The following is a 225,494-nucleotide window of genomic DNA, read 5'->3' as shown; positions in this document are numbered from 1 at the left end:
GGAATCTCAGAAAGCAGAGAGATGTTAATTCTGACGTGAGCCTTTTAAAGGCAGGAAACGGATTTTTCTCTGGTTGCTGGTTAAAGCCTGTATTCCGTGCCTTATATCAACAGCATGCCCCTCTGATATATGTTACGTTTGCGACTTATGAAGGCACGGGTTCTGGAAGATAAAATACCCGACCAATGGAAATTCCAATTCAACAGGTATAGAAACTTCAACGTGATGAAATATGGTGTCACACCATATATACGCCTCACCAGAAATCCAGCGTCCTGAACTAAGCCAGGGGAACCTATATAAACGCTGCGCTTTAAAATAATCAAAAATCAGGAGAGTTAATGTGAATCTACAATCCGGACAAAACATACCACTTCAGCAATCTGCGATCAGGCTGAATCTTCAGTACCCTACCAAATCCGGCTTTAAAGGCGAACCCGATACCTGCCTGTTCCTGCTTAATGCTCAGGGAAAGGTCAGCGGCGATTCTGACTTTATCTTTTACAATAATCTGTCTTCTCCTGAAGGGGCAGTAAAGCTCGTTACCGGTTCTCAGCAGTCCAGCATTGAGATAGCACTGGATCGTGTTCCTGCGAACATCAGTAAAATTGCAATCACAGTTGTCATTGATGGTGAAGATACCATCAGTGGGCTCAGTTCGTTGAGCATGCAGGCTCAAGGAATCGCTGAGTTCCAGGCTGAGACTCAGGGCCGCAGTGAGAAAGCAATTATCCTGGGTGAAGTATATCGGCACAATGGCGCCTGGAAGCTTCGTGCGCTCGGGCAGGGTTTCAACGGTGGTCTTGAGCCTCTGGCCATTAGCTATGGCGTTGATGTCGCACAGCCAGCTCCGCAGCCAGCAAAGCCTGCTCGTATCAGTCTGGAAAAGAAACTGGAAACCAGATCTCCGCGCCTTGTAAGCCTCGCTAAAAAAGCCTCGGTCAGTCTTACTAAAAATAAACTGGACACCCTTGAGGCAGCGGTTGCATTTGTACTTGACGCATCCGGCTCAATGAGTGGCCAGTTCAGTAAGGGTAACGTTCAGTCTGTGCTGGACCGCATCGCCGTTCTTGCCGCCCAGTTCGACGACGACGGTGAAATGGATGTCTGGGGATTTGGAGAGAAGCATAAGAAGTATCCAAACGTCACACTGGACAACCTGGACACATATATTCAGTCCATTCGCGGGGCTGGAAAGCGTTCAGCCTGGGAGAACCTGCCGGGCCTCGGAGGGACAAACAACGAGCCTCCTGTGATGGAAGAAATAGTCGACTACTTTAAGGACTCGAAAATCCCGGTGTATGTTGTATTTATTACCGATGGCGGGATCAGCAAGACCCGGGCGATTAAAGATGCAATCCGGCGTTCTGCCAACTACCCCATCTTCTGGAAGTTTGTCGGCCTGGGTGGTTCAAGCTACGGTATCCTCAAAAATCTGGATGACTTTACTGACCGCCGGGTTGATAACACCCACTTCTTTGCCATGGATGATTTCGGTTCGATTAGCGATGAAAAGTTATATGATAATCTACTGGAAGAATTCAGACCGTGGATCGATGAAACAAAAAGGTTAGGCATCCTTTAATACGCACAGTTTGAGCTTGGTTGAATGAGCTCTACAGCAGCTTAATACTGTAGAGCCTTTGTTCATTGGAAATCGTACAGGGAGGCGCATATGGACCGCATCAAGTACCTGAAATGGATAGCTGAAGAATCACCAAGTACGGCTCAGCAGCTGGTGGCCTGGTTAAACAGAGCAAGGCACTATACGCCCGACATGAAAGAGCATCAGGCAGGTGTACAGATTCAAGAAAAGGGGATTGTTGTAGGGCTTAGACAAAGTACTAATCGTTATCATGGAGATTGTCTGACCATACATGTGGTACGGCTTCCGGAAGAAATACAAAACAAGGGATGGTTTAAGTCTTTTCTGAAGCTTTGCTGTGAATCGAATCCCTGGTGCGATGTTGTAATAGAAGACGTGAAAAACCCATATTTATTAAGCTTTTGTAAGAAACTAAACTTTACTGTATTAGATGAATTTTACCCGAATACTTACATAGTAAACACAGATGCCATTATGAGTTTACCTATCCCACCCTTAGGGAGATACGAAACCTATCTTTATTAAACCTGCGAACCTTTACCGGTTGCGTGGGGAGCGGATGGACTTCGGCTAAAGAAAAATCACATCGTCTATTTTGACCAGAAAAAGCTAATCTGCTTGATGTAATGCAGAAACGCATTACATTAATATCTTCTCCCAACAATCACCTGAACAATTCCCTGATTGCTTTTCACCTCATACCAGTGCTGGCTCATAGTTAGTCCTTAAGCAAATTTGTTATCGGAATAAAGAACGAAGCCAGCCTCATCGAGGCGCATAACCTTCTTCCCTTAACGCCTGTTGTAATTTTTCAATTGCGCTTTTCATTACCCAGGCTTCTTCGTCACTCACAGCACAGCCACGAAGATCGCTCCAGCTCAGACGTTTAACTAATTGAGCAAGGGCCATAGTTTCATTCTCATCAAGCTGCAAACTCAGTGTCTCAATACCTTCCACTATCTAACCTCCCTTATACTGAAAAATGGCGCTTTATTTCTGACCAGATGCCGAAGCCTTGAATGCGGCCGGAACTGCCGTTGTTTCTACTTTACAGAAATGGAATTAAAAAGTGGTGGTGCTGGGCACGTTTCTTTTCCAGTCGGGGTTTAAGCCAGAGCCGAAACTCATTCAACTTCTCAGCAGCCAAAACCGCTTCAACGGGGAAAACTTTATATTTACCCTGCTGCTGAGGTTCACCCAACCATCGCCTGATGGCTCCGTCAGTCCATAAACGAGTCTCTTTGAGCCTGGTTACAGTGACCCATTTCCTGGACCATTCATCAAATTGTCGCTGGCGATCCCGATAACGTTGTTCTTCCTGCTGACGAAGCCAGTCGCGATCAACAGCGAATTTTCGGTATCCAACAAAGAGCCCTTGTACTTTGGCCATGACAACATTCCGGTTTGCTTAGAACTGTTCAGACAGACATGTCAGGGATAAAGCTGAAGAAAAAGGTACAACGAAGAATAACCAAGACATAGGCCTGCCGGGTAAGTGGTGCGGTGCACAGGACTGTCGGAAAGTACGCTCAGAGAGGGTCGTTTAAGCATGATGCACCACCGCCAGCCAGCCTTAATAATGGTAATGTACCACTGGGTTACCAGACAGACCAGTAACGCATCAAACATAAAACTGTTTTTTAAAAAACGTCAGGAACGTAGCCTGACCTTTTAACCAGTGGTGTAAAAAACATACAGATTGCTCTGAGGTATGAGGTTCAGCAACTAGCCTTGTCGACGCAGAAACATTAAGTAATCAATAGCAGCTATCGCAAACAATGGTGAAAACCACCACGTGCTTTTCAACAAGCCAAGCGGCAGAAAGAGTACAGTTGCCATCGAATAAACAAAAACACGAACCATACCATCTGTAATAAACATAGGCTATTTGCAATCTGAGGTTGGATTGTAGATTTTAGTTAGAAATGGATCAAAGTCCGTTTTGTGCAAAACTTGGTTGACAACCCTCTTTTGGAAGATGTGCCGTTTCGTGCAAAAGTTGGTTGGAGGCCAAGATGGCAGAGTTCGTAGGTTCGGCTGCTTCGCAAGCTGATTTCATTTGGAAGAACGCGGAAGACCTGTGGGGGGGGATTTCAAGCATACCGACTTCGGCAAGATCATTTTGCCGTTTACTCTGCTGCGTCGATTGGAGTGCGCACTGGAGTCTACACGGGAAGCATCGCTCGATAGCCAACCAGCCACGATTGAGTTCTTAGAAGCAGAGTTCAGTGTTGATTTCGATGCGCTGCTATCTTGACCGCCAATCAGACCCGCATGGTTCAGGTTTGTGTATGAGAGTCCCCAAATGGCTGTAGTTCTAACCAAAGCCTTGATTGAAGCCGGCCGCGCCGGAAATAGTGGGTACAGAAAAGGCAGTTGCTTGCGCTGGGCGTAAGTTACCCGCCGAAAAGCGGCTGTATCGAACGACTGATCGGCACTGAGGTATCTGACGAGCAGTACGAACGCTTTCTGGGGCACAGCACGAGCAAGCAGGCTGAACAGATCCTACGCGGAGAGCAGCCAGCCAAGGGGCTTCAGTATGCAAAGCGAGCGAAGAAGCTCGCTTCTGAAAGAAAAGCCACAATTGATCTGGATAACGAGCACCTGTCTGAAATCGAAAAGTATCGGTAGCCCTAGACTTTTAGCCGCTGAAGATCTCTTAGATACCATTGGTGAAACTTGCTGAAGTCAGCCTTCTGTTTCTCTACCGTGCTGTTATAGATCGCATCACTGGTAACCGCACAAGCAGTCCAGCCAGCCTCATAGACGAAGCGAGTAGCTATCGGTGACTTCTTCGGGGTGCTATCCCAGCGGTTTTTGAGCCACCGCGCAAGCCCTTCATCAAGAGGGACCACCAGATTTAGCTGCTGTTTTGTGCGAGTGATACCGACATAAAACAGCCGACGTTCCTCCTCGATTTCCTCTTCGGCCGGAGGGGTGTTCATCGATGTGCGAACGCTGTAAACATCATCGGGTTTGCCGCCAGGAAATTCCTGCTCATTCAGCCCGATCAGGGGTCGTCTCAGAAAACGGAATCTATGGTCACTCCCGTTTTTGCAACACCGATTTTGACGACAAGTTGGCTTGCTTGAATCTATCCGGCGTCTGAATGGGATTTTATTCCCGCGCCTTGATGAGTTCCGCGCCTGATGAACCTCCAGAAAATATACGGCTTCAATGAGCCTTTCCGTTTTACAGGTTCCTCAACAGGCCGGTGGGCCGTTAGTATCATCAATATCAGTATTCGCAAAACCAGATCAGTAATTCTTTAAACCGGTGTATTTCTGCCGTTATGCTACATAAGTTTGCTGTCGTGCCGTTAGGGCCCAGGCTATTCTGGCCAGCTTGTTTGCCAGAGCACAAGTGACGACAAAGTTGCTTTTCCGGCACAGTAAATCCCTGACCCAATCGGCCAATTTGCCAGACTGGTGTTCCAGTTTTTGTATGAATACCCTGGCACATTGAACCAACAAAGTTCGGATCTTTTTATTACCTCGCTTACTAATTCCCAGCAATGTCGTCCTACCTCCCGTGCTGTACTGCCGAGGTACAAGCCCTGTTGCCGCCGCAAAGTCACGGCTGCTGGCGTACTGCTTCCCGTCGCCAATCTCAGTTGAAATAGTACTCGCTGTCAGTGTTCCGACGCAGGGAATGCTCAGCAAGCGCTGTCCAACCTCATCTTCGTCCAACTTTCGTTTCAACTGGGATTCCAAATCTTTAATCTGCTCAACAAGATAGTGATAATGCTGTTGTAATTTCAGCAATAACTGGCTGAGGTAAAGAGGCAAACTATTATCCTCAAGAATGGTACTCAGTCGGCTAATAACGGCAGCTCCTCGGGGAACGCTAATGCCAAATTCCAGCAGAAAAGCATGCATTTGATTGGTTGTTTTTACCTTATCCTGAACCAGGGATTCACGGACACGATGCAGAGCCCGCATTGCCTGCTGAGATTCCGTTCTGGGCTGCACAAAACGCATAGACGGACGCGATGCAGCTTCACAAATAGCTTCGGCGTCGACAAAGTCGTTTTTATTGCTTTTAACGAACGGGCGGACAAATTGTGGTGATATCAGCTTTGGGGAATGCCCCAACTCTTCCAACTTGCGTGCCATAAAGTGAGAACCGCCACAGGCTTCCATTGCGATGGTTGTAGCGGGGCATGTCGCCAAAAATTCGATCAACTTTGGCCGGGTAAATTTTTTACGGTAAACAGCCTTCCCGCGACGATCCTGGCAATGAATATGGAAAGAGTTTTTACCCAGATCGATACCAATGAGCGCAATGTTTTCCATGATAGTTGTCATTTTCAGAAGACGACTGCACCAATTGACGGGGCGTAACGCCAGATGTGCAGGCGACTCCTGACAACGCAATATCAGAAGTCATCTGCACCAATCTCGACTATGCTCAATACTCGTGTGCACCAAAGCGAGGTGTGAGCATGGCGTCAGACACATCATTGATTGCCGAGCAAGGCGTGGCCACCCTGCCCGATGCGGCTTGGGCGCAGGCCCGGCAACGGGCGGAAATCATCGGGCCGCTGGCAGCGCTTGATGTGGTCGGGCATGAAGCCGCCGATGCCGCTGCTCACGCGCTTGGCCTGTCCAGGCGGCAGGTGTATGTCCTAATCCGCCGTGCCCGGCAAGGTGCTGGGCTTGTGACGGACCTGGCTCGCAGCCGATCCGGCGGCGGAAAAGGCAAGGGACGCTTGCCGGAATCAGTTGAGCGCATCATCCGCGAGTTGCTGCAAAAGCGCTTCCTGACCAAGCAGAAGCGTAGCCTGGCAGCGTTCCACCGCGAGGTCGCGCAGGCTTGCAAAGCGCAAAAGCTGCGGGCGCCGGCGCGCAACACCGTGGCTCTGCGGATCGCCGGCCTCGATCCGCTCAAGGCCACTCGCCGCCGGGAAGGTCAGGATGCGTCCCGCAGCCTGCAAGGTGTCGGTGGTGAGCCTCCCGCCGTGACCGCGCCACTGGAACAAGTGCAGATTGATCACACGGTCATCGACCTGATCGTGGTGGACGAGCGCGACCGGCAACCGATTGGCCGTCCGTATCTGACCATCGCCATCGACGTGTTTACCCGCTGCGTGCTCGGCATGGTCGTCACGCTGGAAGCGCCGTCATCTGTTTCGGTCGGCCTGTGCCTTGTGCATGTCGCCTGCGACAAGCGTCCCTGGCTGGAGGGTCTGAACATAGAAATGGAGTGGCCGATGAGCGGCAAGCCCAGGCTGCTCTACCTGGACAACGCGGCCGAGTTCAAGAGCGAAGCGCTACGCCGAGGCTGCGAGCAGCATGGCATCCGGCTTGACTATCGCCCGCTCGGGCAGCCGCACTACGGCGGCATCGTGGAACGGATCATCGGCACGGCGATGCAGATGATCCACGACGAATTGCCAGGGACGACCTTCTCCAACCCTGACCAGCGCGGCGACTACGATTCCGAAAACAAGGCCGCCCTGACGCTGCGTGAGCTGGAGCGCTGGCTCACATTGGCGGTCGGCACCTACCACGGCTCCGTGCACAACGGCCTGCTCCAGCCGCCGGCAGCGCGCTGGGCCGAAGCTATCGCGCGGACCGGCGTGCCAACCGTCATCACTCGCACCACGGCTTTTCTGGTCGATTTTCTGCCCATCATCCGCCGCACGCTGACCCGCACCGGCTTCGTCATCGACCACATCCATTACTACGCCGATGCGCTCAAGCCGTGGATAGCTCGGCGCGACCGCTTGCCTGCGTTCCTGATCCGGCGCGACCCGCGCGACATCAGCCGCATTTGGGTGCTGGAGCCGGAGGGGCAGCACTATCTGGAAATTCCATACCGCACCTTGTCGCACCCGGCTGTCACCCTCTGGGAACAACGACAGGCGCTGGCGAAATTGCGGCAGCAAGGGCGCGAACAGGTGGATGAGTCGGCGCTGTTTCGCATGATCGGCCAGATGCGCGAAATCGTGTCCACCGCGCAGAAAGCTACGCGCAAGGCGCGGCGCGACGCGGATCGACGCCAGCATCTCAAGGCAACGGCAGTTCTTTTCAAAACCACGCCACCACCGGACGCGGACATGGCTGACCCGCAGGCAGACAACCAGCCACCTGCCAAACCGTTCGACCAGATTGAGGAGTGGTAGCCGTGGAAGAATATCCCATCATCGACTTGTCCCACCTGATGCCGGTGGCCCAGGGCTTGGCCCGTCTTCCGGCGGACGAACGCATCCATCGCCTTCGCGCTGACCGCTGGATCGGCTATCCGCGAGCAGTCGAGGCGCTGAATCGGCTGGAAGCCCTGTATGCGTGGCCGAACAAACAACGCATGCCCAACCTGCTGTTGGTCGGTCCAACCAACAACGGCAAGTCGATGATCGTCGAGAAATTCCGCCGCACCCACCCGGCCAGCTCCGACGCCGACCAGGAGCACATTCCGGTACTGGTCGTGCAGATGCCATCCGAACCGTCGGTAATCCGCTTCTACGTCGCGCTACTTGCCGCGATGGGCGCGCCATTGCGCCCGCGCCCACGGCTGCCGGAAATGGAGCAATTGGCGCTGGCACTGCTACGCAAGGTCGGCGTGCGCATGCTGGTGATCGACGAATTGCACAACGTCCTGGCCGGCAACAGCGTCAACCGCCGGGAATTCCTCAACCTGCTGCGTTTCCTCGGCAACGAGCTGCGCATCCCGCTGGTCGGGGTCGGCACACGCGATGCCTACTTGGCGATCCGCTCGGACGACCAGTTGGAAAACCGCTTCGAGCCGATGATGCTGCCGGTGTGGGAGGCCAACGACGATTGCTGCTCACTGCTGGCCAGCTTCGCGGCTTCGCTCCCGCTGCGGCGACCCTCGTCGATTGCCACGCTGGATATGGCCCGCTACCTGCTCACGCGCAGCGAGGGCACCATCGGCGAGCTGGCGCACCTGTTGATGGCGGCGGCCGTCGCTGCCGTGGAGAGCGGTGAGGAAGCGATCAACCATCGCACGCTCAGCATGGCCGATTACACCGGTCCCAGCGAGCGGCGGCGGCAATTCGAGCGGGAACTGATGTGAAGCCAGCGCCACACTGGCCACTGCATCCGGCTCCCAGGGAAGGCGAAGCCTTGTCTTCGTGGCTCAACCGCGTGGCCCTTTGCTATCACATGGAGGTGTCCGAGCTGCTGGAGCACGATCTTGGTCACGGCCAGGTTGATGACCTGGACACCGCGCCACCACTGGCGCTGCTGGCGATGCTCTCCCAGCGGAGCGGCATCGAGCCGGACCGGCTGCGTTGCATGAGTTTCGCCGGCTGGGTGCCTTGGCTACTGGACAGCCTTGATGATCAGATTCCAGATGCATTGGAAACCTATGCGTTCCAGCTCTCGGTGCTGCTGCCGAAACTCCGCCGTAGGACGCGATCCATCACGAGCTGGCGTGCCTGGCTGCCCAGCCAGCCGATACATCGCGCCTGCCCGCTCTGTCTGAACGATCCGGAGAACCAAGCCGTACTGCTCGCGTGGAAGCTGCCCCTGATGCTGAGCTGCCCACTGCATGGCTGCTGGCTGGAATCCTATTGGGGCGTGCCAGGGCGGTTTCTCGGCTGGGAGAACGCCGACGCCGAACCGCGCACTGCCAGCGACGCGATTGCGGCGATGGACCAGCGTACCTGGCAGGCACTGACGACCGGCCACGTGGAGTTGCCGCGCCGACGCATCCACGCCGGATTGTGGTTTAGGCTGCTACGCACGCTGCTCGATGAGCTGAACACCCCGCTTTCGACGTGCGGCACCTACGCGGGGTATCTCCGCCAAATCTGGGAATGCTGCGGGCATCCGCTGCGTGCTGGGCAAAGTCTGTGGCGACCGTATGAAACCCTGAACCCGGCAGTACGGTTGCAGATGCTGGAGGCGGCGGCAACGGCAATCAGCTTGATTGAGGTGAGGGATATAAGCCCGCCAGGCGAGCACGCAAAGCTATTCTGGTCCGAGCCCCAAACCGGGTTCACCAGTGGCCTGCCGGCGAAAGCGCCGAAGCCCGAACCCGTCGATCACTGGCAGCGTGCAATCCAGGCCATTGATGAGGCCATCATTGAAGCACGACACAACCCCGAGACGGCACGCTCGCTGTTCGCGTTGGCTTCCTATGGTCGGCGCGACCCCGCTTCCTTGGAACAGTTGCGCGCCACCTTCGCGAAGGAAGGCATCCCCCCGGAATTTCTGTCACATTATGAGCCTAGCCTACCCTTTGCATGCCTTAGACAGAATGACGGGTTAAGTGACAAATTTTGACGTGCAGAGCTTCCCGATGCAAACTGTCACATAATCGAACGTATATGTGACAGGTACAAGATGCTGATTGGCTACATGCGAGTATCGAAGGCGGATGGCTCCCAGGCGACGGACTTGCAGCGCGATGCGCTGGTCGCGGCCGGTGTTGATCCGGCGCATCTCTATGAAGACCAAGCGTCCGGAAAACGCGAGGATCGTCCCGGTCTGGCGAGCTGTCTGAAGGCACTACGGCCAGGCGACACGTTGGTCGTTTGGAAACTGGATCGGCTCGGGCGCGACCTGCGCCATCTGATCAATACCGTCCATGACCTGACCGGACGCGGCATCGGCCTCAAGGTGCTGACCGGGCACGGCGCGGCCATTGACACCACGACCGCCGCCGGCAAGCTGGTCTTCGGTATCTTCGCCGCGCTGGCCGAGTTCGAGCGCGAGTTGATCGCCGAGCGCACCGTGGCGGGCCTGGCCTCAGCACGGGCACGCGGCCGGAAAGGCGGCCGGCCGTTCAAGATGACCGCCGCCAAGCTGCGGCTGGCGATGGCGGCAATGGGGCAGTCAGAGACCAAGGTCGGCGACCTGTGCCAGGAACTTGGCATCACGCGGCAGACCCTGTATCGGCATATTTCACCCAAGGGCGAGCTACGTCCAGATGGCGAGAAGCTACTCAGCCGAATTTGATGCCGACATGAGGCGACGTAGCGAAAGCGTGGTTTGTCTCAATTTGACGGCGGCGAACCGCAAGCGTTCGGTTCGCCGCTCGTTTCGGTCGCAGTGCTGGCCCGCGCCTGGAAACGTTGATAACACTCCAGCCCGCAGAAGTGCTCGACGTACTCCGCGCCTTCCGGTGTGAAGGCGGCATCGAGCGGAATTTCCTTGCAGCACACGCAGCAACTGGTGGCGGTCGGATCATTTGCATTCATGGTGGCACCCCTCCATTGACTGACGAAGACGGCGAATGCCGCCGCCGGCATCGGCTTTGCGAACAGAAAGCCTTGCCCGCGCTCGAACGCTTGGGCCCTCCGCCGTAGTCCATCCATCCGGCCGGGAAGCGCTCATGATCTTTCCCTGAATGCCCGCAACGCCCGCGCCAGTGACAGAAGAAACAGGCCGGTCAAACCGAGCGCCGTGATGACCCAATACTCGACAAGGAATGCACCGGCGGTTGTGCCGGCCAGCACGGCAGCGAGGATGGACAGGTGGCAGGGGCAAGTCAGCACGGCCAGCGTGCCCCACAGGTAGCCGGTGAACGGTTTGTGCGTCTCGGCCGGCATGCGCTCGGGGCTGTTCATGGCAAACTCTCCGCATGCTGTGCCGGCGCGGTCGGCATGGCGGCCAACTGCACTTCCAGATTGGCCAACGCTTCGCGCCGGCGTTCGACGAACTGACGCAGCACAGCAAGCTGCGCGGCAGTTTCATCGCAGTTCGCCGCATCCAGCGCCCGGCACAGCCGCGCCAATGCGCCGAGGCCGATGCCCGCCTCGAAGGCGGCCCGCACGAAGCACAGTCGCTGCAAGGCGGCGTCATCGAACAGGCCGTAGCCACCCGTGGTGCAGGCGACTGGCCGCAGCAATCCGCGCAGCAGGTAGTCGCGCACGATATGCACGCTCACCCCGGCATCAAGGGCCAGCCGGGACACCGTGTAGGCGTTCATCGAACACCTCCTTTTGGTCGGTTCACGGCAATGCATATACCGTTTCGCCGAGTTCAATCCGCGCGCTGCGAATCCGATGCCGGTGCCGTAGAACATTGGGTCGATATCCGATCACGGTGTCCTAGATGACATGGTCTGCAACAGATGTCGATTAAACTCCTGGCCCAAGCCGAAAGCCTCGTGGACACTGACGATCGCCAATCCTTCCAATCCTTGATGCTTGGAGGCCCAGTCTTCCGCCGTCGGGACAGATGCAAAGAAATGTACATGGCAACAGAAGGACTGACGAACGTCGGCTGCTTCCTGCGGCAATACCAAGGACACCGCCATGCCGGCAGGTTCGACAGCCTGTATCTCGCTGGGTGAAACCGTGAGTGAAACGGGTGCTCCGGTTGCAGCGCAATGCGATGAGACGCGAGCTGTACGGCCGATCAGCGCCGGAAATATCAAGGTGTCCAGCGCGCACCAGGCATACAGACGGCGGTCGTCAATTTCAAAGACATACGAAGTCTCGCGCAAGGTGAGGCCGTAGCCGATGATGTTCCCATCTTTGTCATATTCGGTACTGGTGGCCTGTTCGAGTACGGCGGCCACTCGCTCAGCGGGCCAGTCGAGAATCCCGGCAAGTGTCGTTCGTGAAACCGGACGCCCCTTGGCGAGTTCCCGCAGTAGCGGGACCAAGAGATCCGCAGTACCATTGGTACGATTGACCGAAGTGAGACGTTCTAAAATATATGGGGCGAGCTTCATGGTTCCATCTCCTTTCATCCTGCGCAGCAGGACAATTGTTTGACATCCTTGGTGAAGGTCTGCGCCGCGAGCTTCAGCCCCTCGACCATCGTCAGGTAGGGGAACAACTGGTCAGCCAGTTCCTGTACGGTCATGCGGTTACGGATCGCGAGCACCGCCGTCTGGATCAGCTCGCCCGCTTCCGGGGCCACTGCCTGTACCCCAATGAGTCGTCCGCTACCTTCCTCGGCTTGTCCTTTCGAATTTGAATTGGATAGCGTAACCTTACTTCCGTACTCATGTACGGAGTCAAGCGGTATGGAAAATAATTTGGAGAACCTGACCATTGGCGTTTTTGCCAAGGCAGCCGGCGTCAACGTGGAGACCATCCGGTTCTATCAGCGCAAGGGCTTGTTGCCCGAGCCGGACAAGCCCTATGGCAGCATTCGCCGCTATGGCGCGGCGGACGTGACACGGGTGCGATTCGTGAAATCGGCCCAGCGGTTGGGCTTCAGCCTGGATGAAATCGCCGAGTTGCTGCGGCTCGACGATGGCACCCACTGCGAGGAGGCCAGCAGCCTGGCCGAGCACAAGCTCCAAGACGTGCGCGAGAAGATGGCCGATTTGGCGCGCATGGAGGCTGTGCTGTCTGACCTGGTGTGCGCCTGCCATTCGCGGCAGGGGAATGTTTCGTGTCCGCTGATTGCGTCGTTGCAAGGTGGAACGAGCTTGGCAGGGGCTTCCACAGCTTAGCGTGCTTTATTTAATGAGATGGTCACTCCCTCCTTCCCAGTACTATGCTGAGGACAGGCTTTCATTCGGAGAACCATCATGGAAAACATTGCGCTTATTGGTATCGATCTGGGTAAGAACTCTTTCCATATTCATTGTCAGGATCATCGTGGGAAGGCCGTTTACCGTAAAAAATTCACCCGACCAAAGCTAATCGAATTTCTGGCGACATGCCCAGCAACAACCATCGCGATGGAAGCCTGTGGCGGTTCTCACTTTATGGCACGCAAGCTGGCAGAGTTAGGGCATTTTCCAAAGCTGATATCACCGCAATTTGTCCGCCCATTCGTTAAAAGCAACAAAAATGACTTCGTTGATGCTGAAGCTATCTGTGAAGCAGCATCACGTCCATCTATGCGTTTCGTGCAGCCCAGAACCGAATCTCAGCAGGCAATGCGAGCTCTGCATCGTGTCCGTGAATCCCTGGTTCAGGATAAGGTGAAAACAACTAATCAGATGCATGCTTTTCTGCTGGAATTTGGTATCAGCGTTCCGCGAGGTGCTGCCGTTATTAGTCGACTGAGTACCCTTCTTGAGGACAGTAGTTTGCCTCTTTATCTCAGCCAGTTACTGCTGAAATTACAACAGCATTATCACTATCTTGTTGAGCAGATTAAAGATCTGGAATCTCAGTTGAAACGAAAGTTGGACGAAGATGAGGTTGGACAGCGCTTGCTGAGTATTCCCTGCGTTGGAACGCTGACTGCCAGTACTATTTCAACTGAGATTGGCGACGGGAAGCAGTACGCCAGCAGCCGTGACTTTGCGGCGGCAACAGGGCTGGTACCCCGACAGTACAGCACGGGAGGTCGGACGACATTGTTAGGGATTAGCAAGCGGGGCAACAAAAAGATCCGAACTTTGTTGGTTCAGTGTGCCAGGGTATTCATACAAAAACTGGAACACCAGTCTGGCAAGTTGGCCGACTGGGTCAGGGAGTTGTTGTGTCGGAAAAGCAACTTTGTCGTCACCTGTGCTCTGGCAAACAAGCTGGCCAGAATAGCCTGGGCACTGACGGCGCGACAGCAAACTTACGAAGCATAAAGGCAGAAATACACCAGTTTAAACAATCATTCATCTGGTTTTGCGAATACTGATATTGATGATACAAACGGCCCACCGGCCTGTTGAGGAACCTGTAAAACGGAAAGGCTCGCTGAAGCCGTATATTTTCTGGAGGTTCATCAGGCGCGGAACTCATCGAGGCGCGGGAATAAAATCCCATTCAGACGCCGGATAGATTCAAGCAAGCCAACTTATCGTCAAAATCGGTGTTGCAAAAACGGGAGTGACCATAGATTCCGTTTTCTGAGGTGCCCCCTACCAGCAACGCACCGCCGAAGACCGGCAGCAGGAGCGCGAGCAATTCCAGATGGTTAACCGGGGCCTGAAAGACCAGATTCAAGACCTGCAAAACCGGCTCATCCAAGCCGAGTCAAGAGCGTCCGAGCTGATAGACACTAATGCGCAATTACAACGACAAACGCATGAGCTCGAACAGGCCAATGCGATGCACAAAAGCACCTTGGATAGGCAAGTGGCCGATATCCAGAACTTGGAGCATCAACTTAACGACGCCTCGGCAAAAAACCGGGAGCGGAAGCATGAAAGCAAACAATTGGCGGATAATATTGCCGCACTCGCAAGCCAGAAAGCAGATGCCGATAAGCAGGTGGCCGTACTATCCCAAGCATTAGAGGTCACCAAAACGGATCTGAAAGCCTCTCAGAATAGAGCGGAAGTTCTGTCCGATGAGAACAAGTTGATTCTTCAGGAAAAAGCGGTGATTCAGGGGCAGTTTAAGCAGCTTCAGGAGTCACTGTCGCGATAAAGGCTTTAGTCAAACATTCATCGAAAAAGCTATATTAATCAATATATTATATACGAAGTGGCTAATTCCAACGCTTTTACCGGCCGGACCTCAAGTAGCTGCACCGGCCGCCATTTCATTCAAAGAGGCCTCGACGACAGTCAAAACTGTTCGACGCACGTCGATCTTCCATCGCACGCGCTCGACGCATCGGTCCAGGCTTTCGCTATCGTCTGCGTCCAATGCTTTGCAAAGTCGCGCCAGTTCGTCGAGCCCAATTCCGGACTCGAAGGCTGCGCGGAGAAACCGCAGCCTTCCGAGTGTTTTGTCATCGAAAATGTTATAGCCACTTTCGGTTCGCCGAGCAGGGTGCAACAAGCCGCGTATCATGTAGTCGCGCACGACATGCACGCTGACGCAAGCATCATCAGCCAGCTTCGATATCGAGTACGCATTCATACTGGGCTTTCCTCGCAGTCCTCTAGCAGCTTAAGCGCGACATCATGACCAAGGTCGAACGCACTCTCGACAGGCACGACCTCAATCCCTTGGTGGGTCGAAGCCCACGAATTTGCAATAGACGGAGACGCAAAGAAATGCACATGACAGCAAAACGAACAACGAATGTCGGGCGAAGTATCCGGAGTTCGCAGTGAAACCATTGCTTCTGCCGGTTCGACATGAAGCACTGCTTCTGGTGCAACGGTGAGAGTGATCGGCCTACCGGTGGCGGCGCAGCGGGAAGTGACACGGGCAATCTTGCCGGTCAAGGCGGGAAACATCAAGGTGTCCAGCGCACACCATGTGTACAAATGACGGCCATCCACCTCAAAAACGTGAGAGGTTTCACGTAGTGTCAGCCCCAGTCCAATGATATTGGCCTCGTCGTCATATTCCGTACCAGGTGCCTGCTCAAGTACCGTTGCAACTCTCGCTCCAGACCATCCGAGTGCGCCGGCGAGCTTTTCGCGTGATACAGGTCCCCCCATCGCTAGCTGTCGGAGCAGCGCGACAAAGAGCGTTGCGAACTCTTTAGGATGATTGCCAGATGAAAGGCTTTCGGCAATCTTTTTGGAATAAATAGTCTTGTTCATTTTCCACCTGTTATATCGGGCAGCGATCAACCGGGATAAACCTTACTCGGCGGTTACGTCCTGCGCTTAAAAAAGACGAATTACTTTGTGCCTTGCCGGCGTTGCCATTCCTCGGCCAGCAGCTGGGCTTGCTGTAACTGTTCGGGCTTCATTTGAGCTGCATAGTCTGCAACGACTTTTGCTGCTGTCGGTTCTCCCGACGCTGCGGCCAGACTCATCCACTGGTATGCCTGCACCTGGTCGGGCGCGATGTCGGTAAGACCCTTTGCAAACAGCTGGGCCAGCCTGACTTGAGCCTGCGTGTGTCCCTGCTCGGTCGAGCCCAATTCCGGACTCGAAGGCTGCGCGGAGAAACCGCAGCCTTCCGAGTGTTTTGTCATCGAAAATGTTATAGCCACTTTCGGTTCGCCGAGCAGGGTGCAACAAGCCGCGTATCATGTAGTCGCGCACGACATGCACGCTGACGCAAGCATCATCAGCCAGCTTCGATATCGAGTACGCATTCATACTGGGCTTTCCTCGCAGTCCTCTAGCAGCTTAAGCGCGACATCATGACCAAGGTCGAACGCACTCTCGACAGGCACGACCTCAATCCCTTGGTGGGTCGAAGCCCACGAATTTGCAATAGACGGAGACGCAAAGAAATGCACATGACAGCAAAACGAACAACGAATGTCGGGCGAAGTATCCGGAGTTCGCAGTGAAACCATTGCTTCTGCCGGTTCGACATGAAGCACTGCTTCTGGTGCAACGGTGAGAGTGATCGGCCTACCGGTGGCGGCGCAGCGGGAAGTGACACGGGCAATCTTGCCGGTCAAGGCGGGAAACATCAAGGTGTCCAGCGCACACCATGTGTACAAATGACGGCCATCCACCTCAAAAACGTGAGAGGTTTCACGTAGTGTCAGCCCCAGTCCAATGATATTGGCCTCGTCGTCATATTCCGTACCAGGTGCCTGCTCAAGTACCGTTGCAACTCTCGCTCCAGACCATCCGAGTGCGCCGGCGAGCTTTTCGCGTGATACAGGTCCCCCCATCGCTAGCTGTCGGAGCAGCGCGACAAAGAGCGTTGCGAACTCTTTAGGATGATTGCCAGATGAAAGGCTTTCGGCAATCTTTTTGGAATAAATAGTCTTGTTCATTTTCCACCTGTTATATCGGGCAGCGATCAACCGGGATAAACCTTACTCGGCGGTTACGTCCTGCGCTTAAAAAAGACGAATTACTTTGTGCCTTGCCGGCGTTGCCATTCCTCGGCCAGCAGCTGGGCTTGCTGTAACTGTTCGGGCTTCATTTGAGCTGCATAGTCTGCAACGACTTTTGCTGCTGTCGGTTCTCCCGACGCTGCGGCCAGACTCATCCACTGGTATGCCTGCACCTGGTCGGGCGCGATGTCGGTAAGACCCTTTGCAAACAGCTGGGCCAGCCTGACTTGAGCCTGCGTGTGTCCCTGCTCGGTCGAGCCCAATTCCGGACTCGAAGGCTGCGCGGAGAAACCGCAGCCTTCCGAGTGTTTTGTCATCGAAAATGTTATAGCCACTTTCGGTTCGCCGAGCAGGGTGCAACAAGCCGCGTATCATGTAGTCGCGCACGACATGCACGCTGACGCAAGCATCATCAGCCAGCTTCGATATCGAGTACGCATTCATACTGGGCTTTCCTCGCAGTCCTCTAGCAGCTTAAGCGCGACATCATGACCAAGGTCGAACGCACTCTCGACAGGCACGACCTCAATCCCTTGGTGGGTCGAAGCCCACGAATTTGCAATAGACGGAGACGCAAAGAAATGCACATGACAGCAAAACGAACAACGAATGTCGGGCGAAGTATCCGGAGTTCGCAGTGAAACCATTGCTTCTGCCGGTTCGACATGAAGCACTGCTTCTGGTGCAACGGTGAGAGTGATCGGCCTACCGGTGGCGGCGCAGCGGGAAGTGACACGGGCAATCTTGCCGGTCAAGGCGGGAAACATCAAGGTGTCCAGCGCACACCATGTGTACAAATGACGGCCATCCACCTCAAAAACGTGAGAGGTTTCACGTAGTGTCAGCCCCAGTCCAATGATATTGGCCTCGTCGTCATATTCCGTACCAGGTGCCTGCTCAAGTACCGTTGCAACTCTCGCTCCAGACCATCCGAGTGCGCCGGCGAGCTTTTCGCGTGATACAGGTCCCCCCATCGCTAGCTGTCGGAGCAGCGCGACAAAGAGCGTTGCGAACTCTTTAGGATGATTGCCAGATGAAAGGCTTTCGGCAATCTTTTTGGAATAAATAGTCTTGTTCATTTTCCACCTGTTATATCGGGCAGCGATCAACCGGGATAAACCTTACTCGGCGGTTACGTCCTGCGCTTAAAAAAGACGAATTACTTTGTGCCTTGCCGGCGTTGCCATTCCTCGGCCAGCAGCTGGGCTTGCTGTAACTGTTCGGGCTTCATTTGAGCTGCATAGTCTGCAACGACTTTTGCTGCTGTCGGTTCTCCCGACGCTGCGGCCAGACTCATCCACTGGTATGCCTGCACCTGGTCGGGCGCGATGTCGGTAAGACCCTTTGCAAACAGCTGGGCCAGCCTGACTTGAGCCTGCGTGTGTCCCTGCTCGGTCGAGCCCAATTCCGGACTCGAAGGCTGCGCGGAGAAACCGCAGCCTTCCGAGTGTTTTGTCATCGAAAATGTTATAGCCACTTTCGGTTCGCCGAGCAGGGTGCAACAAGCCGCGTATCATGTAGTCGCGCACGACATGCACGCTGACGCAAGCATCATCAGCCAGCTTCGATATCGAGTACGCATTCATACTGGGCTTTCCTCGCAGTCCTCTAGCAGCTTAAGCGCGACATCATGACCAAGGTCGAACGCACTCTCGACAGGCACGACCTCAATCCCTTGGTGGGTCGAAGCCCACGAATTTGCAATAGACGGAGACGCAAAGAAATGCACATGACAGCAAAACGAACAACGAATGTCGGGCGAAGTATCCGGAGTTCGCAGTGAAACCATTGCTTCTGCCGGTTCGACATGAAGCACTGCTTCTGGTGCAACGGTGAGAGTGATCGGCCTACCGGTGGCGGCGCAGCGGGAAGTGACACGGGCAATCTTGCCGGTCAAGGCGGGAAACATCAAGGTGTCCAGCGCACACCATGTGTACAAATGACGGCCATCCACCTCAAAAACGTGAGAGGTTTCACGTAGTGTCAGCCCCAGTCCAATGATATTGGCCTCGTCGTCATATTCCGTACCAGGTGCCTGCTCAAGTACCGTTGCAACTCTCGCTCCAGACCATCCGAGTGCGCCGGCGAGCTTTTCGCGTGATACAGGTCCCCCCATCGCTAGCTGTCGGAGCAGCGCGACAAAGAGCGTTGCGAACTCTTTAGGATGATTGCCAGATGAAAGGCTTTCGGCAATCTTTTTGGAATAAATAGTCTTGTTCATTTTCCACCTGTTATATCGGGCAGCGATCAACCGGGATAAACCTTACTCGGCGGTTACGTCCTGCGCTTAAAAAAGACGAATTACTTTGTGCCTTGCCGGCGTTGCCATTCCTCGGCCAGCAGCTGGGCTTGCTGTAACTGTTCGGGCTTCATTTGAGCTGCATAGTCTGCAACGACTTTTGCTGCTGTCGGTTCTCCCGACGCTGCGGCCAGACTCATCCACTGGTATGCCTGCACCTGGTCGGGCGCGATGTCGGTAAGACCCTTTGCAAACAGCTGGGCCAGCCTGACTTGAGCCTGCGTGTGTCCCTGCTCGGCAGCGAGGCGGTACCACTTGAAAGCCTCTGCATCGTTGGCAGGAGCCGCACGCCCATTCTTATACATACCGTCGACTTCACTTCCGTAGAGGCGCCCGAGGTTGAACTGTGCATCGGCTTCACCCTGCTCGGCCGCCCTGCGGAACCACTGGATCGATGCCGCGTGGTTTTGCTTTACGCCCATACCGCATTTGTACGCAAGACCCATGATGTTCTGAGCCATGGCATCGCCAGCCCTGGCCTTCTTTTCCCAATCACTGACGGTCTCTGGCGACAATGTTTCAATCGCGGCGCCGAGCTTAGAAAAATCATAAGCCGCCAACGCTTGGTTTGGCATGCCTAACGTTGCGGTACTTGCCAGTACGATCGTCAAGCACGCGCGTACACGGCGTAATTTAAGTCTGATGTCACAAAACATAAAAACTCCTCTGTCCCTGTTTTGGTGCCCAAGGTTTAGCCGGCACAGCACGATAGCTGTGTCACATCCTTCGAAAAAGTCTGTGCCACCAGTTTGAGACCTTCAACCATGGTGAGGTAAGGGAAAAGCTGGTTAGCCAGATCCTGGACGGTCATGCGGGCCCGGATGGCAATCGCGGCAGTCTGGATGATTTCGCCTGCTTCCGGTGTCACAGCCTGGACTCCGAGAATGCGTCCGGACCCTGCCTCAGCAACAAGCTTGATAAAGCCGCGGGTATCGAAGTTGGCGAGTGCACGCGGCACATTGTCGAGCGTGAGCGTACGGCTTTCGGTTTGCAGACCAATGCGCTGGGCCTCTGCTTCACTGTAGCCTACCGTGGCAACTTGCGGATCGGTGAACACGACTGCCGGCATGGCGTCGAGATCGAGCTTTACGTCGCCGCCGGTCATATTAATGCCAGCCCGGGTACCAGCCGCGGCTGCAACGTAGACGTACTGAGGCTGGTCAGTGCAGTCGCCAGCTGCGTAAATGTTCGAAGCACTCGTGCGCATGCCTTGATCGATCAGGATGCGATGTTGCGAGTCAAACGTCACACCTGCGCGCTCGAGATTCAGGCTTGCGGTATTTGGCGTGCGGCCGGTGGCAACAAGCAATTGATCCACCTTTAACTCGCCCTGCGCGGTCGTCAGGATGAATTGGCGGTCGCAATAGGTCACGGCACTCGCCTGCGTCTGTGTCAGCACCGTGATGCCTTCCGCACGGAAAGCTGCAGTCACGGCCTCGCCAATGGCAGGGTCGTCACTGGCAAACAAGGTGCGCCGGGCCAGGACCGTCACCTCGCTGCCCAAGCGCGCAAACGCTTGTGCCAGTTCCAGTGCTACGACCGAGGCGCCAATTACTGCCAGCCGTTTAGGAATGGCTTCGCTAACCAGGGCTTCGGTGGACGTCCAATATGGCGTTCCTGCAAGACCAGGCAACGGCGGGATGGCAGCGCTTGCACCAGTGGCAATGAGACAGCGATCGAAGGCCACTTCGCGAGTGTCACCTTCTGCCGCTTCCACGATAAGCGTTTGGCCATCCTTGAATCGGGCGCTGCCTCGCACCAGATTGATCGACGGATTGCTTTCGAGGATGCTTTCATATTTAGCATGACGCAGCTCGTCCACACGGGCCTGCTGTTGCGCCAGCAGACGGTCACGCAGGACAACTGGGGGCGTTGCCGACAGTCCCACGTCAAAAGGACTTTCGCGTCGCAGATGAGCGATATGCGCTGCCCGAATCATGATCTTAGAAGGGACGCAGCCCACGTTGACGCAGGTGCCGCCGATAGTTCCCCGCTCGATCAGGGTGACACGGGCACCGTTTTCAGCTGCCTTCAGCGCTGCTGCCACAGCGGCGCCGCCAGTACCGATGATCGCCACATGCAGCTGACCTGCCGGTTTCTCCACCGCGCGCTCGCCGCTCAGCCACTGGGCGGCTTTGCCAAGGAGTCCTGGCTGTTCAACACTGCGCTCTTTGCTTTCAAATTCGTCTGTAGGCGTAGCACCGTAACCAAGGGCGCCCACTGCTGCTACGAGCGCGGACACGTCAAGCCTATTGCCTGTGACTTGCGCCTTGTTCGATGGATAATCGACAGCCGCTCGCGTTACGCCGGGGACCGCCAGCAGCGCGTCCTCAACGTGCCTTGTACAACTTGGGCAAGTCATTCCCGCCACGCTCAAACCAACTTCGTTTAACTCTTGCATTCCGCTCTCTCTTTTATCCGTTGTGCCCAAGCCAACTAGTACGACGCCTCGGTCACTGAATCGGTTGTGCGCTTCAGGGAACAGGCTCCGTGGGTCGTTTACAGGCTGCTCACGCGATGACGACCGGCAGAATCGCCTGAGCGGCATCTCTGCCGTGGTTCTAGCGATGCTGCCGTTATTTGTTGCCTTACTTCTTCAGCTCAGATGGGTAGCCTACATCCGTCGTCGCCTTGCTAAGCGCCTGGACGTTGGTCTTCGCATCGTCAAACGTTACGACGGCAAGCTTGGTTGAGAAGTCGACCTCGGTCTTGCTAACACCGTCGACCTTGCTCAAGGCCTTTTTAATGGTGATAGGACAAGTCGCGCAGGTCATGCCAGGAACGGCCAAGGTGACCGTCTGCGTGGCGGCCCACACCGGGGCAACAGCGGCGGCGAGGGCAAGGGAGGCAAACAGTTTCTTCATGATGAACTCCTGGTTAATAGAAAAATGGAACGACATAGGGAAATCCAAGCGCGACCAGGACCAGCACGGCCACGATCCAGAAAATCAGCTTGTAGGTGGCGCGCACCTGCGGAATCGCGCAGACCTCACCTGGCTTGCATGCCTGCACGGGCCGGTAAATCCGCTTCCAGGCGAAGAACAGCGCCACTAGCGCCGCGCCGATGAACAACGGTCGATAGGGTTCCAGCACCGTCAGGTTGCCGATCCAAGCACCGGAGAAGCCCAGGGCGACCAGTACTAGCGGCCCCAGGCAGCAGGTCGATGCAAGAATGGCGGCCAGCCCGCCGGCGAAGAGCGCACCGCGCCCGTTTTGTGGTTCAGACATACGTTGGCCCTTTTGAATTTGGATTGGATAGCGTAACCTTACTTCCGTACTCATGTACGGAGTCAAGCGATATGGAAAATAATTTGGAAAACCTGACCATTGGCGTTTTTGCCAAGGCGGCCGGGGTCAACGTGGAGACAATCCGCTTCTATCAGCGCAAGGGCCTGTTGCCGGAACCGGACAAGCCTTACGGCAGCATCCGCCGCTATGGGGAGGCGGACGTGGTTCGGGTGAAATTCGTGAAATCGGCCCAGCGGTTGGGCTTCAGCCTGGATGAAATCGCCGAGTTGCTGCGGCTCGACGATGGCACCCACTGCGAGGAGGCCAGCAGCCTGGCCGAGCACAAGCTCCAAGACGTGCGCGAGAAGATGGCCGATTTGGCGCGCATGGAGGCTGTGCTGTCTGACCTGGTGTGCGCCTGCCATTCGCGGCAGGGGAATGTTTCGTGTCCGCTGATTGCGTCGTTGCAAGGTGGAACGAGCTTGGCAGGGGCTTCCACAGCTTAGCGTGCTTTATTTAATGAGATGGTCACTCCCTCCTTCCCAGTACTATGCTGAGGACAGGCTTTCATTCGGAGAACCATCATGGAAAACATTGCGCTTATTGGTATCGATCTGGGTAAGAACTCTTTCCATATTCATTGTCAGGATCATCGTGGGAAGGCCGTTTACCGTAAAAAATTCACCCGACCAAAGCTAATCGAATTTCTGGCGACATGCCCAGCAACAACCATCGCGATGGAAGCCTGTGGCGGTTCTCACTTTATGGCACGCAAGCTGGCAGAGTTAGGGCATTTTCCAAAGCTGATATCACCGCAATTTGTCCGCCCATTCGTTAAAAGCAACAAAAATGACTTCGTTGATGCTGAAGCTATCTGTGAAGCAGCATCACGTCCATCTATGCGTTTCGTGCAGCCCAGAACCGAATCTCAGCAGGCAATGCGAGCTCTGCATCGTGTCCGTGAATCCCTGGTTCAGGATAAGGTGAAAACAACTAATCAGATGCATGCTTTTCTGCTGGAATTTGGTATCAGCGTTCCGCGAGGTGCTGCCGTTATTAGTCGACTGAGTACCCTTCTTGAGGACAGTAGTTTGCCTCTTTATCTCAGCCAGTTACTGCTGAAATTACAACAGCATTATCACTATCTTGTTGAGCAGATTAAAGATCTGGAATCTCAGTTGAAACGAAAGTTGGACGAAGATGAGGTTGGACAGCGCTTGCTGAGTATTCCCTGCGTTGGAACGCTGACTGCCAGTACTATTTCAACTGAGATTGGCGACGGGAAGCAGTACGCCAGCAGCCGTGACTTTGCGGCGGCAACAGGGCTGGTACCCCGACAGTACAGCACGGGAGGTCGGACGACATTGTTAGGGATTAGCAAGCGGGGCAACAAAAAGATCCGAACTTTGTTGGTTCAGTGTGCCAGGGTATTCATACAAAAACTGGAACACCAGTCTGGCAAGTTGGCCGACTGGGTCAGGGAGTTGTTGTGTCGGAAAAGCAACTTTGTCGTCACCTGTGCTCTGGCAAACAAGCTGGCCAGAATAGCCTGGGCACTGACGGCGCGACAGCAAACTTACGAAGCATAAAGGCAGAAATACACCAGTTTAAACAATCATTCATCTGGTTTTGCGAATACTGATATTGATGATACAAACGGCCCACCGGCCTGTTGAGGAACCTGTAAAACGGAAAGGCTCGCTGAAGCCGTATATTTTCTGGAGGTTCATCAGGCGCGGGGTAATGACTCCAACTTATTGATAGTGTTTTATGTTCAGATAATGCCCGATGACTTTGTCATGCAGCTCCACCGATTTTGAGAACGACAGCGACTTCCGTCCCAGCCGTGCCAGGTGCTGCCTCAGATTCAGGTTATGCCGCTCAATTCGCTGCGTATATCGCTTGCTGATTACGTGCAGCTTTCCCTTCAGGCGGGATTCATACAGCGGCCAGCCATCCGTCATCCATATCACCACGTCAAAGGGTGACAGCAGGCTCATAAGACGCCCCAGCGTCGCCATCGTGCGTTCACCGAATACGTGCGCAACAACCGTCTTCCGGAGCCTGTCATACGCGTAAAACAGCCAGCGCTGGCGCGATTTAGCCCCGACGTATCCCCACTGTTCGTCCATTTCCGCGCAGACGATGACGTCACTGCCCGGCTGTATGCGCGAGGTTACCGACTGCGGCCTGAGTTTTTTAAATGGCGGAAAATCGTGTTGAGGCCAACGCCCATAATGCGGGCGGTTGCCCGGCATCCAACGCCATTCATGGCCATATCAATGATTTTCTGGTGCGTACCGGGTTGAGAAGCGGTGTAAGTGAACTGCAGTTGCCATGTTTTACGGCAGTGAGAGCAGAGATAGCGCTGATGTCCGGCAGTGCTTTTGCCGTTACGCACCACCCCGTCAGTAGCTGAACAGGAGGGACAGCTGATAGAAACAGAAGCCACTGGAGCACCTCAAAAACACCATCATACACTAAATCAGTAAGTTGGCAGCATCACCCAGGCGCGGAACTCATCGAGGCGCGGGAATAAAATCCCATTCAGACGCCGGATAGATTCAAGCAAGCCAACTTATCGTCAAAATCGGTGTTGCAAAAACGGGAGTGACCATAGATTCCGTTTTCTGAGACGACCACAGATCAGAAAAGACTGTGCAGCCGACTCTTGATATTCCGTGCAGTCACCTTCTGAAAATGACAGCGCGGCACGGGAATCAAGGCATTGCGATTCTCGAAAATAGTTCTTGAAATTCTATTCTTGATTGCATATCATCTCAACGAGTTTCGATAAGAAAGGATGCGCATGCGACCGTCTGTTGTGCTTGACATGAAGCGAAGCGCAGTGCGTGAAGCGGTAGGCCGCTTTCGCGCCGCGAACCCGCGCGTCTTCGGCTCGGTGCTGCATGGCACCGACCGGGATGGCAGCGACCTCGACCTGTTGGTCGATGCGCTGCCCGGTGCCACGTTGTTGGACTTGGGCGATTTGGAAGAAGAACTGAAATCGCTGCTCGGCGTTGACGTCGATCTGCTGACTCCCGGCGACCTGCCGCCGAAGTTCCGGGCCAAGGTGCTCGCGGAGGCGCAACCGATATGAGCGAGAACCGCCTGCCCGATTACCTCGACCACATTCAGCAGGCCGCAACCGATGCGCGCAGCTTCGTGGAAGGGATGGCCAAGGACGACTTCTTGGCCGACAAGCGCACCCAGCAGGCCGTCATCATGAGCCTGATCGTCATCGGCGAGGCGGCCACAAAGGTGATGGATGGCTACGTCGAGTTCACCCAGGCGCATGCCGACGTGCCGTGGCGCAGCATGCGCAATATGCGTAATCGCATGGCTCACGGCTATTTCGACATCAACCTCGATGTGGTGTGGGAGACGGTACAGGAATGGCTGCCGGCGTTGCTCCAGCAATTGCCCGCCGTGCGTCAGGATGCCGACGATGAAGACCGTAACGACAACTGTGAAAGAGGGATCTCCGATGACTGTTGAATCGAGAATATTTTCTGTAGCCGAGTATGTTCAGCCGTCCGAAGGCGAGCCTATTCGTTCCGTTGTGCTTGAAACCCGAGACTCAATTATCGTGGTTTGGCATGTCCATCCCGGGCAGGAAATTGCGGCTCACATTCATCCTCACGGCCAAGACACGTGGACTGTTTTGTCGGGAATGGCTGATTACTTTCAGGGCAATGGGATTGTTCGTGCCCTCAGGGAAGGTGAGATAGCCGTGGCAAGACCGGGCCAAGTGCACGGGGCGCGAAATACAGGTACCGAGCCATTTGTGTTAGTCTCGGTTGTGGCATCAGCCAATGCCGGTTTCGTATTGGCTGAGCGATAGAGCCCAATCTCTGGAGTTGGTCCAATGAGCGGTCGGGGAGATAGGTAACAGACATGCAGCGGACACGGCTGCTAAACCAGGTCGCAAACCTCCTTGCGTCGCAGCGTGCCGCAAGCGACGCGATCAATCGAATGGGGTCGGCATGAGACTGAACACCATCCAGTTCCCGACCGCGTAGCCGCCTGTCCTGCCGATCAGGTCTTGACCATCGACGCCTGGGATCAGTCCTGAATGTTCTTGGAGACCACTACGTTATGAGCCGCAGCCGCCGCAAAACACCCATCGTCGGGCACACGACCTGCGGCAGCGAGCGCGAGGACAAGAAGCTCTGGCATCAGCGCTGGCGCACCCGTGAGCGCACGGCGCTGACCAGCGCGTCGCCCGAAGCCCTGAGCGCCCATCTGCCCCTGCTGGAAAACCAGGCCAGCAGCGTCTGGTCGATGGGCAAGGATGGCCGCTCCTACTGGCCCGTCAAGCGCCAGGCCGCCACGGCGGATCGCATCGCCAATCACAAGGGACGCAACCCGCAAGAACGCGCCTCCCTGAAAAAGCGCCTGCTGCGCAAGTGGATGAGCAAATGAAGCTCTCCTTCCATCAGCACATTGCGCTGTTCTGGATGATCGGTGCTCCGGGCGTCTTCGCGCCCGTGATCGAGAACGCCAAGCGGCCCGATGCCGGCGCCGTCATGGCGTGGGGTGTCGCGATCGTGGCGGTGATGATCCTCTTCACCCCTTTGCTGCTGCGCTGTCCACCATTCCGGCGCTGGTATGGCCGGACGGATGCGCTGTCGGAGCGGCAGCGCCAGGCGCTTGCCGAGCGCGGCCTGCGCCGCTACTACCAGACCGCTTTCGATGACGGCTACGTGCCCCGCGTGATGCCCTACGTGTGGCGCATCATCTGGACGGTCGGCGGGTTGATGGCTGTGACCGCCGTACTGCCTACCAACACCGGACGGCCAGCCTTCGATGCCTTGGTGGTCTTCTCGACCTGGTATCCGATAGGCGTGATGCTGCTGGTTTTCGCGTCGAGGCCCCTTGGCCGGTTGATTCGCCAAAGAGCACAGGAGCGGCGGAAATGAGCACGTCAACCATCGAGGCGCTGGCCAGCGCCTGGGCAAGGATTGCCGAGGAAGCGGAATTCCCCGCTGACTACGAGGGGACTGCCACACCACAAGCGCATCGGGCTAGCGAAGCTATTCAGGAGCAGATTCGGGAGCGCATCGTCGCCACCAACGACATGCGGCTGTTCAGCCTGCTGCACCTGCTGAGTCAGGCGTCGCTGCGCATGGAGCAAGCGCTGTGGCCGGAGGATTACGAGCGGATGACGCGCGAGGTTGAGGAAGCCCTGCGGCAAGCCACCGACGCCAACGCCAGATCGTACACCCACGAAGAAGTGATGCAGGCGATGCAGGAACGCATCGACCGGGCGCGAGACAAGCCATGTTGATTGGCTATGCGCGCGTCTCGACGCAGGATCAGAACCTGGAGCTGCAACGCGAAGCCTTGAGCAAGGCCGGATGTAAAAAGGTCTTCGAGGACAAGGTGAGTGGCACGCGGGCAGACCGGCCTGGCTTGGCCAAGACGCTCGAAATGCTGCGCGAAGGCGATACTTTGGTCGTCTGGAAGCTCGACCGGCTGGGCCGGTCGGTCAAGCAACTGGTCGATCTGGTCGGCGATCTGCACAAGCACGGTGTCCAGTTCAGGAGCCTCACCGACTCCATCGACACCGGCACACCATCCGGGCGGTTCTTCTTCCACGTCATGGCGAGCCTTGCCGAAATGGAGCGCGAGCTGACCGTCGAGCGCACCCGCGCCGGGCTGGAAGTCGCCAAGCAGCTCGGCCGCAAAGGCGGCCGCAAGCCGAAGATGACCGACAGCAAGATCGAGTCGGCCAAGAAGCTGCTGGCCAGCGGGGTGCCGCCCAAGGACGTGGCCAAGAACCTCGGCGTGTCCATTCCGACGCTGTACCGCTGGGTGCCAGCCTCCACGCACGCTTAGCGTGCTTTATTTAATGAGATGGTCACTCCCTCCTTCCCGGTACTATGCTGAGGACAGGCTTTCATTCGGAGAACTATCATGGAAAACATTGCGCTCATTGGTATCGATCTGGGTAAAAACTCTTTCCATATTCATTGCCAGGATCGTCGCGGGAAGGCTGTTTACCGTAAAAAATTTACCCGGCCAAAGTTGATCGAATTTTTGGCGACATGCCCCGCTACAACCATCGCAATGGAAGCCTGTGGCGGTTCTCACTTTATGGCACGCAAGTTGGAAGAGTTGGGGCATTCCCCAAAGCTGATATCACCACAATTTGTCCGCCCGTTCGTTAAAAGCAATAAAAACGACTTTGTCGACGCCGAAGCTATTTGTGAAGCTGCATCGCGTCCGTCTATGCGTTTTGTGCAGCCCAGAACGGAATCTCAGCAGGCAATGCGGGCTCTGCATCGTGTCCGTGAATCCCTGGTTCAGGATAAGGTAAAAACAACCAATCAAATGCATGCTTTTCTGCTGGAATTTGGCATTAGCGTTCCCCGAGGAGCTGCCGTTATTAGCCGACTGAGTACCATTCTTGAGGATAATAGTTTGCCTCTTTACCTCAGCCAGTTATTGCTGAAATTACAACAGCATTATCACTATCTTGTTGAGCAGATTAAAGATTTGGAATCCCAGTTGAAACGAAAGTTGGACGAAGATGAGGTTGGACAGCGCTTGCTGAGCATTCCCTGCGTCGGAACACTGACAGCGAGTACTATTTCAACTGAGATTGGCGACGGGAAGCAGTACGCCAGCAGCCGTGACTTTGCGGCGGCAACAGGGCTTGTACCTCGGCAGTACAGCACGGGAGGTAGGACGACATTGCTGGGAATTAGTAAGCGAGGTAATAAAAAGATCCGAACTTTGTTGGTTCAATGTGCCAGGGTATTCATACAAAAACTGGAACACCAGTCTGGCAAATTGGCCGATTGGGTCAGGGATTTACTGTGCCGGAAAAGCAACTTTGTCGTCACTTGTGCTCTGGCAAACAAGCTGGCCAGAATAGCCTGGGCCCTAACGGCACGACAGCAAACTTATGTAGCATAACGGCAGAAATACACCGGTTTAAAGAATTACTGATCTGGTTTTGCGAATACTGATATTGATGATACTAACGGCCCACCGGCCTGTTGAGGAACCTGTAAAACGGAAAGGCTCATTGAAGCCGTATATTTTCTGGAGGTTCATCAGGCGCGGAACTCATCAAGGCGCGGGAATAAAATCCCATTCAGACGCCGGATAGATTCAAGCAAGCCAACTTGTCGTCAAAATCGGTGTTGCAAAAACGGGAGTGACCATAGATTCCGTTTTCTGAGACGACCCCGATCAGTATTACGTTATCCCACTCCAGCCCCTTGGAACCATGCAGTGTGGAAAGGATGAAGGGATCGCAGTCAGTAGCAGCCTCGCCTGGATTCAAGATAAGGTTTAAAAACGTGCGGGAATCGATCTTACTGGAGTCAAGTAGCTCCCCGATCCTCACGACCCCTCGTTGCTGGTCGTTCGATCCAGTGCGAGTTACACCCTCAGAGCCAACACTATCAATGAAACCCTCCATACTCAGGCGTCGTAACACATCGATAGCAGGCGTTTCCTCTCCGTCTTTCTGGCAGATAGTGGCGAGCCTGCCCAGCCGATCTTTTTGGTATTGTGCGCCCTCGAATAACTGACCTAGAGCAGACCATAGGTCGGCGTGCGGAGCCATCAATCCACTGAGCGCCGCTTTGAATTGCCCTTTCTGCCATCTAAAACCAGCCTCCTTCAGAAAGCCGTAAACAATCGCTTGTTTGTTGGGATGGTTTTCCAGTAGCCGCAGATCGCCGTACACAGACAGCAAGACGCCAACTACCAGTATCCCGATTTCGGTGCGGGTGTGTAATGCGCTTGAACCATTGAGGTAGCGATAAGGTAGCCCACACAGGCGTAAAGCAATTTCCGCCTCAGCAAGGTTCGCCTTAGTGCGGGACAATATGGCTTGTGTTCCACTGCTCACCGAGAGGTTTGATAGCACCTTGGATAGGCAGTTATCAAAGTGCAATCTGACCTCTGTTTTGGGGGTGCTAGGATGACTGACACAAAGCTTGGTCAGCTTTGTAGAGTTGCGCCGAATTACCGAGTTAGCCATCAAGGAAAGCTCATGGCCAAATCTGAACGTGCATGACAGTTGAAACACCTTCGTATTCGGGTAGTGCCTTTCAAACAGTCCGCCGATAAAGTCTGGTCGAGCACCACGCCACTCATAAATACACTGGTTAACATCACCAACAGCCATAACCGACGTATCCGACTTAGATAGCAAGCGGGTCATGTCATGCTGTATCAGGTTAACGTCCTGATATTCATCAACAATGATGTGCTTGAAGTGGGCACCAAGGCTGCTGTCATTACGCAACAGTGCGACAGCCTCAATCAAACAGTCATCAAAGGTTCGCAGACTGTTTTCCTCCAGCAGCTCACAATAGCGGCCATAGGCGTGAATAAACTCCCGTTTGATGTTGCTGAACGTTGGATCATTGGCAGCATCAACAGGAGTTACGGCCGCCGCCCGGCAGCGAGCAATAAACAGCTCGAAGTTTTCAATTTCATTGGGGTCAATATAATTCGCCTCATGGTCAAAGCCATAGCGGTAGGCTTGCTTTACCAGTTGCTCATAGCGGTAGTCGCTTGGAGTAATGAGGTCTTTCTTCTTGATTATCTGTTGGCGTTCTCCGTAACCAACAATCTTTAAGGCCAAGCTGTGGAACGTGCGGATTTCTGGAATCACGCTCGACATCAGTGCCGTCTTCAAGTTCTCCGTGAAGCTCACCTGCGCCGACTTGTTGTACATCAGGATCAGAATGGAGCGAGGATCAGTTCCCGTCTTGACCAGCCGCTCAACGCGCTTTACAAGTGTGGTTGTTTTCCCGCTACCAGGTACGGCTTTTACCAACGCATGTCCGGTGTCATGGCTGACAATACTTTTCTGCTCCCAAGTCAGTCTTTTGGTCATGCCTTAACCTTGTAATTGGCGCACTGACGGGCCTCGGTGTAGGGAACGATCTTTGCCTTACTGTGACATTGCAGATAGCCATCCTCCCATCGGCCTGCTTGCTCGCACATAATGCAGTTGGGAAATAGTGAATGAGGATCGGCGTGACGGATAAAAGCTCGTAAGTTATCAGCCAGCTCAGCGGCCCCTAACGATCTAGGCCATGTGTTCACGTCAGAATTGATTGTTAAATCCACTTCAGCGAGCGGCATCGTTTGTTCGTTGAGTCGGCCGGAACCACTTAAACTCCAGACAGACATATCCACGTTACCTACTGAGCAGACGCCGCTACAGGTGTCCACAGATTGAAACGGGGGAAGCCAGTTGAATACTCTCAGGATCTTCTCCTTGATCGAGTAGGCCCCGGTAAGCAACATCTGAATATCAGAGGCAGATTGGACCTTAAACTCAAGAATCGGGATACCGGCTTCGATCTTGTCTTGAGAGCAGGGGTGTGTGACACAAATCTCTACGTAGCAACGCCTTTCGCCAGTCGTATCATACAACATCACGTCTGGTCGCAGCCCTGTGACCTTATCGTGTTTTTCCAGCTCTGCCTGATCGAAAAATTGAGTCAAGTTGTAGCGTGCAGGCACGGATTTTACGCACTGACGTGCTTCGTCTCTAACCAAGGCTAAACGAGAACCATTACAGGCAACCCGGCGCTCCAGCTCAAGGCTAATAGGCATTTCACGGCTGAGAGCTTGTTGGTAGCGATAGAAGAATGCTTCTTTGCCGCACTTGTGAAGATAGGTTTCAAGGGCACAGCATTCTTCCGAATGGCGAAAGTGCTTAGCGTTGAACTCGCCCATTACCGGGGTCAGGGGGCTCTTACAACCTGGGCAGGTGTAAGTATGTGAGCGCAGGGCAGCGCCAATGTGCGTGAGGGTGCCCTCGCCGTCTAGCGCGTAAGCGTATTGTATTGAGCTGGATTGAGTTGTCATGACTGCGTATCCTCCCAAAAAAATCCAGCTAAGAACAGACCTTACGGCAGGCAAATGGTAAGTAGTGCTTCTTGAAGCAGTCGAGTGTACAGCGGCTCAGTGAAAAAGCTAATCGCCCGCTCAACAACCTAGTGATACTGGTGCAGATTCGACAATGAGTTAATGCCCGGAGAGCATCTGCAAGACTTCTAGCTGGAAGGCATTCCAACCAGCCCTCGCTTCTGAAAAGCCGTCAGGAAACGGTAAAATCCAACCAAGTGAGCAACTTCACTTGATCAAAGATCTAAGGCTAGAATGATGGAATTCCAACCTTAGTTTGCAAATAGCCTAAACATATAACTTCCTCTGAGGATTTAAAAGAATTCTCAGATGTCTTGAAAGCTACTTTTTAAACTTTCTCATTCTGAGAAGCATATTTAATTTTGCTGCGTCTGCTCGTGCTGCTGCTACAGAAAGGGCTTTATGCAGTGAAACTACCACGACAAACAAACAGAACATCGACCAGAATCCATCCATTTCGTTTACCTAATCGTTGAGGTTTTTATTCGGGATATCTGGCTAAATAGGACTACACAGATACCCAGTTAAACCCCCCGCTTACATAACACTCCGGTTCCTCACCAGACGTTTTATTCTATCGCGGTCTGTGGTTATCAGAAGCTGCATAAACCGGTTATTTAGTCCGTTACGCGAAAATTATTGAGGATCCGGGCTGTTAAACTGTTCTTCCTCTTTCGCTTCCGGAGAAAAGGGGAGGTGTCACCCTGCGGCCGGGTAGTGAAAGGGATTTGACGTAATTCAGGCGAAGGGCGAACAAGACCGCAAAGGACGCCCGGGCGACCGGATACCTGCCGGGTTGTGCGAAGTAAAAACCGGAAGCAGTGATAACACAAACAGGCCCCTACAGCGTAAGGATTGTGATGGACGATAAAGAGCAATTTACGAATCTTGTGGCAAAGCATGCCTCCGGACTCACCGAAGAGCAGCTGGCCGGTTACGATGCCTGTTCCCTGGATGGTGAATGCGTCACGCCTTCATACGAGGTTTTCCGGGGGTATCGTACCCGCCATACCCTGGATGAATTTCTGGAGATGGCCATATCGCTGAATGCCATCCACCCGGATGAATATTTAACGGATATGCTGCTTAAGCCTCATGAGGTGATCGGCGCTCTGGCCGATGAAGGCGACCAGCTGAACAACGCCACCCCGGTTTATTTCTTCCCGGATACCGGCGTCTATGCAGCGGCCGTCAGTGAAACCCGGGTGCTCGATGCCTGGCTTTGCTGGCCATGCTACCCGGCGAACTGGTAACGCGGCCGTTGGAATTGCACCGGCAGGATACGAATTTAACCGACCCCGTGGCGGGAAGGTTATCACAATTGCATGTCCTCATCCCTCAAGCCCCCTGCCAGGCCCTAACGTGCTGTCAGGCTTCGCCTGATTCCCGATCTGCGCCGGTACTTCAGCCGATAACTTTTTGTTTTCTTTTTATTTTCTCCCCATTTCCTCAAAGTTCGCGGGCGGCGTGGACAGGGCACCATTGCCGCATGTGGGGTCTTAATAAGGGCAGGGTGGTCAGGTTTGCTCGATGCCGGGGGTAGGCCCTACCCTTTATGGGATGAGGACATGCAATTCACTAAATTAATCGACAGCACCGGTGGTGACTTATCTGTAACGGGTCAGTTTTGATACGGGGAATGTTTCAGGGTTAAGATCTGGAATCATAAAAATATACGCTCCCGTTCAGGACATACGACTTGAAATGGATAATGCCATTAAAGGAATTCCAGCCTTTCGTCGATAACAGTTTCTGACCATCGCCATAACCATGTCATGGAGGAGACTAACCGTGTTTCAGAGGTGAGCTGGTGCCTGGCAAAACATACAAACTCAAATATCAGGAAGCGAGTTTAGTTGTTTATAACATGCAGCCGTGTAACTGATTAGGTACCGGCAAAAGGAGGAAATAATGTTTGAAAACTACGTTTGTAAAATCTATGTAAGCAATGATCCTCATTTTAGTAGCCATCTCGAAGCAACTGCGTTTGGTTTCGATAATGGTCAGCAGCAAAAGATTCTCACCGCAGCCCATGTTGTTACCAATGCTCTTGGAAAAATTTATCCCGTCAGCAATACACTTAAACTTTATGTCAAATTTCTTAACCATCAAGGACTGGTGAACGAAGAGCCTGTTCTAGTCGATTTCATTCTCAATGAGGCTAATGACAGGGCAGACTTTAAAGACGGCATTCCGTTTGTTGACAGTGCAGAAATCGTATTACCAGCTGGAATACAACAGCCTGTAAGTAGTTACTTTAAGGTCCTGGCTCCCGCAGCTGGCATGGGTACATTGGGTGTCGGATATCCAATGAATGAGACAACAATTTCGACATTCCCTGGTGAAGTTTCAGGCATTTGGCCTTTAAATTGCTCAAATCATTCTCCCCAACATCTCACAACTCGCTTTGTAATAGCACATTTCAACACCGATGGTTGCTCTGGTGGACCCTATGTCGTCTCCGAGAATGACGAGCATTTTGTCATTGGAAGTCTGGTTGGAATAATGTCTGGAACCTGCCCAGATTCAAATCCACACATGTCTGTTCAGTCCGCTACTGATTTTTAGCAAAGTCAGTTCCAAAATGACGCTGGCACGATAGTTATTTTGGGTCTGCCCGATATGGCGTCTGCCCTTACTAACAGCAACAGCATTGAAACTGACAAACATGAACTCGAAAGTGCCACAATAGTAAGTCATGATTTCTTCATCACTTTTATGGTGCTCTTTTTCACCTATCACACAGCAAGTTATGAATACGAGGCCTGTAATGGACGCTACCGAAACTGAAGAGCTCGAAAAAATTCGCAAGAAGGCAATGGATGAAGTTACAAGTGCTCTTCAGGCGCTTGAAAATAAGTTCCCGGGTATTACTGAGGGCGCAGCAGCTTTGGCGGGGTCAGGCGTAGGCGCAGCGGCTTCCTTCGGTGCTCTCTATTCGCTTGGTACAACGGGAGTGTCAGCAGCAGGCATAACCTCCGGGCTCGCTACAGCAGGGTCTATCGTCGGTGGCGGTATGGTTGCAGGCATTGCGGTATTGGCCGCACCTGTAGCTGTGTTAGGGATTGGCGGGTACGCGATAGTGAAACACAAAAAAAATGCGAAACTGACAGCCGCCCTTAGTCAGGCCATCCAAAAGCTCTACGAAGTTCAGGAAAGGTTGATGTCGAATGCGGAATATTTTAAGGCAGAAATTGCTGGCATCAAGGCAACAATCGACATGCTTACTAAGAAAGCTCCAAAAGGTAGCCTGGTCGCGGTGAGGTAAACACATGAGTCAGTCTCCTTATGATGATGAGTTCAGGGCCATCCGTTATATTCAGCTCCGTGGTCAGGATATCGCGAACGCTCACGAGACAATTAACAGTGATATAGAGAGCCTTAAGGCACAGTTGACCGGGCTAATCAGCGGCACTGAACTTGATGAAGCGGAGCATCTGGCGCTTAAAGAACATCATCTGCGAGAAATGACCCCTTCAGATACTGCCATGCATTCTACTGGTCTCAAGACTATATATAGCGAGGCTAACCAGCGTGTATGCGGTGATATTGGACTGGCCACAATACTCTCCACGGATGACTTGGCTGTTGTAGATGCCCGGATCCAGAATCATATTAAAGAATTTAATGATCGCTACGCACTCGACGCCTGGGATTATGCTATTGCCTGCGGATGCGGGCTCATAGCATCCATGCTGGATTTACTTTGCGTCAGAGCCCCGCCAAAACCTACGGTGAGCTTTACGGCAGAAGTGGATGGTATTTTCAATAAACAGGTGCAGAAAGCCTTCAATGCCATTTTGCCGGAGGACCTGAGTACAAAACTCTCAGATTTGTTCCCTATAGGGGCACCAGACAGTTCGATCAGCAGCGATTTAGTGGGTGCGGCCGGTGGCGTTTTGTCTCCCACAAATCACCGCTTAAGAGCTTTGTCACACGATCCCGTACTGGGCATTATTTTCGGTATAAAGGATATGCTGAACGGGACCTGTACGGTGGTTCAGAATGGACAGATCGTGGTTTATCCTTCCAGTAAAGGCGTTACAGACGAAACCAATATTTTCAGGCTCATCGCCAGAATGTTTGGACACCTGGCATCGGATGTTAATGCCCCCTCAGCAAAAGGAAACCGTGGCATGGGGTTACCGGCTCCTTTTATGGGGCTACTTCGTATGCTTGAGGGGATCCCTGTGGGGAGTTCTAACTTCGGCAAACAAATAGAGTACATGTATGTCAACGGGTATGACTTTCGTCAGTTTATCGTGACAAGTATTCCGATGAGCATAATGGAAGTTTTGATGCGGGTTTTCTATGTGGCGAAACAGGTATCGCTGGGAAAAGGAGCTTTTGGGGAGACCTTACTGGATACCATGCCGTTGCGGCTAAATCCACGCTTCCGGATGATGCTTGCCCTGGGTTATGGAACTTCCAGTGCTGTTAACGCAGGTAAAATGTATATCACCGGCAATATTCTCAATGCGAATTACGCCTCCTGGATGGGGTTGGCCTGGAATGGTTTTCACTCACTCAAGTGGTCCCTTTATCAGCGACACTTAAAGCTTTGGGCCGGTATTGAAAAGGCAGAACTGGAACGGCTTCAGAACAATATAGACAGCATCGAGGCATTGACCATCAGAGCAGGAAACTTGCCAGTCAAGTAACATTCACCGGAGCACCTCCGGAACCCCATAGCCCACCAGCTGCTAAAAATGTCTGCCTTTGCTTTTAATACTCTCTCTGCCTCCTCCCCGAGGCAGAGAGTAGCTCGTAGTTATTTATACAGCTCACAACAGGGCCATAAGATACTCCGCTTCTCGTTTACCGATGATCCTGATCTGTCAGCTCTCTTACCGGATGCTGTACGAGCGTAACGGCTTATTATTGATAGTTCTCTCATATCAAACCTCATAAAGATTTATGCTGCCACTTAGTAACAGCCTAAAGGTTGTACTCTCTATTTAACAGCTTTTAGGCTGTTAATTTGATATTACAGCTTTTAGGGTGTATGTTTAGAAAACAGCGTACAAGGTGTATCAGAGGAACTACTGAGGCCAGCTTATGATCAATAATGATTACCCGTTAAACACGCTCAACCAGTTGCGTCCCTTGCTCATTGGTTTTCGCAAGGCGAATGGCCTGACGCAAAAAGACCTGTCCGAAAGGTTAGGGGTCACTCAACAGACATACTCACGTCTGGAAGCCAACCCTGCCAGTGCGAGCATTGAACGGCTATTCAAGGTGTTTTCTATCCTGGGCGTAAAAATCAGCTTCTCCTCGACAACCGCCTCTTCAGAGGGGAAGCAGACGGAAGAAATGCTTAAATCAAACTCACCTGCACGACAGGAGAAATGGTAACGATATGAGCCGGAAACAGCAGCGTCTGGCAATCTGGATGAACGGAATCAAAGTCGGATACTGGGAAAAAAGTAAAGGGGTAGACAGCTTACAATACCTTCCTGACTGGAGTGCAGACGAACAGGGAAGGCCGCTGTCATTGTCCCTTCCTTTTACTCCCGGGAACCAGGTCTGGCGTGGAAATGTGGTACGTGACTATTTTGATAATTTACTCCCGGACAGCGAAGGCATACGCAGACGTCTGGCAATGCGTTACAAGGCCGATAGCCTGGAGCCTTTTGATCTTCTGACGGAGCTGGGAAAAGACTGCGTGGGCGCGATACAGCTGCTTCATGACGGAGATGAACCCACAGATTTATATTCCGTGAAGTATCACCCGCTTACTGAATCAGAAATTGCGGCAACTTTGCGTAATACCACGGAGACATTGCTACCGGGCAGGCCAGAAGATAACGACGACTTACGTTTATCTATTGCCGGTGCTCAGGAGAAAACAGCCCTACTGTGGCATGAAGATCGGTGGTGTATGCCGGAGGGTAATACACCAACGACGCATATATTCAAGCTACCGCTCGGACTTGTGGGGAACATGAAAGCCGACATGCGCTCGTCGGTTGAAAATGAATGGCTCTGCTCGGTACTTCTCGAACAGTACGGGCTCCCCGTGGCAAGAACGCAGATTGCTCACTTTGAAGATCAGAAAGCGCTGGTGGTAGAACGTTTTGACCGAAAATGGTCAGGAAACGGACAATGGATCATTCGTTTACCCCAGGAGGATATGTGTCAGGCCCTGGGCATTTCGCCATTACGAAAATATCAGGCGGACGGCGGGCCAGGTATATCGGAAATTATGGAAGTTCTGAGTAATTCAGACCGTGCTGAGCGTGACAAAGCGCAGTTTTTTATGACGCAGATAGTTTTCTGGATGATGGCCGCAACAGATGGCCACGCTAAAAATTTCAGTATTTCTATTGGGCCACAGGGACGTTATCACCTTACACCACTCTATGATGTGTTGTCGGCATGGCCGGTGATCGGTCATGGGAACAATCAGATATCCTGGCAGAAGTGCAAACTGGCGATGGCCGTACGTGGCAGTAGCAACTATTACCAGATATATCGAATACAACGACGCCACTGGATCAGGCATGGTGAGATAACCGGCCTGAGTAAACAGCAGACAGAGGCGATGATAGAGGAAATCATCGCCAGAACCCCGGGTGTCATTGAACGTGTTAGCGGGCTTCTTCCGGACCAGTTCCCCCAGCAGCTTGCGGAAAGTATTTTTGATGGAATGAGGCAGCAATGCAGGCGCCTGGCTGAGAAATGACAGCCGCAATTTATAGTGTGCATGTTTTCAGAATAGCTGATGTAAGCGTGAGGATTCAGTATGACTGAAGAACAAAAAAGAATAGAGCGGGCTATTGAGTTGGCTTGTCGTTACGGCGGAACCGATGAAATGCATCATCTGCAATGGGTCGTGGATCAGATGGTAAGAGAACTTGCTGGAGAACGTTATGCACAGATTGTAGCAGATGCCACCAGCGGAGAAGATGGGCCTGATACTTACAAATGGAGTGTTGGGATCGCGCCTTAGCATCTGTCAGTCTGGGGATGAAAACGTACTTAACATCCAGCGAATTCCCAGACTTCACATTAAGACTAGAGTAACGGCCGCAATCACGTGAGAGAAAAAAATGGCAATTTTAGCAATCATTGCAGTTATCGCCCTGGGTGGGTACGCCTGCGGGTTTATTAAAGCCCGTGAGCTGAGCGCTTTGCGTAAAGAAATGAAACTATACGTGGATCGCATGGAAGCGGCGGAGCTGGACTTACACGCAATCAGAAGTGTAGCGGAGCACCGGTTGCACGGGGCAGGTAAACAGTTTGCCGACCTTTACAGCCGTATCGACGGTGCAACCGTGACGCTGACACCCGAAGATCAGCTGTTACTGGCAACGATGCCATTTAATATTCAGGATGTAGAAGACATCGTAAACGAGCGCGGTCCAAAGACAATTAGCGGCCGTCCATTCTGGGAAGTTGAGCCAGGCCCGCATGACTATGAATATGGCCCGCAATATCCGTATTTCCCAGACCAGCGCTAGGAAGAGATCAAGATGAGAGAGCCAAGACCCCGCCATACCTTGCAGGTCATTCGAGTGCCTTCTCTGGAGGTTCAGGATCTGGGGCTGACCAGCTTTGATAGCTGGCTTGACGAGAACGGTTATGACAAAACGAATGCCAGAAATAACCGTACCATCTGGGCGAGAGAAGGCGGATGGCATCTGAAACGTTGCAGAAATCTGGAAACTGGCACGGACGATTTCTGGTTTATCGCTTTCGATGGTAAAGGCGGAAAGATATACCCGCTGAAAACCCAAAGAGACTACCGGGCTGCATATCGTAAGCTGGAAGCAGAAGGTTATGCACCTGCGGTCATCGAGCAAATGACCACAGGCGCAGCATATAACCTGGCCTATCCACGTTCCACCCTAAAACAAGCTGAGACGGCCACCAGCGAACCAAAGCGGAAACCTGACGTAGATATCCAGGGTGAGCACTGCGAGCGCGTAGTGACGCAACGTAGTGGCGTGGCACAGGGTAAATTTAAAGCTCTGCTCATCGAGAATTTCGCGGGCCGTTGTGCGGTAACCGGTTGGGTTAATGGCGGTGTCCTGGATGCGGCACACATTGAACATGGAACCCGGTACAATCCGTCTAATGGCATCCTGATGACTCCAACAATGCATGCTCTGTTTGATGCCGATCTTATGGGCATAGATCCGGCCACCCTGACCGTTCATTTTAAGCCAGGCATTGAGCTGGGCGAGCTGTTTGAAGGCCGTAAAATCACACCGCTGGTGTACGATCTGGACTTAGAGCGGCTGGCCGTACGCTGGGCAGGATACCAGGGCCTGGCTCATGAACAATGATGGGTTACAGCCGGGATGTGTGAAAACCCGTCAGTGAAACCTGCATGCGCCATACCTTTAAATTTAAACTCAAGAGCCAGGCTCAAGATAAAACCGAAATGAAAAGGTAAAATCCGGTGCACCAGATCTCTTAGGTTTAATACCTGAGCCGGTATACTGGCAGGCGCAGGCATGTGGGTATTATCCAGTCCATACATCTCCACACAGTGTTAACCGCAACATTTAAAGTTCAATAAGGACGGTTTCAATTTTATGTATAAAACAGCATTAGTGATGATTATCGGGATCCTCGGATGCAGTAAAGCATTTGCAGCCACTGAATTACAGCTCCAGCAAAAACGCGTTATGCAGTTCTGTGCCAACGCCAGTCTTCCATTGTTAGTTGCGGGTACAACGTACGCGAATACGTCTGACAACGGGCGACCAGAAAAAGAAAGATTGGCAATCCTGAAAAATTCAGTTGCAAGCTCGACAGCTTATAAAATGGCATCTCCCGGAGTTCAGATTGCCATGATGAGCGTGGTGGAAGATATTGCCGATCCGAAAGAATTAGCTCTACATCAAAAAGAAGTTAGACGTCTTGGGGCTAGTTATCTTTCCGACAGCGGTGTTTCATGGGCTTCAAAAACTGTTTCACCATTTACAGCCTGGTGTAACTTTAACCGTTTAGAAAGTTAAGGCTGGCAAGGCGGTTCCTGTTCAGGAAAGTTACTTTCCGTGCGGGGACCGTAAGATACAGATAAAGCTTAAGGCCTTTGAATTTCTGGAAAGCATTTGAAAATTTCATTGCGCTTGTCTGATATGAAACAGCCCCTGCATTTCTGCAAAGGCTGAAAGAGTGTGTACGGACTTTGGAAGGAGTGATGATATACGCCTGAGCCATCCCATCACCGCAGACAGGGTAATTAACCCTGACTAAAGCTTTCACCTATTCCGTCGCTCGCAAGCGGCTTTCGCACACTAACGAAGGTATGGCCTTTCGTCGGTGTTAAATTTTTCAAACTTTGCTTACTTTGTCAAGGAAGGTGACCGCAGTAGTAGGCACAACTACTTTAATCTGTATGAATAATAAGGTAGAACCGGCCAGTGAATGAATGCTTTCCCTGAAATCAGGCGGACAACCTTCAGGAATATTGATAGCAAGACTGAATCTCTCGCTGCGGCGATAAACATTTCGCCATAACCCTGAACGAGAGTGGTTCATCCATCATATACAGGAGCGTTACATGCGCAAATTTAAGTACATAATCTGTCACCAGTGCGAAGGCCACGGGACCATGGAAAACCCGGCCTTTGAAAATGGATTCACCCAATCAGAAATGGCTGAGTGGGAGCCAGAAATGCGTGAAAAGTATTTTGCCGGAGCATTTGATGTTCGCTGTGACGTTTGTGCCGGTGACGGTAAGCTCAGCGTACCAAACGTAGCGGCTATGTCTTTTTCAGAACGACGGGTTCTGGCAGCACGGCGGCGTGATGAGCGTCTTCAGGCTGCTGATGAACGGCTGTCCCGCCAGGAACGAGCAATGGGGTACTGAGGTGTTACAGCAAAGATGAAAATGACGAAGCCAAAACCGGTAAGCCGGATGAAAAGACCGTTTATTAGTGAGCTTGCAGAGCTGGGTTTATCGGGTGAAATTCTTTCAATTCGAACTGACGGCATGCAGGGGACGCTCATACCCGATCTTACCGCAGGGGTGAGTGAAGCAGGCCGTGTGAAAACCGGCAACTGGGTAATCTCTGACAAGAGAACCTTCGACCATGTCGTTCTGTGTGTTGAAAGACAAGATGAGAACCATGATGTGTACGTAGGTAAATTCATCCAGTTACATGTAGCCGCTAATAAGAGCCTTAAGATCGTCGAAATGGGCGATGTGAAACTGGTGGCCATAACCAGCTCGATTCCTACCACTTTTAATGGTGGGATAAAGAGATACAAAGGGGTTACGTATGTGTCACTTTCCCAAACAGCTCAAACCACTATCGACTTCCCGAAGCGTATCTACAAAGAGGGCCAGGAATGTACTTCTGTCACCAGTCCTGACCAAGGTCCTTTCGCCCGGGATGTTAGGTTGAATTGCTACGGGCGATGTGTTGTCACCGGCGTAAGGTCCCCCTGGCGTACTGAGGCCGCGCACTTAACGCCACGTCATGAAGAAGGCATTCCCGACGTAACGAACGGAATTTTACTTCGCCGTGATATCCATACACTGTTCGACAATGACCATTGCGCCATAAACCCTGACACTATGAAAATTTACTTCAGCCGGGAGGCCCGGGAGTTGGATGATGATCTCCTGAAATGGCATGGGAATGAGATAGAGACGACACGCATGCAGGTTCCGGTTAACATCGAAAACCTTCGGATACGATGGCAAAAATTTAAGGCTAAGGATCGTCAGCGTAAATAAAGCCATAAGCTGAACCACGGCGAGGATTAGTCTTGTTCACTAAATGACAGCGAGAGATTAAATGCAAACCCAAAAAGATATTACAGTTGGCCAGATCTGGGAAGAAGTGGATCCAAGACTGATCCGGAAAGTGCGAGTTGTTGAGGTGGCCTCGTTAGAAGGGCCCAAAGGCATCCTAATCGAAAACGTGGAGTCTGGTCGTAAGAACTGGGCGTCGTCATCCCGCTTTAATGGAAAGCGTGGAGGGTATCGTCTTATTTCCTGAAGGTTTTGCCAATATGGGAAACTGAAGAGGTTGAAACCATCCCGGTGAGGGAGCATATCTGGTAAAGAAGAGTCTTTAAAAAGGTTTTACGCGACCTGGGATAATAAACGGGAAAACGATACCCAAAAAAAGAATACAGCGATGATAACGATAAGGAATGGTAAGGGCTTCAATATTTTGAGAAATGACCTGGCTTCCTTTGCATCTGCATTTCTAATCAAACTGTCCACATAGGGATCACAGCTCTTAGGTTCTGAATTTTTCATATGTTCTGTACCTGAAATTGATTCCGTATGAGAAAAGGCCACCGAAGTGGCCTCTATCAAAACTGGTGGCAAAAGTTAGATCAGGAAATCATCAAGACTTTTACCGGCTGCAATTTGTTCTGCCAGAGCTTTGGGGGTACGGCCCTGTCCAGTCCACGTTTTTGTTTCGCCATTTTCATCAGTAAATGAGTATTTGGCCGGGCGTGGTTCACGGCTTTTCTTGGTAGCCGTAGATTTGGCCTGGAATGAGCCAAGCAGCTCTTCCGGGTTGATACCATCTTCTTCCATTAACTTACGCAGGGCGTCAAGTTTCTCCTGACGAGCTTGCAGTTCGGCAGCTTTGGATGATTCTTCCTGACGACGCTCATCAACAATGACATTAAGCTTTTCGAGGATTTCCTCAAGTACTTCTAAAGGCAGCTCGCGGCCCTGGGCGCGAAGAGTACGAATATTGTTTAACGATTTGAGTGCTTCAGACATACGACCTCACTTTCTAATTCTTTGATAAGGATTTACTTAATCATAATACACTCTATAAGGAAAAAGATGCCAGCTTTATGTCTTCAGGTACAAAGATATCTTGCTAAGAATACTCCTTATCTTCCTTGTGCAGACTGTTTCGTGCTTTCGATGTTGTTCATGAGTCTTAAAATCTGCTCACTGTTTAGGGTACTCATGCTGTAAATCATCAAGAAGGAAGCGCAGAACAACATAAGCAATCGGAAAAGGAAACCATGCCAGTGACAGGCCATATATGGCGGAGATAAACATAGGGTAATTTAACTCACTTACAAAATTCGCTTCATTGTATTGTTGAATCGAAATGGCAGAAGCAAAAATTATAATTAAAGTAAGAAAAATCCACTCTAGCCATCTCTTTTTATAACAAGCATAAGCGAAAGCTGTAGGGTAAAAAATAAAGCAAAAAATTCCAGCTGCAATTACGTTCATAAAAGTAACTTTCCTGATAGCGCAGTTATTTTTCGAATGCAGCATCATGAACAACTGCCATAACATTGATGATTGGCTTTCTTTTTCTGAAGAACCTTCCGCGCGGCAAAGTTTCTCCCGCTTTGAGACGATAAAGCCAGAAAACATAAGCCGGAGGAACATTGCTGTCAAAAATATCTGAACAAGTTTGAACTGTGATGCCTACTGTATTGTCTTTCCTCATCTCTTTAAAAGTGCCTTGCAATGCAGCGGATAACGTCATTTTTAAGAAACCTTTTTCTGTTTGAACGGATAGACTTGACTTAGCTGGCTTGACTGTAATGTTTGCCACTAAAGATCCCTCGTTCTGAGGATGCAGGCACTACAAAGTTACCGTCAGGTCTAATCATACGAGTTTGGATGAAATTTTTGCCGGATTTGGTTTTTTCAACCTGGTGCTCGATCTTCCATTCTTCTTTGACGGGACCGGATGACAAATGAACTAGAACCGGTACTTTTTTACGTGTTCTATCCAGAACAATACAATTTGATTTATCCGTATCAACGCTTCCCTGAAGAGTATTCAAAGAGCAATTATCATATCCCTCAACCGGAACTGCATTACCTTGGATATCAATTTTGAATCCTCCAGCTATTACAATTTCGGGTGCATTATCATTTAAAGTCTCGTCATAGGCAGCATCAACTACATCGCAAGCAGTAAGAGTAAGTGACGATGCCACAGCAAGACACAATAAAGAAAATCTGTTTTTGAGCATATTTGAGACCTTTTATAAAAATAAAATAACAGGAGAATTGTATCATTAACAGTCTAGTTCTAACGACTACCACTTTTAAGTATGTATTGAGCCAGTTTTATATTCAGGCACACCATATTGCACTCTAGGGAAGGTGCGAATAAGCAGGTCATTTCTTCCCAAGCTGACTCGCTGATTAAAATTTCGCGGATCTGGGCCGATTTTTTTCCCGCAAACACATCGAATCAGCCTATTTAGGCTATTTTTTCCACCATTTCTGGCGTTATTTCCGGTTTTTACTGAGATCTCTCCCACTGACGTATCATTTGGTCCACCCGAAACAGGTTGGCCAGGGTGAATAACATCGCCAGTTGGTTATCGTTTTTCAGCAGCCCCTTGTATCTGGCTTTCACGAAGCCGAACTGCCGCTTGATGATGCGAAACGGGTGCTCCACCCTGGCACGGATGCTGGCTTTCATGTATTCGATGTTGATGGCCGTTTTGTTCTTGCGCGGATGCTGCTTCAAGGTTTTTACCCTGCCGGGACGCTCGGCGATCAGCCAGTCCACATCCACCTCGGCCAGCTCCTCGCGCTGTGGCGCTCCTTGGTAGCCGGCATCGGCTGAGACAAATTGCTCCTCTCCATGAAGCAGATTACCCAGCTGATTGAGGTCATGCTCGTTGGCCGCGGTGGTGACCAGGCTGTGGGTCAGGCCACTCTTGGCATCGACACCAATGTGGGCCTTCATGCCAAAGTGCCACTGATTGCCTTTCTTGGTCTGATGCATCTCCGGATCGCGTTGCTGCTCTTTGTTCTTGGTAGAGCTGGGTGCCTCAATGATGGTGGCATCCACCAAAGTGCCTTGGGTCATCATGACGCCTGCTTCGGCCAGCCAGCGATTGATGGTCTTGAACAATTGACGGGCCAGTTGATGCTGCTCGAGCAGGTGGCGGAAATTCATGATGGTGGTGCGATCCGGCAGGGCGCTATCCAGGGATAATCGGGCAAACAGGCGCATGGAGGCGATTTCGTACAGGGCATCTTCCATGGCACCGTCGCTCAGGTTGTACCAATGCTGCATGCAGTGAATACGCAGCATGGTCTCCAGCGGATAGGGCCGTCGGCCATTGCCCGCCTTGGGATAAAACGGCTCGATGACAGCGGTCATATTCTGCCATGGCAGAATCTGCTCCATGCGGGAGAGGAAAATCTCTTTTCGGGTCTGACGGCGCTTAGTGCTGAATTCACTATCGGCGAAGGTGAGTTGATGGCTCATGATGTCCCTCTGGGATGCGCTCCGGATGAATATGATGATCTCATATCAGGAACTTGTTCGCACCTTCCCTAGCTCTTTCATCATCCTAGAAGAACTCTTAATTAAGTATTCTTCAAGTGGGCCAGCATATGCCCCTGATGTCACGATCGTTAGTTGCGTAAGAGGATGAGTCAAACTCTCAATGCCCTTCAGGATGTCATTCTGGACAGCAGCAATATAAACAGGCGAAGCCGCAATCAAATATTCATCATTCGGACTGGACTGCATTAACTGGCTTATAGTTGCGCAACGGTTATGCTTTCCTAGTGATTTTGTGATGGCTTTCCACCAGAGATCATGCCTGAATGGTACTTGATGAAATGTCGCCTCGTAAGAGGGCACCCGATCTCGACTATTTAAAAACCCCATCCCGGCAGAGATTATCCACAACTCCAGATTTCTGGTTGAGTTTAAAATTTCCTTTGCCGTAGACCAGTGATTACCTGAATACAAGGACAATGCCGGTACCGCCTGATTACTTCTGGCGTCGTCTACAATGTTACTCCAGGCATATGCTGCGTCGTCCGGGGTTTGTTTTGGATCTATGTCCAATGTCGGCCAGACGTGGCCCTGATGATTCTTGCCCTTTGTACAGGAAGTGATTAAGTGTACTGAGCGTTCAGAGAACATTATCTTCCTTACATACCCATAGAACAGCTTTCTAAGAACGGTGGGCTCGCCTGAAAATTACAAATCAGCCCCTTTCACGGCATCATTTTGATTCTTCGCGTCTGCCCCCAGTAAGATGACCGGTTTTCTGCATGACAGTGTTATTCCTAACAAACGCAACACAAAACCACGCCAGCCAGAGCAAATTTTTTCATTTGCTGCGTAAAGCCTATTGTTTTCTCTTTTAAGCTTCGCCCACTCGTTACAGAGGGTAACATCATCAAGCGCTGTTATATGCTTCGCCTCACCTTCGACGATAACGGTATGGATACCGTATGCTGTAAATCTCATACTATTTTCCAGAACCCAGTTGCGGTATTCGTTGAGTCCACCTTCGGAACCGGTAGCTCTGCGCCACATTTCAATTTGCTTGTGTGATGGGTCAAGTGTACTTGTCATTGAAGCCTCGTCTCAGCGATAACGCTTGAAATAGCCCGCTTTGGTCAAAATGAAATTAGCCATCTGACTGGCGATTTGATTGTATCTTACTCATAGTGCCCAACCTATAGGTTAAAAAGGGGCATTTTCGCTTTATAGCGTGTTCAACATCATCAATCATCCCAAGAAAGGCTGGCTTATTAAGCCGGTCCATCATTTTCTGTATATCTCTCATCAATTTTTATATCCGGCCTGAAGTGCACCGTTCAAGCACACCGATCAGGCAGTTAGTCACTAGTTAACTCTTTACTAGAGACTAAATTCCATTGATTTACGTGACAACGTCACGTCATTAAGGTTTGCAAATGCCTAATTTTCATACTATGGGATTTAATTAGGAGTAAATCCCACAGGTTTACATAAAGCTGACATTTAAAAGTGTTAAAAATCAATCAGATAGAAAGAAAAGGCTCTCCGGAAGAACTCTTCTCATTATTTCGCCGCCCGGGGTTATTGCTGACAGATCTGAAAGTGCTAATATGTTAGTAATTAGTAATTAGTAAAGCCTTTACTAAACGCGTTTCTACGTAAATTCTATTGGTTTTAGAGGGTCCTACTGTCCGAAGACAATAAAGTTGTACACAAAGCACTAAAGTTGTAACCATTCTCAAAAAACGACGCTAATGTTGTATGCTTACTGAATGTGTGGTTATAGGGTTGGAGACTATAAAATGCACATATAGGTACGTATCAATGTCGTTTTTTGGGTACGATCATGGGTAGGGGTAGGCGTCTCAAATCCTATTTGGATTATGAAAATGCGCTAGGTGACGGCATAGGAGTGGGCTATGGCCAAAGTTATCAGCCCTGGCTTAGAGCTCAGGACGTTAAATCCCGTGGAAACCGTTCGATAGTCTTTGGCCTTAAGACGTTTCGAAACCATCATCATGGGGTTTGAGGGCCAATGATGTAAAAAACCACGCTAAGGAGATAATTCATTGTTTAAATTGAGATTTAACGGCCTCAATTCCCCCTTCATAATATCCTCCGGTAGTGTGAACGTATAATGTCCCAGCATGTTGATATGACCGTGCATCAGAGGCGAAAGCCGCGCGATATGTTCATCCTCTGGCCCTTCCCCGATGCTGCGCAGGTGCGACAAGGCTTCCTGCATATAAAGCGTATTCCACAGCACCACTGCGTTTGTCACCAGACCCAGCGCACCCAACTGATCTTCCTGCCCCTCGCGGTAACGTTTTCTGATCTCGCCACGCTGACCGTAGCAGATGGCTCTTGCAACGGCATGGCGGCCTTCACCCCGGTTCAACGGCACTGTTGCAAAGTTAGCGATGAGGCAGCCTTTTGTCTTATTCAAAGGCCTTACATTTCAAAAACTCTGCTTACCAGGCGCATTTCGCCCAGGGGATCACCATAATAAAATGCTGAGGCCTGGCCTTTGCGTAGTGCACGCATCACCTCAATACCTTTGATGGTGGCGTAAGCCGTCTTCATGGATTTAAATCCCAGCGTGGCGCCGATTATCCGTTTCAGTTTGCCATGATCGCATTCAATCACGTTGTTCCGGTACTTAATCTGTCGGTGTTCAACGTCAGACGGGCACCGGCCTTCGCGTTTGAGCAGAGCAAGCGCGCGACCATAGGCGGGCGCTTTATCCGTGTTGATGAATCGCGGGATCTGCCACTTCTTCACGTTGTTGAGGATTTTACCCAGAAACCGGTATGCAGCTTTGCTGTTACGACGGGAGGAGAGATAAAAATCGACAGTGCGGCCCCGGCTGTCGACGGCCCGGTACAGATACGCCCAGCGGCCATTGACCTTCACGTAGGTTTCATCCATGTGCCACGGGCAAAGATCGGAAGGGTTACGCCAGTACCAGCGCAGCCGTTTTTCCATTTCAGGCGCATAACGCTGAACCCAGCGGTAAATCGTGGAGTGATCGACATTCACTCCGCGTTCAGCCAGCATCTCCTGCAGCTCACGGTAACTGATGCCGTATTTGCAGTACCAGCGTACGGCCCACAGAATGATGTCACGCTGAAAATGCCGGCCTTTGAATGGGTTCATGTGCAGCTCCATCAGCAAAAGGGGATGATAAGTTTATCACCACCGACTATTTGCAACAGTGCCGATCGACACCCCGACCATCAAGGCCAGACCGACATAGAGGAGGTTCGCCGTCCACCAATTGCCAAAAAACAAGAGCATGGCCGCCAGCACGATGGCTGGGCCGACCATCCCGAGCAGGCTGCGGTGCCATTGCCGATGACTCAGCCAGCCCAGTGCATTCGCCAGCAAAGCCACGACTGCGAACAGCGGCAGCAGCTTGGAGATAAACAACCCTTCGTATTCCTGTAGAAAGCCTAGGCCGATGGCCGCGCCCAGGCTGGCGGTAGCCGGGAAACAGGCAGCGCATCCCATCGCGGAAACAACGCTGCCAAGCGCGCCCGCCTTGTCGGCAATGCGTGTCATCAGTCCCATGATCGCCCTAGGTTCGGGTTCAGTGGTTCACTGCTTGACGCTGGACGGATAGCCCGCGTCTCCGGTTGCCTTGGTTAGCTTCTGCACGCTGGTCTTGGCATCATCGAACGTGACAACCGCTTCGCGTGTCTCGAAGGTCACGTCAATTTTGCTGACGCCTTCGACCTTGGAAATCGCCTTCTTGACGGTGATCGGGCAGGCGGAGCAGGTCATGCCCGGTACGGACAGCGTGACGGTCTGGGTGGCGGCCCACACGGGGGCAACAACGGCAGCGAGGGCGAGGGCGAGGGCGGCAAACAGTTTTTTCATGATGAACTCCTGTGATTAATAGAAAAATAGCATGACGTAGGGAAATCCGAGCGCGACCAGGACCAGCGCGGCCACGATCCAGAAAATGAGCTTGTAAGTAGCCCGCACTTGGGGAATCGCGCACACGTCCCCCGGTTTGCAGGCTTGCGCCGGGCGATAGATGCGCCGCCAGGCAAAGAACAACGCGACCAGCGCTGCGCCGATGAAGATCGGGCGATAGGGTTCCAGAACCGTCAGGTTGCCGATCCATGCCCCGCTGAATCCCAAGGCGACCAAGACCAGCGGCCCGAGGCAGCAGGCCGATGCAAGAATGGCGGCTAGCGCGCCGGTGAAGAGCGCGCCGCGCCCGTTTTGTGGTTCAGACATACGCTTGTCCTTTCAAATTTGTATTGGATAGCTTAAGCTTACTTCCGTAGTTATGTACGGAGTCAAGCGATATGGAAAACAATTTTGAGAATCTGACCATTGGCGTTTTCGCCAAGGCGGCCGGGGTCAATGTGGAGACCATACGGTTCTACCAGCGCAAGGGCCTGCTGCCGGAGCCAGACAAGCCCTACGGCAGCATTCGCCGCTATGGCGAGGCGGATGTAACACGGGTGCGCTTCGTGAAATCGGCCCAGCGGCTGGGCTTTAGCCTGGACGAAATCGCCGAGCTACTGCGGCTGGAGGATGGCACCCATTGCGAGGAAGCCAGCGGCCTGGCCGAGCACAAGCTCAAGGATGTGCGCGAGAAGATGGCCGACTTGGCGCGCATGGAGGCCGTGCTGTCTGAACTGGTGTGCGCCTGCCATACGCGGAAAGGGAACGTTTCCTGCCCGCTGATTGCGTCACTACAAGACGGAACGAAGCTCGCTGCATCGGCGCGGGGGAGTCACGGGGTGACTACGCCTTAGCGTGCTTTATTTTCCGAATTCTGAGACGACCCCTAAAAGACAAAGAGAACCGGTAATGACTCCAACTTACTGATAGTGTTTTATGTTCAGATAATGCCCGATGACCTTGTCATGCAGCTCCACCGATTTTGAGAACGACAGTGACTTCCGTCCCAGCCTTGCCAGATGTTGTCTCAGATTCAGGTTATGTCGCTCAATGCGCTGAGTGTAACGCTTGCTGATAACGTGCAGCTTTCCCTTCAGGCGGGATTCATACAGCGGCCAGCCATCCGTCATCCATACCACGACCTCAAAGGCCGACAGCAGGCCCAGAAGACGCTCCAGCGTGGCCAACGTGCGTTACCTAACAATAAACCTGTTTAAATATCCAGATAAAAACATTCAATCTGGGTCAAATGAGTGATACAGTTTCACCCATAAGACCCAATGGAGGCAATATGTCTGAATTTGAATTACTGGCGCAGGATCTGCTTGAGAAAGCAGAAGCGGAAGAACAACTGCGACAGGAAAATGATAAAAAGCTGCTCGGGCAGGTGCTGGAAATCTATGACCAGAAGTACGTGGCTGAACTGCTTAGAAAAGTTGGTAAAAATGAGTGGAGTCGCGAGACTCTTAATCGCTGGATTAATGGTAAGTGCTCACCTAAGACGCTGACGTTAGCCGAAGAGGAACTTCTACGAAAAATGCTTCCGGAAGCGCCTGCACATCACCCTGACTATGCCTTCCGGTTTATTGACCTGTTTGCTGGGATTGGAGGTATACGGAAGGGCTTCGAAACCATCGGTGGCCAGTGCGTTTTTACCAGTGAATGGAATAAAGAGGCTGTGCGCACATATAAAGCTAACTGGTTTAACGATGCTCAGGAACACACTTTCAATCTCGATATTCGGGAAGTCACGCTCAGTGATAAACCTGAAGTACCTGAAAACGATGCCTATGCTTACATTAATGAGCATGTGCCGGATCATGATGTACTTCTAGCAGGTTTCCCCTGTCAACCGTTCAGCCTTGCGGGCGTAAGCAAGAAAAACTCGCTCGGGCGCGCGCATGGTTTCGAATGTGAGGCTCAGGGAACGCTTTTCTTCGATGTGGCGCGTATTATACGCGCAAAAAAACCTGCCATCTTTGTTCTTGAAAACGTTAAAAACCTGAAGAGCCATGACAAGGGTAAAACCTTTAAAGTCATCATGGATACCCTCGACGAACTGGGCTATGAAGTTGCGGATGCAGCTGAGATGGGCAAAAACGATCCTAAAGTTATCGACGGAAAGCACTTTTTACCTCAGCACCGAGAACGTATCGTTTTGGTCGGTTTCCGTCGTGATCTGAACATTCACCAGGGCTTTACCCTGCGCGATATTAGTCGTTTTTATCCGGAACAGCGTCCGTCATTTGGCGAACTGCTGGAACCCGTGGTTGACAGCAAATATATACTGACGCCGAAACTCTGGGAGTATCTCTATAACTACGCCAAAAAGCACGCAGCTAAGGGTAACGGATTCGGTTTTGGCCTCGTTAATCCTGAAAATAAAGAAAGCATTGCCCGTACGCTTTCTGCTCGCTATCACAAAGACGGGTCTGAAATTCTGATAGACCGTGGCTGGGATATGGCCACAGGTGAAACAGACTTCGCGAACGAAGAAAATCAGGCGCATCGGCCCCGCAGGCTGACTCCACGAGAGTGCGCGCGCCTTATGGGTTTTGAAAAAGTAGATGGCAGGCCTTTTCGCATTCCTGTGTCAGACACTCAGTCGTACAGGCAGTTCGGTAACTCCGTAGTGGTGCCCGTGTTTGAAGCCGTAGCCAAACTGCTTGAACCTTATATCCTGAAAGCGGTTAATGCCGATTCGTGCAAGGTTGAACGAATCTGATCGCTCCTCCCGGTATTTATGCCGGGAGATAATCTATGGAATATCTGCGTAAAGCCCTGTCAGCTCAGCAATAAACGCACCTAGCGTCATTAGCTCAGCTCTCACCGCCTCCGGGTATTTTTTGTGCAGCGATGATGGCACGACCAATCTGACACCCGACTCCCGCATCTCCCGATATTGAGCCAGAGAAACTCCCTCTTGGAGTGTAAACAGATGCACCTGATGAATTTTATCGGCCTCATTCAGTATCTGACGCCAGCGATCCTTACAGGTAGTCTTGACTGCCAGCATGCGCAGATTTTCTACGGGAAACTCAGTATCGTGGTAAGCCCCTGCGGAAGGGAAAAGGAAATCGGGTTTTTTATTACCTTCTGTGATGGCCTGCGTCGCAAAGTGTCGCAGGCCGTGCTCAATGAATAGATGCTCCAGGTGCAGTTCCAGAGACTTCCCGGCTCTGGATTTACGGCGATTGCTGACAGAATTGGCCAGCGCAATAAATTCATCCACAGAGCCAAATCCTTTCCGGATGATATCCAGAACATGCAGTTCCTCAACCAATAGAAATATGTCGTACTCCACGCGCCGGCGGTCAAGAAGTTGCTCATCCGGATCAAGGGAATTTTTCACATAATGGCTGGCTGCATACTGAATAATTTCACTTCCCGACGGAAAGCGCAGGTGCCAGTCTTCAGGTAGAATATATTTATGATTTACTGGCGCTTGCTGTAGAGATAGTCCGCCTAGAATCTGTCCTGCGGGGCCGGATATAAGCGCTCCGGGTATAACTTCACCAATAGCGGTCTCAATGACGTCCTCTTCATCAGTGCTGGCGCATACCCAAATATTTACTTCCTTACAGTCCCCCCCTTGCTCATCAAGCTTGAAAGCCAGGAGCGTCAGAGCCCCTGTATTTTCAGGATTCTGAAGTGGGCTGCCTCTACCCCAGCGGGTAATCCTTTTTTCATTCCGGGTTTTACCAAAATGACGGCTGTTATAATAAATTGCCCGGGCTTCGCTGTCAGGGCAATCATGCGATGACACATGTGCGGTGAGAAAAACCGAAGGGTTCAGTTCACGGGTATGGTTGATAGACGGAAAGAGTTTTTCAACGATACCTGAAGGGATATAAAGCCCTACCTGGTGACCACCTGTTGCGCCGGTATCGTTGGCGGAAAGGCGTTTGATGTAGACGAAGTAATTCTCACATGCGATCTCAAGTAGCCAGTTGTGGAAAACCGACATAAGCATCCCCTGTTACCCTGAAACTCTACTCACCATTTTTTCATGATTATATACAAACAGCCAGAAAGGCTGTTACAGACGATTTGATCTGCAACCTATTTGTCATTTTCAGAAGACGACTGCACCAGTTGATTGGGCGTAATGGCTGTTGTGCAGCCAGCTCCTGACAGTTCAATATCAGAAGTGATCTGCACCAATCTCGACTATGCTCAATACTCGTGTGCACCAAAGCGAGGTGAGCATGGCGACGGAGGCTCTGTTGCAAAGATTGGCGGCAGTCAGAGGTAGGCTGTCGCTCTGCGCCGATCAGGCGGCTGCTGCGAAATGGTGGTTGAGCATGCCCATGGCCTCCGTCAGCGCCGAGGGCCCAATGCCAAAAGCTCTCTCCACAAGGCGCACCTCGCCCCTGATGCCGGGCTGCAGGCACCAGGGGCGAGCCTGTCCTTTGCGCAGGGCTCGCATGACTTCGAATCCCTTGATCGTGGCATAGGCCGTGGGGATCGATTTGAAACCGCGCACCGGCTTGATCAGTATCTTGAGCTTTCCGTGATCGGCCTCGATCACGTTATTGAGATACTTCACCTGCCGGTGGGCCGTCTCCCGGTCCAGCTTTCCTTCGCGCTTCAATTCGGTGATCGCTGCACCATAGCTCGGCGCTTTGTCGGTATTGAGCGTGGCAGGCTTTTCCCAGTGCTTCAGGCCTCGCAGGGCCTTGCCCAGGAACCGCTTCGCTGCCTTGGCGCTGCGGGTCGGCGACAGGTAGAAATCGATCGTGTCGCCCCGCTTGTCGACTGCCCGGTACAGGTAGGTCCACTTGCCCCGCACCTTGACGTAGGTTTCATCCAGGCGCCAGCTCGGATCAAAGCCACGCCGCCAGAACCAGCGCAGCCGCTTCTCCATCTCCGGGGCGTAGCACTGGACCCAGCGATAGATCGTCGTATGGTCGACCGAAATGCCGCGTTCCGCCAGCATTTCCTCAAGGTCGCGATAGCTGATCGGATAGCGACAATACCAGCGCACCGCCCACAGGATCACATCACCCTGGAAATGGCGCCACTTGAAATCCGTCATCGTTCCGTCCGTCCAATCTCCGCCAAGCATGCTCAAGCTTCACGATTTTTGCAACAGAGCCCACACGAGTATTGAGCATAGTCGAGATTGGTGCAGATCACTTCTGATATTGAACTGTCAGGAGCTGGCTGCACAACAGCCATTACGCCCAATCAACTGGTGCAGTCGTCTTCTGAAAATGACATTTGGTATCTCTCATAAACGGATGTTTTTGAGAGAACTATCTTCGGCCTTCACACGCACGAAAGGCGGCGAAGCTCCGCCGTTAATCCGTCCGCCGGAGATCTCGCCCAGGCAGGCTGAAGGCCGAGCAAGCCTGACAGGCCCGAAAAGCCCGGCACGGGCGTCGGCGGCGATGACGGCGGCGGCATTATCCAGGGTTGATGATGGAAGTGGAGGATATCGACAACCTCTCGCGCAACCAAGACATCGCGGTCGGACTGCAAGTGATCTTGAAGCCACGGGCCCGTCCCACCCCGACATGGACCTCGATGCCCGAACGGACGTTAGATTTCGAGTTCTAGGCGTTCTGCGATGAAGGTTGGATCCCAGCCGGGATTGAAAGTGTCGACGTGGGTGAATCCGAGCCGCTCGTATAGGCCACGCAGGTTCGGGTGGCAGTCGAGCCGCAGCTTGGCGCACCCCTGCGTTCGCGCGGCATGGCGGCAAGCCTCGATCAGCGCGGAGCTGACACCCCGGCCCGCATGTGTCCGTCGCACCGCGAGCTTGTGCAGATATGCGGCCTCCCCCTTGAGGGCGTCGGGCCAGAACTCGGGATCCTCGGCCGACAAGGTGCAACAGCCGACGATGCCGTCGCTGCAACTCGCGACTAGGAGCTCGGATCTCAGGACGAAGGTCTCCGCGAATGTCCGGTCGATCCGCGCGACGTCCCAGGCGGGCGTTCCCTTGGCGGACATCCACGCCGCAGCGTCGTGCATCAGCCGCACAACCTCGTCGATATCACCCGAGCAGGCGACCCGAACGTTCGGAGGCTCCTCGCTGTCCATTCGCTCCCCTGGCGCGGTATGAACCGCCGCCTCATAGTGCAGTTTGATCCTGACGAGCCCAGCATGTCTGCGCCCACCTTCGCGGAACCTGACCAGGGTCCGCTAGCGGGCGGCCGGAAGGTGAATGCTAGGCATGATCTAACCCTCGGTCTCTGGCGTCGCGACTGCGAAATTTCGCGAGGGTTTCCGAGAAGGTGATTGCGCTTCGCAGATCTCCAGGCGCGTGGGTGCGGACGTAGTCAGCGCCATTGCCGATCGCGTGAAGTTCCGCCGCAAGGCTCGCTGGACCCAGATCCTTTACAGGAAGGCCAACGGTGGCGCCCAAGAAGGATTTCCGCGACACCGAGACCAATAGCGGAAGCCCCAACGCCGACTTCAGCTTTTGAAGGTTCGACAGCACGTGCAGCGATGTTTCCGGTGCGGGGCTCAAGAAAAATCCCATCCCCGGATCGAGGATGAGCCGGTCGGCAGCGACCCCGCTCCGTCGCAAGGCGGAAACCCGCGCCTCGAAGAACCGCACAATCTCGTCGAGCGCGTCTTCGGGTCGAAGGTGACCGGTGCGGGTGGCGATGCCATCCCGCTGCGCTGAGTGCATAACCACCAGCCTGCAGTCCGCCTCAGCAATATCGGGATAGAGCGCAGGGTCAGGAAATCCTTGGATATCGTTCAGGTAGCCCACGCCGCGCTTGAGCGCATAGCGCTGGGTTTCCGGTTGGAAGCTGTCGATTGAAACACGGTGCATCTGATCGGACAGGGCGTCTAAGAGCGGCGCAATACGTCTGATCTCATCGGCCGGCGATACAGGCCTCGCGTCCGGATGGCTGGCGGCCGGTCCGACATCCACGACGTCTGATCCGACTCGCAGCATTTCGATCGCCGCGGTGACAGCGCCGGCGGGGTCTAGCCGCCGGCTCTCATCGAAGAAGGAGTCCTCGGTGAGATTCAGAATGCCGAACACCGTCACCATGGCGTCGGCCTCCGCAGCGACTTCCACGATGGGGATCGGGCGAGCAAAAAGGCAGCAATTATGAGCCCCATACCTACAAAGCCCCACGCATCAAGCTTTTGCCCATGAAGCAACCAGGCAATGGCTGTAATTATGACGACGCCGAGTCCCGACCAGACTGCATAAGCAACACCGACAGGGATGGATTTCAGAACCAGAGAAAGAAAATAAAATGCGATGCCATAACCGATTATGACAACGGCGGAAGGGGCAAGCTTAGTAAAGCCCTCGCTAGATTTTAATGCGGATGTTGCGATTACTTCGCCAACTATTGCGATAACAAGAAAAAGCCAGCCTTTCATGATATATCTCCCAATTTGTGTAGGGCTTATTATGCACGCTTAAAAATAATAAAAGCAGACTTGACCTGATAGTTTGGCTGTGAGCAATTATGTGCTTAGTGCATCTAACGCCCCAGTTAACCGACATCAACGTGCGCAGCACGTTGATGTCCGGTTGAACGCCCGGTTAGGCTGACGACAGATGCGAAGGCAGATGAGAACACGCCGAGATACCAGTTGGTAGAGATGGTGCAGCCATTCATGACCACTTCCCCTTGATTTTGAAGCTTTGAACAGTGCGCAGGCTTTCGAACGCCTGGCGTGTTTGGACCATGTACACCGCAGGGCCGTCAGGTGTGAGGATGTTTTTTTCTTGAACGAACCCGGCCTTCTCGTAGCAGCGAATGGCGCGATGGTTGCTAGGAGATGGATCGGTTTGGATTTTCGTTACGGCCGGGTCGCTAAACAGGAGTTCAACGAGCGAGCGTACGAGCTTTGTACCCAACCCCTTGTTTAACTGTGATGGATTAGCCAAAGACTGGTCAATCCCGCGGACCCCTGGATCAGTTTCGTCTTCCCACCATCCATCGCCACTTCCAAGTGCGATGTAGGATTGGGCGTAGCCGATGGGTTCGTCATCTAGCATTGCGATGTAAGGCACTACAGCTTGCTTTGCCAGAACTTCGGGCGAATAGTGTTCTAAGACTTCGTCAAGAGTTGGGCGTTCATCCTCGCCGCCCCACCACTCGACTATGTGGGGGCGGTTCAGCCAAGCATGGAGCATTGGCAGATCGTTCTCGGCCATGACTCGTAGAACTATTGCGGCATTGTTGGCGGACATGAGATGTTGATTCCGTGCGGGCCTAACGCTAAGTTCAGCGGCAGTTTGTAAGTTGCGCGTTGTGGAATACTTTGCGAAGCAAACCACAAAAGCGCAACTTACAAACTGTCCAGCCACGTAGTGGCGTGCTGCAACGACTTGTTAGAAATTTAGTTGCTTGGTTTTGATGGTTTTTTACTTTCGTTTAACCCTTTAACCGCCTGCTCTAATGTAAGTTTCAAGAGTGATGCGTCTCCAACTTCACTGTGACTTGGAACAACCAGTTTTGCCTTACCATATTTGGACTTTAATAATTTGGCGGACTTTGGCCAAGCTTCTATATTTGCGTCACCCAAATTGCCTAAACCGTACGGTTTAATAAAACAACCACCGAATAATATTTTCCTTTCAGGCAACCAAACCACTACGTTATCTGGAGTGTGTCCCGGGCCTGGATAAAAAACTTCAATTTTATTTTTAACTAGCCAATAGTTAACTCCGCTAAATGAATTTGTGGCTTGAACCTTACCGTCTTTTTTAAGCAGTTCATTTGTTAATTCAGATGCATACGTGGGGATAGATCGAGAATTAAGCCACTCTATTCCGCCCGTGCTGTCGCTATGAAAATGAGAGGAAATGCTGCCTTTTATTTTATAGCCACGCTCCACAAACCAAGTGACTAACTTTTCAGTATCTTTAGCCGTAAATGGAGTGTCAATTAGGTAAGCCTCAGCATTTACAAGAACCACCAAACCATGTTTAGGAACAACGCCCCACCCGTTAACTTCTTCAAACGAAGTATGAACATAAACGCCTTCATCAAGCTTTTCAATTTTTAAATCTGGCAAAGACTCTGCTGCGGTAGCAATGCTGCAAAACAAAAATATAAAGAATACAGATAACTTGCTCATACTTTTCCTTTTCTAACTTTGTTTTAGGGCGACTGCCCTGCTGCGTAACATCGTTGCTGCTCCATAACATCAAACATCGACCCACGGCGTAACGCGCTTGCTGCTTGGATGCCCGAGGCATAGACTGTACAAAAAAACAGTCATAACAAGCCATGAAAACCGCCACTGCGCCGTTACCACCGCTGCGTTCGGTCAAGGTTCTGGACCAGTTGCGTGAGCGCATACGCTACTTGCATTACAGCTTACCAACCGAACAGGCTTATGTCCACTGGGTTCGTGCCTTCATCCGTTTCCACGGTGTGCGTCACCCGGCAACCTTGGGCAGCAGCGAAGTCGAGGCATTTCTGTCCTGGCTGGCGAACGAGCGCAAGGTTTCGGTCTCCACGCATCGTCAGGCATTGGCGGCCTTGCTGTTCTTCTACGGCAAGGTGCTGTGCACGGATCTGCCCTGGCTTCAGGAGATCGGAAGACCTCGGCCGTCGCGGCGCTTGCCGGTGGTGCTGACCCCGGATGAAGTGGTTCGCATCCTCGGTTTTCTGGAAGGCGAGCATCGTTTGTTCGCCCAGCTTCTGTATGGAACGGGCATGCGGATCAGTGAGGGTTTGCAACTGCGGGTCAAGGATCTGGATTTCGATCACGGCACGATCATCGTGCGGGAGGGCAAGGGCTCCAAGGATCGGGCCTTGATGTTACCCGAGAGCTTGGCACCCAGCCTGCGCGAGCAGCTGTCGCGTGCACGGGCATGGTGGCTGAAGGACCAGGCCGAGGGCCGCAGCGGCGTTGCGCTTCCCGACGCCCTTGAGCGGAAGTATCCGCGCGCCGGGCATTCCTGGCCGTGGTTCTGGGTTTTTGCGCAGCACACGCATTCGACCGATCCACGGAGCGGTGTCGTGCGTCGCCATCACATGTATGACCAGACCTTTCAGCGCGCCTTCAAACGTGCCGTAGAACAAGCAGGCATCACGAAGCCCGCCACACCGCACACCCTCCGCCACTCGTTCGCGACGGCCTTGCTCCGCAGCGGTTACGACATTCGAACCGTGCAGGATCTGCTCGGCCATTCCGACGTCTCTACGACGATGATTTACACGCATGTGCTGAAAGTTGGCGGTGCCGGAGTGCGCTCACCGCTTGATGCGCTGCCGCCCCTCACTAGTGAGAGGTAGGGCAGCGCAAGTCAATCCTGGCGGATTCACTACCCCTGCGCGAAGGCCATCGGTGCCGCATCGAACGGCCGGTTGCGGAAAGTCCTCCCTGCGTCCGCTGATGGCCGGCAGCAGCCCGTCGTTGCCTGATGGATCCAACCCCTCCGCTGCTATAGTGCAGTCGGCTTCTGACGTTCAGTGCAGCCGTCTTCTGAAAACGACAGATGCCATGTGCAAACGATGTCAGAATAGAGTTAAATTTCCTATTGATTGACATATTCCGTCAAAGGTAATAGATTTCATCCTGACACTTTTGCCTTTGGAGGCATCTTGCAAGGTCAACGCATCGGCTATGTCCGCGTCAGCAGCTTCGACCAGAACCCGGAACGGCAATTGGAGGGTGTTCAGGTGGCGCGGGTGTTCACCGACAAGGCTTCTGGCAAGGACACCCAGCGTCCCGAGCTGGAAAGGCTGCTGGCCTTCGTCCGCGAGGGCGACACCGTGGTGGTGCATAGCATGGACAGGCTGGCACGCAACCTTGATGACCTGCGCCGCATCGTCCAAGGGCTGACACAACGGGGCGTGCGCATGGAGTTCGTCAAAGAAGGGCTGAAGTTCACCGGCGAGGACTCACCGATGGCCAATCTGATGCTGTCGGTCATGGGAGCCTTCGCTGAGTTCGAGCGCGCCCTGATCCGCGAACGTCAGCGCGAGGGAATCGTGCTGGCCAAGCAGCGCGGTGCCTACCGGGGACGAAAGAAATCGCTGAACAGCGAACAAATTGCCGAGTTGAAACGGCGAGTTGCGGCAGGCGACCAAAAAACCTTGGTGGCCCGTGACTTCGGCATCAGCCGCGAAACCTTGTACCAGTACCTGCGGGAAGACTGACCATGCCACGCCGCTCAATCCTGTCCGCCACCGAGCGCGAAAGCCTGCTGGCACTGCCAGATGCCAAAGACGAACTGATACGGCACTACACGTTCAACGAAACCGACCTGTCGGTGATCCGTCAGCGTCGCGGCGCCGCGAATCGATTGGGCTTCGCTGTGCAGCTTTGCTACTTGCGATTCCCTGGCACCTTTTTGGGCGTCGATGAGCCTCCGTTTCCGCCCCTGTTGCGCATGGTGGCCGCGCAACTCAAGATGCCAGTGGAAAGTTGGAGCGAGTACGGCCAGCGCGAACAGACACGGCGGGAGCACTTGGTCGAGCTGCAAACGGTTTTTGGGTTCAAGCCCTTCACCATGAGCCACTATCGGCAAGCCGTGCATACATTGACCGAGCTGGCCTTGCAGGGGTCAGTTTGGATATCGAAAATTATTGTACGTTAGGCTCATTTTTTGACCATCAATGATGAGCCAATATCTGGCGAAATTTAACAGAACCGCCTATGCCCCAAATCCCGTATCGGTAGATATCATTTTTGTAGTAACTTTCCTTCCGACAGTATCACAGCCAAAAATAATATAAATATATGATTTATATCGTAAATAAAGGTAGTTATGTTTATTCTTAGTTATACTATAGTGGAGTATGCATTGACGATAATTATATACTCCACTATAGTATATAAAATCAAAAATGGTGAGGTAAATAATGCCCAGTACTCCTGAAGAGAAAAAAAAGGTCCTTACCCGTGTTCGCCGCATTCGGGGTCAGATTGATGCTCTGGAAAGAGCGCTGGAAAATGGTGCTGAATGCCGTTCCATTCTTCAGCAGATAGCTGCCGTTCGCGGAGCAGCTAACGGTCTTATGGCAGAGGTGCTCGAGAGCCACATACGGGAAACCTTTGACCAGAATGACAGCTACAGCCATGAAATCAGTAAATCCGTTGACGATACGATTGAACTGGTTCGCGCCTATCTTAAATAGCTAAGCCATCACATTGAGGATAATTTACATATGAAATCACGTGCTGCCGTTGCATTTGCACCAGGGAAGCCCCTGGAGATTGTTGAAATTGATGTTGCACCACCTAAAAAAGGCGAGGTGCTGATTAAAAATACCCACACCGGTGTCTGCCACACCGATGCCTTTACCCTCTCCGGGAACGATCCTGAGGGCGTTTTCCCGGTGGTTCTCGGCCACGAAGGGGCCGGTGTCGTCGTGGAGGTCGGTGAAGGCGTGACCAGCGTGAAGCCGGGAGACCATGTGATTCCGCTTTACACCGCCGAATGCGGGGAGTGTGAATTCTGTCAGTCCGGGAAAACGAACCTCTGTGTATCGGTTCGCGAAACTCAGGGAAAAGGACTGATGCCTGACGGAACCACCCGCTTTTCTTACAATGGCCAGCCTCTTTACCACTACATGGGATGCTCCACCTTCAGTGAGTATACGGTAGTGGCCGAGGTTTCTCTGGCAAAAATTAACCCGGAGGCAAACCATGAACACGTCTGCCTGCTGGGCTGTGGCGTGACTACCGGGATTGGCGCTGTTCACAACACAGCGAAAGTACAGCCTGGAGATTCTGTCGCTATTTTTGGTCTTGGCGCAATCGGTCTGGCTGCCGTTCAGGGGGCTCGCCAGGCAAAAGCAGGACGCATTATCGCTATCGACACCAACCCGGCCAAATTCGAACTTGCCCGTCAGTTCGGTGCAACCGACTGCATCAACCCGAACGACCATGACAAACCGATTAAAGATGTGCTGCTTGAAATCAACAAATGGGGCATTGACCACACTTTTGAATGTATCGGTAACGTCAACGTTATGCGTGCGGCGCTGGAAAGTGCTCACCGTGGCTGGGGCCAGTCCATTGTCATCGGCGTGGCCGGCGCCGGGCAGGAGATATCCACCCGTCCATTCCAGCTCGTTACCGGGCGCGTATGGAAAGGTTCTGCTTTCGGCGGAGTGAAAGGCCGTACGCAACTTCCGGCCATGGTAGAAGATGCCATGAAGGGTGAAATTGAACTGGAGCCATTTGTTACCCACACGATGACGCTGGATGAAATCAATGAGGCCTTCGATCTTATGCATGAAGGTAAATCAATCCGTACGGTAATCCGTTACTGATAGCGTCTTAACTGAGTCAAACCAACTGAAGGAAATGGATCATGGCAACACCTGTAATTTCTGGTAATGACGTTTTTTCCCACGTCTTCATCGGTGCATCCGATGTTGAAAAATCCGCTGATTTTTACGATGCTGTCCTCGGTACGCTTGGCATCAATAACCTCGGCCCGTTTGGCAATGGCTGGGTACTTTATGGTCGCGAAAAGCCAGCCTTTATTATTGCACATCCGGGCAACGGTGAAGCGCCATCGGCCAACGGCGTTACTGTCGGCTTTGCAGCTGCAAGTCCGGAAGAAGTTGATGCTTTCCACGCCGCGGGCCTTGCCGCCGGAGGGAAAGATGAAGGTCAGCCTGGCCCGCGCAGCCATCTCCCTGGAGCCTATGCAGCCTACCTGCGAGACCCTGCGGGTAACAAAATCACGGCTTATACGTTCATCTGACGTCCGGCTATAAAGAGACTTCCCCTGACTCCCTGTCAGGGGAAATAACCATGAGACAGAGGCTGATGGAACTCATCGAGCAGCATGCCAGCGCTGGCGGCTGGCAAAACGTATACCGCCATAATTCACAAACACTTAATTGTGGGATGAATTTCGGTGTTTATCTTCCCCCCAAAGCAGCAACAGAAAAACTGCCGGTCCTGTACTGGCTCTCGGGTCTGACCTGTACGGAGCAGAATTTCATCACCAAATCGGGTATGCAGCATTATGCCGCCAGGAACAACATCATCGTCGTTGTTCCTGATACCAGTCCCCGTGGAGAGCATGTCGCAGATGCTGACAGCTACGATCTGGGCCAGGGTGCCGGATTTTATCTGAACGCGACGGAACATCCGTGGAACACGCATTACAGGATGTATGACTATATTCTCCATGAGCTTCCGGATGTTGTCATGGAGCATTTACCTGTAACATCAAGGAAATCAATATCCGGTCACTCCATGGGGGGGCTGGGAGCGCTGGTTCTGTCGCTGCGAAATCCTGATGAATATGTGAGTGTATCGGCATTTTCACCAATAGTGTCACCTTCTCAGGTGCCATGGGGACAACAGGCATTCACCGCGTACCTGGGTGAAAATAAAAAAACGTGGGAGCACTACGATCCCGTCAGTCTCATTTTACAGGGTGCGAAATTACCAGAAATTTTTATTGACCAGGGATTAAGTGACGCCTTTTATGAAGATCAGTTACGCACTAAAAGTCTTGAAAGAGTGTGCAACGAGATGAACATCAACACATCATTCCGATATCATACTGGTTACGACCACAGCTATTATTTCATTTCCAGCTTTATTGGTGAGCACATTGCTTACCATGCCAACAGGCTCAGGCTGTCAGCATGAGTTGATTTCCAGCCTCAGAAAATGTGCTTAATTTTCAGGCCTGAACAGGGCCTGAATCCTGCAGACCTGAGATGTGCTGTAACCGGTGGCTTCAGCAGTTTCTCTTATGCTCAGTTTCTTGACCTGTCGGTAATACAGAACTTTCTTATGTCGTTCCTGATCGGCCTGTTTGCCCCGGTATTTTCCCAGCGTATGTGCCCGTTCAATTCCCTGCTTCTGCCGATGGCGGCGGCTCAGCCAGTCCTTATGCGACATCGAGGCCATCAGGTCGATAAGCATATTATTGATGGCGGTTATCACGGCGCGGGTGATTGGGTCAGCCTGCGAAGGATCTTTATCTGACAGCGCCTGCCATGAGGTGGGTACATCGAGGCTGACAATCCGCAGCTCGTGTTGCTCGATTTGCTTTTTCAGCGTCATCCAGTCGCTGTTGCTCAGACGGGTCAGACGGTCTATCTGCTCGACCAGTAAAATATCATTGCGGTGACTGTCCATCAGTAAGCGCCCCAGTTCCGGGCGGTCAAGTTTTGTACCGCTGATGTTCTCCCGGTAGTAACTGGCTATTTTATGTCCCCGCTCCTGAACAAACTGCTCCAGCATCTCTTTTGCCCGATCGGCGAACTGATCTTCCGTCGATGCCCTTAAATAAGCTCTGATGAACATTTTTCCACCACGTTATCGCATTTAAGTTATTGCATTTAATCTATCGCATATAGGTTATGTCATTCATCGTGTGCCGTCACGTTTTGAATATGGCGTCAGGGTGTACCCTTATGCGATAAGCATTTCTGTTAAAAATACCGCATCGGATAATTTACGAGGGAAACTATATGGCAAGGAGGCAGATTCTTTCTCTGTCGGAAAGAGAATCATTACTGGCATTACCGGACGAAGAGTTAACGCTGACCCGGATGGCGTATTTCAGTGAACATGATCTGGCACTTATCAGTGCCCACCGTAAACCTGCCAGCCGTTTTGGTTTTGCCGTCCTTCTTTGCTATCTGAAAAATGTCGGCTTTACCCCGGATAAAAAAATCCCTCCCTCTGATGCGCTGCTGAAGCATATCGCCAGCAGGCTAAAACTTACCGGGGATCTCTGGCCAGCTTACCTTTCCGTCAGGGAAACCACGCGACGCGAACATTTAACCGAACTGTACCGCTATCTTGGCTTAAAAGCGTTCACCGGCAAAATACAGCAGGACTGTATTACACACCTGCTGCCGATGGCGACGCGCACCGATAAAGGTATTCTCCTGGCCGAAGAACTACTGGTCTGGCTCCGGCAGAACAACGTGATAATCCCCTCGATTGATGTCGTGGAGCGTTCCTGTGCTGAGGCCATGGCAGGCGGCGATAAAATCGTGTTTCAGACCCTGAATGCTCCGTTAACTCCGGCTCACAGGGATGCTCTGGATTGTTTACTTGAGTCATCGGATAATCAGTCTTCCAGGCTGACATGGCTTCTGCAACCTCCGGGTAAAATCAATGGTAAGAACGTGCTGCAACACCTTGATCGGCTCAGTAGCATTGAATCGCTGGCATTACCGGAAGGTATAGATCGTACCATTCACCAGAACCGGTTGCTGAAACTGGCGCGGGAAGGCCGAAAGATGAGCAGCCGGGATTTGACCCGATTTTCAGCAGCCCGGCGTCATGCGATCCTGGTGTGCGTGCTGGAAGAAGCCAGAGCCACACTGACAGACGAAGTGATTGAGTTGCATGAGCGAATGCTGAACAGCCTTTTCAGCAAAGCCAAAAGAACACAGGCTGAGCGCCTTCAGCAGACCGGAAAGCTGATCCAGTCAAAACTGAGGCAGTACATCAATGTCGGTCAGGCGCTGTCTGATGCCCGTGATTCCGGGGGAGATCCATGGCTCGCAATAGAAAACATACTCCCATGGCCTGAATTTGTCGCCAGTCTGGAGGAAACACGCCATCTCGCCAGAAAAAATAATTTTGACCCGCTGCATATTATTACCGAGAAATACAGCACATTACGGAAATATGCCCCGCGCATGTTGTCAGCTTTACAGTTAATCGCAACTCCGGCAGCGCAACCTCTGGCTGATGCGCTGGTTGTGATCAAGGATATGTACCGGAAGCAGTCACGTAAAGTTCCGGCCACCGCGCCGCTTGAGTTTGTCCCAGAAAGTTGGCGCAAGGTGGTAATTACACCTGCGGGTATTGACCGGCAGTACTATGAATTTTGTGCGCTCAGCGAGCTTAAGGGGGCGTTGCGTTCCGGGGACATCTGGGTTAAAGGCTCACGCCGCTACAAAAATTTTGATGATTACCTCATTCCCGAAAAGGACTTTGACAAACTCACACCGGCGCTGCCACTTCCCGTATCTGCTGATTATCATGAGTACATTACCAGCCGTATGACCCTGCTTCAGTCCAGGCTTGAAGAGGTCAATGCCATGGCTGCCCTTGGTGAACTGCCCGATGTGGAAATATCTTACAGGGGCGTAAAAGTCTCTCCGCTGGATAACAGCGTTCCGGTGCAGGTTTCACCGCTGGCAGAGCTGGTTTACAGCATGCTACCGCGCCCTAAAATCACGGAAATTCTCGATGAGGTAAACAGCTGGACGACGTTTACCCGACATTTTTCGCATATAAAAACTGACATTACCCGTCCCGATATCCGCCTGCTTCTCACCACCATTCTTGCGGATGGCATCAATCTTGGCCTGACCAAAATGGCGGAAGCCTGCCCCGGTAGCACCAAATCATCACTCGAAGATATTCAGGCATGGTACATCCGCGACGAAACCTATTCAGCAGCCCTTGCAGAGCTGGTAAACGCGCAGGGGAAAAGGCCGCTGGCGGCATTCTGGGGAGACGGGACAACATCATCATCAGATGGACAGAATTTCAGAACAGGCAGATCAGGCCGCTACGCAGGGCAGGTTAACCCGAAATACGGGCAGGAGCCCGGACGTCAGTTTTATACCCATATTTCGGATCAATACAGCCCGTTTTACACCTGCATAATCAGTCGGGTCAGAGATTCAACCCATGTGCTCGATGGCTTGCTGTACCACGAAAGCGACCTGGAAATCAGGGAGCATTACACCGATACAGCGGGTTTCACCGATCATGTCTTTGCCCTGATGCATCTGCTGGGATTTGCGTTCTGTCCGCGAATCAGGGATCTCCACGACAAGAAGCTATTTATCAAAGGGAAAGCAGGCCAGTACCCGGCGCTTCAGTCACTGATATCAACAACCAGCCTGAATCTGAAAGAGATCGAAATTCACTGGCGTGAAGTGCTGCGTCTGGCAACCTCGATAAAGCAGGGAACCGTGACGGCATCCCTGATGCTGAAAAAGCTTGCCAGCTACCCCAAGCAAAACGGGCTGGCCAAAGCACTGAGAGAAATTGGCCGTATTGAACGAACTCTGTTTATGCTCGACTGGTTCCGCGATCCTGCACTGCGTCGGCGGGTACAGGCGGGGCTGAATAAAGGTGAAGCCCGTAACGCGCTGGCGCGAGCGGTATTTATGCACCGGCTGGGAGAAATCAGGGACCGAAAACCGGAAAATCAGAGCTATCGCGCCAGTGGACTGACGCTCCTGACAGCTGCCATATCCCTGTGGAATACCGTCTATATGGAAAGAGCTGTCGATGCTCTGAAGCGTAAGGGAGTGAAGATCAACGAGCAACTGCTGTCGCATTTGTCCCCGCTAGGCTGGGAACACATCAATCTGACAGGCGATTATATATGGAAAAGCAACCGGATACCGTCAGCCGGTAAGTTTCGTCGGCTGAGGCCAGCTAAATTAGGCAGGTCAAAAAATAACCTTAACGTACAATAATTTTCGATATCCAAACTGACCCCTAATGCAACGTAATTTCGGACGCCGGGAGGTATTTGCAAGGGATCGGTCTGGAAGGTTCCCAGAAAACGGGCCGTGGTTAGCTGAAGGGCAATCCCAAATCGGTTATGTTTCCCCCGGCGCTGATTAATAAAAACAAGATCGCGTTCATCAAGATGAAAATACCGGGCCAGCTGAACCTCGTTAGGCTCGGCGGCATACCGTCCGTAGTTTTCGGTCTGTTCACTGGTCAGAAAACCGTCACTCATCCCGCATCCTTTCGTAAGGGTATCGCTCTGCTCAAATTTTGATAGTCTCAGATATTATAAGTTTTGAGACCTTTTAAAGTGCGTGCTTACATGAGTATCAAAAATCGTGTTTTATGCTTTATGATACTACGCAGTATCAGTATCGATTTGTGAGACCAATATGGCATTACTGGGATATGCAAGGGTATCAACGAGCCATCAGAAACTGACGGCGCAGATCATGGAGCTGAAATCTTCAGGCGTCAGAGATGACCGGATTTTTACTGACATGATGTCGGGCGCCACGGACGAACGTGAAGGGTTACAACGGCTGCTTGCCCGTGCCGAAAAAGATGACATTAGGCACTGTTGCAAAGTTAGCGATGAGGCAGCCTTTTGTCTTATTCAAAGGCCTTACATTTCAAAAACTCTGCTTACCAGGCGCATTTCGCCCAGGGGATCACCATAATAAAATGCTGAGGCCTGGCCTTTGCGTAGTGCACGCATCACCTCAATACCTTTGATGGTGGCGTAAGCCGTCTTCATGGATTTAAATCCCAGCGTGGCGCCGATTATCCGTTTCAGTTTGCCATGATCGCATTCAATCACGTTGTTCCGGTACTTAATCTGTCGGTGTTCAACGTCAGACGGGCACCGGCCTTCGCGTTTGAGCAGAGCAAGCGCGCGACCATAGGCGGGCGCTTTATCCGTGTTGATGAATCGCGGGATCTGCCACTTCTTCACGTTGTTGAGGATTTTACCCAGAAACCGGTATGCAGCTTTGCTGTTACGACGGGAGGAGAGATAAAAATCGACAGTGCGGCCCCGGCTGTCGACGGCCCGGTACAGATACGCCCAGCGGCCATTGACCTTCACGTAGGTTTCATCCATGTGCCACGGGCAAAGATCGGAAGGGTTACGCCAGTACCAGCGCAGCCGTTTTTCCATTTCAGGCGCATAACGCTGAACCCAGCGGTAAATCGTGGAGTGATCGACATTCACTCCGCGTTCAGCCAGCATCTCCTGCAGCTCACGGTAACTGATGCCGTATTTGCAGTACCAGCGTACGGCCCACAGAATGATGTCACGCTGAAAATGCCGGCCTTTGAATGGGTTCATGTGCAGCTCCATCAGCAAAAGGGGATGATAAGTTTATCACCACCGACTATTTGCAACAGTGCCCTATTTGATGCCCCGAGCAGGCTGGCATCACCTTGAATACCGGCTTTCTCAAAAGAAGGTCGCTCACGTTCGAAATGCACTGTTCCTGCAGAGTTACCCGGCCCCCAAAGTACCGTTTGTGGCCCCTTGGTCAGCGTCAGAAGATCAAAACTTTCTGGTGAAATATAGGAACTCGGTGCATCCATACGCGCGGGACAGGCTCCAAGCATTTCACTGCCGTTGGTCAAAAGGCGCAAACGCGAACCGAACATACCGCGAAAAACCGGATCGCCATTGGTTCCGCCGTTACGGATTTGAGAAAAACCCGGGATGGTTTTCAGATAATCAGACCCGTCACTGGCCGGAACCGGCTGGCGCGGTGTTTTAGGTGAAGTCACGATCGTCAATGGAGAAATGGCCGGTGCAGTAACTACCATCACCGACGGATCGTCTAGGGTAGCCACGCTATTCTGATGCCCCTCATGGCCGTCTTCAGCCTGAGCAAACGCGGGTAAGGTGATCATCATGGTCATCACCGTTGCCAGTGGTGATAAAGAGAAACGGGTATTTTTCATAGTTAAAGCCTGTTTTTATCGGCCTGCACTTTCCCAAGCAGGTACTCGCTGGCCATCATCTGGAATGGCCATGCATAAAGCGTCACAAAACAGCGGGCCTGTATCAGGCTCTGTTTCGTAAACGGTAAATTATTGTCTTGCTGAACGGCAAAACTTAACGCAGTGAAAACAGGCTAGGCGGGGCGCGGGGCTGGCATTTGGAATAACAGGCAGACAGTAACGGAGAAACAATGACGGGCAAAAAAGGCGCTTGTGAAACAAGCAGTATCAACCAGATAAAAGGAATGAAAACGGTCTGGATCAGCGGTAAGTGAATGAGGAGCTGACAATAGCCGCAGGCGATGTCTTCCATCGGTGAACTGCCCGGGTTTGAAGCCAAGTGGTGGGACATGCTCTGGGAAACAGCGCAGGCACTGTCTAAAGAAGAGTGGAGATCATGCTCCATACCTGGCATAGCGTGGTGCATGGCCGCCGTATCAGGCATATCATTGTGTGTGGTGGTTATCGCTGCCGAACAAGGCTGACTGGCACGCTGATGCTCCAGTGATTTCGAAATCACTGGAGCCACGAACAACATCAGTATTGCCAGCAACGCCAGATAAATAGGGAACTGGCGGCGAGAAAGTGAAAAAAGCGATAGCACTCGAACAACCGCACTTTAAAAAAATGGGGTAAGCGGATTAAATGGTTGATCTTACCTTTGCATGAGAGTGAGACAGACCGGCATCTCATCGGATTATCTGGTTGATGCTTCACCTACTGCTGGTGCATGTTTCCTTCGCTAATTCCAGCAAGAACCCCACACGCCTCAACTTCCCGGTCATCGTTGCAACTCGCTCTCAGTGAAACGAGTTGTTTCTCAAGCGCTTGCAGAGCGGTTATCTGCGACCGCACATGAGAGATGTGATCATCGAGCAAGGCGTTGACGGCGGTACAAGGCTGATGAGGGTCGTCCTGATAGCTCTGTAGTTCGTGAATCTCAGCCAGTGACAGGCCCAGGATTCTGCAGCGACGGATGAAGGCCAGCCCCTCACCATGCTTCTCGGTATAGACACGGTAACCGTTGTCCTGCCGATCAGGCGGCGGCAACAAGCCCTGCTGTTCATAGAAGCGGATCGTCTGTGTTTCGACCCCTACCAACTGCGCCAACTGACCAATGCGCATCAGCCTCCTCCCCAACGGATTCTTTACTCTATTGACCTTATAGTAGCTTTATAGTTTTAAATGGTACCACAACATTGTTCAAGTGGAGTCGTATCATGAGCAAATCCTGTGGTGGCGCCTGTGGCGGTGATGCAACGTCCGCAGCGGATACCGATATACAGGCCTCCTCCGAGGCGCCAGGGAGATGGGTCAGTGTTTATGCCGTGCCGAAGATGGACTGTCCATCAGAAGAACGAATGATTCGCCTAGCCCTGAACGGCTTTGAGGAGATTCGGGCGCTGTCCTTCGACTTGTCGAACCGCCGGCTGAAGGTCGTGCATGACGGCGAGGTCGAGCCCGTCACCTCGAAACTGAAGACCTTGGGGCTAGGCGCCTCGCTTCAGGAAACCGTCGCTGCAAATCCGGAGACCATCAAGGCCGCCGAGTTTTCGGCAGCTTCTGCTAAGCAAGAATCCGGGACCCTGCGCTGGTTGCTCGGCATCAATGCACTTCTGTTCGTGGTGGAAATGACTGCCGGTCTGATCGCCCGGTCCACCGGCCTGATTGGAGAATCCCTGGACAATTTTGCCGATGCGGCGGTGTACGGGCTTGCCCTTTATGCGGTTGGACATAGCGTGAAAATGCAGGTACGTGCCGCGCATCTTGCTGGTGTACTGCAACTGATCTTGGCTGTGGGCGTGCTCGTAGAGGTGGTGAGACGCTTTGTATTCGGTAGTGAGCCTGAATCGCTGGTGATGATGGCTATCGCATTCGTCGCATTGATTGCCAATACCAGTTGTCTGCTGCTCATATCCAAACATCGGGAAGGCGGGGCGCACATGAAGGCAAGCTGGATATTCTCGGCCAACGACGTGGTGATCAACCTGGGGGTCATCACCGCCGGCGCCCTGGTCGCGTGGACCGGTTCCAATTATCCGGATCTGATTATCGGCACCATCGCGGGGGGCATTGTACTTAACGGTGCCAGACGCATTTTGGCGTTGAAGGGTTAAATAATGCTCATTATTGGCAAAAAGCTCTCGCCGTATGCCCTATTGTCCATATCGGGCCTGCTGGCAGCGTCTGATCAGGCTGTAAAGTGGCTGGTGCAGCAATCAATGGCCTATGGCGAGTATGTTTCGGTGACCCCGTTCTTTAACTGGGTGCACCTATGGAACACCGGTGCCGCATTCAGTCTTTTTGCGAATGGTGGAGGCTGGCAGCGCTACTTTTTTATCGGAATCGCGGTAGTGGTCTCGATTTTTCTGATCAAGCTGATCCTTGAAAATCGTCATAAAGGAGAAGCCATCGCTTACAGTCTTATCCTCGGTGGCGCCATGGGCAACCTGATTGACCGGGTCTTTCGCGGCTATGTTGTGGATTCCTTTGATTTCTATTGGCGAGACTGGCATTGGCCGGCCTTCAACCTGGCTGATATTGCAATTGTCCTCGGTGCCTTACTTTTCGTTTCCAGCAGCTTGTTGGGTAAAAAAGCAAACACCAATGCCGAGTCGGATGGATCTGACTGACACCTACGCCTATACAACACCATGACCGAACTTCCCGACAACATCCTTCACCTGCCGCAATACCAAGTACTGGGCTGCAAATCAACCGACGACGAAATGCACTTCCAGGTGGACGTGCCCGATCCCATCGCCTGCGAGGAATGCGGCGTGCAGGGTGAGTTCGTACGGTTCGGCAAGCGTGACGTTCCCTATCGTGATCTGCCCATCCACGGCAAGCGGGTCACTCTCTGGGTGGTCCGCCGCCGATACACCTGCCGGGCCTGCAAGACAACATTCAGGCCCCAGCTACCGGAGATGGTGGACGGATTCCGTATGACACTGCGGCTGCATGAGTACGTGGAGAAGGAATCCTTCAACCACCCCTACACCTTTGTGGCGGCACAGACCGGCCTGGACGAGAAGACGGTGCGCGACATCTTCAACGCCCGCGCCGAGTTCCTGGGGCGCTGGCACCGCTTCGAGACGCCCCGCATCCTGGGCATTGACGAGCTATACCTGAACAAGCGCTACCGCTGCATTCTGACCAACATTGAGGAGCGAACCCTGCTCGACCTGCTGGCCACCCGCCGCCAGGACGTGGTGACCAACTACCTGATGAAGCTGAAAGACCGGCAGAAGGTCGAGATCGTCAGCATGGACATGTGGAACCCCTACCGGGCAGCGGTCAAGGCTGTGCTGCCCCAGGCCCGTATCGTGGTCGATAAGTTCCATGTGGTGCGCATGGCCAACGATGCCCTAGAGAGAGTGCGCAAGGGCCTCAGAAAGGAGCTGAAACCGTCCCAGAGCCGGACTCTCAAGGGAGACCGGAAAATCCTGCTGAAACGCGCTCACGAAGTCTCAGACCGGGAGCGCCTCATCATGGAGACCTGGACAGGCGCGTTCCCGCAACTGCTGGCCGCCTACGAGCACAAGGAGCGCTTCTACGGCATCTGGGACGCCACCACACGGCTCCAGGCAGAAGCCGCCCTGGACGAGTGGATAGCCACCATCCCGAAGGGCCAAAAGGAAGTCTGGAGCGATCTGGTCAGGGCAGTGGGAAACTGGCGCGAAGAGACCATGACCTACTTCGAGACGGACATGCCCGTCACCAACGCTTACACGGAGTCCATCAACCGACTGGCCAAGGACAAGAACCGTGAAGGGCGCGGTTACTCCTTCGAGGTGATGCGGGCACGAATGCTCTACACCACGAAGCACAAGAAGAAGGCACCGACTGCGAAGGTCTCTCCTTTCTACAAGAAAACCATCGGTTACGGACTGCCGGACTTCGCAGAGGAACTCAACTACGGAGTCGATCTATCAACCATCTGAGGGTGGTATCAGATTGATGGGGTGAAGGTGCCCCATCAACCATTAAATCCGTATACCCGGATAAATTACGTGAAATGGCCCCCGAACTCGCCAGTGAACTGACTCCACGATTTAAGGAAAAACCCAAGTGGACCTTCAATTTCACCCTGGACGGGGAAAATGGCATCCCCATCAATAAGCGCGGCAGCGGGATAAGGAGGCTTATCCTGTTGAATTTTTTCCGGGCTGAGGCTGAAAAGAATGTCGCGGGGACGCCCAGAAACATGATTTATGCCATCGAAGAGCCTGAAACGTCACAGCAGCCAAACTATCAGATGATGCTGATGAAAGCGTTGCTGGCACTGGCAGGCCAGCCGCACCGTCAGATTATCGTCACCACCCATGTCCCGGCGCTGGCCGGATTGATCCCTGTCGAAGGTGTACGTTATGTCACCCGAAATGAGGCGGGTGAACCCGTAGTAAAAATGCCGGATGACGCTGTGCTGAAGGAAGCCACTGAAAGCCTGGGGGTGCTACCAGAGACCGGTATGGAAAGGGCGCAGGGGATTGTTCTGGTAGAGGGAAAGTCGGATGTCACTTTCCTGAGGCATGCGGCCAGTTCATTAAAACAGTCAGGTGTGCTGCCAGCCTCTCTGGAGGACGTGAAAATAGTGCCAGTCCTCATAGGAGGGTGTGGCAGCGTCAAACACTGGGTTACATTGAATCTGGCCAACGATCTGGGGCTTCCCTGGTGCGTTTTTCTGGACTCCGATATTGGGGGAGACCCTGCACAGGTTATGTCCATTCAGAAACGTAAAAGAGAAGTGGAGGATGCCGGTAAGGTATTCTTCGCCACGCGTAAACGTGAAATAGAGAACTATCTCTGCCCGGATCTGATCGAAGAAATGACCGGTGTAGCCGTCACGTTTACGGACACCTGTGATGCTAAAAAAATAATTGGCCGGGCGGTGGGAATGAAGCCCGATAATGTGCTTGATAAATTCTGGCCCCGGATGACAGCGGAAAGAATCATCTCAAGATCAACCTATCATGACGGAATGCAGGAAAGGATTGAGCTGGTTGAGATCCTGAGCGATATTGTTGCCATGACGAGATAATGTGTAAAAATTATCGCTGCTGCATATATTCCGGTCCACAGCAAAGGACCGGAGTATAGTATATAAAAAACCCGAAATTAATCGGGTTTTAATTATTTAACGTTTAACAGGCTCCCGTGCCCGGGAGTGAATTAAAATTACGCTTATTATGGCGTTTTTGCAATCTTTATTTTTGACTGCCAAGCCATTTATTCATCTGCTCGATTTCACCTTTCTGAGCTTTAATGATGTCCTGCGCAAGCTTTCTCATTTCGGGATCTTTTCCGTATTTAAGTTCGGTCTCAGCCATTGCTATTGCTCCTTCATGGTGTGCGATCATACCTTTTGCAAAGGCCTTATCGGGATCGGGCTCATTAACGGCGGCCATCATTTTGTCATGCATGTCTTTCATGCCAGCCATATATTCCTGTGACGATGCCGATGAGTGCATATCTGACATTTTCATTTCCGAATGTTCAGCAGAAATGGCTGGCAGGGATAACATTAATATTACAAAAAGGGTGTTTTTGATTTTCATTTAATAAATCCTTTCAGACAGGTACCGGTTAATTGTAGCTGAGTCAGATAAAAAAGCCCCCTGACGGGGGCAAAAATCTCACAACATATCCGGTTAAGGAATAATCTATCAAGGAAAGGGTAAAAGCACGGATACTACAGTCGCATTCAGCCTGCATTGATCATGCGGCGGTGCGCTTCGGCCATGGCCTGATGTGGGCCGGATTGCCCGTTATTCATGAATTCATGGGCAACCGCTGCTCTTTCATGCTCATTCATCGCCGTGTAAGATGTTGACGGGACGGTCGTGGATACTGTGTTATTTCCCATCATCTTCTGATGACTTTCCACCATTTTCTGGTGCGCATCCGCCGAGCCGTTCGTCATGGTTTCATGAGCAATAATGGCCTGTTCATGCTGGTCCATACCGGTCATACGAGGAGCAGTCCCCTGGATCCCGACAGGAGCCGCAGCAGACTGCATCTGGTGAGCAGGAGCCTGTGCATTGTTGACGCGATCATGGATATTCACGGTTTCAGTGGCCCAGGACGATGTAATTAAACCAAAGCCCAGCAAAGATGCTAATACGATATTTTTCATGATAACTCTCCATTTCTGAATTAGTGATGTCCGGGGAAGTACAACCGGTGTTTTCAGTTCCATAACTGAAACAGGTTCGGCAGCGTTTATTTCTCCGGGAGAAGGCTGGATATTCATTTCCTGGCGTACTCTGACGCCGGGTATTGATGAAGCAATCCAGCCTTCCTGATAAGTTGCACTAATTATATCGAATGGCTTCTGTTTGCTGCATGACAGGCTAATGACATCTTTGTCATTTAAATCTTTATTCTCAGCATTGGATTTCCGGGATCATTTTCTCCAGTCTGGGCACGGATAAGATAAAACGCGTGGAGCGTACGTCCGATTCCACCCGCACTCTTCCGTGATGTGCTTCCACGATTGACTTTACAATCGCAAGGCCGATGCCGCTGCCTTCTCCTTTTCGTTGTCTGGACGGATCCACCCGATAAAAACGGTCAAAAAGCCTTAATAAATGTTCTTCAGGGATTGGTTTCCCCGGATTTTCAATCACAAGGTCAAAAAAACTCTCCTGCTCTCTTATTGAGACGGTGATGGCCTGTCCCTCCGGGGTATAACGCAGGGCATTGGATAACAGATTATTGATCGCTCTTCTGAACATTTGTGGATCTCCCTCAACCAGGCAGGGCATCCCGTTAAATTTGAGCGTGATATTGCGTTCTTCGGCCCAGGCTTCGAAAAACTCGAAGACTTTCATGACTTCTGCTCTGAGGTCAAAACGGACCCTGTCAGGTATAAGCTGGTTATTGTCCGCCTGTGCCAGAAACAGCATGTCGCTGACCATTTTGGTCATCCGGTTATACTCTTCAAGACTGGAGTAGAGGACATCCTCAAGTTCCTTCTGGGTTCGATCCTGACTCAGTGCGATTTCAGTCTGCGTCACCAGATTGGTGATGGGCGTTCTGATCTCATGCGCGATATCGGCAGAGAAATTGGCCTGGCGGGTAAAGACGTCCTCAATCTTTCCAATCATATGATTGAACGAGATAACCAGTTGCTCCAGCTCAATGGGAACGCGTGTCGGTTCCAGCCGCGCATCAAGATTCTCGGAGGTGATGTTTTTAATGGCATTGCTGACATTACGAAGGGGCAGGTGCCCCTGACGGACAGCGATGCGAATGATCAGAACAATCAGCAGGCTTATCACGACGGCGATCGCAATCAGATTTTTTTTCAGCGCATCGAGGTAATGGAGATGGAAATTAATGGAGAGGCCAGTCAGCATGACATAATTCTGCTGTTTGCCCTGAAATGTCGCCTGGCCAGAGGAGGCGATAATCCGGTACGTTTCCATCTTCATTCCGGACCCGGTATCCATCGCTCTCGCAGTATCCTCCACCGTCCAGAGAAAGACATCCCGTGCGCGGCTGTGCTCGCTAAAATCGGCTGAATTCACGGCCGGGCGTAGTGCTGCCCCCTGCGCAGAGCTGTACAGCACCTCACCCCGGGGATTGAGGAGCAAAAGGGCAACGTTGCGGTAGCTGGCGATCGATTCCTTTATTTTGCTTACTTTTTTTTCATCCGGATCTGCCGGGGACTGGAGTATACGGCTCAGTGTGGTGCTGATTTGTTGCAGATCGCTGACATCCTGCTCGGCAAAATGCTTTTCAACAGAATGCAGCATAAACCAGGTGAAGGCGATAAACGCCAGTATTGTGGACAGGCTGATAAAAAAGGTCAGCCGCAGCGCGAGTGAGAAAGGTCGTCTGGACGGTTTGCTATGCATCCGGGATCTCCAGCATGTAGCCCACGCCCCGCACTGTCTGGATCAGTTTTGTCCCGTAATCGTTGTCTATTTTAGCGCGGAGTCGCTTTACTGCGACATCAATCGCGTTAGTGTCGCTGTCAAAATTCATGTCCCAGACCTGAGAGGCAATCAGGGAGCGGGGAAGAACTTCTCCCTGATGGCGAATGAAGAATTCCAGCAAGCTGAACTCTTTACTGGTGAGCACAATGCGGTTCCCGGCGCGGCTGACTTTTCTGGATACGAGATCAACCGAGAGGTCAGCCACTTTAAGCTGGCTTTCCGTGATCATCGTGTTTCCCCGCCTGAGGAGGGTTCTTACCCGGGCGAGCAGTTCAGCAAACGCAAAGGGCTTCACCAGATAATCGTCCGCACCCAGCTCAAGTCCTTTGACCCTGTGTTCAATCGTGCCAAGGGCCGTCAGCAGTAATACCGGCATCCCCTTTCCGGCACTGCGCAGCATACGGATGATATCCCAGCCGTTTACATCAGGCAGCATGATATCCAGGATGGCTAAATCATACTCGGCTGTCATGGCAAGATGATATCCGGTCAGACCATTATCAGCGTGATCCACGACGAACCCCGCCTCTGTCAGCCCCTTGCTGAGATATTCACCTGTTTTAATTTCGTCTTCAACGATTAATATTTTCATCATGCTCCCCGGCTGGCTGCTAATGTCATTTTATTGCGCCCACGATCGGGTGATGCTGCCAACTTACTGATTTAGTGTATGATGGTGTTTTTGAGGTGCTCCAGTGGCTTCTGTTTCTATCAGCTGTCCCTCCTGTTCAGCTACTGACGGGGTGGTGCGTAACGGCAAAAGCACTGCCGGACATCAGCGCTATCTCTGCTCTCACTGCCGTAAAACATGGCAACTGCAGTTCACTTACACCGCTTCTCAACCCGGTACGCACCAGAAAATCATTGATATGGCCATGAATGGCGTTGGATGCCGGGCAACCGCCCGCATTATGGGCGTTGGCCTCAACACGATTTTCCGCCATTTAAAAAACTCAGGCCGCAGTCGGTAACCTCGCGCATACAGCCGGGCAGTGACGTCATCGTCTGCGCGGAAATGGACGAACAGTGGGGATACGTCGGGGCTAAATCGCGCCAGCGCTGGCTGTTTTACGCGTATGACAGGCTCCGGAAGACGGTTGTTGCGCACGTATTCGGTGAACGCACGATGGCGACGCTGGGGCGTCTTATGAGCCTGCTGTCACCCTTTGACGTGGTGATATGGATGACGGATGGCTGGCCGCTGTATGAATCCCGCCTGAAGGGAAAGCTGCACGTAATCAGCAAGCGATATACGCAGCGAATTGAGCGGCATAACCTGAATCTGAGGCAGCACCTGGCACGGCTGGGACGGAAGTCGCTGTCGTTCTCAAAATCGGTGGAGCTGCATGACAAAGTCATCGGGCATTATCTGAACATAAAACACTATCAATAAGTTGGAGTCATTACCGCCCATTCCAGCCATGTATACCCATGTAAATCCCAACAGCAGCAATCAGGGCGCTTGAAATATAGGGGGCTCTTCTGGCGATGGTATTGAAGCCACTCCAGCGTTTGGCGACCTGACGAACGCTGATCGCCGCACCCACTCCAACCGTTACGAGGGTCAATGCCAGGCCGATACTGAAACAAACAACCAGTGTGGCACCCAGCGTAAGCGCTTTAAGCTGAAGGCAGATCAACAATACAGTTATAGCTGCCGGGCAAGGGATAAGCCCTCCTGTCAGTCCAAATATCAGGATTTGCCCGTTGGTTACTTCTTTCCCGTCGAAGCGGCGTTTTATGTCATTGGCATGAGCCAGTTCGTGAGCGTCCTGATACTCTTTCGAATTCACATCCAGCCCATCAAGCTCAGAGTGGTCATGGTCATGGTCGTGTTCAGCGAACGCCACATCATAGTCATGGACATGACCACGATGTCCCAGAGACAGACGTACGTTGAAACTGTGAGGCTCAGGGATGGGAGATGTTGACTCCAGATAATCACCATGATCAACAAATTCAAAAGTCTGAGAGATCGTACTGTTTTCCCGAAGTGTGGTTAATGAGATATCTTCAGAAGCCCATCTTTGGCCACTAAGAGTGCGTAGCCGCCAGTGGGGAAGTTGTCCTTCTTCAAAAATGGACAGTTCAACTTTTCCATGGCCAGTATCGATCAACCTTGTTTCGTCATGGTGATGATGTTCATTCTCCTGCATTCCCTCCAGCCAGTTTTTCTCACCGCTCCAGGTTCGCCAGAACATCCAAAAAGCCGTACCAAGGATGATCACTGAAGAGACCATCTGTAGCCAGGGTTCGGCTGATTCTGCGGTAAATTTATTACTGATATACATCCCTCCAAAAGCAATCAGCCATACGACTGCAGTGTGCGACAATGTTGCCGCGACACCCAGCATCACGGCCTGACGTACGGTGCCTTTTATAGCAATGATGAATGCTGCCATCATTGTTTTGGAGTGCCCGGGCTCCAGTCCATGAAGCGCGCCAAGCAGAATGGCGCTGGGGATGAAAAACCATGCGTTGCCTTGCTGAAGAAGTGTCGTAAATTCGTTCATGAGAATCATTCTTGGTTATTAAGTGTAGGCCGGATTCTACTCCCCCCAGTAAAATATACTACCCCCCAGTAGAATAACGCTGGTATAGTTACATAAAATATCCAGGAGAGTGAGAGCCCACATGTCACATACCATCCGCGATAAACAAAAACTGAAAGCACGTACAAGCAAGATCCAGGGGCAGGTTGCTGCGCTGAAAAAAATGCTTGATGAACCTCACGAATGTGCCGCTGTACTGCAACAAATAGCCGCCATACGTGGTGCCGTGAATGGTTTATTGCGTGAAGTGATTAAAGGACATTTGACTGAACATATTGTTCATGAAAGTGAAGAACAGAAACGAGAAGAAGACCTGGACGTTGTGCTGAAGGTTCTGGATTCTTACATCAAGTGACAGTTTGGCTAAAAGCCCTGAGCATTAATTTATCTAAATAACACGTTATCAAGTGACGGTTTTGGGCTGTTTGTAGCGGCATAGTGAGTTTGTTTAATCAATGAGCTTTAAGATGCCCCCCTTCATGCAAGGCAACGCGTACATTTCTGGTACATCTACTTCCCTTACTTTGCTCAGGGCAACCCACATTGTTAAAGCCTCTACTCGCTGACCATCAAAATCACCCAACGTCAGATAATGGAAAAAAATTTTGGATGACATTTTGAAACGTGTCCTCTGCTGTGAACGTCGAGAGATGCTACGCGAGAAAGGAGATGACCTACTTAGTATCCTGTTAAGTAGGTCTATCTGAAGAAGTAGACAACTTTAAAGTCTTTTTCATGTTAAAGGAGACAACTTTAATGTCTGTGTACACCTACCTTTGCTCAAATCAAAATGTTCTGACATACCAAAATGGAGTGTAAAATGACTCAAAACCAGGGTTCTGAGCCAGTACCGGCGAGCCGGACAGGGCAGCTCATCAGCGCCCGGGATATGGCCATGCAGAAATTCGAAGAAGGGATGCGGTTAATCTCGGAAGCGTCGGAACTGTGCGGTCTCTCTCTCTTCACCAGCAGAATTATGCAGCCCAACGCATTTGGTCTTCCGTCGTCACTGGATCGCACCATCGAGGAGGGGCGTAAGGAAATTGACCGTAAAACGTGGAAAAGGCTCTTTGAAGAAATAGGTATGGACCGGTACTGGAACCATAAGCAAAAAGAAGCCTTTAACGAATCCCTACGTACGGATCCGCCCGTCGCTTCCCTGGAGATTGTTAAGGGAACATTACAGCATGCACTGGCTAACAGACGAGACACGCTTGCAGAAGGTTTCGTTGATGTTCTCAACAAGCTTGACCGAAGTTTTAAAAGCAATGCACGGCAATATACAATGCCGAAAAAGCTTGTTCTTCGGGGGATTTTTCCTGGTGTGAACGTACTGAGGTACAACGGTTTCTCGCAGGACAATCACTTTTGTTTACGCGACTTTGAGAATATTGTATGCATCTGTTCTGATACTCCAACACCTGCAACCGGCGGTGGGCTGAGTATGGTCGACAGGCTGACGGCCATGAGAAATACAGATTTCACAGGCGAGGTCTGCGATGAGAATGGCTGGCGGTGTCGCCTGTTTGAGAATGGAAACGTTCATATTTGTATCGACAGTATCTCGCTTCTGAATGCTCTGAACGATCTTATCAGCATATATTTTGCAAACCAGCTTCCGGCCGCAGGAAAAAAATGATGATCGAAAACGATAAAGAAAAAAGCCTGAACGATGCTACCTCGCCAGAGGTGCAGAATGACATCCGCAGCGAATCCACAGAAAAATCAAAGGAAATGGGTCGTTCAAGGTACTCATCTATTGCGATGATCGATTACTTCAATGCAATCGAACGTCTGTGCGAAGAGAAAAAAATTAACCCGGAAAATATCGATCTGAGCTTCAAAGTTCACTGGCTCAGAAACGCTGTTGGCGGCTCGTTTGCAAGGTCACAGGAGATGTTCGCTGAGTACCAGAAGTATGTTAAAGAGGTTCCTGAAGAGGCCCGTTACCTGGATATACCCGATGAGGTGAAGGTTGCACTCGGCGATATTATCTCGTACATCACCTGGCACTACCGTAGAAGCTATACCGCAATACAGAGTGATAGTGTTAAAAAAGCTGAAGCACGTAGCATGCAGCTGGAGGAGGAGGTAACGCAGCTTTTACAGCGGCTTGAGCAAAGCGCTACCGATATGGATGAGCTGAAACTTGAGAATCAGGCGCTACAGGGTCGATTAGAGATCCGGGACAGTACCGTCAAGGAGTTAGAAACAAGGCTGAATGTTGCCGAAGCAGAACTCGAAACCTGCCATCACCAGTTAGATAGCACACGGCATGAATTAAGCCTCGCACAGCAGTCAAATGACTCACTCTCCCAGCAACTGGCTGAACGTAAAACAGAGATCGCTGGTCACCTTGAATATCAAAAAAAGCTGAACGAAGAGATCAACACTCAGCGTTCTGATAATGCCGGTCTTTCCAGACAATGCGACCAGTTAAGTCAGACTGTGTCAGATACAAAGGCAGAGAGGGACAGGTTTGAACAGGAATTGATTGCTGCACAGAACCTCTGTGCTGAGCTGAAAAGTGCACTGTCCGGGAAGGAGGGTGACCTGGTGGCGGTGAATGCCGAGCTTACTGAACTCCATAAACTAAACGAGTCGCTGAGCGCCGACCTGAAAAAAGTAACTTTGGTCAGCCAGGGCTATGAAGCGGAAGTGGCTGAACAAAGCAGTGAATTAAAAACGCTCCAGTCCAAAGTAATGAAGCTGGAAGCTACCCTGGAGGCAGAGAAAACAATCTCAGAATCCCTGAAAGGCACCATTGATACATTGACTGGTGCAATGGCAGGGGGAGGTACTGGAAAGTCAAAACAGCCGCGTAGTAGAAAAACATCATGATAAATGAAGCCAGGTTGATAGACTTCTCTGCATCCCCTGGCACAGTAGACCTTCTGCGGACATTCAGCCCGTCCGCAGGAGTTTTCGTCCTTCAGTCAACAAATGCACTACCTTTTTTGAGTCTCCACTTTCCAGTGCAGAAAACACGTTACCGATTTTACCAACAGCTTGTATCTGAGTGATAACCCCAGTCTTGTAATCATCAAGGATCCCTGACAGGAAAGCGTTCAGTTTTGTCTGTTCGCTTAGTGAAAGCATGTATGACATTTTTTCTCCATTTTAAGCAGGTGTGCCAGTTGAAAGAGGTTTACGTGATTCTGGAAAATGAGGCAGCACCATAGTTTCAGATGCTGTGGTCGCATCCCAGTGCCACCATCCATAAGGCCCATATTCACGGTTGTAATAATCTTTTTTGAGTTGCTTTCGGGCCAGATAAGCAGGAGTGGCCATACCAAATACTTCCATCGGGAACGGCTTATCGCTTTTTGTGTCGAGCAGGTAGAAGTCAGGGAACACCTCACTAATACTCGCATCATAACGCATGGGCTTAACGTACTGCCGGTGCTCTGCATCCAGCTTTTCTGCAACAACCGCCTCATAGGAGGAGTCCAGAGGTATCCAGTTCTCGCTAACGTGCATCAGCACAATTTGATGAGCTCTTACAGAAGGGCCTCTGCCGGTTACCGCAGCTGGTGACGTCAACGCAAAGACAACTATTTTCGCCCCGGATTTCCATGCTGCGTACTCCGATGAAAATCGTTTCTTTACGCTATCCCAATGGCCTTCTGAATTGAAAAAAATCAGCGGTAGCCCCCCAAAATTCCGCAGGGGTAAAAATTTAAGTGGCTTCTCATGCTTTTCAGCATCGTAGCGAGGTAAAACTGACAGGAGCATGAGACGTTTATCACTCATCGCCTGTGATGAAAGACGCTGAATTTGCGACTGAGCGACAGGTTGTTTCGGGTCAGGTACACCAATGAATAAATGGTCACCTATGCAGGCTCTGCCGGTACGAATTTGTTTAGCGGTTTCAAGCAGACGATACCGTACCAGTGAATCGTTACGTTTCCCTGCCATTTTCGGGTACCAGACATTCAGACCAGACTCTGTCCACAAAAGACTAAGCAAGCCCAGGAGGGTCATTGAGGCCTGACCTCCTTCTGGTCGCTGAACATGGGGCAGGGGAGGCACTTCTGATTTTTCAGGAGGATCTTTCTCTGTCATACCGATACCGAGCCTTACAGCCATATCACCTTCGGTTGTAATCCGGACCACACCACTCGCATATCCTTTCAGGCCGGTATGCCGGGCATCAAGGGAGAAGAATACACAGGAAGGATCATGCTCAATGCCCGTGTTAGCGGCTTTGACGAGAATAAAGGCATCACCGTTCGGTAAAGCACGAACATAAAGTCGCTTTTCTCCTTTTCCACGACATCCGCAGGTGATGACTGATTTTTGACCTGAGGTGTGGTGTGCCTTTTTAAGAGCCGACTGCCACCCTTTAGCAAACTCATCCTGCGTTTGAAAGTCAGGTGAGTACCTTTTGACGTTTGGATCGTCGTCGTAAGCAATCATCACTGCGAATTTTTGGCTCATAGTAGTCTCCTAAACAGGAAGTTTAATATCCCAACCAAAGCAACACTTCCTGAGCGTCATACTGTTCCTTTACGCCCATGTCGCTAAAGAATTCTTCGAAATCTGTTTCGGGAACGCAATGCCTGGACAGTTCTTGTAATGCTCGTTCTTTAGATACCGTCTCACCTTCAGCTGATTCGAAATACGTCATGGTTGACCTCTGACATTATTACAACAATCTTAAGCATTTAAATTGATGAAGGAGCTCAGGTCAGCTGACTTCGTCGTAAAACTGCCGCAAGCGCTGGGAGGCTGCAAATTCAATTCGTGACTTCAGCAGTTTGGCGACGGCCGCAAAGACATCAACGACCACGGAGTTCCCAAACTGTCTGTAAGCCTGTGTATTGGACACAGGGATACGGAAAACACTTTCCCCGGGTTTATCGAAGCCCATTAGCCTGCTGCATTCACGTGGCGTTAGCATGCGTGGCCGACGGTCCATGTTGTATGTGTTATGGAAATCAGTTTCTCCCAGCTCATGAGACCAGCCCCGATCAATAAGAATTTCAGATCCGTCTTTCATATAGCGGCTTGAGAGGGTTCTGGTGACACTATTAACATTGGAAGGATCTACTAGTCCAAAACCAAAACCATTGCCTTTTGCCGCATGTTTCTTTGCATAGTTGTATAAGTACTCCCAGAGTTTAGGGGAGAGGATGTATTTACTATCTACGCTCGGATCCAGTAAATCTGAGAGAGAAGGGCGCTTGTCCGGATAAAAGTCTTTAATGTCTCTCAGAGTAAAACCGTCTTTCAGACGTAGGTCGCGGCGAAAACCAATAAGGACGATACGTTCACGGTGCTGGGGTCGGAAATGACGGCCATCGATGACTTTAGGATCATCCGCGCCCGTGCTTTCGCTGTTTGCGACGTCGTAGCCAAGCTCATCGAGCGTTTTCATGATGATGTTAAAGGTATTACCCTTATCGTGACTCTTCAGATTTTTTACGTTTTCCAGAACAAAAATTGCAGGTTGTTTTGCCCGGATGATCCTGGCCACATCAAAGAAGAGCGTACCCTGAGTGTCGCACTCGAAACCGTGTTTGCGACCCATAGAGTTCTTTTTACTGACACCGGCGATGCTGAATGGCTGGCATGGAAATCCCGCAAGAAGAACATCATGATCCGGGATAGAGGCATCGATAAATTTGTATGCCTCGTCATCAGTAACCTCGGGCCGGTTGCTAAGAGTGATGTCACGGATGTCTGAATTGAAGCGGTGCTCGTTCTCATCGCAATACCAGTTCGCCCGGTAAGTACGGCTGGAATAAGTATTCCATTCGCTCGTGAAAAGACATTTACCACCGATGGCATCAAATCCGCTTCGCAGTCCACCTATCCCTGCAAACAGCTCGATAAAGCTAAAGTGCCTGTCCTCATAATCAGCAGGTCGTGAAGGTATTAAAGTCTGTAGATAGCGTCCATCTGCGATACTCAGATCACAATGCTCAGGTATGCATGTAACCTGACGTTTAAGGGATGCACGGGACCAATTACTGCCATTTTCATCATTTAATACCTGAGCCAGATATTTCAGGTCATAAATAGTCGAAGCTGTTAACAAAGTTTTGTGGATCAGAGATGGTGTTTTATCCACATCATTCAGGTCTGTCTCAAGATCATGAGTGTAACGTTTCATCCAAACTCTCTCAGGAATAATATCTTTGAGATAGATTAACACGCTTAATTTGGATTATTTTTTGGTTCAGGTTCTAAATTTATTGTGATTATTCTGCCTTTAAGTTGCAAAAAGATTGGTTTTAAGCCCGCCCATGAAATAATGACTTGTTAAAATACTGCCTGTAAATAGGCTTGTGGATACATGTCTGTACTCAACAAATTCAGGTGAAATGATGTTTTTTTTTACAAAGTTACTTTTGCCCATCATGATTGTTGTATTCCCAGTGGCGTCCTGGGGGAACTCAACAACTTTTGAGGCAAAGGTGGTTAAGATTGTTGACGGTGACACCATAACTGCGTTGGATGCTCAAAACACAACCATCAAAATACGGATGTATGGTATAGACGCTCCTGAATCTAAACAGGCTTTTGGCCAAAAAGCAAAACAGGCCTTAACCACAGCTATAGCAACTAAAATCGTTACCGTGATAGACCATGGTACGGATATCTATGGCCGTATGTTAGGTACCATCTGGTTAGATGGATATGATATCAATGCCTCTATGGTGGACAGTGGATATGCGTGGGTTTATCGGTTCGAAGATAACGCCATTGTCCCTGGCTATATCAAATATGAATCCGCAGCACAAAAGGAGGCAAAAGGGTTATGGGCAGACACCAACCCTGTCCCACCATGGCAGTGGAGACAGGCAAACGAAAAGCCCAGAAAGGTGAAAGGGAAGAAATAACCATGATGAAAGAGCCTCATCCGTTACTTCAGTTGGTACTAAACGATTCCGGTCGTCTAACCATGCCTGTTTATTATAGAGATCAACAGTATTGCCCGACTTGCCTTACAAAGGTGTTGAAGAGTGAGGATGGAAGTTTGGCGCACCTCGGGGAAATAAATCAAAATACATGTAGACCTTCTATTTCAGTAGTTGTGACAAAAGCAATTATTGAAATGTTATGTGACGGGGAAAAAATATTTGTAAATCCAATACGATACCGAGGCCGGGTGCTGGCACCCTCAGTAATTTTTTCTCCCGACACTCACACTTTCAAACCGTTTATAAATACAGACTATCAGCCTGTGGGAGCAAACTGGAAAAGTGAAAAGGGATATAAACTCGGTCTGTTTTATCTCAAAGATCGAGCCAACTCTATCAATAAAGAGGAATTTGATTTCATTGCCGTTATAGACCCTAAGGCAATGCAGAAAGAATTTATTTCGGCCTGGTCTGAGGTTGATGAAAAAAATCCATTGGAAACGCTGAAGCAGATCTTACGATCTAAAAACAACTCTTCTTTATGGGTAAAATGGCCTGGCAAAATTGAGCATGCGCAAAAAGGAAATTGCAACGAAAATTACTGGTTCGATTATCAATCTGATAATCAGGAAGTGAACTGTACGGTCTCTGTTGTAGGTATCGAAGGTAACAGTTCCGGTGAGACAATTTATAGATTGCAAACTTTGCTAAAGCGTAAGCTCAATGAATATCAACTGGTTCGGTCTTTAGGGACTATTATGCTTCTTGATAATACCGGGAATATGATTCCATCAAACCATCCTTATTTTGAAGTCATCTCAAAAGCATGTATAAATGGAGTGCGTGACTTTGTTCGTCAAAACCCGTGGGTAGTCTGACGGTCAACTATAAAGCATAATATAATTAGTAATAACAAGGAACAGACATGAATGAAAACTCAGTAATCTTAATAAGTTTATTTTGGTTTTTTTTTGGATCGAGTGTTGTAGCTGGTTTTATGGATGCATCATTATATTGCTGGATTTTTGCAGCCATAAGCGCATTGTTTCTTCTTTCGGTGATACAAACACCAAAGGAGTTAACGGTATCTATTCTTCTTGCGGTACTTATGGCAAGCTCCGCAGGTGTTTTCATTCTGGCTTATAAAGTCAAAACGAATGTCGTTTCACCAATCTATCTCTTAAAAAAGCCTACTGCATACATGGCTGAAATAGATAACCGAAGGATTCATGGTTACTAAATATTTTGCAATTGCATCATTTGACGGTCCGGGTTTATTTACCCACAGCATCGACTAATTCAAGAGGTTACATATGATAGTTTCAGAAGCAATTTTTTATTCTTCTATTATTTCCTGGGTTCTTTATTGGTGGTTTATTGGAAATATTACTAAAAAGGTAGGGATGCTTGTTGTTCCACTCACGCTTACCTTCGGATGTTACATTTATGCAATTCATTTGGATGATTCCGAACAGCAAACCAATTTACGTTGGGAGCAGATCGGTTTTATTACCTTTATAATTGTGATAATGTGGGCAGGAAAGTTTGTGATGAAAAGACTATCTGAATGATGATCTAATCCACACTTTTCGATATCTTAGAAAAGTAACTTTGTGAGCAAACAGTCATATGACATGCAAAACGCTGATCTCAAAGACAGATGATGGATACACATTTAGCATTTCACCTTACGAAGACGGGTACCGCTTATCAGTCTCGCCTGAAAATCGTCACAATGGTACCCAAAGCTTTGACGGCTGGTTCCCACGTTTTTTTTCCGAACCACAGTATGCCAAATCATCTTTAACTAAGTTTCTCGGTGAGTCCTTAGTATGGGAAGAAGATTCAAGTAATGCTCTATGAGATTACTTATTATAAATTTTTCTATTAATCTCCATGGAGTGATATATGAATTTGGCCTATTTTTTATTTTTGTCTATAACTGTTATGCTTACGAGCTTTATTATTAAATCACTTGTCGTATTGGTAAAGTTCAAATTACTTCGTGATGAACGTCTCGAATATACCAGCAATAAAAATATTGATGAGATGTACGATTTAATGAATGCGAAGGAAGAAATCCTCATAAGGCATCATAAGCAGATGTTGGCATTGCATCTTTCACTATTAATATTCGTTCTATTTATTGCTTACATTTACTAAAAATAATTTTATTCAACATTTCAACAAAGGGTTTTCAATGGAAAGCTTCGAAACTGAACAAATGATTCAATATGCTTTCTACATAAATATCGTAATAACGACTGGTTTGGCATGGTTTTGCTTGCGGTCAGGATTGCATTACAATTTTTTCAGAAAAGCAGAGAGTGCCAGAACAAAAGGGCTGAGTAGTACCTCTACTGAACACGGTCCAGCAATTGTGAGAATAAAGAAGCTACAAGCATTAGTAGATTTTATTAGTAACTGTGCTTTTCTAATCCTTTCAATTGGCACAGCTTATATTTTGTATTTTTGGATCCACAGTTAACTCATACAAGGTAACTTCGGCAAATAACAACTTCTAATGCAGGACTTTAATAACTATAACGGATGCTACATGAAAAACGACAGTTTAATTACGCGGTATAAAATACTTAAAGGCGAACGCGATGAGTCTATCTTCACCATAATAATCGCGCTAGTAGTAAAGCTGGGGCTGGTAGCCCTGGCATTCTATCTGTTGCTTGGTTCCACGATTGATTGGTCAAGCTGGAAAACCTATGCCGCCATGTTGATCTTTGGAGCATTTCTCTAAAAGGATGACCACGGCAATACCAGGTCAGACAACAAGGTCGTTAGCATGATCGTTGGAAGCAACGGAAGCACCTTGAAAAAGGTCGGCAGCACTATAAAATCCATCAGCAATGCACACAAATAAACTACTGGTATCTTAAAATGAAAGTGAAAGAGTTGATCGCCATGCTGAACGAAAGAGACCCTGAGGCAATTGTTCTGATTTCCGGCTATGAAACGATCGGCGGCACGGAAGTCGCAGAAGCTGATTTGCTCATTGATATGCAGTCAATATGCTTAGAACAGGCTGATAATCTCACAGGAAACCGTAAAGTTGTTTCTTCCGGTGGTGAAGATTCAGTTTGGTTAGGCTGGAAAGATGATTACCGTACAAAGGTGTTTTTAGAAGATGCCCAAATTCCTGATCAAGATGAATGACGGTCAGCGTTGGCTTCAAAGGCAATCTATCAGTACGTGAAACGTAAATGTTAAAAAATAACCACATATGAATCAATAACTTATGTCAAAGCTAAGTAGAGATGTCCGGGGTGGGGCAAAGTTCAAATGTCCTTTGATAATATTGAATTCCTGGATAAAAATCGCATCTTAACCTCTTCGTTTGAGTACCTTGTTGGGTTGACCCCGTATTCGCTTTATTTGTAGTATTGGGCTGCTTTGAAGTGTTTCATGTTCAAACGCGACGTGTTCTGTAAGTTCTTCCTGACAACAGAGCCGACAATATATACACATCCGCTATGGAGAATCTGACAACCGCTATGCGTATTACGCCACCCTGAGTTTTTCCTTCCTCTGTCGTACTGAGCAAGCCTCAGCACGCACTCAATAACATCCCGTCTGCGGATGTGCTTTACCGTACGTAAAAATGTAGCCCTCCAGGGCTGACTGTATCTAAAAACTGAGAAATTACTATGTTGCTGTCCTCGACGCGTAAGGACTGGCTGGGTAACGTCCGTGGTGACGTTCTGGCCGGTATTGTTGTCGCGCTCGCACTCATTCCAGAAGCGATCGCCTTTTCCATTATCGCCGGTGTTGATCCCCAGGTGGGCCTCTACTCGGCGTTCTGTATTCCTCTCGTTATGGCCTTCTTTGGCGGACGTCCGGCGATGATTTCGTCCTCCACCGGTGCAATGGCTCTCCTGATGGTGACGCTGGTGAAAGATCATGGCTTACAGTATTTACTGGCTGCCTCCATACTGACCGGGGTATTCCAGCTGATAGCCGGATATCTGAAGCTTGGCGGGCTGATGCGTTTTGTTTCACGCTCAGTGGTCACGGGGTTTGTTAATGCACTGGCAATACTGATTTTTATGGCCCAGTTGCCTGAGCTGACCAATGTGACATGGCATGTTTATGCCATGACTGCGGCAGGGCTGGGGATCATCTATCTCTTCCCTTATATCAACAAAACCATTCCTTCACCGCTTGTGTGCATCGTGGTGCTGACTGGGATTGCCATGTGGCTGCATCTGGATGTGCGAACCGTCGGGGATATGGGGAAACTTCCCGACAGTCTGCCGGTCTTCCTGCTCCCGGACGTGCCTTTAAATCTTCAGACGCTGCTCATCATCCTGCCATATTCTGCGGGGCTTGCGGTGGTTGGCCTGCTTGAGTCGATGATGACCGCCACTATCGTGGATGACATGACCGACACGCCAAGCGACAAAAACAGGGAGTGCAAAGCTCAGGGCATCGCGAACATCTGCACATCCTTTATCGGAGGAATGGCAGGCTGCGCGATGATTGGGCAATCTGTTATCAACGTAAAATCCGGTGGACGCGGACGACTTTCAACCCTCACGGCGGGCGTGGTGCTGCTTTGCCTGATTGTGTTCCTGCGCAACTGGGTCTCCCAAATTCCGATGGCAGCGCTGGTCGCGGTGATGATTATGGTTTCCATCGGGACATTCTCCTGGCGCTCCATTGCCAACCTGCGGACACACCCCCTTTCAACCAGCGTGGTCATGCTTGCCACCGTCGCGGTTGTGGTGGCAACACATAATCTGGCCTTCGGTGTGCTGACCGGTGTACTGATTGCTTCGCTCAATTTTGCCACTAAAGTATCCCGGTTCATGCGTGTAACCTCAGTTCTGGAGGGGACGAGCCGGACGTATACCGTCACCGGCCAGGTATTCTTTGCATCAGCAGACCGCTTTACGAGCCACTTTGATTTCCGTGAAGCGATTGAGAATGTGGTGATAGACGTTTCACATGCCCATTTCTGGGACATCACGTCCGTCAGCGCCCTGGATAAGGTGGTCATTAAGTTCCGTAGAGAGGGCGCCGGGGTTGAAATACGTGGGATGAATGAAGCCACCCGCACCATCGTTGACCGGTTTGGTGTTCACGATAAACCTGAAGAAGTCGAAAAACTGATGGGCGGTCATTAACAGACTGGAGGGAAAACTATGAATAATACTGTTACAGCCTGTGTGGACGGTTCACTTTCAACGCGGTCAGTGTGTGAATATGCGGCGTGGGCAGCCCGCACTTTGCAATCACAGCTAGCACTGTTGCACGTTATCGAAAAAGACAGCACCCCGGTAGTGTCAGACCTGACCGGCACTCTCGGCATAGACAGTCAGCAATTGCTGACCGATGAGCTGGTAGAAATTGAAGGGCAACGTAATCGCCTGCTGATGGCCCAGGGGAAAGCAATACTGGAAAGTTGTGCTGAACTGCTTCAAAAACAGGGAAGCCCGGATGTGCTTTTGATGCAAAAACACGGTACACCGGATGAAGTTCTGGCAGAGCTGAGCGACCTTCGTCTCATGGTGCTGGGGCGTCGGGGTAGCCAGCATCCGGTAGGCTCTCATCTGGAAAGCGTTATTCGCCTGCAAAAGAAACCCCTACTGGTTGTTCCGGAGAACTACTCAGTGCCTTCCAGAGTCATGCTGGCTTATGATGGCAGTGAAGAAAGCAGGAGTAACCTGGAACGTCTGACGATGAGTCCCTTACTCAGGGGGCTGGAGTGCCACCTTGTCATGGTAAACGGTAAGAAGGAAGAGCTGCTGACCGCACAGCAAATTTTACGTGACGCGGATATAGAAAACAGCACAACACATCTTACCGGGCAATCAGTCGGGGACGCGCTTATTCGTTACGCCGAGGAAAATGCTGTCGATCTGATAGTGATGGGGGCCTACGGTCATTCCAGGTTGCGGCAGTTCTTTATCGGTAGTCATACCTCCGAAATGCTGCAAAAGACGCAACAACCGCTTCTTATCCTCCGTTAGCACTGATTATCTTAAATAAAAAAGGGCGAGTTCTCTCGCCCTTCGTCACAAGAACACGTTTAGTTCAGCCGGTTACCTTTTTCATCAACTACCTTCTCACCGTCCTCTTTCGTGAACGCGCTTTTCTGCGCATCGGGAAGAATATCCAGCACGACTTCAGAAGGGCGGCATAGCCGGGTACCCAGCGGCGTTACCACGATAGGGCGATTGATCAGAACAGGGTGCTGCAACATAAAATCGATTAACTGCTCGTCAGTAAAGCGGTCTTCCGCCAGCCCTAACGCTTCAAAAGGTTCGACATTCTTACGCAGCAGCGCTCGTACCGTGATCCCCATATCCGCAATGAGTTTTACCAGCTCAGCTCGTGATGGTGGGGTTTCAAGATAATGAATAACGGTCGGCTCTGTACCGCTGTTGCGGATCATTTCAAGGGTATTGCGTGACGTGCCGCAGGCCGGGTTGTGATAAATGGTAATGTTGCTCATATCAGTATCTCATTACAAAGTGAAAGACAGACGAAGCGCCAGTGCTGCAAGCGTGACAAACAGCACGGGGATTGTCATGACAATGCCCACCCGGAAGTAATATCCCCAGGTAATTTTGATATTTTTCTGCGACAGAACGTGCAGCCACAGTAACGTTGCCAGACTGCCGATAGGGGTAATTTTTGGCCCCAGGTCGCTGCCGATGACGTTGGCGTAAATCATCGCTTCTTTGATAACACCGGTCGCTGTGCTGCCATCAATCGACAGCGCCCCGACCAGCACGGTCGGCATATTGTTCATCACTGATGACAGGAAGGCCGTCAGGAAGCCCGTACCCAGCGTTGCCGCCCACAATCCCTGCTCTGCCAGCTGATTCAGCAAGGAAGAGAGATAGTGGGTCAGACCGGCATTTCGTAAGCCGTAGACCACCAGGTACATCCCCAGCGAGAAGATAACGATTTGCCAGGGCGCACCACGCAGCACCTTACCGGTGTTAATGGCATGCCCTTTTTTCGCAACAGCAAACAGAAGCAATGCACCAGCGGCTGCGACCAAACTGACCGGTACGCCCAGCGGCTCCAGTCCGAAGAATCCCACCAGAAGCAACACCAGAACCAGCCAGCCGGTTTTAAAGGTATTCACATCACGTATAGCGTCTTTCGGTTCTTTCAACAGAGAAACGTCGTAAACGGCGGGAATGTCCTTACGGAAAAACAGATGCAGCATCACCAGCGTAGCCGCAATCGCGGCCAGGTTAACCGGGACCATCACGGCGGCATATTCTGAGAAACCAAGCTTAAAGAAATCCGCCGAGACGATATTCACCAGGTTTGAGACAATCAGTGGCAGGCTTGCCGTGTCAGCGATAAACCCTGCGGCCATGATAAACGCTAAGGTTGCTCCCCGGCTGAATCCCAGCGCCAGCAGCATCGCGATAACGATAGGTGTCAGGATCAGTGCCGCACCGTCGTTGGCAAACAGTGCCGCAACCATCGCACCAAGCAGGACGATCCAGGTGAAGAGCAGCCGCCCCCGGCCATTCCCCCAACGGGCAACGTGCAGCGCGGCCCATTCAAAGAAGCCGGATTCGTCGAGCAGAAGACTGATGATGATCACGGCGATAAAGGTGGCGGTCGCATTCCACACTATCTGCCAGACCACCGGAATATCCCCCAGATGAACGACGCCAGTCAGCAATGCCAGAATTGCGCCCAGTGAGGCACTCCAGCCAATCCCCAGCCCTCTGGGTTGCCAGATAACCAGGACGAGCGTGAATAAAAAGATAGCACCAGCCAGTAACATCAGAAACTCCATTCACATTTGTTTATTCGGATATATATATCGCCATCAGCAGGAGACAGATGCCACGCTACTGAGCTTGTTGCGTATGTTTTCTCGTTCACAGTTCCAGGCTGTATCAATAATACCCGCAGCCCATGCTGGCATGTGTGGCGACAGTCGGTAATGCACCCATTTTCCTTCGCGACGGTCGATGACCAGCTCGGCTTCACGTAAAAGGGCCATATGGCGAGAAATTTTTGGCTGAGACTCTGCGGTTGCCGCACAGATGTCACAGACGCACATTTCACCGGACTCCCTGAGAAGCATCACGATAGTTGAACGGGTCTCGTCGGCGAGCAGTTTAAAAAGCTGAACAGGCTGTAGCATGCTTAACCTCGTAAAAAAATAACAATACATATGGTATTTCATATGTGATAACTTTTAAAGCATAGCTTATGAAATGGAGATTTTTTATGACCGACTTACCAGCAATCGAACCGGCTTATTTTGATGATGCGCTTGCCAGCAAACTTACGGGCAACAACGAAACCATGCCGCGAATTCTCATCCTGTACGGTTCAGTACGAGAGCGGTCCTACAGTCGTTTTGCAGCGGAAGAGGCCGGGCGGTTGCTGGCAAAGATGGGGGCTGAGGTGAAAATATTTAACCCATCCGGTCTGCCGTTACCCGATGATGCGCCCGAAAGTCACCCCAAAGTGCTTGAACTCCGCGAGCTGGTCAGGTGGTGTGACGGAATGGTCTGGAGTTCTCCGGAAAGACATGGCGCCATGAGCTCGGTGATGAAGGCCCAGATTGACTGGATACCCCTGAGTGAAGGTGCTGTTCGTCCTTCCCAGGGTAAAACGCTGGCCGTCATGCAGGTTTGTGGTGGTTCACAGTCGTTTAACACGGTCAATCAGATGCGGATACTTGGCCGCTGGATGCGGATGTTCACCATCCCCAATCAGTCGTCAGTGCCAAAGGCATGGCAGGAATTTGATGATGAAGGGCGCATGAAACCCTCACCCTGGTATGACAGGATTGTCGACGTTACCGAAGAGTTGTTCAAAATGACGTTACTCCTGAAAGGGCACACAGCCTACCTGTCCGACCGCTACAGCGAAAGGAAAGAGAGTCATCAGGAGCTCGCGGCACGGGTCAATCAGGCCAAAATCTGACAGCCAGGCATGCCCGGATGGATTACCGGGCTTTAAATCGGTTTCTTCCCAAATATCTCTTCAGAGCGTGACTGAAGTTTCACCAGGGCATTGAACATATCGTCCTGATCCAGGGAACGCTGGGATTTCTTCGTCGTGGGAGCTTTACGCCTGCGAGAAGGGCCGTCTCCGGATGGTACGGATTGCGACCGGTTATTATCCCGCTCGGCCTGGACCAGCTGCGCCATTTCCAGGGCCCGCCCCAGACGTTTGTTATCCACAATGGCCCCCTGATCGATTTCAGAAAGCTTGTCATAGGTGGAGTAGGGAAGTGATACGCCATTAAGCCGGAGCTCTTTATGTCCATCCGGGTAATGCCAGACATCGATGTATTTACCAATCGCCCGACGACTGAATTCGCTGTCTTCAATCAGATAAAGGACTTTGTCGTATTGCACTGTGAGTGATTTCGACACTTTACGAGCTTCACGCCAGTTAAATACCATATCAAGATCGTCATCGACATCCAGTTCCCGATGAACATCAAACGCCTGGCGAGGCGCTTTTGCGAAACGACGGTTGTAATCGTTCATGAACTCTTCGGCAAATGCGTTCGCAGCTTCCATGGAACTGATGCCCTGGAGCCTGAGCTCCTTGACCAGTCGGTCCTGAAGCGTCAGGTGCGCCCGTTCAACGCGGCCTTTGGCAGCACTGGTTTCTGCACAAATGGTCTGAATGTTCAGTTCATGCATCGCACGGCCAAACTGGGTATCGCCGTCGCCGCCGGTTGCATTTTTATTGTTGATCCTGAATACGCTGGCTTTGTCGCTGTACAGCGCAAGCGGTTTGCCATGTTTTTCAATATAGCCCCGGGTCGCTTCAAAATAGGTGAAAGTAGACTCAGATTTCACGAAAAGAAGCTGCATTAAACGACTGGTTGCGTCATCAACGTAAACCAGTGCCGTACACTTAGGTCCCCGATTTTCAAACCAGTGGTGGTCGCAGCCGTCGATTTGTATGAGTTCACCGGCACAGGCACGGCGGTAACGAGGTTGCTGAATTTTTGGCGCACGTTGCTTACGTGGGACCCACAGACTGGCCTGAGTCATCAGCTTACGGACGGTTTCTTTGGAAAGATGAACACCGTGCACCTCAGACAGTTTTTCACAGGCCAGCGTCGGACCGAAATCGTTATAGCGTTCGCGAATAATGTTCAGCGCGTATGCGGCCAGTCCCTGAGGCAACTGGTTGTTACTGGATTTACCACGACGGCGGCTGGTCATGCCAATCGGACCATCTTCACGATAACGCGCAAGCAGACGACGGCACTGACGGTCGGAGATACCAAGCCGCTGAGCTGCCATTTGTGTTGTCAGACGCCGGTCGATGACATCCTGAATGATTTTGAGTCGGTTAACTTCATCCAATGTGAAAAACTCCGCTGCGAGAGCCGTCATGGTAATCCTTACTTGATTATACACGCCGGACATCTTAACTTAGCCATTATCGGACATTACAACTTTGCTACTACAACTTAAGTGCGCATAATCAGGATTATGTAAGATCAGCGTTAAGTAGTCGATTTATTTGAAAGTGACGTCGTCTTTAAGTTAAAATCACCTATAATCAATACCTACTGGAGCAGCTCATGGCTGACACCTACCTCCCCCCGGGCTTTAAAAAATGCAAATCATGTCAGCAAGTTAAACCCTTTGAACAGTTTGGAAAAGAGCTCAAGGGCAAGTTTGGCCTCAAGAGTAAATGCCGAGCGTGTATTAGCGAGAAAAACAAAACGTACGCAGCAGGCCCAGGGGCCGAAGTAAAGACGCAAAATAATAGGACCTACCAGGCAGAAAACAAGACTGAGCTCGCGGAGAAAATGCGCGTTAAGCGTGCGAAAGAAAAATTTGGTGATCGCTATAATTCCTACCTCGCTTCTTTAGAGTCCATGAAAAAACTCAAATAATGTAATCGCCAACGGAGGAATAATGAATGTACATCTGAAATATGATACGATAAAGCACTATCACTTTGATTGGCTAACGCCTGCTGGCGACTATCCTAATTCAGCGGTTATGCTCGTAGGTTTCCGTGATGGGCGCTGGATTATTGTTCAAGAGTTCGGAAATGATTATAGCTGCTTCGAGGGCGTTCTGAAGAATGGTGATGATCTTAATACGGAGCCTAAATTCTATTCCGACTTAGAAAGCGTAGCGGTTGCTGCTTTTGGCATGATGAAGCAGATATATCCCCAGTACCAAGATAGCACGTTAGAAGAATTCCTCGCTGGATAAAATATTCTAGAAACCAAACTCGCCTTATTCGAAGGAAACTGACTATGTATAGAAAGGTTTTAGCTCTTTCAGCCTTACTGATTTCTGCTTGTTCCACCGATAATCCTCATAAACAAAGTATGCACCACAATGATTTTGAGCTTTCGGACTCAGCTGTAAAAATTCAAATCAAGTCTGGAAATAAGACAATCTCCGGCTCAGGTACTTGGATCGATGAACAACATATTCTTACAGCTTCACATTTATGGCTTGATGCAAGCAAGGATTATAGTCTAAGTATAATAACAAGGAATGGGAGCCAACCAGCAACAGTTATCAATATTGATGATCCTAAGAACCGGGACCTCGCTCTTTTAAAAGTAGAAAAAAATACTATTGTCAAAGCCCCACCTAATTGGAAGCTTCCAGTATGTGATAATGTTCTAGCTCCAGGTGAGTCTGTTTGGGTTCTATCGGGAATGTATAATACGCTTTCAAATACGTATGCTTCCCCCGACTCAACCTACTATTATAAAGGAATAGTTGGTTCTGATGGTTTGACTGCTTTTTATCAAAATGGAGTTAGTGGAAGCGCTGTGTTAAACCAATCTAAGAGTTGCTTATATGGTGTTGTGAGTCAACAAGACATTAAAAAGATCAATGTCTATCAGATATATATTACGAAGATTACTACAAATGAAATTATACGCGGATTCATAGGTTATAAAAATAATTAAATGAGCGTAATCTTACAACAGGCAATTCCGACGTTATCTGCGTTGGTCTACCTATCTGAACCTTTAAAAGGAACGTCTATCATGTATAAACTTTTACCCGCAATACTAGTCTTTCTTTCGGTGTTCCTTGGACTAATCGCTCTACTCAGTGCTATCAAAAATGGTTCTGATGAATTGGCGGTATTCCTCATTACACTTTCGGCGTGGTTCGCTGCTTTAAGTAAGTTTTATTCACTTAAACTGTATAAAAATAGTTAGCCTGTGAATCCAAATACAGTTGACAAGTATCCAGCACTGCCCCCGTGATTTATTCAGGTTAGAAGCATTCCCGGAGTGCAGGCTGGGATTAGAAAAGTTACTTTTCTTACGATGTACCAACCAATAGGGCACGACTTATCGTAATGCCTAATTACATATTACCTGTTTAAGTCGATCTAATAATTTCATTGGAGCAGACATGTCCCCGGAATTGGTATCAGGCATTGCACGAGTGGCGCATGAAAAGCTACTTTCAGTTTTGACGGAGTGCGGCACAAAGAAGACGAAAGGCACATGCCTTTTTGCAAGCTATCTTGTATGTTATTTAGCAAAAACTAAAGGTCTAGATGCTGTTGTTCGTGGGGGTAACGGTGCAGATGATGGCGGTATATTTACAGAGAGTGGTGGCTTTGGCCATTATTGGTGTGAATTGAACTTCGAAGAAGTGCAATATTATATTGACATCACTTCCGAGCAGTTTGGGTTTCATCCATACATAGTGAAACGCGTCAACGATATAACAGGATGGCCACGATATATTCCTGGTGATCAGGAAACGGTCGATAGTCATTTAGAACAATTATTACGCGACGGCTATACAGAATAGGCTGCGTATACACTATCGCAGCCTTTCAGGCTCTTAACCCTTGTGACCAGTTAACGGAACCACTCAGGATGACGCTGCCGATCAACGTTGATAACCTGCGAATTAAATTCAACGACATCCGCTGGAGTAAGCATTAATTCATCAGGATTTACAATAAATGGTCTTAAAACCACTTCGCCACCGTCTTCTTTTGCACCGTAGATATTAATAAGAAAGTGCAGTCGTTGATTTCCGTCAGCATTGCGTTGCCATTCTCTAAAAGTCAAAGTCTGTTTAATATAGTTTGTTAAAAGAAATGCGAATTCAGATTCTTCCGTTTGTGAGATACCGTTTTTGTTAGACATTTTTTTTAGTATCTTTCCGAGCATGGATACACAGGCATCTAGGGAAGGTGCGAATAAGCAGGTCATTTCTTCCCAAGCTGACTCGCTGATTAAAATTTCGCGGATCTGGGCCGATTTTTTTCCCGCAAACACATCGAATCAGCCTATTTAGGCTATTTTTTCCACCATTTCTGGCGTTATTTCCGGTTTTTACTGAGATCTCTCCCACTGACGTATCATTTGGTCCACCCGAAACAGGTTGGCCAGGGTGAATAACATCGCCAGTTGGTTATCGTTTTTCAGCAGCCCCTTGTATCTGGCTTTCACGAAGCCGAACTGCCGCTTGATGATGCGAAACGGGTGCTCCACCTTGGCACGGATGCTGGCTTTCATGTATTCGATGTTGATGGCCGTTTTGTTCTTGCGCGGATGCTGCTTCAAGGTTTTTACCTTGCCGGGACGCTCGGCGATCAGCCAGTCCACATCCACCTCGGCCAGCTCCTCGCGCTGTGGCGCTCCTTGGTAGCCGGCATCGGCTGAGACAAATTGCTCCTCTCCATGAAGCAGATTACCCAGCTGATTGAGGTCATGCTCGTTGGCCGCGGTGGTGACTAGGCTGTGGGTCAGGCCACTCTTGGCATCGACACCAATGTGGGCCTTCACGCCAAAGTGCCACTGATTGCCTTTCTTGGTCTGATGCATCTCCGGATCGCGTTGCTGCTCTTTGTTCTTGGTAGAGCTGGGTGCCTCAATGATGGTGGCATCCACCAAAGTGCCTTGGGTCATCATGACGCCTGCTTCGGCCAGCCAGCGATTGATGGTCTTGAACAATTGACGGGCCAGTTGATGCTGCTCGAGCAGGTGGCGGAAATTCATGATGGTGGTGCGATCCGGCAGGGCGCTATCCAGGGATAATCGGGCAAACAGGCGCATGGAGGCGATTTCGTACAGGGCATCTTCCATGGCACCGTCGCTCAGGTTGTACCAATGCTGCATGCAGTGAATACGCAGCATGGTCTCCAGCGGATAGGGCCGTCGGCCATTGCCCGCCTTGGGATAAAACGGCTCGATGACAGCGGTCATATTCTGCCATGGCAGAATCTGCTCCATGCGGGAGAGGAAAATCTCTTTTCGGGTCTGACGGCGCTTAGTGCTGAATTCACTATCGGCGAAGGTGAGTTAATGGCTCATGATGTCCCTCTGGGATGCGCTCCGGATGAATATGATGATCTCATATCAGGAACTTGTTCGCACCTTCCCTAGACTTAACGATGTTAAAATTTTGGTTGTATTAAAATCCTCCTGCGAAAGTGAAATCATCCATGTATTATCTTTATGATAGTCGGTGATATAAATAAAATGAGATGTAAAAGGCGTTGAGTGATTGAACTCTCCTAAGTTCCATCCATACTGTCTCACTGTATTTGAGCTAAGTTCTTTGTCGGTAATGTTCATAATTCATACCTTTCGATAAAGTCTGTAATGATAATTAGCTATCTCAAAGGCCCAGAACAACTCTTGAAATAACCTCACTCGAAGAATTTATCATATTGAACACCCCTACCTAATAACCTTGCCGACTTAATAAATCACAATAGCCCTCCCCTGTCATTTTAAAACGCTACTTGAATTTTTGATAGCTTATAGTTGTTTTACGTTCTTTGTGATACTCATATGTCATCTTCTCTTTCCAGTACCAATCTTGTAAATCCTGCAAGTCTAGCCCATTTTTCTCACGTATGCTTTCGTGTAATTCGCTAAGCGCGAGTTTATCATTAGGTTTATAAATGGCTAATTTTTCTTCAAATAAATCCAGCCAACGTTTCCCCATCTTTCGACGCAAAACAAACACCATCGTGATAATTGTACTGAAATGCACAGCAATTAGTTCCAACTTATGCGATTGCTGACCAGATAAAATTACTATTGTAACAACAGGGATGGCCGTATATAAAGCAATCAAAGCGACCATAAGTTGATATGGTTTTTCCCGTATTACCATGTCCATGGGTAAACCAGAGGACGCTACTGCTTGCCAAAATCTTAAATACCTTCCGATGGACTTAAACCTTTTCCCGTTTTTATGCATAAACCTGTTTTTATTTACTATCATGTTAGACCTCTATTTTTCTGTAATTCTAGAAGAATGTTACCTTAACCCTTAACAGGGATAACACCGCATGTATTATCTCCATAATCAAAGCGCAGGGCCGGTAATAAAAAGTACCATACCATCGATGTGTAGTTCGTTCAGTGCATCCCTGTCCGTGGATAGCTTTCTAATGTTGTCAGGAGTTGCATCAATCGGGTATAAATCTTGCGTCAGTTTGACGAGATTCTTCTCAGTGCAGGTAAGACCGCCTTCAGCGAGAGTGCGCAGGTAATCACTAAACACGACTTCTTTTTCATCAGAGGTAAGTCGCTCGAAGTACCCCATATGTTCGGACGTGAAATTCTCATCTGCAATACTTCTCACTACTGAGATGATATCCGACCTTATGACCAACTCCCGCACCGCAGCATAAAAAATCCTGCCGTAATGTCCTGACACGTTTTCCTTTGCGAGCCACCAGCGCTCATCCGTGGTAACGGGTACTGTGGTCGGGGATGCCAGTAGCAGAACGGGGCTTAAACCGGATCGCGATAACCCTTCAGCAAAAGCTTCTTCAGGAAGACTGCTAACAGGCTTGCCTTGATAACGTGCTTCTACCATCTATGCTTCTCCTTTCTGATGTAGGCATGACTGCCTTCTATTTAAGCAATCAGTAAACCGGATTGAGCTGAGCAACGTTATCCTTCTCCCATCATTGCTTGCCACTTTTACCATAAGCGCCAAACAATTAGCCCCATTATTCCGGTTGTAAACTGAACCTTAACACTAACCAGTATGAATCGGTCATCTGGGGCAAAGTGTCCACCGGGTTGAAGTAGCCAGGTTGTTAGCGGCGGATGGAAAGCCAGTACGAATCCGTAAACTATAAAAGCCAAGCTCAGTAAAAGAAGGAGCATGCGCCCAATACGTTTGAGTTGATAAGATAAACTCGCGCTAGTTTTTCGTGGGGGTACGATATGGTCTTTCAACACTGTCTCCTTGCCAGCAAATGCCGAAGGGCTGGCATAAAGATTAAACAATTTTTATGCCAGTTACTCCGGCGAGATGGGTGATAATCCTCGTTGCCATCATAAAGCCTTATCTCTTTCAAATTTGAGCGATAAGGGGTCTTTGAGCCTGTAATGGCTTTTTGTTTGATGTTTTGATGGCACCTGCCCCCGCGTTTTACCATGACCGAAGTACATAGCGGCTCACACCTTCTGCTGGCTGTTGCCACTCGCTATTCTCCGTTGACGGTCTGAGGCGCGTCGAGCCCCGGGAGATGTTTTTCATCGCCTGCTCAAGAGTGTCCATCCTGTAGGTTTTGATGTTCACCCCTTCTTCAGAAATAGGCCCCAGCAGTTCCGTAACCTCACGCTCACCCTGATAAATATCGACCCACTGTGTAATATTCACCTTATCACCATTCGCATCAATGCCACGTCGGTTAAAGTGGTCAATTTCAAACTCACACACGGTTACCGGTACCAGCCCCTCCGGGCGCGGATACCCGAGTATTTCATCAAAACCAGGTTCCCCTTCATCAGTGACCAGATCAGGCGTCAAATAGAGTTTTCCGTTACGGGAAAAATGCGCAACATGGCAGGACCACTGGTCATTTAACATCGTTGGCATGCTTGTGAACATTCCTGAATACCACCGTCTGGCATTATCAACTGATTTGGTGACGAGGATTTCATCTGGTACTTCCCCGTTGTCCATGGTGTAAAAACTGAGAGACAGAGCGGTATTTCTGCGTGAAAGTAGCTTTTCTTTATTGACCTCTTTATTTTCAAATTTGGACAGGTATTCCTCAAGGAACAGCGCCTGCAACTCGGGTGTCGGCGCTTTCTGATAAAACCAGTCGGCCAGGTCTTTAGTGCCAATATAGATGAGGCTGGCTTTACCTTTTTCGCTCTTGACCGCAACAGGAGCCATTAGGCTTACTTGCTGTACGTACTCACTGGTTTCATTGATACTTTCATAGGCCTCAATCCACTGGCCAAGCAGATTGGTGTAAATCACCGGATCGTTCAGCTTTAAAAACTGCTTAAGAGCCTGAGCGCCACGGGAGCATGTATCAAAATAACGCTGCTTCTCTTCGAAGCTTTTGAAAGCAGTCTTTTTGCCCGACCATGTGGCCACCAGCTGTTCATCTTCGAACAGGGTGTTTTCAGCTGGTAAGAAGTGTTTCATTTTCGCAAAACGTTGATGAGTGACGTTTAAGACATTTCGGGATGTAGCAAGTACCATTCGATGAACCCAGGCATGCCCTTCCATCCGGTTGTCGCATTCAAAATTTGCTGGTGCGGCATATGCAACAAGTTTCCCTGAAGCATTTACCGATAACCTGACCAGCTCATAGCCTTTGCTGCTAATAAAATTACGAACCCCGGGAAGATGTTTGAGCCCCACATCAGCGAGCATATAGAGCTGGTTCAGGAGCTCTTTGGAGCCCTTCTCTGTACTCATGGCAGCTTCCAGCGTCGCCCCCCTGTTATCAGCTCGCCAGGCTACAATGCATCGATCTATCAACTCTGATCTCAGATTAGGCTGGCCAATATTTCCATCGGCCAGAGCCTGGCTCAGCATCTGCCGGTAAGGTTCTTCTGCCTCACGCTCGGCACGAATATAATTTAAAGCCATCTTGAAGAAGCGAATGTAAAACAGGTGATTAGACCTGAATTTACGTCTGTGAATGTACCATTCGAGCTCCTCCGCTTTAATGGTATCCATGCACAGGAAACCCAGTTCAGCATCATTCCTGCTGGACTCCTTAAATAAAGACAAATTCACCTTACAATTGAAATCTCGATCCGTTGAGTATCTGTTTACTGTTGCGTTGACACAGATATCGTCTCCCTGACGGAATGCAATAACCGGCTCATAGTTTTTATGGGTTCTCCCAAGCCATTTATAGCCAGAGTAGCTGTTGTCTTCCTGAACTGCTCCTGGTGCTGTCACTGGGTTCATCAACGAATCCCAGTTGCACATTACCCGGGATCCGGACTGAAGGCATGAGTTTGCCTGTTCAAGATAACTTTGCAGAGACGGCCGTGTCTCAGCCATACCCAAAAGGCCAGAACCGTCTTTGTCGTGCAGAAATTGGAAGTACCGTTCCTGGAACTCAAGGCTCAGAAAACTGTAAGGGGTATTGGTATCATAGAAATCACCAAATAGTTTGAGCCGGTGATCGAGGCCGCAGATAAGGATCAGGAAACGACGGTAGTGAAGTGCCATAAGATCATGCTGCTTCAGTCGGTCGGTATAACTGACGTCCTCAAACTTTATGGTGCTGCCATCAATCCCCTGGAAATGTGCTTCCTGTTCGCTGGCGGAAGGGAATAGCTGCGAAGCCCCAAGATGGCTTTCTACCGAAGAGTAAACCTGATGAATATTTTGACCGTCCCGGACCAGAAGGAATACAACCCGGTTCCTGTCATTGCGGACATGATTTTCCCAGGGATCGCGGTAATCGATATAACGTCGTGTTGTGGCCATACATACGATGGAACGTTCGGACGGAAAAATCTGCTCCACCAGCCCGGGGCTGGTTCGTAAAGTTTCATGAAATTTTTCCATATCAGAGAAGTCGAACCAGCTATCGAGATCGCACCATACGGCCAGCTCTTCATCCACCATCAGCTTTGCCTGAACGACCTGGAGCGGGAGGTGTGATGGAGCGGATTCACCCTTCACGATATTCACTACCTCAACGTCTTTGCCGGTATACAGTTCCAGACTGCCAACGCCATCGTGGATTTTCTTCACATATTCCATGGCTTCTTCTGTAGTGGCCAGACTTGCCGCTGCAACTTCCTCGAAATAGGGCAGCATTCTTTTGCTGGCATTAGCGATTGCCTGCGTTCGTTGTGTGATGATTTTGCTGATGGCTGTGCTGATCTGCCCTTCTTTTAAGGCCGCTTCTCTGATTTGTTCAATGCGGGTATCTGAAATACCAGAGGACAGAGCATTTTGAACTGATCCAATCGCCAGTGAGGTTACCGCCTGCTGCTCTTGTGGGGGCACTAACGCAACGCTAAGGCCCGTCACAGGGTTTTCACGGTCATCTGTACCTAATTGCTCAATCGCAAGGTCACGGAACCCCTGAGCATCGCTCACGAGGGCTGTAAGCGATGCCTGTAGGCTATTCACTTCTTCCTGAGCTTGTCTGAGTTCAGCATCCCGGATTACCTTATGGTCGGGTTCAAATACAAAACTGGACAGAAAATCCTTAACCAGGAAGCGATGCTCTCGCATTTCTTTGCCACGTTCCCTACGGTTGCCGCTGCTGTCTTCAGTGACAATAGCTACAGTCTGACCGTAAACGCGGGGATGGGCGCGTAGAATCACTGTGTGCAGCTTATCTTCAACGTAACGCAAAGACGTAATGAGCAGCGTATCCCCTGCCACAATACCCTCTTCAGGGATGCTGTCAGTGGACGTCCAGTACTGACCCGCCAGCAAAGAATGAAATCGCTCTAAACGGTCAATGTTATTTTTGCTGACCAGGTCACCCATATACCTTTCCTTCCAGATTCGTATGTTAGGTGAATCATACCAGATTGCACTTACCGTCTAATAACTCAAAAAACACCAACTTCGGCATTCACTAGAAATGAATCCGTCCACTATTATTCATTAATTAAATAGATTCTTAGATATGAATAGCGCATTGCTTTTAAAGCAGGTTTCGCAAAGGGTTAAAAAAGGCTTCTTAAGTGAAGCCTTTAATAATAAATGCTACTTATCTTCAGAGGGATACATTTCCCAGTATTTATTACGTACATTAACAAGGCAATGGTCTGCTGTTTCTGAAGCGCCTTTGTCGCGGTTTACAAAGGCTTCTGCAACTTCATCCAACTTATCCGGTACCGTATTTAATGGTAATGCCTGCTTCAGGTTGGTGGTTACCAGTTCCTTTGCTTTATCATGATTAAGTTCAGTTCGGATGCTTGCATCTTTACAAATATCATCAACCTTACCATCAAGAATAATGTTTGGGATAGGTTCGTTTTCAACTTTATGTGTAGTATTAGCAGAGGAGCCAAAAGCGACTGACATCATCGCACACAGCAGAATATTTTTTAATTTCATAGTTCACTCCATTATGACTATTGATATCTACTTATGAAGTATTAGTTATATCATGTTTGCCGTCAAAACATAGAACCCACTGTTTTGACTTTAAACATATCATGCTACAACGTTTTTTTGCACGTGACTTTAGTAGGCATGATTTATGAGGTTTCAGCAGGACGTCAGATTGTTGTCGATCCAGTATTGATGCAAGCCTACCGTCCATTTCTTCGATAAGGCCGAAAGTAAAAGCGCTAAACCACAGCAGTTACCAGGAGTAAAAATTCGTATGGGATCTGGAGAACCGACTTTAACACTCATAATGAACTCCAGAATGTTGCCATGGGTAATGACTCCAACTTATTGATAGTGTTTTATGTTCAGATAATGCCCGATGACTTTGTCATGCAGCTCCACCGATTTTGAGAACGACAGCGACTTCCGTCCCAGCCGTGCCAGGTGCTGCCTCAGATTCAGGTTATGCCGCTCAATTCGCTGCGTATATCGCTTGCTGATTACGTGCAGCTTTCCCTTCAGGCGGGATTCATACAGCGGCCAGCCATCCGTCATCCATATCACCACGTCAAAGGGTGACAGCAGGCTCATAAGACGCCCCAGCGTCGCCATCGTGCGTTCACCGAATACGTGCGCAACAACCGTCTTCCGGAGCCTGTCATACGCGTAAAACAGCCAGCGCTGGCGCGATTTAGCCCCGACGTATCCCCACTGTTCGTCCATTTCCGCGCAGACGATGACGTCACTGCCCGGCTGTATGCGCGAGGTTACCGACTGCGGCCTGAGTTTTTTAAATGGCGGAAAATCGTGTTGAGGCCAACGCCCATAATGCGGGCGGTTGCCCGGCATCCAACGCCATTCATGGCCATATCAATGATTTTCTGGTGCGTACCGGGTTGAGAAGCGGTGTAAGTGAACTGCAGTTGCCATGTTTTACGGCAGTGAGAGCAGAGATAGCGCTGATGTCCGGCAGTGCTTTTGCCGTTACGCACCACCCCGTCAGTAGCTGAACAGGAGGGACAGCTGATAGAAACAGAAGCCACTGGAGCACCTCAAAAACACCATCATACACTAAATCAGTAAGTTGGCAGCATCACCTAACGAGTGTTGAAATATTACTCGATAAACTATTGATGCCCGGTATTAGTCTACCTGCACAATTATTACCAAACTCTGGAATACTGATCGCCAGATTCCCAGACGTCACTTCCTCAATGCTCCTTTTTACCGTATTGATCGGCATGACCAGGTATTTCGTCATATACCACCATAAGCATAATATAGAAATAAGACTTACCACATTCGTACCAATTATAATTTCCGACGTGGCCGAGAAAATCATCTCAACAATATTGAGAGCAATCGCCGAAATGAGCAGAAATAAAATAATGAAGGTTCTGACGCTAATATCATTTAACATTTTAGTCCTGTGCACAAAGAAATCATGTAGATATTATTTTTTATAGCACCTGCAATGCAGAATGCCATTGCTCTGCGACGAAAGCTGAATTTTCAATGAGAGCCTGCAATCCTTTTACTTAAGGCAAGAAATTGCACCTTTTATTTCTGTTAGTTCAGTGTTTTATTCCATCAAATGGCTGTAATGGCGCCAGGCATCAGGTTATTGTGATGACAAGCACATGGAGAGCATAAAACGCACAGAACTATAAATTTGGTGAATGTTTATATAAGTAATGACTCGTTATTTTCACTATTTTCCTGTTTCCTCTAATACCAGTGTAAAAACATAAGAACATTCCCGGTGTTATCATGTTAACTGGACAAAACCTGCTAGATTTATTACCACGGCTTTTTTTCGATAGGTAGTATGATGTTGAACGTGTCGTGGGACCCTGTATTGATTGGGATTTCCTTTGTTGTCGCGTTTATTGCCTCTTTTATTGCTCTCGATAGTGCGGGCAAGGTGGCAATCTCCAACCGACGAGAATCTACCTTCTGGCGGCTGTCTGGCGGGGCTACGCTAGGGATGGGTATTTGGTCAATGCATTTTATCGGTATGCTGGCCATGAAGATGAGTATGCCGATCAATTACCATTTTTCGCTCACGGCATTTTCTTTCTTTATTGCGCTCATTTCTGCAACTCTCGCTATTAATATCGCCATTTCCGGTAATACGCTTTCAACAAAACGATTAGTCGTAGCCACAGGAATATTAAGCGCCGGTGTCGTCACCATGCACTACGTTGGCATGTATGCCATCATTGAGCATGTTGCCATCCTATGGAGTCATTCGCTGATACTGCTCTCAGTGATGATTGCCATCGTTGCATCTGGTGTGGGTTTGTGGCTGGCGTTTCATTTACGCCAAAATACCCGTCGAGCCCTGATCAATCGGCTTGTCGCCGCCCTTATTATGGCGCTGGCGATTGCCTCTATGCATTACACCGGGATGGGAGCGGCAACATTCACCCATTTTGGACACTCTGTACACAATGGGCTCAGCACACTGGAACTCTCTGTCTGGGTCTGCGCCGTCACGCTGGTTATTTTGGGTATCATGCTGGTGGTGTCGATGGTGGATTCGCAACTGCGTACCTCCCGGCTGGCAGACAACTTACATCAACTTAATTGCCAGCTTGAGCATCAGGTCCACTTCGACGCACTGACCGGACTTGCCAATCGCACACAGATTGATGCCTGCTTACAGGCCTGTCTGCAGCATTCCAAACTGGATCAGCATCAATTTGCTCTGGTATTCATCGACCTCGATCGCTTCAAAGTCGTTAACGATACCTGGGGACATCACATCGGCGATCAGTTGCTGATCGCCAGTACGCAACGAATCTACAGCTGCCTTGATGACACCATGACGCTGGCGAGGCTGGGGGGAGATGAGTTTATTCTTCTGGTTCCTGACTGCAATAAAGAGGATATCACCGCTCTGCTGACCCGGATTGCCGCTGCGATTGGCGATCCTTTCACGCTTTTTGGGTACACCATTCGGGTTTCGTTAAGTGCGGGAAGCAGTATTTATCCTGAGCATGGTTCCACGTTGCATGAGTTAAAAGTAAAAGCTGATATGGCGATGTATCATGTCAAACAGGCTGGCAGAAACGGTTGGGCTATTTATAGCCCGGAAATGGAAGCTATCGCCGATACACCGCCGACATTTTTACAGGAACTGTCACAAGCTCTGGAACACGATCAATTTGAGCTTTGGTACCAACCCAAATACACCGCCGGAGATCATTCCCTGACCGGTTTTGAAGCGTTATTACGCTGGCATCACCCGGAACGCGGCATGCTGTTACCCGCAGAGTTTCTGCCTGCGCTGGAAGAAACAGGGCTTATCATTCCGGTCGGGAAATGGGTTATCCAGCAGGCATGCCAGCAGTTACATCAATGGAAGTTACAGGGCCATGCGGAATGGACCCTCGCCGTTAATCTTTCCCCTTCCCAGTTTGAACAACATGACATCGTTGATGTGGTTTGTAGCGCCCTTGCACAATATCAACTATCACCTGCATATCTCACGCTGGAATTGACTGAAAGTACAGCACTTAAAAATTTAAAACGTAGCGCTGAAGTCTTAAATGCATTTTCAGCTTTAGGGATCACCGTTTCTATTGATGATTTCGGTACCGGTTATTCAAATATATTGATGTTGAAGTCTCTTCCGGCACGGGAATTAAAAATTGACAGAGTATTTGTTAAAGATATCAGCGAGAACAGCAAAAATACAAAGATTGTGTCTACTATTATTGACATAGCCCACTCCATGAATATGCAAGTGGTGGCTGAAGGAATAGAGACCCAGGAGCAGGAAATACTCCTGACCCAGATGGGATGTGGTGTGCTGCAAGGTTTCTTGTTTGCAAAACCGTTGCCTGCGCATCAGATCCATGAATTGATTCCAACGGAAAGCAACATTAAGCAGCAGCGAATCGTACAGTCTTTGTCTCCTCAACAATCAATAACATTATGAGACTGTAATATAAAAAACAGATGCCATTAAACGGGCAACACAGCAGATAAAGATAACGGGATTATCGATGAGCACAACCGAGCTGCATTCACTGGATTTATTAACCCTGCCGGTGTGGATTGTTTCGCCGCATACCGAAGAACTGGTGTTCGCTAATACCGTTGCACGGGAACTGATGCAGGCCCCCTGCTTTTCTCTACTCCGCAAGGGCATATTTTCAACTCATGCCCAGAATGATTTAACCATGTATCTCAGCGATTTGAGAAATCATCACGACATTGTAGAAATCCTTACGGTTTGCCGCGAAGGTGAAGACGTCGCGATGGCCAGCCGCCTGTCCATCCGCTTTCTGCCGGAATCAGGTGACGTCATTCTTTTCGAAGGCATTGAAACACCGACTTCGCAAGGTCTGAAAGCGAGTCGTTCAGCGAATTATCAGCGAAAAAAACAGGGATTTTACGCGCGTTTTTTCCAGACCAACTCGGCCCCAATGTTGCTTATCGATCCGTCCCGTGATGGGCTGATCGTTGATGCAAATCTCAGTGCGCTAAATTTTTATGGCTATAGCCATGATACGATGTGCCAGAAACATACATGGGAAATCAATACGCTGGGCCGTCATATACTCCCGGTGATGCATGAAATCGCCCATCTTCCCGGTGGCCATAAGCCTTTGCATTTTGTGCATAAACTGGCAGACGGCACATCCCGGCACGTACAAACCTACGCCGGGCCAATCGAAATCTACGGTAATAAGCTCATGTTGTGCATTATTCATGATATTACCGAGCAAAAACGGCTGGAACAGGAGCTTGAGCGTGCGGCCCTGCGTGACGCCTTAACGGGATTGCTTAACCGCCGACATTTTTATCAGGTAACCGAGCCGGAACAGACCCACGCGATGTCATTGACACAGGATTACAGCCTGCTGTTGATCGACACCGATCGCTTTAAAAGCATTAACGATCTTTTTGGTCATTTAAAAGGTGATGAGGTACTTTGCGCTCTGGCCCGCACACTTGAATCCTGTGCAAGAAAGGACGATCTGATTTTTCGCTGGGGAGGTGAAGAATTTGTGCTGCTGCTGCCGCGAACCTCGTTAGATATTGCCCTCAATCTCGCAGAAGTGATACGGGCGACAGTGGCCAAAGTGACTCTCCCTGGCCTTCCCCGCTTTACCGTCAGCATTGGCGTAGCTCGGCACGAAACAAATGAAAGCATCGATGAGTTATTCAAACGCGTTGACGACGCGTTGTACAAAGCCAAGAACGAAGGCAGGAACAGAGTGCTGGCCGCCTGATGTTTACGTCGTTCAGCGACTGCGTTTAGCGTGACGCTCCCAGTTGTCCTGTTTTGCCTGTGCGGTTTTACGCAATGCCACATAACATGCCCCGCTGCCGCCGTGATGCGGCAGTGCGGCGCAGTATGCTTGCACGTCGTCAAATTCCGTCAACCAGCGCGCCACGTAGCTGCGAACAATATTGGCATGGGAGTTATCGTCACGTCCCTTGCCGTGTATCACCAACACGTTACGCAACCCTTCCTGCTGCGCCTGCAGAATAAAGCTAAAGAGCATCTGGCGACATGTTTCAACAGGTTGGCGAATAAGATTAAGGCTCGCCTGCTGCGGGTATTTTCCGTTTCGCAGCTTGTCAGTCACGCCGTTCTGTAAACCTTCGCGACGAAACTCGAGCGGCACATTCAACGGGACAATATCGAGAAATCCCGTCGAGAGAAAATTATCCAGTTGAAGCGTATCAATACGCGCCGGAGTGCGAAGATTGCGCATGGGCTGCCAGTGCACATCGGCATGTTTTTTCAGCGGTTGAACATCCCCCATAGCGTCAAGAAACAGCGATGCATCATCAAGGTTCATGTTTCATCCTCCAGCGTATTGCGACGAGCATTATCATAACCGCGCACTATTATACCGACAACTATACCGGTAACGGTTTACGGTTATTTCCAATAATTAACCGGACCCTCCGCGCTGAACCGACCTACTCACGACAAATTGATATCCGTTTTTAGGGGTATAGCTGCGACGGTCACTGGCGTGATAATGTTTAGCCTCGCCTGAATGCTGTAATGAGAGAAACGGATGCTTAACTTACTGGAAGACACCATCGACACGCCGCTGGGCCCGCTGTGGGTTATTTGTGATGAGCAATTTCGCCTGCGCGCAGTGGAATGGGATCAGCACAGCGATCGCATGGAACAATTGCTTGATATTCATTACCGTACAGAAGGTTATCAGCGCATTACCGCCAAAAATCCTGGTGGATTAAGCGACAAACTCTCTGAGTATTTTGCCGGAAACCTCAGCATAATTGACACGCTGGAAACGGCAACCGCTGGGACGCCTTTCCAGCGTGAAGTCTGGCAAGCATTACGCACTATCCCCTGCGGGCAGGTCATGCATTATGGTCAGTTGGCCGAACAGTTGGGGCGCCCCGGCGCTGCAAGAGCCGTCGGCGCAGCTAATGGCTCCAATCCAGTAAGCATTGTGGTCCCCTGTCATCGCGTCATTGGACGTAACGGCACCATGACCGGATATGCCGGCGGTGTACAACGAAAAGAGTGGTTATTGCGCCACGAAGGTTATTTGCTACTCTAGATTCCAGGCAATTAATGCCTTATTCATCACACTTCCGCATAATGCGACCCCAGATTAAGTGTGGCTAATCAAGCAGATACAAACATTCGCTCCAGTTATGCCTGAATTATTCTCTATTGGGAGTAGCTCAGGCTTACGTGCTCACCAAAAAGATGTTAAAATTGACAAATATCAATTACGGCTTGAGCAGACCTATGATCCCGGAAAAGCGAATTATACGGCGCATTCAGTCTGGCGGTTGTGCTATCCATTGCCAGGATTGCAGCATCAGCCAGCTTTGCATCCCGTTCACACTTAACGAGCATGAGCTTGACCAGCTCGATAACATCATCGAGCGCAAAAAGCCTATCCAAAAAGGGCAGACGCTCTTTAAAGCAGGTGATGAGCTTAAATCACTCTACGCTATCCGCTCCGGAACGATAAAAAGCTATACCATTACCGAACAAGGCGATGAGCAAATTACCGGTTTCCATCTGGCGGGTGACCTGGTAGGTTTTGACGCCATTGGCAGCGGCCATCACCCGAGCTTTGCTCAGGCGCTGGAAACCTCGATGGTATGCGAAATTCCTTTCGAAACCCTTGATGACCTGTCCGGCAAGATGCCGAACCTGCGTCAGCAGATGATGCGTCTGATGAGTGGCGAAATCAAAGGCGACCAGGATATGATCCTGTTGCTGTCGAAGAAAAACGCTGAAGAGCGCCTGGCGGCCTTTATCTACAATCTGTCTCGTCGCTTCGCCCAGCGTGGATTCTCGCCTCGTGAATTCCGCCTGACCATGACCCGTGGCGACATCGGTAACTACCTCGGTCTGACGGTTGAAACCATCAGCCGCCTGCTGGGTCGTTTCCAGAAAAGCGGCATGCTGGCGGTGAAAGGCAAATACATCACTATTGAGAACAGCGACGCGCTGGCGGTTCTTGCCGGCCACACGCGTAACGTTGCGAAATCTTTCCGCAAGCCTCTCTGTTATCCTTCTGTCAAATCGCTAAATTTTCCCGATTTATTGATCTGGCAGGAGGTTATTCCCTGTTTTAATAATCAACTTGTAATGTGTGCACCCGCCGTTTATCCATACTCAGACAAAGGAATGTTATGAATCATATTCACAGGGAAAGCACCTGCGCGCGTTTGCAATTAAACTCAAGCCTGGACCATGAGCTTGATGGCTATAAATGGGCACGTGACCATGTCGGTCAATCTGGTGCTGCCATCTACCGACTTTACGACAAAGTGGATGCCCCTGAATTATATCTGAAGCAAGGTAACGGTAGCGTTGCCAATGATATTACGGATGAAATGGTCAGGCTCATCTGGTTGAAAGATTACATCCCTCTGCCAAACGTTAAGCATTTTTCCCGAACGCCTGACGTAGCATTGCTACTCACCACGGCAATACCAGGGAAAACTGCCTTCCAGATGTTAGAAGAGCACCCTGATATGAGTAATGATATTGTTGATGCTTTGGCGACATTTTTGCGTCGGTTACATGCCATTCCAGTAAATAGTTGCCCCTTTAACAGCAATCACCAATTTCGTCTCACACTGGCACAAAACCGGATGAAAAATAATCTTGTTGATGCCGAGGATTTTGATGATGAACGCAATGGCTGTTCTGTTGAACAGGTCTGGGAAAAGATGCACACTCTTTTGCCCTTCTCATCTGTTCCTGTTGTTACTCACGGTGACTTTTCACTGGATAACATTATTTTTTGTAATGATGAAATAGTGGGGTGTCTTGATGTGGGACGAGTTGGCATCGCCGATCAATACCAGGATCTCGCTATTCTCTGGAACTGCCTCGGTGAATTTTCACATTCACTGCAAAACAGGCTTTTTCAACAATATGGCATTCCTCAACCCGACGAGAAAAAATTGCAGTTTCACTTGATGCTTGATGAGTTTTTTTAAATTTACAGCGCATTACTGCCAAAGCGAGCGGAAGAGTCGGTGCACTACAGGCTGAGAAAAATTGTTTAAATTGAGCGGGATGTAGATAAAAGCTGGAGATTTCCCCAATTTATTGATCTGGCTAGAGGTTCTCCCCTGTTTCAAACCACATTATTGGGTTACTCTTTTAGTTACAAACTGCGATGACAGTTGTAAGGAGACCCTGTATGGCTATGTATAAAAATATGCTGGTCGTCATCGACCCTAACCAGGACGATCAACCAGCATTACGGCGAGCTGTTTATTTGCATCAACGGATTGGTGGCAAAATTAAAGCCTTTTTGCCGATCTATGACTTTTCCTATGAAATGACTACCCTGCTGTCGCCTGATGAGCGTACGGCAATGCGTCAGGGGGTCATCAGCCAGCGAACTGCATGGATACGTGAACAAGCGAAATACTACATCGAAGCAGGGATCCCTCTGGAGATTAAAGTGGTCTGGCATAACCGACCCTTTGAAGCCATCATCCAGGAAGTCATCAGTGCCAGGCATGATCTGGTCCTCAAGATGGCGCACCAACACGACCGCCTCGAAGCCGTAATATTTACACCAACCGACTGGCATTTATTGCGTAAATGTCCAAGTCCGGTATGGATGGTGAAAGACCAGCCATGGCCTGAAGGGGGTAAAGCACTGGTTGCCGTAAACCTCGCCAGTGAAGAGGCTTATCACAACGCGCTCAATGAAAAACTGGTCAAAGAGACGCTACAGCTTGCAGAACAGGTTAACCATACCGAAGTGCATCTGGTTGGCGCCTACCCTGTCACACCAATCAACATCGCGATTGAACTGCCTGAATTTGATCCCAGCGTTTATAACGACGCAATCCGTGGACAGCATCTGCTGGCCATGAAGGCGCTACGCCAGAAATTCAGTATTGATGAGAAAGTGACGCACGTTGAAAAAGGCTTACCTGAAGAGGTCATTCCTGATTTAGCCGAGCACTTGCAGGCGGGTATTGTGGTATTGGGGACCGTCGGACGTACCGGTATTTCTGCTGCGTTTCTTGGTAATACCGCGGAACAGGTTATCGATCATCTACGCTGTGACCTGCTGGTCATCAAGCCGGATGAATATCAGACGCCAGTTGAACTGGACGACGAAGAAGACGATTAACCACACAATGAAATGCCGGATGGCGATATCATCCGGCATTTTAAACGCCTAGTGTTGCTCCTCACCGCCGAGGAAATAGATACCAAGCGGGATAGCCAACAGAATCGTAAACACCATGCTGTAGACACAAATCATTGCAGATTGAATGGCGTACATTGAAGCGGTCCAGTCGGATAGCGGAATGTCATACTGTTCAATAACGCCACCGATCGTCGCTCGCGTCACGACCGACGCTGCGATAATAAACACTCCAAGCAGGCACAACAGAAACTTCCGTCCCTTCGCTGTTTTCAGCTTAGCCATGATCATAGTACTGTCCTTTTGCAGATGAAAACCTTGTTACTTTGCGCTAACAATACCATGACATCAACTGACTGTCTGCTACATAAACCGCATACAGGGTTGACGTCAGCGTTATTTCGCTGAGAATAGCGCTGATTGCATTATTTATCTCTCCTTTTGATTAATGATCTGACCGCCTTAACTGAGTAAAATATCTGGGGATTAGGATGTCAGATGATATTTAGCTAACACGGAGTTGCCAGGAAGAATCATGATCGCTGAACTGTTTATGAATAATGCGTTTAATTTGACGGTAATTCTTAGCTGCTGTGCCGCGCTGGTCCTGATGAGCGTCTGGTATCATCGTGGGGAGCGTCGCTGCAAAGGATTCATATTTCATGCCGCACAATTTTTTGTCTATGCCATTATCATTGGGACGTTTGGCAGCATTGCTAATAACGTTATCGAAAGTTACAGCCTGAAATTTATCTCCCCCAGCGTGGTCGACTTTATCTGCACCTCGTTGATTGCGTTGATCCTGACCATCAAACTTTTTCTGGTGATTAATCAGTTTGAAAAGACGCAGATTAATAAAGGCAGAGATATCACCAGCGCGAGGATCCTGTCGCGTATCATCAAGATCACCATCGTGGTTGCCATCATTTTACTGTATGGCGAACACTTCGGTATGAGCTTATCCGGCCTGTTAACCTTTGGCGGTATTGGCGGTATCGCAGTGGGTATGGCGGGGAAAGATATTCTGAGCAACTTTTTCTCAGGCATTATGCTCTATTTCGACAGACCGTTTAGCATAGGCGATTGGATCCGCTCCCCGGACCGCAATATTGAAGGCACGGTAGCAGAAATTGGCTGGCGAATGACTAAAATAAACACCTTCGACCATCGTCCGTTGTATGTGCCAAACTCGATTTTCTCCTCCATCAGCGTAGAAAACCCAGGGCGCATGACCAACCGGCGAATTAAAACGGTGATCGGGTTACGATATGAGGATGCCGATAAAGTCGGTGCCGTTGTCGAGTCGGTCAGAGAAATGCTGCAAAACCATCCAGGAATAGACCAGAAACAAACTCTGTTGGTCTATTTTAATGAATTTGCCGATTCATCGTTGAATATCATGGTGTATTGCTTCACGAAAACCACCGTCTGGAAGGATTGGCTCGCGGTACAGCAAGACGTTTATTTAAAGATTATCACGATAGTCCAGGCAAACGGTGCCGACTTTGCATTCCCCAGCCAGACGCTGTATATGGATAATCCTGAAGCATCGCCATCGACACACTAACAAAAGAAAAGACGCGGAAATCCGCGTCTTTTTTGTACTTATTTCAATGAAGCAATATCAATTACAAAGCGGTATTTCACATCGCTTTTCAACATCCGCTGCCAGGCACGATTAATATCCTGAATATCGATCACTTCGACATCGGCGGTAATACCATGCTGACCGCAAAAATCCATCATCTCCTGCGTTTCGGCAATACCGCCGATAACTGAACCCGCCACGGATCTACGCCCAAGGATCAGGGGAACCGTATTCAGCAACGGATCCAACGCACCAAGATAACCAACCAGCACCAGCGTACCGCTTAGCGCCAGGGTTGGGATATAAGGGTTCAGGTCATGAACGTAGGGCACAGTATCGATAATCAGATCAAACTGATTCGCTGTCGCTTTCATCTGTTCACTGTCAGTGGAAAGCACAACGTGACTGGCACCCAAACGTCTGGCATCAGCTTCTTTGCCCGGTGAACGCGTAAACAGCGTAACTTCCGCGCCCAGCGCATTTGCAAATTTGATTGCCATATGCCCGAGTCCACCCAGACCGACAACCGCGACTTTACTGCCCTCACCTACCTGCCAGTGGCGCAGTGGCGACCATGTTGTGATCCCGGCGCAAAGCAGCGGCGCCGCACCGCGTAAATCGATCCCTTCAGGGACCTTCACCACAAACTTTTCGGTAACGACAATTTTGTCAGAATAGCCGCCGAAAGTAGGCAGGCCGTCATGACGGTCGATATCGTTATACGTTAGCGTGTTACCTTCTTCGCAATACTGCTCTAGCCCCTGCTCGCAGGCGCTACAGTGTTGACACGAATCAACCATGCAGCCGACCCCTGCGAGATCGCCCACTTTGAATTTTGTTACCGACTTACCAACATGCACCACGCGGCCAATGATCTCATGCCCTGGTACCATCGGATATTTAGCGCCGCCCCAATCGTTGTAGGCGTTGTGAATATCCGAGTGGCATACACCGCTGTATAAAATATCGATAACCACATCATCTTCACGCGGATCGCGACGAACAAAATTATGGGGGACTAAATCTTCTTTCACCGCCAGAGCAGCATAACCCTTCACATTCATGACCATTGAGATCTCCTCAGGGATTAGGAGTTACCAGAACCAGCATAGTTCAGGGCAGCAGGTTGTACTCAGCGTCGCTAACCGGTTCCAGCCATTCGTTCGACGCGCCAGGAGCCGGGATTTCCACAGCGATATGAGCAAACCAACTATCACGCGCAGCACCGTGCCAGTGTTTCATTCCAGCCGGAATGTGCACGACATCGCCGGTTTTCAGCTCACGTGCCGGTTTATTCCACTCCTGATACCAGCCTCTGCCACCGGTCACCAGCAATATTTGTCCACCCTCATGATGAACATGCCAGAAGTTACGACAACCCGGTTCAAATGCGACATTGCCAATTACCACGCCTTCCATGGAGAGCATGGTCAGATAGCTGTCGCCAGTGAAATACTTCGCATACGCTTCATTTTTCTCTCCACGTGGAAAGACGCTGTTACCATCAAATTGTTCGTTCATAGTGACTCCAGTATGGATAATGTCCGCGGTGTTCATGCCAGACATTCATCAAGAACCCTACGGGCATTTTCCCCAATCCCGGCTCCACAGTGATATTCAAGTATCGTAATAAACTCACTAAGTTGCTCAGGGAGGATCCCGATGTTAAGGCATATCGCAAAATGGCTTTTCAACTGGCTGTTAACGCCGCCCACAACGGCCAGCGCCGAAACGGTCGCCCATTCACGGTCCTGCCAGTCAAGTACATCTCGCTGAAAAATATCGCCAAACAGATGTGCTTTGAGCCAGACATCAATAGCGGGTGCAAAGTCAAACAGCGGACCGCTTACAGGCTGTCCAACCAGTTGCGTCTGAGTTAGGCTCCCAGCCTGAACACTGTTCCAGTCTGCAGGTGGCGGCGTGGCCGTTCTACCTTCGTCGTCTGAAAGCCCTTTCTCGCTTCGACTTTTTACCACCGACATAAAGCAGGACAGACCGTTCAGGCTGCGAGGGAAACCGCAGTATGCGTAGAGCTGTAGCAGGATCTCTTTTACTTCACTGAGCGTGAGTCCCGCATCCAGTCCGGCATTGAGCGCGACGTCCAGCTTTTCCATCTGTCCTGTGGCAGTGAATGCCGCAATGGGGATGATTGCCTGTTGTCTGGCATCCAGTTGGTATTGCATATTCGACTCTCCAAAACGGTGGCAACATTGCACCACCGGGGGCTGAAAACAGTAAAATTATAGAGACTCGACGTGTCGGTGATTAGAGAGGAAAAGAAGGACAAACTTATGAGCTGTGCTCATCAATAATGAGCAGCAGGTACTCATTATTTGCAGGTAACTGATTGAAGACTTACGCCACAATCTCGATTAAATTGCCGTCAGGATCTTTTATCACCGCTTCGTAATAACCATCGCCAGTAGTGCGCGGACCTGAGACTAATATCCCCTGTTCCTGCGCTTGCAATGCAATGGCATCAACATTTTCATTGCCGCCAACAGAAATGGCGAGGTGTACCCATCCGCAACGATTATTGTCAGATTGCTGCCCGATAAGACCCGGTTTGGTCATTAACTCAATCGCAATTTCCTCGCCAATTTTGACAAAATAAGATTCAAAACCAGGATTGGTTTTACTGCGGTATTTCTCGTTGATCTTGCCGTCAAAAAACGAGACCCAGAAGCAAGCTTGCTGCTCGAGATCCTGTGTCCATAAGGCCATATGCGCAATCTTCATAGCGAACCTCTTCCCGTTGTATCCAGAATAGTACGGCCCCTGTAAGGGATGTTGACATCGTTAATCATAATGCACGATCATGCACTCTATTGCTCGATGTTTATTTCACCTGGAGTATCTATGCTCGATTACGCCGCATTCCCGGAACAGCGCCAGGCGCTTATCTTTCAGATCCTGCAAGAAAACGGCAGGGTCATTTGTTCTGAACTCGCTAACCGATTAGGCGTTTCTGAACATACAATTCGTCGTGATTTGCATGAATTGAGCAAAGATGGCGTGTGTAAAAAAGTTTATGGTGGCGCGGTCATTACACTCCCTGAATCCGAAGACATCGACGTACGCAAGAGTATTAATGTAGCCAAAAAGAGCAACATCGCGCAGAGATGTGCGCGACTGGTCAAATCTGGAAGCTGTATTTTTATCGACACGGGTAGCACCAATCTGGCAATGGCAGAAGCTCTGCCCGCCGAACTGGCATTAACCGTGGTGACAAATTCACCGGAGATTGCCGCCGTTTTGCTAAAAAAACCGCTGTTTGAAGTCATTATGCTGGGTGGCGTGGTGCAGAGATCTTCAGGTGGGTGCGTGGGAGCTTCCGCCATCGCGCAAGTGCAGGACATTTTATTCGATCAGGGATTTATTGGCGGCTGCGCGATGTCGCCTGAATCCGGCTTAACGGGATTTGATTATGCGGATTGTGAGTTCAAAAAAGCGGTGATTAAACAATGTAATGAAACTATCGTCGCGCTAACGGCTGAAAAAATCCCAGCCGTCGCCCGATATGTCGTTACCGAAAGCAGCAATATCGATGTGATTGTTGTAGAGGACAACATCAGCAAAGAGTACGCCACAGCGTTCCAGGCGCACGACATTCGAATTTATACAGTCTAACCGCGGTAGGCTCGCTGAAAACTAACTGTGCTAAACGTCGCTCCGGGCGTCAGCGCGGTGATCGCTGACAGACAATCCAGACGGATTTTTTGCTGGTTTTCAGATTGCTCCACTACCAGAAATTCTTCTTTTTCCACGGTGGTACACGTCGTCAGCGCTTTAGCATCAAAACATGTGCCATCCGTTAGTTCAATGTGCAACCAATAGTGGTACATGCAGGCGATTTCCAGATAATCATGAAGATCGCAATCTATCGGGTGATACTCTTCGGCCGTTTTCATCACACTACCTTCCCCAACGTCTTGTATATTCGGGAAATCGCCAACGCAACTTCCCGAACTTTCCAGCTATTTCAACGCTTCAATGGGAGCGCCGAAATTAATATGCAGCACATTGCCGTCAATCACCAGCGCCGGAACAGATTTCACGCCAGCCACTTCAGCCTCAGCAACCCGATCAGGTTGCTCTCCCAGATGAACCACATCGATTTCAACATCCGCAGACAAATGCTGCAGAAGTGTCTGTTCTGCGGAAACACAAACCGGGCAACCTGCATGATAGAAACGAGCTTTAGTCATGATACATCTCCTTTAAATTATAGTATCGATTCGATACTATAATTCATGCTACGCTGCTTTTCCCCTTTGTCAATATAGTTTTTAATCGATACTATATACCGAGGAGGATTTGTTATGCCCGACATGTCACTTTTCGACGTACTTGACCGGCTTTCCAGCCTGACAAGGATGTGGTTTCGCCAGCACCCTTTACTGGCGGATCTACAGCCAGTACAACTCAGCGCGTTAATGTATCTGGCCCGTTGCAACCGTTATTCCAATACGCCGCTTGGCGTAACGGACTACCTTGGCCTCACCAAAGGCACCGTATCGCAATCGCTGAAGCTGCTAGAAAGCAAAGGACTGATTGTTCGTAATCAGGATGCCCGCGATAAACGCAGCGTACATTTACAGTTAACTGAATCAGCCGGTACGTTACTGGACGCCCTGCTCCCGCCAACGTTTTTGGTGGCGGGTGAAACGGCGATGGGTGAACGCGCGACTGTACTTAAGGAGCTACTGTTTGAACTTTTACGTGGGATCCAGAGGACCAACAATGTACCTGGCTTTGGTCTTTGCCATAGCTGTCGGTTCCACCAAAAAATTGATGGTCAGGGATTTTGTAATCTGACGAAAGAGAGATTGAGTGAAGAAGATTCATTGCTGATTTGCCGGGAGCATCAGCCGCCGGAAACATAAAATGGCTGGTGCAAAATCACACCAGCCATTATCTCTGTTAGTGTTTAACGATATACATTGTGCGGCTATAGGCCACATCTTCAGGGTTAGTAATCGGATACCCTTTCAGCCACGGTTTAATTAAACGCCCGTTGGTATACTGATAAATCGGTGCAATAGGTGCCTGTTCCATCAGAATTTTCTCCGCGGCGTTATAATCTGCATTGCGCGCTTTCTCTGTATTCTCCAGAGTTGCCTGGGTCAACACTTTGTCGTACGCCGGATCATTAAAGCGGGAGATATTGCCCGTATGGGTCGATGTTAATAGCGACAAGAACGTAGATGGCTCATTGTAGTCACCCACCCATGAGGCGCGGATCACATCAAAATTACCGGTATTACGGCTGTCGATATACGTTTTCCATTCCTGATTCTGCAGTTTTACGTCAACACCGAGGTTCTTCTTCCACATAGAAGCCACTGCGATAGCAATCTTCTGATGATTTTCTGAGGTGTTGTACAGCAGCGTCAGTTTAAGCGGTTTCTGTGGGCCATAGCCCGCCGCACGCAGCAGCGTTTTTGCCTGCGCATTTAATTCTTCCTGACTCATTTGCTCAAACGGTGAAGGTTCCGGCACAAATCCTGCCGTTACATCCGGCGTAAAATGCCATGCCGGCTTCTCACCTGTACCCAATACCTTCTCCGCCATCAGACGACGATCGATAGTCATGCTGAGTGCCAGCCGCACGCGTGAATCGGCGGTCGGTCCCTTCTGGGTATTGAAAGCATAATAATAAGTACCAAGCTGCGGCGGGGTGTAAACCTGACCCGGGATATCCTTCAACAGTTTCTGGTACATATTTTTCGGGAAGGATTCCGTGATATCAATATCACCAGCAAGATAGCGCTTGGTCGCAGCTGATTCCTGGTTGATCGGCAGGAAGGTGACTTTTTGCAACACTGTTTTGGCGTTATCCCAATAATGCGTGTTCGGCACCACTTCCAGTTTTTCGTTCACGACGCGATCTTTGAGCACATAGGCGCCGTTACCAATAAGATTGCCTGGTTTGGTCCACTCTTTGCCGCTCTCAACGTTAGCTTTTTGTACCGGATAGAATGCAAAACTCGCTGTCAGATTGGCAAACCAGGGCAGCGGTTTATCCAGTTGAACTTTCAATGTCCGTGCATCGACAGCACTAACGCCAAGTTTATCAGGCGTGGCTTTGCCATCGATAATAGCCTGAGCATTATTAATACCCGCCAGCGCAGCAAACCAGGCAAACGGCGACAGCGTTTTTGGGTCAACCAGACGCTGCCAGCTATAGACAAAATCCTGCGCCGTTACCGGCGTACCATCGGCCCATTGCGCATTGTCACGCAGCGTAAACGTCCAGATGCGGTTATCGTTACTCTTCCACTGGGTAGCGACGCCAGGCACGATCTCACCCTTCTCATTCTGGTTGACCAGCCCTTCAAATAGATCACGAATAACCTGTATTTCAGGCAGCCCGACGGCTTTTGCCGGATCAAGCGACGCCGGTTCGTCTTTTATATGACGCACCAGTTCTTGTTTCTCTGCCAGTACCGTTCCGCTGGGAACATCAGCAGCCCAGGATAAAGAAATGCTGCTAACCAACAACGCACAACAGGTTACTGAAACAGAATGCTGCATAAGATACCCTCAATTCCGGCTACTAAGTGAATGTGTAATTATTTGTATCGCCAGCAGGAAATGCAATTAACTTCCGACAAGAAAGTGATATTACACCTGAAAAGATAAGTGTGTGAAAACGATTTGATTATCCATACATTTTGCACAACACTGCGAGTAACAATCCAAGCATTCAGAGATGACTATGACCGTTACCCGTCCCCGTGCCGAGCGCGGCGCATTCCCACCTGGAACCGAACATTACGGACGTTCCTTGTTAGGCGCACCGCTAATCTGGTTTCCTGCACTGGCAGCCGATCGTGAAAGCGGCCTGATACTGGCGGGAACGCACGGCGACGAAAACTCCTCTATCGTTACCCTTTCCTGCGCATTGCGTACGCTTAACCCTTCCCTGCGTCGCCACCATGTGGTGCTGGCCGTAAACCCTGACGGTTGCCAGCTTGGACTGCGCGCAAATGCGAACGGCGTCGATCTGAACCGTAACTTTCCCGCCGCAAACTGGAAAGCGGGCGAAACGGTGTACCGCTGGAACAGTAGCGCAGAAGAGCGTGATGTGGTGTTGTTGACCGGCGAAAGTCCGGGTTCGGAACCAGAAACCCAGGCGTTGTGTCAGCTTATTCACCGAATTCATCCCGCCTGGGTAGTCTCTTTTCACGATCCACTGGCCTGTATTGAAGATCCCAGAAGCAGCGAGCTGGGTTCGTGGCTGGCACAGTCGTTTGAATTGCCTCTGGTCACCAGCGTAGGTTATGAAACGCCCGGCTCTTTTGGGAGCTGGTGCGCAGACCTGAATTTACACTGCATAACCGCCGAATTTCCGCCCATTTCATCGGATGAAGCGAGCGAAAAATACCTGCTGGCCATGTCCAATCTGCTGCGCTGGCACCCTAGGGATGGAGCTGCCCGGTCGTAAAATGTAGGGCTGGCTCCGCATCGCTGGCCAGCCACGTAGGGCCATCAAGATCGGCAAAGTTAACCTGCGGCGTAAGCGGTAACGCCGCACCAATAGCCCGGGAGGTACACAGCATGCAGCCCAGCATCAGCGCAAATCCCTGCTCGCGGGCTTCCGTTGCCAGCGCCAGTGCTTCCGTCAGACCGCCTGTTTTGTCCAGTTTGATATTGACCATTTCATAGCGTCCGTGCAGCGCTTTCAGGCTACTGCGAGTGTGGCAACTTTCATCTGCGCAGATGGGCAGCGGATGCACAAAATTCTCCAGCGCGGCATCATCCTGGGCCGGCAGCGGCTGCTCCAGCATCGCCACCCCTAAATCAGCCAGAAGCTGACAGCGTGCCGCAAGGCCTTCTGCCCGCCAGGATTCGTTGGCGTCGACAATAATCGTGGCGTCAGGAACAGCCGCACGAATGGCAACCATCCGCTCACTAATTAAGCGAGCATCCAGTTTAACTTTCAGCAGTTTTGCGCCATTTCCCCACAGCGCAGCCGCGCTCGCAGCCATTTGTTCCGGCGAGCCAATCACTACGGTTTGCGCCGTCGTCACCACTTCCGCCAGTTCACTTCCCACCAATTCCGCCAACGACTTCTGCTGTTGACGCGCACTCAGATCCCACAACGCACAATCTACGGCATTTCGCGCAGCTCCTGCTGGCAGCAGTTTTTGCAGTTCTTCACGCGTCAGTCCGTTTTCCAGTTGTGGTGCAATGCTCATAATTTGCGCCAGGACAGAGGCATCGCTTTCACCGTAGCGTGGGTACGGTGTGCACTCGCCAATACCTGTGACGCCATTTTCTGTCAATTCGACGACAACCACATGCGCTTCGGTCCTGCTCCCACGGGCGATGACAAAGGGAGTGTGCAGCGGCCAGGCTTCCTCATATACCTTAACTGTTCTCATTTGTTTTCCTTAATGCAGTCCCTGAAGCGGATATCCGCAAATAGCGTTTGCCGTGTTAACTGTTGATGGCATAAACTAGCCTCGACGTTAACTATATGTAAACAGGAAGATAACCATGTCACAAACCGTTCATTTCCAGGGCAACCCGGTTGCAGTTGCCGGCTCCATTCCTCAGGCTGGAAGCAAAGCTCAGGCTTTTACCCTTGTGGCTAAAGACCTGTCTGACGTTACGCTGGGCCAGTTTGCAGGCAAGCGCAAAGTGCTGAATATTTTCCCAAGCATCGATACCGGCGTTTGCGCGGCATCGGTACGTAAGTTTAACCAACTGGCGACAGAAATCGACAATACCGTCGTACTGTGTATTTCGGCCGACCTGCCATTCGCCCACTCTCGTTTTTGCGGCGCGGAAGGTCTGAGCAACGTTATCACGCTGTCCACCCTGCGCAACGCAGAATTCCTGAAAAACTACGGTGTTGAAATCGCTGAAGGCCCGCTGAAAGGTCTGGCCGCACGTGCCGTAGTTGTTATCGATGAAAATGACAACGTCGTCTTCAGCCAACTGGTCAATGAAATCACCAACGAACCAGACTACACAGCGGCGCTGGACGTACTGAAAGCGTAAGCTGCGTTTGCATACAAAAATGCCTCCGCATGGAGGCATTTTCATTTACGACATTACTCTTCGCTTTTTTTCTGTTGGCTCAGGCCGTACTCGCGCAATTTATTGGCAATCGCGGTATGCGAAACGCCGAGGCGCTTGGCCAGCTTGCGCGTGCTGGGATAATTCATATACAGCTGCGTCAGCACGGAGCGTTCAAAGCGGCTGGTAATTTCATCCAGCGACCCTTCCATTACCTCTTCTCCGACCGCAACCGTTGCCGCATCATAATCCGGCAGTAAAATATCCTGCGGCCGCAGCTCATAACCTTCAAGCTGGGTCAGCGCCCGGTAGATAGCGTTTTTAAGCTGACGCACGTTGCCCGGCCAACCGTAACGGGTTAACACCGTGCTGAGATCGGCGGACAGCTTCGGACGCGGCACGCCCTGTTCATCGGCAAAACGCGCCACAAACAGTTCGGTAAGCGGCATAATATCTTGTGGGCAATCGCGCAGCGGCGGCAGGTTTAGCGTCAGTACATTCAGACGATAATAGAGGTCCTCACGGAAAAGTCCTTTCTGCACCAGCTCCACAAGGTTCTTTTGCGTCGCGCAAATCACACGGACATCAACATGAACTTCGTGATCTTCTCCCACGCGACGGAACGTGCCGTCATTGAGAAAACGCAGCAATTTGGTCTGCATACGCGGCGACATTTCGCCAATTTCATCTAACAGAACCGAACCGCCATTCGCCTGCTCAAAGAACCCTTTTTTGCCTTCCGGCGCATGGCCAAACAGCTCGCTTTCAACCGCATCTTCAGGGATTGACGCACAGTTCAGCGCCAGATACGGTTTCGACGCACGCGGGCTTGCCAGATGACAGGCATGAGCAAAAAGATCTTTGCCGGTGCCGGTATTACCAGTAATCAGCAGCGGTGCGCTCAGCGTCGCCAGCTTGCGCGCTTGTTCTACGACGTGTTTCATTTTGGCGCTGACGGCAATAATCTGGCTAAACGCGCTGAGATCCTGCGTTGTCATATTTTGCAGCTGACGTCCCATTCGGATGGTGGAGCGCAACATCACCACCGCGCCGGTCAGCATCTGCTCCTGATTTTCGCCCTGCAAATGGACAGGCGTAATTTCCATCAGGAAATTCTGCCCGTTAATCACGACATGTTCGCTATGGGAATCCTGCGGATTGCTTTCCAGCCAGCGCTGGAAGTTAAACCCATTGATTAACTGGGCTGCGGTATGGTTGCGCATCCGCTCCTGGGTGTGCGCAAAAAGTTGACAGCTCGCAGGGTTCGCCATCTCAACTTTGCTTTTCATATCAAGAGAAAGGACCGGTTCTGGCAACGCTTCAAGCAGAGCACTCAGCGCCAGATGTTCACGTTCGGAAGGCATCCAGGGTACGGTGCGCACATCCGTAACCCCTGAAATACGGCGGATTTCAGCCATCAGACTGCTGAAGTTGGTGAACTCCAGCTCCGCAAAATTAAGGTAAATTCGCCCGATGGGGTCAATCTCGATACCGCGTAAATCAATGCTTCTCAGCACCAGTAAATCGAGCAATTCGCGGGTCAGACCAAGACGGTCTTCACAAAAGACTTCCAAACGCATAGGAACCTTCACCTGGACAAGGGATTATGTGTTAAATGATAAGACAGTATTTGGTTTGCAGGAAGAACTCTGTCAACAAATATTGACAGCGCGCTGGAAAATTAGGCGCCGGGGCGTAAAGTTATACGATCGGCGCCTGTTTTATAGCTAACTTTCGCGCGGAGATTTGTTCTTTTGTAAGGTCTCTTTCACCTGACCAATCAGTTGACGGCGAAAATCGCCCAGTCGTGGCTTATCATCATCGATCCACGGCAGCGGTCGGCAAAGCTCCATAGCTTTAATGCCCAGACGCGCCGTTAATAACCCCGCGCCAATGCCCTGTGCGGCACGCGTTGATAAGCGGGCGGCTAAATCCTGCGACATCCAGTCCATCCCTACTTCCCGCACCAGCTCACTGGCCCCGGCAAAAGCGATATTCAACAACACCAGGCGGAACAGGCGCAGACGGCTGTAATAACCAAGTTCAATGCCATACAGCGATGCAATGCGATTAATCAGGCGCAGATTGCGCCAGGCGATAAACGCCATATCCACCAGTGCCAGCGGGCTGACGGCAATCATCAGCGTGGACTCTGCCGCTGAACGACTGATCTCACGCCGGGCTTGCGCATCCAGCACCGGCTGCACCAGATGGGCATACAGGCTGACCACTTCGCGATCGTTCTGCGTTTCATGAATTGAGGCATACCAACGCTGTAGAGCCGGATGCGACTGATCGATACCCGCCTGCTGCGCCAGTTTTTCACAAAATGCACGACCTTTTCCGGTTCCATGGCTGTGGAGCAAGTCTCGCGCTTCATCACGTTCGTGCGCGCGCTGACGCAATCGCCACAATCTGCGCCACTCGGTCGCCACCGATCCGACACCTGCGCCGATAATCAATGCGCCTGCGGCACATCCTCCCAGCGCGACCCAGTCCTGAGTCTGCCAGGCGTTCATGGTCCACTGCACACCCTGAGCAACAACGCTTACGCCAAACAGCGCCAGCCCGCCCATCACCATCTTGCGCCACAGACTGCGTTTGGGGCGTAAGGCCGCATCAATGACGGCCTCCGCCTGACCTTCGTCTTCCAGGGGTTCATCCACTTTCGCCGGAGAAAAAGTCTGCGCCTCCATTTCGTTGAACATTTGCTGCGCTTTAAACGCCGTGTTTTGTTCCACGTCCAGCGGACCTGAGAAATCGATACGCGGTTTTAACGGCTCGCTCATCGCAATTTATCTCCTATTAAAAACTCCAGCGCGGCATCGAGGCGGATATGTGGTAAGGGTTTATCGACATCCATAACCTGCGGGCGAAATGCTTCAAACTGAAAGCCCTGGCTGTCCCAGAACGCCTGTCCTGGCAGTCGCGCGGGCACTTCCCCCGGATAAACGGTTAGCGGTTCGCCATCGCTCAGACGATTACCTCGCAGCGCCGGGATCTTTTCACCTTTCACATCGATCAAGCCGCTGGTGGTTGCCTGCACCGATGCCAGCCCCAGACAATCCATGCTGATACCTTCGAACGCAGCGTTTTGCCATGCGTCCTGGATCAGCTGCTGCAATAACGACACCATATTGGCGTGCTGATCGACCGTGACGTGGTCGGCTTTGGTGGCGGCAAACAGCAGCTTGTCGATCACCGGAGAAAATAGCCGACGAAACAGCGTACGCTGCCCGTAATGGAAGCTTTGCATCAACTGGGTAAGCGCCAGACGCATGTCGTTGAACGCCTGTGGCCCGCTGTTGAGCGGCTGCAGGCAATCGACCAGCACAATCTGGCGGTCAAAGCGCAGGAAGTGATTCTTATAAAACCCTTTGACGACCTTTTCGCAGTAATAATTGAATCTTTCGCGCAACATGCCCGCGTTGGTGTGTTTGTCAGCCTGCGCCAGCTTTGATTCCCCCCAGGCATCGACATCCGGCCACGGGAAGAATTGCAGCGCAGGCGCGCCCGCCATATCTCCGGGCAGGACAAAACGGCCCGGTTGAATAAAATGTAGGCCCTGCTGTTTACACTGATGCAGATACTCCGTCCAGGCGGCAGCAATTTCCGCCAGACGGTTTTCATCAGCAGGCGCCAACGGATCCAGCCCCTGGCATAACTGCCGCCATTTTGCCGACCATTCGCCCCGCTGCCCCTGCAATAATCCGGTCATTTGCCGCGACCAGCTCAGATAATCTTGGGCAAGCATCGGTAAATCGAGCAGCCACTCCCCCGGATAATCGACGATCTCCAGGTACAGCGTGGAGGTGTCTTTAAAGTGGCGCAGTAAAGAGTCATTGGATTTATAGCGCAGCGCCAGACGTATTTCACTCACGCCGCGCGTAGGGGTCGGCCAGGTTGGCGGAGAGCCGTACAGTTGCGCCAGTCCCTCATCATAGGTAAAGCGCGGAATGCCAAAATCGCGTTGAGGAACCCGTTTTACGCCGAGCAAACGCTCTTCGCGCACGCAGCTGAGCAACGGCAGACGCGCACCGGCATGAATATTGAGTAACTGGTTTACCATCGCGGTGATAAACGCCGTCTTACCGCTGCGGCTAAGTCCAGTAACAGCCAGGCGTAAATGCCGGTCTACCCCGCGATTAACCAGCGAATTGAGTTCATTTTTAAGTCGCTTCATCGCCATCCCGTTTTGCTGAAGGAACCGAAGAAATTATAACAAACAGGAAGTAAAGATAGGGGCCAATTCTTACTTATCAACTACCTGTGCTGTATCAGGCGGCATTATTCTTACCGCCTGTAGCAGAATGAATGCGGGCGGTTTATTTATGCTCTACTTTAGGAAGCGCTATCTGATTGATGCCACCTTCATTCGTCACCTGCGTATAGCCCATTTCAGTTAACATATCCTTCGCCTGCCCCGATTGACGCCCGGAGTTGCAGTACAGCTTCACGGTGTCGTTCTTATCAGGCACTTCAGCTGCGATACGCGTCTTCATCTCTTTCAACGGAATGTTGACGGCCCCCTGAATATGCTGCTGTTGGTACTGTTCAGGAATGCGAACATCAATCCAGTGTTCAACTGCATAAACCGGCATGCCGATGACCAGTGCCAACGCTAATACGCCTTTTTTCAACATAATATCTTCCCGACTGATTGTTGGATTTAACCACCACACTATACGCCTGTTCTTAAGAAAATATTGCGACCGCATTATCACCGCCTGCAGGCGCGGACGATTGTTCCTCAGGTTACCTATGCTGCAGTTAGCCTTTTGATTTTTCTAACCGCATTCCGAGATTGTTGTCATTCGTCAATTAACTCCATAATATGTCCGCCATTGACTCTCGGACGGAGCTTGGGATCTATGTCTCCTACCATTTATGATATTGCACGAGCCGCTGGCGTATCAAAATCCACGGTATCGCGCGTGCTTAATAAGCAAACCAACATCTCGCCGGAAGCGCTTGAAAAGGTGCTGCGCGCAATTGATGAGTTACAGTATCAACCTAATAAACTTGCTCGCGCGCTGACCTCTTCCGGGTTTGATGCAATAATGGTGATATCTACCCGTTCTGCAAAAACAACTGCCGGTAATCCGTTTTTCTCTGAAGTGTTGCATGCAATTACTGCCAAGGCTGAAGAAGTCGGTTTTGATGTCATATTGCAGACGTCGCGAAGCACCGAAGATGATTTACAAAAATGTGAGAGCAAAATTAAGCAGAAGTTGATCAAAGGGATCATTATGCTGAGCTCTCCTGCCGATGAATCATTTTTTGCTAGTCTGGATAAATACAACGTACCGGTTGTGGTTATTGGGAAAGTTGAAGGTGACTACGCCAATGTCTATTCTGTAGACACCGATAATTATCGCGACAGTATTACGCTGACAAATGCGCTGATTGAGAGTGGCCACCGTAATATAGCCTGTTTGCATGCACCGCTTGACGTCCATGTTTCTATCGACCGCGTTAACGGTTATAAAGCCAGCCTTCAGGCACATAACATTAAAATGCGCGATGAGTGGGTTATTGACGGCGGGTATACTCATGAAACCGCCCTGCTTGCTTCTCGAAAATTACTGAGCCAGCAGCCGCTACCCGATGCCGTATTTGCGACAGACAGCTTAAAGTTAATGAGCTTATATCGCGTGGCGGCCGAGAAAAACATTGACATCCCACAACAACTTGCCGTTGTAGGCTATAGTAATGAGCTACTTTCTTTTATACTCACACCAGTTCCTGGTGGAATTGATGTACCTACTCAGCAGTTGGGTGAACAAAGTTGTAATTTATTATTTAATCTGATTGCAGGTGAGAAAGGATTACAGAATATAACTGTAAGCACGCAAATATCTTTGGCCGACTCACTGGTGTAAAAACAGGGGCATAATAATGCCCCTGTTCTTTTTTAGAATGCGTAGTTCACGCCTATACCAGCATAATGGAACCTGTCGCTTTCGCCTTCGTCATGATCTTCCCATTCATAAGCATACTCCAGAGACATTGATAAACCGTTCTGGAAATCATACGCATACAGTAAACCGAGACGATTGAAATCATGGCCTTCGCGTTCAGGATCATCCTGCCAGTCCCAGTTTGACCAGCGATCAAGCCCCAGGCGGGTATACGGCGTCAGGGTTGTATTGCCGAAGGACAGAGGCAAATAAGCACGAATTTCCTGGGTTGAGAACTCACCATTATTACGCGAATCTGCCAGATTAAAGCCGCGTTCAAGGTAATAGTTCACAGTTAACCCTACTGTTTCGTTAAACGTATAATTCAACCCGCTCTCACTTTCGACGCGGCTATCAGAGTAGCCGGTGGTGCTCAAATCATTAACGAATTGATACATCGCAAACCAGCCGCTAAAGCGAAGGTCATCGCTAAGTTTAACATCCCAATCTGGCTGCACTTTCCAGCGCTGCATATTAGCTGTGTCTTTTCCGGGTTCATTCACATAGTGATAACCGTAATTACGGAAGCCACCTGTCAAGCCGAAATTAACATTCTCGCTTTCGAGGAATTGATAGCGGACTTCCAGTTCAGGTCGGTCAAACCACGTACCGCGCTTACCCTCGCTGTAATCAACCGGCCCTTCCTGGTAATAGGCCAGCGATATTTTCCACGGCCCATTGGACGCATTAAAATAGACGGACGGCTCAGCCAGTCCATCCATATCTTCGCCCTGACCTTCAACGTTTTCTATTTCGTACATAGCACCTATATTAAAGTGCCAGTCATTCTTTTCAGCAGCCTGCGCGCAGGCCATTCCTGCGCTCATAATCAGCGCAGTAGCGGACAGTAGGGTTTTCATTATTATTCCTTGTTAAAATACTCGCAAAAATGCCCCAAGGCGTGGGGGACTATTATCCCCCCGGAGTTTTATTGAATAGCTACTTCAGTTTCAGCATCAAAGAAATGGCATTTCGCCATATCAAAATGAATAGTGATATTTTCTCCTGCGTGATAATCATTCACTGCCCCAGCACGGACCACTAACTCATGCCCCCCAACAATGGTATAAAGCATAAATTCAGCGCCAGTTAATTCTGCAACGCTAATTTTTGCCGACACACTATTTTTATTATTAACCTGCGGATGTATATCTTCAGGACGAATTCCCAGCGTGACCGCCTGATGTTCATAACCCTGTAGTTTTAATTGTACTAATTTATTTTCTGGAATCGTTAATTTCAGTGTTTCAGTAACAAACTTATCACCGTCAATCGCGCCACGAATAAAGTTCATGGCCGGTGAACCAATAAATCCTGCGACAAACATATTTGCTGGGTGGTTATAAACTGTTTTCGGCGCACCAACCTGCTGAACAATGCCATCCTTCATAATCACAATACGCGTCGCCATGGTCATGGCTTCGGTTTGATCATGGGTAACATATATCATGGTGGTATTGAGTTTCTGATGCAGCTTGCTGATTTCTGCCCGCATCTGTACGCGAAGTTTGGCATCGAGGTTCGATAAGGGTTCATCCATCAGGAAGACCCCTGCCTCACGAACAATCGCACGCCCCAGTGCCACACGTTGACGCTGACCACCGGATAACGCCCCCGGTTTACGTTGCAGATAATCGCGCAGGCCAAGGATTTGCGCCGCCCAGTTGACACGCTCCTCAATCACGGCAGGGGGAATTTTCTGCATTTTCAGGCCAAACGCCATGTTGTCATAGACTGTCATGTGCGGGTACAACGCGTAGTTCTGAAAAACCATCGCAATGTTGCGCGATTTCGCCGGCACATCGTTCATCCGTTTACCGTCAATCAGCAGATCGCCGCCGCTGATCTCTTCCAGGCCGGCGATCATGCGCAACGTCGTTGACTTCCCACAACCGGAAGGCCCAACAAAAACAATAAACTCTTTGTCTTCGATTTCCAGATTGAAGTCTTTAACGACGTGTACCTGGTTGTCGTAAATTTTTTGAATATGCTGCAACGAAAGCTGTGCCATGTTGAATCCTTTACTTGTCGTGTTGCCAGAGAGCCGATAAGCACGGCCACGTCAGAAATTCGGTTGAAGGAAGTTGCAGGCTTGCCCCGTTCAGCCCCGTACCGATGCCGACAGAAAGCATGCCGCAGGCGTTGATTGCATCAATTCCTGCTTGTGCATCTTCTATGCCAATGCACTGTTGCGGGTCAACGCCAAGCCCCGCACAGGCCGCCAGAAAAATCTCCGGATCCGGTTTTGAATGGGTAATCAGCGCCGCATCCGCACAAAAGTCAAAACAAGCGCTAAGATCAAGCGCCTGTAAAATAGTGGGCGCATTGAGCGACACGGAGGCCAGCCCCACTGGAATCCGCTCTTCCCGCAGCGTCATCAGCAGCTCACGTATTCCCGGCAGTACCGAGTTCACCGTCAACTGGCGCAAAGAATGGACATACAGCCTGTTTTTTCTCTCGGCCAATTGTGCGCAAACTTCAGGTGTAAATTCCCCCGCTTTCCCGCCATATTGCAAAATACGCTGTAGCGATTCGCCGCGACTAATCCCTTTCAGGCTGTCATTAAATGTTTCGTCAATCGCAATTCCTATTTCACCGGCTACCTGCCGCCAGGCGAGAAAATGCAGATGAGCAGTGTCGGTAATCACGCCATCTAAATCAAAAATGATGGCCTGTGGTTTGAGGATCATTCATCGCCCCTTCTAGTGGTAGCGGTCCCATAGGTGGGCGAAATAATGGCGTCATAGCAGATTACGGCCTCCCCCTGCACGGAGATTTTTTCGCCATTAATCCAAAGGATAATTTGCTCAGCACTGCGAATACGGATTTCGGCAGCGTTGATAGTTATCTGCATAGTGGAACCCTGCCAGCGCAGTGGGAAAGACAGTGTTTGCCAATGTTCCGGTAATGCAGGGGCAAGATGTAACTCCCCATGGCGAATATTCACTCCGGCAAATCCCTGGATAGCGCCCAGCCAGATTGCGCCCGTTGCCGCCGCATGAATACCATCATCGCAGCTGTGCGGGTCATCCCCGAGATCGATAAGCGAACCTTCGCGCCAGAACCGATACCCCTGAGCCGAATCACCGCAACGCGCAGCTACAATCCCATGAATCGCCTTACTCAAAGAGGAGTCGTGAATCGTGCGTGGCTCGTAATAACGCAGGTTAGCCAGACATGTTTGCGGGCTAAATTGCTCCGGCAGCATGTAAGTCAGCATCACGACATCGGCCTGTTTGAGAATTTGCATCTCGTTGACTTCTGCACGGGAGTAATCGAGCAAAATCGTCTGCTTGCCCGCTTTCGCTTTGTAACTGGACAGATCGATAACCGGTTTGCTCAGGAAGGTGTCATCCTGAGGTAACACACCATCGGACAACGCTTCCGGACGCCAGAGATGGCGTAAAAAATGCTCAGCACGATGAATAAAGATCTCATCGTTACAGCCCAGGCGACGCGCAAAACCGAGCGCCTGCTCTACGTTGTACCAGGCCATGTAGTTGGTGAACGCATTGTTGTTCACATGCTCAGTGTATTCATCCGGACCAATCACATCGTGGATCTCTAAACGATCGTTGACCATGACAGCCCTGCTTATCCAGAACTTCGCTGTTTCCAGAAGCAGCGTTATACCTTCACGGGACATAAAGTTCATATCCCCGGAGGCATGCCAGTAATTGATCACCGCCCAGGCAATATCCGCCACGAGATGATGCTCAGCCTGGGCGGAGGCCACTTTCTGCCGCAGTCCGGTACGGATGTTGATCGCCGCGAATTCAGGCGTCTCCTCCTCACCGCTGCGCGCGCTCTCCCAGGGAAACAGCGCCCCCTGCCAACCGTTGCGGCGGGCTTTCTCACGCGCGCCCGACAAATTATGCCAGCGGTAACGCAATAAACCTCTTGCGGTTTTCGGCTCGGTGAAGAGATGGAACGGTAACAGAAAGACCTCGGTATCCCAGAAAACGTGGCCTTTATACCCTTCTCCCGTCAGACCTTTCGCCGCAATACTGCTGCGCTCATCGTGATCTGGCGTCATTACACGCAAATGATAGAGCGCATAATCCAGCGCTCGCTGATCGCTCATATCATTACTGGTGACCTGAACACGATGGCTTTGCCACCAGGCATGCCAGTTAGCGGTCGATTCCGCCAGCAGTGCGTCATATCCCTGCTGGGCGCACGCTTCCAGATTACGCAGCGACTGGCGTCCCCAGGTTTCCAGCGACAGGCTGCGCTCGCTCGCCCAGTCGATCCAGCTAATTTTCGTCAGCGTAACGCGTTGTCCAGTTTTCGCCTGCACGCTATTGTGTTGTAACAACCGACGTTCTTTCGCGGTGAAGCAGCGCTGCGCCGTACCGTCTACGTCGCAAAACGTCGTGATCGCGATATCGTTGCGATTGTCCTGGGTGGTGTAAATGCCTTGCAGCAGATGCTGACCAAATACCCGGACCTGCGTTTCATCCAGATGCTGACGTCCATGATTGGTGATCGTGGCATCAATCCCGGTTGAGATGCCAATGCTCGCATCACCATCCAGCGGGGTAACGGCAACTTCCATAGCAAACAGCGGCAGTTTTTGCGCCGAGACAAACCGCCGACTCTCAATAGCGAAACGTGCGCCGCCGGGCGCTCGCCAGACCAGGGTACGGCGTAATTCTCCGCTGGCAAAATCCAGTTCACGATACCAGCGCTCAATCACGCCGCTGGTTAGTGAGAAAATCTCGCCATTAAGCGCGATCTCCACGCCCACCACATCAGGCAGATTAACCAGTTCATTAATTTCACCTTTCCCCGCCCGGTGATACAGTCCCGCCAGATACATGCCGCGAGTTTGTAAGGTGTAGGCTTCTTCGTGGCTGGCGCGAATCCCCATATAGCCGTTGCCAAGCGTCATCAGCGACGCATATTTGTTGAGGCTGTGTGGGCAAAAAGCCGGTTCGGTTAGCATTACTGGCTTCGTCATAAGTCTACATATGTTCCTGTTTCAGCCGATTCATACAGTGCGGCAACCAGTTGTTGAATAACGACGCCCTGCTCTGCGTCTGCAATAGCGACAGGCTCGCCCTGAACGTGATTCACGAAGGCCTCCATGCTGCGAAAATGACGATTGTCATCGGCTATTTCGCGCTGGAACAGCACATCCAGCGTCCCGTCACGATCGGTATAGACCTGCGCCGGAAATAAGGTCGCCCCGGCAAGATCGCCACAGAAATTGACGTTCATAATCGATTGTTCAGGAATATTCAGCGCGAAAGAGGTCTCAAGGCGCAGGATCCCGCCGTTATGAAATTCGATCGTGCCGAACAGAGAATCCTCAACGGTGTACGTCGCGGGATCCCATTCCCCAAACTGGCCGCTGTTCTTACGCGTACCAATACGTTGATAGCTATGCGCGTTAACGCGCTTTACCGCCGGGAAGCCCAACACATACATCGCGGCATCAAGCATATGGATACCGATATCAATCAGCGGCCCGCCGCCCTGCAGTTCCTTGTTGGTAAAAACACCCCAGCCGGGTACGCCGCAGCGGCGCAAGGCGCGGACATTAGTGACATAGATTTCACCCAACACGCCGCTCATTACCTGTTCGCGAAGCAGTTGTGTATCCAGTGCGAAACGATGATGAAAATCATAAGCCAGTACCTTCCCCATACGCCGCGCCGTTTGACACATCTCCAGCGCCTCGTCTGGCGTCATTGCCGGAGGCTTCTCGCACATCACATGACAGCCGGCGTTCAGCGCCAACATGGTGTGTTCGTAATGAAAACGATTGGGCGAACAGATGCTGACGATATCTGGCTTAGCCTCGCGTAACATCGTCTGAGGATCGTCCCAAACCTGCGGATTACCGTATTTCTCTGCCAGCACCTGCGCCTGTGACAGGCGGCTGTCACAGACAGCCACCAGTTCCAGATCGTTGCGGGTGCAGTAGTACGAAGCATGAACTTTATCCGCTACCTGCCCGGCGCCGATAATGGCGACACGTAGCGGAGCGCTTGTCAGTGCACTTTTCACGGAAATCCTCTTAGCAGGTACGCAGCCAGGCCAGCGACTGACGGTATGCTTCCGGCAGGTTCTCCGCCCGTACGCGCCCTTCATAGACTACATAGCCCTGATAATTATCTTCACGCAGTTGGTCAAAAAGCGCAGAGAAATCCAGCGTACCGCTCCCCGGCTGATAACGATGGTTATCCGCAATATGCACGTGTCCCAACAGATCGCGATTGTCATGCAGCGCCTGTGCCATATCATCTTCTTCGATATTCATATGGTAAAAATCACCAATGATTTGCACATGCTTCAGGTTGTTTTCCACGATATAGCGGCGAGCATCCGCCAGGGTGTTGATCATATGATCCTGATAGCGGTTGAGCGGCTCGAGATACACCACCGTCCCCGTACGCTCGGCAACTTTATCGAGATAAATCAATGAATCACTGACGGCTTTGCGATCGCCTTCCAGACTACGCGGAGAGGTCATCGGCGGTAGGCGGAAGGTAAACATACCCCAGGCGGCAGGGACAATAATGCCTTGCCCGCCTACTTCGGACAGCGCTTCGAGAATGCGGGTAATCTGCTGTAAACCATTCAAACGACGTTCTTCGATAAAATCACCGATCCAACCGTCATACCCCCCGCAGGCGGTGGTAACAGGCAAACCCGTTTCTTTGATCGCCGCTTTCACTTCCTCAAGATTGTTGACCAGCAATTTGCCGTCAATTTCAAAACCATCAAAACCCATCTCTTTGATGTAACGGAATTTCTCGAGAATATTTTCCGGGAAAAAAGCCTGATTCTGTGTTCCGATTTTCATTTTCTGTATTCCTTAATTAAAACGTCACGCCCATTTTGATGCTCTGTTCCGGATGGCGATCGACATACTGCATATAGCTTTCCGGGCTGCTGGCGAAGGTGACTACCGGATCGATAAGCTCTTCACAGTTCAGATAACCGTTCATCAACAGTTCCCAGCAGGTCTCCTCAATGCGCTTGCGGCTCCAGCGCGGATAATCTGGATTTGGTTCACTACAGGCCCGGGAGAAGACTATTTTGGCGTTGTTGAAGTGCGCTTCACGGCCCAGGTTAAACCCTTCAGCAAAAGGTTTTGCGAAGGCGACATAGGAGATGGTTCCGCCATAAGCCAGACCGCGTAGCGCCGATTGCAGCGCATCCGCATAGCCGCTGGTTTCGATAATCACATCCGCGCCCTGTTTGCTGGTCAGCTTTTTAATTTCCATGCCCACGTCGGTGCCAATCGGATCCAGACAGAAATCAGCCCCATGGCGACGCGCGATATCACAACGATGGGCAATCGGATCCACGCCAATAACCACTGACGCGCCCGCTTTCTTAGCCAGTTGTACGGCGATCTGGCCAATTGCCCCTAACCCGACGATGACAACAAAGTCGCCGACGCGCACATTGGCATCGCGCACACCGCTCATGGCGAACTGTGCTGGGTCATAGCACACGGCATTTTTCCACGAACTACCTTCTGGCATTTTGCGCAGTTTGTAGTTGTTTACGGCGTTAAAGATTACCGTTTCTGCCAGTGGGCCGTAGCCGCAAACTGAATCGCCAACGGCGTATTCGGTCACATCGCTACCACACTCAATGACATCGCCCACTACCATGTTGCCAAGCTGGAACTTACCGAATTCGATCCCGCGCGGTGCACCTTCCGGACGTGGCATGAACATTTGCCATTCACCGTTAAAATCTTCGTCAATAAACGGGCTGGCAGCGCGAAAATCGACCACTTCCGTGCCATGTTTCGGCGCGCCAAATTTAACGCGAACTTTCACTTCATTGGCGGATACCGCTCTGTCTTCATATTCCACCAGCGCTGCAACACGCGGTTCGGTGGCAACTAACTTCTTCATTTACAACTCCTTAATTAAACTGGCCGCTTAGCCTTTCACGCCGCCTGCGGTCAAACCACTTTTAATAAAACGTTCGGAAAGCGCATACATAATGACAACCGGCAATGCGGTGACTAACGACGCGGCCATCATGCGTCCCCAGATATAGTCAGGCGTACTGAACAGCGCGTTCAGACCGACCGGTAAGGTAAAATTGCTGGCGCTGGAGAGGAAAATCGAGGCGAACAGATAGTCATTCCACGCAACCATAAAGCAGTACACAAAGACTGAAACCAGACCGGACATGGCCAACGGCACGGTGATGCGAAAGATAATTTGCAGACGATTTAAACCATCCATCATCGCGGCCTCTTCTATCTCATCCGGAATGGTGTCGAAGTAGCTTTTCAGCATAAACACGGCTGTCGGCAGCGTTTGTGTCACCATGGTGATAATCAACGCCATTTCGGTGTCATAAATGCCGAGGGCCGTAATGATTTTGAAAAGCGGCACCACCCGCAAAATCCCCGAAAACATGTACACCGTGTAAAAACTGGCATTGATGGTCATCCGTCCCATAAAACGCAGACGGGAAAGCGCATACGCCCCGAGCACGCCGAGAAACACCGCCACCACCGATGACGTGACCGATACCACCAGGCTATTACGGAAGTAGTCAACAAACGGGAAGATCATCGGGTTAAAAATGTCGATGTAATGTTCCAGCGTCCATTGCTGAGGTAACAGCGTGGGATGCAGCGAGATCGCCTCTTTTGCGCTTTTGAATGAGGTCATCAGCATCACAAAAAACGGAAATAACGTGATGCCCAGGAAGACAATTAATCCACAGTAAAAGCCGATGCGGCCAAGCGTGCGTTTATTTGTTGCCATTGAGGTTCACCCGTTTTCTGGTCAGCAGGATAACAGCGAAAATGATGACGAAGAGGACGACGGAAATTGCGGCCGCTTTGCCTAAGTCGTTAAATGCAAACGCTGTTTTATAGAGATAGACCCCGAGAATATCGACTTTAGTGGTCAGCAGATAAACATCAGCGAACATGTAGAACATCCAGATCGTACGCAGCGTGACTACGGTCGCCAGCACCGGCATGATCGCTGGCAGCGTGACGATACGAAACCGTTGCCAGGCGTTTGCGCCGTCCATTTCTGCCGCCTCATACAACGATTTATCAATGGTCTGTAAAATCGCCAGAAACGAGATAAAGGCATACGGGAAGTAGCGCCAGATGGCGAACAACACGACCAGCGCGAAGCTGCTGCCGGGATTGTCGAACCACAACGGCGCCTGATCGTAGAGATGCAACAGATCCACGCCGAGGTAGTTCACAATGCCGTAGCCATTGTTGAACATGTATTTCCAGGCAAACACCAGCGAAATTGATGGCGTTACGTAAGAGAGGATGACCAGTGAGCGCGCCGTTTTCCGCAGACGAAACTCACGGTTAAAAAACATCGCCACTCCCAGCCCCAGTACCGTGCTCCCTGCTACAACCAGCGCGGTATACCAGACAGTCATCCACAGCGAATGCCAGAATCCGGGATCGGATAAGATACGGATATAGTTGCTCAGCCCGACAAACGTAGACTCAATTTGCGGATTAAGCGGCAAACGCATAAAGCTGATTTCGATGTTAGATATCATCGGCCACGCCACTAAACCGCCCAATAACAGCAAGCTGGGCGCCAGCAGCAGCATGGCAAATGGCATATCCGATCGACCTGAAAAGAACTTATTCATCACGGCTTTCCATTTCCCCATTAGCGCTGTTCAACAAGGTCATCCAGTTTGGTCTGGCTGGCCTTCATCGTCGTTGAAAGATCAGCTTTTCCTACCGTGACGTTGTGCACCATGGTACTCACGATGCCGGAGCCGGTTACGTCGCCCATGCGGGTAAAGTTCTTATCACCGACGGCGCCAAAGACCTGAATATTTGGCAGTTCGGCAATCAGTTGATTGGGTAATTCACCCAGCGCTTTGATAACGGCGTTATCTTTCCACGTCGAAGTATTCACCACCGCTTTGTTGACCGGCAGCGCCGCCCCTGGCGACATCATGACCCAGTCCGCAATGTTGTCTGCCTGCTCCATAAAGGTGACAAATTTCTCTGCCGCTTCTGTCTCTTCGGTTTTTTGACCTGCGGTAATGGTTAGCGACGTCAGCATGCCGTAAACAGCGGAATCTTTTTCCGTCGGCACCATAAAGCCAACATTTTTAGGATCGCCCTCTTTGATCACCGCCGGGAGGATATAGGTGGAATAAATCGCCATTGGCGCCGTGCCGTTCATGAAAGCATCTTTGACTTCCATGATGTCGTTCGAGCCAGGCATGGTGTTCATGGCAAGTTGGCGGTAATACTGCAACGCCTGCGCCATTTCAGGTGTGTCGAGCGTAATCTTTCCCTGCGCATCAAAAACGTTGGCCTGGTTAGAGAGCGCGAACTGGGAGAATGACTGTTCGGTCAGAACGCTTTCTGCCGTAGGTAGCGCAATGCCGTATTTCTTACTGCCAGGATTGTTGAGCTTCTGCGCCACGTTCAGCAATTGCTGCCAGTCTTTTGGCTCTTCCAGTCCCGCTTTTGCCAGCACATCTTTGCGGTACCAGATCCCGCCAATCCAGGCGCTGACCGGAACCCCGGTCCATGCACTACCGTCTTCAGTGCGTACAATACGCAGGATGCCATCATAAAAAGTACCCTCACCTACGCCGTTGATGACCTGCGCTACCGCTTTACGGTCGATGAGGGACTCTTTGTCCATAACTTTCGCGTAGTCATGGCTGGTTTCAATGATTTCAGGCAGAGAACCACTGCGCGCCAGGGTGATGACCTTGGTGTTGTAAGCATCTTCTTCCACAGGGACCTGTTTGACGCTGATGCCCGGGTTTTCTTTTTCAAAACGCTCAATCAGTTTTGCGATAACCGCTTGCCGCTCCTGCTCAACAGAAGAGTGCATAAATTCAATCGCGACAGAGGACTTTTTATCATCCTTACACCCGGAAACCAGAGCGCAGGAAACCAGTGCTGAAATCAGCACAATTTTAGCTTTAAGCATGAAATGTTCCTTTTTATTACTTAACCCACATGACCTGCCAGGCGTACAACGTTAATTCCTTACCTGAAATAGTTTTACCGCTAATCAAATCAACTCCATTTTCAATGTCAATACGAATGGTTTGAGTATGACCGCTGACATTAAATAATCCGATAACTTGCTCACCTGTTTCCGCCATACGTTTAATTTGCATTACGGCCGGTGTAATACTGCTAATTTGAAAATCACTATCAGGATGAAATGCTTTATTATTGCGACGTATTACAATTAGTCGGGATAACTCATGATAAATAGCGTGACGCAAACTGGTTTCATCTTTCAGCTCCGTTTCTATTTGTCTTACCTGATATTTTTTGCGGTTAATCGCACGGTTATAACCGAACGTCTCAACACCTTTATAATCATTGCGTGACCCAAGGATGCTTTGAATGTAAACCGCCGGCACTCCTGGAAAACTCAGCAAAATGGCATGTGCGAGAATAAAGCGAGAAAACCGTTCGGCATCGCTACAATTACCAGGCGTTAGCGCATCCATATATGTCACGTTAATTTCATACGGACTGCGACTGCCATCAGGGTTATTTTTCCAGTTAACCAGCGCGCCTTCCTGTTGTAGTTCCGTCACCAGCCGCATGATCTCGTCTTCAGGCAACAAACCGCGTAATGGGTTGAGACCAATGCCGTCATGCGATGCGAGGAAATTAAACCATGTGGTCTCAGTCGATGGCAGTTCCAGCGATTGCGCCCACTGACACAATGTCGTTGTATCCTGGCGTTGTACCGCATGCAGCACCAGCGGCGGCAGCGAGAACTGGTACACCATATGCGCTTCATCATGGCCATTACCGTAGTAGGACACGTTATCCTTATGCGGGACGTTGGTTTCGGTAATAATCGCCGTACCAGGCGCCGCGCAGTCAGCAATAGCGCGTAATAGTTTGATAAGCTGATGCGTTTTTTCCAGATGAATACAGCTCGTTCCAGGCTCTTTCCACATAAAGCCAACCGCATCCAGGCGGACATAATCAGCGCCCTGCTCAAGATAACTTAGCAGCACATCGACCATCGCCAGTAATACCACCGGGTTGGCATAGTTGAGATCGATCTGGTCATCGCTGAACGTCGTCCATAAGTGACGCACGGTGTTATCTTTTAGCGTAAAAGGTGTCAGTAACGGTAATGCGCGTGGACGTGTGACGTTGCTCAGGTCCGTATCAGGATCCATTGCAATAAAGAAATTTTCATAACCGTCAAGCTGTTGCAAATAATTATTAAACCACTCGCTTTTAGCTGACATATGGTTACAAACAAAATCAAACATCAGTCGACTGGATTCACCTAATTCCTTAATATCATTCCAGTCACCGGTTTCTTTGGCAACCTGATGGTAATTAATCACGGAAAAACCATCATCCGATGACCACGGATAAAATGGCAGCAGATGCACATGAGAAAATGTCGACTTAAGCCATTCATTATAAAACTGATTAAACGTCGGTAGCGGTTTTTACCAGCCCCGTGGAATTGATCGGCGTAGGTAATAAGCACCACATCGCCCTCGTCCCAATGCGCTTTACGGATTTTTTTAATTAATCCCTGTGATTTCTCTAAACGTGCAAACAGCGCTTCATAGTGGCATGAAGTAAATGTATGACCATAAACTTCTGTCAGGCATTTTTGGATTTTTTGGTTCACCTTCGATTCTCGTGGTAGCGGTCCCATGAATCAAGAGACTACTCTGCGGGAAATAAGCTGTCAATCAGCTAAGGTGGTCTTGAGGGGGGTAAAAAAAGAATTTTGGCAGCCAAAAATCGTATTTGTGAGCTGCCGCAAATTAACTGAGGGAATGTTGATTAATTGTTGCTTGCTTTTGCTGATTCAAATATCAGGGTTGATTACCTGAATAACGTTTCGACAATTTTGCCGCAGCCCGACTCAACACCGGTTCCAGAACCAACGCCAGCAGCATTTTTAGCGGGCGTCGGGCGACGGACTTCACCGCCCACCCTGCTACACCCGCCGGGCCGTAGCGCAGCGCGGTCAGAAGCACCAGCTTACCTGCTATTTTAAAGCCCGGCTTAACCCTTTGCCCGGCACGTTGCCAGCGATTGTTCATTTCTGTCCTCACAATTGACGGAAGCGACTACGTAAGGAAAAAGTATCGGACGTCACATAACGTTCCATTTCACGTAAACGCTTTTCACTTGCCGCCAGCTCGCGATCGACGGCATCCAACAGCTCACCGCTTGATGGCTGCTGCTCGCCGGAAACCACGTTGTCCGGCATCGGATCCAACACAAACGTCAGCACGATGTAGGCGACAAAGGTGAAAAAGGCCAGACCAAAAAAGATGGACAGTACCACCAGGATCCGCACCAGTTTCACAGGCACATCGAGATAATGCGCAATACCCGCGCAAACCCCTTTCACCATGCCCTGCTGCGGTATACGCCACAGTTTTTTATTCAGATTAACGCCTCCCATTAGCGGTCCCTCCAGTTTGGATGTTCAGCATCAAGAATGTCTTCCAGCGCCTGAATGCGCTCGCGCATCCGCTGTGCGTCATCGTTGAGTTCGACCAGACGTTGCTGTTCACTTTGCGACAGTTCACCACGACTGGAACGGTTGCTGTAATGCAGCCAGAGCCAAATCGGTAAAACGAACAACACAAAGATGGTTAACGGGATGGCCAGAAATAGCGCGCTCATGAGTACTCCTTACAGGTGATGAGCGGCGGCGCGTTCGGGCGCCGCCAGATGTTATTATTGCTTGTCTTGCTGCATTTTGGCTTTAAGTTGCGCCAGCTGCTCGCTGATTTCATCATCTGCTTTCAGGTCTGCAAATTGCTGATCCAGAGACTTCTGTTTACCGAAGTTATGGCTTTCAGCCTCGGCTTCCATCTGATCGATACGACGCTCGAAAGATTCAAAACGCGCCATCGCTTCATCAAGTTTACCGCTGTCCAGTTGACGACGAACATCACGCGAAGAACTCGCTGCCTGATGACGCAGCATCAGCGCCTGCTGACGAGCACGGGTTTCACTGAGTTTATTTTCCAGCTCACCGATCTCTTTTTTCATACGCGCCAGCGTATCGTCAACCAGTGTCACCTCATGCTCCAGAGAGGCAATTAAATCGGTCAGTTTCTGCTTTTCAATTAACGCAGAACGCGCCAAATCTTCTTTCTCTTTACGCAGCGCAAGTTCTGCTTTTTCCTGCCACTCTGCCTGTTGCGCGCTGGCCTGTTCAATACGGCGAGATAATTGTTTCTTTTCTGCCAGCGCACGCGCTGAGTTGGAACGTACCTCAACCAGCGTGTCTTCCATTTCCTGGATCATCAACCGCACCAGCTTCTGCGGATCTTCAGCCTTTTCCAGCAACGCGTTAATGTTGGCGTTCACGATGTCGGCAAAACGAGAAAAAATACCCATAATGTAATCCTCACTTACTGTTCTGATATCGGGCAATGCCCTGCTGTTTTCGTAATGCACGGGGCGTGCCAACTTTTTATCTAATTGATTCTAATAATTATATCTAATTTTACCTGTTGCGAAAATTAGGGTAAATTGGTGAATAACACTAACAAATGGTGAATTTCATCATGGCAGGATACAAAGATAATCTTCTGGGCGAAGCGAACAGCTTTATTGAAGTGCTGGAGCAGGTTTCTCATCTCGCGCCGCTGGATAAACCAGTACTGGTTATAGGTGAGCGCGGGACCGGGAAAGAACTTATCGCCAACCGCCTGCACTACCTCTCCACCCGCTGGCAAGGCCCGTTTATTTCGCTTAACTGCGCGGCGCTAAACGAAAATTTGCTTGATTCCGAACTGTTTGGTCACGAAGCGGGTGCCTTTACCGGCGCGCAAAAACGCCATCCAGGACGTTTCGAACGCGCCGACGGCGGTACGCTGTTTCTCGATGAACTGGCAACTGCCCCGATGTTGGTACAGGAAAAATTGCTGCGCGTTATTGAATATGGCGAGCTGGAGCGCGTAGGTGGTAGCCAACCATTACAGGTTAACGTACGACTTGTTTGTGCGACCAATGCTGACTTACCTCGCATGGTTAGCGAAGGCACTTTCCGCGCGGACCTGCTGGATCGCCTGGCCTTTGACGTGGTGCAACTCCCACCGTTACGCGAGCGTCAAAGTGACATTATGTTAATGGCCGAACATTTTGCCATTCAGATGTGCCGCGAGATCGGATTACCTCTGTTTCCGGGTTTTAGTGCCGAGGCCAGAGAAACGCTCCTCCACTACCGTTGGCCGGGCAATATTCGTGAACTGAAAAACGTCGTGGAGCGATCCGTTTACCGGCATGGAACCAGTGATTACCCGCTGGATGAGATAATCATTGACCCCTTCCGCCGCCACACTACGCAGCCGCAGGCGCCGGAAACTAAACCGATGTCTGTAGGGTTACCGCTGGATCTGCGTGAATTCCAGCAGCAGCAAGAGAAAGACTTTCTACAAACCAGCTTACAGCAGGCAAAATTTAACCAGAAAAAAGCCGCTGAATTACTGGGGCTGACTTACCATCAGCTTCGCGCTTTGCTGAAAAAACACCAGATTTAACGCACATTTGCAGATGTCATATTGGCGGATTTGACGCATAACCCCATCAGGGTTTACCATGACGCCATTACTGTATAAAAAAACAGGTACAAATATGGCTCTGGCACTCGTTGGCGAAAAAATTGACAGAAACCGTTTCACCGGTGAGAAAATTGAAAATAGTACATTTTTTAACTGTGATTTTTCAGGTGCCGACCTGAGCGGCACTGAATTTATCGGCTGTCAGTTCTATGATCGTGAAAGCCAGAAAGGGTGCAATTTTAGTCGTGCGATGCTGAAAGATGCCATTTTTAAAAGCTGTGATTTATCCATGGCGGATTTTCGCAATGCCAGTGCGCTGGGCATTGAAATTCGCCACTGCCGCGCACAAGGCGCAGATTTCCGCGGCGCAAGCTTTATGAATATGATCACCACGCGCACCTGGTTTTGTAGCGCATATATCACGAATACCAATCTAAGCTACGCCAATTTTTCGAAAGTCGTGTTGGAAAAGTGTGAGCTGTGGGAAAACCGTTGGATGGGTGCCCAGGTACTGGGCGCGACGTTCAGTGGTTCAGATCTCTCCGGCGGCGAGTTTTCGACTTTCGACTGGCGAGCAGCGAACTTCACACATTGCGATCTGACCAATTCGGAGTTGGGTGACTTAGATATTCGGGGCGTTGATTTACAAGGCGTTAAGCTGGACAACTACCAGGCGTCGTTGCTCATGGAGCGGCTTGGCATCGCGGTGATTGGTTAGCATTCACGGAGCGGTAAGTACCGCTCCCGCCCTTATACAATAGTGTCCGCCCTTGCCTTAAAAGTCACTTTCGACGCACAGAGCGTAAACGTTAGAGGGTTCCGGTCCCCCCATCAGAACACCAGACCTGACCAGACGTATAGCTGTTCTCCCGAGCGGCCAGGGTGACATAAAGCGGCGCGATTTCCACCGGTTGACCAGGGCGTCCCAGCGGCGCATTTGCCCCAAATTTCTCCACCTTTTCCTGCGGTTGACCACCACAGCACTGCAGTACAGTCCAGTATGGACCCGGCGCGACGGCATTGACACGGATCCCTTTCGGGGCCAGCTGTTTCGCCAGCGATTTAGTAAATGCCACGATAGCTGCTTTAGTCTGAGCATAATCAAGCAAGATTTCACTTGGCTCATAAGCCTGTACGGAGGAGGTATTAATTATCACGCTGTCTGGTGAAAGATGGGGTATGGCCGCTTTGGTGATCCAAAACATAGCGTAAACATTGGTTTTGAATGTTGCGTCGAAGTCTTCTGTGGTGAGTTCCTCAATTGACTCACAAAATTGCTGACGACCCGCATTATTGACGAGGATATCCAACCCTCCCAGTCCTTTTACCGCCTGTGTTACCAGATGACCGCAAAAAGCCTCATCACGGATATCTCCGGGGATGGCCAAAACATTTCTGCCTGCTTTTTTTATCAGATCGACCACTTCACGTGCATCGTCTTCTTCTTCAGGTAAATAGTTAATCGCAACATCAGCGCCTTCACGAGCATAGGCAATAGCAACAGCACGACCAATCCCTGAATCCCCACCGGTAATTAATACCTTGCGCCCATTCAGGCGACCGCTTCCCTGATAGCTGTCTTCTCCATGATCGGGGCGCGGTTGCATTTTCCCCGCCAGCCCGGGAAAGGGCTGCTGCTGCTGTTGAAAAGGCGGCGCCGGAAAACGCGCAGAATTGCTTTTATTGATGGTCTTTTTTTCCTTGTTTAAGCCAGCCATTCAATTACCTCTCAGGTAATGACTCCAACTTATTGATAGTGTTTTATGTTCAGATAATGCCCGATGACTTTGTCATGCAGCTCCACCGATTTTGAGAACGACAGCGACTTCCGTCCCAGCCGTGCCAGGTGCTGCCTCAGATTCAGGTTATGCCGCTCAATTCGCTGCGTATATCGCTTGCTGATTACGTGCAGCTTTCCCTTCAGGCGGGATTCATACAGCGGCCAGCCATCCGTCATCCATATCACCACGTCAAAGGGTGACAGCAGGCTCATAAGACGCCCCAGCGTCGCCATCGTGCGTTCACCGAATACGTGCGCAACAACCGTCTTCCGGAGCCTGTCATACGCGTAAAACAGCCAGCGCTGGCGCGATTTAGCCCCGACGTATCCCCACTGTTCGTCCATTTCCGCGCAGACGATGACGTCACTGCCCGGCTGTATGCGCGAGGTTACCGACTGCGGCCTGAGTTTTTTAAATGGCGGAAAATCGTGTTGAGGCCAACGCCCATAATGCGGGCGGTTGCCCGGCATCCAACGCCATTCATGGCCATATCAATGATTTTCTGGTGCGTACCGGGTTGAGAAGCGGTGTAAGTGAACTGCAGTTGCCATGTTTTACGGCAGTGAGAGCAGAGATAGCGCTGATGTCCGGCAGTGCTTTTGCCGTTACGCACCACCCCGTCAGTAGCTGAACAGGAGGGACAGCTGATAGAAACAGAAGCCACTGGAGCACCTCAAAAACACCATCATACACTAAATCAGTAAGTTGGCAGCATCACCACCTCGCTGAACCTTGCCATATAAGCATCGTACTCAGCCTGGTCTTCAGGAGATAAAAAATTTGGTGGGAGGAGCATCAGAATCCTTTCATCCTAGCTTGTATACCTTCTTCGTAGGCCAGCTCGCCATTATCGGTAAAAGATGGTTTTTGATGTTTATGATAAAGCTTAATTTTTCGTCAGGCTTGATAGCGTTACCGGAGAGATTTGATCTTTTCTCTTCAACTCGCAATACTGTTTATACATACAGTACAAGAATTCGAGTGTAGCTATGTCTGTTATCCTTGAGCACATTAGCAACAAGCCTTACGAAATGGCACCTTTTTTCAGTGATTTACTAAGCTGTGGAGTGATGAGTCCGTGCGCCGGGCATGAAGATAATGAATTAAATTTGCATGAATATGTAGTCCGCAACCGCCCCTCAACCTTCTTTGTCAGGGCGGCGGGCCTCAGTATGATCAATGCCGGTATCAATGATGGAGCAATACTGGTTGTGGATCGGTCTTTAACAGCACGACACGGCTCTATCGTCGTTGCGCTGGTGGATGGAGAGTTTACGGTAAAGATCTTACACACGTATCCTGAGCTGCTTTTGATGCCTTCTAATCCAGCCTATAAGCCGATACGTGTAAATCCTGAATCCCTTGAGATATGGGGCGTCGTCACCTTTGCACTGAATCAGTTCAGCCATGTACATGCACGTTGATATTAACGGAGCCTATGCGGCATTTGAGTGTGCGATGGATCCCAAGCTGTCAAAAAAGCCGCTCATCATAGCCAGCAATAACGATTCGTCCGTCATTGCAATGAATAAACTGGCTAAAAGCGTTGGTATTAAGCGTGGGACCCCAATTTTTAAGTGCAGGGATTTGATTCAGCAACACCGGATCGAAGTCCGGAGCTCTAACTTTACTTTGTATGAAGACTACTCAAATCGCTTCCATGAAACGCTGGAAAGCTTCGCGCCTCAATCGAGTCGATATAGCATAGATGAAAATTTCATGTTATTGAAAAACATGAACAAGATAATAGATTATGAAGATTACGGCCGGTTGATCAGAAGTACACTTCTTCATAATCTGTCCCTTACCTGTGGTGTGGGTTGTTCAAGCACCAAAACCCTCGCTAAATTATGCACCTATGCGAGCAAACGATGGGCAGCTACAGGCGGGGTTGTAGTTTTGACTGATCAGGCCAGGATCAGGAAGCTCCTGAGCCTGATCAGTACCAGAGAAATATGGGGTATTGGTCGAAAGATTAGTGAACGCCTGTCGGCTTTCGGGATCATCACTGCCGGTGATTTTTATAATAGCGACGTTCGCTTTTTACGTAAAAGCTTTGGCGTTGAAATCGAGCGTACCTGGCGGGAACTGCATGGCGAACCATGTTTCCGGCTGCACGAGTCTCCTCCTGTCAGGCAACAGATTATCGTTTCCAGAAGTTTTGGTCAGCGCCTTAATGAGATAGGCAAGCTACATGAGGCAGTTTCATTTTTTACCGCCCGGGCGGCAGAGCAGCTGCGCAAGGATGGCTCGTGGACCCGTCAAATCACAGTCTTCATTCAGAGTAGCAATTATGCGCAAGGTGAAAACCGCTACAGCAATTGTGGTATCGAGCCGCTTACCGCTACACAGGACACCCGCGATCTGGTTGATGCAGCCATGACCATCCTGAACCGCATTTACAGACCCGGGATAGCGTATGCGAAAGCAGGGGTAATGCTCTCCGCTATGACTGACGGCACAGAGCAACTCAGCCTGTTTGATACTCGCCCGGCCAGGCCTGGCAGTCAGGCACTGATGAAAGTTATGGACCGGTTCAATAAAGAAAAGCGCGGAGCTCTGTTTTTACTGGGGGAAGGCATTCAACAGGATTTTCGTATGAAGCAGGCCATGCTATCACCGAGATATACGACCCGCTGGGATGAATTACTCGTTGTAAAAGCGTAGCGGCCATGACCGGCATGGCCGTACTCATCAAATGTGAAAGTAACTTTAGGCCCCGCGAGCTTTTTCGATTGCGCCCTGCAAAGTTGCTGCGTCCATAGCCCCGGGGATAAATGTGGTAGTCGCCGCATTCGGCTTTTTCATATTCATAATGATGAAACCGGGTGTGCCGGTGATCCCGAGCGCTTCGCCCAGCTGCATATTGCCGGAGATCACGTTTTCATACCGGTTTTTTTCCCTGTCAGAAAACGTGCTGTTAAACCCTGACTTTTCCACCACAGTATTAAAGTCAGTGAGTTCGAATTTGCGTTGAGAGGTCATGAAGGTATGAGCCACAGCCATCAGGTTGTTGTGGTACTTACGATAGGCTTCAGCACCGAAATTCTGATAGACGTGCAGACCCGTAGCGGCCCCCATGGCAGATACAGGTTTTGAACCGGCAAAAATCGGGAATTCTTTAAAGAAGAATTTTACATCTTTGCTCTGATTCATTACCGATTCAACAACAGGTGTAACCCGCATGCAGTAAATACACTGATAGTCGAAGAACTCGATTACCGCGACGTCGGCGTCATCAGGGCCGATGTTTGGCGTCTCCTTGGTATCCAGCAGAGCTGGCGCATATGGAATTATTCGTTCCACTGAGGCACTCACGTTCTGATTTTCCAGCGCCTTACCTGCTTCCACTAAATAATGGGGATTTTTTACCAGGTAAGTAGCGGCAATTTTGCCAATTTCTTCCTCACTGAGCACCTTCGGTTTAAAATAAGTTGCCGTGATTAACGCCGAGGCAGCGGTAGCAATAACCGCAGAAATTAAAATCGTGGCCATCGGTTTTAAATAAAATTCTTTAGACATAGCTACCTTTATGCTTTTCAGCCTGTTAGTTATTAACCTGCGATGGATTATACTGGCCCGGTAAATCGGAATTATTCGTGAAACAATGCTTTTTGGAGATTAAAGGATGATTAGGCAGGGCTTTATACTCACAACCGCAATGCTTTTGAGTGGATGCGGATATCATTTCGCAAACCAGGTAGATGCGTACGATCTAATGCCTCGTCCTGTTACAAATAAAAGGTTTCAGATAGTCCCTCCGGACGAAAGTATTCAGTCCAGAATGTTTTCAGGCCGTTTTGCTGATGGATTAGCAAAAAAAGGAGTCATTATTTCCACTCACCAGCCAGATTATGTGCTCAGGTTCCGAATCAGCAGCTCACAGGAGAACATGCAGTATAGCGAGCAGCTTCTTACTGGGGTGACAGGCTACGTTGTAGATAAAAAGACAACGAGAACTGACAAGCATGGCGAATTGCATACTGACTATGACTACAAGCCAGTCGATGGGGTAATAGGCACTGAGACGATGTCGCAGATGCACTATATGCGACAGCTGGATGTCGAGGTATACCCGTCAGCGAAAGGAGCAAAGCAGGTTCTGAAAGTGAGTATGCAAAGCAATGCACCTGTGCCGTCAGACAGCATTGCTTATTCAGCAATGATCGACGCCTTTACTGATAAATTTGATGCGCCGCTGCGTTCCGGAAATTATGTTGCAGTGATCCCCTGGAACTGAAAGCAGACGGCGGGAAGAGAATGTTCAAAAGTGACTTTTGGACACGCACATTAACGTGGCTATCGCCCTCCCCCATTAAAATCATAAAGTCGGTAAAGATCGCCCATCGTGATGGAATTGGGCTTATTAATGAACAGATACTGTAACTGTTCTTTATGTTGAGTACTGGCAGCTGCATTCATAAGCACTTCCAGGTAGAACTTGTAGCCTATGCTTCGCTCTGAATACATATACTGGAACTGCATCAGTAAAATGCCTGACATAACATACAACAGCAGCAGACTGAGTAATACAGTGCTATCAGGCTGTTCCAGTGCCATACTGACATACCCTGAACCCAGAATGCACAGAAGCCACCCCGTCATTAGAGCAGGCACCCTACGACTCAGACGTTTATAACAACGTTTTATTACGGGATCCCGGAGATACTTTTTGTCAGGTATCCCCGTTGCTCTGATGACGAAGCTACTGAGTATCGACATCTTTTTTCCTTCTGGACGCTCTCAGTCAATAAATCAGGCCAGGCGCTCATTGAAAGCTACCACGAGCTGCGAATCGGGATTTTTTACCAGTTCGGGCCGGATAACTTTTAGTTGCCTCGTTGGGGCGAGCTCATCTGTAGGCCTGATGGTGGTATTACCCGGCCCCTTGCGGGTACTGTCGGTGTTTACCTTGAGCTTTTTATTTCCCAGGTAGCTTTCCATCTTTTTAGAGATGGTGTCACCTGTGGTCGCAACACCAGAGAGTTCCTTTAGATGTTCACCTTTATCCATTTGTACCGATGACATCAGAAATCCGATTCCGGGATCGTTTTCCGTTCCACAGGCTCCGTACTGACATTGTGCAGCGAAAACGGGCTGTACACCTACAGCAACCAGCATTAACGTACTCAGTAAAGTAGATTTCATACACACCTCTTACAGTCGGAAAAGTTACTTTTGCGCAGCGCCCATTTGGGTCACCAGGTTTTCCGGGCTCAGCCACCCCGTAAATAACTGCGGTTTGCCGCTTAGTGTCACCATGGTAGGAGTACCTTGCAGCGGGATTGTTGAGGCCACCTGGAAATGCGATTTGATAATGTTTAAGCAAGCCTCATCAGGACGTCCTTCCGGGATAGTTGAAACCGGATTCATCGCTGCATCCAGAGCTTCGTTTGGCTTTGCTGAACACCAGATTTTGGCCATGTTCCCGGCTACTACCGAGTTCAGTCCTGCACGTGGGAATGCAAGAAACTTAATCGAAATACCGGCATCAAGATAAGACTTCAGATCATGATGCAGTTTTTGGCAGTATCCACAGGTTATATCGGTAAAGATAGCAAGCCGGTATTTTTCGTTTGGTGATTTGTAGTCGATGGATTTTGTTTTGGATGCGAATTCCCGGACGCCCATTAAAATGGCCTGCTCAGTGGTGTTTACCACATCTTTACCTTTCACGTGGAATAAGCTTCCGGTAAAAATGTAATCTCCGTCTTTGCTCACGTAACTTACCCCCTCCCTGGAAATCACCGTAAAAATATCTTTTACTGGCGAGGGTTCGACGTGCTCGATTGAAAGCCCAATGGCTTTGAGCTTATCCCGGGCTGCATCTGGCAGTACCATTGTATTAACCGGCTCGGCATTCATCGTGAAGGCGGTACTTAATGAAAGAAGTAATACCGATGCCTTAATAATTTTTTTCATTTCCGCTCCTTAAATCGAGCACTAATATTATCACGCCCCAAAATTCCAGAATTTTGCTTAAACGCTTAAATCAACGGGTAAAGCCGAAAGAAAGTCGATAGATATATGGGAGAATAGATAAAACGTAGATTCAGTGGAGAAATCGTTGTGTTTACACCACCAGCAGATGATGTGAAACCTATTCCCGTTCCTGATGAGATTTACACTCAGTGCATTACGGATGCCGCCCGCTACTTCGGAATTGATGCTGAACTGGTTTTTACGTTGTTTGACAATGAAGGCGGTAAGGTTGGTACTTTCAGCAGGAATACTAACGGCACTTATGATATTGGCCCAATGCAGATCAACTCATCCAATCTACCTGAAATAAAAAAGCATTTCCCGACGGTAACGTGGCGGGTTCTGGCTTACGATGCTTGCGCAAGTTTCTGGGTTGGAACATGGTGGCTCTATAGAAAAATTGTTGATCGCAAGGGCAATGTGTTTGAAGGGATTGCAGATTACAACAGCAAAACCCCAAAGGTACGTGCAAAGTACATATTTAACTTCATGGTAAAGTACAATCGCCGGATCCAGCAGCGTAACGGGATGGGTGAGCTTTATCAATGGACCCAGCAACCTCCTCGATACAATGGCCATATAGCTAAAAATGTCCCGGAGCAAAACCCGACTCCTGTTGTTAAATAAATACAACCCGATATTACAGAAGATCATCGAGTGGCTTGGGTAAACCACCACAAATATTTCACACTGACTCAGGAGTAATATATTGTCTTCTTCTGCAAGAAATTTATTTAAGATTCTCTCTTCTTTCTTGATCCAGAAAAACCCTCATCATGAAGAAGTATGTGTTCATGAAGAAACAACAGCTGGTTTATGGGCCCCTCTCCCTGATTCGCATGTCGTGCTTTTCTTAGATTTCGATGGGGTTTGCCACAGGTGTAAAAATGAAACCTTTGAGCGAATGCCACTGTTAGAGAAATTGCTGGATAACTGCCCTGCCATGGTGATTGTTATCTCCAGCTCATGGCGTGAGTGCGCTAATACAAGTTATCTGAAATCTCTGTTCCGGGTGCCTTATAGAGACAAAATCATAGGTGCAACCGGTTCGGTATATTTAAAACACGGACAGACTGGTGTGCGGGCTGCCGAGTGTGAGGACTTTGTCTTTTCACATCGAGTTAAAGCATTTATCTGCCTTGATGACGACGAATCATTATTTCCGGCCGGTTATCCGCATTTGCACAAAACCGATTATTACACGGGCCTCACCGAATCTGACCTTGCAGCTCTTAACGCAAGGTACCATCAGCTCATGGGACGCTGATGAACAAAGTAACTTTCCTTTTACCCTGTCACTGCTGATCTCGTACGCCCATCCACTTTAGGATTGATTGTTTTATACCATACGCAATAATGTCTCATATGAATTCGACAAGAAAGGGACATTATGCTGCATCACTGTCAGGCTAAGTCACTGGATGACATATACCTTGAGGATATTCCCCACATCATACATCCGGCCACGGCGGTACATGACCTCGAAGATACCGCCCTGCCAAACCGGATTATTCAGGAATGGAATTTACCGCAGGGATATACACAGTTTGTCAGCCGGTATCACCAGTTCCACCATCAACGCCCCTGGCTCGCTTACCGCGATACGCTTGACGACATCAGATACGGTAAGATCGTTCTGCTTAGAAAAGACATAACCGGCAATGCCGGGCCGGGGGTTATATCAAATGGCAACCTACGCAATGACCTGCCCCTGTCCCTCTTTACCCGTCTGCGCGATATCATCTCTCGTCAGTTGAAACGCCCGGGGTATTACGTTCGATCAACGACACCAGCACAGCACGCCCAATCAACAAAAACCATTAATTCCAAAGCGGCTGGTCGTCTTCTCGCAGCTGGCGGGCTTTATAATGGAAATGTGGAGGGATTTCGACATACGGCTGAACAACTTGGCGGCGAAGCTGTTGAAGGCTATGACCAGGTATTGAACGAAACAACTTCAGGTATGCTGGTTGCAGCGGCTTCACTTCTGGTTATCCGAAATCCAAGGTCTGCGGATGAATTGACAAGTTATCTCGGCAAGTACAAAAAAGCACACGTTTTGCTCGATGATATGAATGTTAGCGAATTGAACTACATGCGCCGAGACAGAGCTGAATATTTAGCTCTCCGTGGACAATTCAACAATACTGTACGCCCTAACTTCCTTAAATCACTTTCAGACCACCCAGATGCCCTGGCTACGTTTGAACCTAACGATTTGATGAAACTTGCAACAGGCAAGGTCCCCTCTGGGTGGCAGGTTCACCACAAGATCCCTCTTGATGATGGTGGCACAAACGCTATAGACAACCTGGTACTTATTCAGAATTCACCATACCATTCAGCACTGTCGAAAGCACAATCCATCATTACGAAGGATCTACCGTATAATTCAAGCACCAAAGTTCTATGGCCATCGCCGAACGGTGTTATCTACCCGGTAGGAAAGTAAGAGGCGCTCATGAAAGATTTAACTCAACTACTCAGCAGCTTAAAGAGGTTGATGGTTGCAGATCACTACCCTTTAGCCAGCCCGGTAGCCCCGGAAGTCTTGAAAGACTTAATCTGCAATCCGCCTCCAGTGGAGTGGGCAGATCACAAAAAGAGCGCCTATATAGATATACAGAAACTCATTAAAACCAGGCTTGATTATGCCCAAGTGTTTAATGCTATGGATGGTTTTGAGTACAACGGACTTACGTTTTATAACCTTGTTCAGGCAGAGAACGAAAATCTATTGTGGTCAAATATTTACATACGCAACTTTGAAGCACGAGACAATGAAATCTACGTTGACCCAAATCTCACTGATAAGGTGTTAATCGGAGAAGATGGCATGTCACTTTTCGCTTATAGTTTTGCAGACGACTGCTTTCAGATAAGAGACAAAGCATCTACTGATTATGTTATTGAATCTCATACAGAGTTTGATAGATTTTTGTCTTCACTGATTCAAACCGTCAGTTGAATGTTCCGCAAGAGCGGTACTTCTGAAAAAAAGGCCGCAAACACATACTTTGCGGCCTTAATTGTTTAGCAGTAATTTACAATCTATTGATAGTCATTTCAGGAGGTTATATTCAACCTCCCTTATTTTTTATTTTCATTAAGCCACTGATCCGCTTTATCGACACGTGACTGGTAAGGCTCATTTGTGTTGCTCAGCTCTGACTTCATGTACTGAATGAATTCATCTGCTTTCTGAGGCCCAAAGCGTGGGTCATCCGTCAATTGCTGCCGGATAGCCCTTTCAGAGTTCTGCGCTGCATTCGCATAAGTCGAAACGCCGTCGCTGCTAATACTCTGATACCGGTCACTTACAGCTGCGACGCCATCAGACATCTGCATGTGATTAAGGACTTTACCCTGGAGAGAATCAGGCATATTTGCAGGGTTAGAGGCATCATTTGCTATCGATGTCTGGGTTTGAAGGATGCCCGCTCCCGTAAGCATCTCATTTACCGGTTTCGCCCCAACGCTGGTTAGCGTATCCGAAACAAATTGCTGGCCCCCGAGTAGCGCACCAGAAATCGCGCCCCGCTCAGTGTTGGCCTCTATCTTTTCCCCAACCAAGCGATCTGTGACGGTCTGAGTGCGGTTACCAACGAGACCACCGCCCGACCCACCTTCTCCCAGGTTTGCCCGTACGACTGACTCAAGTGAACCATCAGCTCTGTTATGAGTGTTGAAACTGCTATGGATGCTCTTAACGTCATTCATACTCCAGTTAACGTTATAGTTACCCAGTTCATTAAGGATCTTCTGGGTATCCGCTTTGAGCTGCTCTCTTTCGGCACCGGTAGCCATGGTGCTGGCACCATAGGTAAAGACAGCTTGCTGTGCCAATTCAGCTCGCTTATCGTCCCGGCTTAAGTTCGGGTTGTTGGCAACACGACTAAAGTAGTTATCAGTGTTATTAGATAAGCCACGAACTTGCCCGCTCTGATACATACTGTTCAAAGCAGTGGCTCGTTGATCCATTCCATCACCAACCACCCGACCTCCAACCTTTTCCAGATCGTTAAATGTGCCTTCTGCATTTCTGACATCCTGACCCGAATTGACGACTTTCTCTACACCCTGATTATTCAGTACAGGTCCATTCTTTTCGAGAGAATTAAGCACATTCCTTTCTTCATCAGAATAAGTGCGGCCCACGTTGTTGTTATGTATTCCCTGAATATCGCCTTTGCCCGCGTTATCAAGGTTATACGGAGTAAAGCCAGCTTCACTTTTTCCAGGGACATGCTGTGTCGCGTCCTGAGCGTTGGAGGAAAGACCGAGTTTAGCCTGCGAATCTACACTTCCACCCAGTTCCCCTACGCGTGACGCACTCATCACGCCAGACGTATTTACGCTGTCAGGAGTTCTATCCTGTGCCTGAGTGATAGTATTAATTCCTGACCCGTCACCTGAAATTCTGTCGAGCTGATTGGTGATAGGTAGCAGCTGCTGTGCATTACCACCGAAGTCGGAAACCAGACTTTTAAGCAGGCTGGAGGTTTCACGGAGATCCTGTTTATTACTTTCGGCCGTCTCTCCCCGGGCGGTATCAATCGCAATTTTTTGCTCACTGAAATCTCGGGTTGCAGCCACAAGCGCGTCAGTACGTTGAAGCTGCGATCCAAGCTGATTACTGGCCTTGAAGGTATCGTTATAGGAGTTGAATTTCTCCATAAACGCATTCTCATCCAGCCCATTCTTACGAGCAAAATTCCTTACATCATCATCACTGAAGTTTTTGTTGCGAATAGAATCGGAGAACCTGTCCAGGTTAATGCTTTGTTTAGAATCAAGGCTCATTCCACTATTGGAGCTTGCGTTAGTCGAAACCGATGTAGAAATATTTTGCGCCATCGTCTGTGTCGCCTGGTTCATTTTCGACGATGCTTCTTTAAACGCATTAGTATTGGATATCTGATCGCTGCTTACCTGAGACGCCGCTTTACTGAACTGGTCAGTTAACGCAGAATCCTGGCTAAGCTGATTCGTGATTGCTTTTGAAAGGTCATTTGAAAGCGAGTCACTGCCTGTATTGGTCTTAGATGCACCGCTACTCAATTGCCCTGCTACAGCCGCTTTCAGCCCGGCTCCATTGCCAGTTCCAACACCTCCATTAAGCCCAGCGTTGAGAATAACATTTGAAGCAATGCTGGCCATCTGAGACGCACTCACCCCATGTTTCGTTGCAATACCTTCTGCTACAGAGGCACCAATCTTATCCGAGATCTGCTTCATTGTTTGCAGGTTGGTTGAGAACTGCTGGCTCGACTGTCCTGACCTTCCAATTTCGCTCATCTGACTGTAACCAGCCTGGAATGAATTACTTGCCGCACTCATAACTGATGAGGTTACAGCTGATCCTTGTCCCTGGCTGTTAGCGATACTTGAACCAGCATTCCACATTCCAAGACGGAAATTACTTGAATCAACTGCGCCGCCATCGCTGTATCCCTGACCGGTACTGGTTAAGGCGGTTCGTGTCACGTCACCAAATGAAGATTTACCGCTGTTAGGGCCATCCCATACTTTGGGCGTTACATGACCAGTATCCACCGGCGCATCGGGGGTCACTCCCTTAACCGCATTCATCATCGGGTGAATCGACTGTGTCATCAGGAATAATGTGAGTACCGGAATCAGAGCATAGAGGGCGGAAGCAACAGACAGGTATGAACTGTATGTTTCCGCAAGCCCTGGGAGTCCCATCCACGTGACGGCATTATTCTGGCTGTTGAGGGTGCTCCAGGTATCCAAGTCGGCCGTCGCGACTTTCTTCACATACGCGTTGACCATTACTGCCGTAAGCGGCCACATATTCACGAAGAGGATAAGTTGCAAATATTTCGCCGCAGCGGCAACACCATTACCACCTAACGCCAGCAGCATAAGCAAAGCAAATGGAGCAACCATATAAGCAAACATTTCAAGGAATGCGATTGCTGCTCCCGACAGTTGTAACCACAACTGGCCCTGTGAAGCCATTGTGTTGGTTCGCTTCAGAGAAGCCTCAAACAACTGCATATCGGAAGCCAGACCGAGTGGGGTCTTATATTTGCTTGCGCCATTTCTGAGCTCATTCATAATGAACAGGTTCAGGGTGGCGTCATACGAACCAATAGCCTTACCGTACATACCATTTGCTGACGCCATAACATCAGTAAAGCTTGCGCCGGTAGGTGCACCATTTGCTTCGTCTGGAGTAAGGATGCCGTTTGTCTGTCCTATAAGGGAAATAGTCTGGCGAGCTTCAGCTGTACTGGTAACCTGTTTCACAGTTGACCAGACCTCATCACACGTACCAGATTTTGAACCGTTAGCGCCAACAATACTGGCAGAGGCATTCTTCAGTGCGCCTTTCATCGCCTGATTAATCCGGTCCATGCTATCTGCCAGATTAGCTGAGAAAATATCGTTAAAAATAGTTTCTTTACCGGCAATATTTGCGCTTGAGTTTTGGGTAGCCTTCAGGCAGTTGTATGCAAGAGACTGAACGGTAGCACATACGTTCATTGGCCCTAGCCCGCTGGCCGGTTCAGGAAATGCGGAACAGTAGCCCTGGCTATCGCCGCCCCATTGCAAAAACTTCACGAATCGGATCATCGGACCGAGGGTGATGTCATCGTCCAGAGTTGTTGCAGACAGGTCCACCGGAGAAAGCGGATCAAACGCTGTTTTATAATCCTTCAGCAAACCCTGGCTTAAGTTAGTGGTGACGGTTGCCATCGCAGCAATAAAAATTGGAATTCCGTCGACGTTTCTGACCTCTCCCGACTTTACAGATTCAATAGTTACATCCACTCGAACCATTGCCATCATGAAAAGGATCAACCCCAAAAACCAGGAGAAAAACGGTAATTCATTTTTGGTCGGAGCCTGAAGCCATAGCCACGTTTTATAGAATAGGCTCACACCTGCTACAACGGCGGCCGTGGTCAAGAACTCTTTTACACCAGTATATTGAGAAAAGATCAGGGCAATACCGGTAAAAGCCGACCAGACAAAATCAATATCACCCAGGGTATATATGTTGTAATCCATGTCAGACCTCAGTTACGTGTGCCACGAATACTTTCAGTGAAAGCCTTCCGTTGCAGGCGACGGTTATCCCAGGTTGAAATGACGTCCGAGCTGGTACCGACCTGGCTGTGCGATAGCTCATAGGCGGCTTTAACCTGTTTTGAGAGATTGTCTGTTAATCGGTTGAGATCATCCCTTTTACCCGACAGCGACTCACTCGGTATGCTCATGGTTGAAATTTTGGCCTCAACCTGGCGCAACATGTTGATTACGAGGCTCGTCGCAGCAATAGTGCTGATGTCCTGAATGTATGCGTACCCTTCCGGTGCTTCGAATGTTTGCAAAGAGTCGATAATGGTCGGGATGCCGATATAGGAGATAATGCGTAATTCATCATCTGAAACACGAACGTCGTTGATGATTTTTTTCTGTACGTTTAAAAGAAGATCAGAAATGGTATCCTTCAATCCCTTAAAACCACCGTCATTAACTTCTGACATGACAAGGCACTGAGCCTTTCGTGGGGATGATGGATCTGGTGCCGGAGAACACTTGAGCATTTTAATTGATCCGCCAGCTGGTGGCCCCATGATGTAATCCGTGACAGTCATGGTAGACGGGCGGACTTCCATTCCCGCTTTTTCGCCTTTGCTATCCCAGTTGATAATGACAGTACCTACGAGAGACATAAGTTGTTCTGCCAGTTTATAACCGGATAACTCCGTTACCCCTCCGATGTTCATCGTTCCCTTATCAATATCCATGAACGACATATAGAAGAGGTTACCACTGAATTTTTCAGCGAACTCTTCGGGATCCTTTGCTTTAACCTGAGAAGTGACAGCTTCAGGTGACTTTGTCATCGATGAGCCAAAATCAGGAATAAGACCATTAATCGATCCCAGAATTGAGGCTGGTCCAGAGCTAACTGAGTTAGCGAACTGGCTTGGCGTACCCACGTTTTCAGAAAGGAAAGAGTAAGTTGCATTGCATGAATCTTTCGCAAATTTATTTAGCGCTTGCAGTTTGTTTTGGATGTCATTAATCGTTGCAGCACAGTCAGCACAAATAGCTGAAACAGCAACGTTAAAAGCATAGATAGCCGCACCCTGGGCAATACCACGGGCCACCTGCACAAGCTGGTCCCCGTTGATCATGCTGAAGGACCCAAGAAAAACGTCAATACCGTTACAACCGACAGAAGCTTTTGGAAACGACATGGAAACAAGGTTGGTATTAACGTTTGTTGTTCGGTAAGACATTGACCCGCCAACTATGCCTGTACGGGTTGCTGTGGAAAAGGTGGCCGGGCTGGTAGACGTCATCATGCCATTGAAAATGTTACGCATTGCGTTGTCTGCATTTGCAGTCGGGGCTAAAATTGCAGCACAAACAGAAAGAGACAAAAGTAACTTTTTGAAGTTGAAAACGGCATTACTGCGCATAAGTGCCTCCAAAACTGCCGCCAGCATTGAGATAATTGACCGGATCGGCCGTAGGCATGTCATAGCCTTCGAGTTTTTGGTCCATTATTTTTTGAAGTAGGAATGGGTCTGATTCCATTTCGGATTTATTAACGGTAATAACGCCATCATCGCCGATGGTATATTGCCTTTTAATATCTAGAGTTGACTGGAACGAAGCGTCATCGATCAGATTCATGCCCTTCGCGGCAAGTATAATAGTGTTCTTTAATTCATCAGCGGAGATCATGCCTTCACTAATGCGCTGAGCTGATGTCCCATCCTTTGAAACCAGGAAAATTGTAGGTACCTCTCGAATTTTAAATTGATCAATAATTTGTGCGTTGGGGATGTTAAAATCCTGAAAAAGGCCATTATGCAATGGCCTTCCATCCATACTGATTGGAAGAATATCTACCGAATAATAGTTCTGCATAAATTGAAGTATTTGGCTTTCTTCGTGGCAAAACTGGCAAGTACTCTGGAAAAAGAAAAATAAACCTGACTTAGTAAAGATATCTTTCATTACCGTTTGCTGATTTTTTTCAACAACAGTGCGGTGAGCATCCAGTGCCACCTTTTCCACTGGTTGCCTGCGTTTTTCAGACATCATCGGGTTTTTAAGAAAATAATCTTTTGATTTGTCAGAAAAACGCGTACTGATATCCAGCATTAACCTTTGCGCCGTGTAATAACGTGATAGATTTTCTGCGGTAGGGTTATCCATTGCCTGCGTTAACAGTCGAGGCATATTCTCTTTTAGCCATTTTGAATTTAAATCTACCATTTCCTCTTTTGAAGGCGAGCTAGCAGCACCGGTTGGTGGCAAAACCTCTTCTTCTTCAGCTTCGCTTTTTTTAGCAGGATCGTCATACCAGAAGAAACCCTTCTTATAAGCCTGGCCAGATACAAAGGGCGTATCTTTTATTAGGGGTTGCTCAGGGCTGGCGTGGGCACCAGTAATTACCAAAGACATAAGCAAAACCATCTTTGAAGGCGCTAATGCAATACGAGTCATAGACCGTTCTCCTTTTCTGATGCGGTTATGATGGCATACAAAAAAAAGGTTAGAGCTCGTATAGCATGGTCGTTTTTATGTTGAAAAGGACGGAAAAGGAGTGCTGACTAAGAAGATAGTCTCGGTGATGGAAAGATCATCCATCTTGCACGTTGTCAAAAATCCGGTGTAACAAAAACATGGTTTTATCGAATATCTAAAAGCAAATATTGCTTTGAAAACAGGTGTATTTAGAGCTGAAAAAAATCATCACAAGTAATGCTGTTTCTATATTTCAAAAAAGGAATAGCTAAGGATCAAAGAAGCGAACTTAGACAAGAATATAAAATATATTAATTGAAAGCGATTAAGAAGTCGTCATGCATAGAAGGTTTTGAGAACCTAAGTAGTTTTACGTTTTCAACAGAAAAAAAGGTGCACATTTTTGGAACGAAGAAAAACTGAATAAAGAAAAATCAAATTATATCTTTACTTGTCAAGAGTTGATATTTAAGTTGTAACTAATATTTGATTGTAAAGCAAACAACAGAATTTGACTTAAGTCAATATTTAGATTCAGACAAGGCAAGTTTCGCGATATCTTTTTTAAATTTAATCTAATTCTTCTTGAGAATACCTCTCTATGGCTGAAGCAGTTGAAGATAATCTGCAACGTGGACAATGAGCATCATTTGTCACTGGCACAATGTATGGGCGTTTACATTTTTCGCAGGCACCTAGTTCTTCAATTTCTTTCATAGAAGTAAGGATTTCTATTATTTTATTAACTTCCGGTGCGCATACAAAGTATCCCAGATTATGAAGGACACTCATTATTCGGTTGAAGTCAATTTGCCGAAAACTCGCTTCCGGATTTATTGGATCAAAACCAAAATAGTTAACTGCGACATCAATAACAGCAGAAAAGGCTCGGCGGTTATCTGTGCGTTTGCTCCAGCCCCGGATACCTTTTTTGAGTTTTGTTTTTGCACCAGGCTCAAAATCGATATTTTCAGCAACATGATTACCGTACAAAATTCGTATTGTATTTTTATTTGCCCCAAGCGACATAGTTCTTGCTGCTCGCAATAGAGCATTAGCTTTTGTTTGATCGACCTTTGCCATATCAATAATCCTTTAACATAACTTTATTTGTTAAAGTGTTGAACACATCCTGACGGTGACTGGTGAACATAGTGTCATAACGTAATAGTTCCATCAAATCATCACTAACTTTTCCTAACCGGATGTCAGCAGACAATTCATAAGCCCAGGCAAAAACTTTCGTTTTAAGTGAAACACTCTCTTCAATATGCCCTTGTGAGAAAGCAATTGTACGTGGGAAAAGAACGACATCGTTAATTGTTTTTAACGATGAATAACCAATGTCTTTAATAGCATCAGCTGTAGTTGGTTTTAAACCAAAGAAAATACTTACAAACTCTGGTGCGAGCATTGAGATAAAGAACACCTGCATAAAGTAGTCATTCTGTATATCAACACATTTAGAACGCAACTCATGAATCTTCTTGGGATTATAGATATCCACTGTACCATTCAGAAAAGTCACTTTTTCACCGGCATCGTAAATACCATAGTCAATATCATTTGTATCATATTCACGAATTACATTGGAATCACCGTCCAAGACCGCAGAAAAAAACCTCTCCCATGTAATTTCCTTTCCGAGTGTACGCGGAACCAAAAAACTACCTGGACGTGTTTCCACTTCAAAAGCTAAATCAGCGGCTGTACTAAATCCTTTCCCAAATAGGCGACGCTGGAGAAGAGGAGTCCCAGTTTGATATGCAGAAGATCCATGCACAGGCAATAACATTAAAAATGCACGGTAACTACGAATAAGCGAAATCTCAGTGCGGAAAAGTTTACCGAGTAAGCTACGAGTTAAATTATCAGATTCTGACATGTGCTGATTGTCCTTGCGCCATTACAATTGTTCAAATCTTCAACATGGATTTTTTGTTAGGTGTTCGGTAGGGTGAAAAGTAACTTTTAGTATTTTCTTAAGGCTTGAATAAGCCTTAAATCTATCCCTTCAACCACACCGCTTACTTGTAACACTTTTTAACCAAACTAACCAGAATTTTATCAAAAATTCCTGCGCATGCTAACGAAATGTGAAGCGATTAAAAAAAAACCTAAATCCAGCTCCTCCCAACGTTGGATTAGAATAACGACGTCTTTCACTGACCGTCATAAACTGACATTTTTACTTTTCATCAACCTCATGCTTACATAGGATCACTAAACAAAGAAAAGTGACCCTATGAATGCCTCACATAGGGTCACTTATGTTTGAAAAGTGACCCTATGTAATGTCGTCATAGGGTCACTTTTTATAAAAGTGTCACTATGGACAAAGTTCCATAGGGTCATTTTTTTTGGAAAAGTGGCACTAGATATATGTATAACTTTAATAGAGCAATGCACATTATCAAAAGCAATAATCCACAATGGTCATTCTGTCAAAAGTAACTTTAGGGGGTAGCGATGGAAGTGAGGCTAAACTCGCTGTTACTGTTTCTGAAGGCCCCTCCCGAATGGGGGAAACAGCGAGTGCATTACATCTGTTCAATTCCCTCATCAAAGAGCATTCAAAAATCTTCTGTTCGTGAAAAAAAACGGAAATTTCCTCCGGTATAGTAATTTCACATCAGGAGGCGTCATGAGTAATTCAAATCTTATAAGTTCTATAGAGCTAACACGTAAAAATTTACGTGCTCAGATTGAAGGTTTGCGTGTTGAGGCTGAAGATCTCATTACAAAATACTGGATCAAGTGGAAGGAACGAAACCACCAAGAGATTAACCTTACCCGACATAGCAAAGTTCCAAAGAGGGAGTACCTGGGTTCTTACGCACCAAAAGTTGAGCTAATTGGTAATGCCAGAAAAGTAACGATCACTTGGCATCAGTTCAGCCCTTATAAAACAAGAGCGCCTAGCCACATGTCAAAACGGGTGCAACCAATGAAAAGTGGAAAATATTCTAAGAACTGTTTTGTAAACCATGCCAGCTGGGAATACGAAATGATTTCTGAAACGGAAGCATTGCTGGAGCCTTACAGAGAAATGCTTGAGCTCTATCATTCAGCATATATCGAACTTGGACGAAAAATCCGTCAATACTCAAAAACTAAGGTGGCACAATGAACGACGCAATTATCACGGACAATGAGCGTATTAACATTGAACCAAAAGATGTAATGGTAAAAGGTTCAAATAAAAAGCAAGGCGTAAACGCTCAAACTTCTACTCAACGTAGACCAGAGCACCAGGGTATGGCCAAAGTTATTATTAACCCCGGCACCCCAGACTTTAACCGGTTTTTAACTGCCAGAAATGGAGCAGTCATCAGAGGTTTTGATGATGTGAGTATCGCTATTTCCTCTCTCTTTAAAACGGTTGATGCAGTTAAACATCCTGACCTTGTTCAGGCTATTCAGGATTGGTTCAACGAGCTGCATGAAGAAAACAATAAGATGAAAGAAAATCTTGTTGCTTATATTAAGTCAATTGAGTTCGACAAGAATGACTCATTCATGTCATCAACTCAGTTTGTACCTTTCAGTTTTGAACCAGTACAACTCAACTTCAATAACCACAACACCATGAGGTTTTACAAGTACATCTTCGAGATGAACCAGCTCATGAACACAATGTATGAGTACAACTCATTGGGTTTACTGGCTGTAAGCGACTATCCGGTTATGTCTCACAACATTATAAAGAGTATTAATTTATATGTTGAGAATGTGAAAAAGACTCTGAATGTTTCTCGCCGTAAGGATGGGCCATACAGTCCAGCAGAGTTCATCACCAAAGTAATGCAATATAAAAGTGTGCAGGCATACATTGCAGCCGAACTGTCAGGCAAACGTCGATAAGGTATGATGATGAATTTCAGGGCGCTGTATTTATGTATTAAACGGATTTTGGGGATATTCTCATCTCAGGAGAATGATGCAACCTCTGTAATGATTGAGGATATATCAAGCCTCTCTCCTTTTGCGCAGATTCTAGGAGATCAGAAGTACACTGTTCCTGATCATCCAAATCCAGAAGTCCTGAAATTCATCGAGTATCCAACTCGTCCGACGGGCATACAGACATTTAATGAACAGTCAATCCTGTCTCTGTATCGGGAAAAGCTGCACTCAATTTCAATGATGTTAGCTATCAGCGATAGCGACATCAGGGACGATGCATATACATTTACTAATTTAGTTTTAAAGCCCTTGGTTGAATATGTTCGCTGGATACATCTTTTGCCAGCTTCCGAAAATCATCATCATAATGGTATTGGTGGGTTACTTTCTCACAGCCTGGAAGTGGCCATACTCTCTTTAAAAAATGCGCATCACTCAGAACTGAGACCAATCGGATATCAAGATGAAGAAGTAGTCCGTAGAAAAGTATATCTCTATGCTGCGTTTATCTGTGGTTTAGTCCATGATGCCGGAAAGGTTTACGATCTCGACATTGTAAGCCTGAATTTAGCTAGTCCGATCATTTGGACGCCAAGCTCACAAAGTCTTCTTGACTGGGCACGTGAAAATGACGTGGTTGAATACGAAATCCACTGGCGAAAGCGTATTCATAATCAACATAATATCTGGTCCAGCGTTTTCCTTGAGCGAATCCTAAACCCGGTATGTCTTGCATTTTTGGATCGGGTAAATAAAGAACGTGTTTATTCAAAAATGATCACCGCCCTAAACGTTTATACTGATGGGAATGACTTTTTGTCTAAATGCGTGAGGACCGCTGATTTCTATTCTACTGGTACAGACCTTAATGTTTTACGTGACCCTATCATGGGTCTGCGTTCTAATGATGCAGCAGCAAGGGCCATTAGTACCATCAAGCACAACTTTACCAGTATCAATATCAACAATTACAATGCTAAGCCTATGCACATCATTATCGTAAATGGTGAGGTATACCTTAACGAGAACGCATTCCTTGATTTTGTTCTCAATGATTTCGAATTACATAAATATAACTTCCCTCAGGGAGAGGCTGGTAAGACCGTATTGGTAGAATCCCTAGTTCAACGTGGTTACGTCGAGCCCTATGATGATGAGCGTGTCGTTCACTACTTCATTCCGGGTATCTATTCGGAAAACGAAATATCAAACATCTTTAGAAATGGGATAGGGAAACTAGAATTCTATAACCTTCTTAAGCTAAGGTGGATTGGTTTAATCTTTGATTCCTATAAAATCCCTGACTCAGTGCCGGGTCTTTTTAGCGTTAATGCCAATAAAGACTTTATTTACATTGACGAGCAAAAAACAGTTACTGAATACAGAAGACCAGTGCCCGGTCGGGACGTTATAACTAAAATTACTGATACTGTTGAGACGGCTGTTCTTAAGGTTAATGATTTAGGCCGCTCCTCTGCCTCTATTGATGTTGATATACATTCTAAGAAAAATGAAGGCTCATCCGACGATTTTGAGAAGAAAGCCGAAAGTGATAATGAAATTGATAATGACACGCAGATAGTTAAATCTGAGGGTGAGGAAGCAGCTGATCCTGTCATTCCTGATATAGAAGAAAGTGAAGATGAATCGGCAAAGGACACGGAATCCCATGTCCTGGTCAACCAACTTCATGAACTCCTTTTAAGCGCTCCACTTTCCAATGACTATATAGTGTGTGTTGATGCTGTCCCCTACCTCAACATAGATACCACTATGGCATTGCTGCCGGGATTAGATGAAAAAGCATTCAGTGAAGAGCCCTATTTCCAACTGACATTCAGAGAAGGCTCTCTCGATGGAATGTGGATAGTAAGGGACATTGACGATCTGCGTTTAGTCCAGCTCGGCGATAACTGCGCCGGGTTCCAGCTCACCTATCATGAGCCAAGAAGGCCAACAACTTTAAAGTCACTTTTCAATACTTCTATGTATCAGGCATTAGTGATTAATGATGAGTCTTCTGTTGAAAACTCTGCCCCACGTCCAAAGCAAACGCTTGAGCTGCCTCCCCCACGTGTAAATGCAGTCGAAGAACATTCTGGCGACGTGGAATATCATGGAACCGATAGTGCATCCGCGACTGGTCCGCTGAAAACTGAGGCTGTGGAATATGAACATTATCAACATCTTTTTGAGAAAGAAGATGAAGAGCATGAGATCATTGATTATACCGATTTCTCACAGCTTAGTGTTTCTCGGCCAGAAGTCGGTAGTTGTGCAACAAGCTCTTCGGTCCATAATGAAAAGCTTCTCTCCGAGCCGTCAGAATTACCAGAACTTAACCGAGAACAGAACGCTGATCCCCAGGGTACGAATGAACGCTCTATGGATGTTTCTGTAGGACAAGAAAACTCAGAACCAGATACTGAGGGTAACTGCCCACCACCAGCTGAAGTTGTGTATTCCCAGACCGAAGCAGCCGCAACCAGTGTGATGGCAAGTGAAGAGCCCGCCTTACCTCCTGTACTTGAAGAATCAAATGGAGAGCATGCGCCCACAGACGCTAAGGGGCATCATCTTTCGCCAGCACTGGCCAGACTGTTCGCCCCAACAGCACCGGTAGAAAAACAAAATCCCAAGCGCAACCGGAATAAATCATCGGACAAAGCAGAAGTACAAAAACCAGCATCACCTGTTTCTGGTCACAATCTGAACAGTAAAGTCTTTGCATCTACTGAATCAGACCAAAATGGTGAATTCTCGCTTATAAGCGAAGGTGACGTTACAGAGCTTGAATTTGTAGAAATTGCGTTAGTACTGCATCAAATTCTGTCCAAAATGGAGGTGGCGTTTAAAAGAAAGCGCAAAAACAGATTTATGGTAAGTACTCCTAATACTCTCTATCTGACCCAATCTTGCGTGGAAAAATTTGGGTCGCAGTTAGAGGCTCAAGATCTTTTCAATAAGCTTCCTCAGTACCTCGTTAATTCTGGTGCTGTGATCAATACAAAATGCCATGCATTTAACATGCCTACTTTGCTGGCCGCATCAGACCGGGCGAAAGTGGACATTGAACGAATTATCAATAACCTGAAAGAGGCTGGGAACCTATAATGTCAGATTCGAAGAGGACTAACCTCCATGCACAAGAGAATTTTTATCGGCCTATTCTTGAGTATCGTAGTGCCTCAATACTTTTGATTTGTTCGGTTTCTATGCTTTATATGGGACTTTCTTCAGACGGACTGGACATCGCCCCAATAGTTCTGTTCACCTCAATATTGCTTTTTTTGCTGTGCCTTTATCGTTGCAAAACAGCAGCGCCATTTTTGATGGCTCATTGGCGTGTATTCAAGCGACATTTCATGTTCGTTAGTCTTGATTCACTGCGTGTAATTAACAAAAGTAACTTTTTCTCCAATGAGCGAAAGTATCGTCAACTGGTTCAGGATTATCAAAATAAAAATAAGGATATACCCGAGCGAAAGTCCTATTTTTGTGATGGGTTTGAGTGGGGTCCGGAACATGCGGATCGGGCATATCAAATAGCTAACCTCTCCAGTGATAAACGTGAGATCGAGTTGCCATTCGTCTTCAACCCAATTAAGAGACATTTTGACGCAATGGCTCGTAAGATGGGCGGCAGCAATGCAATTTTTGCTGTGGAACGTAGGGAACCCATATTTGTAACTGAAGACAATTGGTTTGGTCATACTCTGATAACCGGAAACGTGGGTACCGGGAAAACGGTGCTACAGCGTTTACTAAGCATTAGCATGCTTCATCTTGGTCATGTTGTTGTTGTCATAGATCCAAAGAACGATGCAGAGTGGCGAGAATCTCTAATGGAAGAGGCTAAGACCCTCGGTCTTCCTTTCTATAAATTTCATCCTGGCCAGCCAGCATCTTCGGTCTGTATTGATGTCTGCAACACCTATACTAATGTTTCTGACCTAACATCTCGTCTTTTGAGCTTGGTGACAGTTCCCGGTGAGGTTAACCCATTCGTTCAGTATGCCAAGGCTCTCGTTTCCAATGTGATTTCCGGGCTTTCTTACATAGAGAAAAAGCCTTCTATTTATCTGATTCACAAGAACATGAAAAGCCACATGTCTATTGTGAATCTTACAGTCAAGGTAATGGAGTCATGTTACGCGAGATATTATGGTTACGATGTCTGGACCGAAAAAGTTAAGTACGTCGCTAACGATACCTTGCCGGTACGTTTCAAGCGTCTCGCTGAATGGTTTACGGCTCATTTCATGAATTACGAGGGGTCCGAACAAATAGACTGGTTAGATACTGTTTCCCAGCTTATTGATTACTCAATGTCCGACCCAGAGCATATGGCTAAAATGACCGCAGGTATTATGCCTGTTTTCGATATGCTCATTGAAAAACCTTTAAATGAGCTTTTATCTCCTAACCCGAACTCAGTATCATCAAGAGAAATTGTAACAAGCGAAGGGATGTTCAGCACTGGCGGGGTGCTATACATTTCGCTTGATGGCCTTTCAAACCCCGATACAGCAGCTGCTATTTCTCAATTAATAATGTCAGATCTGACCTCCTGTGCCGGTAGTCGCTACAACGCTCAAGATGGTGATATGTCAGCTAATTCCAGGATAAGTATTTTTGTTGATGAGGCACACTCAGCCATTAACAACCCTATGATTAACCTTCTGGCGCAGGGTCGTGCAGCGAAAATTGCACTGTTTATTTGCACCCAAACCATCTCCGACTTTATTGCTGCGGCAAGTGTTGAAACTGCCAATCGAATTACGGGGCTCTGCAACAATTATATAAGCTTGCGAGTCAACGATACTCCTACTCAGACGCTTGTTGTAGAGAACTTTGGTAAGAGTGCGATAAGCACAAATATGGTCACTTATACGACCGGTTCAGAAACATCTTTGCCGCATAATAACTTCTCAGGTTCAATCTCAGAAAGAAAGCAGACAACTTTAGAAGAGAGTATTCCAAAGGATCTCTTGGGTCAGGTCCCTATGTTTCACATAGTTGCCAGGCTTCAAGATGGCAGGAAGGTTGTAGGCCAAATCCCTATTGCTGTTGCTGAGAAACAAATGAAGCCAAACACAACTCTGTCGGAAATGCTTTTCAAGAAGGCCGGAAAAGTTACTTTGCGTCAAAATCTCGATATCAAAAATCTTAATAAATTTCTAAGGAAGTTGCATTGATGGATGAAAAAATTGTCCTGACGCGCCAGCAAATTTTAAGCTCTGCACTAAAAGTCAGCAAATGTCGCTCGCTCGTAAAAAGGCGCTTTCAGTCTTTGGGTTTAAAGTACGCAGATTCTCAGGAAGTTCGAGATCGGCTAACTATGATAGAAAAAAACGCGTTTCATCATTTGGGAAAATTTTGTCAGAGCAACGATATCGATTCCCTATTCTCCATGGCAAATACCCTGTCTGAGCTTTTCCTTTTAAAGGGAGAGTTGATCACGACTGATCCCTTTGGGGACCGTGAAACCAGCTACTGGTCGGTACCACAAGGATCATGCCATGAATGGATTCAATCACTGACCACCAGCGAAGGTCCTGAACGTAAATTCGTTAGTTTCCGTATTTCTTTCGATAACAATGACGTACGGTGTGATCTTGTAAAAAAGAATGCCCGTATGCTTGGTTGTTATCTTTTGCCTTATTTCGTCGATTTAACACGCACGGTGGGCGCATTCATTAATTTGCCAGGTAGTGTCTCTTTTAAACAAGTACAGCGCATCAAACCCCAGATTCATCCAGAAACAACACATAGTCATATAGTTACTATTGAGGACTCTCCCTTTCTTTCTCGGTTAAAATTTAAAATCATTACTGCCATAGATCAGCTTCCTGACCCTAATGGCCTTTATACAAACACCTTTAACAGCATTATTGACCGTGCACTGCTGACTCATCTCAAAACCGAACAGGAAAAAATAGATAGTCCAAGAGTCTGCAAAAATGTGATTTCGGCTTTTGCCGACTCAACTCTTTCTCTGCCGGTGTTTAACATCGGCCTAAACGAGCAGTACAGATACTGGACGCCGTGGGGCATCAACTTTATAGAATTTTCCCGCCAGGCCGCAAAAGCAAGGACCGCTGTATTTGTTCCTGATGTGGGACAGATCGAGTGGAAAAGCGCAGAGCATAAAGAACTGGCGGAGTTAAGCCTCATCGACCAAATCATACCTAAACAGTACCACTGGCTCCTGGGTATCCCGACGATGTGGCGTAACAACTATTGCAATCACGATCAGAGGCTAGCTCTTTTTCGTGAATGGAGGGAAAGCAATGGCTGCGGATAATACAAGCAGGGCAGCAGTGCTCAGAACAATGCTTTTTTTTGGCATGGTCATTTATTTTGGTTACAGCTTGGCTTTCCAGAATACTGAGGAGCTCAAATATCAGATTACTCAGGAGGTTAATGCAAGCCGGTCCATCATATCAAATGACCGTTGGAAGTCTGTCATTGCAAATAGTGAAGCGACTTTAAATTGGTTGGTACATGACTATAAGTTAATTGACTATCTGAATACTATTCTGATCCCTGACACCAAAAAACCAGCCAGAGGTATTAACATTGTTGCTGAAAAATTTACCTCTATTAATTACACTATGGCCAAAAACATACCCCTCTTACTTTATCAGTCCATTTTCCGGTGGAACTTAATCCTGGGGTGGCTAATCGTTTTTCTGCCCTATCTATTTGCCATGCTAGCAGATGGAATGTACCAGTGGAAATTGAAGAGGTACGTATTTGGTAAGGTTACAGTTCAGTTTTATCGTATTTGGTTTCGAGCATTTTGGGTGATCAGTGCTTTAACGATGGTCTACCTGGTCATGCCAAATATGTCACTATTTAACAATATCGCTCAACTTTTCCCACCAGTCGCTTTATTGATACTGGGAATTGCATTGAATCGCTTGTGGTCTAACTTTCAAAAACTCATGTAAAGGTGGTCAGATGTTAAGCAGTAAAAAAAGGAAGTCCCCTACAAATATCAAAGAATCGCTCAATGATAACGCTGACCGTTTTTATAAGATGTTTCGCATTCATACCACGGCAAAAGTTGCTATGTCGCTAATTGCCATGACCGCTGTAGGGTTTTCTTTCTACAATCTTTACGAACAATGGCAGGACGCTGAAGGGAAGAAAGACCATATAGCTGTAATACGGATTTCTGGCGAGATGGGTACCGGCTCGGAAACGGGCGATGGAACAGTGATCGCAACAGCTCTTGCCAAAGCTTACAATAATCCCCATGCCAAAGCAGTTATTATCGAGGCAGAGTCAGGTGGTGGTGGTCCCTCTGACGCCATCATTATTTACCGCCAGATAAACGCGCTTAAAAACCACCAGCCACAGATTGAACGCGTATCAGATGCCGGTGGCTCTCTTTCATCTGTAGCCGCTGACAAGAGTAACAAAACCGGGAGCACAGAACGTGGCGATGAAGCACGGTCGAAGCAAAACTCCCTCGAAGTACTCTCCAGCGGTACCGGTCGTTTTTTCTCTGATATCGCAGACTCATATAAACCAATCATCGTTAGTGTGAAAGGCATATGCGCATCCGCATGCTATTACGCGGTATCGCCCGCTGATGCAATTTATGCCGACAGTAATGCCCTGATCGGTTCTATCGGTGTGCGTATGGACCACTGGAATCTGTCAGAGATCATGAGCACAGTAGGCGTCAAGAATGAGCCCCTTACGGCCGGTGAGTTCAAAGATGCTCTTGACCCCTTCCACCCATTGTCCGATTCAACGAGGGAGTTCATGCAGAAGGAGATCCTGAACACGATGCATGAAAAATTTATAACTGATGTTGAACTTGGACGGGGTAAAAAGCTTCTCTCGCGTCATGATGCCGATGCTGTTTCTCTCTATTCAGGCCGTGTATGGCCAACACCTCAGGCAGTTAAGTACGGCCTGGTGGATGGAGATCTTACGTCAGTAGAGATCCGTACACGTCTTTCAAAAATGTACTCCACTGACACGTTCAAAAACTACAATGAGCCTCATCGTAATCTCCGTTCTGCACTCGGCATGCTGATGAGCCTGTCTTCAAATATTGAGAGCCTTACCGGTACCACTACCCGCTTAGTAGAATCTGTTAATGCCACCAGCTACCCCTCTGTGAGGTAACATGGATGCTTTCAATCTGCTGTGGAGCATTACGGGGGTAGCTTTCATTATCCTTATTTTCGTCGTGTTGCTGTGTCTGTTGGGATTTATGACCTCTGCCATAGCGGAACGGCGGACTGCAAAGGCAATTGAATCTGGGCTTCCTGAAGAAGCTCAGGGGCTACTTAGTGATCTCACCTTTCAGTTGTCGGCTCATAGCACTACGCAGGTTGATCACATTCTCGTAGCCCCACATGGTATATACGTCATAGAGCAGAAAAACTACGTAGGCAAGCTCTACGGTACTCTGGAGGAAAGCCACTGGCGGAAATGGACTCAGTCCCGAACCCTCAAGTTGCAGAACCCGTTTAAGCAAAACCAGGGGCACATCAGGGCTATTCAGTCTGCTCTTAAGGCTAGAGAACTGGAATGTATCAATGTCGTCATCATAAACGGACGTTGTAAGTTTGATGGCATCAAGCCGGAATGGTTATGTATGGGGATGGACGATTTTATCCATAAAGTCAAACAACGACGAGGGCTACGGTTGTTCACACCGGAGTCTGTTCAGCACATCTGTTCGGTGTTGAAGTCAACAAGGAAGTCGCCAGGGCTCTATACGGACCTTACTCATATTCATAACATAACGACAAAGTACAAAGCCCCGATGAAATTCGAGCAACGAGTAACATACATTCTGCTCAACTTTATCCATTATCTGTGGGCAAGTCTGTTCACTAAGCAGAAGCCTTAGCGCTCTATCATTGGTAAGGCTGTAAAATGTCTGCAAAAGGCCCCATCGGTAAATTGTTGGGGCTTTTTCTTTGCGTAGTTCTGATACGGTTTATCCTGTGGAGCATTATGGCCACCAGCCAGCTGGTGACTGGCCAACGCTTTGTATGACGTAGCCTACTCAGGGCAGGCTATTTTAGAGGGACCGATTTTTATCCGGGCTAATTTAGAAAGAGATAATTTGAACTTAGGCGGGCTGACCACCAGCAGAGAGGTAAATCACTAGCCGGTGATATTGACAGAAGTCGTCAGGGGTTTAACGCCGGAATATTTTGCCAGGCCTCCTGCAAGGTCTGCAAGACTTCTACAAGTGATAGTGACGGCCACAGGACTGTTTCCGTCATTATCACTCCAGGTGGCTCGCACTCTACTGGTACCAGAATTAAAACAACACGAGTTCCTTTTACCTGGTAGGCAAGGTTTACTGCCGGTTGGCGGTAGGAGGCCAGTACACCCTCACCATATTGAGCAGGGTTACTTGCCCAGTTCCGCACCATTGCATACACCTGAGGCATATACCGACTATCCAGATCCCCTTTGGGCCGTCTGAACGGCACGATTTCTTCTGAGCGGTAGGTGGTCGTTGTTGTATTGGTTGTCATCTTTGTCACCTCCCCTGTTCGTCCATTTAGAGTTTTAAGCTGCTTTACACATCACACTCAACTGATTATTTAAGCTGGTCATCGTCTCTGGCCAGCATAGCCCAACCATTCGCCTGGTTTTCGCGGGAGTAAGGATTCATTTCAAAATAACTATCTACCGCGTCGCTGTCCGCAACAGAACTGTTGTTAGCTCTCTTTGAACCCTGAACCACTACAGCATCAACCTCTGCGGCTTTCCCGTTGCGCTGTACCAGGATTTTAACCGTATTGGGCTTACGTCTTGCGAGCAGTTTGTTGGCGATAAAAAGCACAACAATCCAGGCCAAAAGCACGTATAAAAATGTATTCATAATGCCCTCCTTTGTATGTGATTATTATACCTGCTTCCATTGCAGGCCAAACAGGTTCGGTGCATGAAAAATAGACTTCTCTCCGGCGTATAGCAATCTACTTACTGATCTGTTTTCGTATCAAACTGTATGGCATAACCGAGGGGCGTACGTGGTGAGTCAGAAAGTTACTTTTCCGTAATAGTTAATTTCAGATCCTTCTTCCAGTTACGCTTCAGTATAAAACCGATACCCTCTAATTCAGCATCCTTCACGTTTAATACGCTTCACTTTAAGGCAGGGCTTTTCGGTTGAAATGAATTCTTTTTCCGGTTGCTGGACATGGGTTTCATCCTGATAGTTAAAGTTGCAGGCTATCAGTCACCACCACCACCTCCGTCACCTCCTCCACCGCCACCATCACAACCACCAGCTATGCTATTTTCACCATTACAATCACCTCCGAGGGGGTTCAAATGGCTGCTCCCCTGTAGATGGTGTCCTTGCCAGATCGAACCCGAACCAGCGCCTCCTGAGCGTCTTTGCTTGCCCTGAGGCAATTGTGCAGGCTCACCAGCACCGGCGGTACCAAAAATGTCCCGGGCAATTTTATAAAGAAGGTAAAAAGGTACGCCCAGCATCATAAAAAAGATTACTGAAAATATTACACGTTCCATTGATGATCTCCTGTCTTGTGAGAGACCAGTTATATCAGGGTGATTCAGTATTTCCGTTTAGAAAAGAGTACTAATTTGGCCCTGTTCGCTCTTAATTTGCCATCCGGGAAAAAGTCATAGGGATAGGCCTGCCAGAGTCAATAACTTCCAGTGATCTGGAGGAGACCCCGGCTCTCTGAGCCCTCATGGATGGTACGGCTTTACCCCTTGTAAACAGATTCACGTTCCGCAGGACAAACATCGACTACTGACGTCTCATATTTGCTGACGCTAATCCGACGTCTCATTGCCGTCTGCTTGTTTTCTTTAAAGGGTGTATTAGACGAATATCAAATCGGAATGGTAGGGGATGTGTGGGCACCATGCCCGGCCCTCTTTGAGCATCTGAGAGATTGGAGACCTAGCCGGGTAAGATAGCTACTTTCTTACGGGTTACCCTTCAAATCCAAAGACGAAACGGACGCTGCCGTTCTCCACGTGGAGACGCTTTACTTCTTCGACAAATTCCTGGATCACCTCTCCGGCGTTATCGGGTGGTATGGCTGACAAAATTTCTTCCGAAGTCAGCCATGAGTTTGAATGTTCACCGAATAAATCATCATCTTCGGACGGTATATCATCAGGTAATCCGCGTAATGCGTGGATAAAAACTGCTGATGTGCTCGCCCTTTCACGATCTACATCAAATCCGAGCCAGGCAAAGTGGAGATATGATCGGTCCCCTTTATAATTGCTTGATAAATTAATCCATTTACCAGGCTTTTCTTCCCTTTGAAATCGCCAGCAGATATCAACGCCCATTAAGAAACTCCATTACTATCGTTCGTATGAGATAACTATCATTTCAGAATACTATGACTTCTTCCCGTATAGAACTAATCGCTCACGCCATTTAGCTACTTACTTTTTTTACGTACGCTTGCAGCGCAGTACCTTGAGAGAAGTAAGTAAGACTGGGCGAAGCCAACCGGTTCCGCCACCTCGCTCACCGGCTTTTAGGCGTAAGCACTGAAGTCAGCCTCCATGCTAACTGGCGAGCCTGCGAAAGTCAGACTCGTTGTTATAAAGCGGCATATCGTAAGCAGTGTCTGAAATGAACATTCGGATCTGCTCAAGCGTCATGCCACAATGAAAACGGGTTACGCTCACATTGGCCCGGGGGAAGTCAGCACAAAATGCATTCAAAACATTCTCATGGACAATACCAATGTTGATTAACGCAGCTGGCCCGTTGTCACGGAAAGATACGACACGGAATCCCCCATACCAGCCTGACTGGGAGAAAAATGAAAATGCACTCGTTGCCAGACCATTAGACAGGTCATAGCGCAATTTCCCGCTCAGAGACTGGCTGTCTCTGCTGTACACGCGATTAATGAAAATGCCGGGACCAACTTCTACCGGCTGCTTGTTGCTTGCTAAACACGGAAAGCCCACCAGCGAAACCTCCCTTTCTCCTAACCAGTTTACCTGATACCCGGCAGTGAGAAAGTCAGTCAGTTCTACGCCAGAAAGAGCATTAATGGCCGCAATATCGGTATCCAAAATATTTACGTTTTTCATATTCATCTCATCTATATTCTAAAGTGCGTTTTTTGTCTATCAGCCCGAGGATTGAAAATTTGAATATTTAATGTGACAGAAAAATACCTGTCACCTTTTCAAAAACTGCCTGCAATTGAATATCGAGAGAGTCCATTTTAAAATCCACCAGCTCAGCTTTATTATCGCAAACCGAATAAAAATAGGAGTCAAATGCGTCTGTATCTTCATCTTTAAAAATACGGAAGGAATTAATTTTATTATGCCCTTCAAATTCGGCATGAATACCATAGCGAACCGAGCCGTCATCGAACTGAACAACCCGTCGTACAGAATTAATCCGGACGTACTGTTTTAAGGCCCTCGCGAAATCGGCATTTAACGCCAACGCTCGTAAGATTGAATCAGCGGTTTCATTCTGCTTTTTACGATCATATTCAAACATCCCACAGCCGGTGTTACGAAAGACCGGCTGAAGAGCATTAACCAGGTTGAAGGAATCCACGTTTCTGTCGTTTCTGTACATGAGATATCTCCTGCCCCTCCGCTATACGAAGGGGCTTGATAGGGTTACTGCCAGGCTGCGATCACTTCTTCGCACTGGAAATGAGATAAGCACTGCTGGAGTAAAAGGGCCAGCACCGCTGTGTTAGGGACGCGATTGTTACACCACGCGTTGAATAGCAGCTGCCATGGACCGGCATAATACCCGGCCAGTTTCTTTTTTTGTTTATCTGTGCAGCAGCTGGAAATGGCCTGCTGATAAAGGCTTTCATTCTCGGCACCAGAGCGTTGTTGCAGTGCCTGATAAATATAGGAGTAGACAGAATCGGAGCAATTAGATGCATAGGCCAGATTGGTTTTCATAATACCTCCTGTGTTTTTGGGTATTATATAAAACTCCGACCTACTGGCTAATAACCCACACTGTAATTTCTTTTAAAAACACAATAAATTTTCAAAATTGGACCAGTGTGGATTTAAGCGAGCAGTTTAAATCTTTATGAACTAGCTTTCAAAGAGGTTGGTTTTTCGGGAAGTTTTTTGCCAGACCAGCATGTTGGTTTTTTTTCTGTAGTGCAGATTAGCTGGTACCTGCCCCTTCTTACCTCTTTGAGCAATGACTGTTTGAAATATGGTAAGCCCAGTTCAAAAACCCAGTAACGACCGTCTGCAAAAACGACTGAATTTTCAACGCCATCCGAAGCCACCAAGGATGCATCATTAAGTAGACGTTCTTCATAATGAAATGGTAATGAAAATGTCAGATATAACGCACAAAGTACAAAGATTCCTGTGAGACTAACTGCCAGTGAACCACAATAACCAGAATAAACATTTAAATTTCTTTTGATAAATTTCTCATGCAAGATTACAAGCAGACAGAATACACAAGCTACCAGCCCAAATCCTACATGCAGATAAAACTGTCTTATTTCATCATTCCAGACGATGTTGTCCCATTTCGTGCTTAAGATTGAACCCAACAAGGAGATAATAAAAGCGGCAATTTGAGAACTGATAAAGTAGGAGAAAGCTGACTTTGAAGTTATTTTTTTCATAGAAACAGGAACCTCTTTACCTCGTTCCTGATCAGAGAAAAGAGGCTTTGTTGAATAAATCAGATTTCGGGTAAGTCTCCCCCGTAGCGGGTTGTGTTTTCAGGCAATACGCACGCTTTCAGGCATACCTGCTTTCGTCATTTTGTTCAGCGCTCGTACCAGGGCCATAGCCTCCGCAACCTGACCATCGTAGTCACGCAGCGTCAGTGAACCCCCGAACAGCTGTTTTACCCGGTACATCGCCGTTTCCGCTATCGAGCGACGATTGTAATCTGTTGTCCATTTCCACCGCGCATTACTCCCGGTCATTCGCTGATTAGCCACTGCACGGTTACGGTCTGCATATTCACCGGGCCAGTAACCCGCACCTTTTCGGGGAGGGATAAGCGCGCTGATTTTCTTACGCCGCAGTTCATCGTGACATAGCCGGGTATCGTAAGCGCCATCGGCGGCGGCTGACCTGATTTTCCGGTGGGTTTGCCGGATTAACCCGGGGAAGGCCTCTGAGTCCGTAACGTTGTTCAGCGACAGGTCAGCGCAGATGATTTCATGTGTTTTACTGTCAACGGCGAGATGCAGCTTACGCCAGATACGGCGGCGTTCCTGGCCATGCTTTTTGACTTTCCACTCGCCTTCACCGAAGACCTTCAGCCCGGTGGAATCAATTACCAGGTGTGCGATTTCACCCCGGGTGGGCGTTTTGAAACTGACATTAACCGACTTTGCCCGCCTGCTGACACAGCTGTAATCCGGGCAGCGTAGCGGAACGTTCATCAGAGAAAAAATGGAATCAATAAAGCCCTGCGCAGCGCGCAGGGTCAGCCTGAATACGCGTTTAATGACCAGCACAGTCGTGATGGCAAGGTCAGAATAGCGCTGAGGTCTGCCTCGTGAAGAAGGTGTTGCTGACTCATACCAGGCCTGAATAGCTTCATCATCCAGCCAGAAAGTTATGGAGCCACGGTTGATGAGGGCTTTATTGTAGGTGGGCCAGTTGGTGATTTTGAACTTTTGCTTTGCCACGGAACGGTCTGCGTTGTCGGGAAGATGCGTGATCTGATCCTTCAACTCAGCAAAAGTTCGATTTATTCAACAAAGCCGAGAAAAGACACAAAACGCACCATGCGCAAAAAACTGCAAGTCCAGATGCAATAATCTCGCGTAAAAACATATTAAACGTTTCCGATAATGAATAAGTAATTACCATATCCTCTCCGTAAGTCTACATATAATTCAGACGTGACAAATAATTAAAGGCATTGCTATTCTATCATTATGCATTGCGTTTAAAATCATTTCTAATTCAGCAGAGTAGCGATACAGGCATTTCGCTATCCTAAAATCTGGTAGCTTTCCATTTCCTTGCTGAGATAAATCAAAATAATTCTATTTATTGCCTATTCGGATGCTGCAAAACCTTATAAATCCGGATGTATATCACTTAACAGTGAACCATTCGGTGACTTGCTCTCCGTGAGGTCCACCGGGTTTATCCAGTAGGGAACATTCTGCTTTTACCGTTTACTGCATACGCGAGCAGGAATTCTGTTGCAGTTCTGCATTTGCCTGCTTTTCCAGTGCTGTCATAACCCGGCGGAGCATCGCCAGAGCCTGAACAGGCGAGCTCCCAAACTGCACTTTCACTTCATCCGTATCATGATCCTGAATCAGGTCGAGGATGTTCACTTCGATCCCTGCCCCGTTTTCATCTTTTGCCGTGCACTGAATACTTACCCGGGTCACCGAATCCGTCAGGACTGGCAGTGGGTTAGTCTTGTCTACGTTGATAAAAGCCTTCTTCATTGCCCTGTTTCCCCTTGTCCTGAAAAAGTTACCGACCCGTCCGGATGGAGGGGTCGGTCAGAAAATCATGCCTGTCCCTTATTCATCTTCTCAGCATGCTTACGCAGGTACTCTTTCAGGTCAGCATGAGCATTGATGATATCGTTCATTTCATCATTGGTCAGAACAAGCGTGTAAGTATCAGTGCTGACAGATTCACCTTCTTTAAGCTTGGCTTCTTCAGCAATACGTTCAAAAATCGGGATCGCGGTGTCGGCAATGACGGTCACGGTCTTTTTGTTCAGAACGCTGGACATGGATGGTGCTTTACCTGCCGGGTTCTGTTTAGGAGCGCTGTCCTTTGGAGCCGGAGCTGGTTCCTGTACCGGTGGCGTAACCAGCGTCTCTGTATTGCTTTCATCATTCAGTTGATCCGGTACCGGGGTGTTAACGGTAGCATTACCTGCCGGTTGCTCATCACCGGAGTTTTCCGGAGTCTGCGGATCTGCCATGCGCTCTTCTACCTTGGCAGCTTTGACGAATTTCAGCGTGTTTTTCGTCGCTTTACCATAGATGGAGATCGCCTTGTTGATGTTATCTACCGCATCCTCACCGCTGTACATATACTCGTCCAGCGCAACGTACATGCTCACCTGATCGCTCACAAGCATGGTCTGTAGTTCAGAAGGCAGGTCCAGTACGCGAACCATCTGGCGAAGATGCTGCTCTGATTTACCACGTTTTTTTGCCAGTTCCGCAAAGGTCTTAGGCTCTTCTTTATCTTCAACAAGACGCTTAATTGAAAGCGCTTCAGCTACGACAGACAGCGCCAGGTTGGAGTTGCCGGTCAGGGTGAAGAGTTCTGCTTTTGAAGCGCTACCGCGAAACTCTTCGCAGCGAATACGAGTAATGCGTTCACGCCCTTCTGCTTCCAGCTGGCGGTTTGCAATAGCGATGGAACGGATACGGCAAGCCCCCTGACGCAGTACAGGTACGCCATTAACCATCTGAACAACGATAGGCGTCACGCTGAACGGGTCTTCCATGTAGGCATCGGCCAGGCTGTTCAGGTGTTCCACAACGTGAGGCATTGAATAGTAGAGCTCGCCCATACCGGCCGTGCGGGTGTTAAAGCCTTCCTGCTCTACAACAACCGAAGGGTCAATGATAAGGCCGTTACCTTTACGGGCACCGTTACCAGTGCGTTCCAGGTAACCACGAAGGCTGATTTCGTTGCTGTTGTTTTTTACTTCAGTTTCGATTGCGGACATTTTTGTTCTCTCTTTTGGTTGGTTGTTTAACTGCGCTACAACACAACAATACCAGGTTCGACATTTTTTCTAATAGGTTGCACAGAAGAAAAAGTAACTTTTCTTAAAAAAAATTCCTGAGACAATACTACTCGATCCGTCCGTTTTAAATCTTCACAACAGTGGGCCGTTTTTACGTTTAAGCAAAATAGCTGGTTCAGAAGGTGAGTCGGAGAGAAAAGTTACTTTTCCGGTTGTCTGGGCCAGTGATGAGAGAGTGGCAGGACAGGAATGGCTAAACCGGTGCGGGTCTCTTGTAAGTCGCAGGGGATTGAGGAGATATAGAGGTAAACCGGTACGTTCAGTTTTTGGATTGAGCCGGGCTTTTGGCCCGGGCTTAAGGAAGCGGAAATTTGAACGAACTGGCAGGTAATGATTTATGCCGCCGACAGCTGGCCGTCAGTGCTTTGCTGTTCTGGTTTGACAGTTGGGGGATAACCGGCAGTTAGCCGCTGGCATTCCGCATCACAGAAAGCCCTGAGGTTGCTGAAGACGGACTCCATGAAATCAGCATGAGCATACGAGTCTACAGGACGTGTCTTGTTATCTTTCATCTTGTTCTCCTCAATCATTATTAAAACCAGCGGATTTAGTTCCTGGCGCTCCATCTGCTGACCGGCTTTCCCAGAGAGCAGCGATGTGTCGGGTTCTGTTTCTCATTTTATCGTTTTCATCGGGCCCATCCGGCCGTATAAGAGACCGATTTGGCATGTTTAAGAAACGTACTGGCGACATTAAAAGCTGAGGTTGGCTTTGGAATAAAAGGATACTTTTCCCGTTTGTCAGGTCTTTCGCTACCGCTGCACGATGATTCTGTCAGGCATTCTGCGCCCTCCTTGGCTGTACATCTTGAAACAAGCGGTGGGATGTTCCCTTCCCCCTGCTCACCGCAGAATAATTGGCAAGTCCCGACGGTCGTTCCGTACGAGCCGGGTCCAAATAATGAATAAATACAACGCCACTTCAATTGTATTGACAATAGAAGTTAGGAGGATCATAGTGTCATTCATGGTGCGGCTTTCGCACCACCGCCCCGGCGGTACCGGGCAGAACTGGAGTACCTCATGAAACTTTCCCGTCAGACGACTTCTGATACTTCTGTTGATGGCCGTTCACGCGCATATGCCTGGGGCCGTGTCCATTATTTCATTATCGAACATGCACCAATGGCTGAGCTGGTCGCTATTGACGAGCTGCTGGAAAAAGCTGGCTGGAGCAATGACGGCTGTCCGAACTATGAGAAAGATGACGAGTTTGGTAATGCTGGTTACAGCTGTGGTTACTGGATCGATATTGACAGCGTGGGAAGCTTCAAGGCTGACTACAAACGTCTTAAGGGTGAGATTAGTGCGCATATCGCCTCAAAGGCGGCAGAGGTGGAGATCCGCGTACTGGACTCGATGTCCGACAAAGAATGTAAAGATGTTGCCTCGGTGGCATGTACTGTTCGCCGTGACTTACGTACGCAGTCCGAATCGCTTCATTCACTGCGTACTATCGTAACGGTTGATCATTACAATCCCTATGTGATCACCAGCCGCCCGCTGAGCATTTCCGCCTGGACACTTATCCACGACTGTCTGAAAACCGGCACCATCAATGACGTCTGTTCACGGTTGAGTTCATTAATCCTGCACTCTGAAGCCGCGATTGCCCGTTGTAAGGGAAGCTCCGACTACTCTTCGGAACACGCTCAGCTATCGTTTTTTGCTGGTAACGACTATGTCACCAGACGCACCCTTGTTGATGCAGCTCACGAAGAGGCTCTGCGAATGAACCGCCGCTTTGATGAACGTATTGCAATGAACGCGGATTCTGATGCCAGAAGGCTCCAGTGCGAATTCAACCTGAGCAACCATGTCGTACAGCGTCGGACCGTTGAATCTGCTCATATCCAGGCAATCAACGAAGACGTCACCCGTTCACAGGCGGAACCACGCTGCCCTGGAAAGCTTCTTCTGAAAATGACCAGTCATGAGGAAGTGCGGGACTCACTGAGCACCTGTTAGTCCAGCGACACCCCCTGCGGCTCTACTACCGGGCCGCAGTCTGCTCCGGCCAGATGGTGCCAGTGGCGTAATGAATTTGTTTAATAAGGCTGAGTATGATGAATAAAGAACAACTAATCGACAAACTGGAACGCGTGGTATGTGGTCAGTACTCCTACGAAATGCAGGAGCTTGCGTATTCGGCCCTCTGCTGCATTAAAGGCACCCCGGACGACTGCGCTAAGTTCCCTGTTACGCGTCCGCTGCCTGACACCTTAGTGGACGTATGGGACGAGATCGGGCAATACCTTGGCACAGGCAAAGCCATTGAAACTCGCAGTTGCGGCGTTTCGCTTCTGCTTCATGGACACTGCTACGATTCAAATCATGTGCTGTACTGGCGCAATGCTGGCGCACTTCCAGCAGCTTGCGATACGCCACTGGCTGGTGGGTCTCGCAAACTGTTCACCTGCTCAGCCTGTGGAGTGGACGGTCTGGATGAACCACCTGAAACCAGTTGCCACTGCTGCACAGAGGGGGCCCACTGGATTGAGAGCAGGCTCTTCACCTCCGGGCAGGCAGACCCTGAAGAATTTAGACCCGTGGCGGTCGTGAAAGAGTGTGCAGGCTCAACGCCGGATGATCGGCTCATCTGGAGCGTGATTGAACAGCTCAACGGCGAACTGGCGGAAGGCGATAAACTATTTAAGCGACGCTGACAGATCACGTCAGCATTTATATCAGACGAACTCCAGAATAATTTAAAGCAACCATGAACATGAAAAAGCCCAAAGCTGCATTACAGAATGCCATGAAAGAAGATGTGCCAGCTGTGACACAGATTCAGATGCGATCTACGGTTTCCAGAAAGGTTCGCTATGTAAAACAGGCAAATCGAGAGGGTCTGAAATTATCTGAGTGGATGTCGCGGCATCTCGACGCTGTCTGTGATACCGCAGATGAGATTCATAAAGGCAAACGCTCAACTCTGAGAGATCCCCTCATAATTTCCCCAAAGCGTAACCATGTGTGAATAAATTTTGAGCTAGTAGGGTTGCAGCCACGAGTAAGTCTTCCCTTGTTATTGTGTAGCCAGAATGCCGCAAAACTTCCATGCCTAAGCGAACTGTTGAGAGTACGTTTCGATTTCTGACTGTGTTAGCCTGGAAGTGCTTGTCCCAACCTTGTTTCTGAGCATGAACGCCCGCAAGCCAACATGTTAGTTGAAGCATCAGGGCGATTAGCAGCATGATATCAAAACGCTCTGAGCTGCTCGTTCGGCTATGGCGTAGGCCTAGTCCGTAGGCAGGACTTTTCAAGTCTCGGAAGGTTTCTTCAATCTGCATTCGCTTCGAATAGATATTAACAAGTTGTTTGGGTGTTCGAATTTCAACAGGTAAGTTAGTTGCTAGAACCCATGGCTCCTTTGCCGACGCTGAGTAGATTTTAGGTGACGGGTGGTGACAATGAGTCCGTGTCGAGCGCTGATTTTTTCGGCCTTTAGAGCGAGATTTATACAATAGAATTTGGCATGAGATTGGATTGCTTTTAGTCAGCCTCTTATAGCCTAAAGTCTTTGAGTGACTAGATGACATATCATGTAAGTTGCTGATAGGTTTCCAGTTTTCCGCTCCTAGGTCTGCATATTGTACTTTTCCTCTTACTCGACTTAACCAGTACCAACCCAGCTTCTCAACGGATTTATACCATGGCACTTTAAAGCCAGCATCACTGACAATGAGCGGTGTGGTGTTACTCGGTAGAATGCTCGCAAGGTCGGCTAGAAATTGGTCATGAGCTTTCTTTGAACATTGCTCTGAAAGCGGGAACGCTTTCTCATAAAGAGTAACAGAACGACCGTGTAGTGCGACTGAAGCTCGCAATACCATAAGTCGTTTTTGCTCACGAATATCAGACCAGTCAACAAGTACAATGGGCATCGTATTGCCCGAACAGATAAAGCTAGCATGCCAACGGTATACAGCGAGTCGCTCTTTGTGGAGGTGACGATTACCTAACAATCGGTCGATTCGTTTGATGTTATGTTTTGTTCTCGCTTTGGTTGGCAGGTTACGGCCAAGTTCGGTAAGAGTGAGAGTTTTACAGTCAAGTAATGCGTGGCAAGCCAACGTTAAGCTGTTGAGTCGTTTTAAGTGTAATTCGGGGCAGAATTGGTAAAGAGAGTCGTGTAAAATATCGAGTTCGCACATCTTGTTGTCTGATTATTGATTTTTCGCGAAACCATTTGATCATATGACAAGATGTGTATCCACCTTAACTTAATGATTTTTACCAAAATCATTAGGGGATTCATCAGCGCTCTGCATCGCCAGGACCATCCCCTCCGGCGACAGCAGTTCTCGACAGAGGTAGCAGGCCCCGATCCGGGTTGAATCCCGCAGCCACATTACGGGATACTCTTTAACCAGTTGGTCATACACGCATTCTGCCATATGAAAGTAATTTTCGTCAGCCCTGCAAAAATCACACATTCGATTTCCTTAAATGGTGTTCATCGAGATAATTCAGAAAGTTGATTCGCCAAACTACGGGGCATTTCTTTAATGGCGGAGCTTTACATCACTATTTCTGTCATTTTCAAATCCGCCGGATACAGCAATAATTGCACCGAACAGCGGTTTGAACTGCAATGCATCCGTAGGGTATGCGACAATAATAAGGCTCTTCCCGTACTCTTAAAAATGGAAGAGTTTAAAACCCATACTGCTGGGATGAGCGAAGCACGGTACATTATGCCAGCGTATAAGGGCCGTCATAACTTGTTTTTTTCTAGAACACGGCGAAGTTTTCTTACCTGGGAAGCTGTGGAAAGCGTACCGGTTCGGGGATGGCATGCGCTTGCCTTTTCACCTGGTTTGAGTACATAGGCTAATGCCAGCTCGTTCAGAGCCGCCTCAGCTTTCAACAGGGCCTCAATGGCCGTGTTCAGGTATACAGTTCGGCTCTCATGGTTCATCAGGATTTTCCTCACAAGGGTAAAAATGACAGGCGATACCTGCCGTTTACCCTTTGTCTCCGTTAAGAATGGCATCACGGCAGGCTTCCCAGATTACCTGGGCATTAGCATCACACTCCACGAACCCGCCGCACTGATCGTATATCACCTGGTATACCTCAGGGGGAATCTTCCCAGGCGCAACCGGAGTTGAGCGCTGATGAATCCCCTAATGATTTTGGTAAAAATCATTAAGTTAAGGTGGATACACATCTTGTCATATGATCAAATGGTTTCGCGAAAAATCAATAATCAGACAACAAGATGTGCGAACTCGATATTTTACACGACTCTCTTTACCAATTCTGCCCCGAATTACACTTAAAACGACTCAACAGCTTAACGTTGGCTTGCCACGCATTACTTGACTGTAAAACTCTCACTCTTACCGAACTTGGCCGTAACCTGCCAACCAAAGCGAGAACAAAACATAACATCAAACGAATCGACCGATTGTTAGGTAATCGTCACCTCCACAAAGAGCGACTCGCTGTATACCGTTGGCATGCTAGCTTTATCTGTTCGGGCAATACGATGCCCATTGTACTTGTTGACTGGTCTGATATTCGTGAGCAAAAACGACTTATGGTATTGCGAGCTTCAGTCGCACTACACGGTCGTTCTGTTACTCTTTATGAGAAAGCGTTCCCGCTTTCAGAGCAATGTTCAAAGAAAGCTCATGACCAATTTCTAGCCGACCTTGCGAGCATTCTACCGAGTAACACCACACCGCTCATTGTCAGTGATGCTGGCTTTAAAGTGCCATGGTATAAATCCGTTGAGAAGCTGGGTTGGTACTGGTTAAGTCGAGTAAGAGGAAAAGTACAATATGCAGACCTAGGAGCGGAAAACTGGAAACCTATCAGCAACTTACATGATATGTCATCTAGTCACTCAAAGACTTTAGGCTATAAGAGGCTGACTAAAAGCAATCCAATCTCATGCCAAATTCTATTGTATAAATCTCGCTCTAAAGGCCGAAAAAATCAGCGCTCGACACGGACTCATTGTCACCACCCGTCACCTAAAATCTACTCAGCGTCGGCAAAGGAGCCATGGGTTCTAGCAACTAACTTACCTGTTGAAATTCGAACACCCAAACAACTTGTTAATATCTATTCGAAGCGAATGCAGATTGAAGAAACCTTCCGAGACTTGAAAAGTCCTGCCTACGGACTAGGCCTACGCCATAGCCGAACGAGCAGCTCAGAGCGTTTTGATATCATGCTGCTAATCGCCCTGATGCTTCAACTAACATGTTGGCTTGCGGGCGTTCATGCTCTGACCTGCTCCCCGTTGATTAGTACACCCCGATGTTAGTAATGTCTTCATAAGCCACATGAGGACATCCCCATGAAGAAGCGTTTTTCCGACGAACAGATCATCAGTATTCTCCGCGAAGCCGAAGCTGGGGTACCCGCCCGTGAACTCTGCCGCAAGCATGCCATTTCCGATGCCACGTTTTACACCTGGCGTAAGAAGTATGGCGGTATGGAGGTGCCTGAAGTTAAGCGCCTGAAGTCGCTTGAGGAAGAGAACGCCAGACTCAAGAAGCTGCTTGCCGAAGCCATGCTGGATAAAGAGGCGCTTCAGGTGGCTCTGGGGCGAAAGTACTGACGACAGACCAGAAGCGGGAAGCCGTGATGTTGATGTGTGATGCGACCGGTCTGTCGCAACGTCGTGCCTGCAGGCTTACAGGTTTATCCCTGTCGACTTGCCGCTATGAGGCTCACCGTCCGGCTGCTGATGCGCATTTATCAGGGCGCATCACTGAGCTGGCACTGGAGCGCAGGCGTTTTGGCTACCGTCGTATTTGGCAGTTGCTGCGCCGTGAAGGGCTTCATGTTAATCATAAGCGCGTGTACCGGCTTTATCACCTCAGTGGCCTGGGCGTAAAACGCAGAAGACGTCGTAAAGGGCTGGCAACAGAACGTCTGCCGCTGCTCCGTCCGGCGGCGCCCAATCTGACCTGGTCGATGGATTTCGTCATGGACGCACTTTCCACCGGTCGCAGGATCAAGTGTCTTACCTGCGTCGATGATTTCACAAAGGAATGCCTGACGGTCACTGTTGCCTTTGGGATTTCAGGCGTTCAGGTCACGCGTATTCTGGACAGCATTGCACTGTTTCGAGGCTATCCGGCGACGATAAGAACTGACCAGGGGCCGGAGTTCACTTGCCGTGCACTGGATCAATGGGCCTTTGAGCATGGTGTTGAGTTGCGCTTAATCCAGCCGGGCAAGCCAACGCAGAACGGATTTATTGAGAGCTTTAACGGACGATTTCGCGATGAATGTTTGAATGAGCACTGGTTCAGCGATATCGTTCATGCCAGGAAAATTATTAATGACTGGCGGCAGGATTATAACGAATGCCGCCCGCACTCCACGCTGAATTATCAGACACCGTCTGAATTTGCAGCGGGCTGGAGAAAGGGTCATTCTGAGAATGAAGATTCCGACGTTACTAACTGAGTGTTGTATCTAATCGTGGGGGCAGGTCAGCTCAGAAACAAGGTTGGGACAAGCACTTCCAGGCTAACACAGTCAGAAATCGAAACGTACTCTCAACAGTTCGCTTAGGCATGGAAGTTTTGCGGCATTCTGGCTACACAATAACAAGGGAAGACTTACTCGTGGCTGCAACCCTACTAGCTCAAAATTTATTCACACATGGTTACGCTTTGGGGAAATTATGAGGGGATCTCTCAGTGCATTGCCTCCAATTCCCATAATTTATTACGCCGATAATAACTTGGTGTAACCTTAAAAATGTACTTAAATCGACGTGTAAAAGATTGTTGGGAATCAAATTGATATTTTAATGCGATCTCAAGGATAGTTTTTTTCGTCAACCTCAACTCAACAGCCGCTTTCGTCAAACGACGAGCACGAATATAGCTAGCCAGTGTGACCCCTGTTACTTTTTTGAACAGCCGCTGAAAATACCACTTGGTATAACCCGCTTTATTCGCCACATCATCAAGCAGTAAAGACTGATCTAAATTATGTTCAATCCATAATAGAACATCTTTGATAACCGTTGTATGAAACTGCTTATCATCATATCTTAATTGGATGTTATTAGCTTTATTTTGATAGCGAGAATGCTGTTCAATATACATAAAATAACCTAAATGTTCTTAAGATTGTCACGACCACATCATCATGATACCATAAACATACTGACGGTATGTTATTTTAAATCTATCATGGAAAATAAAAATCATCAACAAGAAAATTTTAAGAGTACCTATCAATCACTGGTTAACTCAGCACGAATATTGTTTGTTGAAAAAGGCTATCAAGCTGTTTCAATAGATGAGATCTCGGGAAAAGCGTTGGTGACCAAAGGTGCCTTTTATCATCACTTTAAAAATAAAAAACAATTACTCAGTGCCTGTTATAAGCAGCAATTAATTATGATTGATGCCTACATCACAACAAAAACTGATTTAACAAATGGTTGGTCTGCCTTAGAAAGTATATTTGAACATTATCTTGATTATATTATTGATAATAATAAAAACCTTATCCCTATCCAAGAAGTGATGCCTATCATTGGTTGGAATGAACTTGAAAAAATTAGCCTTGAATACATTACTGGTAAGGTAAACGCCATTGTCAGCAAATTGATCCAAGAGAACCAACTTAAAGCTTATGATGATGATGTGCTTAAAAACTTACTCAATGGCTGGTTTATGCATATCGCAATACATGCGAAAAACCTAAAAGAGCTTGCCGATAAAAAAGGCCAATTTATTGCTATTTACCGCGGCTTTTTATTGAGCTTGAAAGATAAATAAAATAGATAGGTTTTATTTGAAGCTAAATCTTCTTTATCGTAAAAAATGCCCTCTTGGGTTATCAAGAGGGTCATTATATTTCGCGGAATAACATCATTTGGTGACGAAATAACTAAGCACTTGTCTCCTGTTTACTCCCCTGAGCTTGAGGGGTTAACATGAAGGTCATCGATAGCAGGATAATAATACAGTAAAACGCTAAACCAATAATCCAAATCCAGCCATCCCAAATTGGTAGTGAATGATTATAAATAACAGCAAACAGTAATGGGCCAATAACACCGGTTGCATTGGTAAGGCTCACCAATAATCCCTGTAAAGCACCTTGCTGATGACTCTTTGTTTGGATAGACATCACTCCCTGTAATGCAGGTAAAGCGATCCCACCACCAGCCAATAAAATTAAAACAGGGAAAACTAACCAACCTTCAGATATAAACGCTAAAAAGGCAAATGCACTACTATCTGCAATAAATCCGAGCAGTACTGCCGTTTTTTCGCCCCATTTAGTGGCTATTCTTCCTGCCACAAAGGCTTGGAATACTGAGTGTAAAAGACCAAGACCCGCTAATGAAAAGCCAACCATCATGCTATTCCATCCAAAACGATTTTCGGTAAATAGCACCCACACCGTTGCGGGAATTTGGCCTATCAATTGCGCTGAAAAATAAATAATCAACAAAATGGGCATCGTTTTAAATAAAGTGATGTATACCGAATTCGATTGCGTCTCAACCCCTACTTCGGTATCTGTATTATCACGTGTATTTTTGGTTTCACGGAACCAAAACATAACCACAAGGAAAGTGACAATATTTAGCAACGCAGCGATAAAAAAGGGACTATGCGGTGAAATCTCTCCTGCAAAACCACCAATAATAGGCCCCGCTATTAAACCAAGCCCAAAACTTGCCCCTAACCAACCGAACCACTTCACGCGTTGAGAAGCTGAGGTGGTATCGGCAATGACCGATGCCGCGACAGCCCCAGTAGCTCCTGTGATCCCTGAAAGCAAACGGCCTAAATACAGCATCCAAAGCGCACTTGAAAAAGCCAGCAATAAGTAATCCAGCGATGCGCCTATTAATGACAACAACAGCACTGGGCGCCGACCAAATCGGTCAGACATTTTTCCAAGCCAAGGAGCAAAGATAACCTGCATTAACGCATAAAGTGCAAGCAATACGCCAAAGTGGTTAGCGATATCTTCCGAAGCAATAAATTCACGTAATAACGTTGGCAAGACTGGCATGATAAGGCCAATCCCCATGGCATCGAGTAACGTAATTACCAATGCGATCTTTGTCGAACTATTCATTTCACTTTTCTCTATCACTGATAGGGAGTGGTAAAATAACTCTATCAATGATAGAGTGTCAACAAAAATTAGGAATTAATGATGTCTAGATTAGATAAAAGTAAAGTGATTAACAGCGCATTAGAGCTGCTTAATGAGGTCGGAATCGAAGGTTTAACAACCCGTAAACTCGCCCAGAAGCTAGGTGTAGAGCAGCCTACATTGTATTGGCATGTAAAAAATAAGCGGGCTTTGCTCGACGCCTTAGCCATTGAGATGTTAGATAGGCACCATACTCACTTTTGCCCTTTAGAAGGGGAAAGCTGGCAAGATTTTTTACGTAATAACGCTAAAAGTTTTAGATGTGCTTTACTAAGTCATCGCGATGGAGCAAAAGTACATTTAGGTACACGGCCTACAGAAAAACAGTATGAAACTCTCGAAAATCAATTAGCCTTTTTATGCCAACAAGGTTTTTCACTAGAGAATGCATTATATGCACTCAGCGCTGTGGGGCATTTTACTTTAGGTTGCGTATTGGAAGATCAAGAGCATCAAGTCGCTAAAGAAGAAAGGGAAACACCTACTACTGATAGTATGCCGCCATTATTACGACAAGCTATCGAATTATTTGATCACCAAGGTGCAGAGCCAGCCTTCTTATTCGGCCTTGAATTGATCATATGCGGATTAGAAAAACAACTTAAATGTGAAAGTGGGTCTTAAAAGCAGCATAACCTTTTTCCGTGATGGTAACTTCACGGTAACCAAGATGTCGAGTTAACCACCCTTTAGATTCATAAAGCGAAAATAATGCGGCTCCAACGTACCCACCTAAATGGAAACGGCGTTCACTCCAATCTAAACACGCACAACAGATTTTACGTGAATGTTTGGAAGGAACGTCAATTCCCATTTCATGAAAATATTGAATACCACTTAATGTGATCATTGAACCATTTTCAGTGATCCATTGCTGTTGACAAAGGGAATCATAGATCTTAACGGCAACTTCGCCAGCTAAATGATCATAGCAAGTACGTGCTTTTCGTAAATGCACTGGCGTGGAAACTTTGGCATGTACGCCATGGTTTAAGGAGATCCCCATCATACTTTCCATCAATTCAGCAATATCTTTTCCTGCTAGCCGAAAATAACGATGCTTGCCTTGAGCTACTACTGTGATTAGCTGGCAATCTAATAATTTAGATAAATGACTGCTCGCCGTTGAAGCTGATATATTCGCCACAGAACTTAGCTCAGTGGCCGTCCAAGCTCGCCCATCCATCAAAGCACTGAGTATTTTAACTCGTGAAATGTCAGACATAGCCGCCCCTATCGCGGCTATTGAGGACTCAAAGGTAACCTCTTTTCGTATTAAATTAGCCATCGCAAGTTCACTTTATTGCCCAAGGGAGCGTAACAGATGCAGCCATACTATCATTGTCCGTTATTAATATCAGTTGGTTAGCATGGTCACTGTATTGCACTAAAATATTAATGTTATTCTCCGCCAATACTCGTGCTATTTCGCCAAGTTCCCCCGGTTTTTCCTGTTTTAACTTACGAATTAATGGTGTCCGGATCGCAAGTACTAACAGTCCAGCTTGCTCTAGCGCTATTTTAGCTTCCTTTCCTTGTTCAACAAGAAAATGAGCATGGCATTCATCACCAACCGTAAATATCCCTCCCCCTTCCAATCCAATACCTTTATTACCTAATGTTTTTCCTAGTAATGCTAATTGTCCTATTTGATTATCTAAAACAACGTGAACATCAAACATTATCCTTGTCCTTTTTAAATGAATATTCGCGAGTAATATGAGCAATACTAATTTTGTAAAAATCAAATATTGACTCTCGCCCTTCTTGTTGAGCTTTCGCATGTAAAACATGATTTTTCCATTGCAGAACTGCGTATTCGTTTTCCCACCAAGATAGCGATAACATTTTTCCTTCTGTAGCTAGACTTTGAAAACGTTCAATTGAAATAAAACCAGCTACATGACTTAATAGTGGTCTTAACTCCTCAGCTAAAGTCAAATAGCGAGTTTGTTGGTCGGGTTGTATTTGCACCTCAAATATTACAGCAATCATATTTTTCTCCGTTATTAATCAACAAACAGAGTAATCCACCCGAAAATTAACACTTCGATAAGCAACGAAATATAGAAAGGTCATGCTGCTGTTTTATGTTGTATATCACACTTCTTTAAATTGCTCGGCCTGCGCTTATCATGTTCTCCTTCTCTTATAATTTTGTTTATTATTTATACTTTTTTATTTTTTGCTATCACCGAAAATAGTGCGGATCCCGCATGGTATTTAGGTTTACCCATCATTAAATACCATTGTTGTTATTTTAATCTTTTTAATATTTCATGATTAAGATCACACTAAAATTATGACCCTATTAACTAAAAGTTATGGATACCCTAATAAAACTCATTGTTAAAGATTAGTTAACCAAAGTAACTTCATTTTTCACTATTGTTAAATTGTTATAGTGAAAATTCTGGTAAACTAATAGAGGTAAAAAAATGATCCTAGATGCCAGTTATACATTATTAGTCGCATGTATCGCGCTACTCATAGGAATGTTTGTCGTAAAATTTACCCCGTTCCTACAAAAAAACCACATACCAGAAGCCGTCGTTGGTGGCTTTATTGTTGCAATTGTTCTGTTAATTATTGATAAAACATCAGGTTATTCGTTTACTTTTGATGCTTCATTGCAAAGTTTATTAATGCTCACATTCTTTTCCTCTATCGGGCTAAGTTCTGACTTTTCTCGACTGATTAAAGGAGGAAAGCCGTTAGTTCTATTAACTATTGCAGTAACGATCCTAATCGCCATTCAAAATACTGTCGGCATGAGTATGGCTGTCATGATGAATGAAAGTCCATTTATTGGCTTAATTGCAGGTTCAATTACTCTAACAGGTGGTCATGGTAATGCCGGAGCATGGGGCCCTATTCTCGCTGATAAATATGGTGTAACAGGCGCCGTTGAATTAGCGATGGCTTGTGCAACACTTGGATTAGTGTTGGGTGGTTTAGTTGGCGGCCCTGTTGCCCGTCATCTTTTGAAAAAGGTCTCTATTCCTAAAACAACCGAGCAAGAGCGCGACACTATCGTTGAAGCTTTTGAGCAACCAAGCGTCAAAAGAAAAATCAATGCAAATAACGTTATTGAAACCATTTCAATGCTGATTATCTGTATTGTTGTTGGTGGCTATATCAGTGCATTGTTTAAAGATACTTTTCTGCAACTGCCTACTTTTGTCTGGTGTTTATTTGTCGGTATTATTATCCGTAATACACTGACTCATGTATTTAAACACGAAGTGTTTGAGCCGACCGTCGATGTATTAGGTAGCGTTGCTTTATCGCTTTTCTTGGCAATGGCGTTAATGTCATTAAAATTTGGTCAATTGGCAAGCATGGCAGGGCCAGTATTAATTATCATTGCTGTACAAACTGTTGTCATGGTGCTATTTGCCTGCTTTGTCACCTTCAAAATGATGGGCAAAGATTATGATGCTGTCGTGATCAGCGCGGGTCACTGTGGCTTTGGTATGGGAGCAACACCAACAGCAATTGCGAATATGCAAACAGTCACAAAAGCATTTGGACCATCACATAAAGCTTTCCTTGTCGTTCCTATGGTCGGTGCCTTTATTGTTGATATTTCAAACAGTATCTTAATTAAAATATTTATTGAAATTGGTACATACTTTACCTAATAGCTACACACTACTCGGCGTACTTCTCCTAACAATTTATTATAGGGCAGTATGCCGAGCCGCTTTCTTACCCCGTATATTCCCCTAGTCAATCTATTTAGCTTGCACGTTTACGAATTAATTCTCGTGACAACTAAACCAAAATTTGAATTATGACGAGTATATCTGATTATTTATACTTTATTCGTTAGAATAGTCCGTAGAAATAAATAATCAGTAGGCTACATGGAATGAAATTAAGACATCTCGATATCTTTTATGCTGTAATGACTTGTGGTTCCTTAACGCGTGCGGCTGAAGTTTTACATATTTCTCAACCCGCGGCGAGTAAAGCACTCAAACATGCTGAGCACTGAGAGATCCCCTCATAATTTCCCCAAAACGTAACCATGTGTGAATAGATTTTGAGTAAGCAGGGTTGCAGCCACGAGTGAGTCTTCCCTTGTTATTGTGTAGCCAGAATGCCGCAAAACTTCCATGCCTAAGCGAACTGTTGAGAGTACGTTTCGATTTCTGACTGTGTTAGCCTGGAAGTGCTTGTCCCAACCTTGTTTCTGAGCATGAACGCCCGCAAGCCAACATGTTAGTTGAAGCATCAGGGCGATTAGCAGCATGATATCAAAACGCTCTGAGCTGCTCGTTCGGCTATGGCGTAGGCCTAGTCCGTAGGCAGGACTTTTCAAGTCTCGGAAGGTTTCTTCAATCTGCATTCGCTTCGAATAGATATTAACAAGTTGTTTGGGTGTTCGAATTTCAACAGGTAAGTTAGTTGCTAGAACCCATGGCTCCTTTGCCGACGCTGAGTAGATTTTAGGTGACGGGTGGTGACAATGAGTCCGTGTCGAGCGCTGATTTTTTCGGCCTTTAGAGCGAGATTTATACAATAGAATTTGGCATGAGATTGGATTGCTTTTAGTCAGCCTCTTATAGCCTAAAGTCTTTGAGTGACTAGATGACATATCATGTAAGTTGCTGATAGGTTTCCAGTTTTCCGCTCCTAGGTCTGCATATTGTACTTTTCCTCTTACTCGACTTAACCAGTACCAACCCAGCTTCTCAACGGATTTATACCATGGCACTTTAAAGCCAGCATCACTGACAATGAGCGGTGTGGTGTTACTCGGTAGAATGCTCGCAAGGTCGGCTAGAAATTGGTCATGAGCTTTCTTTGAACATTGCTCTGAAAGCGGGAACGCTTTCTCATAAAGAGTAACAGAACGACCGTGTAGTGCGACTGAAGCTCGCAATACCATAAGTCGTTTTTGCTCACGAATATCAGACCAGTCAACAAGTACAATGGGCATCGTATTGCCCGAACAGATAAAGCTAGCATGCCAACGGTATACAGCGAGTCGCTCTTTGTGGAGGTGACGATTACCTAACAATCGGTCGATTCGTTTGATGTTATGTTTTGTTCTCGCTTTGGTTGGCAGGTTACGGCCAAGTTCGGTAAGAGTGAGAGTTTTACAGTCAAGTAAGGCGTGGCAAGCCAACGTTAAGCTGTTGAGTCGTTTTAAGTGTAATTCGGGGCAGAATTGGTAAAGAGAGTCGTGTAAAATATCGAGTTCGCACATTTTGTTGTCTGATTATTGATTTTTGGCGAAACCATTTGATCATATGACAAGATGTGTATCTACCTTAACTTAATGATTTTGATAAAAATCATTAGGGGATTCATCAGTGCAGAGCGCTTTCCCTGCGAAGGGATGGCGGCTGCGTATTTGGTACAATGAAACCATTGACGAAGAGATAGAACCGCAGCGTGGAGACTGTATTGAGCTGTCCTCCAGGGCGGACGCTCTGCTGTCCTTCATGTCGTTCCAGGAAAAGGTTTAGCGCTGCGGCCCCCCTCACAAAAAGGCGCTTTCCGCGACAAATCTGGTACGACCGGACAACGTTGAGTCAATTCTTGCTTCCCCGCAGAAGAATCCCTATGAAGTAAAGTAGAGGTAGGCATTACGCCCACCAGCAAACCTGATAACTGTTCTTTGCGTAACATCCTCAAACTTCTGGTGCCTTCGTAGACTGCGATGCGAATGCCCATGAGCTGAATTCACCGTATCATTTGACCGGATGCAGCGAGAACAGAAATGACAATGTTTGAACGATTTGCCAGACGGCCATAAAACTCTACTGGGTACAGAATAAGGACTGACCGCAATGGCTACGTTCTATGAGCTACCGACCAGTGAGAAGTCCATTGTTTCCGGTACGTGCCCGGACGAGCACCGGTGAAATTTTTCCCGACTGGATTACGCTAAGGCTTTTGAACGGTTTGCGTGAAGTGGGACTCTTTGGGTCTGGTTCTTGATTTATACAAAAGGCTATATGCCACAAGACGGGAGGAAAAAAGGGTTTCCCCGACTGGAGAAACCCTTTCAAAAGGTGCCGATGGCATACTAATCCACACCCCGAAAAGAGGGGGTTGCCCCCCTCTTTGTCAGCTACTTACCGGATTCGTAGGCCAGGATAGCAGATACCTCCCTTGTTCCGTCTTTCATCCGCAACTCGCAAAGCGAGTTTCGTGTGAGCCAGGTGAATATCAACAGCGTTAAACAAACTATTAATATGCACAAAACAATGGGTTGGTTCGGCATTTTCATGGCCTTCTTCTCCTTGCATTTAAGCAGGCAAGAGGCTACTCTGAATGTGACTAGCATACAGGGGCCTCGGGTTAATTGAAAAATTACTCGGGGCTTTCTGCTTTTACCACAGTCAAACAGTGTTACCGCTGGCTGGGGCAAAAGCCTCCAGCACCAGCGTTATTATACCACCCTGCCCTGATCAGCCAAACACCCCGCCTACATAAATTACTGATTTTTCATTTATTTGACATGATTCACTTCCGGTTGTCGGCGAAAGTCATTTTATACTAAAGAAAAGGGTAACGGGCAGCTGCTGGGTCGGAACATACAGTGCAGTTCCTGCCCGTTTAATTTCCGGATGCAATGGTAGGATCAGGAGGCACTGCTTCCGTTGATTAGGGAAATCTTATGTGCCTGAATACGGCTGTATTCGAGATGGGATGCAATATTACAGATGCGCTCCAGTCGATCATGCAGCCTCGTGTAGGTCAGTCGATGAATACCGGACATTTCATCAAGTAGCCAGCGCTTGATGTAAGGGTTACAGGAAAGCCGGGCAAGATCGTCGTCATCCACTTCGTCAAAGAACCAGTACTGCTCCATCGGGACTACCTGAAATATCCACGGCCGGGGATAGTCCCCTGTGACAACCAAAAACCATGCAAGAAAGCATAGACACAGCTCAACGACCATAAGCATCGAAAATTGCGAATAACTTAGACCGGGCACATAGGGTGAACTATCCGCAACATACCCCCTGAGCAATTCCGCCACAAGGTAGCCCAATAGCGTCAAGGCCAGCATCAGGGTCAGGATTAATCCCCCATTAAACGCTACCGAAGCCTTTTGAACCCGATCAGGTGCTGTCCGGCTGCGATAGTTGGTCACTACTCTTTCTACAAGTGCCCTTATGGCAGCCTGTTCTTTACTGACATCAGCTCCGGAAAAACCGGACGGGCTTTTATTTAATTCAGTCATACCCCACTCCTGTTATGTGCTCTACTTAACAAACACGTAGATCATACAGAGCTCACGGACGCACTCCTGCCAGATAAAGGAGGGAATTTGGCTGTAAGACGGTTAGCCAACAGTTCAGGTTATGCGTGGGATCCGCCCAGTCAGAAAGGATTCCGTTAATAACAGGCAAGGTTAAAGGCAGATGGACGGTGAAATTGTGGGTGCTAAAAGGGGGTATTACTCTTTTTCCTGCATAGCGGTTTTTTCAGCCCGGGTGGCCAGACGAACATTTCCGAAAGGCTCACGGACAAGCAGTGGCTTCTCCTTCTTCCAGCCCCTGATAGCCGTTTCTCCAAACCGACGTGGTGCATTGCCGTTCCAGCGAGCAATCACATGGTTATCATGAATTTCAATAATGACAACGGGGTGGACAATGACCGTTGAAATGGTGGTATTTCCCATTTTGGTACGGGTTACAGACCAAACCTGCATCCCGGATTCCAGCTGGCTGATTTTCATATTATATCCTTAAGCCATCACGAACTGCGCCACAAACAATTAATGTGGCGCAATTTACCATAAACAATAAACATCAGATACCCGTGAAAAGATTTCCCTTTATTTTAAAATTCTTCTGGAGAAAAAATGATATTTCCAGAAGAGGTCAGCGAAATTCAGAAACGGCCATCACAATGGTGCTGCGCTGACGCTGGCGTTCTGCCTTGCGCTGCCTGCGGCGATAGATCTGTTTTGCGCTGACGTAAGGGCAGTCCTCACGGGTATACCAGCAGCAGCCGCAAGGTTCGGGCCGGGGTTTTCCGGCAAGTCCAAATGGTTTCATCAAGTCACCTTTTTAATGTTTTTAATGGAAAGATACTTACCTAACCCATTGTTTTATAGGAAATAACGTTGTTGCATAAACAGATACAGATAACCCTCAGGAGAAAACATGCAAAGGTTATCAGTGATAACCGCGTCCAGATACCGAGTGTCAGTCTGTAAACGTTTTATCACCAGAAAATGTGCTGCCGCAGCCTTAATGCCAGAACTACCGTTTACAACATTATGTATACCCGCTTTGAATAACGAACGAGCATGAATTACCTTTTCCCGGGCCGCTTCGATCTCAGCATTAATAACGCATTGCCGCGCCTGGATGACTGCCTCTCCGGTTAAATCGCGGAAATTCATTAGAGATGTGATCATGATTGACTCTCCAGATTATGTGGAATCATTATAACAACTGGCACCACGCCACAAATAACCTGAGATAAATTCTTTGAAATATTCCTATATATAAGGAATTACAGTCGGAAAAGAAACAATGAAATAGCGCCGACCGCTTAAAATCGATAAATTAAAATGGACGGCACTGGAATGAAAAACTGAAAGTAGTAAGACCGTAATTATCCTTCACGGATGTAAGCTTTAAAAGAGGAGTACTGGCAAAGCTTTGCCAAGTACTTCGGCGGTTGTGTCTACGATTTTACGGATGTCATCGATCTGCGAAGGCTTATTCAACACCACCGTAAAAAGCTCTCCTTCGTTATCAGCCTGCTCGCAGTTTCCGTATCGGCTCCCGTCGTACAGCTGCACAATACGTGACATAGAAGACTTTGTTTGTTTCATGGCTTTGCACCTGCTTTTAGGCAGTTTGGTTACTGGTTATCAGAAGCTGGTTTCATGCGCTTCCGGCTGGGACACGAACTGGTATTTGACGCCGCCAGGCACACCTACTGCTTCGGCAATAGAGTCGCAAAGCCGCGATAAATCATTTAGTGTCATCGGATATTCAATATCTACTGAATATAAAGCACCTGCATTTTCAGCATCTTCGATGTTTTTATACTGGGCACTAAATATAGCAATGGTCTGAATTTCGTGGTTATGCATGAACCGGTCCTTATTAAATTATAAAAGCCACCCGAGAGTGGCCTGAGTGGAAACTTAAATCTGTGAAGTATATTTGAGAGATTTTTTGCGATCCAGATGCCGGGCAACAATGGTTCCGATAACAAGTAGCGTGATGACCGCACTGAAGAAGGTGCTGTCAGGGACGCCCTGGAAAAAATCACTGAAACTGTAAACAATAAAAATCAATGCGCAAAAATAGAAAACGATACGAACATAAGGGGTAAAAAACATTTTCATCGGTTGCCTTCCATTCAGGGAGAATTCTCAGTAATTACATCACACCTGAAGAGAAACTATTTTCGTATAAATGAGCATTTTCGACATATCAGAGGGGGGTTTTACTCATAAATGAGGTAGTAAGGGTCACACTTGAGATGAAAGTTACTTTCCTGGCTGCGAACGAACTATCTCAAATGTTAGAGGTGTGCGTTCGCCTTAAGAGCTTCATGCCCTGAGGAGCTCAACTTGAGCCGATAGTATAAACCTGGCTCCAGATGCCTTACTGGCTGGCATAACTCCACGAGGCCCAGCCGGAACAGGACCGGAGAGCTCCTGCACGTCACATCATCAGGATTCCCCATAAACGTACGCCGTTCTCTGGCCCGTCTGAAATTGCCAGAGATATCATAGATCGTGCCGGATGCCATCCGTCTTAACACGTAAATCTGCGCCCTTGTAAGCTTCTGGGCGGAACTGCTTAAACCTGACATACCTTCCCGGCCTTATATAAAACAATCCGCCAGCAGCTCGACTGGCGGACAATGTTTGACTGGATACAGCAAGGACATACTATTTGCTGACAAGTTTGATATTGGTTTCACTCATTCGAAGTCGAAACTCCTGAAAACCCTGCTCTACCGCTAACTCCAGCCACTCAACGGGAATGGTATAGCTACAATCAGACCCACCCAAAGCGGCATCACAAGCGTAATCCCAGTCCTCATCCAGTTTTGGATTCATCCCCTGGGCGTAAGCCACAGTATCGCGGGATGCGGGAGAGCCCTCAAGCTCAGCATTAGTGATCAGGTATACACCATGACTGTGCGCGAGAAGCACTTTTGGCACCAGATGTGTGCTGGCAATTTTTGAGGATGAGGGAAAGAAAACCCTACCAGCTTTACGCGCCTCTTCTTCAGTCTGTCCCTCAGCGTTAAGGAGGGCTCCCCCCGGATAGCATGCCGGGTCATAGATCTGATCTGGGGTGACCGAAAACGTTTTTGCGGTGCGAATTTCTTCGATCAGTTTATTGATATCTGCCATTTCAAATACGAGAGTGGTCACAGGCTTACTCTCCCTCTTCAGTGGACAACATCAGATACTTTGTTGCCAGCAGAAGCTCTCCCACATCCTTGAGGGACAATTCAGCTTTGCCTTCTACGGCAAGCTGCAAGCGCTGTCGAATTGCATGAACAGAATCTGAAGATAAAGATGCCATTTTGCGCAAAACGGCATTAGCCTTTTCTACAGCAGGATACAGAATTTCTGAGTTGGTATTATCTTCGTCATTATCAAAGATAATTTCAGAATCCATATTGATGTTATCTTCAAGCCAGCTTGAAAGCACTTCAAGTAATGACATCACCTTTTCAATTTGCATATCGCCTCCTCTGTTAACATGAAACAAATATAACAAAGTGGCTTACCCGGCTAATAACCTGAGCAGAAAGTTTTCGAACTTAGTTTGAAAACAAGTTTTCTGCTCAGGTTAATGTTAAAGTCGCTGGGTAAAAGATAAAAGGCACTGAAGATGATTTAAGCATCAAACAGACTAAATAGGATTCCGTCTTTTATAACGCTTTTAAAATAGAATGAATGAAATATAAATTTTGCGTTTAAGAATGAACGCTGTAGAGGATGATTTATCCAGTGATATGCAGTTTGTGGCCTTTAAAAAGGCTTTATTATGGACTTGAATTGCAAAGAGAGCACCGACATTTTTCTGGGGGCTCCCGCAGAGAAAAAGCTGTGAGGTTATGAAGACGTATAGGAGGTATTCGGCGAAATACTGTATGGCCACAGGAGAGCTTCAGCACCCATATCCTGCCGCCTCGCTCGCCTGTGGTGATTTCAATATGTTCTACGTCATACCACGTAGTTGTATTTCTCACTTTGTTTATGCTTCCTGACACCGCGTGAACGCAATCTTCGTCTGGATGCGTTCATAGATGGAAAACTGCCTTTCAATGGAATCGGCATTAGACAGTAATTCATGAAGCTCAGCAGAATCTGTATCAGGAACGATAGCGACAGAAACTCCATATTTACGCCCAGTTCTGATCAGGTGCGCAAGTTTTTCCTTCTCTGATTCTGTGAGCATTGCCAGATCCCTTCCGGATACCTGCTCGATAAATGGACCAAGGTTTTTCGGAAAAAAGGGTTCGGCATCAGAATTATGTACCGGGAGCGTTTGCGGCTTATCGAAGCTATTGGACATGAAAAGAACCTTTATAGTTAGAGAGGTGGAGACTGAATGCGTAGCCCATTAAAATTAGTAGTGCCACACTCGAATGCTAATCATACTTTATGATGGCTATGGTAGGAATGGCCGTCAACTTAAACCGCCAGAAGCGAGCCATTCACCGTTAAAGTAACTTTCCCGTATGATGTTCTTTTTATGGAATGAGTTGTTCACACTCCTCTTTAAGAGCCGCCCTGGAACGAGATCGACAGACTTTGCTTAATGAAGAGCGTAATTGATGTTCATCAACCCCATCAGCGACAAACTGACCAATTTTCTTTTCAAGACGCTGCATTGCCTCATAAAGCTTGGCATCAGTATTATTTTTAAGAAACCTCAGTATATAATCAGCAATAATTTGAACAGGAGTAAAGTTACACATCATGTATCCTTAATAAGTTGTGTAAAAATAAAACCATAAAAAACATAATCAGAAGTAGATTATTATACTTGAGTAAGCTTTTCAGCTAACAAGCTGGAGAAGCAGATTCCGGTAAATTACTACATATTTGATAAAAGTTACTGAATAAAAAAGCCCAGCGTACCGGGCTTTCATTCAATTTGATTCTAAGAATCTGACTCGCCGCCTGATTTTTATACCAAGAAGAGCGAACAAAACGCCAACGAATGCGACGGGACTACCTACTTTAAGACAATTAACCGACGCTTTTGAAAAGGTATGTGATTTAGACATACGTTTTTGCTCATAACGAATCGCAAGTGGTGAGACGGATTTATCTAAAGCTGTCTTTTCCAATGCATAACGAACTTTCACGGGAATATTTGACTGTAATACACCAGACATATACGCCCTAACAACATTCTGTGTTAACTTCACATCTGGCTTGCCGAGTTTTATATGTAGTTGCGCCTTTAAATAGTTTACAGATACCTCTTCGCCTGAGGGCCAATTACTATCATTTAAATATGCGACAAGTTTATCGTATTTTTCATGTTTTACATATTTCTTGATAACCTTTACAGTCGAAGCTGAAGTGGCATCAGTCTCTTCCGAACCTAAAGCAGATGTAAAAACTGACAAGCCGATAAGAAAAGCGCCAGCAATTAGAAGCATCGGGAATATCTCACCTATTTCCTCCCCCTTTAAAATTTTAAAGGCAGTTGAAGAAACTACTAATAGCCCCATAATCCCTAATAGCAACTTAGAATATGTAGTTAGGAAGCCTCCAAATGCATCGCCAAAATCCGAAACCACTAACTTATCTTCACCTTCAGATGAATTGAAGAATGACAAGGGCACATCAATATCAAAGTCCAGAACTGAAGGTGAGAGGTGTAATGACAGCAACCACAAGCAAAGACCAAAAATCATTATCAGCAGGCCCGCACCAAATATCGCGAAACCTGAATTTCTAATCTTTATAGACCGGTGAAAAAGAAATGACAGTTCACGGGAAAAATCGTCACTACTCTTAAGGTTACGCACCATGATCTACCCCTTTTTGTGTCAGTCGGGTGCGCAAATTCTCACGCATGGCAAGAACCTGTTTTTCTGTTTCCCTGAGCTTAATAGCCCCTTCTCTCTGGATTTTAACAACATCGCCAACCGTCTGGATAAGCGTATCCTGCACCTCTTTAAGGGTGCTTATATCAATAACCAGCCGTTGGTTTGCTTTCATAGTTTCTACTGCATTGCGATGCAGTAATTTTGCATTACTACGGAGTAACTCATTGTTGGCATTATCGATATCATTGGCAAGATTTACAGCGTTACGCTGTCCATTTAGAGAAATGGCTAACAGAAACTGACGCTTGAAATTAGGGACAGTAACCTCTTTGACGCTATGAAACTTGTCGATAAGACTTTGGTTATTTGCCTGTATAATCCGTACCATTGGCAATACTTGCATAGCAGACTGCTGAGAAACAACTAAATCGCCAATACGTTTTTCTAAATTAGCAATTAGCGTATCCAGATCAGATACTTCCTGGAACTTAGCAGGATTGTTACCAACATTAGCTCTGAGATTTTCTGCTTTTAATTGTAATTCTCCCAGCCTTAATTTACCGGCAGCAATATGTACACCTGTTAAGTGGTGTTCTTTAACGACTTCATCAAACATTTGCTGGAGCGAAATATTATTAGAACCGAGGCTATTCTGTGTAACTGAAACCTCTGAAACCAGAGCATCGATTTGTTCACGAGTTGATTCAAACTGTGCGGCGAAATTCTTCCCACGGGTGCGGATTTTATCCAACAAAGGGCCAATAACTGGCAGATTTGAACGACTTTCAGTTAAGTTCGAGATGTTTACATTTCTTGCAAGGTTGATAATTTCAGTTAATTTGCTCCCGGCTTCGTCTAAATCTTTATTGCGAATTTGCTCAAGCAGGCTATCCGCATAATTAGCAGTGTTTTCCCCCATTGCCCGGCCAAAACGATAAACTGTTCCTGGATCATCGGCATTAATGCATTCCGCGACGGCTTTAATCTCTTGTTCATCTTGCTCATTCAGCCCGAACTTTTCCAGTTCAGCGGAAGTCAAAGTAAAAGCAACAACCTCAGTTTTGGTGGTCAAATTATTAATCATTTTTGGAATCCCTCTAAATTTTGTCGCAGGCTTTTTAGAAGAGCCTCGTGGGCCTGATTAGCTTTTCTAACAATCGTAGGGTCAGTGTTATTTACTGATAACAGCGAAAGTGTGTGTTGCCGCCATACTGGAACCAGGACTTTTATAGTTTCGTTAAAGCGGTCAGCAATATCTATACAAGTCCCGCGAGTGATTTCCATCTGCATGGCGGCCATTTCATGAGACGCAAGCAGTGTTGCCAGGTTAGCTAAACGTCTGGCAAATCTTTCCCTCGGTTTATCGAAGACAAGGCTTAGATCGTCACTATTTTTTTCTTCGGTAGAATCCCTAAGGAACTCATGGCCTGCCTGGATAAAAATTTTAGGGCGTTTGATTTCTGACACATATGTTTCAAGCAGCTCTTCTAAAGCCAGTAGCGTCTCATTCACATGTGTCAGATATCCGTTCCCCTCATTAATAAGATTTTCCACCTTCTCACGTGCGTGTTGGTAACGAACGCGCTTTTCAAGGTGTTTGCCCGTAAAGCGGGAAAACCAGGATGGATTGCTACTGATAGAACGTGGATCTGCCTCCGCTAAGGCACTTACGATACGGTTCAAGGCTCCTGATAAAGCGGTAACTGCGTCTTTCTCCAGAAGATTTGAATACTTATCCATAGCCTTCGAAGATAAAGCCGAGTCGCCGTAATGGCTTATTGCCCCAGCATTAAGCAGAAGACCGGGTATAAATTCTTCTTTGAGTTCTGCTATCGATATGTTGCTGCTGTCAGTTGAAACGTTCATTTTTGCCTCAAAATGGTTATCCATGACAGCCTATCATTTACCGTTCTGCTGATTTTTCGGTTAAAGCGCCAAAACCTGGGTTTATCCGTTTTCGAGGCAAAAAAATAGAATCTGATCCTCACGTAACCCTTTGCCATTCTGATTAAAGGAGAAGTCCCCTACTGTCTGTGCACTGAATTCAGCACTGGATGAAGTTAGGACATGAAGTGCACATAGATCCCCTGCTTGACCTACCAATCACCGCCTTCAATGTTTAGATCTGGTGACCTTACAGCGACCATTTCTCTAACCGGATGGTCATTGTTGTCGTGGCTGCTCCCCAACAGCAGGCTTACCGTTCCGCTGGCAGAGTAATACATCGCGTCAGGAAAGTGCTCCCTGACCTCCTAAAGCAATTTGTTCATGCTGTTAGTTAAACGATAAAAGCGTCGGGCTGCGTTCGGCATAGCTTCTTCCAGGAGGTCAGAAGCATCAATCTCACGGCCGTTTATAACGCGGAGAATATCTTGCTCATCCATAGGTTACTCCCAGGCAATAAATCAAAGTGGCCAGGCAAAAGGAGACTCGCCTGGCATCAAAAAGAATAAAAGGTCGTTACGAACTGATAATGATGGCCTGGTCAGTTTGAGGAAGTCGGTTTCCTCTGATGAATGCTGGATGGCTTAAACGAGCAGATGACATGGTCATCGCCAGAAATGTCTCTTCACGCGAACGCAGCAATTCCCCCCATGAATAGGTTTCCCATACGTCGTGGGAAAGATCGGATTCCTTTATGTACCTTGACTGCATTGTTGGTTCAAAATCGACGGGAGCTAGACTGTCATAGGATGGATGTACACGGTACCCCAATTCTTCCTCCCTCTGATGGTATGCATGTGCCAAAAGGACATCATGGGAGACCAAGTCATAGTCTTTGTCCTGAACGAGCGTTTTTACGGTATGACTAATTTTTCCAAAGCCTTCAATTTCCCAGATTGTTATCATTGTGAACTCAGTTAAAGTCCGTGGGCTTTTTACCAGAAAGCCATTTAATGCACGTCGCCCCTTCAACATGACAACGTGGTAGGACTTGTTGGGATAAGGTTTCATTGCCACCAGCGAATCAGCTTTAAGCTCAAGTGACAATTCAGGTACAGAAACTGACACGAGAGTACACTTGTTTTTCATATGGTGAAGAATACGGGGCACAAGATGCAGATACATCATTTTCTCCTTTGAAGGATATACCAGGCAGCTCCTCAGCAGCATCAAAATATTTAAATCACTCTTTAATTAGTAAACCACTGCTGATTAACTTCTTTTATGTTTCACAGAAATTATTCGTTTTGTTTCTGTTCGTTATACTGCTCAAACCAGAAGACGACCGGTTTTTCTACAATATGAAGCAACCCAAAACGTTCTGCGGTACGGAAATTCACGCTATATGCGCGAGCCCGTTCAACCTGTTTGGTAATTTCTTTTCTCATTCCTTCAACACTAAAAGCTCCTTTAAAAAGGTTGCAGGGGGCGCATGATGGAAATAAGTTTTCTATAGCATGCAGTTCAGGGTGCATAACCTTACCCGTACTTCGGGCAACATGAGTTACGCCGCTGCCGACAGGGGCTCTCACCAGTTCAAAGTCGCGTCGAACAGGCTCAACATGATCGGCATGCCACCCTTTTTCAGGAAGCTTGCAACCACAATAGGCACAACGCCCCCCAAATTTCATTCGCAGCTCAGCTCGCTGTATTTTAGAGATCTTATTTTTAGGTTTTGAGAACCTACCATCAGGTGATTCAGCTTTGGATAACTTTGCTGAGGGCTCAGGTAATTCAACTAAATTCCCGTTGATATTTATCACCTTGACCATATCATTTTCCGCCTTTACTAAGCTCACGGGCACAGGAACTGGCTTAAGTAACCGCTAAAGATAACAGCCACTGACTGCATCTACCCAGACCTTCTGTTTATACTCAATAGGCCACCCCTCTTTATCTGCCCGGATGACGCAATCATTTACCGTGGTGCGTGACCGGATACGAACATCAAGCGGAAGCGAATCGTTATTCACACGAGCCTGTGCCTCATTTAAAATGCGTAAAAACATCTCTTTGGTCATTCAGATACCCCCTCAACTTTGCGAATTTTGATCAGATGAGGGCGACTCAGTTTACAAAGTTGTTCTGTCGCTTCATCAATCGAATTGAACCGATGAGCCTCTTCGATATTTAAAGTCCAGTATTTCGCTTTCCCTTCTCCCAGATCGGACTCAAAATAATTTCGCTTTACATCCATTTTTTTAGGCCTGCCATTTATCTTGACGACATTATGTCTGTCATCAAAAAGAAATTCGTCCCCCTCAAAAGTGATTAATACAAATGGCCCCTCAGGCTTGGAAGTCCGGGAACTTTCCATTTTCAAAGTCATACTTCAGCCTCTCGATAGAACTCATGAAACGTCAAATTAAAATGGACTCACACCACACTGATTCAGTATTCCTCCTGAACCCCATTAGGCTCTGTTGTGATTTCATATTTAATTCCGCCAAGTGCTCCCACAGCGTCCGCGACCGACTCACACAGCAGCGAGAGATCGTTGAGGGTCATTGGGTGTTCAATGTCCAGCGTGAAGAGTTTCCCGGCTTGCTTGGCGGCTGTCTTGTCAGCATGTTCGGCATTAAAAAGGTATACGGTGTGTTTTTCCTGAGCGGGTGTATTTTGATTTTGCATTGATGATCCTTTTGTTTAGTTCCCCGATTCCGGGGGTGAGTGAATTAATTTAAATTTATATTCGTCTGGTTTAATTAGAACGTTTCCACGCTATGCGTAAACAGGTAATGCAAGGGCTGTATCAACAGGATTAAAGTTACTTTTCTGGATGCAGCAACGCTTGGACATGATGTCCACATTACATCACGATCAAAGCTAAGTTTTTTTTGTATAACCCCTCCATTTTCGTGTGTTTCGCGTTTCAGACGCTTATACGACCTGCTTGACCATCCTCATCAGAAGGCGGTTTAACAGTCCTTTCGCTGTCGGGCGATTGCTATCGACATAGTAAAAACCTGTTTTGGTCGTACCGTGAGCACTGCTCAGCACCCTCAGTTCCCAGATAACGTCACGGATAACGCCGCCATTTTCTGGCTTAAGGCATTCAGATAAATGGCGCATGAAACGAGCTCTTACGGCACGGTAATAGCGGAACTCCTCTGGCTGGTTAGTATTTTCTTTCACCCGGAGTCGCTGGTTACACAGAGTTAGAACTGCATCCATCATTCCCGCCTTCAGCTTCGCCTGGATCGCACCTTGTTGCTGTTCCCTCTCACCTTCGAGTAACGTTAAAATTCTTTCTCCGAGTGCCGTCTTGTTGTGTACGTGCAACTGAACACAGGCAGCTACGCATGCCCAGAATCTGAACTTTTTTATCTGTCCACGCAATTTCCGGGCTACAACCTGACGGTATGCAGAATCACTGAGTATTTTAAAACGCCGACTGGCAACCAGCTCTGGAAGCGACACTCTGTCGCCTATCCCCAGGCGGGAAAAGGTTTGTCCCCGTTGTGCGAGACGATGATAGACAGCGCCCTTGCCTTTTGAAATTCGGACCGCGCCATAACGAAGAAGATACTGAGCAGCAGTCGTTGGAGTAAACTCACCGTCAGCGATGCGCTGGCGTAACCCGTCGTATTCATGCCAGATAATCCAGGACGCCGTATCTTCTTCAACAGTCAGCTCATCCTCTTCCTCGAATGCCACGACGACAGAACTGCTCTCTCCGGTCTTTAGGCTACGTGAAGCCCTGGGGTCAGCCTGCCCGTCAAAATAGGTCATCAGCGGCAACGTATCAGTCAGTCCATCATAAGCTGTACCGAACCGGCCTCCGGGCAGTTTCATCCAGAGTGGAGCTGGCATTGGTGTACGGGGCACAGGCTGCATGTCAGGCTCATCCTCAAGAAGGTCCAGATCGGCCTCTTCCCAGACCCTGCGATAGATCTCAATTGCCCGAAACGGGCGAGGGTTGAAACAGTGCAACGACCAGAGGAAATCAACGTGGATCACGTTTGCTTCCTGTACAAGCCGAAATTGTGGCTCAGCCATACGACGGTTATAAGCCGTATCGTCAACCTCGCCGGAAAGTAGCTTTCTGCGATGCTCTGCCGCACGTCTTGCTTCAACATAATCAAGGCTGCAACAGGCATGAAAAAGACGTTCAGTCAGGGACGAAGAAAAGATATTGGGTTGAAGACGCACATATCCGCCTTCGAACACTTTACGACCGATATAATCCCGCAGGCTCCAGTCGTACTGGATCTTAGAAAGAAATCGCTGAAGACGACTCAGGCCAGCCTGATAACCGTATTTCTCCGGGTCAGTTCGAAGGAGCGTTTCCATTGAATGGTCAACCCCTACTGCTGTGCAAAATGAGCACCCTATAATTCTGATCATTTAGAAATTTTTTTGCGTTTAAAATCAATGAATTGAAAGATTTCATTTTTCTAAGTCTGATAAAACAGATGAAAACCCAACTGACTATACTCATAAAACTCAATCTTTGCGCTGCTGTACGATACCAGTAATTACAGGCGCCGAGTTTAACATCATGAAAAGTAGCCCAATAATGAATGACGCAACGCCAGCTGCGGTGCCTAACTTCTGACTGAACACCATTGAAACAAAGTACATATTTGGGATAAAAACGGACATAGCAATCACGAAAAGTAACTTATTCAGATAATTATTTATTCGGGTCTTAACCTCAACTCTATCATAAAAAGCCATCGAAACGTAAGCAGTTATCAGTGAATAAAAAGACCATGTCATATAGTTAACCGATTCATTAAATGCCTCTCGCAAAAGCAAAGCACTTTCTGTCATTCCCTACCTCATTAAATCAATAGAAAATAAATCTGAATAATTTATTTTTAAAAGAAAAGAACACAACATAACTTCAGTAGTTATGATTAATCCCTGAATGATTATTTCTTAGCAAGATATAACATGCTTAATGTATATCAGGCAATAAAAAAACTCCCAAAGACCACCGCTGTGGTCTTCAGGTATAGGATTTAAAGAACGAACTCAGTCCGGAAACGTATCACTATCTTCTGTAACGTCCGCTTTCTCTGGTAACATTCTGTTTTTAATATACTGTGAATTCCTGCAGATGAGAGGAAAAATCTCCGAGTTATTCATTATACAACTCGTTGCCGTACGGGCGTCCTCCGGAGACCATGATGAAAATGAAAACGTCTGACGGTCAAGCCATTGAGACAATAATACATTATCAACAGAAGCGCTAAACAGCGCCGCAATAGCCCTGCGTTCAACGGCCTTCTCAGGTTCAATAAACGACAACTCATTATGAAAACGGGTAATAATCGCAATACGGCTGTCAATACGAATATGTCTTTCAAGTAAGACATCGTGCAACTCATCAAGTACAGTCTCTCTCTGGGTATCGTCGAGGCAAGACCACAGAAAATGAATGTTCTCGGCATTTGTGACAACGTCTGGCTCTGCATCACGGAACCATGATGCAAAGATACCCACACTACCTTCCATCCGGATATGCTGCCCCTGAAGTTGCATTTGTTCAAGGATAAAGCGCATGTTCACAGGAAGAACCGTAAAACACTCAATAAGCCTTTCAGAAGAACTAAATACTCCACATGCCAGGGCGTTCAGCTTTTTCTTCAAAATATCAAACTGCTCACCTGACTGATATACGTCATGGAGAAATACTGGACCCATAGCATTCACATCAGACTCAATTATTTTCTCTGACAGTGCTTTTTGACGCTCTCGCACAAATATTAAAAGAGAGGTTGCATTTGTAGCTTCTTTGATGACGTCATACTGACCTTTAACAAAGCTCAGGACAGGTATATTCACCAGAAGACCTAAATCAACAATCCTGCCAACAGCATTTTTGATGTACGGCAGAACATTTTTATCCTTAAGTGCTATAAAGATACTCTCGGCAGTACGTAGATAACGAAGATATGCAGCCAAAGCCAGGTCAAACCGTTCCTCACCAATATGTTCACTGTACGACTCGATACCGGCATAGTTACCATGGAGCACCATGTGAGCAACAGCCTGTGCAGCAAATTCCGCAGGGAAGAGATTCCTCGTCGCCGTATTATTAAGATAATATTGATTTAAAACATTATTATTCCAGTCCGGGCTCAGAACAATTTTTCTGAAATGGATAACGTCCTCAACAACCTGACGATTTTTAAGCGTCATTATTGCAGAGCTAACCTGAGCCCCACCTGTACCATCATTCTTTCCAATTACGTTCTGTACCGCCTTCGATGCAATATTGATATGCCGGATAATTCCCGGATTAAAAAGGTCTATCTGAGGTTGCTCAGCTCCATAGCGTAACATCTCCTCCCGACCGTGATTTCCGATATCTAGTGTGCCAATTTTCAGGTTTGACAAGGTCTCTTCATTATTGACAAGGTATTCCACATAAAATACGCCATCTACAAAATTCTCCATTTTATTCAGTAGTGATTCACCGGCCAGAACAGAGTATGAATCAGCTTCCTGCAGCAACGTCTGCGTGGATTCAGCCTCCAATTTTTCTGAATCCTGAATTTCATCAAGTTTACTCACAATAAACGATATTTGCCTTTCGACGAAAGGCTCTAGGCTTATCCGCCCGTCAGCCATCAGTTTCTGCAGACTCAATACGAAACCTTCATCATTCTTTTCTCTGAGTGAAACAGCATAACTCTGATTCAGCATTTGCACTGCGACTTTGAGTTGCGGTTCGGCGAGAGCCTGACACTTCTCATCCATCCGGCTATAAGAAACCAGCCAGTCTCGCATCTGAATATGTGGTGCCACTCGCTGCCATGCTTCAGCGAAACCCCACAAGGCCGTCAGTTCTTCAAGCCGTGGGATATTTATAGCACCAATCGCGTCTTTAAGAGGCGTATCAAGCAACTCGCTCCTGGCAAGCTCCACCGTGGACTGATAGTGGATGCTCATCAGAAATTCGCTCCATCTTTCTGTATCGTTATTAAAAATTCGGGATATTTGTTGATAAGTTAGCGAGAGCATCTCGTCAAAATCATCCGGAGCAATACCGGGTTCGGTCTGACTAGCTTTGGGATCGCGAAGTAATACTTTAATATCTCGCTCCCCGTATCTGACCACCAGTAAGTAGAGAGCAATAAGAATATGGCGATGATCTTCTGTTGCAGGAACGGTAAGGTTCAGAATATGAATATCATTAACAAACTTCTTCATTAATCGCGGTGTGATACGAGGATACTCAGAGGGTTTCCAGCGCTCAAGCAACACCGTTGCTTCCCGGCACGCTATCCCTGCATCCTCATTTACTGTTTCTTTCCAGTACTGCCTTAACGCTTCCTGCCATCCTGCCGAAATAAGAGGAGGAACCTGAAAACTTACAGGAATCCGCTTTGCAATAAACTCACGCCCGCTGAAACCCGCCACAGAAAGTGAGGCTGAAACCTGTCTTGCCGAATAGGGCACCACTATCCTGAAGTGTTCATGAGTGGCTCCGGCAATAAGCTCCATATCACTCCAGAGCTCTTTCACTTTGTCTGCACTGATTCGGTCCAGATTATCAATGATAAGGATGAAGCGATCTCCATGGGAAATGACCTCTTTGGAGGTAAATCCCTGCAGAGCTTCAGCCAGCTCAATAGCTCCGACCTCCTTATTAACTAGCCAAGTCTCTTCAATCCTGTCAGTACTGTTGCGTTTGAACAAATCACCAATACTCGAATACCCTTTCTTTCTGTACCATTCCATGTTCTGCAGGCATGCCAGTCCTGCGACCATAATGGCAGGAGAAAGAAACGCGGCCACCTCAACATAAAAAAGCCACCCTAATAATGACTCCTTGTTAGTAAAATATTGATTAAGGTCTGTTAGCACATAACGAAGCATCTGCACGGAAAGCAATGACAGTAAAATAAAAACGACGGTCAACCAGCTTAGCCTGCTGCTGACCCTCTTGTCGTATTCAACGATGTTACCCAGAGCCAGATTTTTATACTTATCCAACACATCCCGGGAGCCCGGACATTGTAGGCTGACCCCGTGGTGGATGACATCGATAAGCGCTTTTTTAGTTGAGCCATGATGGTAACGTTCTGCATCAAAGTTAATGAACGTAAAATCATCTTTAAGCTTTTTCTGCAGGAACTTCAATATTGTTGACTTACCTGAACCCAGCTCACCTTCCAGACCAATAATATTGACATCAGGTGTCCTGATGATCTGAGCCACATTCTCTGCAACTTTTTCATGACTGCTGCCTCTAAACATATCCTGGTCAGCGGGTGATTCCGTCTGCAATCGTAGAGTCATTCAGCAATTTCCTTCGTTATAACGTAAGATTCTTTCACTATTAGACACAGTACAGAGCCCACAGCAACCAAATGACTGCAGCCGGGGCAGTTTAGTTTTAAGCATGCATAAGCCGATTTCGATGGAATCCCTTTCACACAATAATATTGAATTGAAGCAATGAAAACATTAATGTGTTTGTTGTGACTAGCTGCAGGGGCCTGGAAGAAATTCCAAAGCCTGACAAACCGGAACAGGGCTTGCTCTGCTCCGGTTTTATCCAGTTCATCTTGAAGCCCTTGTTTTTGTTACATATCCCTGCTCACTCTTTCAGCCATTGTTAAGCTTCTTGTGTGTAATCTGCGAATAATACGGATGCAAAATTGATGCAATGGATTATACATACCTACAGCGCACGTTACGCTGAGCTGAATCGAATTTCAGAGAACGTTCTTCGCTATTACCCTGCCCAGCCAGTTGAACACATTTTATCATCCGGCCCCGAGAGTGACATGTTCTCTGCCTGGTACAGCCTTCATCAGAGTCAAACTAGACGTTATTTACAGGCAAAAGAAGACAGCTACAGAGTTTAAGTCTGACATTATTCGTGGCTGTGTCTGCCTTCGGAGTTTTCAGCTTATCCCGATAACAGCGGTTTTGAAAAATTGACGTTTTTTACACCGGTACATTGCCCGAACGCAATCTCCCCCGTAGCGAAATACCGCCCCGCAGAAAATCGTCCATGCTCGGCATGCCCCTGGAACATCAGCATCTTTTCAATAAAGGTTTTACAGCCTATAGTCTGTATAACACAAAATACACCTTACCTGCTGTATTACAGGGCGGTACTCCCTACTCAGTCTGCGAGGCAGGTCACTTATGAATAATCAGTTCCCGATAAAAACGCTGAACCAGCTCAGACCTGTGCTAATCGGGTTTCGCAAAATCAAGGGCTTCACGCAAAAAGATGTGTCTGAGAGGCTTGCCGTAACGCAGCAAACCTATGCCCGCCTGGAAGCAAACCCTGCTAGCGCCAGTATTGATCGTCTGTACAAGGTATTCAGTATTCTGGGCGTAGAAATAACGCTGTCATCTATTTCCCCTTCACCCTTCATTTCCCACACAGAGATGAGGGGGGCATTTGACAGCACTCCCGCCAGACGGGAGAAATGGTGACTATTAGAAGTTTGCTAGTTTTGTCGAATGACGCCAACTACATGTCCGCATCCATCGAGTAGTGGCTTCAAGCCACGATTGTCACTGCCTCCGCTGCCTTTTTCCAGTAACTCTCTCCTTTTAATTCTAATATTTAGGGGTGTCAACGCAAAGCAGAAACGGCACCTTCTTTGCGAGACAGAAATGACCTGTGATTGCCTGGCCGATTTATGGCAGCTAAGTGCGAGAAGCGGATATAGCGAATTCGCCATTGTACGGGATTAGCAGGTTTACTGAAGCAACCTGCGATGGCGTTATGGCAATAGTCAGTCCCCTGTCCAGTCGGCATAGGTGGCCACCTCGTCACCGCCGGGGATAAACTGATTGAAGCCTCCGCGCAAAATCACTTATTCTTTTCCGTTAATAAAATGCAGGAGCAAAGTCATGACTGGCGAAATTCGTGGGCGAGGCAGGCCACGAAAAACAGAGAGTACCTATACAGATACCCGTAATGACCTGATCCGAAGCGGGCTTGAACTGCTCACGCAGAATGGTTTTCTTTCAACGGGAGTCGATGCCATTGTCAAAAATGCCAGTGTTCCTAAAGGCTCATTTTATTACTATTTCAAGAGCAAAGAAGAGTATGCCCAGACTGTTCTGAGCGCCTATGACAGTTTCTTTGTGCATAAACTCCAAAAACATCTGTATGAATCATCCTTCACACCAATGATGCGTCTGGAAAATTTCATCGACGATGCCTGCGACGGCATTAAAAAGTACAATTTCACCCGGGGCTGTCTGGTTGGCAATATGATGCAGGAGAGTCCGGGTCTTCCACTGTCCTTTATCAAACAGCTCCACGAAATACTTGAGCGCTGGCAGGCGCTTGTGGCGTGCTGTCTGTCCGACGCGTTATCTTCGGGCGAAATCCGTTCCGATATGAATAATACGCAACTGGCGGCCATTTTCTGGAGCAGTTGGGAGGGTGCCGTAATGCGTGCCAAACTTTATTGCTCAACCCAGCCTGTGTACGACTTCTGGAGCTATTTCAAAAAGTCAGTACGCTATCAGCCCTCTAAGGACACGGCTGTTGAAAAGTAAAAAAGGGGCCGCAGCCCCTGATAATAATTATCAAACCCAGGCTGAGCCTGGCTTCCACTTCATTAGCTACACTGAATTACTGCCCGGCCACGAATTCCGCCACTCAGAAGTTTTTCGGCCACATTGATGGCATCACTCAGCGGATAAACGGTGGTCAGGCTATCCAGTCTGGACTCCGGTAAATACTGTACCGCCTGCTGCCAGATCGCCGCTCTTTTTTCCTTCGCGAACATGACACTGTCAATCCCTTTCAGCGTGACGCCACGCAGGATAAACGGAGCCACATTCCCCATTAGTTCCATCCCCTGTGCCATGCCGCAGGCTGCAACAATACTGCCATAACGCACCCCGGCGCATACATTGCAGAGCGTATGGCTACCGACTGTATCAATGGCGGCAGCCCAGCGTTCTTTCTGTAACGGTTTTCCGGGACAGGAGAGCTCGGAACGGTTAATAATCTCGTCCACACCGACCGTTTTATAGAGCCAGGCAGCCTCTTCCGGGCGTCCAGTAGACGCCGTAACGCGGTACCCCATTGATGCAAGGATCATGGCCGCAATGCTCCCGACGCCGCCGCTGGCACCGGTAACAAGTACCGGACCATCTTCAGGCTTAATACCATGATTCAGAAGTGCGTCTACGCACAGCATCGCGGTAAACCCAGCTGTTCCGATTGCCATTACGTGTTTGCCGTTAGCGCCAGCCGGGAGCGGCGTCAGCCAGTCTCCATTTACCCGTGCTTTTTCGGATAGTCCGCCCCAGTGTTTTTCCCCAACACCCCAGCCGGTCAGGAGAACCTTATCTCCGGCCTGATATTCGGGATGTGAACTGGCGGACACTGTACCGGTAAAATCAATGCCGGGCACCATGGGAAAGCGTCGGACGATTGGGCCCCGGCCCGTAATGGCCAGTGCGTCTTTGTAGTTGATGGATGAATAGTCAACATTGACCTCCACATCCCCCTGCGGTAGTTCACTTTCAGCGATTTCAGCAAGTTGCGCACTATAGCGTCCATCTGTTTTGTTGATTAATAAAGATTTAAACACGTTCACCTCGTTTGTCCGGGCGTTTACCGTTCAGTCATTAAGTCGTCAATAAATAATATTGACCGATCGTCTAATAATCAACACTACGATCCCAGTGCTTTGCCAGCATTCAAGAAACATTATTCATTTCATGCACTTAAAGCTGTCTTTTTTGACCGACATCAAACTGTATTCTGGTTTATCTGGTGCAGAGGGAAAATCAGCATCCCTGAAGATACATAGCTAATGCTTCAGAACACGGCTGATGATGCGATAAAACAACCAGGCTTTAATGAGTTAGTCTGAGCGGACCTTCGGCTCAGTAAATAGGTCCGCTCCGTGCCAAGAGCAGACGCTGGTAATTCGGGTAAT

At 48.7% G+C, this 225,494-nt stretch carries 247 protein-coding genes and 21 pseudogenes; 106 read left to right on the top strand and 162 right to left on the bottom strand.

Features of this window, described 5'->3' with window-relative positions:
* The first annotated feature begins 343 nt into the window (after positions 1-343).
* Positions 344-1,585, top strand: a complete 1,242-nt coding sequence (locus AAER43_RS24320) for a VWA domain-containing protein (RefSeq protein WP_001053340.1) — start codon at positions 344-346, stop codon at positions 1,583-1,585.
* Between the two features lie 90 nt (positions 1,586-1,675).
* Complete coding sequence (locus tag AAER43_RS24315) at positions 1,676-2,131, top strand: hypothetical protein (RefSeq protein ID WP_000374058.1); 456 nt, start codon at positions 1,676-1,678, stop codon at positions 2,129-2,131.
* Positions 2,132-2,371: 240 nt separating this feature from the next.
* Here AAER43_RS24315 and AAER43_RS24310 read toward each other — a convergent pair whose 3' ends face one another.
* Positions 2,372-2,563 (bottom strand): hypothetical protein, encoded by a 192-nt coding sequence (locus AAER43_RS24310; protein WP_000398479.1) that lies wholly within the window; start codon positions 2,561-2,563, stop codon positions 2,372-2,374.
* A 91-nt stretch (positions 2,564-2,654) separates the two neighbouring features.
* Positions 2,655-2,996 (bottom strand): hypothetical protein, encoded by a 342-nt coding sequence (locus AAER43_RS24305; protein WP_001151572.1) that lies wholly within the window; start codon positions 2,994-2,996, stop codon positions 2,655-2,657.
* A 625-nt stretch (positions 2,997-3,621) separates the two neighbouring features.
* On the opposite strand from AAER43_RS24305, the pseudogene AAER43_RS24300 reads away from it, so the two are divergent.
* Both AAER43_RS24300 and AAER43_RS24295 read left to right on the top strand, forming a co-directional pair.
* A pseudogene (locus AAER43_RS24300) lies at positions 3,622-3,857 on the top strand (type I restriction-modification system subunit M N-terminal domain-containing protein); the annotation flags it as partial.
* Positions 3,858-3,982: 125 nt separating this feature from the next.
* The gene (locus AAER43_RS24295) at positions 3,983-4,237 is read left to right on the top strand and encodes a hypothetical protein (protein WP_087878256.1); all 255 of its coding nucleotides are present in this window, start codon (positions 3,983-3,985) and stop codon (positions 4,235-4,237) included.
* Positions 4,238-4,239: 2 nt separating this feature from the next.
* Here AAER43_RS24295 and AAER43_RS24290 read toward each other — a convergent pair whose 3' ends face one another.
* Both AAER43_RS24290 and AAER43_RS24285 read right to left on the bottom strand, forming a co-directional pair.
* A complete protein-coding gene (locus AAER43_RS24290; RefSeq protein ID WP_223259313.1) occupies positions 4,240-4,611 on the bottom strand; it encodes a 3'-5' exonuclease in 372 nt (123 codons plus the stop codon).
* A 285-nt stretch (positions 4,612-4,896) separates the two neighbouring features.
* A complete protein-coding gene (locus AAER43_RS24285; protein ID WP_000427623.1) occupies positions 4,897-5,901 on the bottom strand; it encodes an IS110-like element IS4321 family transposase in 1,005 nt (334 codons plus the stop codon).
* A 149-nt stretch (positions 5,902-6,050) separates the two neighbouring features.
* Here AAER43_RS24285 and AAER43_RS24280 point away from each other — a divergent pair, with 149 nt between their 5' ends.
* The 4 genes from AAER43_RS24280 to AAER43_RS24265 are packed head-to-tail and all read left to right on the top strand — an operon-like array spanning position 6,051 to position 10,533.
* Positions 6,051-7,733 carry a DDE-type integrase/transposase/recombinase gene (locus AAER43_RS24280; RefSeq protein ID WP_010791757.1) on the top strand — a complete coding sequence of 561 codons (1,683 nt, stop codon included), beginning with the start codon at positions 6,051-6,053 and terminating at the stop codon, positions 7,731-7,733.
* A gap of 2 nt (positions 7,734-7,735) precedes the next feature.
* Positions 7,736-8,644, top strand: coding sequence for a TniB family NTP-binding protein (locus tag AAER43_RS24275; protein WP_000393453.1), 909 nt, complete (start codon positions 7,736-7,738; stop codon positions 8,642-8,644).
* Positions 8,641-9,858 (top strand): TniQ family protein, encoded by a 1,218-nt coding sequence (locus tag AAER43_RS24270; protein WP_011405615.1) that lies wholly within the window; start codon positions 8,641-8,643, stop codon positions 9,856-9,858. The genes AAER43_RS24275 and AAER43_RS24270 overlap by 4 nt, the downstream gene beginning before the upstream one ends.
* Before the next feature lie 60 nt (positions 9,859-9,918).
* Positions 9,919-10,533 (top strand): recombinase family protein, encoded by a 615-nt coding sequence (locus tag AAER43_RS24265; RefSeq protein WP_010981357.1) that lies wholly within the window; start codon positions 9,919-9,921, stop codon positions 10,531-10,533.
* 38 nt (positions 10,534-10,571) lie between these two features.
* Here AAER43_RS24265 and AAER43_RS24260 read toward each other — a convergent pair.
* The 5 genes and pseudogenes from AAER43_RS24260 to AAER43_RS24240 form a co-directional block, all read right to left on the bottom strand.
* Positions 10,572-10,853, bottom strand: a pseudogene (locus AAER43_RS24260) (DUF3330 domain-containing protein); the annotation flags it as partial.
* A gap of 54 nt (positions 10,854-10,907) precedes the next feature.
* Entirely contained in the window at positions 10,908-11,144 is a 237-nt protein-coding gene (merE, locus tag AAER43_RS24255) for a broad-spectrum mercury transporter MerE (RefSeq protein WP_005413392.1), read from the bottom strand.
* Complete coding sequence (gene merD / locus AAER43_RS24250) at positions 11,141-11,506, bottom strand: mercury resistance co-regulator MerD (RefSeq protein ID WP_000995361.1); 366 nt, start codon at positions 11,504-11,506, stop codon at positions 11,141-11,143. The genes merE and merD (AAER43_RS24250) overlap by 4 nt, the downstream gene beginning before the upstream one ends.
* Before the next feature lie 111 nt (positions 11,507-11,617).
* Entirely contained in the window at positions 11,618-12,256 is a 639-nt protein-coding gene (merB, locus tag AAER43_RS24245) for an organomercurial lyase MerB (RefSeq protein WP_000761850.1), read from the bottom strand.
* Positions 12,257-12,270: 14 nt separating this feature from the next.
* Positions 12,271-12,513: pseudogene (locus AAER43_RS24240) on the bottom strand (mercuric reductase); the annotation flags it as partial.
* A 40-nt stretch (positions 12,514-12,553) separates the two neighbouring features.
* Here AAER43_RS24240 and AAER43_RS24235 point away from each other — a divergent pair.
* The 3 genes from AAER43_RS24235 to AAER43_RS24225 all read left to right on the top strand — a co-directional run bounded on the left by AAER43_RS24235 (position 12,554) and on the right by AAER43_RS24225 (position 14,858).
* A complete protein-coding gene (locus AAER43_RS24235; protein ID WP_010981353.1) occupies positions 12,554-12,988 on the top strand; it encodes a mercury resistance transcriptional regulator MerR in 435 nt (144 codons plus the stop codon).
* Positions 12,989-13,066: 78 nt separating this feature from the next.
* Positions 13,067-14,071: an IS110-like element IS5075 family transposase gene (locus AAER43_RS24230; RefSeq protein WP_000427614.1), complete on the top strand. Its 1,005-nt coding sequence runs from the start codon at positions 13,067-13,069 to the stop codon at positions 14,069-14,071.
* A 328-nt stretch (positions 14,072-14,399) separates the two neighbouring features.
* Complete coding sequence (locus AAER43_RS24225; protein ID WP_011405611.1) at positions 14,400-14,858, top strand: hypothetical protein; 459 nt, start codon at positions 14,400-14,402, stop codon at positions 14,856-14,858.
* A gap of 90 nt (positions 14,859-14,948) precedes the next feature.
* Here the strand turns inward: AAER43_RS24225 and merD (AAER43_RS24220) are convergent, their stop codons facing one another.
* The 15 genes and pseudogenes from merD (AAER43_RS24220) to AAER43_RS24150 all read right to left on the bottom strand — a co-directional run bounded on the left by merD (AAER43_RS24220) (position 14,949) and on the right by AAER43_RS24150 (position 22,663).
* Positions 14,949-15,296 (bottom strand): mercuric resistance transcriptional repressor MerD, encoded by a 348-nt coding sequence (gene merD / locus AAER43_RS24220; RefSeq protein WP_021443905.1) that lies wholly within the window; start codon positions 15,294-15,296, stop codon positions 14,949-14,951.
* A complete protein-coding gene (gene merB, locus AAER43_RS24215) occupies positions 15,293-15,931 on the bottom strand; it encodes an organomercurial lyase MerB (RefSeq protein ID WP_058672289.1) in 639 nt (212 codons plus the stop codon). The genes merD (AAER43_RS24220) and merB (AAER43_RS24215) overlap by 4 nt, the downstream gene beginning before the upstream one ends.
* Positions 15,932-16,011: 80 nt before the next feature.
* Positions 16,012-16,329 (bottom strand): hypothetical protein, encoded by a 318-nt coding sequence (locus tag AAER43_RS24210; RefSeq protein WP_229231701.1) that lies wholly within the window; start codon positions 16,327-16,329, stop codon positions 16,012-16,014.
* Positions 16,247-16,438 (bottom strand): annotated as a pseudogene (merD, locus tag AAER43_RS24205) (mercuric resistance transcriptional repressor MerD); the annotation flags it as partial. The gene AAER43_RS24210 and the pseudogene merD (AAER43_RS24205), both read right to left, overlap by 83 nt.
* Positions 16,435-17,073 carry an organomercurial lyase MerB gene (gene merB, locus AAER43_RS24200; protein WP_058672289.1) on the bottom strand — a complete coding sequence of 213 codons (639 nt, stop codon included), beginning with the start codon at positions 17,071-17,073 and terminating at the stop codon, positions 16,435-16,437. The pseudogene merD (AAER43_RS24205) and the gene merB (AAER43_RS24200), both read right to left, overlap by 4 nt.
* Positions 17,074-17,153: 80 nt before the next feature.
* Positions 17,154-17,471: a hypothetical protein gene (locus AAER43_RS24195; RefSeq protein WP_229231701.1), complete on the bottom strand. Its 318-nt coding sequence runs from the start codon at positions 17,469-17,471 to the stop codon at positions 17,154-17,156.
* Positions 17,389-17,580 (bottom strand): annotated as a pseudogene (gene merD / locus AAER43_RS24190) (mercuric resistance transcriptional repressor MerD); the annotation flags it as partial. The gene AAER43_RS24195 and the pseudogene merD (AAER43_RS24190), both read right to left, overlap by 83 nt.
* A complete protein-coding gene (gene merB / locus AAER43_RS24185) occupies positions 17,577-18,215 on the bottom strand; it encodes an organomercurial lyase MerB (protein WP_058672289.1) in 639 nt (212 codons plus the stop codon). The pseudogene merD (AAER43_RS24190) and the gene merB (AAER43_RS24185), both read right to left, overlap by 4 nt.
* Positions 18,216-18,295: 80 nt before the next feature.
* Positions 18,296-18,613, bottom strand: coding sequence for a hypothetical protein (locus AAER43_RS24180; protein WP_229231701.1), 318 nt, complete (start codon positions 18,611-18,613; stop codon positions 18,296-18,298).
* Positions 18,531-18,722, bottom strand: a pseudogene (merD, locus tag AAER43_RS24175) (mercuric resistance transcriptional repressor MerD); the annotation flags it as partial. The gene AAER43_RS24180 and the pseudogene merD (AAER43_RS24175), both read right to left, overlap by 83 nt.
* Positions 18,719-19,357 carry an organomercurial lyase MerB gene (gene merB / locus AAER43_RS24170; RefSeq protein WP_058672289.1) on the bottom strand — a complete coding sequence of 213 codons (639 nt, stop codon included), beginning with the start codon at positions 19,355-19,357 and terminating at the stop codon, positions 18,719-18,721. The gene merB (AAER43_RS24170) and the pseudogene merD (AAER43_RS24175), both read right to left, overlap by 4 nt.
* Positions 19,358-19,437: 80 nt before the next feature.
* Positions 19,438-20,091, bottom strand: a complete 654-nt coding sequence (gene merG / locus AAER43_RS24165) for a phenylmercury resistance protein MerG (RefSeq protein ID WP_011405609.1) — start codon at positions 20,089-20,091, stop codon at positions 19,438-19,440.
* 35 nt (positions 20,092-20,126) lie between these two features.
* The gene (gene merA / locus AAER43_RS24160) at positions 20,127-21,836 is read right to left on the bottom strand and encodes a mercury(II) reductase (RefSeq protein WP_011405608.1); all 1,710 of its coding nucleotides are present in this window, start codon (positions 21,834-21,836) and stop codon (positions 20,127-20,129) included.
* A gap of 187 nt (positions 21,837-22,023) precedes the next feature.
* Positions 22,024-22,299: a mercury resistance system periplasmic binding protein MerP gene (merP, locus tag AAER43_RS24155; protein WP_011405607.1), complete on the bottom strand. Its 276-nt coding sequence runs from the start codon at positions 22,297-22,299 to the stop codon at positions 22,024-22,026.
* 13 nt (positions 22,300-22,312) lie between these two features.
* Positions 22,313-22,663 carry a mercuric transport protein MerT gene (locus AAER43_RS24150; protein ID WP_001294663.1) on the bottom strand — a complete coding sequence of 117 codons (351 nt, stop codon included), beginning with the start codon at positions 22,661-22,663 and terminating at the stop codon, positions 22,313-22,315.
* Between the two features lie 71 nt (positions 22,664-22,734).
* Here AAER43_RS24150 and AAER43_RS24145 point away from each other — a divergent pair, with 71 nt between their 5' ends.
* Complete coding sequence (locus AAER43_RS24145; protein WP_032490487.1) at positions 22,735-23,169, top strand: mercury resistance transcriptional regulator MerR; 435 nt, start codon at positions 22,735-22,737, stop codon at positions 23,167-23,169.
* Positions 23,170-23,247: 78 nt separating this feature from the next.
* On the top strand, positions 23,248-24,252 hold the full coding sequence (locus AAER43_RS24140; protein WP_000427614.1) for an IS110-like element IS5075 family transposase: 1,005 nt from the start codon (positions 23,248-23,250) through the stop codon (positions 24,250-24,252).
* A 165-nt stretch (positions 24,253-24,417) separates the two neighbouring features.
* Here the strand turns inward: AAER43_RS24140 and AAER43_RS24135 are convergent.
* Positions 24,418-25,115 (bottom strand): IS1-like element IS1B family transposase gene (locus AAER43_RS24135; protein ID WP_095033700.1). Its coding sequence is split into 2 segments (ribosomal slippage): positions 24,418-24,866 and positions 24,866-25,115, totalling 699 coding nucleotides; the frame shifts between segments, so codons are not numbered across the junction.
* 357 nt (positions 25,116-25,472) lie between these two features.
* Here AAER43_RS24135 and AAER43_RS24130 point away from each other — a divergent pair.
* The 8 genes from AAER43_RS24130 (at position 25,473) to AAER43_RS24095 (ending at position 29,587) form a co-directional block, all read left to right on the top strand.
* Entirely contained in the window at positions 25,473-25,763 is a 291-nt protein-coding gene (locus AAER43_RS24130) for a nucleotidyltransferase (protein WP_001247892.1), read from the top strand.
* On the top strand, positions 25,760-26,161 hold the full coding sequence (locus tag AAER43_RS24125) for a DUF86 domain-containing protein (RefSeq protein ID WP_001293886.1): 402 nt from the start codon (positions 25,760-25,762) through the stop codon (positions 26,159-26,161). Before AAER43_RS24130 ends, AAER43_RS24125 begins: the two co-directional genes overlap by 4 nt.
* On the top strand, positions 26,151-26,507 hold the full coding sequence (locus AAER43_RS24120; RefSeq protein ID WP_000215515.1) for a cupin domain-containing protein: 357 nt from the start codon (positions 26,151-26,153) through the stop codon (positions 26,505-26,507). Before AAER43_RS24125 ends, AAER43_RS24120 begins: the two co-directional genes overlap by 11 nt.
* A 254-nt stretch (positions 26,508-26,761) precedes the next feature.
* On the top strand, positions 26,762-27,088 hold the full coding sequence (locus tag AAER43_RS24115) for a hypothetical protein (protein ID WP_003100858.1): 327 nt from the start codon (positions 26,762-26,764) through the stop codon (positions 27,086-27,088).
* Positions 27,085-27,585, top strand: coding sequence for a hypothetical protein (locus AAER43_RS24110; RefSeq protein WP_003100856.1), 501 nt, complete (start codon positions 27,085-27,087; stop codon positions 27,583-27,585). Before AAER43_RS24115 ends, AAER43_RS24110 begins: the two co-directional genes overlap by 4 nt.
* Positions 27,582-27,953 (top strand): hypothetical protein, encoded by a 372-nt coding sequence (locus AAER43_RS24105; RefSeq protein ID WP_021243030.1) that lies wholly within the window; start codon positions 27,582-27,584, stop codon positions 27,951-27,953. The genes AAER43_RS24110 and AAER43_RS24105 overlap by 4 nt, the downstream gene beginning before the upstream one ends.
* Positions 27,947-28,504: a recombinase family protein gene (locus tag AAER43_RS24100; protein WP_003100847.1), complete on the top strand. Its 558-nt coding sequence runs from the start codon at positions 27,947-27,949 to the stop codon at positions 28,502-28,504. Before AAER43_RS24105 ends, AAER43_RS24100 begins: the two co-directional genes overlap by 7 nt.
* Positions 28,505-28,582: 78 nt before the next feature.
* Positions 28,583-29,587: an IS110-like element IS4321 family transposase gene (locus AAER43_RS24095; RefSeq protein WP_000427623.1), complete on the top strand. Its 1,005-nt coding sequence runs from the start codon at positions 28,583-28,585 to the stop codon at positions 29,585-29,587.
* Between the two features lie 181 nt (positions 29,588-29,768).
* Here AAER43_RS24095 and AAER43_RS24090 read toward each other — a convergent pair whose 3' ends face one another.
* Together AAER43_RS24090 and AAER43_RS24085 are read right to left on the bottom strand one after the other, a co-directional pair.
* A complete protein-coding gene (locus AAER43_RS24090) occupies positions 29,769-31,529 on the bottom strand; it encodes an ATP-dependent helicase (RefSeq protein ID WP_031942310.1) in 1,761 nt (586 codons plus the stop codon).
* Positions 31,526-32,512 (bottom strand): hypothetical protein, encoded by a 987-nt coding sequence (locus AAER43_RS24085; protein ID WP_000211823.1) that lies wholly within the window; start codon positions 32,510-32,512, stop codon positions 31,526-31,528. Before AAER43_RS24085 ends, AAER43_RS24090 begins: the two co-directional genes overlap by 4 nt.
* Before the next feature lie 920 nt (positions 32,513-33,432).
* On the opposite strand from AAER43_RS24085, the gene AAER43_RS24080 reads away from it, so the two are divergent.
* The 12 genes from AAER43_RS24080 to AAER43_RS24025 all read left to right on the top strand — a co-directional run bounded on the left by AAER43_RS24080 (position 33,433) and on the right by AAER43_RS24025 (position 43,271).
* On the top strand, positions 33,433-33,825 hold the full coding sequence (locus AAER43_RS24080; RefSeq protein ID WP_000341066.1) for a hypothetical protein: 393 nt from the start codon (positions 33,433-33,435) through the stop codon (positions 33,823-33,825).
* Between the two features lie 658 nt (positions 33,826-34,483).
* Positions 34,484-35,140, top strand: a complete 657-nt coding sequence (locus AAER43_RS24075; protein WP_000462754.1) for a trypsin-like serine protease — start codon at positions 34,484-34,486, stop codon at positions 35,138-35,140.
* Between the two features lie 202 nt (positions 35,141-35,342).
* Positions 35,343-35,840, top strand: a complete 498-nt coding sequence (locus AAER43_RS24070; RefSeq protein ID WP_087878322.1) for a hypothetical protein — start codon at positions 35,343-35,345, stop codon at positions 35,838-35,840.
* Between the two features lie 4 nt (positions 35,841-35,844).
* Positions 35,845-37,233, top strand: a complete 1,389-nt coding sequence (locus AAER43_RS24065; protein WP_000083579.1) for a hypothetical protein — start codon at positions 35,845-35,847, stop codon at positions 37,231-37,233.
* A 400-nt stretch (positions 37,234-37,633) separates the two neighbouring features.
* Positions 37,634-37,927, top strand: coding sequence for a helix-turn-helix transcriptional regulator (locus AAER43_RS24060; RefSeq protein WP_012477377.1), 294 nt, complete (start codon positions 37,634-37,636; stop codon positions 37,925-37,927).
* A 4-nt stretch (positions 37,928-37,931) separates the two neighbouring features.
* On the top strand, positions 37,932-39,257 hold the full coding sequence (locus AAER43_RS24055) for a type II toxin-antitoxin system HipA family toxin (protein ID WP_000088044.1): 1,326 nt from the start codon (positions 37,932-37,934) through the stop codon (positions 39,255-39,257).
* Between the two features lie 60 nt (positions 39,258-39,317).
* Entirely contained in the window at positions 39,318-39,524 is a 207-nt protein-coding gene (locus tag AAER43_RS24050; RefSeq protein ID WP_000134171.1) for a hypothetical protein, read from the top strand.
* Positions 39,525-39,624: 100 nt separating this feature from the next.
* Entirely contained in the window at positions 39,625-40,035 is a 411-nt protein-coding gene (locus tag AAER43_RS24045; RefSeq protein WP_000985909.1) for a hypothetical protein, read from the top strand.
* A 12-nt stretch (positions 40,036-40,047) separates the two neighbouring features.
* The gene (locus tag AAER43_RS24040; RefSeq protein WP_001641519.1) at positions 40,048-40,863 is read left to right on the top strand and encodes an HNH endonuclease signature motif containing protein; all 816 of its coding nucleotides are present in this window, start codon (positions 40,048-40,050) and stop codon (positions 40,861-40,863) included.
* A gap of 252 nt (positions 40,864-41,115) precedes the next feature.
* Positions 41,116-41,541, top strand: a complete 426-nt coding sequence (locus AAER43_RS24035; RefSeq protein WP_000278471.1) for a hypothetical protein — start codon at positions 41,116-41,118, stop codon at positions 41,539-41,541.
* Positions 41,542-42,089: 548 nt separating this feature from the next.
* Entirely contained in the window at positions 42,090-42,398 is a 309-nt protein-coding gene (locus tag AAER43_RS24030) for a hypothetical protein (RefSeq protein WP_001224686.1), read from the top strand.
* Positions 42,399-42,413: 15 nt separating this feature from the next.
* Positions 42,414-43,271: an HNH endonuclease signature motif containing protein gene (locus tag AAER43_RS24025; protein WP_000784387.1), complete on the top strand. Its 858-nt coding sequence runs from the start codon at positions 42,414-42,416 to the stop codon at positions 43,269-43,271.
* Between the two features lie 606 nt (positions 43,272-43,877).
* Here AAER43_RS24025 and AAER43_RS24020 read toward each other — a convergent pair.
* The 8 genes from AAER43_RS24020 to AAER43_RS23985 all read right to left on the bottom strand — a co-directional run bounded on the left by AAER43_RS24020 (position 43,878) and on the right by AAER43_RS23985 (position 47,874).
* On the bottom strand, positions 43,878-44,282 hold the full coding sequence (locus AAER43_RS24020; protein WP_001287391.1) for an H-NS family nucleoid-associated regulatory protein: 405 nt from the start codon (positions 44,280-44,282) through the stop codon (positions 43,878-43,880).
* Positions 44,283-44,459: 177 nt separating this feature from the next.
* Positions 44,460-44,753 carry a hypothetical protein gene (locus tag AAER43_RS24015; RefSeq protein ID WP_001100635.1) on the bottom strand — a complete coding sequence of 98 codons (294 nt, stop codon included), beginning with the start codon at positions 44,751-44,753 and terminating at the stop codon, positions 44,460-44,462.
* A 25-nt stretch (positions 44,754-44,778) separates the two neighbouring features.
* A complete protein-coding gene (locus tag AAER43_RS24010; RefSeq protein ID WP_223152485.1) occupies positions 44,779-45,084 on the bottom strand; it encodes a hypothetical protein in 306 nt (101 codons plus the stop codon).
* Positions 45,056-45,511: a hypothetical protein gene (locus AAER43_RS24005; RefSeq protein WP_000916941.1), complete on the bottom strand. Its 456-nt coding sequence runs from the start codon at positions 45,509-45,511 to the stop codon at positions 45,056-45,058. Before AAER43_RS24005 ends, AAER43_RS24010 begins: the two co-directional genes overlap by 29 nt.
* 75 nt (positions 45,512-45,586) lie before the next feature.
* On the bottom strand, positions 45,587-45,805 hold the full coding sequence (locus AAER43_RS24000; RefSeq protein ID WP_306307795.1) for a hypothetical protein: 219 nt from the start codon (positions 45,803-45,805) through the stop codon (positions 45,587-45,589).
* The gene (locus AAER43_RS23995; protein WP_000019450.1) at positions 45,787-46,767 is read right to left on the bottom strand and encodes an IS5-like element ISKpn26 family transposase; all 981 of its coding nucleotides are present in this window, start codon (positions 46,765-46,767) and stop codon (positions 45,787-45,789) included. Before AAER43_RS23995 ends, AAER43_RS24000 begins: the two co-directional genes overlap by 19 nt.
* A gap of 45 nt (positions 46,768-46,812) precedes the next feature.
* The gene (locus AAER43_RS23990) at positions 46,813-47,436 is read right to left on the bottom strand and encodes a hypothetical protein (protein WP_000490639.1); all 624 of its coding nucleotides are present in this window, start codon (positions 47,434-47,436) and stop codon (positions 46,813-46,815) included.
* A 57-nt stretch (positions 47,437-47,493) separates the two neighbouring features.
* Positions 47,494-47,874 carry a hypothetical protein gene (locus tag AAER43_RS23985; RefSeq protein WP_001371925.1) on the bottom strand — a complete coding sequence of 127 codons (381 nt, stop codon included), beginning with the start codon at positions 47,872-47,874 and terminating at the stop codon, positions 47,494-47,496.
* A 754-nt stretch (positions 47,875-48,628) separates the two neighbouring features.
* On the opposite strand from AAER43_RS23985, the pseudogene AAER43_RS23980 reads away from it, so the two are divergent.
* Positions 48,629-48,799 (top strand): annotated as a pseudogene (locus AAER43_RS23980) (transposase); the annotation flags it as partial.
* A 36-nt stretch (positions 48,800-48,835) separates the two neighbouring features.
* Here AAER43_RS23980 and AAER43_RS23975 read toward each other — a convergent pair.
* The 5 genes and pseudogenes from AAER43_RS23975 to merT all read right to left on the bottom strand — a co-directional run.
* A pseudogene (locus AAER43_RS23975) lies at positions 48,836-49,180 on the bottom strand (Tn3 family transposase); the annotation flags it as partial.
* 53 nt (positions 49,181-49,233) lie between these two features.
* The gene (locus tag AAER43_RS23970; protein WP_001067855.1) at positions 49,234-49,938 is read right to left on the bottom strand and encodes an IS6-like element IS26 family transposase; all 705 of its coding nucleotides are present in this window, start codon (positions 49,936-49,938) and stop codon (positions 49,234-49,236) included.
* Between the two features lie 36 nt (positions 49,939-49,974).
* Entirely contained in the window at positions 49,975-50,352 is a 378-nt protein-coding gene (gene merC / locus AAER43_RS23965; RefSeq protein WP_087878575.1) for an organomercurial transporter MerC, read from the bottom strand.
* Positions 50,353-50,379: 27 nt separating this feature from the next.
* Positions 50,380-50,661 carry a mercury resistance system periplasmic binding protein MerP gene (gene merP / locus AAER43_RS23960; protein WP_000732277.1) on the bottom strand — a complete coding sequence of 94 codons (282 nt, stop codon included), beginning with the start codon at positions 50,659-50,661 and terminating at the stop codon, positions 50,380-50,382.
* Positions 50,662-50,676: 15 nt separating this feature from the next.
* On the bottom strand, positions 50,677-51,027 hold the full coding sequence (merT, locus tag AAER43_RS23955) for a mercuric ion transporter MerT (protein WP_001294665.1): 351 nt from the start codon (positions 51,025-51,027) through the stop codon (positions 50,677-50,679).
* Positions 51,028-51,098: 71 nt separating this feature from the next.
* On the opposite strand from merT, the gene merR reads away from it, so the two are divergent.
* Positions 51,099-51,554, top strand: coding sequence for an Hg(II)-responsive transcriptional regulator (gene merR, locus AAER43_RS23950; protein ID WP_000429724.1), 456 nt, complete (start codon positions 51,099-51,101; stop codon positions 51,552-51,554).
* A 66-nt stretch (positions 51,555-51,620) separates the two neighbouring features.
* On the opposite strand, the pseudogene AAER43_RS23945 reads toward merR, so the two are convergent.
* Positions 51,621-51,893: pseudogene (locus AAER43_RS23945) on the bottom strand (IS1 family transposase); the annotation flags it as partial.
* A gap of 98 nt (positions 51,894-51,991) precedes the next feature.
* On the opposite strand from AAER43_RS23945, the gene AAER43_RS23940 reads away from it, so the two are divergent.
* Positions 51,992-53,425: a DNA cytosine methyltransferase gene (locus tag AAER43_RS23940; RefSeq protein ID WP_001288432.1), complete on the top strand. Its 1,434-nt coding sequence runs from the start codon at positions 51,992-51,994 to the stop codon at positions 53,423-53,425.
* Between the two features lie 33 nt (positions 53,426-53,458).
* Here AAER43_RS23940 and AAER43_RS23935 read toward each other — a convergent pair whose 3' ends face one another.
* The 8 genes from AAER43_RS23935 to AAER43_RS23900 form a co-directional block, all read right to left on the bottom strand.
* A complete protein-coding gene (locus AAER43_RS23935; protein WP_005012528.1) occupies positions 53,459-54,673 on the bottom strand; it encodes a type II site-specific deoxyribonuclease in 1,215 nt (404 codons plus the stop codon).
* A 300-nt stretch (positions 54,674-54,973) separates the two neighbouring features.
* Positions 54,974-55,738, bottom strand: a complete 765-nt coding sequence (locus AAER43_RS23930; RefSeq protein ID WP_001389365.1) for an IS6-like element IS6100 family transposase — start codon at positions 55,736-55,738, stop codon at positions 54,974-54,976.
* A gap of 506 nt (positions 55,739-56,244) precedes the next feature.
* Positions 56,245-56,745: a GNAT family N-acetyltransferase gene (locus tag AAER43_RS23925; RefSeq protein ID WP_000376623.1), complete on the bottom strand. Its 501-nt coding sequence runs from the start codon at positions 56,743-56,745 to the stop codon at positions 56,245-56,247.
* Between the two features lie 127 nt (positions 56,746-56,872).
* Positions 56,873-57,712 (bottom strand): sulfonamide-resistant dihydropteroate synthase Sul1, encoded by an 840-nt coding sequence (gene sul1 / locus AAER43_RS23920; protein ID WP_000259031.1) that lies wholly within the window; start codon positions 57,710-57,712, stop codon positions 56,873-56,875.
* Positions 57,706-58,053: a quaternary ammonium compound efflux SMR transporter QacE delta 1 gene (locus AAER43_RS23915; RefSeq protein ID WP_000679427.1), complete on the bottom strand. Its 348-nt coding sequence runs from the start codon at positions 58,051-58,053 to the stop codon at positions 57,706-57,708. Before AAER43_RS23915 ends, sul1 begins: the two co-directional genes overlap by 7 nt.
* A 116-nt stretch (positions 58,054-58,169) precedes the next feature.
* Positions 58,170-58,295 (bottom strand): hypothetical protein, encoded by a 126-nt coding sequence (locus tag AAER43_RS23910; protein ID WP_022646489.1) that lies wholly within the window; start codon positions 58,293-58,295, stop codon positions 58,170-58,172.
* Complete coding sequence (gene aac(6')-IIc, locus AAER43_RS23905; protein ID WP_012695484.1) at positions 58,292-58,873, bottom strand: aminoglycoside N-acetyltransferase AAC(6')-IIc; 582 nt, start codon at positions 58,871-58,873, stop codon at positions 58,292-58,294. The genes AAER43_RS23910 and aac(6')-IIc overlap by 4 nt, the downstream gene beginning before the upstream one ends.
* Positions 58,874-59,022: 149 nt before the next feature.
* Entirely contained in the window at positions 59,023-59,763 is a 741-nt protein-coding gene (locus AAER43_RS23900; RefSeq protein WP_003159548.1) for a subclass B1 metallo-beta-lactamase IMP-1, read from the bottom strand.
* Positions 59,764-59,915: 152 nt separating this feature from the next.
* Here AAER43_RS23900 and intI1 point away from each other — a divergent pair, with 152 nt between their 5' ends.
* The 7 genes and pseudogenes from intI1 (at position 59,916) to fghA (ending at position 65,259) form a co-directional block, all read left to right on the top strand.
* Positions 59,916-60,929 (top strand): class 1 integron integrase IntI1, encoded by a 1,014-nt coding sequence (intI1, locus tag AAER43_RS23895; protein ID WP_000845039.1) that lies wholly within the window; start codon positions 59,916-59,918, stop codon positions 60,927-60,929.
* A gap of 309 nt (positions 60,930-61,238) precedes the next feature.
* A complete protein-coding gene (locus AAER43_RS23890) occupies positions 61,239-61,796 on the top strand; it encodes a recombinase family protein (protein WP_001162012.1) in 558 nt (185 codons plus the stop codon).
* A 2-nt stretch (positions 61,797-61,798) separates the two neighbouring features.
* Positions 61,799-62,200, top strand: a pseudogene (locus AAER43_RS23885) (DUF4158 domain-containing protein); the annotation flags it as partial.
* A gap of 301 nt (positions 62,201-62,501) precedes the next feature.
* Positions 62,502-62,777 carry a formaldehyde-responsive transcriptional repressor FrmR gene (gene frmR / locus AAER43_RS23880; protein WP_001141270.1) on the top strand — a complete coding sequence of 92 codons (276 nt, stop codon included), beginning with the start codon at positions 62,502-62,504 and terminating at the stop codon, positions 62,775-62,777.
* Between the two features lie 30 nt (positions 62,778-62,807).
* Complete coding sequence (gene frmA / locus AAER43_RS23875) at positions 62,808-63,917, top strand: S-(hydroxymethyl)glutathione dehydrogenase (RefSeq protein ID WP_000842086.1); 1,110 nt, start codon at positions 62,808-62,810, stop codon at positions 63,915-63,917.
* 41 nt (positions 63,918-63,958) lie between these two features.
* Entirely contained in the window at positions 63,959-64,357 is a 399-nt protein-coding gene (locus AAER43_RS23870) for a VOC family protein (RefSeq protein ID WP_000235177.1), read from the top strand.
* Positions 64,358-64,422: 65 nt separating this feature from the next.
* The gene (gene fghA / locus AAER43_RS23865) at positions 64,423-65,259 is read left to right on the top strand and encodes an S-formylglutathione hydrolase (protein WP_009652884.1); all 837 of its coding nucleotides are present in this window, start codon (positions 64,423-64,425) and stop codon (positions 65,257-65,259) included.
* 27 nt (positions 65,260-65,286) lie between these two features.
* Here fghA and AAER43_RS23860 read toward each other — a convergent pair whose 3' ends face one another.
* A complete protein-coding gene (locus AAER43_RS23860) occupies positions 65,287-65,922 on the bottom strand; it encodes a recombinase family protein (protein ID WP_000470624.1) in 636 nt (211 codons plus the stop codon).
* A gap of 167 nt (positions 65,923-66,089) precedes the next feature.
* On the opposite strand from AAER43_RS23860, the gene AAER43_RS23855 reads away from it, so the two are divergent.
* The gene (locus AAER43_RS23855; RefSeq protein ID WP_127849952.1) at positions 66,090-69,077 is read left to right on the top strand and encodes a Tn3 family transposase; all 2,988 of its coding nucleotides are present in this window, start codon (positions 66,090-66,092) and stop codon (positions 69,075-69,077) included.
* A gap of 5 nt (positions 69,078-69,082) precedes the next feature.
* Here the strand turns inward: AAER43_RS23855 and AAER43_RS23850 are convergent.
* Positions 69,083-69,346 (bottom strand): annotated as a pseudogene (locus tag AAER43_RS23850) (DUF4158 domain-containing protein); the annotation flags it as partial.
* 160 nt (positions 69,347-69,506) lie between these two features.
* Here AAER43_RS23850 and AAER43_RS23845 point away from each other — a divergent pair.
* Positions 69,507-69,686: pseudogene (locus AAER43_RS23845) on the top strand (recombinase family protein); the annotation flags it as partial.
* Between the two features lie 53 nt (positions 69,687-69,739).
* On the opposite strand, the gene AAER43_RS23840 reads toward AAER43_RS23845, so the two are convergent.
* The 4 genes and pseudogenes from AAER43_RS23840 to cadR all read right to left on the bottom strand — a co-directional run bounded on the left by AAER43_RS23840 (position 69,740) and on the right by cadR (position 72,225).
* Positions 69,740-70,444 (bottom strand): IS6-like element IS26 family transposase, encoded by a 705-nt coding sequence (locus tag AAER43_RS23840; protein ID WP_001067855.1) that lies wholly within the window; start codon positions 70,442-70,444, stop codon positions 69,740-69,742.
* A 65-nt stretch (positions 70,445-70,509) separates the two neighbouring features.
* Positions 70,510-71,061, bottom strand: a pseudogene (locus AAER43_RS23835) (TonB-dependent receptor plug domain-containing protein); the annotation flags it as partial.
* Between the two features lie 154 nt (positions 71,062-71,215).
* On the bottom strand, positions 71,216-71,704 hold the full coding sequence (locus AAER43_RS23830; RefSeq protein ID WP_008786826.1) for a DUF2946 domain-containing protein: 489 nt from the start codon (positions 71,702-71,704) through the stop codon (positions 71,216-71,218).
* Between the two features lie 113 nt (positions 71,705-71,817).
* Positions 71,818-72,225 (bottom strand): Cd(II)/Pb(II)-responsive transcriptional regulator, encoded by a 408-nt coding sequence (cadR, locus tag AAER43_RS23825; RefSeq protein WP_004364961.1) that lies wholly within the window; start codon positions 72,223-72,225, stop codon positions 71,818-71,820.
* Positions 72,226-72,320: 95 nt separating this feature from the next.
* On the opposite strand from cadR, the gene AAER43_RS23820 reads away from it, so the two are divergent.
* From AAER43_RS23820 to AAER43_RS23805, 4 genes and pseudogenes are all read left to right on the top strand, one after another.
* Complete coding sequence (locus tag AAER43_RS23820; protein WP_004364974.1) at positions 72,321-73,217, top strand: cation transporter; 897 nt, start codon at positions 72,321-72,323, stop codon at positions 73,215-73,217.
* Between the two features lie 3 nt (positions 73,218-73,220).
* Positions 73,221-73,733, top strand: a complete 513-nt coding sequence (lspA, locus tag AAER43_RS23815) for a signal peptidase II (protein WP_003821921.1) — start codon at positions 73,221-73,223, stop codon at positions 73,731-73,733.
* A 21-nt stretch (positions 73,734-73,754) separates the two neighbouring features.
* Positions 73,755-75,044 carry an ISL3-like element ISPpu12 family transposase gene (locus tag AAER43_RS23810; RefSeq protein WP_004574636.1) on the top strand — a complete coding sequence of 430 codons (1,290 nt, stop codon included), beginning with the start codon at positions 73,755-73,757 and terminating at the stop codon, positions 75,042-75,044.
* Positions 75,045-75,103: 59 nt separating this feature from the next.
* A pseudogene (locus AAER43_RS23805) lies at positions 75,104-76,141 on the top strand (AAA family ATPase); the annotation flags it as partial.
* 166 nt (positions 76,142-76,307) lie between these two features.
* Here the strand turns inward: AAER43_RS23805 and AAER43_RS23800 are convergent.
* The 4 genes from AAER43_RS23800 to silR all read right to left on the bottom strand — a co-directional run bounded on the left by AAER43_RS23800 (position 76,308) and on the right by silR (position 79,635).
* Positions 76,308-76,658 (bottom strand): DUF305 domain-containing protein, encoded by a 351-nt coding sequence (locus AAER43_RS23800; RefSeq protein WP_008786877.1) that lies wholly within the window; start codon positions 76,656-76,658, stop codon positions 76,308-76,310.
* Between the two features lie 146 nt (positions 76,659-76,804).
* Positions 76,805-77,236 carry a silver-binding protein SilE gene (silE, locus tag AAER43_RS23795; RefSeq protein WP_023165800.1) on the bottom strand — a complete coding sequence of 144 codons (432 nt, stop codon included), beginning with the start codon at positions 77,234-77,236 and terminating at the stop codon, positions 76,805-76,807.
* Between the two features lie 250 nt (positions 77,237-77,486).
* Positions 77,487-78,962, bottom strand: a complete 1,476-nt coding sequence (gene silS / locus AAER43_RS23790; RefSeq protein ID WP_023165801.1) for a copper/silver sensor histidine kinase SilS — start codon at positions 78,960-78,962, stop codon at positions 77,487-77,489.
* Positions 78,955-79,635 carry a copper/silver response regulator transcription factor SilR gene (gene silR / locus AAER43_RS23785; RefSeq protein ID WP_000697966.1) on the bottom strand — a complete coding sequence of 227 codons (681 nt, stop codon included), beginning with the start codon at positions 79,633-79,635 and terminating at the stop codon, positions 78,955-78,957. Before silR ends, silS begins: the two co-directional genes overlap by 8 nt.
* Before the next feature lie 103 nt (positions 79,636-79,738).
* Between silR and AAER43_RS23780 the strand changes: the two genes are divergently transcribed.
* Positions 79,739-80,436, top strand: a protein-coding gene (locus tag AAER43_RS23780) for an IS1-like element IS1B family transposase (RefSeq protein ID WP_095033700.1) whose coding sequence is annotated in 2 segments (ribosomal slippage) — positions 79,739-79,988 and positions 79,988-80,436 — 699 coding nt in all. Because the reading frame shifts where the segments join, the coding sequence is not laid out codon by codon here.
* Positions 80,437-80,446: 10 nt separating this feature from the next.
* Here the strand turns inward: AAER43_RS23780 and AAER43_RS23775 are convergent.
* Entirely contained in the window at positions 80,447-81,556 is a 1,110-nt protein-coding gene (locus AAER43_RS23775) for a nickel/cobalt efflux protein RcnA (RefSeq protein WP_087878313.1), read from the bottom strand.
* Positions 81,557-81,677: 121 nt separating this feature from the next.
* Between AAER43_RS23775 and rcnR the strand changes: the two genes are divergently transcribed.
* From rcnR to AAER43_RS23760, 3 genes are all read left to right on the top strand, one after another.
* Positions 81,678-81,950, top strand: coding sequence for a Ni(II)/Co(II)-binding transcriptional repressor RcnR (rcnR, locus tag AAER43_RS23770; protein ID WP_000019951.1), 273 nt, complete (start codon positions 81,678-81,680; stop codon positions 81,948-81,950).
* Between the two features lie 465 nt (positions 81,951-82,415).
* Complete coding sequence (locus AAER43_RS23765; RefSeq protein WP_000193207.1) at positions 82,416-83,234, top strand: DUF4942 domain-containing protein; 819 nt, start codon at positions 82,416-82,418, stop codon at positions 83,232-83,234.
* Complete coding sequence (locus AAER43_RS23760; RefSeq protein WP_000571923.1) at positions 83,234-84,436, top strand: hypothetical protein; 1,203 nt, start codon at positions 83,234-83,236, stop codon at positions 84,434-84,436. The genes AAER43_RS23765 and AAER43_RS23760 overlap by 1 nt, the downstream gene beginning before the upstream one ends.
* 63 nt (positions 84,437-84,499) lie before the next feature.
* Here AAER43_RS23760 and AAER43_RS23755 read toward each other — a convergent pair whose 3' ends face one another.
* The 4 genes from AAER43_RS23755 to AAER43_RS23740 are packed head-to-tail and all read right to left on the bottom strand — an operon-like array spanning position 84,500 to position 87,713.
* Positions 84,500-84,703 (bottom strand): hypothetical protein, encoded by a 204-nt coding sequence (locus AAER43_RS23755; protein WP_000121164.1) that lies wholly within the window; start codon positions 84,701-84,703, stop codon positions 84,500-84,502.
* Between the two features lie 12 nt (positions 84,704-84,715).
* Positions 84,716-86,035: a DUF1173 family protein gene (locus AAER43_RS23750; protein ID WP_000078513.1), complete on the bottom strand. Its 1,320-nt coding sequence runs from the start codon at positions 86,033-86,035 to the stop codon at positions 84,716-84,718.
* 22 nt (positions 86,036-86,057) lie between these two features.
* Positions 86,058-86,225 (bottom strand): hypothetical protein, encoded by a 168-nt coding sequence (locus tag AAER43_RS23745; RefSeq protein ID WP_000220758.1) that lies wholly within the window; start codon positions 86,223-86,225, stop codon positions 86,058-86,060.
* A gap of 60 nt (positions 86,226-86,285) precedes the next feature.
* Complete coding sequence (locus AAER43_RS23740) at positions 86,286-87,713, bottom strand: DNA cytosine methyltransferase (RefSeq protein WP_087878311.1); 1,428 nt, start codon at positions 87,711-87,713, stop codon at positions 86,286-86,288.
* Positions 87,714-87,927: 214 nt separating this feature from the next.
* Here AAER43_RS23740 and AAER43_RS23735 point away from each other — a divergent pair, with 214 nt between their 5' ends.
* The 8 genes from AAER43_RS23735 (at position 87,928) to AAER43_RS23700 (ending at position 94,451) form a co-directional block, all read left to right on the top strand.
* Positions 87,928-88,443, top strand: a complete 516-nt coding sequence (locus tag AAER43_RS23735; RefSeq protein ID WP_000464825.1) for a thermonuclease family protein — start codon at positions 87,928-87,930, stop codon at positions 88,441-88,443.
* Positions 88,444-88,445: 2 nt separating this feature from the next.
* Positions 88,446-89,342 carry a hypothetical protein gene (locus tag AAER43_RS23730; RefSeq protein WP_000975181.1) on the top strand — a complete coding sequence of 299 codons (897 nt, stop codon included), beginning with the start codon at positions 88,446-88,448 and terminating at the stop codon, positions 89,340-89,342.
* A 47-nt stretch (positions 89,343-89,389) separates the two neighbouring features.
* Complete coding sequence (locus AAER43_RS23725; protein ID WP_001005009.1) at positions 89,390-89,704, top strand: hypothetical protein; 315 nt, start codon at positions 89,390-89,392, stop codon at positions 89,702-89,704.
* 73 nt (positions 89,705-89,777) lie between these two features.
* On the top strand, positions 89,778-90,035 hold the full coding sequence (locus AAER43_RS23720) for a hypothetical protein (protein WP_000637193.1): 258 nt from the start codon (positions 89,778-89,780) through the stop codon (positions 90,033-90,035).
* A 986-nt stretch (positions 90,036-91,021) separates the two neighbouring features.
* Positions 91,022-91,219 carry a hypothetical protein gene (locus AAER43_RS23715; protein ID WP_001371914.1) on the top strand — a complete coding sequence of 66 codons (198 nt, stop codon included), beginning with the start codon at positions 91,022-91,024 and terminating at the stop codon, positions 91,217-91,219.
* Between the two features lie 140 nt (positions 91,220-91,359).
* Positions 91,360-91,635 (top strand): hypothetical protein, encoded by a 276-nt coding sequence (locus tag AAER43_RS23710; protein WP_000864986.1) that lies wholly within the window; start codon positions 91,360-91,362, stop codon positions 91,633-91,635.
* Between the two features lie 491 nt (positions 91,636-92,126).
* Positions 92,127-93,605, top strand: a complete 1,479-nt coding sequence (locus tag AAER43_RS23705; RefSeq protein WP_000927306.1) for a SulP family inorganic anion transporter — start codon at positions 92,127-92,129, stop codon at positions 93,603-93,605.
* Positions 93,606-93,623: 18 nt separating this feature from the next.
* Positions 93,624-94,451, top strand: a complete 828-nt coding sequence (locus tag AAER43_RS23700) for a universal stress protein (RefSeq protein WP_001066652.1) — start codon at positions 93,624-93,626, stop codon at positions 94,449-94,451.
* A gap of 59 nt (positions 94,452-94,510) precedes the next feature.
* Here AAER43_RS23700 and arsC read toward each other — a convergent pair whose 3' ends face one another.
* From arsC to AAER43_RS23685, 3 genes are read right to left on the bottom strand one after another with little or no spacing between them, the layout of a single operon-like run.
* Entirely contained in the window at positions 94,511-94,936 is a 426-nt protein-coding gene (arsC, locus tag AAER43_RS23695) for a glutaredoxin-dependent arsenate reductase (protein WP_000065802.1), read from the bottom strand.
* A gap of 12 nt (positions 94,937-94,948) precedes the next feature.
* A complete protein-coding gene (locus tag AAER43_RS23690) occupies positions 94,949-96,238 on the bottom strand; it encodes an arsenic transporter (RefSeq protein ID WP_000922628.1) in 1,290 nt (429 codons plus the stop codon).
* 45 nt (positions 96,239-96,283) lie between these two features.
* Positions 96,284-96,604 (bottom strand): transcriptional regulator, encoded by a 321-nt coding sequence (locus AAER43_RS23685; protein ID WP_000941305.1) that lies wholly within the window; start codon positions 96,602-96,604, stop codon positions 96,284-96,286.
* An 86-nt stretch (positions 96,605-96,690) separates the two neighbouring features.
* Between AAER43_RS23685 and arsH the strand changes: the two genes are divergently transcribed.
* Positions 96,691-97,395 carry an arsenical resistance protein ArsH gene (arsH, locus tag AAER43_RS23680; RefSeq protein WP_000130816.1) on the top strand — a complete coding sequence of 235 codons (705 nt, stop codon included), beginning with the start codon at positions 96,691-96,693 and terminating at the stop codon, positions 97,393-97,395.
* A gap of 32 nt (positions 97,396-97,427) precedes the next feature.
* On the opposite strand, the gene AAER43_RS23675 is transcribed toward arsH, so the two are convergent.
* Positions 97,428-98,831: an ISNCY family transposase gene (locus AAER43_RS23675; protein WP_000125668.1), complete on the bottom strand. Its 1,404-nt coding sequence runs from the start codon at positions 98,829-98,831 to the stop codon at positions 97,428-97,430.
* Positions 98,832-99,022: 191 nt separating this feature from the next.
* On the opposite strand from AAER43_RS23675, the gene AAER43_RS23670 reads away from it, so the two are divergent.
* The 4 genes from AAER43_RS23670 (at position 99,023) to AAER43_RS23655 (ending at position 101,249) form a co-directional block, all read left to right on the top strand.
* Positions 99,023-99,340, top strand: coding sequence for a hypothetical protein (locus tag AAER43_RS23670; RefSeq protein WP_000785965.1), 318 nt, complete (start codon positions 99,023-99,025; stop codon positions 99,338-99,340).
* Positions 99,341-99,362: 22 nt separating this feature from the next.
* Positions 99,363-99,668: a hypothetical protein gene (locus tag AAER43_RS23665; protein WP_001100610.1), complete on the top strand. Its 306-nt coding sequence runs from the start codon at positions 99,363-99,365 to the stop codon at positions 99,666-99,668.
* 44 nt (positions 99,669-99,712) lie between these two features.
* A complete protein-coding gene (locus tag AAER43_RS23660; protein WP_000285959.1) occupies positions 99,713-100,384 on the top strand; it encodes a serine protease in 672 nt (223 codons plus the stop codon).
* A 457-nt stretch (positions 100,385-100,841) separates the two neighbouring features.
* The gene (locus AAER43_RS23655) at positions 100,842-101,249 is read left to right on the top strand and encodes a hypothetical protein (protein ID WP_001371904.1); all 408 of its coding nucleotides are present in this window, start codon (positions 100,842-100,844) and stop codon (positions 101,247-101,249) included.
* Between the two features lie 50 nt (positions 101,250-101,299).
* On the opposite strand, the gene AAER43_RS23650 is transcribed toward AAER43_RS23655, so the two are convergent.
* The 9 genes and pseudogenes from AAER43_RS23650 to AAER43_RS23610 all read right to left on the bottom strand — a co-directional run.
* A complete protein-coding gene (locus AAER43_RS23650; RefSeq protein ID WP_233144839.1) occupies positions 101,300-101,683 on the bottom strand; it encodes a hypothetical protein in 384 nt (127 codons plus the stop codon).
* On the bottom strand, positions 101,586-101,801 hold the full coding sequence (locus tag AAER43_RS23645) for a hypothetical protein (RefSeq protein ID WP_122966916.1): 216 nt from the start codon (positions 101,799-101,801) through the stop codon (positions 101,586-101,588). The genes AAER43_RS23650 and AAER43_RS23645 overlap by 98 nt, the downstream gene beginning before the upstream one ends.
* The gene (locus AAER43_RS23640; protein ID WP_342702037.1) at positions 101,783-102,697 is read right to left on the bottom strand and encodes an IS5 family transposase; all 915 of its coding nucleotides are present in this window, start codon (positions 102,695-102,697) and stop codon (positions 101,783-101,785) included. The genes AAER43_RS23645 and AAER43_RS23640 overlap by 19 nt, the downstream gene beginning before the upstream one ends.
* 496 nt (positions 102,698-103,193) lie before the next feature.
* Positions 103,194-103,685: a hypothetical protein gene (locus AAER43_RS23635; protein ID WP_000636790.1), complete on the bottom strand. Its 492-nt coding sequence runs from the start codon at positions 103,683-103,685 to the stop codon at positions 103,194-103,196.
* Between the two features lie 84 nt (positions 103,686-103,769).
* Positions 103,770-104,285, bottom strand: coding sequence for a hypothetical protein (locus AAER43_RS23630; protein ID WP_000228894.1), 516 nt, complete (start codon positions 104,283-104,285; stop codon positions 103,770-103,772).
* 564 nt (positions 104,286-104,849) lie between these two features.
* The gene (locus AAER43_RS23625; RefSeq protein ID WP_087878579.1) at positions 104,850-108,185 is read right to left on the bottom strand and encodes a hypothetical protein; all 3,336 of its coding nucleotides are present in this window, start codon (positions 108,183-108,185) and stop codon (positions 104,850-104,852) included.
* A 222-nt stretch (positions 108,186-108,407) separates the two neighbouring features.
* The gene (locus tag AAER43_RS23620) at positions 108,408-108,761 is read right to left on the bottom strand and encodes a hypothetical protein (protein WP_000769182.1); all 354 of its coding nucleotides are present in this window, start codon (positions 108,759-108,761) and stop codon (positions 108,408-108,410) included.
* 342 nt (positions 108,762-109,103) lie between these two features.
* Positions 109,104-109,801 (bottom strand): IS1-like element IS1B family transposase gene (locus tag AAER43_RS23615; protein ID WP_095033700.1). Its coding sequence is split into 2 segments (ribosomal slippage): positions 109,104-109,552 and positions 109,552-109,801, totalling 699 coding nucleotides; the frame shifts between segments, so codons are not numbered across the junction.
* Between the two features lie 56 nt (positions 109,802-109,857).
* Positions 109,858-110,178 (bottom strand): annotated as a pseudogene (locus AAER43_RS23610) (methyl-accepting chemotaxis protein); the annotation flags it as partial.
* A 411-nt stretch (positions 110,179-110,589) separates the two neighbouring features.
* Between AAER43_RS23610 and AAER43_RS23605 the strand changes: the two are divergent.
* Positions 110,590-112,704, top strand: coding sequence for an EAL domain-containing protein (locus AAER43_RS23605; protein WP_087878565.1), 2,115 nt, complete (start codon positions 110,590-110,592; stop codon positions 112,702-112,704).
* 67 nt (positions 112,705-112,771) lie between these two features.
* Positions 112,772-114,004, top strand: a complete 1,233-nt coding sequence (locus AAER43_RS23600) for a sensor domain-containing diguanylate cyclase (protein WP_087878564.1) — start codon at positions 112,772-112,774, stop codon at positions 114,002-114,004.
* Between the two features lie 12 nt (positions 114,005-114,016).
* On the opposite strand, the gene smrA is transcribed toward AAER43_RS23600, so the two are convergent.
* Entirely contained in the window at positions 114,017-114,580 is a 564-nt protein-coding gene (smrA, locus tag AAER43_RS23595; protein ID WP_048216290.1) for a DNA endonuclease SmrA, read from the bottom strand.
* Between the two features lie 225 nt (positions 114,581-114,805).
* On the opposite strand from smrA, the gene ogt reads away from it, so the two are divergent.
* From ogt to uspE, 4 genes and pseudogenes are all read left to right on the top strand, one after another.
* Positions 114,806-115,321 (top strand): methylated-DNA--[protein]-cysteine S-methyltransferase, encoded by a 516-nt coding sequence (gene ogt / locus AAER43_RS23590; RefSeq protein ID WP_008784895.1) that lies wholly within the window; start codon positions 114,806-114,808, stop codon positions 115,319-115,321.
* 194 nt (positions 115,322-115,515) lie between these two features.
* A pseudogene (locus AAER43_RS23585) lies at positions 115,516-116,265 on the top strand (FNR family transcription factor); the annotation flags it as partial.
* Between the two features lie 149 nt (positions 116,266-116,414).
* Positions 116,415-117,230, top strand: coding sequence for an APH(3')-I family aminoglycoside O-phosphotransferase (locus tag AAER43_RS23580; RefSeq protein ID WP_087878563.1), 816 nt, complete (start codon positions 116,415-116,417; stop codon positions 117,228-117,230).
* Positions 117,231-117,436: 206 nt separating this feature from the next.
* A complete protein-coding gene (gene uspE, locus AAER43_RS23575) occupies positions 117,437-118,387 on the top strand; it encodes a universal stress protein UspE (protein WP_003833229.1) in 951 nt (316 codons plus the stop codon).
* 48 nt (positions 118,388-118,435) lie between these two features.
* Here uspE and AAER43_RS23570 read toward each other — a convergent pair whose 3' ends face one another.
* A complete protein-coding gene (locus AAER43_RS23570) occupies positions 118,436-118,696 on the bottom strand; it encodes a DUF2534 family protein (RefSeq protein ID WP_003020403.1) in 261 nt (86 codons plus the stop codon).
* Positions 118,697-118,940: 244 nt separating this feature from the next.
* Here AAER43_RS23570 and AAER43_RS23565 point away from each other — a divergent pair, with 244 nt between their 5' ends.
* Complete coding sequence (locus tag AAER43_RS23565; protein ID WP_096149693.1) at positions 118,941-119,972, top strand: mechanosensitive ion channel family protein; 1,032 nt, start codon at positions 118,941-118,943, stop codon at positions 119,970-119,972.
* Between the two features lie 38 nt (positions 119,973-120,010).
* Here AAER43_RS23565 and AAER43_RS23560 read toward each other — a convergent pair whose 3' ends face one another.
* From AAER43_RS23560 to AAER43_RS23545, 4 genes are all read right to left on the bottom strand, one after another.
* Positions 120,011-121,063: an NAD(P)-dependent alcohol dehydrogenase gene (locus tag AAER43_RS23560; RefSeq protein ID WP_048223942.1), complete on the bottom strand. Its 1,053-nt coding sequence runs from the start codon at positions 121,061-121,063 to the stop codon at positions 120,011-120,013.
* A gap of 43 nt (positions 121,064-121,106) precedes the next feature.
* The gene (locus AAER43_RS23555; protein ID WP_020996378.1) at positions 121,107-121,514 is read right to left on the bottom strand and encodes a cupin domain-containing protein; all 408 of its coding nucleotides are present in this window, start codon (positions 121,512-121,514) and stop codon (positions 121,107-121,109) included.
* A 32-nt stretch (positions 121,515-121,546) separates the two neighbouring features.
* The gene (locus tag AAER43_RS23550; protein ID WP_087878516.1) at positions 121,547-122,176 is read right to left on the bottom strand and encodes a carboxymuconolactone decarboxylase family protein; all 630 of its coding nucleotides are present in this window, start codon (positions 122,174-122,176) and stop codon (positions 121,547-121,549) included.
* A gap of 172 nt (positions 122,177-122,348) precedes the next feature.
* Positions 122,349-122,732 (bottom strand): VOC family protein, encoded by a 384-nt coding sequence (locus tag AAER43_RS23545; RefSeq protein WP_096149694.1) that lies wholly within the window; start codon positions 122,730-122,732, stop codon positions 122,349-122,351.
* 120 nt (positions 122,733-122,852) lie between these two features.
* On the opposite strand from AAER43_RS23545, the gene AAER43_RS23540 reads away from it, so the two are divergent.
* Positions 122,853-123,623, top strand: a complete 771-nt coding sequence (locus AAER43_RS23540) for a DeoR/GlpR family DNA-binding transcription regulator (RefSeq protein ID WP_008784903.1) — start codon at positions 122,853-122,855, stop codon at positions 123,621-123,623.
* Here AAER43_RS23540 and AAER43_RS23535 read toward each other — a convergent pair.
* On the bottom strand, positions 123,620-123,904 hold the full coding sequence (locus AAER43_RS23535) for a Rho-binding antiterminator (protein ID WP_048223955.1): 285 nt from the start codon (positions 123,902-123,904) through the stop codon (positions 123,620-123,622). The genes AAER43_RS23540 and AAER43_RS23535 overlap by 4 nt on opposite strands.
* A 66-nt stretch (positions 123,905-123,970) precedes the next feature.
* Entirely contained in the window at positions 123,971-124,201 is a 231-nt protein-coding gene (locus AAER43_RS23530; protein ID WP_008784905.1) for a glutaredoxin domain-containing protein, read from the bottom strand.
* 114 nt (positions 124,202-124,315) lie between these two features.
* Here AAER43_RS23530 and AAER43_RS23525 point away from each other — a divergent pair, with 114 nt between their 5' ends.
* Positions 124,316-124,879, top strand: a complete 564-nt coding sequence (locus tag AAER43_RS23525; RefSeq protein ID WP_087878550.1) for a MarR family transcriptional regulator — start codon at positions 124,316-124,318, stop codon at positions 124,877-124,879.
* A 37-nt stretch (positions 124,880-124,916) separates the two neighbouring features.
* Here the strand turns inward: AAER43_RS23525 and mppA are convergent, their stop codons facing one another.
* Positions 124,917-126,530 carry a murein tripeptide ABC transporter substrate-binding protein MppA gene (mppA, locus tag AAER43_RS23520; protein WP_008784907.1) on the bottom strand — a complete coding sequence of 538 codons (1,614 nt, stop codon included), beginning with the start codon at positions 126,528-126,530 and terminating at the stop codon, positions 124,917-124,919.
* Between the two features lie 184 nt (positions 126,531-126,714).
* Between mppA and mpaA the strand changes: the two genes are divergently transcribed.
* Positions 126,715-127,443, top strand: a complete 729-nt coding sequence (gene mpaA / locus AAER43_RS23515; protein ID WP_048216283.1) for a murein tripeptide amidase MpaA — start codon at positions 126,715-126,717, stop codon at positions 127,441-127,443.
* On the opposite strand, the gene ycjG is transcribed toward mpaA, so the two are convergent.
* Positions 127,418-128,383, bottom strand: coding sequence for an L-Ala-D/L-Glu epimerase (ycjG, locus tag AAER43_RS23510; protein ID WP_048223963.1), 966 nt, complete (start codon positions 128,381-128,383; stop codon positions 127,418-127,420). The two genes, mpaA and ycjG, sit on opposite strands and share 26 nt — an antisense overlap.
* 115 nt (positions 128,384-128,498) lie before the next feature.
* Between ycjG and tpx the strand changes: the two genes are divergently transcribed.
* Positions 128,499-129,005 (top strand): thiol peroxidase, encoded by a 507-nt coding sequence (gene tpx, locus AAER43_RS23505; protein WP_003020437.1) that lies wholly within the window; start codon positions 128,499-128,501, stop codon positions 129,003-129,005.
* A 53-nt stretch (positions 129,006-129,058) separates the two neighbouring features.
* On the opposite strand, the gene tyrR is transcribed toward tpx, so the two are convergent.
* The 4 genes from tyrR to pspE form a co-directional block, all read right to left on the bottom strand.
* On the bottom strand, positions 129,059-130,603 hold the full coding sequence (gene tyrR, locus AAER43_RS23500) for a transcriptional regulator TyrR (RefSeq protein WP_008784910.1): 1,545 nt from the start codon (positions 130,601-130,603) through the stop codon (positions 129,059-129,061).
* 147 nt (positions 130,604-130,750) lie between these two features.
* A complete protein-coding gene (locus AAER43_RS23495; RefSeq protein ID WP_087878552.1) occupies positions 130,751-131,812 on the bottom strand; it encodes a YcjF family protein in 1,062 nt (353 codons plus the stop codon).
* Positions 131,809-133,206 (bottom strand): YcjX family protein, encoded by a 1,398-nt coding sequence (locus AAER43_RS23490; RefSeq protein WP_003833262.1) that lies wholly within the window; start codon positions 133,204-133,206, stop codon positions 131,809-131,811. Before AAER43_RS23490 ends, AAER43_RS23495 begins: the two co-directional genes overlap by 4 nt.
* Positions 133,207-133,348: 142 nt before the next feature.
* Positions 133,349-133,666, bottom strand: a complete 318-nt coding sequence (gene pspE / locus AAER43_RS23485) for a thiosulfate sulfurtransferase PspE (protein WP_087878553.1) — start codon at positions 133,664-133,666, stop codon at positions 133,349-133,351.
* Between the two features lie 228 nt (positions 133,667-133,894).
* Here pspE and AAER43_RS23480 point away from each other — a divergent pair, with 228 nt between their 5' ends.
* Complete coding sequence (locus AAER43_RS23480) at positions 133,895-134,905, top strand: LacI family DNA-binding transcriptional regulator (protein WP_087878554.1); 1,011 nt, start codon at positions 133,895-133,897, stop codon at positions 134,903-134,905.
* Positions 134,906-134,937: 32 nt separating this feature from the next.
* Here the strand turns inward: AAER43_RS23480 and AAER43_RS23475 are convergent, their stop codons facing one another.
* The 15 genes and pseudogenes from AAER43_RS23475 to pspA form a co-directional block, all read right to left on the bottom strand.
* A complete protein-coding gene (locus tag AAER43_RS23475; RefSeq protein ID WP_087878555.1) occupies positions 134,938-135,843 on the bottom strand; it encodes an OmpG family monomeric porin in 906 nt (301 codons plus the stop codon).
* 68 nt (positions 135,844-135,911) lie between these two features.
* A complete protein-coding gene (locus AAER43_RS23470; RefSeq protein ID WP_096149663.1) occupies positions 135,912-136,994 on the bottom strand; it encodes an ABC transporter ATP-binding protein in 1,083 nt (360 codons plus the stop codon).
* Positions 136,995-137,004: 10 nt separating this feature from the next.
* A complete protein-coding gene (pgmB, locus tag AAER43_RS23465) occupies positions 137,005-137,673 on the bottom strand; it encodes a beta-phosphoglucomutase (protein WP_071446290.1) in 669 nt (222 codons plus the stop codon).
* Positions 137,670-139,946 carry a glycoside hydrolase family 65 protein gene (locus AAER43_RS23460; protein ID WP_140415080.1) on the bottom strand — a complete coding sequence of 759 codons (2,277 nt, stop codon included), beginning with the start codon at positions 139,944-139,946 and terminating at the stop codon, positions 137,670-137,672. Before AAER43_RS23460 ends, pgmB begins: the two co-directional genes overlap by 4 nt.
* Positions 139,943-140,998: a Gfo/Idh/MocA family oxidoreductase gene (locus tag AAER43_RS23455; RefSeq protein ID WP_048216276.1), complete on the bottom strand. Its 1,056-nt coding sequence runs from the start codon at positions 140,996-140,998 to the stop codon at positions 139,943-139,945. Before AAER43_RS23455 ends, AAER43_RS23460 begins: the two co-directional genes overlap by 4 nt.
* 10 nt (positions 140,999-141,008) lie before the next feature.
* Entirely contained in the window at positions 141,009-141,797 is a 789-nt protein-coding gene (locus tag AAER43_RS23450; RefSeq protein WP_048216275.1) for a sugar phosphate isomerase/epimerase, read from the bottom strand.
* Between the two features lie 16 nt (positions 141,798-141,813).
* Positions 141,814-142,866, bottom strand: coding sequence for a zinc-binding alcohol dehydrogenase (locus AAER43_RS23445; protein WP_087878378.1), 1,053 nt, complete (start codon positions 142,864-142,866; stop codon positions 141,814-141,816).
* A 27-nt stretch (positions 142,867-142,893) separates the two neighbouring features.
* Complete coding sequence (locus tag AAER43_RS23440) at positions 142,894-143,736, bottom strand: carbohydrate ABC transporter permease (RefSeq protein WP_087878379.1); 843 nt, start codon at positions 143,734-143,736, stop codon at positions 142,894-142,896.
* Positions 143,723-144,604 carry a sugar ABC transporter permease gene (locus AAER43_RS23435; RefSeq protein ID WP_003840754.1) on the bottom strand — a complete coding sequence of 294 codons (882 nt, stop codon included), beginning with the start codon at positions 144,602-144,604 and terminating at the stop codon, positions 143,723-143,725. Before AAER43_RS23435 ends, AAER43_RS23440 begins: the two co-directional genes overlap by 14 nt.
* 20 nt (positions 144,605-144,624) lie before the next feature.
* Positions 144,625-145,917, bottom strand: coding sequence for an ABC transporter substrate-binding protein (locus tag AAER43_RS23430; RefSeq protein ID WP_048235278.1), 1,293 nt, complete (start codon positions 145,915-145,917; stop codon positions 144,625-144,627).
* Between the two features lie 16 nt (positions 145,918-145,933).
* Positions 145,934-147,612: pseudogene (locus AAER43_RS23425) on the bottom strand (sugar phosphorylase).
* Positions 147,613-147,802: 190 nt separating this feature from the next.
* A complete protein-coding gene (gene pspD / locus AAER43_RS23420) occupies positions 147,803-148,033 on the bottom strand; it encodes a phage shock protein PspD (protein ID WP_003833267.1) in 231 nt (76 codons plus the stop codon).
* Positions 148,034-148,041: 8 nt separating this feature from the next.
* Positions 148,042-148,401 (bottom strand): envelope stress response membrane protein PspC, encoded by a 360-nt coding sequence (pspC, locus tag AAER43_RS23415; RefSeq protein WP_040093158.1) that lies wholly within the window; start codon positions 148,399-148,401, stop codon positions 148,042-148,044.
* Positions 148,401-148,625 (bottom strand): envelope stress response membrane protein PspB, encoded by a 225-nt coding sequence (pspB, locus tag AAER43_RS23410; RefSeq protein WP_003020509.1) that lies wholly within the window; start codon positions 148,623-148,625, stop codon positions 148,401-148,403. Before pspB ends, pspC begins: the two co-directional genes overlap by 1 nt.
* Before the next feature lie 54 nt (positions 148,626-148,679).
* Positions 148,680-149,348 carry a phage shock protein PspA gene (pspA, locus tag AAER43_RS23405; protein WP_003020532.1) on the bottom strand — a complete coding sequence of 223 codons (669 nt, stop codon included), beginning with the start codon at positions 149,346-149,348 and terminating at the stop codon, positions 148,680-148,682.
* A gap of 155 nt (positions 149,349-149,503) precedes the next feature.
* Between pspA and pspF the strand changes: the two genes are divergently transcribed.
* Both pspF and AAER43_RS23395 read left to right on the top strand, forming a co-directional pair.
* On the top strand, positions 149,504-150,493 hold the full coding sequence (gene pspF / locus AAER43_RS23400; RefSeq protein ID WP_161495982.1) for a phage shock protein operon transcriptional activator: 990 nt from the start codon (positions 149,504-149,506) through the stop codon (positions 150,491-150,493).
* 94 nt (positions 150,494-150,587) lie between these two features.
* Positions 150,588-151,232 (top strand): quinolone resistance pentapeptide repeat protein QnrB6, encoded by a 645-nt coding sequence (locus tag AAER43_RS23395; RefSeq protein WP_001749994.1) that lies wholly within the window; start codon positions 150,588-150,590, stop codon positions 151,230-151,232.
* Positions 151,233-151,323: 91 nt separating this feature from the next.
* On the opposite strand, the gene AAER43_RS23390 is transcribed toward AAER43_RS23395, so the two are convergent.
* Together AAER43_RS23390 and AAER43_RS23385 are read right to left on the bottom strand one after the other, a co-directional pair.
* Positions 151,324-152,232 carry an SDR family oxidoreductase gene (locus AAER43_RS23390; protein WP_087878576.1) on the bottom strand — a complete coding sequence of 303 codons (909 nt, stop codon included), beginning with the start codon at positions 152,230-152,232 and terminating at the stop codon, positions 151,324-151,326.
* 29 nt (positions 152,233-152,261) lie between these two features.
* Positions 152,262-152,959 (bottom strand): IS1-like element IS1B family transposase gene (locus tag AAER43_RS23385; protein ID WP_095033700.1). Its coding sequence is split into 2 segments (ribosomal slippage): positions 152,262-152,710 and positions 152,710-152,959, totalling 699 coding nucleotides; the frame shifts between segments, so codons are not numbered across the junction.
* A 325-nt stretch (positions 152,960-153,284) separates the two neighbouring features.
* On the opposite strand from AAER43_RS23385, the gene umuD reads away from it, so the two are divergent.
* Complete coding sequence (umuD, locus tag AAER43_RS23380) at positions 153,285-153,719, top strand: translesion error-prone DNA polymerase V autoproteolytic subunit (protein ID WP_000111290.1); 435 nt, start codon at positions 153,285-153,287, stop codon at positions 153,717-153,719.
* On the top strand, positions 153,709-154,962 hold the full coding sequence (umuC, locus tag AAER43_RS23375; protein ID WP_001371894.1) for a translesion error-prone DNA polymerase V subunit UmuC: 1,254 nt from the start codon (positions 153,709-153,711) through the stop codon (positions 154,960-154,962). Before umuD ends, umuC begins: the two co-directional genes overlap by 11 nt.
* A gap of 45 nt (positions 154,963-155,007) precedes the next feature.
* Here the strand turns inward: umuC and AAER43_RS23370 are convergent, their stop codons facing one another.
* On the bottom strand, positions 155,008-155,817 hold the full coding sequence (locus tag AAER43_RS23370; RefSeq protein ID WP_000031378.1) for a DsbA family protein: 810 nt from the start codon (positions 155,815-155,817) through the stop codon (positions 155,008-155,010).
* Between the two features lie 262 nt (positions 155,818-156,079).
* Between AAER43_RS23370 and AAER43_RS23365 the strand changes: the two genes are divergently transcribed.
* Complete coding sequence (locus AAER43_RS23365) at positions 156,080-156,535, top strand: hypothetical protein (protein WP_223230168.1); 456 nt, start codon at positions 156,080-156,082, stop codon at positions 156,533-156,535.
* Positions 156,536-156,594: 59 nt separating this feature from the next.
* On the opposite strand, the gene AAER43_RS23360 is transcribed toward AAER43_RS23365, so the two are convergent.
* The 3 genes from AAER43_RS23360 to AAER43_RS23350 all read right to left on the bottom strand — a co-directional run bounded on the left by AAER43_RS23360 (position 156,595) and on the right by AAER43_RS23350 (position 158,217).
* Positions 156,595-156,855 carry a hypothetical protein gene (locus AAER43_RS23360; protein WP_001439466.1) on the bottom strand — a complete coding sequence of 87 codons (261 nt, stop codon included), beginning with the start codon at positions 156,853-156,855 and terminating at the stop codon, positions 156,595-156,597.
* A 195-nt stretch (positions 156,856-157,050) separates the two neighbouring features.
* Positions 157,051-157,443, bottom strand: a complete 393-nt coding sequence (locus AAER43_RS23355) for a hypothetical protein (RefSeq protein WP_000843243.1) — start codon at positions 157,441-157,443, stop codon at positions 157,051-157,053.
* A gap of 24 nt (positions 157,444-157,467) precedes the next feature.
* Positions 157,468-158,217 carry a thioredoxin fold domain-containing protein gene (locus tag AAER43_RS23350; RefSeq protein ID WP_000720274.1) on the bottom strand — a complete coding sequence of 250 codons (750 nt, stop codon included), beginning with the start codon at positions 158,215-158,217 and terminating at the stop codon, positions 157,468-157,470.
* A gap of 147 nt (positions 158,218-158,364) precedes the next feature.
* On the opposite strand from AAER43_RS23350, the gene AAER43_RS23345 reads away from it, so the two are divergent.
* From AAER43_RS23345 to AAER43_RS23330, 4 genes are all read left to right on the top strand, one after another.
* Positions 158,365-158,904 carry a lytic transglycosylase domain-containing protein gene (locus AAER43_RS23345; RefSeq protein ID WP_000494968.1) on the top strand — a complete coding sequence of 180 codons (540 nt, stop codon included), beginning with the start codon at positions 158,365-158,367 and terminating at the stop codon, positions 158,902-158,904.
* Positions 158,905-158,986: 82 nt separating this feature from the next.
* Entirely contained in the window at positions 158,987-159,544 is a 558-nt protein-coding gene (locus AAER43_RS23340) for an HAD domain-containing protein (protein ID WP_001371950.1), read from the top strand.
* Positions 159,545-159,667: 123 nt separating this feature from the next.
* Positions 159,668-160,729, top strand: a complete 1,062-nt coding sequence (locus AAER43_RS23335; protein WP_000902297.1) for an HNH endonuclease — start codon at positions 159,668-159,670, stop codon at positions 160,727-160,729.
* A gap of 9 nt (positions 160,730-160,738) precedes the next feature.
* Positions 160,739-161,245 (top strand): YrhA family protein, encoded by a 507-nt coding sequence (locus AAER43_RS23330; RefSeq protein WP_000654195.1) that lies wholly within the window; start codon positions 160,739-160,741, stop codon positions 161,243-161,245.
* Between the two features lie 122 nt (positions 161,246-161,367).
* Here the strand turns inward: AAER43_RS23330 and AAER43_RS23325 are convergent, their stop codons facing one another.
* From AAER43_RS23325 to AAER43_RS23305, 5 genes are all read right to left on the bottom strand, one after another.
* Complete coding sequence (locus AAER43_RS23325) at positions 161,368-165,318, bottom strand: conjugal transfer protein TraG N-terminal domain-containing protein (protein ID WP_000386160.1); 3,951 nt, start codon at positions 165,316-165,318, stop codon at positions 161,368-161,370.
* A gap of 8 nt (positions 165,319-165,326) precedes the next feature.
* Positions 165,327-166,742 carry an IncHI-type conjugal transfer protein TrhH gene (trhH, locus tag AAER43_RS23320; protein WP_001257292.1) on the bottom strand — a complete coding sequence of 472 codons (1,416 nt, stop codon included), beginning with the start codon at positions 166,740-166,742 and terminating at the stop codon, positions 165,327-165,329.
* Positions 166,732-167,778: a thioredoxin family protein gene (locus AAER43_RS23315; RefSeq protein ID WP_000196727.1), complete on the bottom strand. Its 1,047-nt coding sequence runs from the start codon at positions 167,776-167,778 to the stop codon at positions 166,732-166,734. Before AAER43_RS23315 ends, trhH begins: the two co-directional genes overlap by 11 nt.
* A gap of 591 nt (positions 167,779-168,369) precedes the next feature.
* The gene (locus tag AAER43_RS23310) at positions 168,370-168,882 is read right to left on the bottom strand and encodes a hypothetical protein (RefSeq protein ID WP_001140952.1); all 513 of its coding nucleotides are present in this window, start codon (positions 168,880-168,882) and stop codon (positions 168,370-168,372) included.
* Position 168,883: 1 nt separating this feature from the next.
* Positions 168,884-169,684 (bottom strand): hypothetical protein, encoded by an 801-nt coding sequence (locus AAER43_RS23305; RefSeq protein ID WP_000004208.1) that lies wholly within the window; start codon positions 169,682-169,684, stop codon positions 168,884-168,886.
* A gap of 759 nt (positions 169,685-170,443) precedes the next feature.
* On the opposite strand from AAER43_RS23305, the gene mobI reads away from it, so the two are divergent.
* From mobI to AAER43_RS23265, 8 genes are read left to right on the top strand one after another with little or no spacing between them, the layout of a single operon-like run.
* Positions 170,444-170,929, top strand: coding sequence for a conjugative transfer protein MobI(A/C) (gene mobI / locus AAER43_RS23300; protein ID WP_000071885.1), 486 nt, complete (start codon positions 170,444-170,446; stop codon positions 170,927-170,929).
* On the top strand, positions 170,926-171,663 hold the full coding sequence (locus AAER43_RS23295; protein WP_000995978.1) for a hypothetical protein: 738 nt from the start codon (positions 170,926-170,928) through the stop codon (positions 171,661-171,663). The genes mobI and AAER43_RS23295 overlap by 4 nt, the downstream gene beginning before the upstream one ends.
* Positions 171,664-171,666: 3 nt before the next feature.
* A complete protein-coding gene (gene mobH / locus AAER43_RS23290) occupies positions 171,667-174,819 on the top strand; it encodes a MobH family relaxase (RefSeq protein ID WP_012477394.1) in 3,153 nt (1,050 codons plus the stop codon).
* On the top strand, positions 174,819-176,903 hold the full coding sequence (gene traD / locus AAER43_RS23285) for a conjugative transfer system coupling protein TraD (protein WP_001284073.1): 2,085 nt from the start codon (positions 174,819-174,821) through the stop codon (positions 176,901-176,903). The genes mobH and traD overlap by 1 nt, the downstream gene beginning before the upstream one ends.
* Positions 176,903-178,012 carry a hypothetical protein gene (locus AAER43_RS23280; protein WP_000343600.1) on the top strand — a complete coding sequence of 370 codons (1,110 nt, stop codon included), beginning with the start codon at positions 176,903-176,905 and terminating at the stop codon, positions 178,010-178,012. The genes traD and AAER43_RS23280 overlap by 1 nt, the downstream gene beginning before the upstream one ends.
* On the top strand, positions 177,999-178,661 hold the full coding sequence (locus AAER43_RS23275) for a DUF4400 domain-containing protein (protein ID WP_000718549.1): 663 nt from the start codon (positions 177,999-178,001) through the stop codon (positions 178,659-178,661). The genes AAER43_RS23280 and AAER43_RS23275 overlap by 14 nt, the downstream gene beginning before the upstream one ends.
* 10 nt (positions 178,662-178,671) lie before the next feature.
* Positions 178,672-179,853, top strand: a complete 1,182-nt coding sequence (locus tag AAER43_RS23270; RefSeq protein ID WP_000952985.1) for a S49 family peptidase — start codon at positions 178,672-178,674, stop codon at positions 179,851-179,853.
* Position 179,854: 1 nt separating this feature from the next.
* Positions 179,855-180,586, top strand: a complete 732-nt coding sequence (locus tag AAER43_RS23265; RefSeq protein ID WP_000338612.1) for a nuclease-related domain-containing protein — start codon at positions 179,855-179,857, stop codon at positions 180,584-180,586.
* Between the two features lie 286 nt (positions 180,587-180,872).
* On the opposite strand, the gene AAER43_RS23260 is transcribed toward AAER43_RS23265, so the two are convergent.
* The 12 genes from AAER43_RS23260 to AAER43_RS23205 form a co-directional block, all read right to left on the bottom strand.
* Positions 180,873-181,226, bottom strand: a complete 354-nt coding sequence (locus AAER43_RS23260; RefSeq protein WP_000210769.1) for a hypothetical protein — start codon at positions 181,224-181,226, stop codon at positions 180,873-180,875.
* A gap of 65 nt (positions 181,227-181,291) precedes the next feature.
* The gene (locus AAER43_RS23255) at positions 181,292-181,576 is read right to left on the bottom strand and encodes a hypothetical protein (protein ID WP_001091367.1); all 285 of its coding nucleotides are present in this window, start codon (positions 181,574-181,576) and stop codon (positions 181,292-181,294) included.
* 356 nt (positions 181,577-181,932) lie between these two features.
* Entirely contained in the window at positions 181,933-182,232 is a 300-nt protein-coding gene (locus AAER43_RS23250) for a hypothetical protein (RefSeq protein ID WP_000442693.1), read from the bottom strand.
* Positions 182,233-182,664: 432 nt separating this feature from the next.
* A complete protein-coding gene (locus AAER43_RS23245; RefSeq protein WP_127850028.1) occupies positions 182,665-183,033 on the bottom strand; it encodes a hypothetical protein in 369 nt (122 codons plus the stop codon).
* Between the two features lie 225 nt (positions 183,034-183,258).
* Positions 183,259-183,795: a hypothetical protein gene (locus AAER43_RS23240; RefSeq protein WP_000800251.1), complete on the bottom strand. Its 537-nt coding sequence runs from the start codon at positions 183,793-183,795 to the stop codon at positions 183,259-183,261.
* A 67-nt stretch (positions 183,796-183,862) separates the two neighbouring features.
* Entirely contained in the window at positions 183,863-184,300 is a 438-nt protein-coding gene (locus AAER43_RS23235; RefSeq protein ID WP_000286108.1) for a hypothetical protein, read from the bottom strand.
* 44 nt (positions 184,301-184,344) lie between these two features.
* Positions 184,345-184,641 carry a hypothetical protein gene (locus AAER43_RS23230; protein WP_000856246.1) on the bottom strand — a complete coding sequence of 99 codons (297 nt, stop codon included), beginning with the start codon at positions 184,639-184,641 and terminating at the stop codon, positions 184,345-184,347.
* Between the two features lie 134 nt (positions 184,642-184,775).
* A complete protein-coding gene (locus AAER43_RS23225; RefSeq protein ID WP_227541626.1) occupies positions 184,776-185,336 on the bottom strand; it encodes a hypothetical protein in 561 nt (186 codons plus the stop codon).
* Positions 185,337-185,435: 99 nt separating this feature from the next.
* Entirely contained in the window at positions 185,436-186,359 is a 924-nt protein-coding gene (locus AAER43_RS23220) for an IS5-like element IS903B family transposase (RefSeq protein WP_001118619.1), read from the bottom strand.
* A gap of 498 nt (positions 186,360-186,857) precedes the next feature.
* Positions 186,858-187,139 (bottom strand): hypothetical protein, encoded by a 282-nt coding sequence (locus AAER43_RS23215; RefSeq protein WP_000708863.1) that lies wholly within the window; start codon positions 187,137-187,139, stop codon positions 186,858-186,860.
* 65 nt (positions 187,140-187,204) lie between these two features.
* On the bottom strand, positions 187,205-188,389 hold the full coding sequence (locus tag AAER43_RS23210) for a hypothetical protein (protein WP_001272971.1): 1,185 nt from the start codon (positions 188,387-188,389) through the stop codon (positions 187,205-187,207).
* Between the two features lie 416 nt (positions 188,390-188,805).
* Positions 188,806-188,982, bottom strand: coding sequence for a hypothetical protein (locus AAER43_RS23205; protein ID WP_001371930.1), 177 nt, complete (start codon positions 188,980-188,982; stop codon positions 188,806-188,808).
* A gap of 510 nt (positions 188,983-189,492) precedes the next feature.
* On the opposite strand from AAER43_RS23205, the gene AAER43_RS23200 reads away from it, so the two are divergent.
* Together AAER43_RS23200 and AAER43_RS23195 are read left to right on the top strand one after the other, a co-directional pair.
* On the top strand, positions 189,493-190,437 hold the full coding sequence (locus tag AAER43_RS23200) for a DUF5417 domain-containing protein (protein ID WP_000778029.1): 945 nt from the start codon (positions 189,493-189,495) through the stop codon (positions 190,435-190,437).
* Between the two features lie 98 nt (positions 190,438-190,535).
* Positions 190,536-191,135: a hypothetical protein gene (locus tag AAER43_RS23195; RefSeq protein ID WP_001031420.1), complete on the top strand. Its 600-nt coding sequence runs from the start codon at positions 190,536-190,538 to the stop codon at positions 191,133-191,135.
* 282 nt (positions 191,136-191,417) lie between these two features.
* Here AAER43_RS23195 and AAER43_RS23190 read toward each other — a convergent pair whose 3' ends face one another.
* Positions 191,418-192,626, bottom strand: coding sequence for an IS4-like element ISVsa5 family transposase (locus AAER43_RS23190; RefSeq protein ID WP_001339197.1), 1,209 nt, complete (start codon positions 192,624-192,626; stop codon positions 191,418-191,420).
* A 563-nt stretch (positions 192,627-193,189) separates the two neighbouring features.
* Positions 193,190-193,393: a hypothetical protein gene (locus AAER43_RS23185; protein WP_001015183.1), complete on the bottom strand. Its 204-nt coding sequence runs from the start codon at positions 193,391-193,393 to the stop codon at positions 193,190-193,192.
* A 303-nt stretch (positions 193,394-193,696) separates the two neighbouring features.
* Between AAER43_RS23185 and AAER43_RS23180 the strand changes: the two are divergent.
* The 3 genes and pseudogenes from AAER43_RS23180 to AAER43_RS23170 form a co-directional block, all read left to right on the top strand.
* Positions 193,697-194,713 (top strand): annotated as a pseudogene (locus tag AAER43_RS23180) (IS4-like element ISVsa5 family transposase); the annotation flags it as partial.
* A 72-nt stretch (positions 194,714-194,785) separates the two neighbouring features.
* A protein-coding gene (locus tag AAER43_RS23175) for an IS3-like element ISSen4 family transposase (RefSeq protein ID WP_087451024.1) occupies positions 194,786-195,906 on the top strand; the annotation gives its coding sequence in 2 pieces (ribosomal slippage) (positions 194,786-195,044 and positions 195,044-195,906; 1,122 coding nt in all).
* A gap of 29 nt (positions 195,907-195,935) precedes the next feature.
* Positions 195,936-196,130, top strand: a pseudogene (locus tag AAER43_RS23170) (IS4 family transposase); the annotation flags it as partial.
* Between the two features lie 9 nt (positions 196,131-196,139).
* On the opposite strand, the gene AAER43_RS23165 reads toward AAER43_RS23170, so the two are convergent.
* Positions 196,140-196,556, bottom strand: coding sequence for a helix-turn-helix domain-containing protein (locus tag AAER43_RS23165; protein ID WP_000275180.1), 417 nt, complete (start codon positions 196,554-196,556; stop codon positions 196,140-196,142).
* Positions 196,557-196,643: 87 nt separating this feature from the next.
* Here AAER43_RS23165 and tetC point away from each other — a divergent pair, with 87 nt between their 5' ends.
* Positions 196,644-197,237 (top strand): tetracyline resistance-associated transcriptional repressor TetC, encoded by a 594-nt coding sequence (tetC, locus tag AAER43_RS23160; protein WP_000428546.1) that lies wholly within the window; start codon positions 196,644-196,646, stop codon positions 197,235-197,237.
* Positions 197,238-197,349: 112 nt separating this feature from the next.
* Here the strand turns inward: tetC and tet(B) are convergent, their stop codons facing one another.
* Positions 197,350-198,555, bottom strand: a complete 1,206-nt coding sequence (tet(B), locus tag AAER43_RS23155) for a tetracycline efflux MFS transporter Tet(B) (RefSeq protein ID WP_001089072.1) — start codon at positions 198,553-198,555, stop codon at positions 197,350-197,352.
* Positions 198,556-198,636: 81 nt separating this feature from the next.
* Here tet(B) and tetR(B) point away from each other — a divergent pair, with 81 nt between their 5' ends.
* Positions 198,637-199,260: a tetracycline resistance transcriptional repressor TetR(B) gene (tetR(B), locus tag AAER43_RS23150; protein WP_000088605.1), complete on the top strand. Its 624-nt coding sequence runs from the start codon at positions 198,637-198,639 to the stop codon at positions 199,258-199,260.
* On the opposite strand, the gene AAER43_RS23145 is transcribed toward tetR(B), so the two are convergent.
* Genes AAER43_RS23145 through AAER43_RS23135 form a run of 3 tightly spaced genes read right to left on the bottom strand, consistent with a single transcriptional unit; the run spans position 199,238 to position 200,631 of the window.
* Positions 199,238-199,924 (bottom strand): winged helix-turn-helix domain-containing protein, encoded by a 687-nt coding sequence (locus tag AAER43_RS23145; RefSeq protein WP_001284954.1) that lies wholly within the window; start codon positions 199,922-199,924, stop codon positions 199,238-199,240. The genes tetR(B) and AAER43_RS23145 overlap by 23 nt on opposite strands.
* Positions 199,925-199,931: 7 nt before the next feature.
* Positions 199,932-200,318, bottom strand: a complete 387-nt coding sequence (locus tag AAER43_RS23140; RefSeq protein WP_000460651.1) for a hypothetical protein — start codon at positions 200,316-200,318, stop codon at positions 199,932-199,934.
* Positions 200,311-200,631 carry an antibiotic biosynthesis monooxygenase gene (locus AAER43_RS23135; protein WP_000562370.1) on the bottom strand — a complete coding sequence of 107 codons (321 nt, stop codon included), beginning with the start codon at positions 200,629-200,631 and terminating at the stop codon, positions 200,311-200,313. The genes AAER43_RS23140 and AAER43_RS23135 overlap by 8 nt, the downstream gene beginning before the upstream one ends.
* A 443-nt stretch (positions 200,632-201,074) precedes the next feature.
* On the opposite strand from AAER43_RS23135, the gene gltS reads away from it, so the two are divergent.
* On the top strand, positions 201,075-202,280 hold the full coding sequence (gene gltS, locus AAER43_RS23130) for a sodium/glutamate symporter (RefSeq protein ID WP_000599533.1): 1,206 nt from the start codon (positions 201,075-201,077) through the stop codon (positions 202,278-202,280).
* 230 nt (positions 202,281-202,510) lie between these two features.
* Positions 202,511-202,630: pseudogene (locus AAER43_RS23125) on the top strand (LysR family transcriptional regulator); the annotation flags it as partial.
* A 15-nt stretch (positions 202,631-202,645) separates the two neighbouring features.
* Here the strand turns inward: AAER43_RS23125 and AAER43_RS23120 are convergent.
* From AAER43_RS23120 to AAER43_RS23000, 25 genes and pseudogenes are all read right to left on the bottom strand, one after another.
* The gene (locus AAER43_RS23120; protein ID WP_001339175.1) at positions 202,646-203,854 is read right to left on the bottom strand and encodes an IS4-like element ISVsa5 family transposase; all 1,209 of its coding nucleotides are present in this window, start codon (positions 203,852-203,854) and stop codon (positions 202,646-202,648) included.
* An 870-nt stretch (positions 203,855-204,724) separates the two neighbouring features.
* Positions 204,725-204,844, bottom strand: coding sequence for a type I toxin-antitoxin system Hok family toxin (locus AAER43_RS23115; RefSeq protein ID WP_223152483.1), 120 nt, complete (start codon positions 204,842-204,844; stop codon positions 204,725-204,727).
* Positions 204,792-204,902, bottom strand: a pseudogene (locus AAER43_RS23110) (DUF5431 family protein); the annotation flags it as partial. The pseudogene AAER43_RS23110 and the gene AAER43_RS23115, both read right to left, overlap by 53 nt.
* 335 nt (positions 204,903-205,237) lie before the next feature.
* On the bottom strand, positions 205,238-205,843 hold the full coding sequence (locus AAER43_RS23105) for a hypothetical protein (RefSeq protein WP_000137794.1): 606 nt from the start codon (positions 205,841-205,843) through the stop codon (positions 205,238-205,240).
* A 216-nt stretch (positions 205,844-206,059) separates the two neighbouring features.
* Entirely contained in the window at positions 206,060-206,341 is a 282-nt protein-coding gene (locus tag AAER43_RS23100; RefSeq protein ID WP_000703842.1) for a hypothetical protein, read from the bottom strand.
* Positions 206,342-206,486: 145 nt separating this feature from the next.
* Positions 206,487-206,663 carry a hypothetical protein gene (locus tag AAER43_RS23095; protein ID WP_000802040.1) on the bottom strand — a complete coding sequence of 59 codons (177 nt, stop codon included), beginning with the start codon at positions 206,661-206,663 and terminating at the stop codon, positions 206,487-206,489.
* A 53-nt stretch (positions 206,664-206,716) separates the two neighbouring features.
* On the bottom strand, positions 206,717-207,028 hold the full coding sequence (locus AAER43_RS23090; protein WP_000633161.1) for a hypothetical protein: 312 nt from the start codon (positions 207,026-207,028) through the stop codon (positions 206,717-206,719).
* Positions 207,029-207,250: 222 nt separating this feature from the next.
* Entirely contained in the window at positions 207,251-207,451 is a 201-nt protein-coding gene (locus AAER43_RS23085; protein ID WP_000814953.1) for a hypothetical protein, read from the bottom strand.
* A 39-nt stretch (positions 207,452-207,490) separates the two neighbouring features.
* On the bottom strand, positions 207,491-207,715 hold the full coding sequence (locus tag AAER43_RS23080; RefSeq protein WP_000551490.1) for a hypothetical protein: 225 nt from the start codon (positions 207,713-207,715) through the stop codon (positions 207,491-207,493).
* Between the two features lie 54 nt (positions 207,716-207,769).
* The gene (locus AAER43_RS23075; RefSeq protein ID WP_000781547.1) at positions 207,770-207,973 is read right to left on the bottom strand and encodes a hypothetical protein; all 204 of its coding nucleotides are present in this window, start codon (positions 207,971-207,973) and stop codon (positions 207,770-207,772) included.
* A gap of 552 nt (positions 207,974-208,525) precedes the next feature.
* Positions 208,526-209,017 carry a DUF3085 domain-containing protein gene (locus tag AAER43_RS23070; protein WP_001371932.1) on the bottom strand — a complete coding sequence of 164 codons (492 nt, stop codon included), beginning with the start codon at positions 209,015-209,017 and terminating at the stop codon, positions 208,526-208,528.
* 4 nt (positions 209,018-209,021) lie between these two features.
* Complete coding sequence (locus AAER43_RS23065) at positions 209,022-209,333, bottom strand: DUF957 domain-containing protein (protein WP_001165367.1); 312 nt, start codon at positions 209,331-209,333, stop codon at positions 209,022-209,024.
* A 516-nt stretch (positions 209,334-209,849) separates the two neighbouring features.
* Complete coding sequence (locus AAER43_RS23060; RefSeq protein ID WP_000071366.1) at positions 209,850-210,170, bottom strand: hypothetical protein; 321 nt, start codon at positions 210,168-210,170, stop codon at positions 209,850-209,852.
* Positions 210,171-210,348: 178 nt separating this feature from the next.
* Entirely contained in the window at positions 210,349-210,576 is a 228-nt protein-coding gene (locus tag AAER43_RS23055) for a hypothetical protein (RefSeq protein WP_000336109.1), read from the bottom strand.
* A 174-nt stretch (positions 210,577-210,750) separates the two neighbouring features.
* On the bottom strand, positions 210,751-211,644 hold the full coding sequence (locus AAER43_RS23050) for a hypothetical protein (RefSeq protein WP_000252081.1): 894 nt from the start codon (positions 211,642-211,644) through the stop codon (positions 210,751-210,753).
* A complete protein-coding gene (locus AAER43_RS23045; protein ID WP_000609386.1) occupies positions 211,634-212,746 on the bottom strand; it encodes a toxic anion resistance protein in 1,113 nt (370 codons plus the stop codon). Before AAER43_RS23045 ends, AAER43_RS23050 begins: the two co-directional genes overlap by 11 nt.
* Positions 212,743-213,552, bottom strand: a complete 810-nt coding sequence (locus AAER43_RS23040; RefSeq protein ID WP_087878642.1) for a toxic anion resistance protein — start codon at positions 213,550-213,552, stop codon at positions 212,743-212,745. The genes AAER43_RS23045 and AAER43_RS23040 overlap by 4 nt, the downstream gene beginning before the upstream one ends.
* 570 nt (positions 213,553-214,122) lie before the next feature.
* Entirely contained in the window at positions 214,123-214,731 is a 609-nt protein-coding gene (locus AAER43_RS23035) for a DUF6012 family protein (RefSeq protein ID WP_000280723.1), read from the bottom strand.
* A gap of 113 nt (positions 214,732-214,844) precedes the next feature.
* A complete protein-coding gene (locus AAER43_RS23030; protein ID WP_000241452.1) occupies positions 214,845-215,378 on the bottom strand; it encodes an HNH endonuclease signature motif containing protein in 534 nt (177 codons plus the stop codon).
* A 54-nt stretch (positions 215,379-215,432) separates the two neighbouring features.
* Positions 215,433-215,627 carry a hypothetical protein gene (locus tag AAER43_RS23025; protein WP_087878640.1) on the bottom strand — a complete coding sequence of 65 codons (195 nt, stop codon included), beginning with the start codon at positions 215,625-215,627 and terminating at the stop codon, positions 215,433-215,435.
* Positions 215,624-215,935, bottom strand: coding sequence for a hypothetical protein (locus AAER43_RS23020; protein ID WP_000172888.1), 312 nt, complete (start codon positions 215,933-215,935; stop codon positions 215,624-215,626). The genes AAER43_RS23025 and AAER43_RS23020 overlap by 4 nt, the downstream gene beginning before the upstream one ends.
* 62 nt (positions 215,936-215,997) lie before the next feature.
* Positions 215,998-216,237, bottom strand: a complete 240-nt coding sequence (locus tag AAER43_RS23015) for a hypothetical protein (RefSeq protein WP_096149730.1) — start codon at positions 216,235-216,237, stop codon at positions 215,998-216,000.
* Between the two features lie 249 nt (positions 216,238-216,486).
* Positions 216,487-217,899 carry a hypothetical protein gene (locus AAER43_RS23010; RefSeq protein ID WP_022646499.1) on the bottom strand — a complete coding sequence of 471 codons (1,413 nt, stop codon included), beginning with the start codon at positions 217,897-217,899 and terminating at the stop codon, positions 216,487-216,489.
* Between the two features lie 153 nt (positions 217,900-218,052).
* On the bottom strand, positions 218,053-218,382 hold the full coding sequence (locus tag AAER43_RS23005) for a hypothetical protein (protein WP_000140246.1): 330 nt from the start codon (positions 218,380-218,382) through the stop codon (positions 218,053-218,055).
* A 204-nt stretch (positions 218,383-218,586) separates the two neighbouring features.
* Positions 218,587-221,862 carry a P-loop NTPase fold protein gene (locus tag AAER43_RS23000; RefSeq protein ID WP_023314849.1) on the bottom strand — a complete coding sequence of 1,092 codons (3,276 nt, stop codon included), beginning with the start codon at positions 221,860-221,862 and terminating at the stop codon, positions 218,587-218,589.
* Positions 221,863-222,720: 858 nt separating this feature from the next.
* Here AAER43_RS23000 and AAER43_RS22995 point away from each other — a divergent pair.
* On the top strand, positions 222,721-223,017 hold the full coding sequence (locus AAER43_RS22995) for a helix-turn-helix transcriptional regulator (RefSeq protein WP_023314851.1): 297 nt from the start codon (positions 222,721-222,723) through the stop codon (positions 223,015-223,017).
* 423 nt (positions 223,018-223,440) lie between these two features.
* Positions 223,441-224,097 carry a TetR/AcrR family transcriptional regulator gene (locus tag AAER43_RS22990; protein ID WP_023280966.1) on the top strand — a complete coding sequence of 219 codons (657 nt, stop codon included), beginning with the start codon at positions 223,441-223,443 and terminating at the stop codon, positions 224,095-224,097.
* 62 nt (positions 224,098-224,159) lie between these two features.
* On the opposite strand, the gene AAER43_RS22985 is transcribed toward AAER43_RS22990, so the two are convergent.
* The gene (locus tag AAER43_RS22985; RefSeq protein ID WP_023280857.1) at positions 224,160-225,143 is read right to left on the bottom strand and encodes an MDR family oxidoreductase; all 984 of its coding nucleotides are present in this window, start codon (positions 225,141-225,143) and stop codon (positions 224,160-224,162) included.
* Positions 225,144-225,494: the final 351 nt, after the last annotated feature.

The sequence above is a fragment of the Enterobacter sp. FUJ80071 genome (assembly GCF_038739915.1).
GTDB lineage: Bacteria > Pseudomonadota > Gammaproteobacteria > Enterobacterales > Enterobacteriaceae > Enterobacter > Enterobacter kobei.
This window is presented reverse-complemented; position numbering and strand designations above follow the sequence as displayed.

Coding starts and splice junctions, on each gene's coding strand:
- AAER43_RS24315 (WP_000374058.1), top strand. CDS start 1,676: ATGGACCGCATCAAGTACCTGAAATGGATAGCTGAAGAATCACCAAGT.
- AAER43_RS24305 (WP_001151572.1), bottom strand. CDS start 2,996: ATGGCCAAAGTACAAGGGCTCTTTGTTGGATACCGAAAATTCGCTGTT.
- AAER43_RS24285 (WP_000427623.1), bottom strand. CDS start 5,901: ATGGAAAACATTGCGCTCATTGGTATCGATCTGGGTAAAAACTCTTTC.
- AAER43_RS24280 (WP_010791757.1), top strand. CDS start 6,051: ATGGCGTCAGACACATCATTGATTGCCGAGCAAGGCGTGGCCACCCTG.
- AAER43_RS24265 (WP_010981357.1), top strand. CDS start 9,919: ATGCTGATTGGCTACATGCGAGTATCGAAGGCGGATGGCTCCCAGGCG.
- merE (WP_005413392.1), bottom strand. CDS start 11,144: ATGAACAGCCCCGAGCGCATGCCGGCCGAGACGCACAAACCGTTCACC.
- merD (WP_000995361.1), bottom strand. CDS start 11,506: ATGAACGCCTACACGGTGTCCCGGCTGGCCCTTGATGCCGGGGTGAGC.
- merB (WP_000761850.1), bottom strand. CDS start 12,256: ATGAAGCTCGCCCCATATATTTTAGAACGTCTCACTTCGGTCAATCGT.
- AAER43_RS24235 (WP_010981353.1), top strand. CDS start 12,554: ATGGAAAATAATTTGGAGAACCTGACCATTGGCGTTTTTGCCAAGGCA.
- AAER43_RS24230 (WP_000427614.1), top strand. CDS start 13,067: ATGGAAAACATTGCGCTTATTGGTATCGATCTGGGTAAGAACTCTTTC.
- AAER43_RS24225 (WP_011405611.1), top strand. CDS start 14,400: ATGGTTAACCGGGGCCTGAAAGACCAGATTCAAGACCTGCAAAACCGG.
- merD (WP_021443905.1), bottom strand. CDS start 15,296: ATGAATGCGTACTCGATATCGAAGCTGGCTGATGATGCTTGCGTCAGC.
- merB (WP_058672289.1), bottom strand. CDS start 15,931: ATGAACAAGACTATTTATTCCAAAAAGATTGCCGAAAGCCTTTCATCT.
- merB (WP_058672289.1), bottom strand. CDS start 17,073: ATGAACAAGACTATTTATTCCAAAAAGATTGCCGAAAGCCTTTCATCT.
- merB (WP_058672289.1), bottom strand. CDS start 18,215: ATGAACAAGACTATTTATTCCAAAAAGATTGCCGAAAGCCTTTCATCT.
- merB (WP_058672289.1), bottom strand. CDS start 19,357: ATGAACAAGACTATTTATTCCAAAAAGATTGCCGAAAGCCTTTCATCT.
- merG (WP_011405609.1), bottom strand. CDS start 20,091: ATGTTTTGTGACATCAGACTTAAATTACGCCGTGTACGCGCGTGCTTG.
- merA (WP_011405608.1), bottom strand. CDS start 21,836: ATGCAAGAGTTAAACGAAGTTGGTTTGAGCGTGGCGGGAATGACTTGC.
- merP (WP_011405607.1), bottom strand. CDS start 22,299: ATGAAGAAACTGTTTGCCTCCCTTGCCCTCGCCGCCGCTGTTGCCCCG.
- AAER43_RS24150 (WP_001294663.1), bottom strand. CDS start 22,663: ATGTCTGAACCACAAAACGGGCGCGGTGCGCTCTTCGCCGGCGGGCTG.
- AAER43_RS24145 (WP_032490487.1), top strand. CDS start 22,735: ATGGAAAATAATTTGGAAAACCTGACCATTGGCGTTTTTGCCAAGGCG.
- AAER43_RS24140 (WP_000427614.1), top strand. CDS start 23,248: ATGGAAAACATTGCGCTTATTGGTATCGATCTGGGTAAGAACTCTTTC.
- AAER43_RS24130 (WP_001247892.1), top strand. CDS start 25,473: ATGCGACCGTCTGTTGTGCTTGACATGAAGCGAAGCGCAGTGCGTGAA.
- AAER43_RS24125 (WP_001293886.1), top strand. CDS start 25,760: ATGAGCGAGAACCGCCTGCCCGATTACCTCGACCACATTCAGCAGGCC.
- AAER43_RS24120 (WP_000215515.1), top strand. CDS start 26,151: ATGACTGTTGAATCGAGAATATTTTCTGTAGCCGAGTATGTTCAGCCG.
- AAER43_RS24115 (WP_003100858.1), top strand. CDS start 26,762: ATGAGCCGCAGCCGCCGCAAAACACCCATCGTCGGGCACACGACCTGC.
- AAER43_RS24110 (WP_003100856.1), top strand. CDS start 27,085: ATGAAGCTCTCCTTCCATCAGCACATTGCGCTGTTCTGGATGATCGGT.
- AAER43_RS24105 (WP_021243030.1), top strand. CDS start 27,582: ATGAGCACGTCAACCATCGAGGCGCTGGCCAGCGCCTGGGCAAGGATT.
- AAER43_RS24100 (WP_003100847.1), top strand. CDS start 27,947: ATGTTGATTGGCTATGCGCGCGTCTCGACGCAGGATCAGAACCTGGAG.
- AAER43_RS24095 (WP_000427623.1), top strand. CDS start 28,583: ATGGAAAACATTGCGCTCATTGGTATCGATCTGGGTAAAAACTCTTTC.
- AAER43_RS24090 (WP_031942310.1), bottom strand. CDS start 31,529: ATGACCAAAAGACTGACTTGGGAGCAGAAAAGTATTGTCAGCCATGAC.
- AAER43_RS24085 (WP_000211823.1), bottom strand. CDS start 32,512: ATGACAACTCAATCCAGCTCAATACAATACGCTTACGCGCTAGACGGC.
- AAER43_RS24080 (WP_000341066.1), top strand. CDS start 33,433: ATGGACGATAAAGAGCAATTTACGAATCTTGTGGCAAAGCATGCCTCC.
- AAER43_RS24075 (WP_000462754.1), top strand. CDS start 34,484: ATGTTTGAAAACTACGTTTGTAAAATCTATGTAAGCAATGATCCTCAT.
- AAER43_RS24070 (WP_087878322.1), top strand. CDS start 35,343: ATGGACGCTACCGAAACTGAAGAGCTCGAAAAAATTCGCAAGAAGGCA.
- AAER43_RS24065 (WP_000083579.1), top strand. CDS start 35,845: ATGAGTCAGTCTCCTTATGATGATGAGTTCAGGGCCATCCGTTATATT.
- AAER43_RS24055 (WP_000088044.1), top strand. CDS start 37,932: ATGAGCCGGAAACAGCAGCGTCTGGCAATCTGGATGAACGGAATCAAA.
- AAER43_RS24050 (WP_000134171.1), top strand. CDS start 39,318: ATGACTGAAGAACAAAAAAGAATAGAGCGGGCTATTGAGTTGGCTTGT.
- AAER43_RS24045 (WP_000985909.1), top strand. CDS start 39,625: ATGGCAATTTTAGCAATCATTGCAGTTATCGCCCTGGGTGGGTACGCC.
- AAER43_RS24040 (WP_001641519.1), top strand. CDS start 40,048: ATGAGAGAGCCAAGACCCCGCCATACCTTGCAGGTCATTCGAGTGCCT.
- AAER43_RS24035 (WP_000278471.1), top strand. CDS start 41,116: ATGTATAAAACAGCATTAGTGATGATTATCGGGATCCTCGGATGCAGT.
- AAER43_RS24030 (WP_001224686.1), top strand. CDS start 42,090: ATGCGCAAATTTAAGTACATAATCTGTCACCAGTGCGAAGGCCACGGG.
- AAER43_RS24025 (WP_000784387.1), top strand. CDS start 42,414: ATGAAAATGACGAAGCCAAAACCGGTAAGCCGGATGAAAAGACCGTTT.
- AAER43_RS24020 (WP_001287391.1), bottom strand. CDS start 44,282: ATGTCTGAAGCACTCAAATCGTTAAACAATATTCGTACTCTTCGCGCC.
- AAER43_RS24015 (WP_001100635.1), bottom strand. CDS start 44,753: ATGAACGTAATTGCAGCTGGAATTTTTTGCTTTATTTTTTACCCTACA.
- AAER43_RS24005 (WP_000916941.1), bottom strand. CDS start 45,511: ATGCTCAAAAACAGATTTTCTTTATTGTGTCTTGCTGTGGCATCGTCA.
- AAER43_RS23995 (WP_000019450.1), bottom strand. CDS start 46,767: ATGAGCCATCAACTCACCTTCGCCGATAGTGAATTCAGCACTAAGCGC.
- AAER43_RS23990 (WP_000490639.1), bottom strand. CDS start 47,436: ATGTTCTCTGAACGCTCAGTACACTTAATCACTTCCTGTACAAAGGGC.
- AAER43_RS23985 (WP_001371925.1), bottom strand. CDS start 47,874: ATGACAAGTACACTTGACCCATCACACAAGCAAATTGAAATGTGGCGC.
- AAER43_RS23970 (WP_001067855.1), bottom strand. CDS start 49,938: ATGAACCCATTCAAAGGCCGGCATTTTCAGCGTGACATCATTCTGTGG.
- merC (WP_087878575.1), bottom strand. CDS start 50,352: ATGGGACTGATGACACGCATTGCCGACAAGGCGGGCGCGCTTGGCAGC.
- merP (WP_000732277.1), bottom strand. CDS start 50,661: ATGAAAAAACTGTTTGCCGCCCTCGCCCTCGCCCTCGCTGCCGTTGTT.
- merT (WP_001294665.1), bottom strand. CDS start 51,027: ATGTCTGAACCACAAAACGGGCGCGGCGCGCTCTTCACCGGCGCGCTA.
- merR (WP_000429724.1), top strand. CDS start 51,099: ATGGAAAACAATTTTGAGAATCTGACCATTGGCGTTTTCGCCAAGGCG.
- AAER43_RS23940 (WP_001288432.1), top strand. CDS start 51,992: ATGTCTGAATTTGAATTACTGGCGCAGGATCTGCTTGAGAAAGCAGAA.
- AAER43_RS23935 (WP_005012528.1), bottom strand. CDS start 54,673: ATGCTTATGTCGGTTTTCCACAACTGGCTACTTGAGATCGCATGTGAG.
- AAER43_RS23930 (WP_001389365.1), bottom strand. CDS start 55,738: ATGACGGATTTCAAGTGGCGCCATTTCCAGGGTGATGTGATCCTGTGG.
- AAER43_RS23925 (WP_000376623.1), bottom strand. CDS start 56,745: ATGGACAGCGAGGAGCCTCCGAACGTTCGGGTCGCCTGCTCGGGTGAT.
- sul1 (WP_000259031.1), bottom strand. CDS start 57,712: ATGGTGACGGTGTTCGGCATTCTGAATCTCACCGAGGACTCCTTCTTC.
- AAER43_RS23915 (WP_000679427.1), bottom strand. CDS start 58,053: ATGAAAGGCTGGCTTTTTCTTGTTATCGCAATAGTTGGCGAAGTAATC.
- AAER43_RS23910 (WP_022646489.1), bottom strand. CDS start 58,295: ATGAATGGCTGCACCATCTCTACCAACTGGTATCTCGGCGTGTTCTCA.
- AAER43_RS23900 (WP_003159548.1), bottom strand. CDS start 59,763: ATGAGCAAGTTATCTGTATTCTTTATATTTTTGTTTTGCAGCATTGCT.
- intI1 (WP_000845039.1), top strand. CDS start 59,916: ATGAAAACCGCCACTGCGCCGTTACCACCGCTGCGTTCGGTCAAGGTT.
- frmR (WP_001141270.1), top strand. CDS start 62,502: ATGCCCAGTACTCCTGAAGAGAAAAAAAAGGTCCTTACCCGTGTTCGC.
- frmA (WP_000842086.1), top strand. CDS start 62,808: ATGAAATCACGTGCTGCCGTTGCATTTGCACCAGGGAAGCCCCTGGAG.
- AAER43_RS23870 (WP_000235177.1), top strand. CDS start 63,959: ATGGCAACACCTGTAATTTCTGGTAATGACGTTTTTTCCCACGTCTTC.
- fghA (WP_009652884.1), top strand. CDS start 64,423: ATGGAACTCATCGAGCAGCATGCCAGCGCTGGCGGCTGGCAAAACGTA.
- AAER43_RS23860 (WP_000470624.1), bottom strand. CDS start 65,922: ATGTTCATCAGAGCTTATTTAAGGGCATCGACGGAAGATCAGTTCGCC.
- AAER43_RS23855 (WP_127849952.1), top strand. CDS start 66,090: ATGGCAAGGAGGCAGATTCTTTCTCTGTCGGAAAGAGAATCATTACTG.
- AAER43_RS23840 (WP_001067855.1), bottom strand. CDS start 70,444: ATGAACCCATTCAAAGGCCGGCATTTTCAGCGTGACATCATTCTGTGG.
- cadR (WP_004364961.1), bottom strand. CDS start 72,225: ATGCGCATTGGTCAGTTGGCGCAGTTGGTAGGGGTCGAAACACAGACG.
- AAER43_RS23820 (WP_004364974.1), top strand. CDS start 72,321: ATGAGCAAATCCTGTGGTGGCGCCTGTGGCGGTGATGCAACGTCCGCA.
- lspA (WP_003821921.1), top strand. CDS start 73,221: ATGCTCATTATTGGCAAAAAGCTCTCGCCGTATGCCCTATTGTCCATA.
- AAER43_RS23810 (WP_004574636.1), top strand. CDS start 73,755: ATGACCGAACTTCCCGACAACATCCTTCACCTGCCGCAATACCAAGTA.
- AAER43_RS23800 (WP_008786877.1), bottom strand. CDS start 76,658: ATGAAAATCAAAAACACCCTTTTTGTAATATTAATGTTATCCCTGCCA.
- silE (WP_023165800.1), bottom strand. CDS start 77,236: ATGAAAAATATCGTATTAGCATCTTTGCTGGGCTTTGGTTTAATTACA.
- silS (WP_023165801.1), bottom strand. CDS start 78,962: ATGCATAGCAAACCGTCCAGACGACCTTTCTCACTCGCGCTGCGGCTG.
- silR (WP_000697966.1), bottom strand. CDS start 79,635: ATGAAAATATTAATCGTTGAAGACGAAATTAAAACAGGTGAATATCTC.
- AAER43_RS23775 (WP_087878313.1), bottom strand. CDS start 81,556: ATGAACGAATTTACGACACTTCTTCAGCAAGGCAACGCATGGTTTTTC.
- rcnR (WP_000019951.1), top strand. CDS start 81,678: ATGTCACATACCATCCGCGATAAACAAAAACTGAAAGCACGTACAAGC.
- AAER43_RS23765 (WP_000193207.1), top strand. CDS start 82,416: ATGACTCAAAACCAGGGTTCTGAGCCAGTACCGGCGAGCCGGACAGGG.
- AAER43_RS23760 (WP_000571923.1), top strand. CDS start 83,234: ATGATCGAAAACGATAAAGAAAAAAGCCTGAACGATGCTACCTCGCCA.
- AAER43_RS23755 (WP_000121164.1), bottom strand. CDS start 84,703: ATGTCATACATGCTTTCACTAAGCGAACAGACAAAACTGAACGCTTTC.
- AAER43_RS23750 (WP_000078513.1), bottom strand. CDS start 86,035: ATGAGCCAAAAATTCGCAGTGATGATTGCTTACGACGACGATCCAAAC.
- AAER43_RS23745 (WP_000220758.1), bottom strand. CDS start 86,225: ATGACGTATTTCGAATCAGCTGAAGGTGAGACGGTATCTAAAGAACGA.
- AAER43_RS23740 (WP_087878311.1), bottom strand. CDS start 87,713: ATGAAACGTTACACTCATGATCTTGAGACAGACCTGAATGATGTGGAT.
- AAER43_RS23735 (WP_000464825.1), top strand. CDS start 87,928: ATGTTTTTTTTTACAAAGTTACTTTTGCCCATCATGATTGTTGTATTC.
- AAER43_RS23730 (WP_000975181.1), top strand. CDS start 88,446: ATGATGAAAGAGCCTCATCCGTTACTTCAGTTGGTACTAAACGATTCC.
- AAER43_RS23725 (WP_001005009.1), top strand. CDS start 89,390: ATGAATGAAAACTCAGTAATCTTAATAAGTTTATTTTGGTTTTTTTTT.
- AAER43_RS23720 (WP_000637193.1), top strand. CDS start 89,778: ATGATAGTTTCAGAAGCAATTTTTTATTCTTCTATTATTTCCTGGGTT.
- AAER43_RS23715 (WP_001371914.1), top strand. CDS start 91,022: ATGAAAAACGACAGTTTAATTACGCGGTATAAAATACTTAAAGGCGAA.
- AAER43_RS23710 (WP_000864986.1), top strand. CDS start 91,360: ATGAAAGTGAAAGAGTTGATCGCCATGCTGAACGAAAGAGACCCTGAG.
- AAER43_RS23705 (WP_000927306.1), top strand. CDS start 92,127: ATGTTGCTGTCCTCGACGCGTAAGGACTGGCTGGGTAACGTCCGTGGT.
- AAER43_RS23700 (WP_001066652.1), top strand. CDS start 93,624: ATGAATAATACTGTTACAGCCTGTGTGGACGGTTCACTTTCAACGCGG.
- arsC (WP_000065802.1), bottom strand. CDS start 94,936: ATGAGCAACATTACCATTTATCACAACCCGGCCTGCGGCACGTCACGC.
- AAER43_RS23690 (WP_000922628.1), bottom strand. CDS start 96,238: ATGTTACTGGCTGGTGCTATCTTTTTATTCACGCTCGTCCTGGTTATC.
- AAER43_RS23685 (WP_000941305.1), bottom strand. CDS start 96,604: ATGCTACAGCCTGTTCAGCTTTTTAAACTGCTCGCCGACGAGACCCGT.
- arsH (WP_000130816.1), top strand. CDS start 96,691: ATGACCGACTTACCAGCAATCGAACCGGCTTATTTTGATGATGCGCTT.
- AAER43_RS23675 (WP_000125668.1), bottom strand. CDS start 98,831: ATGACGGCTCTCGCAGCGGAGTTTTTCACATTGGATGAAGTTAACCGA.
- AAER43_RS23670 (WP_000785965.1), top strand. CDS start 99,023: ATGGCTGACACCTACCTCCCCCCGGGCTTTAAAAAATGCAAATCATGT.
- AAER43_RS23665 (WP_001100610.1), top strand. CDS start 99,363: ATGAATGTACATCTGAAATATGATACGATAAAGCACTATCACTTTGAT.
- AAER43_RS23660 (WP_000285959.1), top strand. CDS start 99,713: ATGTATAGAAAGGTTTTAGCTCTTTCAGCCTTACTGATTTCTGCTTGT.
- AAER43_RS23655 (WP_001371904.1), top strand. CDS start 100,842: ATGTCCCCGGAATTGGTATCAGGCATTGCACGAGTGGCGCATGAAAAG.
- AAER43_RS23635 (WP_000636790.1), bottom strand. CDS start 103,685: ATGATAGTAAATAAAAACAGGTTTATGCATAAAAACGGGAAAAGGTTT.
- AAER43_RS23630 (WP_000228894.1), bottom strand. CDS start 104,285: ATGGTAGAAGCACGTTATCAAGGCAAGCCTGTTAGCAGTCTTCCTGAA.
- AAER43_RS23625 (WP_087878579.1), bottom strand. CDS start 108,185: ATGGGTGACCTGGTCAGCAAAAATAACATTGACCGTTTAGAGCGATTT.
- AAER43_RS23620 (WP_000769182.1), bottom strand. CDS start 108,761: ATGAAATTAAAAAATATTCTGCTGTGTGCGATGATGTCAGTCGCTTTT.
- AAER43_RS23605 (WP_087878565.1), top strand. CDS start 110,590: ATGTTGAACGTGTCGTGGGACCCTGTATTGATTGGGATTTCCTTTGTT.
- AAER43_RS23600 (WP_087878564.1), top strand. CDS start 112,772: ATGAGCACAACCGAGCTGCATTCACTGGATTTATTAACCCTGCCGGTG.
- smrA (WP_048216290.1), bottom strand. CDS start 114,580: ATGAACCTTGATGATGCATCGCTGTTTCTTGACGCTATGGGGGATGTT.
- ogt (WP_008784895.1), top strand. CDS start 114,806: ATGCTTAACTTACTGGAAGACACCATCGACACGCCGCTGGGCCCGCTG.
- AAER43_RS23580 (WP_087878563.1), top strand. CDS start 116,415: ATGAATCATATTCACAGGGAAAGCACCTGCGCGCGTTTGCAATTAAAC.
- uspE (WP_003833229.1), top strand. CDS start 117,437: ATGGCTATGTATAAAAATATGCTGGTCGTCATCGACCCTAACCAGGAC.
- AAER43_RS23570 (WP_003020403.1), bottom strand. CDS start 118,696: ATGATCATGGCTAAGCTGAAAACAGCGAAGGGACGGAAGTTTCTGTTG.
- AAER43_RS23565 (WP_096149693.1), top strand. CDS start 118,941: ATGATCGCTGAACTGTTTATGAATAATGCGTTTAATTTGACGGTAATT.
- AAER43_RS23560 (WP_048223942.1), bottom strand. CDS start 121,063: ATGGTCATGAATGTGAAGGGTTATGCTGCTCTGGCGGTGAAAGAAGAT.
- AAER43_RS23555 (WP_020996378.1), bottom strand. CDS start 121,514: ATGAACGAACAATTTGATGGTAACAGCGTCTTTCCACGTGGAGAGAAA.
- AAER43_RS23550 (WP_087878516.1), bottom strand. CDS start 122,176: ATGCAATACCAACTGGATGCCAGACAACAGGCAATCATCCCCATTGCG.
- AAER43_RS23545 (WP_096149694.1), bottom strand. CDS start 122,732: ATGAAGATTGCGCATATGGCCTTATGGACACAGGATCTCGAGCAGCAA.
- AAER43_RS23540 (WP_008784903.1), top strand. CDS start 122,853: ATGCTCGATTACGCCGCATTCCCGGAACAGCGCCAGGCGCTTATCTTT.
- AAER43_RS23535 (WP_048223955.1), bottom strand. CDS start 123,904: ATGAAAACGGCCGAAGAGTATCACCCGATAGATTGCGATCTTCATGAT.
- AAER43_RS23530 (WP_008784905.1), bottom strand. CDS start 124,201: ATGACTAAAGCTCGTTTCTATCATGCAGGTTGCCCGGTTTGTGTTTCC.
- AAER43_RS23525 (WP_087878550.1), top strand. CDS start 124,316: ATGCCCGACATGTCACTTTTCGACGTACTTGACCGGCTTTCCAGCCTG.
- mppA (WP_008784907.1), bottom strand. CDS start 126,530: ATGCAGCATTCTGTTTCAGTAACCTGTTGTGCGTTGTTGGTTAGCAGC.
- mpaA (WP_048216283.1), top strand. CDS start 126,715: ATGACCGTTACCCGTCCCCGTGCCGAGCGCGGCGCATTCCCACCTGGA.
- ycjG (WP_048223963.1), bottom strand. CDS start 128,383: ATGAGAACAGTTAAGGTATATGAGGAAGCCTGGCCGCTGCACACTCCC.
- tpx (WP_003020437.1), top strand. CDS start 128,499: ATGTCACAAACCGTTCATTTCCAGGGCAACCCGGTTGCAGTTGCCGGC.
- tyrR (WP_008784910.1), bottom strand. CDS start 130,603: ATGCGTTTGGAAGTCTTTTGTGAAGACCGTCTTGGTCTGACCCGCGAA.
- AAER43_RS23495 (WP_087878552.1), bottom strand. CDS start 131,812: ATGAGCGAGCCGTTAAAACCGCGTATCGATTTCTCAGGTCCGCTGGAC.
- AAER43_RS23490 (WP_003833262.1), bottom strand. CDS start 133,206: ATGAAGCGACTTAAAAATGAACTCAATTCGCTGGTTAATCGCGGGGTA.
- pspE (WP_087878553.1), bottom strand. CDS start 133,666: ATGTTGAAAAAAGGCGTATTAGCGTTGGCACTGGTCATCGGCATGCCG.
- AAER43_RS23480 (WP_087878554.1), top strand. CDS start 133,895: ATGTCTCCTACCATTTATGATATTGCACGAGCCGCTGGCGTATCAAAA.
- AAER43_RS23475 (WP_087878555.1), bottom strand. CDS start 135,843: ATGAAAACCCTACTGTCCGCTACTGCGCTGATTATGAGCGCAGGAATG.
- AAER43_RS23470 (WP_096149663.1), bottom strand. CDS start 136,994: ATGGCACAGCTTTCGTTGCAGCATATTCAAAAAATTTACGACAACCAG.
- pgmB (WP_071446290.1), bottom strand. CDS start 137,673: ATGATCCTCAAACCACAGGCCATCATTTTTGATTTAGATGGCGTGATT.
- AAER43_RS23460 (WP_140415080.1), bottom strand. CDS start 139,946: ATGACGAAGCCAGTAATGCTAACCGAACCGGCTTTTTGCCCACACAGC.
- AAER43_RS23450 (WP_048216275.1), bottom strand. CDS start 141,797: ATGAAAATCGGAACACAGAATCAGGCTTTTTTCCCGGAAAATATTCTC.
- AAER43_RS23445 (WP_087878378.1), bottom strand. CDS start 142,866: ATGAAGAAGTTAGTTGCCACCGAACCGCGTGTTGCAGCGCTGGTGGAA.
- AAER43_RS23440 (WP_087878379.1), bottom strand. CDS start 143,736: ATGGCAACAAATAAACGCACGCTTGGCCGCATCGGCTTTTACTGTGGA.
- AAER43_RS23435 (WP_003840754.1), bottom strand. CDS start 144,604: ATGAATAAGTTCTTTTCAGGTCGATCGGATATGCCATTTGCCATGCTG.
- AAER43_RS23430 (WP_048235278.1), bottom strand. CDS start 145,917: ATGCTTAAAGCTAAAATTGTGCTGATTTCAGCACTGGTTTCCTGCGCT.
- pspD (WP_003833267.1), bottom strand. CDS start 148,033: ATGAACAATCGCTGGCAACGTGCCGGGCAAAGGGTTAAGCCGGGCTTT.
- pspC (WP_040093158.1), bottom strand. CDS start 148,401: ATGGGAGGCGTTAATCTGAATAAAAAACTGTGGCGTATACCGCAGCAG.
- pspB (WP_003020509.1), bottom strand. CDS start 148,625: ATGAGCGCGCTATTTCTGGCCATCCCGTTAACCATCTTTGTGTTGTTC.
- pspA (WP_003020532.1), bottom strand. CDS start 149,348: ATGGGTATTTTTTCTCGTTTTGCCGACATCGTGAACGCCAACATTAAC.
- pspF (WP_161495982.1), top strand. CDS start 149,504: ATGGTGAATTTCATCATGGCAGGATACAAAGATAATCTTCTGGGCGAA.
- AAER43_RS23395 (WP_001749994.1), top strand. CDS start 150,588: ATGGCTCTGGCACTCGTTGGCGAAAAAATTGACAGAAACCGTTTCACC.
- AAER43_RS23390 (WP_087878576.1), bottom strand. CDS start 152,232: ATGGCTGGCTTAAACAAGGAAAAAAAGACCATCAATAAAAGCAATTCT.
- umuD (WP_000111290.1), top strand. CDS start 153,285: ATGTCTGTTATCCTTGAGCACATTAGCAACAAGCCTTACGAAATGGCA.
- umuC (WP_001371894.1), top strand. CDS start 153,709: ATGCACGTTGATATTAACGGAGCCTATGCGGCATTTGAGTGTGCGATG.
- AAER43_RS23370 (WP_000031378.1), bottom strand. CDS start 155,817: ATGTCTAAAGAATTTTATTTAAAACCGATGGCCACGATTTTAATTTCT.
- AAER43_RS23365 (WP_223230168.1), top strand. CDS start 156,080: ATGTTTTCAGGCCGTTTTGCTGATGGATTAGCAAAAAAAGGAGTCATT.
- AAER43_RS23360 (WP_001439466.1), bottom strand. CDS start 156,855: ATGGCACTGGAACAGCCTGATAGCACTGTATTACTCAGTCTGCTGCTG.
- AAER43_RS23355 (WP_000843243.1), bottom strand. CDS start 157,443: ATGAAATCTACTTTACTGAGTACGTTAATGCTGGTTGCTGTAGGTGTA.
- AAER43_RS23350 (WP_000720274.1), bottom strand. CDS start 158,217: ATGAAAAAAATTATTAAGGCATCGGTATTACTTCTTTCATTAAGTACC.
- AAER43_RS23335 (WP_000902297.1), top strand. CDS start 159,668: ATGCTGCATCACTGTCAGGCTAAGTCACTGGATGACATATACCTTGAG.
- AAER43_RS23330 (WP_000654195.1), top strand. CDS start 160,739: ATGAAAGATTTAACTCAACTACTCAGCAGCTTAAAGAGGTTGATGGTT.
- AAER43_RS23325 (WP_000386160.1), bottom strand. CDS start 165,318: ATGGATTACAACATATATACCCTGGGTGATATTGATTTTGTCTGGTCG.
- trhH (WP_001257292.1), bottom strand. CDS start 166,742: ATGCGCAGTAATGCCGTTTTCAACTTCAAAAAGTTACTTTTGTCTCTT.
- AAER43_RS23315 (WP_000196727.1), bottom strand. CDS start 167,778: ATGACTCGTATTGCATTAGCGCCTTCAAAGATGGTTTTGCTTATGTCT.
- AAER43_RS23310 (WP_001140952.1), bottom strand. CDS start 168,882: ATGGCAAAGGTCGATCAAACAAAAGCTAATGCTCTATTGCGAGCAGCA.
- AAER43_RS23305 (WP_000004208.1), bottom strand. CDS start 169,684: ATGTCAGAATCTGATAATTTAACTCGTAGCTTACTCGGTAAACTTTTC.
- mobI (WP_000071885.1), top strand. CDS start 170,444: ATGAGTAATTCAAATCTTATAAGTTCTATAGAGCTAACACGTAAAAAT.
- AAER43_RS23295 (WP_000995978.1), top strand. CDS start 170,926: ATGAACGACGCAATTATCACGGACAATGAGCGTATTAACATTGAACCA.
- mobH (WP_012477394.1), top strand. CDS start 171,667: ATGATGATGAATTTCAGGGCGCTGTATTTATGTATTAAACGGATTTTG.
- traD (WP_001284073.1), top strand. CDS start 174,819: ATGTCAGATTCGAAGAGGACTAACCTCCATGCACAAGAGAATTTTTAT.
- AAER43_RS23280 (WP_000343600.1), top strand. CDS start 176,903: ATGGATGAAAAAATTGTCCTGACGCGCCAGCAAATTTTAAGCTCTGCA.
- AAER43_RS23275 (WP_000718549.1), top strand. CDS start 177,999: ATGGCTGCGGATAATACAAGCAGGGCAGCAGTGCTCAGAACAATGCTT.
- AAER43_RS23270 (WP_000952985.1), top strand. CDS start 178,672: ATGTTAAGCAGTAAAAAAAGGAAGTCCCCTACAAATATCAAAGAATCG.
- AAER43_RS23265 (WP_000338612.1), top strand. CDS start 179,855: ATGGATGCTTTCAATCTGCTGTGGAGCATTACGGGGGTAGCTTTCATT.
- AAER43_RS23260 (WP_000210769.1), bottom strand. CDS start 181,226: ATGACAACCAATACAACAACGACCACCTACCGCTCAGAAGAAATCGTG.
- AAER43_RS23255 (WP_001091367.1), bottom strand. CDS start 181,576: ATGAATACATTTTTATACGTGCTTTTGGCCTGGATTGTTGTGCTTTTT.
- AAER43_RS23250 (WP_000442693.1), bottom strand. CDS start 182,232: ATGGAACGTGTAATATTTTCAGTAATCTTTTTTATGATGCTGGGCGTA.
- AAER43_RS23245 (WP_127850028.1), bottom strand. CDS start 183,033: ATGGGCGTTGATATCTGCTGGCGATTTCAAAGGGAAGAAAAGCCTGGT.
- AAER43_RS23240 (WP_000800251.1), bottom strand. CDS start 183,795: ATGAAAAACGTAAATATTTTGGATACCGATATTGCGGCCATTAATGCT.
- AAER43_RS23235 (WP_000286108.1), bottom strand. CDS start 184,300: ATGTACAGAAACGACAGAAACGTGGATTCCTTCAACCTGGTTAATGCT.
- AAER43_RS23230 (WP_000856246.1), bottom strand. CDS start 184,641: ATGAAAACCAATCTGGCCTATGCATCTAATTGCTCCGATTCTGTCTAC.
- AAER43_RS23225 (WP_227541626.1), bottom strand. CDS start 185,336: ATGAAAAAAATAACTTCAAAGTCAGCTTTCTCCTACTTTATCAGTTCT.
- AAER43_RS23215 (WP_000708863.1), bottom strand. CDS start 187,139: ATGAAGAAGGCTTTTATCAACGTAGACAAGACTAACCCACTGCCAGTC.
- AAER43_RS23210 (WP_001272971.1), bottom strand. CDS start 188,389: ATGTCCGCAATCGAAACTGAAGTAAAAAACAACAGCAACGAAATCAGC.
- AAER43_RS23205 (WP_001371930.1), bottom strand. CDS start 188,982: ATGAAAGATAACAAGACACGTCCTGTAGACTCGTATGCTCATGCTGAT.
- AAER43_RS23200 (WP_000778029.1), top strand. CDS start 189,493: ATGAAACTTTCCCGTCAGACGACTTCTGATACTTCTGTTGATGGCCGT.
- AAER43_RS23195 (WP_001031420.1), top strand. CDS start 190,536: ATGAATAAAGAACAACTAATCGACAAACTGGAACGCGTGGTATGTGGT.
- AAER43_RS23190 (WP_001339197.1), bottom strand. CDS start 192,626: ATGTGCGAACTCGATATTTTACACGACTCTCTTTACCAATTCTGCCCC.
- AAER43_RS23185 (WP_001015183.1), bottom strand. CDS start 193,393: ATGAACCATGAGAGCCGAACTGTATACCTGAACACGGCCATTGAGGCC.
- AAER43_RS23165 (WP_000275180.1), bottom strand. CDS start 196,556: ATGTATATTGAACAGCATTCTCGCTATCAAAATAAAGCTAATAACATC.
- tetC (WP_000428546.1), top strand. CDS start 196,644: ATGGAAAATAAAAATCATCAACAAGAAAATTTTAAGAGTACCTATCAA.
- AAER43_RS23145 (WP_001284954.1), bottom strand. CDS start 199,924: ATGGCTAATTTAATACGAAAAGAGGTTACCTTTGAGTCCTCAATAGCC.
- AAER43_RS23140 (WP_000460651.1), bottom strand. CDS start 200,318: ATGTTTGATGTTCACGTTGTTTTAGATAATCAAATAGGACAATTAGCA.
- AAER43_RS23135 (WP_000562370.1), bottom strand. CDS start 200,631: ATGATTGCTGTAATATTTGAGGTGCAAATACAACCCGACCAACAAACT.
- gltS (WP_000599533.1), top strand. CDS start 201,075: ATGATCCTAGATGCCAGTTATACATTATTAGTCGCATGTATCGCGCTA.
- AAER43_RS23120 (WP_001339175.1), bottom strand. CDS start 203,854: ATGTGCGAACTCGATATTTTACACGACTCTCTTTACCAATTCTGCCCC.
- AAER43_RS23105 (WP_000137794.1), bottom strand. CDS start 205,843: ATGACTGAATTAAATAAAAGCCCGTCCGGTTTTTCCGGAGCTGATGTC.
- AAER43_RS23100 (WP_000703842.1), bottom strand. CDS start 206,341: ATGAAAATCAGCCAGCTGGAATCCGGGATGCAGGTTTGGTCTGTAACC.
- AAER43_RS23095 (WP_000802040.1), bottom strand. CDS start 206,663: ATGAAACCATTTGGACTTGCCGGAAAACCCCGGCCCGAACCTTGCGGC.
- AAER43_RS23090 (WP_000633161.1), bottom strand. CDS start 207,028: ATGATCACATCTCTAATGAATTTCCGCGATTTAACCGGAGAGGCAGTC.
- AAER43_RS23085 (WP_000814953.1), bottom strand. CDS start 207,451: ATGAAACAAACAAAGTCTTCTATGTCACGTATTGTGCAGCTGTACGAC.
- AAER43_RS23080 (WP_000551490.1), bottom strand. CDS start 207,715: ATGCATAACCACGAAATTCAGACCATTGCTATATTTAGTGCCCAGTAT.
- AAER43_RS23075 (WP_000781547.1), bottom strand. CDS start 207,973: ATGAAAATGTTTTTTACCCCTTATGTTCGTATCGTTTTCTATTTTTGC.
- AAER43_RS23065 (WP_001165367.1), bottom strand. CDS start 209,333: ATGCAAATTGAAAAGGTGATGTCATTACTTGAAGTGCTTTCAAGCTGG.
- AAER43_RS23060 (WP_000071366.1), bottom strand. CDS start 210,170: ATGTCCAATAGCTTCGATAAGCCGCAAACGCTCCCGGTACATAATTCT.
- AAER43_RS23055 (WP_000336109.1), bottom strand. CDS start 210,576: ATGTGTAACTTTACTCCTGTTCAAATTATTGCTGATTATATACTGAGG.
- AAER43_RS23050 (WP_000252081.1), bottom strand. CDS start 211,644: ATGGTGCGTAACCTTAAGAGTAGTGACGATTTTTCCCGTGAACTGTCA.
- AAER43_RS23045 (WP_000609386.1), bottom strand. CDS start 212,746: ATGATTAATAATTTGACCACCAAAACTGAGGTTGTTGCTTTTACTTTG.
- AAER43_RS23040 (WP_087878642.1), bottom strand. CDS start 213,552: ATGGATAACCATTTTGAGGCAAAAATGAACGTTTCAACTGACAGCAGC.
- AAER43_RS23035 (WP_000280723.1), bottom strand. CDS start 214,731: ATGTATCTGCATCTTGTGCCCCGTATTCTTCACCATATGAAAAACAAG.
- AAER43_RS23030 (WP_000241452.1), bottom strand. CDS start 215,378: ATGGTCAAGGTGATAAATATCAACGGGAATTTAGTTGAATTACCTGAG.
- AAER43_RS23025 (WP_087878640.1), bottom strand. CDS start 215,627: ATGACCAAAGAGATGTTTTTACGCATTTTAAATGAGGCACAGGCTCGT.
- AAER43_RS23020 (WP_000172888.1), bottom strand. CDS start 215,935: ATGACTTTGAAAATGGAAAGTTCCCGGACTTCCAAGCCTGAGGGGCCA.
- AAER43_RS23015 (WP_096149730.1), bottom strand. CDS start 216,237: ATGCAAAATCAAAATACACCCGCTCAGGAAAAACACACCGTATACCTT.
- AAER43_RS23010 (WP_022646499.1), bottom strand. CDS start 217,899: ATGGAAACGCTCCTTCGAACTGACCCGGAGAAATACGGTTATCAGGCT.
- AAER43_RS23005 (WP_000140246.1), bottom strand. CDS start 218,382: ATGACAGAAAGTGCTTTGCTTTTGCGAGAGGCATTTAATGAATCGGTT.
- AAER43_RS23000 (WP_023314849.1), bottom strand. CDS start 221,862: ATGACTCTACGATTGCAGACGGAATCACCCGCTGACCAGGATATGTTT.
- AAER43_RS22995 (WP_023314851.1), top strand. CDS start 222,721: ATGAATAATCAGTTCCCGATAAAAACGCTGAACCAGCTCAGACCTGTG.
- AAER43_RS22990 (WP_023280966.1), top strand. CDS start 223,441: ATGACTGGCGAAATTCGTGGGCGAGGCAGGCCACGAAAAACAGAGAGT.